Consider the following 230,686-nt stretch of genomic DNA (forward strand, 5'->3'; position numbering starts at 1 on the left):
GCGCCCGCTCAAGACCGGCGGGGTGATCCTGACTTATGCAGTGGGCGGGTAGCGAACGGGCCGCGGCATGCGCGCTTTCGCTGCCGCGGCTCCTCGGAGCTACTCTGACGCGGTCAGGCTGCCGCCCGTTTCATTGCGCGCCGTGCTCGTTTGGGCGACGGAATCAGAGGGTCGGCCTCGACTGACGCATCGGGTGCAAGCGGGATAAGTTCGTCCACGGCGCTCTCGACCCGATTGCGGCCAAGCGCCTTCGCCTGGTAGAGCGCCTTGTCAGCGCGTTCACATAGCGCCTCGATGTCGGCTGGCGGGTCGTTCGCATGTGCGAGCCCGATGCTGACCGTGGCGGCGATCGGGACACCGCCCACGACACGCGCCGCCGCCGCGAAGCTCTCGCGCACGCGCTCGGCAGCCGCAATCGTCGTCTGTTGGTCTGGCCCGCTGACGATCGCGGCGAACTCCTCTCCCCCAAGCCGGCCCGCGATGCTTTCCCGCGGCAAATTGGCGGAGAGCGTGTGTGCGAACAGCCGCAGCACGCGGTCGCCCATCGAATGCCCATGGCCGTCGTTGATCGCCTTGAACCGGTCGAGATCGAATATGAGGAACGCGACCGTCCCGCTCGCAGGCGCGTTCAGACGTTTCTCAGCGAATTCCATGAAGGCGCGACGATTGGCGAGGCCAGTCAGTGCGTCCGTCATTGAAGCGCGCTTGTGTGCGAGCTCGCTCCGCTCCTTGGTGAGCGCGAGAAAGAGATAATTGATGGCGATGAAGTAGAGCAGGGTGGCCGTGCTCACGATCGCGAACCAGAACGACCGCAGCGCATCGAAGCTGGCGATCGGTGCCTCTGCGAGCGGAGAGATCACGGCGAGCGGAATGCGCACGAGAAACAGGCCGCCACCGAGCGCGGTCAGCACGATCAGCGGCCAGCGCGACAGCAGCGGCTCGGCGCGGCCACTCCACAGCACGTAGGCGCAGCCGAACGAATAGAGGCCCACGGCGGCTGATACGATGATCATGCGCGCCGTGGCGGAATCGTACAGCGCAGGGATCTGGCAGGCTGCGATCCAAACCAGCGCACCGGCGAGCAGGGCGGCGGGGCTCGGGCGCTTGCCTTCGAAGCAGCGCGCGCCTTCCAGCATCAGCGCGCAGGCCGTGAACAGCACCACATAGGCGAGGTCGACCGAATAGACGTCCGGGATCGTTCCGCGCAGGCAGAGCAGGCCAAGCGCGACAGCCATCACGAGCACTGCGCCGCTCCACCAGGCAAGCGCACGGACCGCGCGGTTTTGCAGCCAGGCGAAGAAGGTCAGCGCGCCGAGCAGCACCATGGCTGACAGCATCAGCACGTAGATTGTCGGAACGTGGAGTAACGGCATGGTTCCTACCCTGTCGCAGGCCCCATACCAAGTCCGTGCTACGATTTGCTTGCGATAGTTGGTAAACGTCGTCGTAACGGCTTCCGAATTCCGGGATGGACGTGCAGCGCCGCCGACGCCGCGTCGGGCGGCTTCATCAAATCTCGTTCCGCGAACCTGCCGTCGGAAAGCAGAGCCGGAGCTTGAGCCCTGGCGCGTTGTCGAGCAGTTCGATCCGTGCGCCGTGGAGACGGGCAACGGCGGCGACCAGGCTCAATCCGAGACCGTTGCCCTGCGCGTAGCGGCTGTGTTCGAGCCGGTAGAAGCGCTTGAACACATGCTCATGCTGATCGGCGGGAATTCCCGGGCCGTCGTCGGCGACCGAGACGGCCGGCTGACCGTCAATGGTCTCGTGCACAACCACGACCTGCCCTCCGGCACGGCCGTGCTTGATCGCATTGTCCACGAGATTGGCGATGGCATCGAAGATCAGATCGCGATCGCCGGTCACCAGCACCTCGCGATCGCCGGCAATGGTGAGACGGGTGCCGTCCTGCTCGGCAGCGGCATCGTACAGCTCGACCACCTCGCCGGCGATCTCCGCCAGGTCCACGCGGTGGAACGCGTCTTTTCGCGCCTGGGTCTCGATCTGCGCGATCCGCGTGATGGACGCAAAGATCCGCAAGACAGCATCGAGGTCGGCGATAGCGTCGCCGATCAGCGTCTGATCGTCGTCGCCGATGCGCGGCCCGTGCCAGGCCTTCTCCAGCCGTCCGCGCATGCGCGTCAGCGGCGTCCGCAAATCGTGCGCGACATTGTCGCTCACCTGCTTGATCTCGCCCATCAAGGTTTCGATGCGGTCCAGCATCAGATTGAGGTTCTCCGCCACGCGATCCCATTCGTCATGGGTGCCGCGCAGCGGGATGCGCTTGTCGGGACCGCTGAGCATGATGGCGCGGCTGGTGGCGTTGATCGACTCGATCCGCCCTACCGTCCGCCGCGTCACCAGGATGCTCGCGACGCCGCCTATCATGAACATCAAGGCAATGCTCAAGGCCACCGCTGTCTTGATGTGATCGGTAAAGCCGTCGAGGTCGCTGATATCCTTTCCGACCAGCAGACGATCGCCGTTCGGAAAGATTTCGACCGCCGCCCGCAGCAATGGCCGGCCGTCTGCGCCGGGCGGTGGCTCCACACCGCGAAACTCGGCCGATCCCCCCGCCGCCGTGACCGCCGGTGGCCAGATCTTGAGATTGTCGGTCTTGAGATTGCCGGCCAGCGCGGTCGATGCGGGATCGACCAGGAGATAGATATTGTCGGCAAAAGTCTGGTCGGCAACGCGTTGCCGGATCAGGGCGATCAGCCCATCGCGCCCGGAGCGCTCGTAAGCGCCGCGCAGGCTGACCAGCTCGATCATGATGGCGCGGTCCGACTGGCTGCGCACATAGGAGGAGGTGGCGAGATAGACGTAGGCAAAAATCGCCGACGCTATCACGCCAAAAATCCCGATCCCGAGCAGCGCCTGCTTGAACGTCGACGAGGCGAAGGTCTTAGCCAGGAGCACGGAGACAATACCCGATGCCGCGCACCGTATGGATCAGCGGATAAGCCTGCTGACCGTCGACCTTGCGGCGAACGCGCCCGACATAGACGTCGATGATGTTGGTTGAGGGATCGAAATGAATATCCCAGACTTGCTGCAGCAGCATGGCGCGTGATACGACGCGGCCTTCGTTGCGCACCAGATACTCCAGCAACTGGAATTCCCGCGGCAACAGCAAGATGTCTTTGCCGCGCCGACTGGCGGTGCGAGACACCAGGTCGATGACGAGATCGCCCACCCGCAAAATGGTCTCCTTCACGATGGTGTCGCTGCGGCGCCCCAGCGCCTCGACCCGCGCCAGTAGTTCGACGAACGAAAATGGCTTCACCAGATAGTCGTCGCCGCCAGCGCGCAAGCCGCGCACCCGATCGTCGACCTCACCGAGCGCGCTGATGATCAGGACGGGCGCGGCGTTGCCATCGTCGCGCAGTTGCCGCATCACGGCGATGCCGTCGATATCCGGAAGCATGCGGTCGATGGTGATCACGGCATAGTCGCTGGCGGCGCTGCGACGCAACGCCTCATGGCCGGTGGCGGCCAGATCCACCTGGTAGCCGCTGGTCGTGAGCGAATCCACGAGCTGGCCGGCGGTTTCCGGGTCGTCCTCAACGACCAGAATACGGCGGTGACCTCCCGTCATGGCGTTTCGTCTCCGAACGACTGCTCAAAAGCCGAACCCAGTCTGGCAAGAAAATCGGAAAGTCGTTGCGCGACTCCATGGCCGAACCAACCCACGCGTCGTCCGAGGGTTGCCTGCGGAGGCGCAAATAGGAGGCGCAAATAAGCGTGATGGTCACCCCAGCCGACCCGGAGTCCGGATCCCCATACTCTGGTTGCGATCATCACGACGTCCGGGCCGGAGAGGTGACCGAAGTCCGCGCGTCCACTCCGAACCCATCACGCTCGATCCTTTTGTTTGGAGCATGATCTCCGCTCTAACGCGTTCCGCGTTTGTCGCGAGGGAAAACCGGTGCCCACTTTGCACGCGGTCCCGCGGATCATGCTCTAGTAGTAACCGTAGTCGCCGCAGACATTGACCACCCGGAATCCACGCGGCGTCCACACCCTGCGCCAGCAATTGTCGTAAGCGGCGTAAACTGCGGGCGCGCCAATGAACGCAAAGCGGTGGAAGCGATGATGATGGCGGTGATGGAAGCCGCGATGGAATCGGCCGCCGTGGAATGCGAACCGCGGCGAGGCTCCGGCATGCGCAAAGGACGACCCTGGGAAACGGCTGCCGCTGAAACGGGGTCCTGCGCCGGAAAAGCGCGCGCCGCCGCCGATGTTCGTGCCGCCGCCAAAGCGCGGACCGCCGCCCACGGCGCCAGCACGCATCCCGCCACCGCCGCCGCCGGCGTGCACGCCACCGCCGAAACCACCGCCACCGCCGGCGCGCATGCCGCCGCCGCCTCCGATACCACCACCACCGGCCATACCGCCGCCGCCCCCGACACTACCGGCGGCGTGACCGCCACCACCGCCGCCACCCATACCGCCGCCGCCACGCTGTGCGAGCGCCGGCGACGCAAGCGCCAGCGTCGTACCAAGCGCCGCCGCGATGAGGCCGTTAAGGAGCTTGCTGTTCATTTGCGATCCTCCTCCGTGATTGGACCATAGCGACGGATGCCGTCGCAGGAAGAAGACGATCAGGAGACGCAAATGATCCCGCGATGACCCATGACAAATGCGACAGTTTCTGACAGCGAAGTTAGTTTCACCGCGGAGCAGAGGCGTAGTTATAGCGCGGATCACCGGCCGGGCATGCGGGCTGGAATGCCGACATGCCGGCCGCGAAAGAAGCTCGTCTGTACCGAAATGGCGCGCCCGACACGATTCGAACGTGTGACCCTTGCCTTCGGAGGCAAGAGCCGTGTCTGCACCCACCCAGACTTGGCCATTGTTGGCTATGAGACGCCATATGCGTCGATCGACCGACAGCAATGCGAAGAGTGGCACGCGAAGTTCGTGCAATCATCGAGCGTCCCGCGGCCGGCCATGTGCGTTGGGAACTGCCACTTTCCATTTTCCCTGGCGACCGCGCACGAGGCTGACGCTGTCGATGCGGATGTGATCGCCCAGGAAGTCGATGAACGCGCGCACACGGGCGGGCAAGGGACCGCCCTGGCCTAGATAGACGGCATGAATATCTTCGCAGTCGCCTGGGTTGAAATCTTCCAGAACAGGTACGAGACGGCCCGCCTCGATATCGGGACCGATATGAAACAGGGCAAGGCGCGCAAGTCCCGCGCCGCCGAGAGCGAGGAGACGCGCGGCCTCGCCATCGCTTGCCCGTGCAACAGGCGGAGGTGACAGCGACTCTATGCCTTTGCCCTTGCGAAACGGCCAGCCCTCGACGATGCGCGAGAAGGTCCAGCCGATGCCTTTATGGCGCGCAAGATCGGCTGGACTGCGAGGAGCTGCGTGCCGCGCGAGGTAGTTCGGCGATGCCACAACGGCCATTCGGCTCGTACCGAGCTTGCGCGCCACGAGGCGCGATTCCCGAAGCGGGCCCACGCGTATGGCGATGTCGGCGCGCTCTTCCAACAGGTCGATGACCGTGTCCGAGAGCATGATGTCGAGCGTGACCTCGGGATTCTGCGCAAGGAACAGAGGCACTAGCGGCATCACGTGACGCATCCCGAACGGGACGTTGCTATTGACCCGAAGATGGCCGCGGGGACAGGCGCCGGCCGATGCCTCGCGCTCGGCCTCATCCATATCGGCCAGAATGCGCCTGGCCCGGTCGTAGAAAGCTTGCCCCTCGGGCGTGAGCTGTAGCTTGCGCGTTGAGCGGTTGAGGAGGCGTGTGCTGAGCCGCGCTTCAAGTCGCGACACAAGCTTGCTGACGCCCGAGGGCGTCAGCTTGAAGTCGCGCGCCGCCGCAGTGAAGCCGCAGAGGTCGGCGACCCGCACGAACACTTCCATCTCGGCGGCGCGGTTGGTGTCCAGGCGAGGCATGATGAATTCATCTCATAAATGAATGGAATTGTCGCCCTCTAGTTCCAGATGGCGCGGCGCACCATTGTTGGGCCCAGTCACTGCTGATCGGGAGCCAAAATCATGCCTGTTGCCGTCCTCGCCCTTACCGCTGGCGCCTTCGGCATCGGCACGACCGAGTTCATCATCATGGGTCTGCTGCTACAGGTCGCTGCCGACATGCAGGTCTCCGTCTCGACCGCCGGCCTGCTGATTTCCGGCTACGCTCTCGGGGTTTTCGCCGGCGCACCGATCCTGACGCTCGCCACGCGCCGAATGCCGAGAAAGGCGGTGCTGCTGGGGTTGATGGCGATCTTCACGCTCGGAAATGCCGCCTGCGCAATCGCGCCCAGCTATGCGGCGTTGATGGCGGCGCGCGTTCTGACGTCGCTCGCGCACGGTACCTTCTTCGGCGTCGGGTCGGTTGTGGGGACAGGGCTTGTCGCACCAGACAAGCGGGCCTCGGCGATCGCGATGATGTTTACGGGCCTGACGGCCGCCACGCTGCTTGGTGTGCCTTTCGGTGCCTGGTTCGGCCTGTCGTTCGGCTGGCGGTCCGCGTTCTGGGCCGTGGCGGCGATCGGCGTCGTCGCGTTCATCGTGCTTGCCCTGCTTGTGCCGAACCATGTGGGCCGCAACGGCGAGAACACTTCGCTGCGCGAAGAGCTGACGGTGCTCGCCCGGCCGCAGGTGCAGCTCGGGTTGGCGATGACCGTGCTTGGCTTCGCCGGTCTTTTCACGGTATTCACCTACATTCAGCCGATCCTCACCAAGATCACCGGGTTTTCGGAAGCCGCGGTCTCGCCGATCCTCCTCGTATTCGGCGTCGGGCTGTCGATCGGCAACATCGCCGGGGGACGGCTTGCAGATCGTGGCTTGCCGCGTGCTCTGATCGGAACCCTTGCCGGTCTCGTCATCGTCCTCGTTGTGCTTGCGCTCGCGCTCCCTGCCAAGACGCCGGCCGTGCTGCTGGTCGGCCTGCTCGGCGCGGCAGCTTTCGCCACCGTCGCGCCGCTCCAGATTCGCGTAATCGAGAAGGCGGGAGCGGCCGGGCAGAACCTTGCTTCCAGCCTGAACATCGCCGCCTTCAACCTTGGCAACGCGCTCGGCGCCTGGGCTGGCGGCGTGACCATCGATCGCGGTCTTGGCCTCGCCGCCTTGCCGGTGGTCGCAGCGGTTATCACGGCCTTCGGTCTCGCGCTGGCATTCTGGAGCCTACGGCTCGACCGGAGGTCCGCAACGTCGATCACGTGTCCCGCAGAATAGGAGTGTAGATGCCCGTATGATTCTGCGCGATCGGGCCGATCAGCAGAAGTCTTCCATCAAGGAGCGACCGCGCGCCGCGGGTCGCGACGAGCGCGTCGGCTTGGGCTCTTCCGGGATGATCGTGATGGTCCACGCCGCCGGAACGCTCGACTTGCTTTCCACGATCGATCGAACGTGGCCGGTGACCGCCGATCCGGCCGAATGCACGGTTGCAGGCCTGCCATTGAACTGGGCGATACGGAGACGCCGCACTTCTTTCTGATCGCTCGTTTCAAACGTGAACATGAGGGCACTCCCTTGGTCCACGCAACTATCCTCAGTCAACGTTATCCGGAGGTGAAAATCTCAAACCGTAGAAGTACGGCTAGCCGCGCGTCTGCGGTGCGCAGCGCGCTTTCCGGGATGATGTCAGCCGGCTGCGTCGGGAAACACCGCTTCCATCTTGGTCTTCAGCGTTGCGGCGTTGAACGGCTTGACGATGTAATTGTTGACGCCGGCCTTCTTCGCGGCGATCACGTTTTCGGTCTTGGATTCAGCGGTGATCATGATGAAGGGCGTCTTGGAGAATTCCGGGCTGGCGCGGACTTCCCTGAGCAGGTCGTAGCCGGTCATCGGCTCCATGTTCCAGTCGGAGATCACGAGGCCGTATCGCTTGGTCTGCATCTTGGCAAGCGCAGCCGATCCATCGCTGGCCTCGTCGACATTCTCGAATCCGAGCTGCTTGAGAAGATTGCGGATGATGCGGATCATGGTGCTGTAGTCATCGACCACCAGGATCGGCATCGACAGATCAAAAGCCATGTTCGTACTCCGCGCAAACAATAAGCCGCCGAACCCAGGTGAATGCGCGTTGCACGCGAAAGAGTCTCGAACCCGCACCCGTCAGCACCGTGACAACTATCAGGGCTCGTTGAACAGCGCGTTAATCGCCCGCGGGACCCGGAACGCCGCAGGAGCCGCGATTGGCCGTAGTAATACGGTGAGGTAGGTCTACCTGCGTCATAACTTCTCAACCCCTCATCCTGAGGAGCCCGCGAGAAGCGGGCGTCTCGAAGGATGTAGGCCACAGACGGGGCCTCATGGTTCGAGACGCGCTTCGCGCTCCTCACCATGAGGGTTTATGACGGGGACCGTCGCAATCTTCGCGCGCAACGGCGATGCAATGCGTATCGCAGATCGGGCTTGCGACCGTGGTCGACCGCAGGAAGCGACTACGCAGCCGCGCTGTGGATGCGCGGATGCAGCAGCCTCGTGTACTGCGCCTTGACCGTCGCGTAGCATTCGCAGGACGTCTTGATCAGGCCGTCCACGTTGGTGATTTCGATATGCCCGCGGCTGTAGTGGATGAAATCCGCCTGCTGCAGCGTATGGGCCACCAGCGAAACGCTGTTGCGTCGCGCGCCGATCATCTGGGCCATCGCTTCCTGGGTCAGGACCAGCTTGTCGCTGCCGGAGAGGTCGCGTGTATGCAACAGGCATCGCGCCAGCCGGGATTCCACCGTATGCGAGGCATTGCAGCCGGCGGTCTGCTGTATCTGCGCATAGACGGCGAGGCCATGCCGCGTCAGTGCGGTACGCAGCGTTGCGCTCTGGTCGGCGGCAGCACGAAGCTGGTCGAGATCGATCGTCGAGGCCGCGCCCGGCACCAGCACCACGGCGGTATTCAACGCCACGGGGTCGCCGAGGGCAGCGAATGCACCGAAGATGCTGTCGCGGCCGATCATCGCGATCTGGACGTGCTCGCCGCGCGCGAGCTTCACGACCAGCGAGATGACGCCCTTGTGCGGAAGATACGCACGCTTGAGCGTTTCGTCGACTTCGACCAGCACCATTTCCTGGCTGAGATCGGCGGCGCGCAGATGCGGGCGGATCAGTTCGAAATCGTCCGCGGTCAGCGAGGACAAGAATCCATTCGGAGAACGAGGGGCTGAATCCAAAGCAGTCTCCTGCCTTACGGCCAAGCCGGTCTCTGGCGTCTGCTGCGTACAGTCCGAACTGCAGGATGATCCTCGCACATTATATTGGCAAGAAAAACTGGCAAACGTGGATTGATGGCGCTTCGGCTCGGTTAAGTGGGCTTTAACCGCTCCGACGCTTTGCGATGTAAGCACAGCGATGCGAAGTCGCCGCCGGCAATAGCTGCGAACTTCTTTCGAAGTAGCGACCGCGGCGACTTGCCGTGGGGCAGGCTAGCTACAAATTCCCCATCCACCGAATCAGCCCAGGTTGTGGAACCGGCCTTATACACTGTAGAGGGCAGACAGAGCGGCCTGTTTACGGCGGAAAATGCTGTAGCGCACTGATTCGCAAGAAAAATTGCCCGCACGATCAGCCGAGCGGTTCCTTTTGTGGAACTTCCTGGCCGTGTGGACGGAGTGCGTCCTACGCGCGTCGCCCTGCGATTGCGACTGAGGAATGATTGGACTGAAAGTTCGCTATCCGCTTCCGGGGGGCTGACATGACACGCGTTCTCATCGTCGATGACGATTCCATGGTCTGCACGGCCATCGAGGTCTATCTCGAACGTCACGGCTTTGAGGTGACGGTAGCCAATGGCGGCGAAGCCGGGCTCCGTGCGCTGGAAGACTCCGGCTTCGACCTGATGCTCGTCGATATCTTCATGCCGCACATGCGCGGCTTCGAATCGATCAGGATTTTTCACGAGCGTGCCCCGACGATTCCCCTGATTGCGATGTCGGGATACGCCTTTGCCAATCTCGACTCGCCGGCGCCGGATTTCTTGCGCATGGCGCTCGAGCTCGGTGCCACGCGCTGCCTACGCAAGCCGTTCACGCCGGGCGCGCTCCTGGCGGTCGTCAACGAATGTCTTGCCGAAGCCCGCTCCCGTTTCAGCGGCGTCGCCCAGTCGAACTAGCGCGTGATGATTTTTGGTTCGATCAAGTTCGCCGCACACGCGCTTCACCTCTCCCGCTTGCGGGGGAGGTCGGCGCGAAGCGCCGGGTGGGGGCTCTCCCCACTCGGTCAGTGTCGCCCGCGGAGACACCCCCACCCCAACCCTCCCCCGCAAGCGGGAGAGGGAGCGCGCCTTCTTCGTGGTCGCGATCAAATCTAATTTCATCATGCTTTAGCGGCTGGCGAATTTCTCTCCGCAGCAATCGCCGGAATTTTTGCGAGCCGCGGTCACGGCCACTTAACCGTACTTTTACGGTTTGCTGCTTAGGTCAGCTTTAACCATCGGCACTCCAGTGTCCAATTGCTGCAAATCAGAGCCGTCAAGTTGAGGCATTGTTAAATCTCGCTCTGTATTGCTGGCATGGCCAAAGAAATGGCTTCGAAACCAGAAGGAAATAGACATGTCAGGCATTGTCCTCTCCGCGTCGGTTCGCCAGAACCTCCTCTCCCTCCAGTCGACCGCTGATCTGCTCGCCACCACGCAGAACCGCCTTGCCACCGGCAAGAAGGTCAACACGGCCCTCGACAACCCCACGAACTTCTTCACCGCGCAGTCGCTCGATTCGCGCGCTTCCGACATCAACAACCTCTTGGACGGCATCGGCAACGGCGTGCAGGTGCTGCAGGAGGCCAACAACGGCATCACCTCGCTGCAGAAGCTGGTCGACACCGCGAAGTCGATCGCCAACCAGGCGCTGCAGAGCGCGGTCGGCTACTCCACCAAGTCGAACGTCTCCACGACGATCGCCGGCGCCACCGCCACCGACCTGCGCGGCACCACGACCTACACCAGCGCAACCGCGTCCTCCAACGTGCTGTTCGACGGTGCGGCCGGCGGCACACAAGCGGCCACTTCGGCAGACAAGCTGGGCGGCACGCTCGCCACGTATACGGGGACTGCGATCAGCGGGACGACCACCGCAGCCCACCTTCTGAACGGCGCGACTGCGCAAGACGCCCAAGCTGGCGTTGTGGCAGGCGACACGCTTACCGTCGATGGCAAGACGATTACCTTTGCTTCGGGTGACGTTCCCGCCACAGCACCGACGGGATTTACCCAGGTTGGTGCCGCCGGCATCACCACCGGCAACGTCTATTCCGACGCGAACGGCAACTCGATCGTCTATCTGGGATCTGCCACGGAGGCGGCGATCGGCGACGTACTGACCGCGATTGACATCGCAAGTGGCGTGCAGAGGAACGTTGCTGGCACGTTGACGCTGAATGCCACCCAGACCGCTTCGAGCGTCAACGGTACCGGCCAATTGGTGCTCAGGAGCTCGACGGGCGCCGATCTCAGCGTGACGGGCAAGTCAGACATCCTGAATGCGCTGGGTCTGACCACCGCTACCGGCTCCGGCAATACCACCATCACGGCGGCCCGCACGACCAGCTCCAACAGCCTCGGTACTCTGGTTCAGGATGGCTCCACCCTGAACGTGAATGGCAAGATCATCACGTTCAAGAACGGCGGTACGCCTGGCACGGCAGAAGTTGCGAGCGGATCGGGCGTGACTGGCAACGTCGTGACCGATGGTAGCGGTAACTCGACCGTCTATCTCAACGAGGCTAGCCTCGCCGACGTGCTGACTGCGATCGATCTCGCCACCGGCGTGCAGACGGCATCCAACGCTGGCGGCACCGCGACCCTGAGCACGGCGTCTGGTCAGACCAACTCCTCGCTCGTCGCCGGTTCGTTGAACATCTCGACCGGCTCCAACGCCGATCTGTCGATCATCGGCACGGGCAATGCCCTGTCGGCGCTCGGCCTCACCGGCAACACCGGCACGGGGACCAACTTCACCGCCAGCCGCACTGCCGCGCCCGGCAGCATCTCCGGCAAGACCTTGACCTTCACCTCCTTTAATGGCGGTACGGCGGTCAACGTCACCTTCGGTGATGGCACGAACGGCACGGTTAAGACGCTTGACCAGCTCAATGCACAGTTGCTGGCCAATAACCTGAGCGCGACGGTCGACTCGACTGGCAAGCTGACGATCTCCACCACCAACGACTATGCTTCGTCGACCCTCGGCTCGGCGACGGCGGGCGGTGCGATCGGCGGCACGCTGACTTCTACGGTCAGCTTCACGACCGCGACGGCTCCGGTGGTCGACGCTTCGGCGCAGAGCGTCCGCAGCGGTCTGGTCAATCAGTTCAACGGCGTCCTGGCCCAGATCACCAGCACCGCACAGGACTCGTCGTTCAACGGCGTCAACCTGCTCGGCGGCGATCAGCTCAAGCTGACGTTCAACGAAACCGGCAAGTCGACCCTGAGCATCACCGGCGTCAACTTTGATGCCGCCGGTCTCGGTCTGGCGAACCTGACCAGCGGCACCGACTTTATCGACAACTCGGCGACCAACAGGGTGATCTCCAGCCTGAGCAGCGCTTCGACCCTGCTGCGCTCCCAGGCTTCTGCCTTGGGTTCGAACCTGTCGATCGTGCAGATCCGTCAGGACTTCTCGAAGAACCTGATCAACGTGCTGCAGACCGGCTCGTCGAACCTGACGCTGGCCGACACCAACGAGGAAGCGGCGAACAGCCAGGCGCTGTCGACCCGCCAGTCGATCGCGGTGTCCGCGCTGGCGCTGGCCAACCAGAGCCAGCAGAGCGTGCTGCAGCTCCTGCGCTAAGCGGGACGGCAACGTCAACGATCAAGGCGGCGGGGGAAACCCCGCCGCCATTTTCGTTTCAAAATCCCTGAAGAGGCTATGGCGGTATATCCGCCGCTGATTTGCACGAGCGATGTTTCGCAAACGTCGTGAGCCGCTGCATTCAAGCGCGTCGTCGACCGCGTTTCGATCGCCTTCGCATCACCGCAACGCGCGGCTCACGAAATTATTCACCATATCCGTATTAGCACGGACGGTGAAATTAATTAGCCGTGAAATCCGAAGCGTTATTTCTGGAGAAGACCAGTATCTGAATCTTTGGAAGGCGCGCTCATATGGATGATCTGTTGCGGGAGTTCCTGACGGAGACCAGCGAGAGCCTGGATACGGTCGACAATCAGTTGGTGCGGTTCGAGCAGGATCCGAGCGACGCGAAGATCCTGGATAACATCTTCCGCCTGGTCCACACCATCAAGGGCACCTGCGGCTTCCTGGGGCTGCCGCGGCTGGAAGCACTCGCCCATGCCGGCGAGACCTTGATGGGCAAGTTCCGCGACGGCATGCCGGTCAAGGCCGAAGCCGTGACGCTGATCCTGTCGAGCATCGACCGCATCAAGGAAATCCTCGCAGGCCTGGAAGCCACCGAGACCGAGCCCGAGGGCACCGACGAAGACCTGATCGAGAAGCTGCATGCGATGGCCGAAGGTGGTCACCATGCGGCGGAAGCGCAGCCTGAACCCGCGCCCGCGCCCCCGCCCGTCGTGGCGGCGCCGCCGGTTGCGCCCGCGATGACCAAGGGCACACTGGTCGAACAGGTGCTGGAGCGTCCGTTGCGTCCGGGCGAGGTCTCGCTCGACGACCTCGAGCGCGCCTTCCGCGAGACCGAGACCGAAGCCGCGCCGGCACCCGTTGCCAAGGCTGCGCCGGCGCCGGAAGCCAAGGAAGTAAAGGCAAAACCGGCCAAGCGCGCCGCCGCCGTCGAGGTCGACGGCGAGGTCGCCGACAAGATCGCCAACCAGTCGATCCGCGTCAACGTCGACACCCTCGAACATTTGATGACCATGGTCTCCGAGCTGGTGCTGACCCGCAACCAGCTCCTGGAAATCTCGCGCCGCAACGAGGACACCGAGTTCAAGGTGCCGCTGCAGCGGCTCTCCAACGTCACCGCCGAGCTGCAGGAAGGCGTCATGAAGACGCGGATGCAGCCGATCGGCAATGCCTGGCAGAAGCTGCCGCGCATCGTGCGCGACCTCTCGGGCGAACTCGGCAAGCAAATTGAATTGGAAATGCACGGCGCCGACACCGAGCTCGACCGCCAGGTGCTCGATCTGATCAAGGATCCGTTGACGCACATGGTGCGCAACTCCGCCGACCACGGCCTGGAGACCCCGGCCGAGCGGCTCGCGGCCGGCAAGGGCGAGCAGGGCACGATCCGGCTGTCGGCCTATCACGAGGGCGGCCATATCATCATCTGCATTGCGGATAACGGCCGCGGGCTGAACACCGAGCGGATCAAGGCGAAAGCGCTGCAGAACGGCCTCGTCACCGAGGCTGAACTGGAGAAGATGACCGAAGCCCAGATCCACAAGTTCATCTTCGCGCCGGGCTTCTCCACCGCCGCCACCGTCACCTCGGTGTCCGGCCGCGGCGTCGGCATGGACGTGGTGCGCACCAATATCGACCAGATCGGCGGCACCATCGACATCAAGAGCGTGGCCGGCGAAGGTTCTTCCGTCACCATCAAGATCCCGCTGACCTTGGCGATCGTCTCGGCCCTGATCGTGGAAGCCGCCGGCGACCGCTTTGCGATCCCGCAATTGTCTGTGGTCGAACTGGTGCGCGCCCGCGCCAACTCCGAGCACCGCATCGAGCGCATCAAGGACACCGCGGTCTTAAGGTTGCGCAACAAGCTGTTGCCGCTGATGCACCTGAAGAAGCTGCTGAAGATCGACGACGGCTCGTCCTCAGACCCCGAGAACGGCTTCATCGTGGTCACCCAGGTCGGCAGCCAGACCTTCGGCATCGTGGTCGACGGCGTGTTCCACACCGAAGAAATCGTGGTCAAGCCGATGTCGACCAAGCTGCGGCACATCGACATGTTCTCCGGCAACACCATTTTGGGCGATGGCGCCGTGATCATGATCATCGACCCCAATGGCATTGCCAAGGCGCTCGGCGCCTCCGGCGCCTCGGCCCATGAGATGGCCGACGATGCGTCGGCAGCGCATGCGATGTCCGGCGAACAGCTCACCTCGCTGCTCGTGTTCCGCGCCGGCTCAAGCCAGCCCAAGGCGGTGCCGCTCGGCCTCGTCACCCGGCTGGAAGAGATCGCCACCGACAAGATCGAGCTCTCTAACGGCCGCTACATGGTGCAGTACCGCGACCAGCTCATGCCGCTGGTGCAGATGGCCGGCGTCACTGTCCAGACCTCCGGCTCGCAGCCGATCCTGGTGTTCGCCGACGACGGCCGCTCGATGGGGCTCGTGGTCGACGAGATCATCGACATCGTCGAGGAGCGGCTGCACATCGAGGTCGCCGGCCAGCAGGACGGCATCCTGGGTTCCGCCGTGATCAAGGGCCAGGCCACCGAGGTGATCGACGTCGGCCACTTCCTGCCGATGGCGTTTGCCGACTGGTTCTCGCGCAAGGAGATGCGGGCCTCCTCGACCGCGCAATCGGTGCTCCTGGTCGATGACTCCGCCTTCTTCCGCAACATGCTGGCGCCGGTCTTGAAAGCCGCCGGCTACAAGGTGCGGGTCGCCGTCAACGCGCAGGAGGGGCTCTCGGCGCTGCGCTCGGGCCAGACCTTCGACGTGGTGCTGACCGACATCGAGATGCCCGACATGAACGGCTTCGAATTCGCCGAGACGATCCGCGCCGACAACAATCTGGGCCAGTTGCCGATCATCGCGCTGTCCTCGCTGGTGTCGCCGGCGGCGATCGAGCGCGGGCGGCAGGCCGGCTTCCACGATTACGTCGCCAAGTTCGATCGCCCCGGCCTGATCGCGGCGCTGAAGGAACAGACCGCCGACACCCGGCGCGCGGCTTAAGGAAGCAAGACCATGACAACCAAGACCGAGACCATCGAGGGCACCGTGGCCGAATACGTCACCGCCGTGATCGGCGGCCAATTGTTCGGCCTGCCGATCTCGCGGGTGCAGGACGTGTTCATGCCGGAACGGCTGACCCGGGTGCCGCTGTCCTCCGCCGAGATCGCCGGCGTGCTCAATCTGCGCGGCCGCATCGTCACCGTGGTCGACATGCGCGCCCGGCTCGGCCTGCCGAAGAACGACGACGGCAAGCCGCCGATGGCGGTCGGCGTCGACCTCAGGGGCGAGTCCTACGGCCTGCTGATCGACCAGATCGGCGAGGTGCTGCGGCTACCCGACAATGGCCGCGAGGAAAACCCCGTCAACCTCGACCCCCGCTTCGCCAAGCTCGCCGGCGGCGTGCACCGCCTCGACGGCCAGCTCATGGTCGTCCTCGACGTCGATCGCGTTCTCGAAATCATACCGAAAACAACCCTCGCGGCGTAGCACCGCTCGTCAAGCAAGGACGCCAATAATGAAAACCTGTCTTGTCGTCGATGACTCCAGCGTCGTGCGAAAGAGCGCGCGCCGCATCCTCGAGGAAATGGATTTCCGGATTATCGAAGCCGAGGACGGCGAGCAGGCGCTTGAGGCCTGCAAGAGTGCCATGCCCACGGCAGTTCTGCTCGACTGGAATATGCCTGTCATGGACGGCTACGAATTCCTCGGCCATCTGCGCCGCCTGCCTGGCGGCGACGCGCCCAAGGTGGTGTTCTGCACCACCGAGAACGGCATGGACCATATCGCGCGTGCGCTGCATGCCGGTGCCGACGAATACATCATGAAGCCGTTCGACAAGGACATCGTCGCGGCAAAATTCCAGGAAGTCGGCCTGGTCGCGCTTACGGAACAGAGCCCGATCTAAATCTTATCGCTTGCCCCTGAGAGGCTCCCGTGACCCCGCCAGACTATGAGTATCTGCGTAAGCTCCTGAAGGATCATTCCGGTCTCGACTTGTCCGCAGACAAGCAATACCTGATCGAAAGCCGCCTGCTTCCGCTGTCGCGCAAGTGCGGTGTGCCCGGCATCGGCGAACTCGTGCAGAAAATGAAGGGCGGATCGTCATCGATCATCGCCCAGGTGGTCGAGGCCATGACCACCAACGAGACCTTCTTCTTCCGCGACAAGGTGCCGTTCGAACACTTCCGCGATACGATCGTGCCGGAGCTGTTGAAGGCGCGTGCCGGCCGCAGGAGCATCAGGATATGGTGTGCCGCCGGCTCGACCGGCCAGGAGCCGTATTCGCTTGCGATGTCGCTGAAGGAAATGGGCGCGGTGCTTGCCGGCTGGCGGATCGAGATCGTCGCGACCGACCTGTCGCAGGAAGTGCTCGAAAAATCGAAGTCGGGCGTCTATAGCCAGTTCGAGGTCCAGCGCGGCCTTCCGATTCAGCTTCTCGTCAAATACTTCAAGCAGAACGGCGAACTGTGGCAGATCAGCCCGGAGCTGCGCGGCATGGTGCAGCATCGCCAGCTTAATCTGCTGCACGATTTCTCCCAGCTCGGCACCTTCGACGTCATCTTCTGTCGGAATGTCCTGATCTATTTCGATCAGGAGACCAAGATCAATATCTTTGGCCGCCTCGCCAAGGCAATGGAAGGCGATGGCTTCCTGGTGCTGGGGGCGGCGGAAACGGTCGTCGGTCTGACTGATGTCTTCAAGCCGTTCCCGGACAAGCGCGGCCTCTATCGGCCGAGCGGTGCGCGTGCCGCATCTCCGCAGGTCGCAGCGGCAATGCCAAAAATAGCGGCAATGGCGGGACGGTGAGCGATGACAGAGGACGGCAAGGGCACGGAGCGGGTTACGTTCAGCAGGGGCTATGACGTCTGCATCATGGCGATCGACGGGACCTGGCGCAGGGACTGCCAGCTCAACGCGATCTCGGACACCGACGCCGAACTGACGGTGGAAGGCTCCATTCAAGGCCTCAATCTCAAGGAGTTCTTCCTGCTGCTGTCCTCGACCGGCCTCGCCTATCGCCGGTGCGAGCTCGTTCGTGTCAACGGCACGGAAATGGACATCCGCTTCCTGAGAGGCAAGCACGGCAAGAAAAAGTCAGGCGCGTCGTCAAAGGCCGAAGAGGCAATGCACTGAGGCCGATCGCGGGCCAGGTGGAGTTCTTTCGGCGTAGCAAAGGACTTGGCCGGCTCAACGGGCGCGGATGGCGCTCTCGCGCGCGGTGGAAAGACCCGCTACCAGATGCCGGTAATGCGCGATCGGCTCCGGCCGGCCAATCAGATAGCCCTGAACCTGACAGCCTTCCCGCGCAAGGAAAGTCCGTTGCTCTTCGGTCTCGACGCCCTCCGCGATGACCGGCAGCGCGAGCGTGCGCCCCAGTCTCACGATGGACTGGATGATGGCGCCGGCCTGAAAACTGTCGCCGATCCTGGAAACGAAGGTCTGGTCGATCTTGATCTTGTCGAAGGGAAAGTCCTGCAGGTAGGACAGCGATGAATAGCCGGTGCCGAAATCGTCCATCGCGATGCGCACGCCAAAGCCCTTGATTCGACGCAGGATGGAGAGGGCGCGGTCGAAATCCCAAAACAGCACGCCCTCGGTGATTTCGACTTCAAGGCGTTGTGGATCGAGACCGGTTTCGAGCAAGGTCGCAAGAATCATCGCCGGCACGTCGCTGCGCCGGAAGTCGACCGTCGACAGGTTGACCGCGATCGTCAGCGGCCGTCGCCAGGATGCGGCTTCCCGGCAGGCTTCGCGCAGCACCCATTCATCGATCGGGCCGATCGCGCCGGTCTCTTCCGCCAGCGGAATGAACAGCCCCGGCGGCACCAGGCCGCGCAGGGGGTGCCGCCAGCGCAGCAACGCTTCGAAACCGAAGACCCTTCCATTGGGCAGCGCCTGTGGCTGGTAATACAATTCCAGTTCGTTCTTCGCCAGTGCTGCGCGGATGTCGTTCTGCAGCGCGCGCTTTTCGCGCATCTGGCGGCCCATCTCAGGTTCGAAAAAGCGTGTGCCGCCGCGCTGGTCGGCCTTGGCACGATAAAGCGCTGTCTCGGCATTGGCGACCAGGGTATCCGCATCGGCGCCGTCGCGGGGATAGATGCTGGCCCCGATCGTGAGGCTGCCCTCAATCGTTTGGCCTTCGATACAAACCGGCTGGTCGAGGGCGGTGCCGAGTTGGGCGCAGAGATCTCGCGCCGTCGCCGGTTGCGGGCCGTCGGGCGAGACGACAATGAATTCGTCAGCCCCGAGCCGCGCCAGGAACGATCCGTTGCAGGCCGACGTCAGCCTGTGGCCTATTTCCACCAGAAACTTGTCGCCGGTCGAATGGCCGTAGACGTCGTTGATCTCTCTGAACTGATCGATGTCGATGCACAGCACGGCAAACGAGGCATTGCCGCCCGCGCCGCGCCAAGCACTTGCGATGCGCTCGTTGAACGCCGCCCGGTTCGGCAGGCCGGTGAGCTGGTCGTGAAATGCCAGACGCGCGATCCTTGCCTCGTTCTGCGCGCGCTCGGTAATATCCTCGTGGGTCGAAACCCAACAGCCGTTCTGCGTCGGCCGGTACGAAACATTGACGATACGGCCGTCGTCGAGCTCGGCGACGAGGTTATCGGGGTTGCGCGTGGTCATCGCTGTCAGCAGTTTCGATCCGTATTGTCCGACGTCGCGATAGCAGGTGCCTGCCGCCTTGCGCGCCTCGAGCATTTCGTCGGTCGTGCATCCGACGCGCAGGCGGTCGGGCGCCAGTCTGTACATTTTGACGTAGCGATCGTTCCATAGCAGCAGGCGATTGTCCGGCCCGAACATGCAGAGGCCATGGCTCATATTGTTCAGCGCCGCGTCGAGCTTCTCCATCGTGGTGGCGGTGTCCAGGTCCGGCGGCGCGGGCGTGGCATGCCGGATGCCGGGCAGCGAACGCAGCAGGTGGCTAACAGCGCGAGAAAGTCCCGGAGAAAATTTGCGGCGAGGGAACATCGTACGCTCCAGCAGGACGGCGCCGTGTCGGCCTTACGCGACTACGAGCGAAAGCGCCGGCAGGTTGGCGGCGTAAGGATCATCATTGCCGGAATCCAGCAGGGAGCGCAGGGCAATGCCAAGATTGACATCGCAGGCATGCATCGCGGTCGCGGACTTTGTGTAGCGGGGAGATGCGTCGTCAAGCACGATGACGTTGATGGAACTCTCGGGAGCGCCGGGCGAAACTTCCCAGGCAATCATTTGTTCAATCAGTCGCAGGCTGTTCTGGACGTGTTCGATCAAGTTGATGAGGTCTGAAACCACGTGGGGCGCCTGTACGACGCTGTCGCCTGCTGCGTTTTGCATACGAGCACTCCTTAGTTACTTTATTAGGTGTGCGTTGCTACTTGTGCGTTAAGCCGTGGTCCCGTACAAATACGGTTCGGTATGAAGTGAATACCGTTATCCGAGTGTGCGTCACATTCAACCACGCATGGACGATGGAACATGGCTGAAAAAGCCCCCTCCCGCGGGGAGATTTTCGTAGTCGATGACGACCCTGCCGTTCGCGACACGCTTTCGATGGTGCTGTCGGCAGCCGGCTATCAGGTCATTTGTTTCGCCGACGGCGCCGCGCTGCTGGCGATTGCACGAACACGGACGCCAGCCTGCATCCTGCTCGACGTGCATATCCCCGGTAAGTCCGGCCTCGATATTCTGAAAGAGCTTCATGGTGAGGATTACCCTGCACCGATCTTCATGGTCTCGGGGCAGGGCGATATCGCCATGGCGGTCAGCGCCATCAAGAACGGCGCGCTGGACTTCATCGAAAAGCCGTTTCGCGGCAGCGAAATCGTGGCAAGACTCGATGAGGCAATCGAGGCCTATGCTCGCCGGCAGGCGCAAAGTACGTCGTCGCGCATCGCGGCCCTGCATTTTCCGGGACGGGAACCGCTCACGCGACGGGAACGCGAGGTGCTGGAGCAGTTCACCGCCGGCGCCTCCAACAAGGAAGCGGGGCGGCATCTCGGGATCAGCCCGCGCACGATTGAGGACCACCGCGCCAATATCATGAAGAAACTCGGCGCGCGGAATGCCGCCGACCTGGTTCGCATCGTGATGACCACCCAGCGACAGGGCCAGATCTGATCCAAGGCTGATCAAGGGTGATCAAGGCTGATCGCAGGCAGGCCGGATCCGGCGCAGCCTTGCGCTGGATGCAGGCGCCGCCGTTGCGATCAATCGGCGAGCGCTTTGCGGATCATGATCGCCATATCCGATTTCCGATAGGGCTTGGCGAGCAGCAATACGCCTTCGTCGAGTCGCCCGTGATGAATGATGGCATTCTCGGTATAGCCCGAGGTGAACAGAACCCTTAATCCGGGCCTGGCCTTTGCTATCTCGTCGGCGAGCTGGCGGCCATTCATGCCGGGCATGATCACGTCGGTGAACAGCAGATCAAACGGACGGCCGGTATGGACCAACGCGAGGGCTTCAGTGGCGTTCGCCGCATCCAGCGTGACGTAACCGAGTGAATGCAGTTGCGCCAGCACATAGTCGCGTACCAGCTTGTCGTCCTCCACCACCAGAATTGTTTCATGGCCGCCCTCGACAGCCGGCGCCAGTGTAGCCTCGGCCGCCGGCAATGCGCCCGTGGCCGGCGGCAGATACATCTTGATCGTCGTGCCATGGCCTTCTTCGCTGTAGATCATGATGTGGCCGGCCGATTGTTTGATGAAGCCGTACACCATGCTCAGCCCGAGGCCGGTACCTTTGCCGGGTCCCTTCGAGGTGAAGAACGGATTGAATACTTTGTCGAGTATTGCAGCCGGAATGCCGGTTCCGGTATCGCTTACCGCAATCATGGCGTAGCGACCGGACCGGACGTCGCTGTGCATCCTCGCATAATTGTCGTCGAGCATGACGAAGCCGGTTTCGATGATGAGCTTGCCGCCATCGGGCATCGCGTCGCGGGCGTTAAGCGCCAGATTGAGGATCGCGGTGGCGAGCTGATTGGGGTCGACGATCGCGGGGCACGTTTCGTCTTCGAATACGGATTCGATCTCGACATGCTCGCCGAGCGTCCGCTGCAGCAGTTTCGCCGTATCGATGATCAGCGTGTTGACATCGGTTATCTTCGGCTCCAGCGGCTGCTTACGCGCGAAGGCGAGCAGGTGCTGGGTGAGGTCGGCGCCGCGTGAGGCTGCCTCGTCGATCATTCGCGTGATGGCGGCAAGCTGCGGTTCGCCCTTGACGGCGTCGGCCAGAATTTCGATCGTTCCGGTGATCACCGTCAGGATATTGTTGAAGTCGTGCGCGATGCCGCCGGTGAGCTGCCCCATCGCCTCCATCTTCTCGGCCTGCCGGATCCTGTCCTCGGCCGCGATCTGGTCGGTGAGATCGCGCATGAAGCCGTTGAACACGAATCCATGGCGCCGCCGAAGCGCGGTAATGCTGAGCTCGACCTTGATTTCCTCTCCATCTCGCCGCATCGCCTCGATTTCGAAGCGGCGGCCGAGAATGGCGGCCTCGCCGGTGCGCAGAAACCGCTCCAGGCCGGCCTTGTGCGCGGCGCGATGGACGTCGGGAACGATCAGCTCGCTCAGCTTGGTGCCGATCGCTTCCGCGCGCGACCAGCCGAATATCTTCTCCGCCTGCGAGTTCCAGTCGGTGACGATGCCCTGATCGTCCATCTGCACGAAGGCATCGAGCGCGGTGTCGATGATGCCGCGCGCGAGCTGTTCGCTTTCGCGCAACGTCTCTTGCGCCAACCGGCCCTCGGTCATGTCACGGCCGACGAAGAAGAAGCGCTTGACCGGCTCGGACCATGTCCCGAGCCATGACAACCACACCTCCCGGCCGTCCTTGTGAATGCAGCGCGTATCAGACATCTTCGGGCGCAGCCCGCGTCGTGCCGCACGCATTTCCTGGCGCGAGGTCTCGAGATGATCGGGGTGGATGAAATCCTCGCCGCTGCGGCCGATCATTTCTTCCGGCCGATAACCCAATATGGCCTCGCAGCTCGGGCTGATCTGAACCAGGAATCCCCGGGAATCCATCACCATGATCAGATCCTGCGAGGTCTCGAAGATGCGGCGAAGCTCTTCGGTCTGTTGCCGCAGCACCTGCCTCGTCTTGTTGGCTTCGGTGATGTCGCGTGCCACCTTCGAGATGCCGATGGTCGCGCCTGAGGGGGCCTTGATCGGGGAGACGCTGAGCGAGATTTCAATCCGGCTGCCATCTTTTTTCAGGCGGACGGTTTCATGTTGCTCGATGCGTTCGCCGGAGTCGATCCGGCGCAACGTGTCATGCACCTCGGGCAGCCGGTCCATCGGAACGACAAGGGTAATGCTCTTGCCCACAGTTTCCGCAGCCGTGTACCCGTACAGCCGCTCCGCGGCCGAATTCCAGCCGGTGATCGTGCCATTGAGCGACGTCGTGACGATGGCGTCACTGGAGGATTCGACCGCTGCGCTGAACAGCCGTTCCCGTTCCGCGTGATGATCGCGCGCAGCTACGGTGCGGCGATGCTCCTCGACCTCCTGTTGGAGCGCTGCGGTTTTTGCATTGATCTCCTCGATCGCGTACGCAAAGGCGCGCGCGAGCACGCCGGTCTCGCCGCGCGCATCGACCGGGATGGCTGCCTTCCCTTTGGCCACGCCCTGAACGGCTTCGGTCAGACGGACGATCGGTCGGGCCAGCGACCTCGCAATCAGCAGCGCCAGCACTGCCGCGCACAACACCGCGATCGCCCCGACCAGAAACGAGGTATTTCGGATGCTCGCAGCCGGCGCCATGATCACGGCGTTCGGGGTGGTCTCGATGATCCCAACCCATTCGGAACCGGCCAGGACGGCGGGAGCAAACGCGATCCCGTTGGACCGCCCAGCTTGGTCCGCAACGATTTCGGCGCTGCCTTGCTTTGCCCCGGCCTGCGACGCCAGATGCGGGAAGTCAGCTTTCCAGTCGTTGGGTTTGCCGAGCAACGCGCCGAATTCGCGCGACGGGTCGGGGTGAATGAGATAGTCGCCCTGCCGGTTGACGACGTAGATCGTCTCGCCCGGCCACGCCGATGCTCTGATACGGTCGAACGCGCGCCGCATGTCGACATTGATCATGAAAATGCCGAACGGCTTGCCGTCGGTCGTGAAAATCGGCGTCGCGACGCGAAGTGTCGGCCGGTGCACCTCTTCGATCAGGCCGTTGAAGCGGCCGAGATCGAGCGGCGAGACGTAAAGCTGTTTAGGACCGAGCCGGGTCGTTTCCTGGAAATAGCCGCGATCGCCTCGCTTCTGCAGGCCCGCTTCAGGGACGATCCGAACCGTGCCGTTCGGTCCATTGCGGTCGACGCGGACCAGCTCGCGGCCGTCGTCGTCGAGGCCGATAATCCGAAACATCGCGTATGTCGGCTTGGCTTCGAGTTCCGCCGCGAAACGTGACGCTATCCGGTCGCGCCAGATCTTTTCGGAGACGCCATCGACAGGATCGATGCCGCCCGCCTGGCGGGCACGGACCAGCCCGTGCAGCGCCACCGCCGAGCGAAAGCCTGCAACATCTCCGGTCGCGCTCGCTGCGTAATATTCCAGATCGGTCGCGAGCTGCCGTGAATGCGTCTCGATGCGGTCGCGGGCGCGCTGCAGGAGCGCCTGTTCCAGGTTGTGATAGCTCAGCCATCCGACCGCGGTAACCGCGAGCGCGACCAACGCAATCATCGCGATGGCTAGCCTGGTTGTGAGCGTCATGTCGGTGTTCGCTCGCCCTCGCGCTCCGGTCCGGCAATCCACCGGACGAATCGGATGCTATGGTGCATTACGGGGAGCACGCAACACCGCGGGGCGTGGCGGCGAGCCACGTTCGGCGGCTTCCAGGCAGCCCGTGACGGCAGCCAGAAGGTCGGCCGGCCGGAACGGCTTCTGCAGACTGGAAATCGCTCCGAGCTTGGTCGCCATGGTCAGAAAGTCGGGCGCCGAGTCCGCTTCGGACGAGATCGGCCGGCCGGAGATGACGATAATCGGCATGTACGGCCGCTGCTGACGAACCATCCGCATGGTTTCAAATCCGTCCATTCCAGGCATAAAAATGTCGAGGAACAGCAAATCGAAATCTCCGCTCTGGCACAATGCCAAGCCCTTTCGCCCGTCACCGGCGGTGACCACGCTATGCCCGGCGCGTTCCAGCAGCAGACGGATGGTCACCTGGACCGCCACATCGTCATCCACGACGAGTATCTTTGCCAAATTAAGAGGTTCTCCGGCCGCGCTGGAATCAAGTCACGGCAAGTTACGAGTCTTGCCGAATCCTCGTATTGCCGCAACTGCTTCCCCGGGCAGGACGTTCCGGTTGGGCGGTCAAAAGCCGGTAAGATGCCGGCATCCGCATGTTTCCGGGCAGACGAATCCGGAACCCCGCCTGCGAGCGTGATTCTCCCCGCGGCATGCGGTTTAGTTAGCCGAGATCAGTTGCTGAGATATTCCGGATAGCGCGAGCGGATTTGGTCGAGTTCGCTCAGTGTTCCCGACAAATGGGTACGCAGGTGCTTCTGCGCCTCTGCAGGTTGGCCGGCCTCGATCGCTTTTGCAATCAGCTTGTGATGCCGCAGGATATCCTGCGCCTTGCCGGGGGAGGGCAGATGCAGCCGGCGCAGCCGGTCGATATGTCCGCTGCGGCTGCGCACCAGCGACCAGATGTCCTGCTTGTCGGTGGCGGCGTAGAGCTGGGCATGGAACTCGTTGTCGGCGGCCATGAACTTTTCGAAGTCGCCGGCTTTCGCGAATTGCTGTTGGCGGACGATGGTCGCATGGAGCTCGGCCGCGAAGGCTTCGTCATGGCGCATTGCCAGCATGCGGACAATTTCGAGCTCGACCGCCTGCCGCAGGAAATGCGCCTGCTGCGCCAGCCGCACGTCAACCCGGCTGACTACCGTGGCATATTGCGGAAAGACGTCGACCAGCCCTTCCTCCTCGAGCCGCATCAGCGCATCGCGGATCGGTGTCGAACTCACCCCGAACTGTCCGGCCAGTGCAGCGCGCGATAGCGGCGATCCCGGCGGCAGCTCCAGCGAAATGATCATGCCGCGCAGGCGCTCGAACACCTGCGGCGCGGCCTGACGATCGCGATCGAGCCGATCGGCGGAGCGCGGCACGGTCCGGCGGGAAACGATCTGGGATGCAGCCATCGAACGAATCGGCCTCAGAAGGCGCTTGCTTCAAATGCACTAATGCATTAGTGCATTTCCGTCGAAGCGTCAATGAAACGCCGGAGGAGATGCACAATGAGAAACAGAATGTGGAGCGCCTGCGCGGGCGCCGTCGCGGCCCTTGCCATGGTGCTGCCGGGCTCCCAGGCCGCGGCCCAGCAGAAGACGGAGATTTCGCTGTCGCGGCAGCCGGGCATTTTCTACATGCCCTCGCACATCATGGAAAAACACAAGCTGATCGAGAAGCACGCTGCCTCGCTCGGCGTGCCCGGCGTCACCACCAAGTGGATCAACCTAAGCGGCGGCGGCGCACAGACCGATGCGCTCTTGGCTGGCAGCGTCGACATACTCAACACCGGGACCGGCAATCTCTTATTGCTGTGGGATCGCACCCGTGGCGGCGTCAAGGGCATCGTCGCCACCTCGGCGCAGCCGATGACGCTGATCAGCCGCGATCCGAATATCAAGTCGATCAAGGATTTTGGCCCGAACGACAAGATCGCCGTGCCGACGGTGAAGGTCTCGACGCAGGCGATCGTGCTGCAGATCGCGGCAAGCGAAACCTTCGGCGCCGACCAGTGGTCGAAGCTCGATGCCAGCACGGTACAGCTCGGCCATCCCGACGCCTATGTGGCGATGACCAATGCCCAGCACGAGGTCCGCAATCATTTTGCGATCCCGCCGTTCACGTTCCTCGAAATGAAGAACGTGCCCGGCGCGCATGTGGTGTTGTCGTCGCCCGACGTGATGGGCGGGCCGCTCAGCCAGGCGCAGTTCTTCACGACGACCAAGTTCGCCGACGCCAATCCGAAGATCGTGCAAGCCGTGCGCGATGCCACCAAGGAAGCGCAGGATTTGATCCGCAGCGACACCAAGGCCGCGGTTGAGATCTACAAGGAAGTCACCGGCGACAAGACCAGCGTCGAGGACTTGCTGGCGTGGCTGAAGGAGCCCGGCATGATGGAATGGAACCTGCAGCCGCAGGGCACCATGAAGTTCGCCACCCATCTGCACAAGGTCGGCACGCTGAAGACCATGCCCAAGGCGTGGACCGATTATTACCTGCCGGTTGCGCACGACCTGAAGGGCAATTGATCGACATGGCCGCGCTTCTCGACGTCAGTGACGTAACACTGCGCTACAAGACCTCGAGCGCGGTCGTGACCGCGACCGAGCGGGTCAGCTTCACGGTCGATCGTTCCGATCGCTTCGTGCTGCTCGGCCCCTCCGGTTGCGGCAAGTCGACGCTGTTGAAAGCCGTCGGCGGCTACATGAAGCCGAGCGAGGGCAAGATGCGGATCTCGGGTCGGGAAATATCCGAGCCCGGCGCCGACCGCATGATGATCTTCCAGGAGTTCGACCAGCTTCTGCCGTGGAAGACCGTGCTCGAAAACGTGATGTTTCCGCTGCTGATGACGCGGAAACTGCCGCGCAAGGAAGCGGAGACGCGCGCGCGGGCCTATATCGAAAAAGTCAGCCTCACCCGCGTCGTCGATGCCTATCCGCACACGCTGTCCGGCGGCATGAAGCAGCGCGTCGCGATCGCGCGCGGCATGGCGATGGAGCCGGACATTTTGCTGATGGACGAGCCGTTCGCAGCGCTTGATGCGCTGACGCGGCGCACCTGCCAGGACGAACTGCTGCAGCTCTGGGCGGAGACCAAGTTCACCGTGCTGTTCGTGACGCATTCGATCGCGGAGGCGATCAAGATCGGCAATCGCATCCTGCTGCTGTCGCCGCATCCCGGCCGGGTCAAGGCCGAGGTGATCGACGTCGACAAGGTTTCCGGCGAGGACGGCAGCGCGGCGCGATTGGAAAAGCAGATCCATGATCTCTTGTTCGCCGATCATGCAACGGCACATTGAGGGGAGCGCGATGGGTGAGGCAAAAATCCTGCTGCGCGATGCCGCCGAACTGACGGCGGCGGTGCCGGCCGAGGTCGAGCGCAAGCTGACGGTGCTGGAGCTGTTGTGGAACGACGGTTTTGTGCGCAAGGCCGTGATCATCATCTTCCTCGCCGCGGCCTGGGAGACCTACGGCACTATCCTCAACAATCCGCTGCTGTTCCCGACCTTCCACGACACCATCGTCACCATGTTCGACAAGGTGCGCGACGGCACCATTCCCTTGCGCGCCTGGGCGTCGCTAAAGGTGCTGTTCATGGGCTATGCCGCCGGCATTGCGCTCGCCGCCATCTTTACCATCCTGGCGATCTCGACCCGGATCGGCACGGATTTCCTCGAAACCATCACGGCGATGTTCAATCCCTTGCCGGCAATCGCGCTGCTGCCGTTGGCGCTGATCTGGTTCGGGCTGGGCAACGGCAGTCTCGTCTTCGTGCTGATCCATTCGGTGCTGTGGCCGGTTGCGCTCAACACCCATTCCGGCTTCAAGAGCGTCTCGAACACGCTGCGCATGGTCGGCCGCAATTACGGCCTGCGCGGATTGCCCTACGTGTTCCGCATCCTGATCCCCGCGGCCTTCGCCTCGATCCTGACGGGCCTGAAGATCGGCTGGGCGTTTGCCTGGCGAACGCTGATCGCCGCCGAACTGGTGTTCGGCGTGTCGTCGGGGCAGGGCGGCCTCGGCTGGTTCATCTTCGAGAATCGTAACTTGCTGGATATCCCCGCCGTGTTCGCCGGCTTGTTGACCGTGATCGTCATTGGCCTGATCGTGGAGAACCTGATCTTCCGTACGATCGAGCGCAACACCGTCCAGAAATGGGGTACGCAGTCATGAGCAACAAGAAGAACCCCGCTGATCTCCGCAGCGCGCGCTGGTTCGCGCCTGATGATCTCCGCGCCTTCGGCCACCGCTCGCGCGCCATGCAGATGGGCTACGCGCCGGAGGAATGGAAGGGCCGGCCCGTCATCGCGATCCTCAACACCTGGTCGGATGCGCAGCCCTGTCACATGCATTTCAAGAGCCGCGTCGACGACGTCAAGCGCGGCATCCTGATGGCGGGCGGTTTCCCGATGGAGCTGCCGGCGCTGTCGCTGTCGGAATCGTTTCTGAAGCCGACCACCATGCTCTACCGCAACATGTTGGCGATGGATGCCGAGGAACTGCTGCGCGGCCATCCGGTCGATGGCGTGGTGCTGATGGGTGGCTGCGACAAAACCACGCCCGGCCTGCTGCTCGGTGCTACCAGCATGAACCTGCCGACGATCTATCTGCCGGCCGGGCCGATGCTGCGCGGCAACTGGAAGGGCAAGACGCTGGGTTCGGGCTCGGACGCCTGGAAATACTGGGACGAGCGCCGCGCGGGGAAAATCTCCGACAAGGACTGGGTTGACGTCGAGGCCGGCATCGCCCGCAGCTACGGCACCTGCATGACCATGGGCACCGCGTCGACCATGACGGCGATTGCGGAATCGATCGGCATGACGCTGCCGGGCGCGTCCTCGATACCGGCCGCCGATGCTGGCCACATCCGTATGGCCTCCGAATGCGGCCGCCGCATCGTCGAGATGGTGTGGGAGGACCTGACGCCGGAGAAGGTCCAGACCCGAAAAGCCTTCGAGAACGCGATCACGGTCGCGATGGCGATGGGCTGCTCGACCAATGCGATCATCCATCTGATCGCGCAGGCGCGCCGCGCCGGCCAGGACATCGGGCTCGACGATTTCGAGAAAGCCAGCCGCCAGGTGCCCGTGATCGCCAATGTGCGCCCGAGCGGCGACAAATATCTGATGGAAGATTTCTTCTATGCCGGCGGCCTGCCGGGCCTGATGAGCCGCATCAAGCAGCATCTGCATCTCGACGTCATGACGGTCACTGGACAGACGCTCGGCGAGAACATCGCGCGCGCCGAAGTCTATAATGACGACGTTATCCGAACCGTGAAGGATCCGATCTACAAGGAGGGCGCGCTTGCGGTGCTCAAGGGCAATCTCGCGCCTGATGGCTGCGTGATCAAGCCGAGCGCCTGCGAGCCGCGCTTCCTCAAGCACACCGGGCCGGCGCTGGTGTTCGACGATTATCCTTCGCTGAAGAAGGCGATCGACGATCCCAATCTCGACGTCACGGCGGATCACGTGCTGATCCTGCGCAATGCCGGCCCGCAAGGAGGGCCGGGCATGCCAGAATGGGGCATGCTGCCGATCCCGACCAAACTGGTGAAGCAGGGCGTGCGCGACATGGTGCGGTTGTCAGATGCGCGCATGAGCGGCACCAGCTACGGCGCCTGCATCCTGCATGTGTCGCCGGAATCCTACATCGGCGGCCCGCTGGCGCTGGTGCGAACCGGCGACAAGATCACGCTCGACGTTAACGCCCGGACCATCAACCTCGATGTGCCGGAGGCCGAGCTCGCAATGCGTCGCGCCGAATGGAAGGCGCCGGAGCCGCGTTACGAGCGCGGCTATGGCTGGATGTTCACCCGCCACATCAAGCAGGCCAATGAAGGCTGCGACTTCGATTTTCTGGAAACCGGATTTGGAGCGCCGGTGAGTGAGCCGCCGATTTACTGACTGTCGTTCCGGGGCGCGCAGAGCGCGAACCCGGAACCTCGAGATTCCGGGTTCGATGCTGACGCATCACCCCGGAAGACAAACGAGAGGCCCGGTAAGCAACGCCGGTGTCAAACAAAAGCATTCTAGGGAGGGCGACCGATGACTTTTACACGACGTAACCTACTCGCCGCGGCCGGGGCCGCGGCAGCTTCGTCACTTCTGTCCCGCACCGCGCTCGCGCAATCGTTCCCGTTCACGCCGAACCAGCGCTATCCCGATCCCGCCGTGCAGATCCTCGATCCCAGCTTTGCAAAGTACCGGATCTACTCCTCGACCATTGAACAGGTCGCGACCGGCATGCGCTGGGCCGAAGGCCCGGCGTATTTTCCGGAAGGTGGCTATCTCTTGTTCTCCGACATCCCCAACAACCGCATCATGAAGTTCGACGAGAAGACCAACCAGACCTCGGTCTTCCGCACCAATGCCAACTACGCCCAACGGCAACGCCCGCGATCGTCAGGGCCGCCTCCTCACCTGCGAGCATTCGGTCACCCGTCGCGTCACCCGCACCGAGAAGGACGGCAAGATCACCGTGCTGGCCGACAAGTTCGAGGGCAAGCGGCTGAACGCGCCGAACGACATCGTGGTGAAGTCCGACGACACCATCTGGTTCACCGATCCCTTGTTCGGCATCAACGGCGAGTGGGAAGGCAAGAAGGAAAAGCCCGAGCAGGCGACTACCAACGTCTATCGCCTGACCAAGGACGGCAAGCTCACCGCCGTTATCACCGACATCTTCAATCCCAATGGCCTGGCGTTCTCGCCGGACGAGAAAAAACTCTATGTCGTGGAATGGAAGGGTACGCCAAACCGCAGCATCTGGAGCTTTGATGTCAACGATGATGGCACAGTGGGCAACAAGACCAAGCTGATCGACGCCGCGGATCAGGGCGCGCTCGACGGTTTTCGCGTCGACCGCGACGGCAATCTGTGGTGCGGCTGGGGCTCCAACGGCGCGCTGCAGCCCGAGCCGACGGAGGTCGGCGGCCGCCGGGTGTATCAGCTCAAAGGCAAGCCGGAGGATCTCGACGGCGTGATGGTGTTCAGCCCGGCCGGCAAGCCGCTCGCGCATATCCGCCTGCCCGAGCGCTGCGCCAATCTCAGCTTCGGCGGCCCGAAGAACAACCGCCTCTACATGACAAGCTGCCACTCGGTCTATGCGCTGTATGTGGAGTCGCACGGGGCGGTGTGAGGCATCTGTCGTTCCGGGGCGCGAAGCGAACTATGGTGCGCAATTGCGCACCTGAGAACCTCGAGATTCCGGGTTCGATGCTGACGCATCGCCCCGGAATGACGATCAACCGGGATAAATGACAATGACAAAACTGAGCGACGCCACCCGCAACAAACTCAAAACCGTCTCCACGGCCACTGTCGCCACCGCGCTGTTCAAGCGCGGCTTCCGCATCCAGATGATCCAGGATGTGCACCCCTTAGGGCCCGATCAACCGGTGTTGGTCGGCGAAGCCTTTACCTTGCGCTACATGCCGGCGCGCGAGGACCTCAACAAGATCGACGTGTTCCGCGACCGCAGCCACCCGCAGCGCAAGGCGATCGAGGATTGCCCGCCGGGCGCGGTGCTGGTGATGGACAGCCGCAAGGACGCCCGCGCCGCGTCCGCCGGCGCCATCCTGGTGACGCGGCTGATGCAGCGCGGCTGCGCCGGCGTCATCACCGATGGCGGCTTTCGCGACTCCGCGGAGATCGCAAAGCTCGGTTTCCCCGCCTATCACCACCGCCCGAGCGCGCCGACCAATCTCACGCTGCATCAGGCGATCGAGATCAACGTCCCGATCGGCTGCGGCGACGCGCCGGTGTTTCCCGGCGACGTTATTCTTGGCGATGCCGACGGGGTGATCGTGATCCCTGCGCATCTGGTCGACGAAATCGCCGACGAGGCGGTCGAGATGACCGCGTTCGAGGATTTCGTCACCGAGCAGGTCCAGAACGGCCGCAGTATCCTCGGCCTATATCCAGCGACCGACCCGCAGACGCTGACCGATTTCGCGGAGTGGCGAAAGAAGAACGGGCGGTGATTGCGTGCCCCGGACGCAGCGCAGCGCGAAGCGTTGCGCTGCAGAGCCGGGGCCCATCTATCCGGTCGGCATCAGTTGACATGGGTTCCGGCGCAGCGTTGCACGCTGCACCGCGTCCGGGACACGAGTGTCTCAAACCTCACCCTTCTCCGCCAGCCCCACCGCCCACAGCGCGAACGCATAGGCGATCGCGACTTCATCGAGCCGGTTGAACCGGCCCGACGCGCCGCCGTGGCCGGCGCCCATGTTGGTGCGCAACAGCACCGGCCCGCCGCCGGTCATGGTTGCGCGCAACCGCGCGATCCATTTCGCCGGCTCCCAATAGGTGACGCGCGGATCGGTCAATCCGCCCATCGCGAGCACAGCGGGATATTCCTTCGCCGCGATATTGTCGTAGGGTGAGTACGACAATATGGTGCGAAAATCCTTTTCGCTCTCGATCGGGTTGCCCCATTCCGGCCATTCCGGTGGCGTCAGCGGCAGCGTGTCGTCGAGCATGGTATTCAACACATCGACGAACGGCACTTCGGCGACGATGCCGGCAAACAATTCGCCCGCCCGGTTAGCGCTAGCTCCCATCAGCATGCCGCCGGCGCTGCCGCCATGGCCGACGAGGCGTTTGGCGCTGGTGTATTTTGCTTCGATCAGGGCGCGGCCCGCGGCGGCGAAATCGTCGAATGAATTGGTCTTCTTCTCGCGCTTGCCGTCGAGATACCAGCCCCAGCCTTTGTCCGCGCCGCCGCGGATATGCGCGATCGCATAGACAAAGCCGCGATCGACCAGCGACAGCCGGTTGGTTGAGAACGAGGCCGGCATTGCCATGCCGTAGGAGCCGTAGCCGTAGAGCAAGAGCGGCGCGCGACCGTCGCGCACGAGGTCCTTGCGGTGCAGGATCGAGACCGGCACTAACGCACCGTCATGCGACGTCGCCATGATCCGCGTGGTGACATAGTCGGCCGGGTCATGGCCTGACGGAATCTCCTGCCGCTTGCGCAGGACGCGCGTTCGCTTGGCCATGTCGTAGTCATAGACTTCCGACGGCGTCGTCATTGACGAATAGGAAAACCGCAGATTGGTGGTTTCGAATTCGTAGCTGCCCATGGTGTCGAGCGAATACGCCGCCTCGTCGAAGGCGATGGCATGTTCCTCGTTGTTGCCGAGATCGCGGATAATGATCGCGGGCAGCGCATTGGCGCGCTCCAGCCGCACCATATGGCCGGCATAGAGTTCGACATCGAGCACATAGATGCCGGCGCGATGCGGAATCAAATCGCGCCAGTTGGCGCGCTCGGGCGAGGCGAGCGGCGCTGTGACGACCTTGAAGTCGATCGCGTCATCCGCATTGGTGAGAATGAACAATACATCGCCGCGGTCGGCGATCGAATACTGCACGCCTTCCTCGCGAGCCGCCACCAGCCGCGGCGGCGCTTCGGGATTGGCAAGATCGATCAGTCGCTGTTCCGAGGTCTCATGATCGCCGCCGGCGATCACGCAGAAGCGCCCCGAAGAGCTCTCGTGCAGATGGGTGAACCAGCCGGAATCCTTTTCTTCATAGACCAGCGTATCGTCGGCCTGCTTGGTGCCCATCCGGTGCCGCCACACCTGCATCGGACGATGGTTGTCGTCGAGTTTGACATAGAAGAAGCTTTGGCAATCCTTGCTCCAGACGATGCCGCCGTCGGTCTCCTCGACAAGATCGTCGCGGTCGAGCCCGGTCTCCCAGTCGCGCACGCGGATCGAGAAGTATTCCGAGCCCTTGGTATCGGCGCTCCACGCGTGCAGTCTATGGTCAGGCGAATGCCGCGCGCCGCCGAACTTGAAATACTCATGGTCCTTGGCGAGGGCGTCGCCGTCGAGCACGATTCTTACCGCGCCGCCATCACGCTGCGTGCGGCCGAACATTTCATGCTGCCCGCCCTCGCGGAATTTTCGCAAATAGGCGAACGGGCCGTCCGGCGACGGCACGCTGGAATCGTCCTCCTTGATCCGTCCGCGCATTTCCGCGACCAGCTTCTTCTGCAGGACGGCGGTGTGGCCGAGCAGGCTCTCGGTGTAATCGTTCTCGGCTTCCAGATATTTGCGGATGTCCGGGTCGAGGATCGAGGGGTCGCGCAGCACGTCCTGCCATTTCGGGTCCTTCAGCCAGGCATAGTCGTCCTGCACGGTGATGCCGTGCGTGGTGAAAGTATGCGGTCGGCGCGGGGCGATGGGGGCGGTCTGAACGGGCTTCTTGGCGGCGTCTTGTGTCACGCTGTCCTCGTATGGCTCAATGATCGTGCTTATATCGGGCTGAATGGCCGGATTACCAGATGCGATCCGTAGGGTGGGCAAAGCCACCGGGTCGCGCGAATGCGCGCCCGATGACAGGCTCCGCGTGCCCACCGTCTATCCCCGCGGTCGGCTTGAATGGTGGGCACGCTGCGCTTTGCCCACCCTACGATTCTCTAACTGTTCCGCAACTTCGCCCCGGCGCCGCCGCCGAACATCGGGATCCGGTTCACCGCGAGCACCACCGTAAAGGTGATCACCAGCATCGCGATGCCAAGCACCGAGATCGCGGCGAGGTCGCCGCTTTCGTTGAGGTCGTAGATCAAAACCGACAGCACCTTGGTCTGCGAGGTGAACAGCACGATCGCCGCAGATAACTCCCGCATCACGCCGATGAAGATGAAGCACCAGGTCGCGATCACGCCGGTGCGCAACAAGGGCGCGGTGATCTGGCGCAGCGATTGCAGCCGGCTCGCGCCGAGAATGCGGCTGGCGTCCTCCAGTTCGGGATGAATGGTCGCGAACGCCGCCTGCAATTGCTGATAGGCCGAAGGGAGGTTGATGGTGAGAAATGCCAGCAGCAGGATCCACAGCGTGCCATAGAGCACGAAGGGCGGCCGCGTGTAGCTCAAGAACAATCCGACGCCGAGCACGATGCCGGGCACGGCCACCGGGGCGGTGGCGAGAAAGCCGAGCATGCGATGGCTCGCGATCACGCGGCGGGTCGTGACATAGGCGACCACGAGCGCGAGAATCGTGCCGATCGTCGCCGTCGATGCACCCAGGATCACCGTGTTCTTCAGGGCAAGCCGGGTCGACGACAATTCGGTGAAAACGAAGACGACGTTATGCAGCGTCGCCGTCGACGGCGTCACCAGCGTGGTCGCGTTCGGCGAGAACGCCGCGTTGAGCAGCGCGAAATAGGGCAGGAACACCGGGTTGAGCAGCACGAGGAGGCAGAACGCCAGCGCGGCCCAACGCCATGGCCCCATTTCGATCGGCCGCGGCGGGCCATATTTGCCGCCGAGCACGGAGTAGCCGCGGCGGCCGAGCAAAAATTTCTGGCCCTGCAGCAGCAGGATCGTCAGCACCAGCAGCGGCACGGCGGCGGCAGCAGCTAGTTCGAGCTTTGGCGGATACTGGAACAGGCTCCAGATCTTCGTCGTCATGGTGTGGAAGCCGGCCGGCAGCGCCAGGATCGCAGGCGACCCGAACAGCGTCATCGCCTGCAGGAACGCGATCAGCGCGCCGGCGACCAGCGCCGGCAGCGCGAGCGGAATCGTGACGCGTCGCGCCGTGGTCCAGGCCTTGCCGCCGAGAATGGCGGAGGCGTCTTCCAGTTCGCCCGGCATGTTGTCGAGCGCATTGGCGACCAGCACGAACACAAATGGAAACGTGTAGCAGGAGATCACAAAGATCAGCCCGGTCAGCGAATAGATGTCGAACAAGGGATCTTCGGCGCCGGTGAGGTAACGATAGAGCTGATTCAGCATGCCGCTATTGGGCGCCGCCAGCAGTTCCCAGGCCACCGCGCCCAGAAACGGCGGTGTCACGAAGGAAGCCGTCACTAGCGCGCGGATGATCTGCCGCCCCGGCATGTCCGTGCGCGACACCAGCCAGCCGATCGGGGCGGCGACAAGGCAGCAGGCCACCGCCGAAGTGGTGGCGATGATCGCCGTCGTCAGCAATGGATCGAGGAAAGCGGGGTCGGTGAACAGCGTGACGAAATTCTGCAGCGTCGGATGCCGCGCCTTGTCGGTGAATGCAAAGACCGCCAGCCACGACAGCGGCAGCACGATCAGCACGATCATGAAGGCTGCGAACAGCCACAGGATCGGGCGGGTGAGGTCGATGCGCGATTTTGGAGCGTCGGTGGCGGTGATGGTGGTCATTTCAGATTTTCTCCGTCATTCCGGGGCGATGCGGAGCATCGAACTATCGTGCGCAGTTGCGCACCCGAGAATCTCGAGATTCCGGGTCTGGTCCTTCGGACCATCCCGGAATGACGGCGGTGGAGGTGGCCGCCCATCCTCAAACCCTGAACAGCCGCGCATAGCGCGTCTTGATTTCTTCCGTCATCTTCTCCACGCCCTCGGCATCCTCCTTCATCAGCTTGATGTCGGAGATCTTCCGCCGGCCTGGCTTCGACTGCACCTGTGCGTGCACCGAATATTGCGCGCTGAAATCGATGAAGAATTGTTGCGTCTCGCGCGTATGTAGCCATGCCTGAAACAACTTCGCGGCATTGGGATGCTGCGCGCTCTTGAAGATGCCGGTCGGCCCCGAAATCGTCGGCGTGCCCTCGGTCGGGTAGATCGGCTCGACCGGCTGGCCGGCTTCCTTCAACAGCACGATGCCGTATTCGTTGCCGTCGGCCATCACCGCGCGCTCGCCAAGCGACAGTTTCTTCGGCGGATCGGTCGACGACTGCACCTGCATCACGCGCTGCTTCGCCAGCTTTTCCATGTATTCCCAGCCGAGTTCGCGAACGAGCTGAAACGTCGCGGTCATGATGGTGCCGCTATAAGCCGGGTGGGCCTTGACCATCTTGCCCGCCCATTTGGCGTCGAGCAGGTCGGCAAAACTCTTCGGCGCGTCTTCCGCTTTGACGAGGTTGGTATTGTAGGCGATCGACGACAGCCACACCCGCGAGGTCGCAAACATGCCGTCGGGATCGCGATAGCTCTCCGGAAAATGTTTTGCGATGTCCTCCGGCACGAACGGCATCAGCCAGCCGTTCTTCTTCCAACTGATGAAGTGCGAGGCGTCGGAGGAGTTGACGATGTCGGCGGCGCGAATGTTGCTCGCAAATTCCTGGTCGATACGTTGAAACAGTCGCTCCGAACCGGAACGCTCGATCTGGATGGTTACGCCCGGAAAGGCGGCCTCAAATGCCTTGCCGAGCTTTTCGCCGACCGGCAGGTCCATCGACGAATAAAAGATCAGCTTGCCTTCCTTCTTCGCCGCCTCCACCAGCGCCGGCGTGATCGCGACCGGCTCCGGCGCCTGGGCGCGAACAAGGGAGGCGAATACCGTGCCAACCGCCAGCGCCGCCGAGCTTTGCAGGATGTCGCGTCTTGAAAGCTTTCGTCCCCTCATCGCGTCCTCCCGTCTCGTTTCGTGGCTATCGGCTCAGCGCCCGGCAGCGCTCGGACGGCAGCGTCAGCCAGACCTCGCTGCCCTTTTGCACGTTGGTTTCGGTCGGCGTGGTAGCGCGCAAACTGGTGCCGTCGGCCACCTCGACCATGTAGTCCCGCACCGCGCCGAGATAGACCTGCCGCGTGACGACTGCCTTGACCACATTCTCTAGTGAAGCCGGAGCCTGCGTCGAAAGCCCGATATCGTGCTGGCGGATCGCGACAACGGCGTCCTGGCCTGCCGTGAGCGGTGCGCCGACCACCTTCAGCGTCGCGCCCGCGAAGGCAACATGGTTGGCGTTGCGCGCGGTGCCCTTGATGACATTGCTGGCGCCGATGAAGCGGGCGACGAATTCGGACTCCGGCCGTGCGTAGATGTCTTCGGGCGTGCCGAGCTGGTCGATCTTGCCGCCGTTCATGACCGCGATCAGGTCGGCCGTGGTCATGGCCTCGGACTGGTCGTGGGTGACGTAGATGGTGGTGTAGCGATATTCGTCGTGCAGGCGGCGGATTTCGAACCGCATTTCTTCGCGCAAATTAGCGTCGAGATTCGAAAGCGGCTCGTCGAGCAGCAGCGTCTCGGGCTCGACGATCAACGCGCGCGCCAGCGCCACGCGCTGCTGCTGCCCGCCGGAGAGCTCGCCGGGATAGCGCTGCGCCAGCGCCTCGAGTTTTGTCGTGGCGAGGATCGCCGCCAGTTTTTTCGCGATGGTGTCGCGGTCGAGCTTGCGCAGCCGCAGGCCGTAGACGATGTTTTCGGTCACCGTCATGTGCGGCCACAGCGCATAGCTCTGAAAGATCATCGACATGTTGCGCTGTTCGGGCGGCAGCGTGCGCGCGCGTGACGACACCAGCCGCTCGCCGACATGGATCTCGCCGTCGGAAGGTTCCAGAAAGCCCGCGATCAGCCGCAGCGTGGTGGTCTTGCCGCAGCCCGACGGCCCCAGCAGGCAGACCAGTTGTCCGTGATCGATTTTCAGGGAGACGTTATCGACCACCGCAAGCGAGCCAAATCGCTTGGTCAGGCCGCGCAAATCAACGGACGCCAATCGTCTCACTCCCACTCTTGTTCTTGCACGGATCAGCGCCCGGCTTGGTATGCCAGTATACGGACAAAAGCGGGTTGGGAAAGAGTAGATGGGGTAACGGGCCCGAGGCCTCCCAAGCCAACCGCGCTAGCTACGGCGCTATTTGGAGGCGCGCGTCGCGCGGCTGGCTTGGGAGGCCTCGGGGCCCGTTACCCCATCTTCTGAAGATCGAGCCTTACGCCGCCACGTTCTCCCCGAGATACTCGATTGCGGCTTCGGTTCCGCCCTTGCCGTGGGGAATGTTCAGCGCGTTGAGGCCGACCTCGACGACGCCAAGCGTGCCCAGGATCATCGGCGCATTTGACATGGCCCATATGGGCGATGCGGAATGCCTGGCCGGACAAATCGCCGATGCCGGTGCCGAGCACCACGCCGCATTTCTCCTTGCAGTAGCGCTGCAGCGCGGCCGGATCGTGGCCGTTCATGGTCACCGTCGTCACCGTGTTCGAGCGCTCATTGGCCTCCGCGATGTTGAAGCCAATCACCTGGCCCTCGCCCCACACCGTCACGGCGCGACGCACGGCCTCGGCGAGCAAACGATGGCGCTGAAACGCGTTCTCCAGCCCTTCCGTCTGCAGCATGTCGATCGCCTTGCGCAGCGCGAACAATAGATGCACCGGGGCAGTGCCGGCATATTTGCGGTAATGCTCGCTGCCCTCGCGCTCGGTCCAGTCCCAATAGGGCGTGCGCAGGTTGGCCTTTTTATGCACCTCGCGGGCGCGGTCATTGGCGGCGACAAAGCCTAAGCCGGGCGGCGTCATCAGGCCCTTCTGCGAGCCGGACATCGCGACATCGATACCCCACGCGTCCATCTCGAATGGCATGCAGCCCAGCGAAGCCACCGTATCGACCATGAACAGCGCCGGATGACCCGTCGATTTGATCGCCTTGCCGATCGCCTCTATGTCGTTATAGGCGCCGGAAGCCGTATCGACCTGCACGGCGACGATGGCCTTGATGGTGTGATCCTTGTCTTGCCGCAGCCGCGCCTCGACCTCGCTCGCGCGGATCGCGCGGCGCCAGTCGCCCCTGAGCACCTCGACCTCGGCGCCCATCGCAGCCGCCGCCTGGCCCCAGCCGATCGCAAAGCGTCCGCTTTCCAGGACCAGCAGCTTGTCGCCACGCGACAACACGTTGGAAAGCGTCGCCTCCCACGCGCCATGCCCGTTGGCAATGTAGATGTAGGATTTGCCTTTGGTGGCGAACAGCTTTGAGAGATCGGCGAGCAGGCCGTCGGTCAATTCCAGCATCTGGTCGGAATAGATGTCGAGCGCCGGGCGATGCATCGCTTGCAGCACTTCGTCGGGCATGGTGGTAGGTCCCGGGATGGCCAGAAATTCCCGGCCCGCGCGAACGGTCATTTGTTGGTTTTCCTTATTCGGCAGATACGCGAAATCGAAGCGTGTGGGTTTGGTTGGGATAATATTCGATCGGAACCGTCATTGCGAGCGCAGCGAAGCAATCCAGAGCCGCAAAAAGAGTTGATTGCTCTCATTGCTCCGCTCCCCACAATCATCGCGGGTCATTTCCCCACCGCATTCGCGATCGCACGCCAGATCTGATCCTTGAGCTCAGTCGCCGGCGGACTCGGGATCGTCACTGCAGGCCCCTCGCGCTTCCTGCAGGCTTCGACCAGCCGCAGCACCCAGATTTCGCCGTCGGTGTAGTAGGCGTCGCCGCCGCCGTTCCGCCCTGCGATCGTGGGGCCGATGCCGGTGACTTGGTATTTCGCGTCCACCATGCCGGCGTTTTCCAGGTCAGTTGCAAGCAGCGCGCGCTCGGCGTCGAGATCGGGCGAGATGTGGTGCGTGACGGCGGCGGTGTATCGGCTGACGCCGACGCCACGATCCTCCGTTGCAGCTCCCAGCCAGACCGGTCGCTTCTCCTCGCCGCTCTCCAGCACCTTCCAATAGCGCACATGGTTGCGGCGGTCGGCGCTGCTCCCGATTGGTTTTTCATAGGCGAGATCCTCACGGCGGCCGAGGTAATAGAGGTTGCTCACCGGCGCCTCCTTGTAGGGGCGGTCGAGCAGCACGCTGCCGATGATCTCGATCGAGGATTTCAGCGTAATCCGGTCGGCCGGATACCAGCCCGCAGCATGCATCGCGCAGACCACGTCGCGCTGGTCTCCGATCAGCCCGACATTCACGGGATCGCCGGGAATGCCCTGCGCGGTCCGCGTCACCATCGGCATGCTGGTCAGCCCGCGCTGATGCTCGTAATGCGTCCAGAAGCCCGGCAGCACCAGATAGGCGAGCAGGCCGTAACCGCCGAGGATGACGAGCGTGAGCAACATTGCCCGCCGCAAGCCGCGTCGTCGCCGCATTCGTTTTTCGATGCGTTGATCGGACACCGTAGATGCCGCTCCCTCTGCCCGCAAGCGGGGCGCGGTTGAAGAGCACCGCTACCGCCGCGTCTCCCGACAACCCGCAGCTTCGGCCTCCTCGACCGAGCAGAACCAGCGCGTGCCTTTTGAGATCTTCATCTCGATCTTCGCATACCAGCGGCTTGTCGGCTGGTGATAGATGCACTCGCCGGAGCGATTGACGTTGCCCTTGATGGTGCAGTCGGGCGAGGGCGCCACCGGTCCGGATGCCGAGGCCAGGAGGACCGCCCGGGCATTCTCCGGCGGCGTGACTGCGCCGAGAACGGCGGTTTTCTTGTTGCGGATGCGCCAGTCCCACGGTGCGATGAACGCGCCCTGCCACATCCCGGCCTTGGCTTCGCGCGCGGCCTTCTCGTCTGCCTCGTAGTCGCGCGAGAGGCGCGTCAGCGCCAGTGCCCAGCCGTTCGACACCAGCCATTTCTGGATGTCTTCACCGTCGGCCTCGCAGCGCGCCACCGTGCGGCCGCGGCGATCCGCCACCGCCCGTGTATGACAGGTCCAGCTCTTGGCCCCGAAACGCTTGATCAGCTCGTCGCGCGCGGCGGCGCCGCAGGTCCAGCGCTCAGCCCTCGTGTTGAGGCAGAGCTGATCGACGGCAGGCGCGTCGATGCCGCCGAGGCGAATGCGCGTGTGGCCGATCTGGAGCTGATCGCCCTCGCGGATTTTTGGAACGCCGGTGATGTCGGCCGCGTGTGAGGTGGCGGGCAGTAGCAATAGCAGAAGGGCGGGCAGCAATGTCCGTGGTTTCATCAGCAATCCTGATAGCGGAACGATGCGAAATAATGCGGCGGATTGTGCGGACAATGCGGCCGCCTTGCCAGAGCGGCGGTGTCGCATGGCTTTCAACTTCCCGCGAGATGTTCACCCTCCCCCTCCAGGGGAGGGTAAGCACCGTGTCACGCATTGCCCTTCGTCATCACCCGCCGCGCCAGCGCCAGGCCCATCAGCACAAACGCCGACGTCACTTCCGGCCCGCCGACCAGAATCCGCGTCGGTGTCTTCATCTTGTTCCACTCGTACGCCCGATACGGCCCGTGCCTGCCGCCCTCGCCGAGACTTGCGACGATGACATGCAGCGCCGGCGCAAATGTCGAGACGTCGGCGCCGAGATGCGCCAGCGCCATCAGCGCCAGCGCGGCGTCGAACGGGTTCATCTCGCGCGCGATCAGTTCACCCTCGACATAGGCCAGCACCTTCTCGCGGATCAGCGCGAACGTGCCGTCCGGATCGATCGCCTGCCGCGCGGGCTCGGGCAATGCCATGAACGCGGCATGGCAGCGGCCGAAATAGGCGGAGTACAGTTCCGGCAGGTAATAGATGTGCGAACGCGGATTTTTGAACGCGCCGCTTTCGGCGAGCCGCCGCTGGAAGCCCAGGATGCGATGCACCGTCTCCAGCCGCTGCGGCGTCTCGAGGATCTTCCAGCGCGTCAGATTGCGGAAAGAGACCTCGAGAATATCGAGGTTGAGCGTCGGATCGAGATCGTTGCCATACGGGCGGTCGCCGGCGAGATTGTCGATCCAGGTGACGACGCCGCCCTCGTAATCGATATTGTCGTTCAAGGGCACGGTGACGCGCGGCTCGTTGGCGCCCTCGCGCACCTGGTAGCCGCGATAGAAATCCAGCAACGGCTGATCGAGGATCGGATCGGTGCAGCCGGCTTGTGTAGCGGCCGAGAACGAGCACGCCGTGGTGTCGCAGTCCGGCACGTAGATGCCAAAACCTAGATCCTGCTTGATCTGCGAGAAGAATTTTGAGAACCGCGGATGCGGCAGCGGCGCCAGGGCCGTGATCACGTTCACGGTGGTGCCATTATGCGCGGGCACTTCCTCGGCTGAGGTCTTGAGGCAAAAATCGACCATTTCCGAAATCGCGCGCCTTGAGGCCGTGGCCTCGTCCGAAGACGCCAGCCCGGTCTCGACGTAACTCAAGAGCGCCTCGGTGAAGAAGGCGTCGTAATAGGCCGAGCGGTGGCGGATCTGCATCGGCTCCCACATCGGCTCGGCGATCCCTCGCCAGGGCGGGTTGATCAGCGCCCGCGCCGGCGAATGCGCGATGAAGATCCGCGCCAGGCTGAACAGCAGCGTCGAGTTCTTGTAGCCGCGCGAGTTCAGCCCGGTCAGCGCCATCAGCATCTCGCGCCCGCCCATGTCGGCGTCGCCGATCAGGTTGAAGGCGGCATAGGTCGGGATGAAGCCGTTCTTGGCGAACGAGCCGAGCAGATGCGCGCCGCAGCGGCGGATAACCTTGTCGATCTCGCTTCGATCGGGCGGGCGGCCCAGTGCCGCCACCGGTCCGGGGGCGGGGTGGCGGACATTGATATCGGCCATCAGTTCGGCGATCGGCTGCCCCACCGCGGCCCAGTCCGGCTCGGCATCGTCGCGTGCCCGTCGCAGCGCCTCCTGCAACGTGCCCAGCCGCTTCTGGTCGCGCAACGCCGGGTGCCCGGTCCGCCGCAGCAGCGGCCGCAGCGCCGGGTTGCCCAGCGCGGTGCGATAGAATTTTCCCAGATGGGGGTCGCCGCCGCGGTATTTCAGCAGCACGGGGTCGCAGATGTCGTAGAGCGACGGGCCGTCTTTCCGCGCGGTCAGCGCCCGAAATGCGGCGCCGGCGATGGTAGAAAAGCCCATGCAGTTTCTTTCCGCCGGAACGGTGAAGGGAGGGCCACGTTGAGCACGATCCGTAAAACCCCGGTAGTCCCGGGGCTTCTGTACGGGCTCGATGGGAGTCTACGCAGCCACCGCCGGCCGGATGGGCCTGCAAGCCCTTGAGAACTAACCAAATCTAGCGAGGAACACAATGTGATATGGGTCACTTACCTGGCGTTAACCCTCCTCCATAATCGGCTGCAATCGGTTCCATGCGTCGAATGAGGTTGTCCGGAAGGGCCCGACAGGCTAAAAGACCGTTGTTGCGGTGCCGCAAATTGAGCGCAATTAGACGGCACACACCCGGCAACCCCATCAAACCTGAACGGTCCTCACGCGACTAACCGGCGCGGTCTTGTTTGGCGCTTTGGACAAACTTGGGAATGGAAACGCGAATGAACCTTGGTCAGCTCTGCATTTCCCGCCGCACCGTTACCATTGCGGTGGCGTTTGTCGGCCTGGTGTCGCTGGCGATCGGCGCCCATGCCGCGCTGAACAAGCGTTCGCTCGACGCCGCCAAGGCGATCGGCACCGAGCAGACCGGTGCGATCGGCACCTCCGCCCGCGTCGCCCTGGTGATCGGCAACGGCCATTATCCGGATGCCGCAGCGCCTTTGTCCCAGCCGATCAACGACGCCCGCGGCCTCACCGCCGCGCTTCGCGCCAAGGGGTTTGACGTCGACGTGGTCGAAGACGCCACCAAGGACGACATGGCCCGCGCCGTCGCCCGCCTGAAAGACAAGATCAAGCCGGACACGGTCGCGATGCTGTTCTTCGGCGGCTACGGCGTCCAGGTCGGCCGCGAGAGCTTTATGATCCCGGTCGACGCCGCAATCTGGAAGGAAGCCGATGTGCGCCGCGACGGCGTGAGCATCGAGCAGGTGCTTGATACGATGACCGAGAAGGGCGCCAGCGCCAAGCTCGTCGTCGTCGACGCCTCCCGCCGCAATCCTTACGAGCGCCGCTTCCGCTCCTATTCCCATGGCCTCGCCCCGATCTCCACGCCGGAGAACGCGCTGATCCTGACCTCGGCCACGCCGGGCAAGGTGGCCGACGACGGCAAGGGCCAGTACAGCGTGCTGGTCACCGAGTTGCTCAACAACCTGAATTCGCAGTCCGGCGTCGCCAGCGCCTTCAACAAGACGCGCATCTCCATCTCCCGCGCCTCCGATGGCGAGCAGGTGCCGCAGGTGTCGTCGTCCTTGCTGGAAGACGTCCGCCTCGGCGGGTAAGGCCAAGACCTCTCCACATCGTCGTCCCTGCGAACGCAGAAAAGCGCCGCCGCAACGGCGCTGCTCCCCCTCTCCCGCTTGCGGGGGAGGGCCGGGGTGGGGGTGCCTCCGCATCGGTGCTGGCAGTTGGCTTGCAGCCATCGACATAAGTAGCAGGCGTGTTGTCGCCGCTTAGCTCGCTGCAACCTCGCCCAGCTTGCGGGGAGAGGCATAGGCCGCCTTCGGCACGCCAAAGCGAAGCTTTGGCTAAGTTGCATCGCAGATGCGATCCGGGTGAGGGGGACTTTCCGCGCACTCACATCGATCCGAATTCGCGGAGGCACCCCCACCCCAACCCTCCCCCGCAAGCGGGAGAGGGAGCGCACTGCCGCCGCGGCCAGCCTCTCATCTGACGGCCCGTCCGCCTACTTCCCGTCCGCGCTCGCCGTCACCGCCCGCACCGGATCGCCCTCGCGCAGCAGCGCGCCGGCGCGCGCCACCACGATGTCGCCTTCCTGCAGGCCCGAGGTGATCTCGACCTGGCCGGCCGACATCAGCCCGGTTTCCACCCGCCGCGTTTCGACACGCGCGCGCCGCACCACCTGCACCACGGTGCCGGCGGTGCCATAGAGGATCGCGGTCAGCGGCACCGCGACGCCGCAGCTCTGCCCGGTCCTGATCTGCGCGCGGCCACTTGAATTGACGAGCAGCCGCCGGGGGGTGGTGACGCCGACGAACACCTGCGCGAGCTGGCTGTTCGGCTCCACCGTGGTCGAGAGACGCCGCACCCGCCCGTCGACCTCGCCGGCGCCGATCACCTTGATCCGCGCGGTCTGGTTCACCTGCAGTTTGGCGATATCGCGCGTCGGCACCATGCCGACCAGGTCGAATTCGCCGCGCGCGATGATCGAGAACAGCGCTTCGCCCTTGGCCCCCGCCATCGCGCCGACCGACGCCGTCGTGGCCGAGATCACGCCCGCCACCGGCGCCTGCACCGTGATCTGCCCGCCTTCTGGCAAGTTCAGCCGCGCCAGCACCTGGCCTGCGGTGACGCTGTCACCCGCATCCACCATCACTTCGGCCACCTTCAGCCCCATCCGCTCGGGCCGCACCTGCGTCTCCTCGCGCGCAATGATGGTGCCGGACACCTCGACGATATTGGCAAAACAGGACTTCGCCGCCTTGAGCACCGTGACCGCAGCGCCCTTGGGCGCGGCGGGGTCGGGGTCGTCGGCGGCGGCGAGGGAGGAGGAAAGGCAGAGCAAGCCTGCGGCAATCAGGGGGGCCAGCGTCAGTGAAAGGCCGCAAGTGCGGAAGATGGTCATCTGCGTTTCGTTCCCGGTTTCGGCCTTAACCGATACCAGAAGGCCGGCGGGAGAGCCAAGCGCCAAGAACGTCATCCCTCCGCCCGGCTGCCGGCCTCTGCCAGCGCCGTTTCGAGCGCCAGCGGAACGCCGGCCAGTTCGTCCGCGCGGGCGATATGCCTCGCGATTTCGGGATTGACGGACGAGGCATGGGTGAGCGGGAGCATATGGCCGGCGGCCGGCAAATGCCGGATCTCGGCGCAGTCCATGATCGCGCCGAGCCGCTGCACGATGCGTTGGGTGAGATAGGGCGACAGCCCTCCCGAAAACAATAGCGTCGGCACGCGAAGCGAGGCCGCCGCGGTGGCGACATTCTCTTCGGCGAACGCCGCCGTGAAATCGAACGCGAGCTTGTCGGCGCGCTCGATCATGCGCAGGCGCGCGCTGGCCGGTAGCGGATCATGCGGGCCGGACCCGTTCCAGAACTCAACGAACTTGTCGATAGCTTCCAACGTCGATCCATTCCAGAGGTCCTCGGAAACGTCACGGGCGACCTCTGCGAAACGCGCGTGTAGCCGCCGGTCCGCGTCACTCTCGCACAGCAGTGTCGGCAGCACCGGCTCGATCAGCGTCAGGCTGCGCAGGCGATGCGCGAAACGGGAGCAGGTCGCGATCTTGAACGCAATCGCGCCGCCGTAGGAATGGCCGACGAGGTGGACGGGGCCGTCCGCATCGTGGAGCTGGCCGCTCAGGCATCGAACTTCCTCCGCGAGCGTCAGCGGCAGATCCGCCGCACAGCCGCTATTGGTGCCATAGCCCGCGATGTCAGGGGCCAAGAATGGATGCTCGCGCCCGAGTTCATCGGCGAGCATCTTCCATTGGCGGCCTGAGCCCAGCGAGCAATGCAGCGCCACGACGCAAGCCTTCTCGCGATATGCGCGCGAGAATCCAATCACATTGCTCATCGAAATGCTCCTGATGGTCCGGAAAAGTGGACACCGGTTTTCCCTCGCGACAAACGCGGAACGCGTTTGCGCGGAGATCATGCTCAAATCACCGAGCAGAGCGGGATGACGATTCGAAGAAGCGTCATCCCGCTCGGTTTCACCGCTTGGTGATGACGACCTCGAGATATTCGCTGGGCACGACCATCGTGCCGTCGCCGGAGCGGTTCATGCGAACGACCAGGGCATGCAGGTCGTTATGCAGCTCTTCCTGTTTCGCCGGGTCGAGGCCTGCGAACGCTTTCAGCACCGGGCCGTAATACGTCTTGAACACGTCGAGGAAGTGCGCCGGCGAGCGATAGCGGAACCTGAAGATGCGCGATTCCGCTCTGATCGAGCGCGCGTCAGCGTCGAACATTTCGGTCAGCCGCGCGCTTGTGCCCCACAGCGCCGGCGATTTGGTGCCGGCCGGGGGCGGTAGGTATTTGCCGAGCGTCCTGAAGACCTGTCCGATAAAACCGTCCGGCGTCCAGTTCGCCAGGCCAATCTGGCCCTTGGGCTTGCAGACCCGCATCAGCTCGGCGGCCGCGCGGTCCTGGTTCGGCGTGAACATGACGCCGAAGGTGGAGAGCACCGTATCAAAACTGTTATCATCGAACGGCAGGTTTTCCGCGTCGGCTTCCTTGAATTCGATTTGCATGCCTTCCGCCGCGGCGCGTGCCCGACCGCGCTCCAGCAACGCCGGCACGTAGTCGGTCGAGGTGACGTCGCACCACCGCCGAGCCGCAGCGAGGCTCGCCATGCCGTTGCCGGCGGCGACATCGAGCACCTTTGAGCCGGCCTTGAGATCGAGCGCCTCGCAGAGTTCTTCGCCGACGATCTGCAGCGTCGAGCCGACAATGGCGTAATTGCCTGACGACCATACGGCCTGTTGACGCGTCTTGAGGGCTGCAAGGTCGGGGGTAGGTTGGGCGGAATCGGCTTGCGCAGAATCGGCTTGGGTGTGGGTCGCTGCGATCGCGCTCTGGGCGGCCATCGACGTCTCCTTTTGGGATGCTGCGGCCACGGAAGAGGGCCGCAATGAACCAAACATGGCCTTGGGCGGACCTAAAGACTGTGATGCGGGGCTGATTTTGCCTTGAGGGGACCCTGATTTTTCAGTGAGATGCCTGTTTCTGTGAGATTTTTCACAGGGTCCCGCCGGGAAATTCGCTCTACCTCTTCCGGGAGCATGATCCGGAAAAGTCGATACCGGCTTCCCCTCGGGACAAACGCGGAGCGTTTGCCCGGAAATCATGCTCAAACAAGAAGTGCGGGACAAAGTGACCGGAAATTACGTGCCGATCCGAAATGACTTATGACGATTTAACCGGGATGAAGCCGTGCAATTTCGCTTTTCCAACCATGTGCTGGATGTCGACCTTCGCGAGTTGACTCGCGGCGGCGAGAGCGTGGCGGTCGAACCGCAGGTGTTCGATCTATTGGTTCATCTGATCGAAAACCGCGACCGCGTCGTCACCAAGGACGATCTGATCGAGAAGGTGTGGGACGGCCGCATCGTCTCCGAATCCACGCTGACGAGCCGGATCAACGCCGCGCGCAAGGCGGTCGGCGACAGCGGCAAGGATCAAACCATGATCCGCACGCTCGCGCGAAAAGGTTTTCGTTTCGTCGGCGACGTGCAGCCGAAAGCCGCGAACGGCCGCGAAGCGCGTGCCGGTGCGCCCCAGCCGCTCGATCTCGCCGGCGAACCGCTGCACCCGCCCCTCCCGGCGCTCGATCGCACCGCGATTGCAGTGCTGCCGTTTGCCAATCTCTCTGGCGAGCCGGGACAGGAATATTTTTCCGAAGGCATCAGCGAGGACATCATCACCGCGCTGTCGAAGTTACGCTGGTTCTATGTGATCGCGCGGAATTCCTCGTTCATCTACCGGGGGAAATCCGTCCACCACCAGCAGATCGGCGAGGAGCTCGGCGTCGGCTATGTCGTCGAAGGCAGCGTGCGCAAGGACGGCGACCATGTGCGCATCACGGCCCAGCTCGTCGACGTGGCGAGCGGCAGTCACCTCTGGGCGGAGCGCTACGACCGCAATCTCGCCGACGTGTTCGCCGTGCAGGACGAAATCACGCAGGCAGTCGTCGCGGCGATCGAGCCGCAACTCTACGCTGCCGAAGATTTCCGGGCCCGGCGCAAGACGCCTGACAACATGGATGCCTGGGATCTGGTGATGCGGGCGCTATCGCATTATTGGCGCGTGACGCGGCAGGACAATCTGGTCGCGCAGGCGCTCTTGGAAAAGGCGATCAGTGTCGATCCTGCTTACGGCCAGGCGCTCAGCCTGCTGGCTGCCTGCCACACGTTCGGCGCCCATATGGGCTGGCAGGAGATGTCCAGGGCCGTACCAACGGCGGAGCGCGCGGCGCTGGCGGCGATCCGGGCCGACAGCGAGGACGCGTGGGCGCATTATGCCCTGGCCAGCGTCTATCTGTTCAACCGGCGCTTCGATGATTGCATCGCCGAATTCGAGCTGGCGCTGCGGCTCAATCCGAATTTTTCGCCGGCGCGCGGCATCTATGGTGTTGCGCTGTCCTATCGCGGGCGCTGGGAAGACGGTGATCGCGCGGCGCGCGAGGCGCTGAAACTCTCACCCCGCGATCCCTTTGCCGCGATCTATTGCGGCGTCGCCGCCTATTGCCAGTATGTCGGCAAAAATTACGCAGAGGCGATCCGCCTGTCGCGTGAAGCGCTGCGGCAGCGCACCGACTTCGTCGGCGCCCACCGCGTGCTGACGGCCTCCCTCGGCATGGCCGGCGACACTGACGCCGCCAAAGCAGCCATCGAGGGCCTCCGCTGCGTCCAGCCCAACATCTCGCTCGCCTGGCTGGCCAGCGGACTGCCGTTCGAGCACGAGGCTGACAAGGCACATTATCTGGAAGGGTTTCGGCGCGCGGGCCTGCGATAATTGAGATCTGCAATAGCTTCGCGGCGATATCTCAAGAGAGTCTGGACGGTAAATCAGAGCGGTCTGAAAGTCTTGGCCGGTCGTAACGGGCATGTTGACGCTGCCCTCGCTGCTGCGAGGCCGGTGCTCGTCGCGCCTTCGGGCGTACGTACCGAAGCCTGCTGACACCATGCTGGCAGCAGGCCTTCGATAGAAAGCGTGCCAGGCAAGCTCACCGGGTTCCGACTACTGTTTGAAAGAAAATAGCCATGACTATGCTGACCACCATTCCGACCTCCGCCACCAGGCCATTTGCCTGGCGAACTGCGGTTTGGCTCGCGCGCCTGCGCCGTCTCGTCAACCGCTTCCTCGCAGCGGTCATTGCGCGCCACGAACGGCACGCCATGCGCGAGGCCCTGCGCAAGCTCGACGATCGCCATCTCGAGGATCTCGGCATGTACCGCACGCAGATCGACAGCAGCCTCGAAGAATTGGCGCAGACCCGCGCGCGAATGCAGCAGCCCGGCTGGCACTGACAGGCGGGTGCGTCGAGCACCCAGTCTTCCCTGTGCCCTCTTGTTTTCATGGGGCGGTGAATGAAGCAAATCCTCGGGCGCAACGGCGCTGCGGGAGGATTTGGTGTGTGTGGCTATTTGAAAATTGAATCAGGCGCTAGCTCACCCTCCCCCTCCAGGGGAGGGTAAGCAACCCGCGCATTACGATTTCTTCTTCATCCGCGCCGCCGCTGCGGCGGCATCGACGACGTTGTCGACCGACTCGCGCCAGGCGGTGATCTCCGCGGCCAAAATCGGATGATTGAATCCCTTCAAATTCAAATCATCGATCGGCTGGCCTTCGACCCATGGCTCGACCATGCCATAGACGCGCCGGCTCACCACGATCTGGTTGGCCTTGGCCTCGTCGCAGAGTCTCGACGCAAGATTGGTCACGCTGCCGATCGCGGCGTATTCCAGGCGCTGCTCAAAACCGATCTGGCCGAGGGTGGCGTAGCCGAGCGCGATGCCGATGCCGAAGCCGAGATTGTGGCCGCGGTTGCGCCACTTCTCGGTCAAGCTGCCAATGGTGTCGCGCATCTCCACCGCCATCCGCACCGCGCGCGCGGTGTGGTCCTCGAACTGGATCGGCGCGTTGAACAGGATCATCACGCCGTCGCCGGCATAGCGGTCGAGCGTGCCCTCGTACTTGAAGATCAGTTCGCCGAGCGCGGCGTGATATTCGCGCAGCACGTTCATCGCCTCTTCCGGCTCGGTGGTCTCGGTGAACGCCGTAAAGCCGCGCAAATCGCAGAACACCACCGTCACCTCACGGCGGTGGCTGTCGAGCAGGCCCTCATGACCGTCGGAGGAGGCGATAAGCTGCGCCACCTGCGGCGCCAGGAAACGCTCCAACCGCCGGATGCGCTCGATCTCGCCGAGCTGCGTCTCCACCCGCTCCTCCAGCGAGCGATTCCAGTCGCGGAGCTGGTCGGTCTGCTCCTGCAGCTTGCTCGCCTGCTCGCGCACGATGTCGTTGGCGTCGAGCAGCTCGCGGCTCTTGTGGTCCACTTCGGTAAACAGCCGCGCATTGCGCATCGCCAGCACCGCCTGGTGCGCAAACGTCTTCATCAGGCCGATCAGGTTGGCGGAGAATTCGCCCTCGTTCCGCCGCAGCACCACCAGCGATCCCAAAATGCCGGTCTGGTCGACCAGCGGCACTACCAGCACCGAATGGAAGCCTGCTTCCATCGCGACATCGCGCAGCGGATGCTCGGCCGTCGCGCCAAGCTGTGGGATCGCGATCGGCTCGCCGCTGGTTGCGGCCTCGCCGAGCGGCGAATGGTCGGCGTCGATGGCGCGATGGCGGCCTTCGGCCGCCTTGTCGATGCCGATGGCCTCGGTCAGGCTGAATTGGTGATTGCCGGCGTCATAGCCGTAGATCAGCACGGCGTCGGCATGGGTGATCTCCAGCGCGCGCGCGGCGACCGTCGGCAGTACGGCGTTGAGATCGAGCGAGGAGGCGACCGCGCGGCCGACCTCCTCGAGCACCTTGAGCTCGTTGATCGATTGCGCGAGATCCCGCGTGCGCTCGTTCACCTTGGCTTCGAGGTTCGAATAGGTCTCGGCGAGCTGCCCGGCCATGCCGTTGAACTGGTTGGCGAGCTCCTCCAATTCGTCGGAGGTCTTCACCTCGATGCGGTGGCCGAAATCGCCGGCGCCGAGCCGCCGCGCGCCGGCCTGCAGCGCCGTGATCGGCACCAGCAGGCGTCGCGCCATGATGGTGCCGGCGATGATCGCGACCACCAGGCCGAGCGCGATCAAAAGCGCGATCCGCACCAACTGGTCGCGGATCGGCGTAAGCGCCTGCGCCGTCGGCTGTTCGAAGAACACGCGCCAGCCCAGTTTCGGCACCAGGCTCGAGGTCGTCAGCACGGCGTCGCCATTGGCATCGGTACCCGACGCCGGCGCCACGCCGCCGGGCTTGCTGACGGCAGCGACCTGCGGCAGCGCCGACAGATTCTTGCCGACCTCGGGCCCGTTCGAGGACCTGGCCAGCACCTCGCCCTTGGCGTCAGTGACATAGGCATACGCCACCTTGCCGACCTGGGCGTCGATCAAAAATTCGGAGAGGAAATCGAGGTCGATTTCGGCGACCGTGATGCTGCCGTCGGCATGCGACAGCGCGATCGACATGAACGGTTGCTGGTCGCGCAGATAGGCTGGCGCAAAGCTGGTGCCGCGCGAAACGGTTTCGGTGAAGCGGACATCGCGGGAAAAATCGGCGTTGCTGCCGAGCGTGACAGTCTGCCGCGTCAGGCGGAGCTGCTCGCGGCCGTTGCTGCCAAGCAGCGAGAGCTGGCTGACCTGCGGCACCTGCCGCAGCAATTGGGTGTAGTCGGCGCGCCGCAGGTCGAGCGTGTTGGAGGAGGCGCGCGTCACCCAGGAGATCTGCCGCTCCAGCTCGGAGATCGATTGCGCGATCCGCTTCGCGGTCGCCTCCGCCTTGTCGGACATGCCGTCGTGGAGCGAGCTCTTGATGCCGCGATAGGTGATCCAGATTTCCATCGCGCCGTTGATGGCCAGCACGAACACGACAAGCCCGACCAGCGCGACGACGTATTTGGCAAACAGCCCCTCGCGCAGAAATCTTGCTCTGTCGTTGCCCTCGCTCATCCGGACCCTCGTGCGCCACGCCTTAGAGCATGCGCATCCGTTCGTCGCTTGCTGCGGGGCCGGCCTCTATCGGGGGCCCCGGATGAGGGCCTGTTTAGCACGAATTGAGGGAGCCGGCGGGCCCTCCGCCAGCATGGTTAGCCCCGATTTAGGCAGGAAACGGGGCCGTGGGCCTCACCGATTGAACAACTGCCGCAACACCTCGTTCATCGGCTGGCTGTCCTGCTGCGCCGTCGTATCGCTCGGCGGTGCGGGAGTTGCCGGCTCGGCCGGCGCGGCTTGGGTTGGCGCCTCGGCGGGCGAGGTCGGCGTCAGGCTACGTTGACCGCCCGGGCGTGTGCCGCCTTGCGGCTGATTCTGGCCCAATCCACCCAATCCCTGAATGAGATTGCCGATGGTCTCACCAAGCTGGCCGCCGAGCGGATCATTCGGCTTGCCGCCAGGCTGGCCGGTGCCCGGCGTAGTGCCCTGGCCGCCGGCCGCACCCTGTTGTCCGCCGCCGAGCAGGTTGCCGATGGCAGCGCCAAGCCCGGCGCCGTTCTGGCCGAACAGGCCCTTGCCCATTTCCCGCAGCTTGGCATAGGCCCCCTCCGGATTGTCGAGAATGCCCTGCATCTCCGGATAGATCCGTGGGCTCCCCCACGGTCCCTCGATCATCACGGGAATGCCGAGCCCGACCGGATCGCTGGCGCGGCCCTGGCCTTCGGTGGTCATCACCAGTTTCGGCTCGACACGGAAGCCGATCTGCTTGGTGCCGAGATCGATGGTGCCGACGCCGGTCATCTTCACCAGCGGGCCGACCAGATTGAGATCGGTAGTCTGCGCCTGCCCCTTGTCGATTTTGAACGACGCCGACAACTGCGACAGATCCGTCGCCTTCTCATCGCTCGCCTGCCAGCCGGACAAGGTGCTCGCCGTGAGCGAGCGGATCATCTGCGCGACGTTGAGCCCCTTGATGGCGCCATCCTGGAACACGACGAAGGCGGTGCCCGCCATGTTCGACATGATCGCGCGCTGGCTGGTGCCGTTGGAGCGCACGCTGATCTTCGCCTGCATCCTGCCGTCGAGCCTGTCGAAGTCGGCAAGGCCATCCAGCAGCGGCAGCGCACGCACGCCGGTGAGGTCGGCCCGCATCGCATAAGTGGGATTGGCGGTGGAGACGTCGACAGTCAGGTCGCCATTGGCGTTGCCGTCATAGGCGCCGACATTGGAAACCTGCGCCTCCAAGACGCCGCTTGCGAGCGTGGCGTCGATCGCGGCAGGGGTGAAGCGCGCGTCGCCGATCTTGAGTTCGGCCGCGGAAATGCGCGCCTGCACGTCGACGTAGTTGAGCCCGTTGACGTCGATCGTCGCGTTGCTCCAGGGCTGGCCTGAGGAAGAATCGGTGCTGCGCGACATCGGGACCGTGAGCTTCTGGAAATCGAGGTCGAGCTTGACCAGCGGCTTGCTCGACAGATCGACCGAGGCCCAGCCGTTGAACGCGCCATCGCCGAGCGCGCCGGTGACGCCGTTGATCATCACGACCGAGCCGTTGAGCCGGGCTTCGGCCTTGGCCGTGAGCTGGGCATGCAACAGGCCCGGCGCGTCGATCTTGATCTCGGCCGGAATATTCTGCCGTTCGATCGGGGCCGCGGGCAGCGCCGCCTTGCCCTCGAATTTCAGCGGATGGCCGCCGCTGCGCGCACTGCCGGTCAGCGTAACCTTGCGGTCGGCATCAATCGTAATGTCGGCGTTGACGGTCTCGATCCTGTTCTCGACGCGGTCGCGCAAATTGGAGAACACGATGGTGCCGCCGGTGACGCTGACATGCTCGATCGAAAAGGCGTCCGCCGTCTTGCCGCCGGCGGGCTTCGAGGGAGGATTGGCCTCCCTCACGCGCTCGCGCTTCAGGGGCAAATTCACCACCGGGCGAATGATGACGAGTTCGGTGATCTGCGGCCGGCCGGCCCACAGGCTTGCCAGCGTCACGTCCGCCTCGATGCTCGAGGCCGTGAAACGATGGTTGATGTCGCGATCCCTGGGATCCTGCAGCGTGACATCGTTCAGCCGGATGTTGAGCTGTGGCCACAGGCCGATCTTGGCGCCGCCATTGATGGCGAGCTTGTAGCCGGTCTCGCGCTCGATCCGCTCCTGGATCTCGGCCTTCAGGTAGCCCGAGGGGATGCCGATCACCAGCAGCAGCGCGATGACGACGATCACGGCGGCAATGATGGCGCCGGCAATTTTCAGTGCTCTCATATCGACATTCCAGACCGCGCAAACGGCTCTTATTTCGGTGGCTCGACACGCCGTCGCAACCGGTCGGGCGAGCTTATCCCGGAAAGGGATAGCGCCCAAAGCAGCCAAAAATAATCCGGGCGTACTGCAAAGTTATGTGACTTATGACACACTTGCGGGCAGGGGAATCCTGCTAACGGCGTTCGGGGGCGGTGGAGCCGATCTGGAAGGCAATACAAATGACTAAACAGGCCGAATTTGCGGTCATTTTGAAAATGAACCCGATGTTTGCGGATTTGGGCGCCGACGAATTGCAGCGCATCTCCGGCCTTTGCCATACCCAGCAGCTCGGCGTCGGCGAAATGTTGTTCCAGAAGGGCGATCCCGGCGACGCCCTGTACGGCGTCCGCCGCGGCCAGATCCGGATCGAAACCGGCGCCTCCGACGGCAGCCGCCTGACGTTGAATTTCATGGGCTCCGGCGATCTCTTCGGCGAAGTCGCCGTGCTCGACGGCCAGAGCCGCACCGCGGACGCCACCGCCGGCGAGCCGTCGGAACTGTTCGTGCTGCGGCGCGAGGATTTCCTCGCCTTCCTGGAGCGCGAGCCCAAGGTCGCGATCAAGATCATCACGCTCTTGTGCCAACGCATCCGCTGGCAGAGCGAACGGATGGAAGAATCCGTGCTGCAGCCGCTGCCGGTCCGGCTGGCGCGCCGGCTCTGCGCGCTCTCGGACGACTTCGGCTCGGAGGTGCACATTTCGCAGGAGCAACTCGGCGTCTTCGTCGGTGCCGCCCGCGAAAGTGTCAACCGGCAACTGCAGCTCTGGCGCAAGGACGGCATCCTGGACCTGCAGCGCGGGCGGATTTTGCTGCAGAACATGACCAAGCTGACAGCGGTGGCGAGGAACGAGTAGGTTCCCATCCATCGTCACGCATTGCCTGCTGTGATATGATGACCGCATGAACAGAATACTCAAAGAAGTGCTCGAGCACGCCGAGAGCTGGCCCCTCGAGGACCAGGAGGAGCTTGCCGAATACGCCCGCGAGATCGAGGCGCGCCGGACCGGCGTCTATACGATGTCAGACGACGAGCGGGCGGCGGTGGGGAAGGGACTGGCAGAGGCCGACCGCGCGGAATTCGTGTCGGATGAGCAGATTGCCGAAGCCGACAAGCGTCATGACGGATGAGGATACGCTACACGCCCGCGGCGTTCTCTGATCGAGAGAAAATACTACAGTATCTGAGAGAGCGGTCTGCTGGCGGTGCGAAGAACGTAGCGGCCAGCATTCGCGAGACGGTAGCGCAGCTCAAAGACCATCCGCACAGCGGCTATCGGACGGATGATCCCGATGTGCGGGTGATATTTGTCGCTCGATATCCGTACAAGATATTCTATCGAATTCGAGACGCCGTAGAAATCTTACACATCCGGCACACATCTCGCAGACCCTGGAAGAACAATACGTAGCGGGAATCGCTCGGATCGGCCAAGACTGCTCCTCACTCCGCCGCAGGCGATATCGCGGGCGGGCCCTTGGCCGGCGGCTTGCCGTGATGATCCGATCCGTGGTCACCAGACTCCGTCTCCGCGCTGGAGACGATCAGCTTCTTGCCGAGGCGCCAGCACAGGGCGCCGAAATCGTCCATCACCATGAACATCGCGGGCACGAATACCAGCGACAGGATGGTGGAGAAGATCAGGCCGCCGATCACCGCGAGCGCCATCGGCGAACGGAATTCACCGCCGGCGCCGAACGCCAGCGCTGACGGCATCATGCCCGCCGCCATTGCGATCGTCGTCATCACGATCGGGCGGGCGCGTTTCATGCCGGCGTCGATCATCGCGTCTTCGCGCTTCCTGCCCTCGCGGATCGCCGCACTCGCGAATTCGACCAGCATGATGGCGTTCTTGGTGACGATGCCCATCAGCATCAGGATGCCGATCCACACCGGCGTGGTGAGCTGCTTGCCGGTCAGCAGCAATGCCGCGATCGCGCCGCCGATCGAGAGCGGCAGCGAGAACAGGATGGTGATCGGTTGCAGGAAGGTGCCGAACAACAGCACCAGCACCGCATAGACCATCATCAGGCCGGCGGTGATCGCAGTCGCAAACCCCTCCGACAGTTCGTTGAGGCTTTCGGCGTCGCCCGACGGGCTGACCCTCACGCCCTTCGGCAGGCTCTTCATGACCGGAAGTTCGTAGATCAACTTGGTGGCGTCGCCGAGGGCTGCGGTGCCGACGAGGTCGGCGGCAACTGTTGCCTGCCGTTCGCGGTCGTAACGGTTGATGCTGGTCGGGCCCTGATCGAGCTGGATGTCGGCGACGACAGACAGTGGCACGCCGCCGCGTTCGCCGCGCTGGCCGAGCGGCACCCGCAACTGCTGCAGCATCTGCAGGTCGCTGCGCGCACTGTCTTCGAGCTGGACACGGATCGGCACCTGACGGTCGCCGGCATCGAATTTTGCAAGTGCCGGGCCGACGTCACCGATGGTGGCCACCCGGATCGTTTGCGACAGGCTCTCGGTCGAGACGCCCAGCCGTGCCGCCAGTTCGGCGCGCGGTCGGATCCGAAGCTCGGGGCGGTCGAGCGCGGTTTCCGAGATCACGTTGGCGATGATCGGGATCCGCTTCATCTGCGTCGCCAGCTCGCTGGCGACGTTGTTGACGATGTTGCTGTCGGTACCGGTCACGACCAGCGAAATCGCTCGCAGGCCGTTTTCGTCTAGGAACCAGAAGCGGATATCGGGAACGTTTTCCAGCTCCTGGCCGATCTCGAGTTCGAGCTGCCGCTGCGTAATCTTGCGATCGGCCTTCGGCGTGTAGTTGATAATCAGCGCGGCGCGGCGGACTTCCTGCGTTCCCGGCGGCACCCGGCCGCCATCGACGAAGATGCTCTTCACCTCGGGACGCTTGCGCAGACGGGCGACGATTTCTTCAGTGACCTTTTCGGTGTAGGCGAGCTGCGAGCCCGGCGGCAATTCCATTGCCAGCAGCGAGCGCGCGGTGTCCTGCGCCGGCAGGAAGCCTTGCGGCAGCAGCGTAATGCTCCAGATCGAGGCGGCGAAGACGCCGAAGCCGATCAGCACCGTGATGAAGTAGTGCTTCACTGACCAGGTCACGAGTTTGGCGTAGGTCTGCAGGATGCGCCCGGGCGGCGGGTCTTCGTGCGGGTGATCCTTCAGGAAGTAAGCGGCGAGCACCGGCGTGACGAAGCGCGCCGCCAGGAGCGAGAAGAACACCTGCACCGACACGGTGATGCCGAACTGCTTGAAGAACTGTCCCGCGATACCGGACATGAAGCTGGCGGGAGCAAAAATCGCAATAATCGTCAGCGAAATCGCGATCACCGCGAGACCGATTTCGTCGGCGGCCTCCAACGCGGCGCGATAGGGCGATTTGCCCATGCGCATGTGGCGCACGATGTTCTCGATCTCGACGATGGCGTCGTCGACCAGAATGCCCGTCGACAGCGTGATGGCGAGGAAGGAGACGAGGTTCAGCGAGAAGCCGAGCAGGTCCATCGCCCAGAACGCCGGGAAGATCGACAGCGGCAGTGAGATCGCGGCGATGATGGTGGCTCTGATATCGCGCAGGAACAGCAGCACGACGATCACCGCGAGGATCGCGCCCTCGAACAAGGTCGAGATCGCCGCATCGTAATTGCCCTTGGTGAAGTTGACCGAGGTGTCGATCAGCTTCAGGTCGACGTCGGGATAGGCGACCTTTAGCGCATCGATGCGCTTCTGCACGGCCTCCGCCACCACCACGTCGCTGGCGCCCTTGGAGCGCTTGATGCCGAGCGCCACCACGGGTTCGCCGTTGAAGCGGGCAAAGGTCCGGCGATCGGCAATTGTATCGGTGACGGTGCCGAGGTCGTCGAGCCGGACCTCGCCGCCGCCGAACAGCGGGATCATCGTGCCGGCGAGTTCGTTCAGCGTCTTGGCGCCCGCCAGTGTGCGGATCGCCTGGTCATTCTTGCCGATTTCAGCACGGCCGCCAGCGAGGTCGACATTGGTGCCGCGAAGGATCTGGCTGACATTAACGGCGGTGAGCCCCGCTGCCTGCAGCCGGTCGGGATCGAGCGAAACGAGAATTTCGCGCTCGACACCGCCGATGCGCTCGACCTGCGCGACGCCGCGCACGCCCTGCAGCGCGCGCTTGACGACGTCGTCGACGAAATAGGAAAGCTGCTCCGGCGTCTTGCCCGGCGAGATCGCGGCATAGGTGACGATCGGCAGGCCGATCACGTCGACGCGCTGGATCAGCGGCTCGTTGACGTTCTGCGGCAGGTTGGCCCGAACGCGCGTGACCGCGTCCTTGACGTCGTTGAGCGCGCGATCGGTGTTGGTTTCGAGCGCGAACTGGATCGTCGTCACCGACAGGCCGTCGGTGATCGAGGATGAAATGTGCCGCACGCCTTCGACGCCGGATACGCCGTCCTCGATGGTCTTGGTGACCTGCGCTTCCAGTTCAGCGGGAGCGGCGCCGAATTGCGCGACCGCGACCGAAATCACGGGGATGTCGGCGCTCGGCAACCGCGTCACCGCGAGCTTGGTGAAGCTGACCCAGCCCAAGACCAGGAGAATGATCGAAAAGACGATCGAAGGAAGCGGGTTCCGGATCGACCAAGCCGAGATGTTCAAAGCCATTAGCGTGCCCGCGTGCGCTCGAGTTCGTCGGCGAACATGGTCTTGACCTGGTCGCCGTCATGTAGCGAGGTGCCAGCATCGGCCACGACGATTTCGCCGACGTCGAGGCCTTCAAGAATTTCGGTTGAGGTTTCGGAGGTCAGGCCGACCCGCACTTTTCGTGTTTCGATGGTGTTGCCTTTGACCACCTGCAGGGTCAGGCGGTCGATGGCAGTGCGCGGGACGGCGACGCCGCAGGAGCGCTTGGCATCGATATTGGCGCGGGCAAACATGCCGACCTTGAGTGAGGGATTGTTGTTCAGCGAAATCCGGACCTTGCCGAGTTGGGTGGTGCGGTCGATCTGCGGCGAGATCTGCCGGACCTTGCCGACGACATCGGGCGCATCGTCACGGCTGATGCGTACTGTCGCACCCGGATTGAGCTTGAGCAGATGAACGCTCGGCACTTCGGCTTCGAGCTCGATTTCATTGTTCACAGAGACACGGAACATCGGCCCGGCCTGCGGCGAAGCCGGCGCGCCGACGGCAGTCCTGACTTCGGTGACGAGACCGGCAGCGGGGGCGCGAAGCGATATCGGTCCAGACCGGCCTCCCGGGGCTCCCGGCTGTTGCGGCGGCGGGGTGAGGCGCGCCATCTCCTGATTTTCGGTAACCGTATCGCCTTCCTTGACGAACAGATCAGTGACCCTGGAGCCCTCCTGATCGACGCCGATCTGGGCCTCGCGGCGCGGCACGATAAAGCCGGTGACGCGCACCATGTCGGAGAAACAGGCATTGGTGGATTTGGTCACGATCACCAGCGCCTGGCCCGGCGTTTCCTTTTCTTCCGCGCGCGGACGGTGCTCGAACCAGTAATAGCCGACGGCCACAACGGCAACGAAGGCCACCCCGAGCGCGGGTTTGAAGTATTCGGAGAATTTCATTGCCGGATCAATCCAGACTGGAAGTCAAATCAAACAGGGCGCATTGGCTGGCCGAAGGCCTGCGATCTCGCCCAAAACGAATACGTCCCGCATTTGTGCTGCGGGACGTATTGTAGCCGGAAACTATTGCTCGGCGCCACGCCCTTACTTGGCGTTCGACGCCGTGGCCTTGTTTTCCATGTTCACGACCTGAACGCGGCGGTTCACTTCCGCCAGCGGCTGGCTCGGATCCTTGAGCTTGCTCTTGCCATATCCGACGGTGACGAGATCGGTGCCGTTGATGCCGTATTTGTCGACGAGATAGCGCTTGATGGAGTCGGCGCGGCGCTCGGAGAGATCCTGATTATAGGCTTCGCCGCCGGCCGCATCGGTGTGGCCTGCGACCACAAAGGTCGAGCCCTTGAGGTCGTTGTTGGTAAGCGCGCGGCCGAGCGCCTGAACCGATGGCAGCGACTTCGCGCTGATATCGGCTGAGTTGTAGTCGAAGTTGATTTCCAGATCGATCTTCGGCTTGTCCTTGACGATGGTGGCGATTTCCTCGCGCTCGGCGATGGAAAGCGAACGCGTGGAGCGACCGCGGAATTTCTGAACCAATTTGCCCTCGGCGGCGGCTGCAGTCGGGTCGACGGTCTGCTGCGGACCGACCGAAAGGCCACGGGTCAGCGGCTTCTTTTCGGGTACCAGCGCGCGAATGATCTGGTCCTCTGTGACGTTCCTGTCCTGGGCGAGCGCACTCCCCGCACCCAAGGAAACGGCGCCGAGCGCTGCAACCGAGACGATTGCGGTTAGGGTTTTCGTTGCTGAGAAAGTTGCCATTGCCAGTCCCCCTCCTGCGGGCTTCCCACGCGGTTCTAAGGTCATCCAAATGAGCTGCCGGACCCCTTTGGTTGGGCCGGCTGGTTTTCTTTAGTCTGGGCGCCCGCCGCAGGGTTCGAGGCGTCGCCAGCCTTCTACCTAAAAAATCGTCACTGCACCCCGTAATCGGCGAATTCCTTGACGATATTGGGGTCCATCGCCTTCGCATTGTTAATATCGAGATCACCTTCCGAAATCGAGCCGTTGCGCTTCTTGGCAAGGCCGCGGCCGTACAGCGATGACGTCAATCTCGGGTTGATCTTGAGGGCCGCGTCGAAATCAGCAATTGCATTTTTGTTCTGGCCGCTTTTCAGATTGACGAGGCCGCGGCTGTCGAGCGCGTCGACGAAATTCGGCCGCAGCCGCAACGCCTCGTTGCAATCCTTCAGCGCTGCCTGCAGGTCCCCGATCACCGTGCGGGCCCAGCAGCGGTTGTTGTAAGCTTCCACATCCTTCGGATTCAGCCGCAGCGAATTGTTGAAGTCCTTGATGGCGAGCTCGTAGGCGCCCTTGCTCGCATAGACCTGTCCGCGCCGGTACAGCGCGGCGGCATCGTCCGGATTGTCGTTGAGCCTGGTGGTCAGGTTCTTGATGGTCGGGTCGTCGGCCAGCGCAACCGCAGTCGGGCTGGGGCTCTCGGCCGGCTTGGCCGCCGGCGGAGGCGGAGGAATCGCGGCTTCAACCGGCTTCGACGGCGCCGGAGGAGGCGGTGGCGGAGCAGGCGCGGCCACCTGGGGCGCGGCAGGTGCGGGGGCAGGGGGAGGAGCGGGGGCAGGTGCGGGAGTCGTTGGCGCTGCGGCCACCGGAGCCGGCGGCGGGCTCGCCGGCCGCGGACCGCCGCTGGGAATAAAGGAGAAATCCTCGGCCAGCGACGACGAGATCCACGGCACCTGCTCCTGGCGCGAGGCGCGGGTGACGCCGACGCGGGTGCGGTTCAGCGTTTCCTCCGCCATCAAATCGGGGGTGCGGATTTCCTTGAGCAGCTCCTTCACAAACAGGCTGCGGTCGCTGCCATTGTCGGAAACCACCGACGAGAGCGCGGCCGAATACATCACCAGCGTGCCGTTCGGCGCGATAACCGGCGCAAGGCCGGCGGAAAAGCTGCGGAACCGGCGCTCGAACGGATTGCGCCTGCTGGCGTCGATCAGCGCGATCTTGACGCCCGCGCCGCGGCTGTTGATCTCCCCCAGCACGGTTTCGAGGCTGAAACCGTCGCGGCGAACGTCGGCCTCGGTCCAGATCTGCGCATCGACGGGGATCATGTAGCTCTGGCGGCTCGACTGCACGCCAAAGCCCGAAAAGAAGATCAGCGCGACCGAGCCGGGCTTGACCTTGCCGTACAGCCGCTCGAAGGCGCGGCGCATCTGCTCCCCGGTCAGGTTCTCGCCGATATCGACATTGAAGCCGTCGCGCTTGAGCTCTTCGGCGATGTCGCGCGCGTCGTTGATCGGCTCCTTCAGGGGCGCCTCGGCGTCCGGATATTTCGCGTTGCCGATCACCAGCGCATACCGTTCGCCGGCTGCGAGCGACGGGGCTACCGACGCGACCGCAAAAATCAGGGAAAGGAGCAATACAAGGCGGGTTTTCATATTGACGGCAATCCAGCCAAAATGGCGCCGATACCAGCTTGCGCCGCGGCGACCTTACTCTACGCACTCTGCATTATCAAACCGCGCGCACATCCCGTCAACTGCTTGCGATCTCGTCACTAATTGCGACAATTAACCGCGACCGCACCGCATGGATGAAGGGGAATAAACGATGTTGACGGGCGGCAACACTTCGGCGCGCGGACTTGGTCCGTGCAATCGGTTCCCGATCTGCTGGACGACCCTTTCGTCCGTACCCGGCTGCGTCGAACCGCGGGTGACGACCACCATGGAAATGTGACCCCTCTCACATAATGCTCTGCAATGCCACGCGGTCGTCATTCGCGCACCGCGTTTGACCTTTGTAGGTGACAATGGCTTGCTGCCAGCATCGGCCAAGTTCAGCACAAAAGAAAAGTGACACCGATGGGAAACGCCTACGAGATCTACGCCCTGCGCTATGCGACGATGTCGCCCCGCACCCCCCATTTGAATTTTCTGATCCCCGATCCGCACGAAACCACGGCGCAGGATCTGGATTACTTCGTCTGGCTGATTAGAGGGGGCCGGCCGCGACATCCTGGTCGACACCGGCTTCAACGCCGAGGAGGCGAAGGCGCGTTCGCGCAAACTCACGCTCAATCCGGTTGACGCGCTGGCCGATTTTGGTGTCGCCGCCGATACGATTCGTGACGTGATCGTCACCCATCTGCATTACGACCACGCCGGCAATCTCGACCGATTCCCCAATGCTCGGTTTCATCTGCAGGACCGCGAGATGAGCTACGCGACCGGGCGCTGCATGTGCAACGGCATGCTACGGCATCCGTTTTCGGTCGAGCACGTCACCACGATGGTGCGCCACGTCTATGGCGAGCGCGTCACCTTTCATTCCGGCGACGGCGAGATCGCTCCCGGCGTGACGGTGCATCGCGTCGGCGGCCATTCCGATGGGTTGCAGGTGGTGCGCGTGGAAACCGCGCGCGGACCGGTGGTGCTGGCGTCGGACGCCTCGCATTACTACGCCAATTTGCACAAGCGCAGCCCGTTTCCGATCGTCTACAATGTCGGCGACATGGCGCAGGGCTGGGAAATCGTCGAGCGGCTGGCCGGCCATCCCGACCGTTTCATTCCCGGCCACGATCCGATCGTGAGCGAGATCTATCCGCGCGCCAGCGACAAGGTCGATGCGTTCGCGCTGCACCTGGCGCCATCGCGTTCCTTTGCAAAATAGGCTCAAGAAAAACAATGTTGGAATGCAACACGATCGGCTTCATCGGCCTCGGCGTGATGGGCGAGCCGATCTGCCGCAATCTCGTGAAGAAGACCGGCAAGCGCGTGATCGCGTTCGATCTTGCGGCCGAGCCGCTGGCGCGGCTGCATGCCGAGGGCGCGGAGGCCGCAGGCTCCGTCGCCGACGTCGTCAGGCAAGGCGACTTGCTGTTCCTCTGCCTGCCCAGTGCCAAGCATGTGCGCGCGGTGTTCGAGGGCGACGGCATCTTGAAGAATATCCGCAGCCGCCAGGTCGTCATCGATCTCGGTACGTCGTCAGTCGGCCAAACCCGTGAGTTTGCCAAGCTGCTGCAGGCCAAGGGTGCATCCTGGGCCGACGCGCCGATCGCGCGCACGCGCCAGGCGGCGCAGGACGGCACGCTCAGCGTGATGGTTGGCGCGACGCCCGCGCTTTATGCGGATATCGAGCCACTGATCCGTTGCTTTGCCACTGATGTCACCCATTGCGGCGACGTTGGCGCGGGGCAGGTGACGAAGATTCTCAACAACATGGTGCTGTTCGAAACCGTCAACGCGCTCGCCGAAGCGGTCGCTGTCGCGAAGCATAATGGTGTCGAGCCAAAGCTGTTGCTCGATACGCTATCCAAGGGCTCGGCCGACAGTTTTGCGCTGCGCAATCACGGCATGAAGGCGATCGTGCCGGGCAATTTTCCGGAGCGCGCGTTCTCGACCGAATATGCACTGAAGGATCTTTCCTATGCGCTGGAGCTCGCGGCCGATGTGGGATTGAAAATCCGCGGTGCGGAGCTGGTCGGCACGGTGTTGCAGGAAGCGATTGATGCCGGCTCGGGGGACAATTACTTTCCGGTGATCGCGAAACATATTGGCGGCCGCTAATCGGAGACGATCATGATTCAACGCTTTGCCGGGCTTACACCAACCCGCAGCCGCGCCGTCGCGCACGATGATCTGGTGTTCACGGTGGCTGTCGCGCCCGATCCGGTCACCCCGTCGATGTACGAGCAGAGCGTAAAGGCGCTCGCCCGGATCGACGAAAGCCTCGCATTGTGCGGGACGGACAAGAGCAAGATTCTCTCGGCCATCGTCTACATCGCCGACATCAAGCGGAAGGGCGAGATGAACCGTGCCTGGGATGAATGGGTCGATACCAAAAATCCGCCAATGCGCGCCTGCATCGGCGTCGATCTCGAGCCGCCGCATATCGTGGAGATCGTGGTGACAGCCGTGAAGTGAGCCGCAGCTATCTCCCCGTCATTGCGAGGAGCGCAGCGACGAAGCAATCCATTTCTCCACTTGCGGCGCGATGGATTGCTTCGCTTCGCTCGCAATGACGTGGAGAGGGCGGTTTCAATACGCCTCCTTCGCGTCAGCCTCTTCGCTGGTCTGCACCAGGTCGAGGCTTGCCTCGACCTTCCCCAGCAGTCGCGCGAAATCCTTGCGCTCCTGCGCGGACAGGCAGGAGAGAATCTCCTGTTCCCTGCGCAGCAGCCGCGGGATCAATTCTTCGTAGAGTGCTTCGCCCTTGTGCGTCAGACGCAGGCGGAATTCGCGGCGGTCGTCCTCGTTCTCGACGCGCTCGACGATCTGCCGCTTCATCAGCGAGGTGACCGCGCGACTGATGGTGGATTTGTGGGTGCGGGTGCAGTGGGCGATGTATTGCGCGCTGCAGGCATCGTGGCGGAAGCCGAGCGTCGCCAGCACGCGCCATTCCGGAATATCGAGCCCATAGCGCTCCGCATATTCGGCCGAGAGTGCGGAGCTGACTTCCGCCGCCAGCCGGTTGAGCCGGAACGGCACGAACTTGAACAGGTCCAGCCGTGCGGCCCTTTTCGGCGCGCTCTCTTCCCGCGGACCGGCCGCCATTTCGCCTGACATCGCTTTTGGCAAGAATCGCCTCGATTTGAGTTGACGCCGGCCCCGGCCGGGGGTTTAAGATAGTTGCAGATGCGACTAATTTAGCAGGGTTGCAGGTCGCTAGCTATAGCGTTTTCGAGCGAAGCATGCCCTCGGACGTGATCCGGGGGTGGATACCGGTTCGCGTGAAGAAAACGCGTCGACACAAGATCTCTGGTCACGGGGTTGACCCGCATGGCGCTGACTAAGACCCAATTCGGCTATCGTCGCCACTCCGACCAGGATCGTGCGGGTGCGAACGTGGCCGAGCACGCGATCGTCGTGGTCGGCGCAGGTCCGGTAGGGTTGTCGCTGGCGATCGATCTGGCGCAGCGCGGGCAAGCGGTCGTGCTGCTCGACGACGCTGACCGGATCGGCGAGGGCTCGCGGGCGATCTGCTTCTCCAAGCGCTCGCTCGAATTCTGGGACCGGCTCGGCATCGGCCAGCGCATGGTCGACAAGGGCGTGGTGTGGAGCGTCGGCAAGATCTTTCACGGCGACTCCCAGCTCTATCAGTTCAACCTGCTGCCCGAGGAGGGCCACAAGCGGCCCGCCTTCATCAACCTGCAGCAATTCTACGCCGAGGCCTATCTGGTCGATCGTGTCGAGGAACTCCCCGAGATCGATCTGCGCTGGCGCAACAAGGTGACCGGGCTCGAGCCGCGCAACGACCATGTGGTGTTGACGATCCAGACGCCGGACGGCCCCTATCGGCTGGCGGCGCAATATGTCGTCGGCTGCGACGGCGCCCGATCCTCGCTACGGCAAATGGTGGGAGCGGAGTTTGCGGGTCAGGTGTTCGAAGACCAGTTCCTGATCGCCGACGTCAAGATGACCGCGGCATTTCCGACCGAACGCTGGTTCTGGTTCGATCCGCCGTTCCACGCCGGGCGCTCCGCGCTCCTGCACAAGCAGCCCGATGATATCTGGCGGATCGACCTGCAGCTCAATCGTTTTGCCGATCCAGCGGTAGAAAAGCTGCCGGAGAACGTGCGGCCACGCATCGCCCGCATGCTCGGTCACGACAAGTTCGATTTCGAATGGATCTCGCTCTACAAATTCCAGTGCCGGCGGATGAACAAGTTCGTCCATGGCCGGGTGATCTTTGCCGGCGACGCCGCGCATCAGGTCTCGCCGTTCGGCGCGCGCGGCGCCAATTCCGGGCTCGAGGATGCCGAGAACCTGGCGTGGAAGCTCGATCGCGTGCTGAAGGGCATCTCACCCGAGGCGCTGCTCGAGAGCTATCATATCGAGCGCAGCGCCGCGGCCGACGAGAATATCCGCGAATCCACCCGTTCGACCGATTTCATGGCGCCCAACTCCCACCAGGAGGCGCGGCTGCGCAAGGCGGTGCTATCGCTCGCCAGGGAAACCGAGTTCGGCAAGCGCATGGTGAATGCGGGGCGTCTCTCGACGCCCTCGATCTACGAAACGCCGCTTTCGACCGCCGATAGCGATTCCTGGCGCGGCGGCCCGCGTCCCGGCGCGTCGATGCCGGATGCGCCCGTTGCAGGCCGGAGCGGCGAACCGATGTATCTCACCGATGCTTTCATCGGGGCGGGAACGGGGTTCACGCTGCTGGAGTTTAGCAATGGTGCTGCGCCGGAGCTGCCGGAAGGATTGGGCACTATCCAGGTCGGCGGCCGGGGTGGCCTTGCCGATTCTGCTGGTCTTGCCGCCAGTCGCTACGACGCCGAGCCCGGCACGACCTATCTGTTGCGTCCCGATGGCTACGTCGCGGCGCGCTTTCGGCATCCGACCCGGGCGACACTCGACGCCGCGCTCGCGCGTGCCGCCGGCCACACCTGAGGTTTCGTCATGGCGCTATCGACCAGCTCGAACTTTGCCAAGCCTGATGACGCGTTCCGCGCCATCGTCGAGGCGCATCGTGGACTGAACGACGAGCAAAGCGCCGATCTCGATGCGGCACTGGTTCTCATCCTCGCCAATCACATCGGCGACCTCGATGTGCTGAAGGAGGCGATTGCGCTCGCCGCTCGGCGGATGCTCGATGCGAGCCAGCAGCAACAGCAGCAGCAACAGCAATAGTAATTCGCGTCTCAAACGAAGTCAGGAATCGAATTGATGGCTAAAGGTTTTGCGTCCACCACCGATCTGGCGGAGAAGAAGATCACCTTTTCCGAAATCGGCACCGATCTTTACGCGTTCACCGCCGAGGGAGACCCGAATTCCGCGATCATCGTTGGCGACGACGGCTGCCTGGTGTTCGATGCCCAGGCGACGCCGGCGATGGCCAACAAGGTGATCGAGCGGGTACGCACCGTCACCGACAAGCCGATCAAGTATGTCGTGCTGTCGCATTATCACGCCGTCCGCGTGCTCGGCGCCTCCGCCTACAAGGCGCAGGGCATCGTGGCGTCGGCCGAAACCTACCGGCTGATCGAGGAGCGCGGCCAGCAGGATTGGGATTCCGAATACGGCCGTTTTCCCCGCCTGTTTCAGGATGCGCAGAGCATTCCCGGGCTGACCTGGCCGACGCTGACCTTTGAAGGCGAGATGTCGATTTACTTGGGAAAACGCGAGGTGCGCTTGATGCAGCTCGGCGCCGGGCATACGTCGGGCGATATCGTGGCCTGGGTGCCGGATGCCGAGGTGATGTTCTCCGGCGACCTCATCGAATATCACTCGGCCTGCTATTGCGGCGATGCGCATTTGCGTGAATGGCCGATGACGCTGAATGAAATTCGCGCCTTCAATCCGAAGGCGATCGCGCCGGGCCGTGGCGACGCGCTGAAGGGACTTTCAACCGGGCGCGACGCGATCGCGATGACGCGCGACTTCGTCACGACGCTCTATGGCGCCGCGGAAAGCTCGGTGGCCAGGGGCCGAACGCTGAAAGAGACCTTTGCCGCGACGCGCGAGGTGATGGATCCAAAATTTTCCAGCTTCGCCATTTACGAGCACTGCCTGCCGTTCAACGTCTCGCGCGCGTTCGACGAGGCTTCGGGAATAGATGATCCCGTGATCTGGACCGACAAGCGCGACCAGGAAATGTGGGCCGCCCTGCAAGGAGGAGGATAGACCATGAATATCAATACCTCGCCTGATCAGATCGTTCGCAGCAGCGCACAACTGACGCCGGGCTATATGTCCGGTTTCGGCAACAGCTTTGAGACCGAGGCGCTGCCCGGTGCGCTGCCGATGGGGCGCAATTCGCCGCAGCGCTGCGCTTACGGGCTCTACGCCGAACAGCTCTCCGGCTCGCCCTTCACCGCGCCGCGCGGCAGCAATGAGCGCTCCTGGCTCTATCGCATCCGCCCGTCGGTGAAGCATTCGGGCCGCTTTGCGAAAGTTGATGCCGGACTGTGGCGCACCGCGCCGTGCCACGAATATGACTTGCCGATCGCGCAACTGCGCTGGGATCCGGCCCCGATCCCAAAGGAAGACAAGACTTTCCTGCAGGGCGTGCAGACCATGACGACGGCGGGCGACGCCAATACGCAGGCCGGCATGGCCGCGCACGTCTATCTCATCACCAAGTCAATGGTCGATCAGCATTTCTACAATGCCGATGGCGAGATGATGTTCGTGGCGCAGCAGGGCAATTTGCGCCTCGTCACCGAGTTCGGCCGTATCGATATCGAGCCGGGCGAGATTGCGGTGATCCCGCGCGGCGTGAAATTCCGGGTGGAGATTCCGAATGGACCTGCGCGCGGCTATCTCTGCGAGAATTACGGCGGCGCGTTCACGCTGCCGGAACGCGGGCCGATCGGCGCCAATTGCCTTGCCAATTCGCGCGACTTCCTGACGCCGGTCGCAAGCTATGAGGACAAGGACACGCCGACCGAACTGTATGTGAAATGGGGCGGCTCGCTGTTCAAGACGACGCTGCCGCATTCGCCGATCGACGTGGTGGCGTGGCACGGCAACTACGCGCCGTACAAGTACGACCTGCGCACCTTCTCGCCGGTCGGCGCCATCGGCTTCGACCATCCCGACCCCTCGATCTTCACGGTGCTGACCTCGCCGTCGGAAACGGCCGGCACCGCGAACATCGATTTCGTGATTTTCCCGGAGCGCTGGGCGGTCGCTGAAAACACCTTCCGCCCGCCCTGGTATCACATGAACATCATGAGTGAGTTCATGGGGCTGATCTATGGCGTCTACGACGCCAAGCCGCAGGGCTTTGTTCCGGGCGGCATCAGCTTGCACAACTGCATGCTGCCGCACGGCCCCGACCGCGAGGCCTTCGACCACGCCAGCAATGGCGAGTTGAAGCCGGTAAAGCTGACGGGCACCATGGCCTTCATGTTCGAAACGCGCTTCCCGCAGCGGGTGACGCAGCACGCGGCGACGTCGGCGACCTTGCAGGACGACTACGCCGATTGCTGGAAGGGCCTTGAGAAGCGGTTCGATCCGAACAAGCCGTGACCTTTACCCTCCCCTGGAGGGGGAGGGTCGGCTCGCATGAGCGCAGCGAAATGCGAGACGGGGTGGGGTGATCTCTCCACTCGGGCACCGTCGGACGTGGAGAGACCGTCACCCCACCCCGCCGCTCATTTCATGAGCGTCGACCCTCCCCCTCCAGGGGAGGGTGAAAGAACCAGCCTTAGCGATATTCGGGAAAGCCATGCCCCACCCCAACGATCCCAAACTCCGCTCCTTCATCGACGTCGCGCCCACTTCCCATTTCCCGATCCAGAATCTCCCTTACGGCGTGTTCTCCGCCAAGGACGGGCTCGCCCCGCGGGTCGGCGTCGCGATCGGCGACTACGTGCTCGATCTCTGGCAACTCGCGCAGGACTGCCGCTTCGATCTCGTCGAGCCGGCGGTGTTCGCCGCGCCGCAGCTCAATGGGTTCATGGCGCTGGGGCCAAAGGTCTGGTCGAGCACGCGGGCGCGCATCAGCGAACTCTTACGGCACGACTATCCCGAGCTGCGCGACAACGAAGCCTTGCGCAAGCGTGCGCTGGTGCCGATGGCGGACGTGAAGTTGCACATGCCGTTCGCCGTCTCCGGCTACACCGATTTCTATTCGTCCAAGGAGCACGCCACCAATGTCGGCGTGATGTTCCGCGGCAAGGACAATGCGCTGCAGCCGAACTGGCTGCACATGCCGATCGGCTACAACGGCCGCGCGTCCACGGTTGTCGTCAGCGGCACGCCGGTGCGCCGGCCGCGCGGCCAGTTGAAGCCGCCGACGGCCGACATGCCGAGCTTTGGGCCATGCAAGCGGCTCGATTTCGAGTTGGAGATGGGCGTCGTGGTCGGCCAGCCGTCGCTGATGGGCGAGATGATTAACGAGAAGCAGGCCGAAGAGATGATCTTCGGCTTTGTGATCCTGAACGACTGGAGCGCGCGCGATATTCAGCAGTGGGAATATGTCCCGCTCGGCCCGTTCCAGGCCAAGGTGTTCGCGACCTCGATCAGCCCGTGGGTGGTGACGCGCGAGGCGCTGGAGCCGTTCCGCCTCAACGGCCCCGTGCAGGATCCGAAGCCGCTGCCATACTTGCAGCAGACGCAGCCGAACAATTACGACATGGCGCTGGAGGTGGACTTGCGCGCCGCGCCGATGAACACGCCGAAAAATATCAGCCGCACCAATTTCAAGTACATGTACTGGTCGTCGGTGCAGCAGCTCGTGCACCATGCGTCTTGCGGCTGCGCCATGAATGTCGGCGATCTCTTAGGGTCCGGCACTATCTCCGGCCCGGAAAAGGATCAGCGCGGCAGTCTGCTAGAGATAAGCTGGAACGGCACCGAGCCGGTCGAACTGGCCGAGGGCGTGAAGCGTTCGTTCCTGGAGGATGGCGACTCGCTCGTGCTGCGCGGCTGGTGCCAGGGCAATGGCTACCGCGTTGGGTTCGGCGAGGTCGAGGGGACGATTTTGGCGGCGGGGTAGGGGTTCCGTCATTCCGGGATGGTCCGCAGGACCAGACCCGGAATCTCGAGATTCCGGGTTCGATGCTTCGCATCGCCCCGGAATGACGGTGGAGAACTTCACCGCTCCTGCGGCGGAATATCCCGAAGCTTCGCCGAATGCGCGGCAACGTCCTCGACGCTGTACTTCAAATGCACCCGCTTGTCCGACGGCGGCTGCTTCACGACGCATACGCCCGGCCGTCGCTCGGTCGCGGGCCGGATCGGCCGCCGCTCAAAACCGCCGCCGCAGTTCGGGCAGACATTATGCAGCTTGGTCTCGACGCAATCCGCGCAGAACGTGCATTCGTAGGAACAGATCCGCGCGTCGATCGCATTCGGCGGCAGGTCCTTGTCGCAGTATTCGCAGTTCGGTCGGAGTTGCAGCGCCATGCGTGGTCTCGTGGGGTGATTCTTAAGATCATCGCAAATGGGATCGGGAACGCGAATGACTAATTTCCCTCGATTTGGGCCATGCGGCCCCGGTGCCTCATCGAACCGCTTCACTTCAACGGCAACCTCGCGCTCTCCTTCAGCCGGTCCAGCACGACCGACGAGCGCACATGCGCGACGCTCTGATGCGGCATCAGCACGTTGTTGACGAGATCGGAGAGGTCCTTGAGGTCGCGCAGCACCACTTTCAGCACGTAGTCGGCGTCGCCCGTGAGCGAATAGGCCTCCTGGATGTCGTCGACGCGATTGACCAGGGCGCGGAATTTCTTGGCGTTGTCGGGCGAATGCGTCGCCAGCGTGATGTGGACGAAGGCGATCAGGTTGAAGCCGAGCGCCTCGCCGGCGAGGTCGGCGTGGTAGCCGGCGATCACCTTTTCCTCCTCGAGCCGCATCCGCCGCCGCGAGCATTGCGAGGCGGACAGGCCGACCAGGTCGGCGAGTTGCTGGTTGGTCAGCCGGCCGTCATCCTGTAGCGCGGCCAGCATTTTGAGGTCGAAGGCATCTGTCGATATCATGCGCAGATCACCGATTCTATGCACGGTTCATGCGTCACGGTAGCCCAACGCGGGACTATTTGCATGCACTTTGCGTCCGTTTCGCCCGATATTGATCCAGATCAATTTACGGGAGTTTAGCCATGGGTCCGTTTCCGCATGACGCGCCGGCCGCCACCATCAGCGCCGACAACCCGATGGGCACCGACGGCTTCGAGTTCGTCGAGTATGCGCATCCGAACCCGGAAGAGCTGCACGCGCTGTTCAAGCTGATGGGCTATGCGCCTGTCGCTCGCCACAAGACCAAGAAGATCACGGTCTATCGCCAGGGTGACATCAATTATCTCGTCAACGAGGAGCCAGGCACTCATGGCCATGGCTTCGTCGCCGCGCATGGGCCTTGCGCGCCGTCGATGGCGTTTCGCGTGGTCGACGCCAAGCAGGCCTACGAGCGCGCGCTCTCGCTCGGCGCGGAGCCGGCCGATGTTTCGTCCGCTCAGAAGACGCTCGACGTTCCCGCCATCAAGGGCATCGGTGGCAGCCTGCTCTATTTCGTCGATCGTTACGGCGCCAAGGGATCGGCCTTTGATCTGGAGTTCGAATGGCTTGATACCCGCGATCCTCGGCCCGCCGGCGCCGGGCTCTATTACATCGATCACCTCACCCACAACGTCCATCGCGGCCGCATGGATGTCTGGACCGGCTTCTACGAAAAACTGTTCAACTTCCGCCAGATCCGTTTCTTCGACATCGAGGGCCGGGCGTCAGGCCTGTTCTCGCGTGCGCTGACCAGCCCGGACGGCAAGATCCGGATCCCGATCAACGAGGATGCCGGTGACTCCGGACAGATCGAGGAATATCTCAACATCTATCGCGGCGAGGGCATCCAGCACATCGCCTGTGGCGCGCGGGATATCTACCGTACCGTCGAGACGCTGCGTGAGGCGGGACTACCATTCATGCCGTCGCCGCCGGATACCTATTTCGAGAAGATCGACGCGCGCCTGCCGCGGCACGGTGAGGACGTCGCGCGGCTGCAGCGCGACGGCATTCTCATTGACGGCGAGGGCGTGGTCGATGGTGGCCACACCAAGGTGCTGCTGCAGATATTTTCCGCTAACGCGATCGGGCCGATCTTCTTCGAGTTCATCCAGCGCAAGGGCGATGACGGCTTTGGCGAGGGTAACTTCAAGGCGCTGTTCGAATCGATCGAGGAAGATCAGATTCGGCGAGGTGTGTTGAAAGTGAATGACGCGGCGTAGTTCCTCACGCCGTCATTCCGGGGCGATGCGCAGCATCGAACCCGGAATCTCGACGTCGTAACCTCTGGATTCCGGGTTCGCTCGCTCCGCGAGCGCCCCGGAATGACAGGCTACCGCTTCCACGCGCGCGTCAGCTCCGACAGTTCCGCCTTCTCCGCATCCCGGATCGCCGACGGCGTGCGCGAGAAGCGTGGCGCGGGCGCCGGCTGCGTCACGCCATGACGCTCGACGAAAATGTTTCGCGCCGCCATGTGCGGATGCTTTGGCGCTTCCGCCATGGTCAGGATCGGCGCGAAGCAGATGTCGGTGCCTTCCATGATCCTGCACCAGTCTTCGCGCGTCTTGCTCTTGAACACTTTCGTCAGCTTCTCCTTCAGCGCCGGCCAGGCCTTGCGGTCCATCTGGGCGTCGAAATCGGCGTCGGTGAGGCCGGCATGCTGGCGCAACAGCGCGTAGAACTGCGGTTCGATCGAGCCGATCGAAACGAAATTGCCGCAGGAACATTCATAGACGCCGTAGAAATGCGCGCCGCCGTCGAGAAAATTCTGCTCGCGCCCTTCCACCCAGCGGCCGATCGCGGTCATGTCGAAGAACATCGACATCAGCGATGCTGCGCCGTCGCACATCGCGGCATCCACCACCTGGCCCTTGCCGGACTTCGACGCTTCCAATAGCGCCGCCAGCACGCCGACCACGAGATAGAGTGCGCCGCCGCCGAAATCGCCGACCAGGTTGAGCGGCGGCACCGGCTTTTCCTTCGTGCCGATCGCCGCAAGCGCGCCGGTGACCGAGATGTAATTGATGTCGTGGCCGGCCGCGTGCGCCAGCGGCCCTTCCTGGCCCCAGCCGGTCATCCGGCCGAACACCAGCCGCGGGTTGCGGGCCATCACCACATCGGGTCCGAGGCCCAGCCGCTCCATCACGCCGGGGCGAAAGCCTTCGATCAGCGCGTCGGCATGGCTAAGCAGATCGAGCACCTGCGCGACCGCGGCCTTGTCCTTGAGGTCAAGCTCGACCACCTTCCGGCCGCGCCCCGCCACCGACTTCAAATTCTTCTTCGCGCCGACGCGATCAAGCGTCACGACTTCCGCGCCCATGTCGGCCAGCATCATGCAGGCGAACGGGCCCGGGCCGATGCCGGCGAATTCGACGATGCGGAAGCCTGTGAGCGGGCCGGAGGTGCGGGTGGCGGATTGGGTGGCTGGTTGATCGAGCACGTTGTTTTCTCTCCCAAGGGAAACGTCTTAATTAGTTGATTAGCTAAATTGTCCCGCCGAAGCGAGGCCCTGGCAAGTCTCTTTTGTCGAGAATCGAGCCAAAATACGAAAGCGGCGCGCATCGCTGCGCGCCGCTCGTATCAAGGTCGCGTCCTGGCGCTGATCAGCCCGCCGCAGTCACCGCGCGCTGCGCCATCACCTTAACCAGGTTGGCGCGATAGTCCGAGGTGCCGTGAATGTCGTTCATCAGGCCGTCGGCGGAAACCTTGACGTTATCGAGCGCGGCGGCCGACCAGTTGGCCTTCAGCGCCGCCTCGATCGTCGGCACCCGCATCACGCCGTTTTGCGATGCGCCGGTGGCTGCGACGCGGACGTCGCCCGCCGGGGTTTTTGCGACGAACACGCCGGTCAGCGCGAAGCGCGACGCCGGATGGTTGAACTTCGCGTAGCCCGCTTTGTCCTGAACCGGGAACGATACCGCCGTGATGATTTCGCCATCTTCCAGCGCCGTCGAGAACAGGCCCTTGAAGAAATCATCTGCCGATATCGAACGCTTGTTGGTCTTCACGGTGGCGCCGCACGCCAGCACCGCCGCCGGATAGTCCGCCGCGGGATCGTTGTTGGCGAGCGAGCCGCCGATGGTGCCGCGATGTCGCACGGCGGGGTCGCCGATCAGCGAGGCGAGGTAGGCCAGCGCCGGGATCGCTTTTTGCACCGTTTCGCTCGAGGCCACGTCGTGATGGGTCGTCGCCGCCTTGATCATTATTCCGTCACCGGTTGGCTCGATGCCGATCAGCTCCTTGATCTTGCCGAGATCGATGACGTCGGATGGCGAGGCCAGCCGCTGCTTCATCACAGGAATCAGCGTGTGGCCGCCGGCCAGATATTTCGCGTCCGAGCCCTTGCTGAACAGGCTTGCTGCTTCGTCGACCGAAGAGGGGCGGTGATAGGTTGTCTGATACATGATGCTTCTCCCTCTCAGCCGTGGATCGCATGCCAGACGCGATCGGGCGTCGCCGGCATTTCGAGCTTGTTGTTGTCGATTGCATCCGTGATGGCGTTGATGACGGCAGCCGAAGCGCCGATTGCGCCCGCCTCGCCGCAGCCTTTGACGCCGAGCGGATTGCCCGGACATAGCGTCGTCGTGTGCGACAGCTTGAAGGAGGGCAGGTCATCCGCGCGCGGCATGGTGTAATCCATGAACGACGCGGTCACGAGCTGGCCGGATGAGTCGTACACCACGCCCTCCAGCAGCGCCTGGCCGATGCCCTGGGCAAGGCCGCCATGGACCTGGCCCTCGACGATCATCGGATTGATCAGCCGGCCGAAATCATCCGCAGCCACGAAGTTGACGAAGGTGCTTTTTCCGGTGCCTGCATCGACTTCCATTTCGCAGATATAGGCGCCGGCCGGGAAGGTGAAGTTGGTCGGGTCGTAGAACGCGCCCTCCTTCAGGCCCGGCTCCATGCCGTCGGGCAGGTTGTGCGCGGTGTAGGCGGCGAGCGCGACCATCGGCAGCGCCAGCGACTTGTCGGTGCCGGCGACCTTGAACTCGCCGTTCTCGATGACGATGTCGTTCTCGGAGGCCTCGAGCTGGTGCGCTGCGATCTTCTTCGCTTTAGCCTCGACCTTTTCCATCGCCTTCAGGATTGCGGTGAGGCCGACCGCCGCCGAGCGCGATCCGTAGGTGCCCATGCCGAACTGCACTTTATCAGTATCGCCATGCACGATCTGGACCTGGCTGATGGGCACGCCGAGCCGTTCGGCAATGAGCTGGCAGAACGTCGTCTCGTGGCCCTGGCCGTGGCTGTGCGATCCCGTCAGGATCTCGATGGTGCCGACCGGATTGACGCGCACTTCCGCCGATTCCCATAAGCCGACGCCGGCGCCGAGACTGCCGACCGCCTTTGAAGGCGCAATGCCGCACGCCTCGATGTAGCAGGAGATGCCGATGCCGCGCAGCTTGCCATCGGACTTCGCTTTTGCCTTGCGGGCCGGGAAGCCTGCATAGTCGATCGCCTTCATCGCGGCATCGAGCGAGGCGTGGAAGTCGCCGATGTCATAGGCCATGATCACAGGCGTCTGATGCGGAAATTGCGTGATGAAATTCTTCTTCCGCAACTCGGCCGGATCGACCTTCAACTGCCGCGCCGCCGTCTCCATCAGCCGTTCCACCACAAAACTTGCCTCTGGCCGGCCCGCGCCGCGATAGGCGTCAACCGGTACGGTGTTGGTGTAGACGCTGATCACCTCGGCGAAGATGTTGGGAATGTTGTACTGGCCCGACAGCAGCGTCGCATAGAGATAGGTCGGCACCGAGGAGGAGAACAGCGACATGTAGCCGCCGAGATTGGCGTAGGTCTTGACGCGCAAGCCAGTGACCTTGTTGTCCTTGTCGAACGCCATCTCCGCCTTGGTGAGGTGATCGCGGCCATGCGCGTCGGTCAGGAAGGCTTCTGTGCGGTCGCCGGTCCACTTCACCGGACGACCGACCTTCTTGGAGGCCCACAGCGCCACCATCTCCTCGGGGTAGATGAATATCTTTGAGCCGAAGCCGCCGCCGACGTCGGGCGCCACCACCCGCAGCTTGTGCTCCTGCGCGATATTGTAAAACGCCGACAGCACGAGCCGGGCGACATGCGGATTCTGCGAGGTCGTGTAGAGCGTGAAATGCTCTTCAGGCTCGTTATATTCCGCGATCGCCGCGCGCGGCTCCATCGCGTTCGGCACCAGGCGATTGTTGGTGATGTCGAGCGAGACCACATTGGCTGCCGATTTGAATGCGGCATCAGTCGCGGCTTCGTCGCCGATGGTCCAGTCGTAGATCACGTTGCCCGGCGCTTCCGGGTGCAGTTGCGGTGCGCCCGGCGCGATCGCGGCGCGAATGTCAGGAACGGCCGGCAATTCCTCATAGTTGACGACCACGGCTTCAGCCGCGTCGCGGGCCTGGTTCTTGGTCTCTGCGATCACCACCGCGACCGCCTGGCCGACGAAGCGCACGGTCTCTGGCGCCATTGCCGGCCATGCACCCATCTTCATGCCGGTGCCGTCCTTGGAGGTAATGGCCCAGCCGCAGATCAGATTGCCGATCTTGTCGTCGACGACCTGCTGGCCGGTCAGCACGCCGACCACGCCCGGCATCTCCATCGCCGCCGAGGTGTCGACGCTCTTGATCTTCGCATGTGCATGCGGGCTGCGGATGAAGTGTGCGTGGGTCATGCCCACCAGCTTGATATCGTCGACGTAACGGCCCTTGCCTGTGATGAAACGGCGGTCTTCCTTGCGCACGACGCTTGCGCCAATGCCTTCAACGCCCATGTCCTGTCCTCCCGACCGGAATTGTTGTTTCCGCGATTTCTTTCGAATCGCGGGGTTGAATTTGGAAAAATGCTGGCCCGCGGCGGCTATTCTGCCGCCTGCGCGACCTTCATGCGTCCGGCCGCATCGAGCACCGCCTTGACGATGTTGTGGTAGCCGGTGCAGCGGCAGATATTGCCTTCCAGCTCATGCCGGACGGTCGCCTCGTCGAGATTGCCGCTATGGCGGTGCACAATATCGATCGCCGACATGATCATGCCCGGGGTGCAGTAACCGCACTGCAGGCCGTGATTGTCACGGAACGCAGCCTGCATCGGGTGCAGTTCGCCGCCCTTGGCGATGCCCTCGATCGTGGTCACGTTGGAGCCGGCGGCCTGGCCGGCCAGTACGGTGCAGGATTTCACCGCCCGGCCGTCGATATGGACGACGCAGGCGCCGCACTGGCTGGTGTCGCAGCCGACATGCGTGCCGGTCAGGTTCAAATGGTCGCGAAGGAGATGGACGAGAAGGGTCCGGTCTTCGACCTCGGCCGAGACGGCCTTGCCGTTTACCGTCAGCTTGACTGTAGACACGCGTGGTACCTCCCGATGTTTTATAATTATTCCAATTAGAAACAGCGGCGAAGGAACTTGCAACTAGGATTTTGGTCGGCGCTGTCATTGTGATGACATTGGCGAGAAGCGTGCGCGTGCCGAAGACTCTCGACGCGAATTTTTCTTACCCTCCCCTGGAGGGGGAGGGTCGGTTCGCATGGAGCGAAGCGAAATGCGAAACGGGGTGGGGTGATCTCTCCACTCGGGCACTGTTGGATGTGGAGAGACCGTCACCCCACCCCGCCGCTCATTTCATGAGCGGCGACCCTCCCCCTCCAGGGGAGGGTAAGACAACCCCTGCAAGTTTTGCCCAGATTTACCCGCCCTTATCCATTCTGCCTTAACTTTGCGCACCGGATCGGGGGCTGGGCCGCCGATGCCTGTTTTTCAGAACGAAAACGGGGTGTGACGTGCGACTTTTGAAGCGTGGCGGCTCGTCTTTCAAGCTCCCGACCCTGCGGTTCCGCGCCAAGATCATGCTCGGCTTTGCCGTCGTGCTGGCGATTTCGGCCGCCAGCATGGGGTTTGCCTATCTCGGCTTCGAGCGGGTTTCCGCTGGCGTGGATTCCTACCGGCGCAGCGTGCTGGAGGCCGACCTGTCGCGCGACATCGACCGCGAGCTGATCTCCTACCGCTCGCTCGCCCGCTATTTCGTGGCGACCGGAAAGGAAGAGGACGGCAAGGCGGCGCTGGCAGCCGAAGCCGGCCTGAAGGACGCAATCATTGCCTCGATGAAGGGGACCACCAATCCGACGCGGCTCGAGCAGGTCGCGAAACTGGAGCGGGAGTTCCGCGCCTTCACCAAGATTTTCGCCGACATCGTCAAGGTCAAGGACGAGAGCGCGCGCATCACGCAGAACCAGCTCACCCGCACCGGCAACTCGCTGCGCTACAAGCTGGACGATCTCCCGAGCAATGCCGACGATGACGAAATGCCGGTCATCACGCTCGGCGCGAAGAAGGTGACCGAGCAGTTTCAGGCGGTCACTGCGCTTGCCAATACGTTCGTGGTCAATTCCGACAAGACGGTCGCTGCCAGCGCAATGGCGCGCCTGAAATTCGTCGAGAACGCGCTCAAGGCGATTTCGTCGAACAACGAAAAGGTCCGCGAGGGGATCAAGGAAATCTCCGCCATGCTGGAGGAGTACCAGAAGTCGCTCGCCAAGCTGGTCGACAATTCCAAGGAGATCGACGAGCTGACGCTGGAAATGACGGAATCGGCCGCCGCTATCAACAAGGGCTCGGGCGCCATGAAGTCGGACCTCTTGGCCGATCAGAAGCGGCTCGAAGCCGAGTCGGACGCGACCATCGGCGAGACCGAGCGGCTGATCCTGATCCTTGCCGCCGGCGGCTTTCTGCTCGGCTGTGTCTGGGCCTTCTTCCTCGGCAAGGGTATTTCCCGTCCGATGATTGCGATGTGCAACGCGATGCGCGAACTCGCCGCCGGCAATTTCGAAGTCGTGCTGCCCGGCCTCGGCCGCAAGGACGAACTGGGCGAAATGGCAAGTGCGGTCGAGGAGTTCAAGGTGCAGGCGATCGCCCGCGCCGAGCGCGACGCCGCCACCCAGGAAGCGCAGAACAAGGCGGCGAGTGCCGCGCGCCGCGCCGAACTCATTCGCTTCGCCGACGAGTTCGAAGCCGCGGTCGGCGCCATCGTTTCCAACGTGTCGTCCTCGGCCGTGCAGCTCGAATCCGCCGCCGGCAAACTGACGCGGACGGCGGAAACCACCCAGAGCCTCTCGAGCCAGGTCGCCGACGCTTCGGAAGAAGCCTCCGCCAACATGCAGTCGGTGGCGTCCGCGACCGAGGAATTGTCGACTTCCGTCGACGAGATCGGCCGGCACGTCAAGGAATCCAGCCAGATTGCAGAGGCCGCGGTCCGTCAGGCCGAGCAGACCGACGGGCGGATCGGCAAGCTGTCGCGAGCCGCGCAGGAGATCGGCGACGTGGTCAAGCTGATCACGGCGATTGCCGAGCAGACCAACCTTTTGGCGCTGAACGCCACCATCGAGGCCGCCCGCGCGGGCGATGCCGGCCGCGGCTTTGCCGTGGTTGCATCCGAGGTCAAATCGCTCGCCAGCCAGACGGCGAAGGCGACCGACGAGATTTCCAATCACATCTCGGGCATGCAGGGCGCGACGCAGGAATCGGTCGCCGCGATCAAGGAGATCGGCGGCACCATCGGCAGGATCTCCGACATCGCCGCGACGATCGCGAGCGCCGTCGAGCAGCAGAGCGCGGCAACGCAGGAAATTGCGCGCAGCGTCCAGAACGTCGCGGAAGGCACGCAGGAGGCTGCTACCAACGTCATGCACGTCAATCGCGGCGCCACCGAAACCGGATCGGCGTCCGAGGAAGTGCTGAATTCGGCCCGCACGCTATCCAGCGAAAGCACGCGCCTTCGCGAAGAGCTCGACCGCTTCATGGCGAATATCCGGGCGGCGTGAACGAGGATCGTGGTCTATCGTTTCGCCACGGTGCATCCCATCCAATGCTGTCGTCGCCCGGCCTTGTGCGCCATTGCGCACTGGGACCAGGCGATCCAGTATTCCAGAGAAGGCTGTACTTAGCCGAGAAGCCGCGGGGTACTGGGCGGGGTATGACGATCGGAGTGATTTGGCTCGCACGTGCCAGCACGAAGTCTCTCACTCCCTCCCGAACTGGTGCTTCAGCTCCACCTTCGCGCGCTCCAGCCGCGCGCGCTGCGTCTTCGGCAAGGTCTTGCCGGCGCGGTTGATGTAGAAGGTCAGCATCGAGAGCGCCGAGCGATAGGCGCCTGACTTGCGGCGCGTACTGTGCTCGGCGGAGCGCTTGAGCGATGCCGCGATCTTCTTCGCGCTGGTCTGCTTGAAGACGCCGCGCTTCAGATCGAGCGCGTCGCTTTCCTGTGTTACGCGTTGCGACCACCGTTTCGGCGATGATTTCTTCGCCGTTGTCGTGCGGCTGCTCTTCCGGGCTGCGGTCTTCCGTGGTGTGGTTTTTCGCCGTTCGGCCATGTTCGACCTCCATTGCTGTTTTGCCGAAAACGGTCGCCCGATTGTTCGGTTCCCTGCGCGCTCTGATTGGAGAGGGCGGGAAGTTTCAGGCAAAGCTCGAACATTTCAATGTCGCGAGATCGCGAACGCATATTCCGCTGTCGTCGCCCGCCGCCGGGTCGCGCGAATGCGCGCCCGATGACAGGCTCCGGCGGGTGACCCAGTATCCCAGAGACAGCAGTGATTGAACCGATAAGCCGCGGTGTACTGGATCCCCCGCTTTCGCGTGGGATGACAGCTTGTGGTGTCTCGGCACTCGCCGTCATTACGAGTGCAGCGAAGAAAAGAACGAATGGATTGCTTCGCTTCGCCCGCAATGACGTGGCGAGGCCCGCGTGAAACCTCGCGCATGCACAGTACACGGCAACAGCTATGCAATTTCGCCGTGCGAAAGTCTCCGGAACCGCACCCTCTGCGAGGCGTTATCTTCACGGCGGGCATCATGTTTGCCGCAATTGAGCGTGAAAACCCTGGGGCTGGGGCGTTCCGGGGTGTTTTTTCATTGGCCAAATCCGATGGATGTGAAAGCGATACGGCGAGGGGCGGCGGTGGCTGAAAGCGCGTCCATTACGCAGCAGGATAATGCTCGTGTCGTCGAGACCAGCATACCGGCGCGGCTCGATTGCCTGCGCTGGGGCGGCTTTCACACCCGCGTCGTGGCCGCGCTCGGCATCACCTGGATTCTGGACGGGCTGGAAGTCACGCTGGCGGGCGCCCTGTCGGGCGCGCTGAAGGAAAGCCCGACGCTGCAATTTTCGAATTTCGATGTCGGCCTTGCCAACAGCGCCTATCTCGCCGGCGCTGTGCTCGGCGCCCTCGGCTTCGGTTGGCTGACGGACCGGATCGGGCGCAAGAAACTGTTCTTCATCACGCTCGCGGTCTATCTCAGCGCGACCGCCGCCACCGCGCTGTCGTGGAATATCGCGAGTTACGCGCTGTTTCGTTTCCTGACCGGGGCGGGCATCGGCGGCGAATATACCGCGATCAACTCGACGATCCAGGAACTGGTGCCGGCGCGCTACCGCGGCTGGACCGATCTCGTGATCAACGGCAGTTTCTGGATTGGGGCTGCGGTCGGCGCGGTCGCGGCCATCGTGTTGCTCGATCCCAACGTGCTGGCGCCGGATCTCGGCTGGCGGATGGCCTACTTCATTGGCGCCGCACTCGGCCTTGTCATTTTCGTGATGCGGATGTGGATTCCGGAAAGCCCGCGCTGGCTGATGATCCATGGCCGTCCCGAGGAGGCGCACGCGATTGTCGACGGCATCGAGAGGTCGTCGAAGAGACATCCGGATCATGAGGCCGACGAAATATTCCCGAAGATCCGCTTACGGATGCGCAGCCACACGCCGCTTGGCGAGGTGGCGCGAACGCTGTTCACGACCTATCGGCAGCGTTCGCTGGTTGGACTGGTGCTGATGGCCTCGCAGGCGTTCTTCTACAACGCCATCTTCTTCACCTTCGCGCTGGTGCTGACCGATTTCTTCGGCATTCCGTCAAATGACGTCGGCTGGTACATCCTGCCCTTTGCGGCGGGCAATTTCCTCGGGCCGTTGTTGCTTGGCCGGCTGTTCGATACGCTCGGCCGCCGCGCGATGATCGCGGCGACCTACGGCATTTCCGGCCTGTTGCTCGCGCTGTCGGGCTACCTGTTCTCGATTGGCGCCTTGAGCGCGCAGACCCAGACCATCGCCTGGATGGTGATCTTCTTCTTTGCCTCGCCGGCGGCGAGTGCGGCCTATCTGACCGTCAGCGAGACGTTTCCGCTGGAGGTGCGCGCGCTCGCGATTGCGCTGTTCTACGCGATTGGAACGGGCATCGGCGGCGTGGCCGGACCGGCGCTGTTCGGTGCGCTGATCGATACCGGATCGCGCAACAGCGTTTTCGCCGGCTACCTGTTCGGGTCGGCATTGATGATCGTGGCCGCCGCTGTCGCGTGGCGGTATGCGGTTGCGGCCGAGCGCAAATCGCTCGAATCTGTCGCACGGCCGCTAGCATGTGTGGAGTAGGATGAGATGGACGACATGAATCAGGATCTGGCCGAAATGTCATTGGAAGACGATATCGCCCGCGAAGACGATGCCGCGCTGGAAACAGTTCCGGTGCCACGCTCGATGGTGCCGCACTTAAGCGAGTCCGCCATTCTGCTCGACATTGACGGCACGCTGCTCGATCTGATGCCGACGCCGCGCGAAGTCTGGGTGCCGCCGGGGCTGGCGAAGACATTGAACCGCCTGCTGGTCAGGACCAACGGCGCGCTGGCGCTGGTCAGCGGCCGCTCGCTCAACGATATCGACCTGATTTTCGCGCCCGATCAATTCCCGGCCGTCGGCGGCCACGGCGCTGAAATGCGGATCGAGCCGGACAGCGAGGCGGTAGCCGCGCACGCCCCGCCGATGGACAAGGAGTTGAAGCGCCGGCTGGCAGCGATCGCAAAATTGAGCCCGGGAATATTGCTGGAGGACAAGGGCTATTCGCTGGCGCTGCACTATCGCCTCGCGCCGCATGCCGAAAAGGCGATCTATGCCGCGGTGTCGCTGATCAGGGCCGATCTGCCCAATGCGCCGATCGAAGTGTTGCCTGGCAAATGTGTCTGCGAGATCAAGCACTCCGGCTTCACCAAGGCGAGCGGCGTGCGCGAATTGATGACGCGCGAGCCGTTCAAGGGGCGCCGTCCGTTCTTCATCGGCGACGACGTTACCGACGAGAGCGTCTTTGCGATCATGCCCGACCTCGATGGCCTGGCCTTCTCCGTCGGCCGCCGTGCCAAAGGCGTGGCCGGGCATTTCGATGCGCCCAGCGACGTCAGGGAATTCCTTACACACCTGCTTGATGACGAAAGGGACGCATCTCTGCCATAATGTCTTTCGTCCCGTCGAGTTTCGAACATAGATTCTCGCGCTTCACGCCGAGGTTCGCGGCAAATTTTATTTTTCGTGAGTTCCGGTGAGTTCCTGCACGCTGCAGCCCGAATTTGGTTTCAATTCGTTGAAAGGGTGATCAGGAACCATATTGATGAACGGTTGTTAACGCGAGCGTACCAACGGGAGGGGACCTGTGAACCTCGTCGTCGTTTCTAACCGCGTTTCGCGCGGAAAACCCAACGAACCCATGACGGGGGGACTCGCTGCGGCGTTATTGCCGATCGTCGAGAAATCGGGCGCTATCTGGGTTGGTTCCAGCGGCCGGGTTCGCGACGGGAACCTGAAGGAACCATTTGCCGAGATCGAAGCGCTTGGCGCCGGCGCACTGGCGATGCTGGACCTGCCGGCCGCGCATTACGGCGGCTATTACGAAGGTTTCGCGAATTCCGCATTATGGCCGGCACTGCATTCGCGCGCCGATCTGATCCGCGCGTCACATGAGGACTATCTCAGCTATCGCGAAGTGAACGCCTTCATGGCGCGCGCGCTGTTGCGATTCCGAAAAGCGGATTCGGCGTTCTGGATTCAGGACTACCATTTCCTCGCGCTCGGCGCCGAACTGCGCGATCTCCGCGTCACCGAGCCGATCGGCTTCTTCCTCCATACGCCGTGGCCGGCCCGTTCGGTGATCGGGGGCGTGCCGCACCATCGCGAGCTGGTCGAGGCGATGCTGGCCTATGATTTGATCGGCTTCCAGACTGAGGAGGACTGCGAGAACTTCCTGGCTTACGCGCAGTCCGACCTCGGCCTCGTCGTGCATGACGGCGTCATCATTTCGCGCTACGGCCGAACGCGCGCTGCGGTATTTCCGATCGGCATCGATCCCCAGCTATTCGCGCAGTTGGCAACGAAGGCGTCGACCCATCCGGATGTCTCGCGGCTGCGGCGCAGCCTGAATGGCGAGAAGCTCGCGATCGGCGTCGACCGGCTGGATTATTCCAAGGGCCTGATCAACCGCATCAAGGCGTTCGACCGGATGTGGACCTTGCATCCGTCACTGGCGCGCACGGTGTCGTTGCTGCAGATCGCAACGCCGTCGCGCGGCGCGATCGAGGCCTACGGCAATCTGCAGAGCGAGGTCGCAAGGTTGGTCAGCGACGTCAACGGCGTTCACGGTGAAGTCGACTGGACGCCGATCCGTTATCTCAACAAGGGCTACGGCCAGGCCGTGCTCGCCGGCCTCTATCGCACTGCGCAGGTCGGCGTGGTCACGCCGCTGCAGGACGGCATGAATCTCGTCGCCAAGGAATATGTCGCCGCGCAAAACCCGGTCGACCCCGGCGTGCTCGTGCTGTCGAAATTCGCCGGCGCCGCCAACGAACTCGACACTGCGCTATTGGTCAATCCGCACGACATCGACGGCATGGCGCGCACCATTGCGATCGCGCTGTCGATGCCGCTAACCGAGCGGCGGATGCGCTGGGAGGCGATGATGGCGAAGCTGCGCGGCCATACTATCCAGCAGTGGTTCGCCGACTTCACCGACGCGCTGCGCGAAAGCCAGCTCGACCGTAGCGAACTGGCGCCTGTCCTGGCGGAGCCCCCGCTATGGCCGCTTCGTTCCGCCAGCAACAACAACGCGCGGTATCATTAGAGTCTGCAAGCTATTTCCCCTCGTCCTGAGGAGCGGCGCCTTCGCCGCGTCTCGAAGGATGAGGCCCGTCTGTGGCCTCATGGTTCGAGACGCGCTTCGCGCTCCTCACCATGAGGGGCGGAGACGGGCACTGGCAATCCAGATGATCGCGTCTAATAGCAATACGACACGCCGTCGAGCACCGGACAGCGCGCCTTGTTCGGCGCGCTCGGATTTTCCATCGGCACCATGCCGCCCTTGCCTGAGCCGGCGAACACGCCGGGGCCGATGACGACGGACGATTTGTTGCCGATGATGACGCTCGGATGCGGCGAGGCCAGTCTCGATCGCGAGCCGTCGGCCCACACGATGGCGTCGCCCGCGAAGATGCCGCGCCGGCCGTCATCGCAGCTTACATCCACGCCCTGACGCGTGCAGGCCTGCGCCATCGCCGGACCCGCCGCGGCGCCTGCACACGCCGATAAAAGGATAGCGAACAGAAGCCCCCGCGCGATGATCATGCCGTCCTCCACCGATTGCGTTGCCACTGTGGTCGTCGATCGTGGCCGGATTCCGGTTCAAGGGCCAGGAAAGCACGCATCATCCGACGCTGAGCGCGCCAAATTGCCAAATGAATTCAAGGAATTGGGGAAATTTTGACGGCTGTGCCCGGCGTCCCTTGCAAAATCAGCGCTGCCCCTTCAAGAGAGGGCCTCCGGAGAGATGGCCGAGTGGCTTAAGGCGCACGCTTGGAAAGCGTGTGTGCGGGAAACCGTACCGTGGGTTCGAATCCCACTCTCTCCGCCATTGGCCGCCTCATCAGACATCACCGAAAAGCCAAGTAGTTCATACCGGTATGCTTCGAGGCGCGCCCCACCGTAAGGTGGGTCAAAAACAAGCCGGCCATCGTAGAGCGTGCTGGTACTATCCGTGTTTATGAATTTACAGGAGGTATAAGAGGTGGCGTTGGAAGAGCAGCTATTGACTGTCTCGTTGACCGATACCTTCCACGATGCCCAGAAGGTGCTCGATTTCCTATATAGGAACGTCCCTCAAACCGCCGAGGAAGCAATCGATACCCCGGATGACTACGCGGAGCAACAGGAGCTGTTGTGCCGCTATGTTGAGAAGGCGTTTCGCGACGTGGCAATCTTGGCCGAGCGACTAGAGCCTTCCAATCCTGGCGAAGAAAATTGCTAAAGCTCGTAAGAAGATCAAAAGCATCGGGGATACGTCCCTGGAACCAGAAGCTCCGACGTTCTATTCACCTCCGTTGCAAATAGCGCGAAGCTATTTTGACTCCTTGCGGGTCATGACCGAGGGGCGTGACATCACGGCTTAGGCGTGTTTGAAAATATTTTGCAAAGCGCCGCGAAGATCATGAAATCGCGTGGCCTCACTCCTGCAAACGAAACGGAAATAACCAAGCAAATTCGAGAAGTATTGCAATTTGCATTTCCAGGGGAGGTGCGCGTTCCTACGATCGAAAAGCAATTGAAGTCGTACAAGCCCGACATCGGGGTGGCAGCACTCATGGCTGCGGTCGAGGTCAAGTTCTGCACTACTGCCGAGGAGGCAAGGTCCGCATTGGATGGGATTTATGCCGACATGAAGGGATATACTGGTCGCGACGACTGGCGTTCGTTCTACGCTGTGATTTACATGACAGAGGCGTTCTATAGCCAGGCGGACGTAGATCGCGAGTTTCGTCTAGTAAAAGCGGAGTACAGCTGGAAGCCCTATGTTGTGAACGGGGCGGGTCAACGCAGGGAGAGGAAAAAGCAACCTACTTCTTGACGCACATCGCCGTTGTTATGTTGTATCCGCACATGTTGCCCGGAATGCCAGGCTGCGGGGTAGTCTTCACGTCTGAGTGCGTTTTGCAGATCTCGGCGAGTTTGATATCCGTTTGATAGCAGGGGATGTGTCCGTCAAACGCAATCCCCGGAAATCTCTTCAAACACTCGGCTGGTTTTTCTCCATAACAAAGGCGCACAAGTGTTGCAGTTGGTGCTGGGTTCTGTGCTGCTTGAGCAGGTCTCTTTTTCTCCTCGTCCGCCTTCTTAGCCGCGTCATCAGCGGCTTTCTTTGTAGCGAGTACAGCTGCTTCCGCCTCCCATTTTTTGTCGAGGTGGATGTAAAGGTTCCAGCCGCCTACGCACAAGCCAGTCACGACCGTAACAAGCAGTGCGGCGAATTGGATGCCTGTAGTCGTTTTATACCAAGGGCTCTTCTCATCTTCCGGTTTCGGGGGGACTGCACTCTCTGAAGCATAGTTGTCGGCGAGTGACAGCGTTCGAGTTAGTCGGTCCCGTAACTGCTGCACTGACTCTATGCTTGTATCTATCCCTAGTTGATCAGCGCGCTCCCACTGCTTTTTATCGACCCAGCCAAGGGCTTTGTACTGGCACATCTCTGCAAAGTCGTGATCGAGACGACTTAGCGCGCGACTTGCTGTCTGCCAGAGCCTCGCGAGTTGGTCTCTTGTGGTTTTCGGCCTCGCCTTGTCGCGCTGCGCCTTCATATGCGCGATTGTGGCAACGAGCGCTTCGTCTATCGCAAACAGAGCATCGTGGACCATCTCCTCCTTTGCATGCGGTGTTACGTCGGTGGTCCAACGGTCCAACCTTTGCATGAAGTACTTGTCGACAAAAACCAATTCCGTCATGACATTCTCCTGCCTACCACAATCTAGCGATAGCCGGGGCATGATACAATTCGGTGTCTCAGGGGTTTTGTGGCTGGAAACGCGTCACCGCACCGTGGGTTCGAATCCCACTCTCTCCGCCACATGCAATGTTTCCGGCCCGGACACATAGGTAACGGATCGTACCTAAGACTTAGGTGACAACCTCGAGCCGAACGGGTTGTCGAGGGGTTGCAGGGTTTTCTGCTCCAGGTCGAAGTATCCCAAATCATAGTGCATGAAGCTGACGAGCCAAATGCCTTCGTCGACTTCCTTGATGCCGAGCTTCTGGCCGGCCAACACGGTTGAGATGTTGATCCTCTTACGATGCAGGCAGAGGCGGCCACAGGCCGTGACCATGACGTCGCGATCGTGGAACGGATAGCTCAGGACCGGCAGACCGGCATAGGTGCATGCTGATGCGATGTAGAGCTCGGCAGGGCACTTCATGTCGAGCGCCTCGTGCGGACGTTCGCCGTTGAACTCGCGGAGGAAGGCATCGAAGCGCTCCTGCTGCTGCGGGCTGTTCGCCCTTGAAGTCGGCGCACCACAGGTCATTGGGAAGCGTGCCCTGCGACAGCGGCGTGCCGCGCGCACGGTGGCGCGGCCCGCCGCCGCGCTTGACCAGGCCGTGGCGGTCGAGCACCGCGTGAATGGTGCTTTTGGCGGGAACCTTGATGTCGCCGTCGAGGCGACGCACCAGCAGTTCGCGAATCTTGCGAGCGCCCCAGTGTGGCTTCTCGCTCTTCAGCCGGACAATCAGGATCTCGGCCTGTTGCGGGAGCTGGTTGGCAAAACGGACCGGCCGCCTGGAGCGGTCGCTCAACGCCTCGAGCCCGTGCTCCTTGTAGCGATCGAAAATCTTGTAGCCGGTCTTGCGGGATATGCCGAACTCCCGGCAGACCTCGGTCATGGCTTCCCCGTCCAGAAGCCGGGCGACAAAGCGAAGGCGCTCTTCCATTACCGAACTCGCTTTCCACGGCATCCACACCTCCCGCAGAACAAAAGCGGAAAGTGTAACCCATGTGTCCGGTACGTTTCGTCACCTATGTCTCGGGCCGCTCAATGCCCAGTGCGTCCCATGCCTTCCTTATCCTATTGTAAATATGAGACGTGGATGAGTTTAGGGCGCAAACATCAAGGCCACCGCCGCCACCATCGGACGAATTGCCAACATGGCGTGTGAAATGGTGGTGGTATCCAATTCCGTTCATTTCGATTGGCGTTGGTAGTCAAGTTGGCCGGAAGGTTATGATTTGGAATTCGATGCAGCGGAGAAAGGCGAAAGAAGCGCGACGCAACGGAAGCCGAGCGCGATCATGAGCAGCCCCCATGCCCGACTACCGCGCATTCAAGCTGACACGCGCAGGCCATGTCATCACCGCCACTGCACTTCACGGCGGCGAAGATGATGCCAAGGCACGCGCCCGCAAGCTGGCCACCGACGCGCCGGTAGAGCTATGGGAAGGTCCGCGCCGGATAGCGCGCTATGAGCGGCAGCGCGGGCCGTAGAGAGGCGCAGGCCGGAGTTTCTGCCGCCTGCGCGCTGACTGCATAGGCGGCCTTCCTATCGTCTTGAGTCTGGTGAAGGGGCCATTTGGTGCCGAAAGGCGTTGGCAATCCTATTCGGGTTTGCGTTAATTGCGCCGGTTCAGGACGCTGGCTGGCAGGGTCAAATGGATATTTCACGCAAAGCTATAATTTGGACGCTCTTGGCCGTCGTGGCGCTCTGGGCGGCTACACCTGCAATTATTGGTTTACTCCCGCTCAAAGACTGGGCCGAGCGTGGGCAGGTGGGCGACCTGTTTGGGAGCATCAACGCGCTGTTTTCTGGTCTAGCCTTTGCTGGCGTGATCTTCGCAATCCTTCTACAGCGGCAAGAACTAGCGCTTCAACGGCAAGAGTTGCGAGACACGCGCGCGGAAATGAAACGAACGGCGGACGCGCAGGACGCTGCACAACAAGCGCTCAACAAAACAATTTGGGCGCAATCGTTCAAAGTTGCGGTCGATATCGTGGATAATGTTGATATTGTTAGGGACAGGGAGTTCATCGCGCAACAGTCAGTCGCATTCCAAGCGCCGCGCTGGCAGTGGACACAACAACAGCTGGATACATCGGAACGCGTGACTCGATCGTTTGAAACGGTCGGAACGATGATTCGCAGAGGATTGCTTCCGCTCGAATACTTCGACGGCTGGTGTATTGCGATCACGCGAAGCTGGGACATCCTCGAAAGCGGTATCCGCAAACAGCGAGAGGAACGAAATGACAATTTCATCGGCCGCGACTTTGAATGGTTGGTTGGCCAGATGAGGCCGTTTTTGCCGGAGAAATGAAATCTCGCGCTGACTGCACGCCATACTAGCCGCCGCGCTGGGCTATACGATCTTCTATCCGTCTTAGCCGTTGGACAGGGGGTATAAGGGGGAGAGCGAACACCCCGTTGCAAAGCGTTGGAAGAGGTTGGAAGCGGGTCGGAAGACTTTTGGCCCAGCGCTCCGCCGGAAAGAGCGCTGAATACACGTTAAGCTATTGATCCTCAAAAGATAAAAATCCGTCCGTCATCCGTCCGCCATCCAGCGACTCAGGTCGGACAGCAATTGCATCGAGCAATCAATCACTTGCGAAACAGCGAGTCAGTCCAGCGGTCTCTTCTCGAGTCCGCGCAAGGCGTAAGAAATTTTCGATCTTGTTGATATCGTTGTGGATTTTTAATTCTTTGATCGTCGCTATTGCCGGTTGTCGATATCCGCGTCCAATTCGTTTCGCGCTCACTCAAACAAACGGACGTGTTGGCTATGAATAACCACCAGCGACTCTGTATAAGATTTCTAGGCACTGAAATACACGCACAAGGCATAGTTGGCATTGTGGCTGTCGTTACAATCATCGCCCTTGTTCTGGCGACCTCATGAGCAACGCGCTATGAGACTTAGTCGGCTGATCCAGCAATACAAAGACGATTCAGCTTCGCCTTATGCCGATCTGAGCTTCGCCGTTCGGACTCGCCGCGCTCGGTTGCTAACGCGGATCGTTCGTGAACATGGCAATGTCGCGCTTCCAACAATCAGAGTCCGCGCATTGGTTTCCTGGCATCGAGAATGGCAGGGTGACGATAAGGTCGCGATTGCGCACGCATTGATAAGCCGCCTTCGTGATGTATTCCGATTTGGTGCGATTTTCTTGGAGGACGCGGAATGCGCGCGGCTTTTGGCCGCGCTAAGAGAAATGCGCTTCGAGAAGCCCAAACCGCGCCTAACCACAATGTTAGCCGATCACGCGATTGCTATCAGGAAAAGCGCACATGAGAGGGGATGGCCCTATCTTGCCTTGGCTCAGTCTCTGCAATTTGATCTTCGGCTCAACGCCAAGCAAGTTATCGGCGAATGGGTGCCCATGTCTGAACCCGGAGATTCAGATGTAGTCATGCAGCATCCTAGAGAAAAACAGAAAAAGAAGTGGATTCGCGGCCTTCGATGGGAAGATATTGATCAGGACCTTGTTTTACATCGCACGGGTAGCAGCGGGCAAAGGCAGCGTGAAGTGAATCTAAAGTCAATGCCCATGGTGCTGCAAGAACTGGCGACTTTGGTTCGCGTGTCGCCCGCCGCGATCACGCGTGCTGATCTGCCGAAAACCGGGCCGGTCATTTTGTGCGAAATAAACGCGTGGCCTTACACAAGTGCAGAATATCGCCGGAAATGGCGAAAGGTAGCCAACCAAGCTGGCCTTCCAAAGCACATCCAAAATAGCGACAATAGCAGGACAGACGAGAAGAACGCTTTGCGACGGAACACGCCGCGACATGCTTTTGATTTCTAGTTTCACAGGGCCGGTACCGACCGGCCGGGCTCCTATCATGAACTAAGAACAATGGCGCGGTAATGGACACCGCCTAACTATCAGACCCACGAACACAGTAGCCCCCCGATAGACCTTCGCTCCGACACCACCGCATTCGCTGGAAACGTGTCATTCGGCCAGCGCGACGCTGACGTCGGACAAATCTTCAGCACTGGCTCGATGGGAAGCCGGCACGGGCCGCATCACACACAATCGGTTTGGAGAACGACGTACCAAACCATTTGCTCGTCAACGAGCCATAATGGTCGATCCAGGGGATCGGCGGCAATTGCGGCAGGTAGGATGCATACGGCATCACTTTCGCAAGCGTCACCCGGCCCGGAAATTTTGCGAGGAAAGCCTTGTTCATTCCGCCGTCAAGTCCGCTGTAGATCGGGGCAACCGGCACGTTATCTTCAAGCAATCGCGCGTATTCGAGCTCGTCGGCGCGCCTCTTCTCCAATGCCCGCCGCGCGATTTCCGGGTTTACGACGAAGGGCGGGCATTTTTCGATCGCGTTGAACACGAGAGGGTGCGGCGAATTCGGGAGAGGTTGCGCATCGAACACATAGCGGCGGTTGCACACATCCACCTTGGGTTCGCGTCCCGTCGTCTCGAAATGATCGTTGCCGACCTTGAGCATTTTCCAGAAGGCCAGGTTGGGACTGTTTCGATGCCGCGCCAGGTTCGCCGGCGTCAGGCGGAACGGATAGGCCTGGACCTGGAACGACGGCCGGCCGCTGAGTGAGTCGCGCGCCAGCGAATAGATTTCGCTGATCTGTTCGTCGGTCATGGCATAGCAACCGCTCGACCAGCAGTCGCCGTGGATCATGAGGAAGCTGCCGTTGCGCTTGTTCGCCCTGTCGAAGCTGTTGGGGTAGCCGAGGTTGATCGACAGATAGAAGTTGGAGTTGGGATTCATCAACTCAGGTGTAATCGTATAAAACCCTTCCGGAGCCTGTCGGTCGCCCTCGTACAACTTCGGCCCGAGATCGCCCGACCACCGGCAGATCGGATAGGTCTTGAGGATCTGGAAACGGCCGGTCGTGTCCTGTTTCCAGACTTCGAGCTCCGCCTCTTCCTTGAAGAGACGCACGACTATAGGTGAATATTTTGGCATCTTCTTCTGTTCGAGCAGCGCGAGCAGCTCGGCCGGTAATTCCTGTGTCGCCTTGGCCGGCAACGGCTTGCTGCTTTCGCCAAGGCACGTGACCGGCGTCAAGGCAGCGGCAAAAGCCGCCGCCAGCACGAGAGCCTTAGCCGTTCCGATTGAATCGGAACGGGGCTCTCGCCTCTTGTTTTGACGCGTTTTCTTGACGCGAACCGGTACCCACCCCGGATCAAGTCCGGGGCAGGCTTTCGCTGGGAAACGCTCTAGTGCACGTCGGACCATGGCGCGGATCACTGCTGTACCTCCAGCCCTTCCGCCCGCGCGCCGCTACTTCTCAAACCCGACGAACACCGTAGCTTCCTCGACAGACTTCCGCTCCGACACGACCGCATTCGCCGGAAAAGTTTCATCCGGCCAGCCCAGCGCGATACTTTTCATGATGACCTGATCGTCGGCAATCCCTGCGTGCTCGCGCACCACGGGGGACTGCATGATGCCCTGGCTGTTGATCACGGCGCCGAGCCCACGAGACCAGGCGGCATTGACCAGGGCAGTCGCCACGGCGCCGCAGTCGAAGGGCGTATCGTCGCTGCCGTCGAGCACGCGGTCATAGGTAATGATCACGCAGACGGGCGCGTCGAATTGGCGGAAGCCGCGCAGCACCCAGTCCTGGCGCTTGTCCTTGTTGTCGCGCTCGATTCCCATCGCGGAGAACAATTGCTTGGCGACACCGACCTGCCGGTCGCGGTGCTTGCCTGCAAAGGGCTGGCCCGTGCGAAACTCGCGCGACTGCGGGATGCCCGCCACCATCCGTTCGGTGTTGCCGGCGCGGATGCGATCCAGCGGTTCGCCTGATATGACGTAGAAATTCCAGGGCTGGGTGTTCATCGACGACGGGGCGCGCATCGCCAAACCAATGATTTCCGCAATCAGCGCCTTGGGTACCGGATCGGGTTTGTAACCCCGGATACTCCGGCGACCGAGAATAACGTCATCAAACTGCATCTGTGTGGGATTCCCTGACACTTCTAAACCAGCCCGGATTTTCGCGGTTTCTGCACCCTCGTGCAAGCGACGAGCCGCCTGCGTGGGCCTTTCTCACTTGGTGGTCACTTCCGACTCGCGTCGGTGACGCGTCCTCAACGAGGTACTCACGCGGATAGAAGCTGTCACGACGCAGCATCCGATCACAGGCAGGGGACGTCTGACGCCACAACAGACAGAGTCCGTTTGCGTGCCCGTGGTCGTTTAGCGGATTTCGTGATGGTGAAATTGTGCCGCTGATTTGCCCGACGTGTCAAATTTTCGGTCCAGACCGTCGGTTGCGGCGGCCGCCGGCTACTTTGCATGGGGTTGTTTTCAATATTTTTGGTGGAGCCGCGGCGACCCGGCGCGACGGCACCGCTCTTCAGGCTGTTGCTCAAATCGTGGGTTTTGGTCCAGGAAGGTCGAAAATGCTTTGTCTTTCAATGGGGATTGACCGACACTCTCTCCGCCAGCCCTCAAAATGTCCGGCCCATCTATTCGAACAGCTTCGCCGCTGCCCAGAGGGCCCTTTTTGCCGCCGCAAGCGGCTGTCTAGCCTAATCACGAACCGGGATGACCGGACGGCTGCTTTAACGGCCTGCGGGTTCATCTTACTGGCGGCTTACGAAGCCAAAGGGCCGCACTGGCTGACGGCACCTCACCGCTGTAGGCTATTCGTATGCTGGCCGCCCCTGGGTCGCCCGCACTCTGCCAAAAGGGAGCAAAAGCAAAAGGGAGGGAGACGTCCGATGAAAATGAGTTCTCTTAGGAAAGTCGCTCTGGTCGCAGCAATCTCCGCCACCTTGGCGTTCGCGGGCACAGCGCTCGCCCAACAGCCTCGGGTCCTCAAGATACAATCGGCGGTTCCGCCATCGTCCACCACGCACGATGCTCTCAAGTTTTTTGCTGAGCGCGTCGACAAGCTAACCGGCGGCAATCTCAAGATCGAGGCGCTGCCGGGCGGCGCGGTCGTTCCGCCGTTCGAGATCCTGGATGCCACGCACAAGAAGGTGATCGACGGCGCCTATGGCATCTCCTACTGGTGGTACGGCAAGAGCGTCACCGCGACGCTGTTCGCCAATACACCGGCCGGCATCTTCGGCATGGATGCTGTCGACTTCATTGGCTGGGTTTACGAGGGCGGCGGCCTCGATCTGTGGAACGAGTTCTATCAGAAGGAGCTCAAGCTTAATCTGGTGGCGTTTCCGAGCATTCCGCCGAGCCCGCAGGCGCTCGGCTGGTTCAAGCGTCCGATCAAGGACCTGCCCGACTTCAAGGGAATGAAGTGCCGCCAGACCGGTATCGTTTCCCAGCTTTACGCCAAAATGGGAATGGCGGTTGTCAACATGCCGGGTGGTGAGATCCTGCCCGCCGCAGAGCGCGGAACGATCGATTGTGCCGAGTGGGTCGGCGGCATCGAGGATCTGCGACTCGGCCTGCATACGGTCTGGAAATACCACTATACACCCGGCATGCATGAGAGCGCCTCGGTCGCCGAGATCGCGATCAACAAGGACGTGTGGGACAGCCTGCCGCCGCAGAACCAGGAGGCCATCAAGTCGGCCACAACAGAGACGTTCCTGCGCTGGTGGGCCAGCTTCCAGCGACAAAACGCGGACGCGATCGCGGAGTTTACGGAGAAGCACGGCGTGAAGCTGCTGACGACGCCGCCTGAGGTCAATCAGGCCTTCCTTAAAACCTGGGACGAATTTGCTGCGGCGGAGGCCGCGAAGAATCCGTTCTTCAAGAAAGTCTACGAATCCCAGAAGGCCTATGCCTCAAAGGTCGTGCCAGCCAAGCGCTTCATGTTCCCGTCCTACGCATTGCAGGCGGACCACTATTGGCCCGTTAAGCAGCCTTGAACGCGATGGGATTAGATTGAATCGCCATCGCGCTCTAAGTTGATTGAGCATGATCTTTCGGAGAACCGGTACCCATTCCTCTGGACCACGCTCCGCGAAGAAAGACATAACTGGAAAGGGCGGCCTCGGCCGCCCTTCTTGATATGGGGCAGCCAATCGCTGCTTACCTGACAAGGTTCGGCAACCACAGTGCGATTTGCGGGAACAACAGCAGCAGCGCCAGGACTATGACCTGAATCACCATATAGTCGGACATGCCCCTGTAAATTGTGCCCAAGCTCCATTGCGGAACGACGTTCCGCAGGTAGTACGCCGACATTGCAACGGGCGGGCTCAAATACGACGTCTGCATATTGACGGCGGTCAGTGCGCCAAACCAAATCAGCAGGTCCAGCTTGTTCAAACCGAACTGAAGCTTTTCGACCACCGGCAAAACAATCGGAAGAAAGACCAGGATGATCACGGGCCATTCGAATGGCCAGCCGAGGACGAAAAAGATCACCATGATCAATGCCAGCTTCCACCAGTCACTCAACGGAAGGGCGAGCAGGTAATTGGTAATCAGGTTCGCCGTACCCAGCTTGGTGAAGACAGCGCCGAACACCGTCGAGGCCACCGCCAGAAACAGCACCATGGCCGAAGTCACCATCGTGCCGATGGCCGCGTTGGTGATCGATTGCATGCTGAGCCGGCCGTAAAAGAATGCAAGGAGGACAGCGCCGAAAGCCCCGCACGAGGCTGCCTCGGTCGGTGTGGCGATTCCACCGACGATGGTTCCGAGGGTAAATCCGATCAGTGCGCTGAGAGGCGCAACGCCGAGCATGATGGCGCGGAAGTAGGCGTTCCGGAAGTAGGGGTAAGCCGTCAGAATCGCTAACACCGAAGCGATGGCCGATAGGCTAAACGGCCCGATCGCAAACGACAGACGCGGTACACGCGCTTGGCTTAACAACAAATCGAGCAGCAGATACGCCAATGCGACCAGGCACGCGAGGCCCAATCCGACTACAGGAGCGCCTACCTTTTCCGTCGTCATCGCGTCATAGGTGGCTGTGCGCTCCTCCATGGTCATGGCTGGACCGAGCTTCGGATTGATCAAGCTACGGACGAGCGTATAGGCAATATAGGAGCCAGCGAGCAGAAAGCCCGGGCCGAACGCCGCTGAATAAAGAAGATTGACGGGCACGCCCATGACCGGGCCCATCACTACCAGCATTACGCTCGGAGGGACCAGAATGCCGAGCGTACCGCCGGCGGCGATTGCACCCGCTGATAGCCGCGCGTCATAGCCGGTTTTGATCATCATCGATCCGGCCATGATGCCGAGCACGGTCACCGCGGCGCCCACGATGCCGGTCGCCATCGCAAAAATAGTCGCCGTTAGAATCACGGCTAAATAGAGCGATCCGCGCACCGGCGCGAGAACGCTGCGCAAAGCCACGAACAGCCGCTCCATGAGTCCGGCCTGTTCGGTCATGTAGCCCATGAAGATGAACAGCGGCACGGCGGGAAAGATTTCGTCTTTCATCGTGCCCCAGATTTGCAGGTAGGCGAGATTGAAAGTCTGCTCCCACCCGAGGCCAATTGCACCAAACACAAGGGCAAGAAACAGCAGCGTGAAGGAAATCGGAAAACCGATGAAAATGACGAGGACCATACCGACGAGCATGGCAATTCCGAGAGCTTCGGCGGCGGTCATGGTTCTTCAGACCTCGATCTTCTCGTGCCTGGCCAAGAATGCGCCGGTTCGCCAAGCCCAGAGGCTCTTCATCAGCTCCGAGATACCTTGCAAGAACAGCATGAACGCCGTCAGCGGAATCACCCCGCGCAGCGGCCACAGGACCGGCGTCCACGCGCCGGAGCTTCCGCGTTCGTCGATCGAGAGCGAGTACAGGAAATCGTCGATCGAGAGGAAGAACAGCACGACCATTGTCGGCAGGAAGAACAGCAGAAACGCCAGGCTGTCGATCATGCCTTTCGTGCGATCCGAGAATGCTTCCCACAGTACATCGGTGCGGATGTGAGCGCCCTTCAGGAGCGCCAATGCCGAGCCCAGCATGAACAAGGTCGCGTAGGACATCGTCGTCACATCCAGGGCCCAGACCGTGGGATCCCCCAGGACGTAGCGGGCAAAAACCTCGACCACATTGGCGCAAATCAGGGGAATGATCGAGAGGACGAAGAGGTACCCGGTCAATTCCGTGAACTTGTCGATGCCACGGATGACGGCCAAATAGCCGCGGGGTGGCATGGGCTTTGGCGAAGCAGAAATGTTGGCCATTGCAGTATGCCCAGACGGCGCCCGCCTTGGACTTCCCTATAAGAGTGCGCGCCACCGCTCCACTCAAATGATCCCGATGCTAGCTTAGCGGCCGTCCGGGTGCCAGCGGATGAATGGCCGCGGCGATCGGTCAGGATTGCGATGCACAATTAGGCGAAAAGCAATCCCACGGCGACAAACAGATAGGCACACGTTTCGCCAGCTCGGTCTCTGCCGGGGGCGGATAGACGAGCGCCCGCGGGTGCCGCGCCATAGCTGCGAAGCAGCGACGGGCGGGTCGGACCGCTCGCCGATCTACCCCGTCTGTTGAACAGCCATGTCATACGCCTCGATCGTCGTCCTGGCGCGTGCGGCTACTTCCGCTGCCGTCATGCCGGGCTTGTAGAGGCTGCTGCCGAGGCCGAACGCCAGAATGCCGGCCCGCGTGTAATCCGCGAAGTTCTTGTCGGAGACGCCGCCGACGGCGGCGATCATCAGGTCTGGTGGAAGCACGGCGCGGATCGCGGTGATGCCCGCCGCGCCAAGCACGCTCGCGGGGAAGAATTTGAGGCTCGAGGCGCCAGCCTTGGCGGCCAGCAGCGCCTCCGTTGGACTAAAGACGCCGGGCATCGTGACCATGCCGCGCGCCCGGGCGCCGGCAATGATTTCGGGGTCGACATTGGGAGTTACGAGGAGCCGGCCGCCCACGTCGTGGAGCCGGGCAACATCGTCTAGCGTCAAGACCGTGCCGGCCCCAACCAGGATTCCGGCGGGTGCCTTCCTGACGGCGATCTCGATTGAGCGGAATGGATCCGGCGAGTTGAGCGGGATCTCGATCGCCGTCATGCCGCTCTCGATCAGCACGCTGACGATACCCTCTGCCCTCCTCGGGCCTCACGCCGCGCAGGATTGCGACCAGCGGACGCTTCATCGGGGGAAATGGGACAACGCTCATCGTCTGATCCTTCATACGTTCCAAATCGAGTGAGCGGCCATTGCAAGGCCGCGCCGGACCGCATCCTCGGCACCGATTGATCGGACAGGAACGGAGACCGTGTCAAACGCCAATTGGTAGAGCATCTGGAGCCTTCCTGACGCCACCAGCGTGATGCCCGCCTTGGGAGCTTCCTTGGGAGCTTCGCCGGCGAGCCCCGCCGCCAGTTCAAGACCGATGAGCGTGCCCGATATTTTTTCGCGGGCCGAGGATGGCTTGCCGCCGTAGAGGAGTTGACCCGATCGCACCTGGAACAACAGATTGGCAGCGAACGCTGGCGCCTCAAAGGCGGCAACGACCGCTGACTTGAATGTCTCGACATCTTCCGCTTCATCGGCGCCGGCCACCGCGTGGGACAGGATCGTTTCGCGCGACACGACGTCGAACAGCTCGCCCGTCATGAACGTGGCGAAGCGCTCGACGGTCCCTCTACTCGCCGTGACCCATTTCGAATGGGTGCCCGGCATGCAGACGAGCGCGTCGTCAGCCGCGTCCGCGCCCAAGGCGCCGAGCAACTGTGTTTCCTCGCCCCGCATGACGTCCGGCGCCTTGGGGTCTCGTTGTGCTATTCCCGGGAGGATGCGGATGTCACGGTCCTGTCCCGGCACCACGACGGCCTGCTTCAGGATCGATGCAAGCCGCGCCGGCGTCTCGACATAGCCGGCTTCGACCCACCCCTGCCGCGCGCCGGCCATGCCGCAGATGACAACGGGCAACCCATCCGCGGCACCGACGGCTTTTAGATGCGATTGCAGTACGGTTGCGAAGCCAAGCTTGCCTGCCGCCATCATGCCTTCGTGGCTGCGCCGCTCCCCCAGCACGTTGCCGGCCCGGCCGACCAGCCAAAGCCGAAAACTGCTCGTGCCCCAATCGACCGCAACATATGCAGCCTCGCTCATTTCATATCCGTCCCGATGCTATTCTCGCGCCTTGGGGACATGGTATCACGCCGATCAGCCGGTGAGCTACGTTCGCTTTCCATTTGATTTGCGGAAGCGCAATCAGCATGATCCGAGGTCATGTGAAGCCAGGCCGTTGCTGCGGCGTGGCTTTGCCAACGAGCACACGTCCGCGACAACGCGGCATGACAACAAAAAGAATGACTTGGGAGGACGCCGTCGTGATCAATTTGCCCTTCAGACGTGCAATCGCGGGCCTTGGCCTGCTGATTGCGGCACTCTCGCCGCAGGCGCACGCGCAATCGTCCGCCAAGACGGTGACGCTGGTGGTGCCCTTTGCGGCCGGCGGCGGCACCGACACCGTCGCGCGCCTGATCGGCGAGCGGATGTCGCGCACGCTCGGCCAGACCGTCATTATCGAGAACGTTGTGGGAGGAGGCAGCGCGCTGGCCAATGATCGCGTGGCTCGATCGGCGCCCGACGGCACCACGATCCTCATCAATCACGTCGCGCTGCTTGCGGCGCCCAGCCTGTTCACCAACCTGCGCTACGATACCAAAGCGGCGTTTGAGCCGGTCGGCCTCGTCAACAACGCACCGATGGTTCTGATCGGCCGCAAGTCGATCCCCGGCGCGGGACCAAAGGACTTTGTGGACTGGATCAAGGCGCAACGCGACAAGGCGAACTTCGCGCATGGCGGCCTCGGGACCAACAGTCATTTGTGCGCCGTGATGATGGGCAATGTGCTCGGCTTCAAGCCCACAGTCGCAGCCTATCGCGGATCGGCACCGGCCATCTCCGATCTGCTGGCGGGGCAGATCGATCTTTTGTGGGATCAGGTGACCAACGCGCTGCCGCAGATTCAGGCCGGAACGCTGCACGGCATCGCCATCACCTCGCCGCAACGGCTTGAACAGTTGAAGGACGTGCCGACCACCGCCGAGCTTGGCATGCCCGAGGTCAGCTATTCGATGTGGCATGGGCTCTACGTCGCGAAGGGCACGCCCAAGGAAACCGTCGGCGCGCTGAATTCGGCGCTCCGTGCGGCACTGGCCGACCCGCCCCTGCTGGAGAAGCTGAAGCAGCTTGGAACTCTGCCGTTTCCCGAAAACGAGCTGTCGCCCGAGGCGCACGCGCGCCTGTTCGCCAGCGATCTGACGCGGGTGGCCAAGCTCGTTGAAAGCTCGGGAATCAAGGCGAGCGAAGCGAAGTAAGCGCACCTTGTGCGGCGTGGAGTGGTTGCGCTGAAATCAGCGCACCGTCTATCACACGATCAGATCATGCGGCGCGTGGGTGCCGGCGCCGCTCCACGCATGGTCCGCATTGTTATCGAAGCTATCAAACCAGTGAGACTTCAAATTGTCCGACGAATGATGCTTTGACGAAGTGATTTCAGTCGCTTGTGCTGACTCTGGGATCACCGACGGCTCGCTGGTTGGTGCGCCGTGTCCGTGGTGACCGAGCTTGAAGTGGAAGGAGTGTTCATGCGTGTGCACCGCTGAGCCAAATGCTACATAGGCAGGTAGCGGTTCACCGTCAGAGGCTCCGTGCTTGGACCCAGTATCATGCTTGCCTGAACTCGAATGGTGACCGTGTCCGTTGCCCTTCCAGGCGTCCTTCGTGTGATCGTCGTGCCGCCCGTGATCTTCGCTGCTCCACTGAGCGCTGAAGTGGCTCTTGGTATTGAAAGACCAATCGTTGTGAGATGATGCGAACCAGTCGTCGCCGTTCGACGTGCGATGGTGGTCGATCCGCTGCGAGGTGTCGCTATTGCCGTTCAGCACGACGCACGTACTGTGCACGCTGGTATCGATCGCCTCGGTCTGATCCAGCGTGAGGCCATGGTCCGCTGATGCCGTAACATGAACCCGCTGGGGTTCGATCGAAGGTCCGCTTGTCGGGGCGATCGCTTCATCGTCACCGGGGCTGCTTGCCGTTTGCGTCGGCGATTCGTCCAAGCGGGAAAAGTCGAAGCTGTCGCTTCCGGCTGTTCGCAGCGTCCAGCCTTCGATGTTGTTCTGCGCGCCGTCGTCATCGGCCCCGTCAAGTGAAGCATCGGCGGCGAGCGTCGTGGCAGCCGCGTCGGTTTCCGCCGTCGCCACCAGCTCGGGACTGATAGCCTCGGTGGCGATCACGACCGGCGCCTCCGTCGGCTCGGGGACGAAATCCGATGCCTGAATGGCTACAAATCCCTCCAGGCGAATTTCCAGCAGAGTGGAATCGCCGATATCGAGGGTCTGATCGGTCGGATTGACGTACAGAATGGTCTGATTCGTCGCGCTATCGTAGAACCAGGCGATCGTATGTGCCGGTACGGCTTGGCTTGTGGACGTCAGCGCCAGAAAAGCAAGCGCTCCGAGAGCCGTGAGATCGATCCTGTCAGACCCCGATCTGAAATCGGTGATAACGTCGAACCGGCCTGCACGGGAATCCGCTGCGGACAAATAAATGAAACAATCCCCACCATTGCCGCCTGTGAGTTTGTCCGCGCCATATCCGCCGATAATGGTGTCGCAGCCATTGTTGGCGTTGATCGTATCGCTTCCCGAGCCTCCGTAGATCCTGTCGTCCCCATCGTTGCCCTTGACCGTATCATCGCCGGAGCCGGCGTAGATAAGGTCGCATTTACCGGTGCCGTTGATGGTGTCGTTACCGGCGCCTCCATAAACGATCTGACCATGATGGCCGCCGCCCGCAATGCTGTCGCTTCCGGGAGTTCCGTAGACATACGGCGGATCGCATATCACGGCTTTCCCCGTAGCGAGGTAGTCGAAATCATTAGGGTCGGCATCGCTGGCGCCGTGGATGGTGACCGTTATCACTTGTTCCGTGCCATCGATGGTGGTCGCCGTGAAGGTGTCGGTCAGCGTGTCGCCTTCGTCGAGCGCCTGCACCGTGCAGTTGCTGTCATCTAGCTCATACGTCCACACGCCGTCGGCCGTCATCGTGAAGCTGCCGTAGCCGGCATCGCTGGCCGTCGGGCAGTCGACCGCCGTAAAACCAGGCGCGTTGTCGACATCGGTAGCGGTGAGTGTGCCGGTTACCGTAGGCTCGTCGCATTTGGCGCCGCTGTCCTCGATCACGGAGCCCGTTGTGGCCCCGGAAATGACTGCCGCGTCGTTGGCGCCGTTGATGGTGACCGTGACCACCTGCGCGGTGCCGTCGATGGTGGTAACTGTGAAGGTGTCGGTCAGCGTGTCGCCTACATTGAGCGCCTGCACCGTGCTGTTGGCCTGGTCGATGGAATAGGCCCAAACGCCAGCCGTCGTCATCGTGAATGTACCAAAGCCGCGCGTGCTCGCGGTCGGAGTACTGACCGCGGTGAAAGTATCGGGCGCATTGTCGACGTCGGCGCTGGTGAGCGTGCCGGTGGCGCTCGGCGTGCCGGGCGCAGTGTTGGCGAGGCCGCTGGCCTCGGTCACCGTGCCGTTGGTCGCGCCGGAGATGGTGGCCGCGTCGTTGGCGCCGTTGATGGCAATCGTGAAAGTTTGATTGGCCGAGAGCGTCCCGTCGGAAACAGTGATCGTGAAGTCCGTGGTCGTGGGCTCTGTAAGCGCGTTGATCGCGTCATTGTCGGGAACGAACGTATAGGCGCCGGTCGTGCTGTCGACGTAAAGCGTGCCGTAGGGACCAGCGTTCGATACATCGTACGTCACCCCGTCGATGACGGTGCTGCCGGGCGTTCCCCCGCTAATGCCGAATGTCAAAGTAGCGTCTGGGTTGGGACTGCTGGCAACGAAAGCGCCGCTTGTCGCGGTGAAGACGTCAAAGACCGTGGTGTCGATTTCGGTCGGTCCGGCCACTGCGTTCAGCGTCGGTGGAGTCGGCGGCGGGGGCGGAAGTTGTCCGATAATCATCTCCGGGGCTGATGCGAGGATCACCGCGGGCAAAGGAGGCAAATCCTGCTTCGGGGTAGAGCCATCGATCTGAATGAAATTGATCGGTTGCACAGGCAGGCGCTCGAGGGGAGGCGGCGTGCTCGATCCCGTCGACCCCAGACCCTTCTCGTAGGTGGCAAGCGCCTCCTGCTGGGCTGCCTGCAGTTCGGCCATTCGAGCAGCGGAGTTCGTGCTCTGATTGACGCTGATCGTGGACCCCTGCGAACGCAGGATGATGGTCTGTCCGGGATCGTCGACGAGGAAGCGTCGAGGGATCACCTCCTTGGTGACCAGCTCGAATGCGCCATGCTCGAGGTCCTTGTATGCGATATTGCCGTCGTCCAGGAACGTGACGTCAGGGTCGGCGGCCTTGACCTCCTTCACAAGCGAGAAAGTCAGTGCCGTGAGCCACAGCATGCCGAACCTGCCGGCATGCGCGCGAGTTTGCGGATCGCCGACTGTGGCTTGAGCGGAAGTGCAGGTCGCGCGCCTGAGGGTGCCGAAGCCGGCCGCGGTCTGAACGTTGCCAATAGCTTGGGGAAGCGGGGCCGCAGCGGCCTTACGTTCGTTCCCAGTTTCGGCGTGGGACCCGACGAGCATGGCTTCAACCCCCGCCCTCGTGCGAAATTTTCGTGGTCTGGCCTCGCGCAGCCCAAAAAGTCAAAATACTCCAGCGCGGCCAGCCGAAGGCTAGCCGCCAAGGCCTCTAGGCTATCCAATCCATGGGCGTTAGGCTCTAGGCTCAAAAGGAGTAATCCTTTTGAGCGGTGGGCAGATGATGCCTTCTCCCGACATCGGGTCTAATGTTGGGGTCTAATGTCGCCTTGGCCGCCGGTTCAATGGCCAGTGAGCGGTCTCTCGGACAAGATCTTCTCAGAAAGGGGGGATCATGTGCACGCGTGCGATTGCCATATTGGCGACAGGTCTCGTGCTGGCGACAGCCGGGCTTTTCGCCGGGCCGGCTCACGCGCAACGCGATTCCGCCAGGCCCGCCGTTCAGGATCTCGCGTCAAAACCAATTGGAAAAATTGTCGTCGCGACGGGTTCAGTCACCATTGAACGTGCGGGTGCAGCGGTCATTCAGGCGAGCACCGCAGGTCAGCTTGGTGAGGCGAAGGTCGGTGATCTCGTCTATCAGGGCGATGTCGTCGCGACCGGCGCTGACGGGCGGGTCGGTATCAACTTCACTGACGGCACTTCCTTCAATCTGTCGAACAACGCGCGCATGGCGTTGAGCGAGTTCGTGTACGATCCAAAGAGTGCGTCCAACTCGACCTTGTTCAGTCTGACCAAGGGCACCTTCACTTTTGTCGCGGGCCAAGTCGCGAAAACCGGGGATATGAAGGTCGATACCCCGGTTGCGACCATGGGTATTCGCGGCACCACGCCACGCGTCGAAATTTCGGATGACGGGACAGTCAGATTCTCGACCCTCATTGAAGAAGGCAAGAGCAAGGGCCCACGAAAGCCGGGAGCACCAGCGGCACAGCGACCCGAGCAACAGCCGTATCCAAAATCAAATCTGAACATCTGTCGGGGATGCTAGGCCACAGGTCCCGGAGTTCAGATCGACGGCCGCCCATTCGCCAGTGCCAAGATCGGAGAGCCTGATATGAAATGCAGTGCGAGCCGGCGCGTCATTCCGGGTCTCGCGCCTGGTTTTGCTTTGTTGCTGCTCGGGTCACTGGCTGCCGCGCAGAGTCCCAAGAAGAGCGACTATCTCGAGAACGTTACGTTGTGCAACGGTTCGGATCGCACGTCGCTTGCGGTCCGGATCAATGGTTGTACCGCATTCATCGATTCCGGCCAGGGCACGACGAAGGCCCTTGCGATTGCCTATAACAATCGTGGCAACGCCCATACGGCAAAAGGAGACCTTGACCGCGCTCTCCCGGATTTCGATCAATCGATCAAGCTCGATCCGACTAACGCAAAACCCTTCAACAACCGCGGCGCAGCTTACTTGAGGAAGGGAGAGTACGACCTCGCCCTCAAATCTCTTGACGAAGCGATCAAGCTCGACCCGAATTACGCCAGAGCTTTCGTCAACAGGGCCGGGGTCTTCCTGAAAAAACACGAGTACGATCGCGCAGCGCGAGATTACGACGAGGCAATTCGTCTTGAGCCCAATCTGGAAGCCGCGTGGAGCGGACGCTGCTGGACCCGGGCCATCCTCGGCTCGTTGCAGGCGGCGCTTGAGGACTGCAACAAGGTGCTTCAGTCATGGCCGAACGACGCCGCCACATATGACTCGCGCGGACTGATTCACTTGAAGATGGGGGAAGCTGCCGCGGCGATCAATGATTTCAGTGCCGCGCTACGCTTCGATTCCAAGTTGGCGAGTGCGTTCTATGGGCGCGGGCTTGCCAGGCTCAAGAGCGGCGACAAGGCTGGCGGCGACGCCGATATTTCCGCAGCGAAGACGCTGCGGGCCGGAATCGATGACGACTTCATGCGTTATGGCGTGCGTGGCGGCAACTAGCCGGCAAGCCCGGCGCGGCGAACTCGTCATGAAACGGTGCCGCGCCCAGGCTGCCGGGCTAATCCAGCTTCACGTTCGCTTCGGTCGCGACCTTGCGCCAGCGTTCGACTTCCGACGACACCATTTTCGCGAACGCAGGGCCGGCGACATCAGGAACGTCGGAGCCGTTGCGCTCCCAGGCTTCCTTGATGGCGGGCGTCTGCATGGCCTTCTGCATCTCCTTGGCCATCTGCTCGACAATCGCCGGCGGCGTGTTCTTCGGCGCGAACAGGCCGTACCAGGTCGATACTTCATAGCCGGGAAGGCCCGCTTCGGCGGCGGTCGGAAGATCCGGGAATGCGGGCACGCGTTTTGGCGCAGCGACGGCCAGCGCCCGCAACTGCCCGGCCCTCATCGGTCCTGCCGACGAGCCGAGCCCGTCGAAGACAACAGGCACGTGGCCGGCGATGAGATCCTGCATCGCGGGGCCGGCCCCGCGATACGGGACGTGCTGAAGGTTGGTCTTGGTCAGAATCTTGAACAGTTCGCCCGCGAGATGATGCGTGGTGCCGGCGCCTGCGGAGCCATAGTTCAATTTGCCCGGATTGGCTTTGGCGAAAGTGATGAACTCGGCCAGCGTTTTGGCGGCAACCTTTTCCGGATTGACGACCACCACCTGCGGCGGCCGCGCGACCAGCGCCACCGCAATAAAATCCTTCTCGAAGTTGTAGTCGAGGTTGGGATAGAGCGACGGGGCAATGGCGTGATGCGCCGCACCCATGAAGAAGGTGTAGCCGTCGGGCGCCGCCTTCGACGCCGCGGAAGCGCCGACGGTGCCGCCGGCACCCGCGCGGTTTTCGATCAGCACGCGCTTGCCCAACTGCGTGTCGAGCTGAGCCGCGAGCGGGCGGGCAAAGGCATCGGTACCGCCGCCGGCCGCGAACGGCACGATGAAGGTGATCGGCTTCTCCGGCCATGACTGGGCTTGGGCCTGGCCGGCCACGGCGGATACCGCCGCCAGAACCGTAAACAGGGCGTACCGGACAACTCTTGACTTCACGGTATTCTCCTCCGGGTATTGCAAATTGGCATCCGCCCTCGGCGGCGCGATTGTCTTTTACGTCCCTGATTCCGGCTTTATTCCGGAAGCGGCCAGGGCAACGAGCCCGCACCGTATGCAAGATGCCAAGCGCGATCCATCAAAATGAGCGGCCGGCCGGGGGAAAATGGTCGTAGTCCCTGGGGCGTATGGTCGTTCCCACGGGCGCCGGCACCGCTCGTTCCCGTACGGCCGCGCCAAAGGGTACCAAAAAAGCCCGGGCTGCCGCTATCGCGCCGGTGCCGGGGCGGTCGAACCCCCCGGACGAAGCATAAGCACCATCAGCATCACAGGAAAGAGCGGGCGATCCGCTCCCCTGAGAGGAAATTTGGTCCCCTGCGCCAGTCCAAATGGACACTGGTTGCAAAGCAAAATATGCTCGCCCTGGGAATGTGGGGAAATGCGCTTATGGCTTGCCGTGCTGCTGCGGTTGCAGCTTTGTTGTGGTCGATTTTTGCCAATTCGAACGCAGAGGCGCGTGGGCCCTACGGCTCGATCAGCGTCGGCAACTGGAAGGGCGGGGCCTACACCCACGATCAGACCGGATCGTTCTCGCATTGTGCAGCAGGCGCCCAATACGCCAGCGGCGTCTATTTTGTCGTGATGATCGACGGCAATGGCGGATGGAGCCTCGGCTTCATGCACGAACAATGGAGACTGAGGACCGGGGAAGCCTTTCCGCTGACCCTGACATTCGATGGTCAGCAACCGTTCAACGTCCATGGCGTCCCGATTGCCGACAAGCTGGTTCGCGTGCCGATGCCGAACAACTCCGCGCTGATCAGCCAGTTCCGGCGGGCCAAGGCCATGACCGTCTACACGCAGGGACAGCTCTTCCAGTTCAACCTCGACCAGACCGGCCAGCTATTGCCGGTATTGGCGAATTGCGTCGCCAAGATCAGGCAATCGGGATTGGCCAGTGCCGGCGATTTTTCGGTCCTGCCCACCGCCAAGCCAGTCGCCGCAGCGGCGGCGCCGGATGCTGGGCCCGCCAAGCCCGACAGACTGTTCGATCAGACCGGCACCGGCTTTCTGGTGAGCACGAACGGACATCTCGTGACCAATGCGCATGTCGTGCACGGATGCGTCGGCGACATTTTGGGCAATCTGTCCGGCGAGGCGCCCGCCAAATTGCGCCTGGTGTCGAGCGACGAGACCAATGATCTGGCGCTGCTGCAGGTGACGGGCTCGTTCAAGGACGTCGCCAAAATCCGTGACAAGGCGATCCAGTCCGGCGACAGCGTGGTGGCGATCGGCTATCCCTTTCATGGATTGCTGACATCCGATTTCACGGTAACGACCGGGATCGTGAGCTCGCTCAGCGGAATCCTGCGCTTCCTGCAGATCAGTGCGGCCGTTCAACCCGGCAATAGCGGCGGGCCGCTATTGGCCGCAAGCGGTGACGTGGTCGGTGTGGTCGCGGCGAAACTGAATGCCATCAAGTTCGCGAGGGCCACGGGCAACATTCCCGAGAACATCAATTTCGCCATCAAGACGGGAGCTTTAAGGGATTTTCTCGACAACAGCGTGGTGCCGTATCAGATCTCGGACGCCAAGGCCGAGTTGAAGACGGCCGAGATCGCCCGCAATGCGCGGGGATTTACGTTCTTAATTTCCTGCAAGGCGAAGGCAAAGGCAAAGGAGAAAGAGACGGCAAAGAACTAGAAACTGCGCCGCCGGTACCTTCAACGCCTACCGCGAATTGCGGCCGCAGTCTGGGCGTTCCAGGCGCTCCAGCTCACACTGGCGAGGCTGCGCTGGTCGGTCGCAAGCGGCCGCCGGGTCTGCCGCTCATAGGCGGCGATGATGTGCTGCGACTGCCGGATTTTCTGCTCGAGCTCGGCAATGGTTTTCTGGGTCTTGCCGGTCCTGCTCGATTGTGCGGACTCGCCAACCGTGAACCTGGCGGTCTCGATGCTCCTCAATGTCTCGCGAAGCTTCTTGAGCTGGGCGCGGTGCCACGCAATGGCGCTGTCACTATCTACCGGCATGCAAACCCTCCTGATTCGTGGCCGAATCTAGCACGCATGGGGCAAGTTGGGCCAAGGGGGGGCCCGGCGGGGGCATCGGGCCCCACTGGTTTCGCACGGCGGGAGACGGCCGTTTCCCGATTTCGACCCTTTTTTGCCATCGAAGCGACCGCGGGCGAGCCTTCTAACAACAAACTTGCATGGCGATCTGTGGTCAGCGCGGTCCCTCTTATCGTCCAGGCGGCAGAATGCCGGCCCGGTGCAATGGAGCGTGCGATGAGCGAAGTTGAGTTCGATCGAATTGTCGATGCCGTGCGGAAGGAAATCGCGTTGGCGCCGCCGGCGAATTCGTTGACGGGGTTGCGGGCCTCCGAGGTGCGAGCGAAGACCATGGGCGACAAGTCAGCGTCCCGGCGCCACGCCTCGTTCGCCAGGATTCGCCGCGTCGGCGAGGGGCGGAAGCGATACAGGTGACGCGCATAGGAGACCACATGGAGCGATCAGTGTTCGAAGTCGTGAAGGCGCCGCTGGGCTGGTCGGTGTTTGCCGACAACGTCAAGATCGGCGGCGTCTACGATTCGCGGGGCGCCGCCCTCGAGGCCGCCGTGCTGGCCGCCTCCTATACCGTTAGCGACGGCGGTGGCGTTCAGATCAACGTGCCCGGCGCGGAGGAAGAAAAGCCGAGATGGGCGATCGCGTTTGATATCGCAGCCGCCATTCTGCCGACGCGGAGCGGGGGCGAGCGAGGCAGGGCACGGTAAAGTCCGCGCAGTCGCGGGCCATGCGTGGACCGACACTGGCCGCGGTTTTCCGCTGGCGGCGGCCTTTCATTTTACATCGTCGAACGGCGACACCGCGGGACGGCCAATGCGCGTCCGCTTGATACGACGCACTGCCATCGGCGCGCCGTCGGACTGATACTGCAGCTCGTATTTCTTGCCGTTCTTGTCGCTCGCGGTGCAGGAAATGCTGGAGACTTCCAGCGTCACGAAGTTTCCGACCTGCTTGCAGAGGCCGGCCGTCAATTCGACCGATGGTATCGGCAGCCCGTCGGCCTTCGGCCTGTCCTTGGATTTCAGCAGCATCCGGTCAATCGGCAGTTCGTACAGGTTGGCCTCCGGCCTTCGCCCGTTGTCACCGGAGAACGTGATGGTGTGACTGCCGTCGCTGGGATCGTCGAGGGCTACGGTAAAATTGGCGCGGCCTTCCTCGGTCTGGAAGAACGCCACGGCCCGGCAGGCAAAGTCCCGCCCGGCAACCTTCAGCGTGCTGCACTTGCCGGACATCAGCGCGAAGATGATGGTATCGGGCTCGTCTGAGGCGAGCGCCGGCGTTGTCGTGAGAAGGATGGCAAGGGCGAAAGCCCGACGGCCAGGGCGCGTGGTCATGTTCGGTTGATACGACATCGAGCGCCGTGTTGGCCAGACCGGCGAAGGTTTCGGACATCGGAAGAGGATGTCGCCGGTTTTGTGATACCTCAGGCCATCAGAAGTCGAGCGGAGCGTTGTCGACTACCTCCTTCATGACGAAGAAGGTCCGGGTCTGGCGAACGCCCGGCAGCGCGATCAATTGTTCGCCGTGGATGCGGTTGAAATCCTCCATGTCGCCGACGCGTATCTTGAGGAAATAGTCGAAATCGCCCGCTACCAGATGGCAATCGAGCACGAATTTGAGTTGCGCGATCGCCCGCTCGAAGGCGGCAAAGCTTTCCGGCGTGGAGCGGTCGAGCACGACGCCGACCATGACGAGCGCGCCCTTGCCGACCTTTCGCGGCGCCACCATCGCCCTGACCCCTGCTATGAACCCCTCGTCGAACAGGCGCTGGGTTCGGCGGTGACAGGTTGCGGCACTGACACCGGCCGTTTCGGCCAGCTCGGCATTGGTCAAGCGGCCGCTATTTTGCAGCAATCGCAATATCTTAAGATCGATGCGGTCGAGCCTGCCGGGCATGAAAGAATATTCCGTATCTGTGCCAAGTAACGGTACATTATCCGTCACAACCCCTGAATGGTGCAATAACAGCGCTAGCCACGTGTCGATTTTGAAAACACCTATCGGGAGCGTGGTGGTAGGCATTCCCCCGACATCAGACCATCAACGGGGATGACCATGTTGGAGAAATTCGAACGCTATCCGCTCACTTTCGGGCCTACCCACATCGAAAAGCTGGAGCGGCTCTCGCAGCATCTCGGCGGCCAGGTCGAGCTCTATGCCAAGCGCGAGGATTGCAATTCGGGGCTCGCCTTCGGCGGCAACAAGCTGCGCAAGCTCGAATACATCGTGCCCGACGCGATCGCTTCCAATGCCGATACGCTGGTCTCGATCGGCGGCGTGCAGTCCAACCACACCCGCATGGTTGCAGCCGTTGCAGCCAAGATCGGCATGAAGTGCCGCCTGGTGCAGGAAAGCTGGGTACCGCACGAGGACGCGGTCTACGACCGCGTCGGCAACATCCTGCTCAGCCGCGTGATGGGCGCGGACGTGCGGCTGGTGGATGAAGGTTTCGACATCGGCATCCGCCAGAGCTGGGAAGAGGCGATCGCGGATGTGAAGGCCAAGGGCGGCAAGCCCTATGCAATTCCCGCCGGCGCCTCCGTGCACAAATATGGCGGGCTCGGCTATGTCGGTTTTGCGGAAGAAGTCCGCGCGCAGGAGAAAGAGCTGGGCTTTACCTTCGATTACATCGTGGTCTGCACGGTCACCGGCTCGACCCATGCCGGCATGCTGGTGGGATTTGCCAAGGACGACCGCGCGCGCAAGGTGATCGGCATCGACGCGTCCTTCACCCCGGCCCAGACCAAGGCCCAGGTGCTCGACATCGCCCGCAACACCGCAAATCTCGTCGAACTGGGTGAGGAGATCGTCGAGGACGACGTCGTCCTGATCGAGGACTACGCCTATCCGGCTTACGGCGTTCCGTCGGAAGAGACCAAGGAGGCCATCCGGCTCTGCGCGCGCCTCGAAGGCATGATCACCGATCCCGTCTACGAGGGAAAATCCATGCAGGGCATGATCGACCTCGTGAACAAGGGCTATTTCCCGAAGGGATCGAAGGTGCTCTACGCCCATCTTGGCGGCGCGCCCGCGATCAACGGATACGCTTACACCTTCCGCAATGGATGAGGTCGAGACTTACGCGTCGGCTGCCCGCACCACCGCGAGCAGTTCGTCGCCGTAATGTTCGAGCTTCTTGTCGCCGATGCCGGGGATGTTGCGAAGCGCGTTCAGCGTCGCCGGCCGCGCGGCGGCGATGCCGTCGAGCGTGGAATCATGCAGCACGACATAGGCCGGCACGTTTCGCTGGCGCGCGATCTCCGAGCGCCACGCGCGAAGCGCGGCCTGAAGAGGGGCGTCGGCGGGCCTCGCCTCGGCGCGTGGCGCGAGATCGCCGCGCCTTGATTTGGCGCGGCTGGCGCGAATGCGCGTGCCCGGCGCCGCCTCGCGCAGCATCACTTCGGTCTCACCCTTCAGGACGCCGCGCGCGCTTTCCGTCAGTTTTAGCGCACCAAAGGCTTCGCTGTCGGCCTGAAGGTGGCCCATCGCGACCAATTGCCGGATCACGGCGCGCCACTGCTTTTCGTTGAGCTCACGGCCGATGCCGAACACGGACAGCTTGTCGTGGCCGAACTGCGTGACCTTCTCGGTCATGCGGCCGACCAGCACGTCGATCAGATGCATGGCGCCGAAGCGTTGTCCGGTGCGGTAGGCGCAGGACAACAGTTTTTGCGCGGCGACCTTGCCGTCGCGAAGCTGCGGCGGCGACAGGCAGTTGTCGCAATTGCCGCAATTGCTGCCGGTGACTTCCTCGCCGAAATAGCCGAGCAGCCGGCTGCGCCGGCAGCCCGCGGTTTCCGCCAGCGCCACCAGCGCGTCGAGCTTGCCGATCGAGACGCGCTTGAACGTATCGGAGCCGGTGGATTCATCGATCATGCGGCGCTGCTGCACGATGTCGGTTAGGCCATAGGCCATCCAGGCGCTGGACGGCTTGCCGTCGCGCCCGGCGCGGCCGGTTTCCTGATAGTAGGCCTCGATGCTCTTCGGCAGATCGAGATGCGCCACGAAGCGCACGTCCGGTTTGTCGATCCCCATGCCGAACGCGATGGTGGCGACGATCACGACGCCATCCTCGTTGATGAAACGGTCCTGGTTGCGGGCACGAACGCCGGCGTCGAGACCGGCGTGATAGGGCAGGGCCGGAATGCCGGCGTTGCTCAGCGCTTCGGCGGTATCCTCGACCTTGGCGCGCGACAGACAGTACACGATGCCGGCGTCACCCGCGTGCCGCTCGCTGATGAAGGCCTTGAGCTGGGCCGGGGCGTTCTGCTTCTCGACGATCTCGTAGCGGATATTCGGGCGATCGAAACTCGAGATGAAGCTCGGTGCGCCTGATAGCCCCAGCCGGGTCACAATCTCCTTGCGCGTCATCTCGTCGGCGGTTGCCGTCAGTGCAATGCGAGGCACGTCGGGAAAGCGCTCGGCGATCGCGGACAGGCCGATATATTCGGGGCGGAAATCGTGCCCCCATTGCGACACGCAATGCGCCTCGTCGATCGCAAACAGCGCGATATTGGCTTGGCCGAGCAGGGAAAGGCAGCGCGGCGTCAAGAGCCGTTCCGGCGCGACATAGAGCAGGTCGAGGTCGCCGGCCAATAGCCGCCGCTCGACCTCCGACGCCTCGTCGAATGACAGCGTCGAGTTCAGCACGGCTGCGTTGACGCCGGCCTCCAGAAGTCCCGCGACCTGGTCGCGCATCAGCGCGATCAGCGGCGACACCACGATGCCGCAGCCCTCGCGCAGCAGCGACGGCAACTGATAGCATAGCGACTTGCCGCCGCCGGTCGGCATCAGCACCAGGCAGTTGCCGCCGTCGGTCACGTGCCGGACGATTTCTTCCTGCGCGCCGCGAAAGGCGGGCAGGCCGAACACGGAATTCAGGACGGACAGCGCATCGGGGGCATTGCCGGGTTCATCGTACCGGGCTGCAGGGGCAGGCATGGGAGTGAGGTCGTCCGGTTGAAGGCGTATGGGGTAGGCACCGCGGAATTGAGGGATCAATAGGCCAAAAACATCGTGGCAAGTCTATGCCTGATTTTGATGTTCCCACGGCGCGTTTCGGCAATCGCAGTAAGGGGTCAACTGCCGGTGATCGGCGCGTCCGGGGGCGAACGACGGAAGGAGATTTGTGTTAGAAGGCAACCCAAGCAACAAAAACCCGAGGCGAGAGCATGCGGGCATCGACGCGGATCATCGCGGGCATCGTTGCCGTCGTGCTGATCGCTGCCGCGGTCGCAGCCTTTGCCATTGCGTGGCGCCCGGCAATCGCGGCAATCGATCCTCCCGACCCGCAATCCTTCGATGCCGCCCTCGTCAAGCGAGGCCGCGACCTGGCGGCGATCGGCAATTGCAGCGATTGCCATACGCCGCGCGGGGCTAAGAACTTTGCAGGCGGTCTGCCGGTGCCGACCCCGTTCGGCACAATTTTTTCCACCAACATCACGCCGGATCCGGAGACGGGAATCGGCCGATGGTCGGAAGCAGCATTCCGCCGCGCGATGCGGTCCGGCGTCAACCGTGAAGGCCAGCACCTTTATCCGACGTTTCCATACGACCACTTCACCAACGTCAGCGATGAGGACGACCGGGCGCTCTATGCTTTCCTGATGACGCGGCAGCCGGTTCGCGCAGCGGCACGCGAGAACCAGCTTGCTTTCCCGTTCGACCAGCGGCTCGCCATCGCCGGATGGAAATTGCTTTTCCTCCGCCACGACACCTATCGGCCCGATCCCAAGCAGAGCGCCGAGTGGAACCGCGGCGCCTATCTGGTCGAAGGGCTCGCCCATTGCGGCGCCTGCCATACGCCGCGAAATGCGTTGGGCGCGGAGCGCGTCAACGCACGGTTTGCCGGCGGCGATGTCGACGATTGGCACGCCTATGCGATCAACGACCAGTCCCGCTCACCCGTGCCCTGGACCGCCGATGCATTGTTCACCTATTTGCGCGAAGGCTGGCATCCCGATCACGGCACCGCGCGCGGGCCGATGGCGAAGGTGGTCAGCAACCTGTCCTCGGTGCCGGCAAGCGACGTCCGCGCCATCGCGGCCTATATGGCCGGCGTATCCGGTACACCGACGCCTGGCCGCGCCGGACCGAGTGAGGATGCGTTGGCGCGCGCCAGGGCGGCTTCGCAGACAAACCCCGTTGGCGCGTCGATCTATACTGCCGCCTGCGCGTCATGCCACGAGGGTGGCAGGCCGCTTCCTTATGGCGGAGTCGATCTCGGCCTCAGCACCGCGATCGCAAGCCCCGATCCGCGCAATCTCGCCAACATCGTGCTGTCAGGCATAGACGCGGTGGAAGGCGAGCGCAGCCCGATCATGCCGGGCTTTGCCGCCAGCATGAACGATGATCAGGCTTCGGCCTTGCTGAACTATTTGCGGGCGCGGTTCAGCGACCGGCCGGCATGGATCGACCTCAAGAAAACCATCGCGGACGCGCGCCGCACGCAGACCGTATTTCTCCAGACGTCGCCCGCGCCGCGCAACGCGCCTGCCGACCCTCAGCAGCGAGAAAAGCCATGATGACATTGAAGGTCAACGGCCGCGAGCATCAGGTCGATGCGGAGGCGGATACGCCGCTGCTCTACGTGCTGCGTGACGACCTCAAGCTCAATGCCGCCAAGTACGGCTGCGGGTTGGGACAATGCGGCTCGTGCACGGTAATCGTGGACGGCAAGGCGGTGCTGTCCTGCGTCGTGCCGATGGTGCTGCTCGAAGGCAAGCAGGTAACGACGCTGGAGGGGCTCGGCACGATCGCCGAGCCCGCGCCGATCCAGCGCGCGTTCATGGAAGAGCAGGCGGCGCAATGCGGCTATTGCATCCCGGGAATGATGATGCGGGCGCAGGCCTTGCTGCAGAAGAATTCGAAGCCGACCGACGAGCAGATTCGCGCCGAGCTCGAACCGCATCTGTGCCGCTGCGGCACCCATATGCGGATTCTGCGTGCGATACATCGGGCGGCGCGACTGATGGACACGGCGGAAGCGTCGCCGACAGCCAACGGGAGCGCCCGATGAACGCCCCCCTGATTATCGATCGCCGTCGCGTGCTGGCAGGCGGCGGCGCGCTGATCGTCAGCTTCTCGCTCGGCAGTGCTTTGGCGCAGCAACAAGAGGCGCCCGCGGCTGCCGCGCCGACCCCGCCCGGCAGCCTGAAAACCGCGCCCTATCTCGACGCATGGATCCGCATCGATGCCAATGGCGTCGAGGTGTTCACCGGCAAGGCCGAGCTCGGCCAGGGCTTCAAGACGGCGTTCCAGCAGATCGCGGCCGAGGAGCTCGATGTTGCCTTTGATTCTCTGAAGGTGACGACGGCGGACACGCACCTGACCGCGAACGAAGGCTATACAGCCGGCAGCAACTCCATGAAAGACAGCGGCACCGCGATCCAGAACGCGGCGGCACAGGTCCGCGCGCTGCTGATCGAGGAAGCGGCGCGGCGGCTTGATCTGTCGGCCGAGAGCCTGCGGACGGCAGACGGCGCGGTGATCGCGCCGGATGGCAAGCGCCTGTCGTATGGTGAACTCGTCGTAGGCGAGATGTTGCATGTTCAGGCGCAGCCAACGTCCAGACTGAAGGACCCGGCGACATTCAAGGTGATCGGCCGGCCTGTGCCGCGCGTCGATATCCCTGCCAAAGTGACCGGTGCGGAGGCCTATGTTCAAGACATGCGGCTGCCCGGGATGCTGCATGCCCGCGTCGTGCGGCCGCCGAGCTATCGCGCGCAACTGACCGAATGCGATACCGCCGCCGTCGAGAAACTGCCCGGCGTCGTCAAGATCGTGCGTGACGGCAATTTCCTGGCCGTGGTTGCGGAAAAGGAATTCCAGTCGATCAAGGCGATGAACGCGCTTGCCGCTGCCGCGAAGTGGAAGGAAACCGCACGCCTGCCGAAGCAGGATGATCTGCTTAACGTGTTGACCAGCCTGCCCTCGCAGAACACGACGATCTTCGAGCGCAGCAATCCCGCCGTCACGGCCCACAGGACCATCGAGGCGACCTACACGCGGCCCTATCAGGCGCACGGATCGATCGGGCCGTCCTGCGCGGTGGCACAATTCGTCGATGGCGCGATGACGGTGTGGACGCATACGCAGGGCGTCTATCCCGACCGTCAGGGTATCGCCGAAATGCTGCGTATGCCGCCGGCCAGCGTTCACCTGATCCATGTCGAAGGCTCTGGTTGCTATGGCCATAACGGTGCTGATGATGCCGCCGCCGACGCCGCGCTGATCGCCCGTGCACTACCCGGCCGACCTGTTCGCGTGCACTGGATGCGCGAACAGGAACATGCCTGGGAGCCGTTCGGCCCGGCGATGGTGACGAAGCTCAAGGCCTCACTCGACGGCAATGGCAGGATTGCCGACTGGAATTTCGATGTCTGGAGCAATACGCATTCGATGCGGCCGGGCGGCGCCGGGTCGATGCTGGCGGCGCAGCACATGGCGCAACCGTTTGCCGTGCCGGCTCCCAGGCCGTTGCCGCTGCCGGAAGGCGGCGGTGACCGCAACGCGATCCCGTTCTACAATTTCCCCAATGCACGCGTGGTGCATCACTTCATTTCCGCGATGCCGCTGCGGATTTCAGCGATGCGGGCGCTCGGCGCCTACCACAATGTGTTCTCGATCGAGAGCTTTATCGATGAGCTCGCCATTCTCGCCGGCGCCGATCCGGTCGAGTTCAGATTGAAACATCTCGACGATCAGCGCGGCCGCGACGTGATCGAAAGGGCGGCGCAAGCCTTCGGATGGAAACCTGATCAGAAGCCGCCGCCGGATCGCGGTTACGGCTTTGCCTTTGCGCGTTACAAGAATCTGGCGGCCTATTGCGCCGTCGCTTCGGAAGTGGAGGTGAACCGCGAAACCGGTCGCCCGCGTCTGGTTCGCGCGGCGGCGGCGGTCGATAGCGGCCAGGTGGTCAATCCGGACGGGTTGATCAACCAGATCGAAGGCGCAATCGTGCAGTCCATGAGCTGGACGCTGTATGAGAGCGTAACGTTTGACGACACCAGGATCACCAGCATCGACTGGCAGACCTATCCGATCCTGCGTTTCAATTCGGTGCCCGAAAGCATCGATGTTCACATCATCGATCGGCCGGGGCAGCCGTTCCTCGGCAGCGGCGAAACCGGGCAGGGACCGGCAGCGGCCTCGATTGCCAACGCCATCGCCAATGCTACGGGAAAGCGACTGCGGAATTTGCCGCTCACGCGCAAGCGCATCAAGGAAGCGATCGATGCGTGAAGGGGGCTACTGATAGCTCGCCACGATGTCAGACACCGCGCGTTCGAGCTGCTTGGCGGTCGCGCATTGGCGGACGACGGTGCAGAAGGTCGAATAGCGCGGCATTTCGGAATCGCCCCAGCCCCAGGCCATGCGTCCCTCGGGATTGAGCCAGACCAGCCGTTTCGACCGTTCAGCAATTCGACGAAGGATATCCGCGCGCGGATCGAGGTTGTTGCTGCGGGCATCGCCGAGCACGATCACCGTGGTTTGCGGCGTGATCGCGCTCATCCACTCATCCTCAAAGTCAGCAAGCGAACTGCCGTAGTCGGAGGAGCCGAAACCTACCTTGGACATGATCTCGGCCATTGCCTCTTCCGGCGATTTGGATTCCAGGATGTCGCTGACCTCGATGAGGTGTCCTGAAAATGCAAACGAGCGGACGTCGTCCACGACCTCGTGCAGGCTATGGATCAACAGCAGGAAGAAATCCGAAACCCGCGCCACTGAGCCAGAGACGTCGCACAACGCCACGATCTTCGGCTTGTCGCGATGACGCCGCTTCCACGCGGTGAGGAACGGCACGCCGCCCCATGCGGCGTTGCGGCGGATGGTGCGACGGACGTCGAGATGGCCGCGGCGCTGGCGCTTGCGCGGCTTGGAATAGCGCTCGCGCAGGCGGCGCGCGATCTGGCGGATCAGATGTCGCATCTGTTCGACCTGCCGCGGCTCGATCCGCGACAATGGCGCGTTGCGCAGGATCTCGTTGCGCAGGTTCTCCGCCTCTTCGCGGCCGTACAGCATCAGGGCCTGCGAGACGGTGTCGCGCACCGTGCCGCGCAGCCCGTCCAGCGCGTTGGTCAACCGCTCTGCCAGCGCCGGGTTGATGGCGGCGAGGTTATCGAGATCGTCGCGCAGGCGCTGGATGCCCATCTGGTCGAGGATGCGGCCGGAGAAGATGCCGCGCTGCGTGAAGTAGCGGATGTCGGACAGCGAGGCCGCGCTTGCCGCATTGGCAATCGCAGCCGAAATCTGGTTGCGATCCTGCGCCAGCAGCATTTGCGCGAGTTCGCCAAGCCCTTCGGCTTGCTCGTCCCCGCCGCTTGTCTCGCTCGGTGAATCGGATGCCGCGTTGGATCCGTCCGCATTCTGCTCGTCCGGCTTGCTATCTTCGGGCGGCGATTGCGGCTCGGGCTGATCGAAGAACAGGTCAAAGCAATCTCCGAGCGCCTTCTTCTCATCCTGAGTCTTGGCGAGTGTCAGCAGAAAAGTATCGCGCAGGATGGCACGGTCGGTAAAGCCGACCTTGGAGACGGCCCGCATCGCGTCGATGCTTTCCGCCGGCGAGAGCCTGACGCCTGCGCCCCGCGCCGCACGAAAGAAGCGATGCAGGTTCTCGCGCATTCGCGCCTCACCCGAAGACGTTTTGACGCGAGGCCTTGGCGATGAAGGTGGAGACCTGCGGCATGGTGGCCTCGATATCCGCCTCGTATTTCAGGAGAACGTTGAGCGTATCCTTGACCATCTCGTGGCCGAGCTCGGGCGCCTGCAGCAGCACCAGCACCCGCGCCCAGTCGATGGTCTCGCTCACCGACGGCAGTTTCTTCAGGTCGAGCGTGCGGACCTCGTGGATGAAACCGACCATCTGCCTGCGCAGCGTCTGCGAAATGCCGGGCACCCGGCTCTCGACGATCCGCTCCTCCAGCTTTTGTTCGGGGAAGCCGATATGCAGATGCAGACAGCGCCGCTTCAGCGCGTCGCCGAGGTCGCGCTCGCTGTTCGAGGTCAGGATCACGGTCGGCGGCGCGACCGCGACCACCGTCCCGAGTTCCGGAATCGTGACCTGGAAGTCGCTGAGGATTTCCAGCAGCAGCGATTCGAATTCGGCGTCGGATTTATCGATTTCGTCGATCAGCAATACGCAGCCCGCTGGCTGCTCCAGCGCCTGTAACAACGGCCGCGGTTCGACGAATTCCTTGGAGAAGAACACGTCGCCGAAATCATGAAGCTGGTTCAGCGCCGCTTCCAGCGTCGGCGCGCCGCCGAGCACCTCGCCGAGCTTGTCCTTCAGGATCTGCGTGTACAGAAGCTGCTTGGCATATTTCCACTCGTACAGCGCTTTCGCCTCGTCGAGCCCCTCATAGCATTGCAGGCGGATCATCTTCATGCCGCGCCATGCGGCGATTGCTTTTGCCAGCTCAGTCTTGCCGACGCCCGCGGGGCCTTCGACCAGAATGGGCTTTTCGATCTGTTGCGACAGATAGACCGCGGTCGCGATCTGGCGGCTCGCAATATAGCCTTGCGCCGCAAGACCGCTTTCCACTGCCTCGATCGAGGCCGAAGGCCTGATATCAGCCACGGGGTTTCAACTCCGAATTCGGTAGATTTCGGAATGTTCTGCCTGCGTTCCCGCCAAAGAACAAGCGCCGTTTGGACATAACGAGGGCGCAAGTTCCGGTATTTTCCGCCTAGCGCAATGCCAGCCCGGTGGCCGCCTCAAGCTCGGTGATCGCCTGCGCCGCACTGACCACCTTGATTGTGGTCATGCCCATCTCGCGCGCCGGCTTCAGATTGACGCCGAGGTCGTCGAGGTAGACGCAGTTCTTGGGATCGACCTTTAGCGTCTCAACCATCATCCGGTAGATGCGCGGATCGGGTTTCCGAAGGCCGATTTTTGCTGACTCGATGACATGGTCGAACAGCGCCATCACTTCGGCGACATAGAGTGTGCGGCCGCTGTGGCTGCCGATCGCGTTGGCGGGCAGGTTGTTGGTGATGCAGCCGGTCTTGAACTTTGCCTTGACGCGCTTCAGCGCCTCGACCATTTCGGGCCGCAGATCGCCGGACAATAGCGGCAGCACGTCCTTGCCGCGAACCGCCGCGCCCAACGCCAGCGATTCGGCCGCAAACAATTCGTCGAAGGCTTCGATGTCGACCTCGGCGCGCTCGAATTTCGCCCAGGCATTTTCCAAATGATTGGCGGCGTTGGTGCGCCGGATGATGTCGGCCGGCAGCCCGCGCTCGGTCTCGAACCGCGTGAACGCCTCGAATGGCGAGGTGGTGAGCACCCCGCCGAAATCCCAGATCACTGCCTCGATCATAATATCCTGCCCGAAGTAACGCTCCGGGGAGCGGCTAACACGGATTGACTGCTCGAACCAGCCCGATCGCCGCGCTTGGCGATGCGCGCCGCACAAGCTATTGCTGCGCCGATGAAGATCCTGCCTCGAATGATTGCCGGCCTGGTGCTGCTGCTCTCCGTTCCCGCCCATGCCATCGTCGGCGGTGGTGCGCCATCCACCGAAGGTGTGGCCCGCTCTATCATCACCATCGTCGGATCGCGCGGTAATTTCTGCACCGGGGCCTTGATTGCGCCAAGGCTGGTGTTGACGGCGGCGCACTGCGTGCAGCCCGGCGCGGAATACAAGATCGTCGAATATGGTGCAGACAGGCAACCCTCGCTGCACGACGTGAAGAGCATCGCCATTCATCCTGGCTTCAACATGCAGGCGATATCAGGACATCGCGCGACGGCGGATGTCGCGTTGCTGCAATTGGCGGCGCCGCCCAGGGGAAAGACGCCGGCCGTGCTCGGATTGCCTGACATCCCGATCAACGTCGGCAGCCGTTTTACGATCGCGGGCATCGGCGTAACCGTCCGCGGCGACGGCAAGAGCGGCGGCACCATCCGCCTCGCCAGCCTGGTCGCGACCGGCAGGCCGGGAACGTTGCAGATCAGGCTGGTCGATCCGGTGGGGCAGGGCACGCGTGACGGGCTCGGCGCTTGCACGGGAGATTCCGGCGCGCCTGTATTTGAGGACAAGCCAAGCGGTCCCGTCATTATCGGCGTGGTGAGCTGGTCGACCGGGCCGAACGGCAGTGCAGGTTGCGGCGGCATGACCGGCGTCACGCCGCTGACGCTGTATCGGGACTGGATAGTGGAGACGGCGCAGAAATGGGGCGCGGGGTTGTAGCTTGCTCGGTGCAGTAGGGTGGGCAAAGGCGCGTTAGCGCCGTGCCCACCATCAACCACTCCGCTCCCGATGGTGGGCACGCTTCCGCCTTCGCTCGCCGAGCTACGGCGGACAAGTCGCTTTGCCCACCCTACGGATTTCCGTGACTCACTGCCCTGCCGCCTTGTTCGCGGCGGCATTGTTCAGCACGATCAGGCCATCCACGGCCACGCCGAGTTTGCTGTTGATCAAAAACGGATTGACGTCGATCGACGCGATGCGGTTGCCGGCATCCGCCATCAGGTTGGAGAGACCGACCAGCGCCTTGACGGCGGAAGGCTCGTGCAGCGCCGGCTTGCCGCGATAGCCCTTCATCTTCACGCCGGCCTTGGTCTTGGCGATCAATTGTTTTGCTTCGGCCTCGTCCAGCGGCGCGCCGGCAAGCGCAACATCCTTCATCAGTTCGATATCAACGCCGCCGGTGCCGAACAGCACGACGGGACCCATCTCGGCGTCGAGCGAGGCGCCGACCACGAGTTCGAGATCGGCCTTGACCTGCTGCGCGATCAGAATGCCCTCCAGCTTCGGCTTGCTCTTGATCTTCTTCACCCGCGTGGTGATGTCGTTGAACGCCTTCTTCACCTCCGCGGCGCTGTTGAGGTTCAGCACCACGCCGCCGATGTCCGACTTGTGCAGGATGTCGGCGCTGACCACCTTTGCGACGACGGGGAAGCCGATCTTCTTGGCGATCTTGACGGCTTCCGCCGCGGTCTGCGCAATCTCTTCCTTCGAAACCGGGATGCCGTAGGCTTTTAGCAGTTTCTTCGACGCGACCTCGTCCAGCGCGGCGCGCACCGTTGGCGGCCTTGAGCGTCCTCTCCAGCATTGCGCGCGCGGAAGCTTTCGAGCTCGATACGATGTCAGGCACTTCCTTGCGCAAGGACGCATATTCGATCAGCGACTTGATTGCCCCGACGGCGCGATCGAGGCCCTGCATCACAGCGATGTTCGGCAGCGACTTGCGCAGGGCCTTGGTGAATTCGGTAAATCCGATCGACATCGCGCTGATGTAGACCACGGGCTTATTGGCGGTTCCCGCCATCTCGTTGACGAGGCGCAGGTTGCGCTCGCGCAATTCGTGCGGCGCCTTCGGCAGCTCAGCGTCGATGATGACGATGTCGGTGTCGGGATCGTCGATCATGATCTTGATCGACTTGATGTAGACGGAGGGGTCGACCACGGCGGCAAAGCCGGCATCGAGCGGATTGCCGACGATGCTGCCGGGCCCGAGCATCTGCGCCAATTGTGCCGTCGCATTCGGGCTGAGCGGCGCGAAGTTCATGCCGGCCGAATAGAACGCGTCGATCAACAGCCCGCGCTTGCCGCCAGACAGCGATACCGCGGCGAGCCGGTTGCCCTTCGGCAGGTCGGCATGGACGAAACATTCGGTGGTCTCGATCAGCTCGTCCAATCCGCGCACGCGGATCACGCCTTCGCGCGTCGAGATCGCATCGAACGTTTCGATCGAGCCCGCGAGCGCGCCGGTATGCGCCATCGCGGCGGCGCGGCCGCCTTCGGAGGCGCCAAGCTTGAGCGCGATGACCGGCTTGCCGGCAGCCCGCGCGGCCTTGCAGGCCTCGCGGAACACTTTTGTGTTCCGGACGCCTTCGAGATAGACGACGATGACGCGGATCGAGGGATCGGCTGCGAAATAGGTCATCAGGTCCGGCGTCTCGAGCCCGGTCTCATTGCCGGTCGTCACCATGTAGCCGACGCCGACGCCGCGATCTTCCAGCGTCTGCCGGATCGCCATCACGATCGCGCCGGATTGGCCAACAATTGCCACCGGTCCAGCCTCCATCGTGACGATACGATCGTCGATATTGGTGAACAGCTTTTCGCCCGCGCTCAAATTGCCGAGGCAGTTCGGCCCGGTGACCGCAAGACCGGTCTCCTTCACGGCTTGCTTCAGTTCGACCGCCAGCCGCTGGCTCTCCTCGTCCTGCAATTCGCTGAAGCCGGAGGTGACGATGGTAGCAGAGCGCGCGCCGGCCGCCGCGGCATCGCGGATCACCTGCACCGCAAAACGTGCCGGCACCAGCACCAGCACGTGATCAGGATTTTCGGGGAGGCTCGCAAAATCCTTGTAGCAGGGCACACCCCAGATCGTTTCGCGCTTGGCATTGACTGGAAACAGTCCGCCTTCGTAGCCGTACTTGATCAGATTGTTCCAGATGCGCTCGGCATAGTTGCCGGGCTTGTCGGTAGCGCCGACCAGCACGATATTGCGCGGGTGCAGCATCGCATGAATGCTCTTGACGATGTCGCTGGCGTCAGGCGAGGGCGACCATTTTTTCGGCTTGATGCGATGCGGTGCTTGCCTGAGCGTCCATAGATATCCCTAACTCTGTTGTTTCCTGGCTGTGTCGATCGCGAACGATCGTCTCGCCATGATTTTCTTTTGATTAGGACCTTTTTATTGAGCCTTGGCGAGGGTGGCAACACGCGTTCCGCGATGAGCGCTATTCGCGCCGCGCAAGATTTCCCGGCTCGCAGAATTCAGTGCGTATTTGATACGGGGCCGATCATCGTGGCGTGCACAAGATAGCGCTCCGGCCCCTGTGTCAGCGCGTCGAACGGCCAGCAGGTGGACAGCACCAGTTCATGCCCGCCCGCGAGCGGATCGATGCCGGAGGCATCGAAGCGCACGACCGAGGCGGCGTCCACCCGATAGCGGAACGTCCGGCCGTCACGTCTTGTAACGTCGATCTCGTCGCCGAGGGCGACGTTTTTCAGGAAAGCGAAATGCGTATCGCGATGCGCCGAATAGACGGCGACGCCGCGTTCGCCGGCATCGGGTGTCTGTTCGACATGCCCCGGGCCGAAGGCGAGCGCCTGGCCGCTGCTGCCTGCTAGCACGATGGCGCGGGCACCGAGCCGCTTCACCTCGATGCGGGCAACCGGCCATGTGTCGGCCCACGACCACGGCTTTGTCTCGCGCCCGGTTGCGATGGTTTTCTCGAAGGCCCGCTCCAGCAGCACCTGTGCGAGAAGCGCCTTGGCGTGGATGTAGGCGCCTTGGCCGAACAGGATCAGGCCGATGAGGGCGAGAAGGAGAGGGAGGATGAAGCGGGGCATCGGGACACTCTCCCCGTCATTGCGAGCGAAGCGAAGCAATCCACCTCTCCACGCGGGAATAGATGGATTGCTTCGTCGCTTCGCTCCTCGCAATGACGGTGGTTGGAAAAAAGCGGCGCGCGCGGCTCTGGGGGGACGGGTGGAAGCCGCGCGCGCTCTGGAAAGAGGAGGTCGGGGGTCCCTCCACCTTTCAGCCGACGTCAACGAAGTGACATCTGACGTCGATTGAACACCAAGACGATCAGGCTGAACGTGAGCAGGATCACGCCCGCAATCATCTTCAGTTCGGCGTCGGTCGCCGTCCTCGGCAGCGCGACCGTGCTGGGCGCTTGGGTGGCGACAGGCTGGGCCCGCTTCAGCGCCGCGATCTGCACCCGCGCCTCCTCCGTGTCCGCGCGCCGTTCCATCGGTGTTGCGGGGACGCGTGGGCGCTCGCCGAACACCTTCTCAAAATCCCAACCCGCCGGCAGGTTGATCGGCAGTTCCGAGACCTTGAGCGGCTCCCCTTGCGGACGGCTCGGCGTCTTGTCGACTGCGACCAGGCTGGTCAGCCGCGTGACGAGTTGATGCTCGAGCGCCAGCGCCAGAATTGCCTTATCCGCATCTTCCGGGGTCGCCTGCCGCGTGGTGCGCGTGACTTCGGCGTCCGCGATCTTGCGGCGTGCCCAGAGTTTCGAGAGCCCCTTGCCTTCAGCCGCATCTGCCAGCGGGAGGGTGACGATCCAGGGGCGGTCGCCGATACGCCCCTTGATCTCGATGGAGCCGGCGAGCTTGTCAAGTTTTGCCGCGAGCACCAGCGGCTCGTCGCGGTAGACGTCCGGAATCGCGGCCGGCGTCATGTCGGCACTGGCTTCGGAGAAATTTGCGACCAGGTTGGTCACCGCGGGATTCTCCAGCTTGGCGAACAGCCCGCGCATACGCTCCTCGACCTGCTCGACCGAACCGATATGGGTGAAGGTGCCACGGCCGAGTTCGGCGGCGCGCGTCATCAGATAGGTGTTCGGCGCCGAGCCGATGCCGACCATGAAGACACGCGAGCGACCGCGCAGCGCGCTGATGGTTTCGAACAATTGCTGCTCGTTGCCGATGGCGCCGTCGGTGAGGAACACGACCTGCCGGACGTAGTTGGTATCGCCAGCCTTGTCGGACAGCGCCGCACGCATCGCGGGCACCATTTCGGTGCCGCCATTGGCTTGCAGTGCGCCGACGAATGAGGTGGCCCGGCCGATATGCTCGCTGTCGGCCGGCACGGCTGACGGAAACAACAGATCCATGGTGTGGTCGAAGCGGATCACATTGAAACGGTCGTTCGGCTGCAGGCGGCCGAGTGCGTAGATGAGGCTCGCCTTGGCCTGGATGATCGAGACCCCGCCCATAGAGCCGGAATTGTCGATCACGAAAATCACCTCGCGCGGCAGCGGCTTCTGCTGCGCCTGCTCGACCGACGGCGGCGTGACGAAGGCGAGCAGATAGTCGCTGTCGCCGACGCGCTCGCGGAACAATCCGACCGAGGGCGCCGTCTCGGCCACGGGCTTCCAGGTCAGTTCGAAATCGCGATCCGCCGGCACCGGGCCTTCGGCCAATCGAAGAATGCTCGTATTCGCGTCCGGCTTCTCGGTCTTGATCGCGTGATGGTGGCTCTTGATTTCGCCGAGCGGGAAGCCGGCCTGCAGCCGCACGGTGATGCGGGTCGGGTTGACCGGTGCATTGGTCGCGGGGTCGAGCACTTCGGGCGAGATGCGGTCGCGATCCGGAACGGGATCGGACTTGATCGCCCCCCAGCCGCCGCCGTCCGGCTTGAAATCGACGCTTTGCACGACGGGCGCGGGATTGTAGCGCGGGGCCACCACCATCGGCACCCGCAGCGAGAACGCGCCGCCGGATTGTTGGACCGGCTCCTGATACTCGATCTGCACCATCACGGTTTCGCCGGGGCCGATATTGGCGACGGAGTTGGTGAAGATGTTCGGCCGCTCCTGTTCGGTCAGCGCCGCTTTCTGCCCCGTCTGCTTCGCCTGCTCGTAGATAGCCTTCGCCTGCTGCCGCTCCTTGATGTCGCCGACCACGACGCGATCGCCGATCACCATCTTCAGCGAATCGACCGCGCCGCCGGCCGGCAGCGGGTAGACATAGATCGCCTCGACCCAGTCTTTCGAAGGGTTGCGGAAAATCTGGGTGATGCGGGCGCGGACGGTGGGGCCGGATACGGTGAGATCGACGTCGACGCCGAGCCGTGAGGCATCGGCATATCCCTCGTCGATCTTGAGGAGCAGCGAGCCGGCGCGCGCATCGCCCGGCTTGAGGAAATTGGATTGCAGGCGCTCTGCCGACCACACCGGCTCAAAGCTCAAAAATAATGCCGCAAACCCGACCAGGATTACGGCAACGCCTTGCATCACAAAGAACAGCACCAGCCTGACCAGGCTGGGCTGTTCGCTGCGTTTGTCAGCCTCAATTTCGTCGCATGTCGTCATGTCGCTCACTCCCAAACGGCGGTTTGCCGCGTGAGAGGGTGTGGAATTCAGCGATTTGGCGCGAGCGGAATGATCGGCCTTGTTCGGCCGCCGGCCAGCGCGGCCCGCCGCGGCCGAGGCGGCTTTGTGCGGGTTTGTGATGGATTGTGCGTCTGCTAAACTGACAGGAGAAGGACAGAGGTGACGATGCCAGCGCCGGACAAGCAGCTTTCCGCCGAACAAAGCCGGCAGATTGCCGATACGATTCGTGAGGAGATCGCCCGCCGCCGCATCTCGCGGCAGTCTCTGGCCGAACTTGCAAAACTCAGCCTATCGACGCTGGAGAAAGTGCTGGGTGGCCGCCGCCCGTTCACCCTCGCCACCACCGTCCGGCTCGAGCAGGCGCTCGGCGTTTCCCTGCGCAAGACGCTGGAGGCGCCAGCGCCCCTGCCTGCTGTCAACGGCGAGGTTGCGCCCGATGGCTTGGGTGCCTATTCGCGCCGCGCGGTGGCATGGATCGAGGGGACCTATGTCACGGTGCGTCCCTCGTTCGGCGACAAGGACGCGATCTTTGCCTACCGCACCGAAATCTCATGGGACGATGCGGCGTCATCCCTGGTGTTTCACGAGAGCGAGCGGCAGGACGCGGCGTTCACCCAGTTCGGTGAAGTGGCGGTGCCGAATCAATCAGGCCACATCTATCTCGTCACGAACCGGCACGGCCAGCATCGCCTGATCACAGTGGCGCGGTTGGCGATTTCGGGGCGAGATGTACGGCATCATCACCACGCTGCTTGCCGGCCGCGGCTCATCGTTGACGCCGATCGCCGCGCCCATCGCCTATCTGCCGATCAAGATGGTCGCGAACCCGACCTTTGGCAGGGTTTCGTCCGACGATGCCAACTACGTGTTGTACCGCCAGCATCTGCGGCGGACGACGGAAGAACCGTTCGCGCTGTTCTTGCCGGGGTAGCGCCCACCGGCCTTGCATTCCCGGCGAGACAGACTATATGAGCCCTATTCGAATTATCACTCTGCCTTGTTGACTACGCCGAACCGGCTCCAATCCCCAAGACATCGTTGAAATCGGATCAAACCTGCACGGAGGTCGTGCGGGCAAAGCGCTTTCGCGCATCTTGGAGATAGTTACATGGCTACCGGAACAGTTAAGTGGTTCAACGCGACCAAGGGTTTTGGCTTCATTCAGCCCGATGATGGCAGCACCGACGTTTTCGTCCACATCAGCGCCGTCGAACGTGCAGGTCTGAGCTCGCTCAATGAAGGTCAGAAGATCTCGTTCGAAGCGAAGAAGGACCCGATGCGCGGCAAGACCAGCGCCGAGAACCTTCGCGTCGATTAAAAGGTTGCCGATTCGGGATTTCCACGGATGTACTGGGATCCTCTAATTGGCCTCCGAGACAAGAGCCCGCCGGTGATGAACTGGCGGGCTTTTCGTTTGTCGCATGCCGGCGCGCGATCATGAAGCAATGGCCGCTTTGTCAGTCGGCTTCGGCGCGTTGAATTTCTGTCGCAGCGTCGGCTTGTGAATCTTGCCCGTCGCGTTGCGGGGCAAGGCATCGACGAACTCGATCAGCCTGGGACATTTGAACCGCGCCAGATTGGCCGCGCAATGGGCGTGAATTTCGGCAGGCGTCAGCGTATGGCCGGGCTTCACGGCCACGATCGCCATGCCGACCTCGCCCCATTGCTCGTTCGGAATGCCGATGACGGCAGCCTCCGCGATGGCAGTGAGCTGATGCAGCACGCTCTCCACTTCGGCTGGATAGACGTTTTCGCCGCCGGAAATGTACATGTCCTTCCAGCGGTCGACGATGTAGTAGAAGCCTTCTTCGTCGACGCGCGTGGCGTCGCCGGTATGCAGCCAGCCGTCGGTGAAGGATGATTGATTGGCGTCCGGCCGGTTCCAGTAGCCGGGCGTGACGTTCGGCCCCCTGACCCAGAGCTCACCAAGCTCGCCGACATCGGCATCCGTCCCGTCGGGACGGACGATCCGCACTTCCGTATGCAGCACCGGCTTGCCCGACGAGCCGGCCTTGCGCGCGGCGTCCTCGCGGTCGAGCGCCAGCACGGCCGGCGACGTCTCGGTCATGCCATAGCCCTGCTGAAGGGCGACGCCGCGCTCTTCCCATACTTTCAGGAGCGGCACCGGCATCGGCGCGCCACCGACGCCGCCGATCACGAGACGGCTGAAATCGGCCGTCGCGAACGAAGGATGCTGCGCCATGAATTGATAGATCGACGGTACGCCGAAGAATTGCGTAATGCCGTAGGATGGATCGCTGATCAGTTGCAGCGCCTGGCCTGGATCGAACGCGCGCATGATCAGCACGGTGCCGCCGGCATGCAGCACCGGGTTGGTGTAGCAATTGAGCCCGCCGGTATGGAACAGCGGCAGTACCGTGAGCAGAACCGTCGACGGCGAGACATAGGCAGGGCCGCCGAGATTGACGCAATTCCAGAACGTCATGCCATGGGTGATGATCGCGCCCTTGGGCAGGCCTGTCGTGCCCGAGGTGTACATGATGGTCGAGATGTCGTCGTGCGTGACGTATTCGAACCGGTCGAGCGGTTTTGATGCCGCGATCGCCGCTTCATAGGAGCCGCCGCGACCAAGCAGCAGCGCCGATGAAACGTTGCAGAGTTTGGCGACCGTCAGCGCGACTTCCGCGAGGTCGGTGTCGTGGATCATGACCGTCGGCGAGGCATCGCCGACAATGAACTGCAGTTCGGGAACCGTAAGCCGTGTATTCAGCGGCAGGAAGACGGCCCCTAACCGGCCGCAGGCGAACTGCACTTCAAGCGTATCTGTCGTGTTCAGTGCCAGCACGGCCACGCGGTCGCCGCGCTTGATGCCGAGCGTATCGCGCAGATGCGTGGCAAAGCGCGAAATGCGGCCGTCGAACTCTGCGTAGGAGAGGCGGCGGTCACTCGCGAGGTCGATGGCCGCGATCTTGTCCGGCGTGCGGCGGCCGAAATGGGCGATCCAGTCGTAATAGCGAACCGAGGGCATGCTTCCTCCAGGGTAGAACGGTCTTGCGCCGCTCGATACCGGCGATCTTATCTCGTTTTATCTGATGAAGCCGGCATATCGGTGTAATGTCTTGCGTTGTGTGGCTGGCCGCATCGCCGAATAGGCCGCAGCCGCTCAACGCAAGTTTGCGCAGGCCAAATCGGGGCATCGTAATCCTTGCGGAGAAAAAGCATGCTGGAGCGCACAGGGGTGCAAAGCCCGTTCTACACGGCGGATCACGAAGCGTTCCGCGACGTGATGCGCCGCTTCGTGGCGCGCGAGATCGAGCCCTATGCCCATGAATGGGACGAAGCCGGCGAGTTTCCGCGCGAGCTTTATCGCAAGGCGTCCGAGATCGGGCTGCTCGGGCTCGGCTTTCCGGAAGAGTATGGCGGTGTGGCCGCCGACCAGTTCATGAAAATCGTGGCGTCGCAGGAACTGGCGCGCGCCGGTGCGGGCGGGGTCAGCTCCAGCCTGATGAGCCACACCATCGGCTCGCCGCCGATTGCGCGCGCCGCGCGGCCCGAGGTCAAGGCCAGGGTGTTGCCGCAGGTGCTGTCGGGCGAGAAGATTTCGGCGCTCGCGATCACCGAGCCCAGCGGCGGCTCCGACGTCGCCAATCTGCGCACCAAGGCGCGGCGCGATGGCGACCATTATGTCGTCAGCGGCGAGAAGACCTTTATCACGTCGGGCATGCGGGCCGACTATCTGACGGTCGCGGTGCGTACCGGCGGCGAGGGACCGGGCGGCGTCAGCCTGCTGTTGATCGAAGGCGATACGCCGGGCCTGTCGCGGACGAAACTGAAGAAGATGGGTTGGTGGGCCTCCGATACCGCCACGCTGCATTTCGACGAGTGCCGCGTCCCCATCGAGAACCTGATCGGCGAGGAAGGTCAGGGCTTCAAGATCATCATGCACAATTTCAACAGCGAGCGTATGGGGATGGCGGCGAGCTGCACGGCCTATGCCCGAGTCTGCGTCGAGGAGTCGATCGCGTATGCCAAGGAGCGCAAGACCTTCGGTAAGCCGATTGCGCAGCACCAGGTGATCCGTCACAAGATCGTCGACATGGCGCAGAAGGTCGCGGCCTCGCAGGCGATGCTGGAAATGCTGGCGTGGCGGCTCGGACAGGGCGAGAGCCCGGTCGCCGAAATCTGCATGATGAAGAACCAGGCCACTCAAACCATGGCGTTCTGCGCCTCCGAGGCTGTCCAGATTTTCGGCGGCGCCGGCTTCATGCGCGGCGTCAAGGTCGAGCGCATCTATCGCGAGGTCAAGGTCAACGCCATCGGCGGCGGCACCGAGGAGATCATGAAGGATCTCGCCTCAAGGCAGATGGGGTTGTGATGGCCCCGCGCACCGTCATTCCGGGGCGCGCGTCAGCGCGAACCCGGAATCCAGAAATGAGTTAATAATATTGAGATTCCGGGTTCGCTCGCGCTGCGAGCGCCCCGGAATGACAGGAAGCGAAAAATGCTCTTCACCGCCGACCACGACGAACCCCGCCGTATCCTGCAAAAATTCATCGCCGCCGAGATCAACCCGTTTGTCGACGAATGGGAGAAGAACGACATCTTCCCGGCGCATGAATTGTTCAAGAAGCTTGGCGAACTCGGCTTTCTCGGCCTCAACAAGCCGGTCGAATACGGCGGTCAAGGACTCGATTATTCCTACGCGCTGATGATGGCGGAAGAGCTTGGTGCCATCAAATGTGGCGGCGTGCCGATGGCGATCGGGGTGCAGACCGATATGGCAACGCCGGCGCTGGCGCGATTCGGCTCTGATGAGGTGCGCCGTGAATTTCTCGCGCCCGCGATTGCCGGCGATGCGGTGGCCTGCGTCGGCGTCTCGGAGCCGGGCGCCGGTTCCGACGTTGCCTCGATCAAGACGAGTGCGCGTTCCGACGGCGACGATTACGTCATCAACGGCGGCAAGATGTGGATCACCAACGGCGTGCAGGCCGACTGGATCTGCCTGCTCGCCAATACCAGCGACGGCCAGGTCCATCGCAACAAGTCGCTGGTCTGCGTGCCCATGAAGACCAAGGGCGTGCAGGTCGCGCGCAAGCTCGACAAGATGGGCATGCGCTCGTCCGACACCGCGCAGATCTTCTTCGACAACGTCCGGGTGCCCAAGCGCAACCGGATCGGCGAGGAAGGTAACGGCTTTACCTACCAGATGGTGCAGTTCCAGGAGGAACGGCTGTGGGGTGCGGCGGCCTGCCTCAAGGCGCATGAATTCATCATATCAGAGACGATCGAATACACCCGCAACCGCAAGGCGTTCGGAAAGTCGATCCTCGACAACCAGACCGTTCATTTCAAGCTGGCGGAGATGCAGACCGAGGTCGAACTGTTACGCGCGCTGGTTTACCGCGCCGCCGAGGCGTTGATCGCGGGCGAGGACGTGACGCGGCTTGCCACCATGGCTAAGCTGAAGGCGGGACGGCTGGGGCGCGAACTCACGGATGCCTGCCTGCAATTCTGGGGCGGCATGGGTTTTATGAACGAGACGCCGGTCAGCCGGGCCTATCGCGACAGCCGCCTGACCTCGATCGGTGGCGGCGCCGACGAGGTGATGCTGACGGTGTTATGCAAGATGATGGGCACGCTGCCCGGCATGAAACAGAAATAGCGGCGAAACGCGATTGGCGGGTTTACCGCGGTCACTCAAGCATGAACGGAAATCGGTATGCTCTATCAGGAGAGCCAGAAAGTCGTCGAACTGAAACACCGTCTTCAGTCCTTCATGGACCGCTATGTCTATCCCAATGAGGACCGCTACTACCGCGAGGCGGAAGAGCTGGGTCCCTGGAAAGTTTTTCCCGTGGTCGAGGAACTGAAGCCCAAAGCCAGGGAGGAGGGACTTTGGAATCTCTTCCTGCCGGAGAGCGAGCACGGCGCCGGTTTGACCAACCTGGAATACGCGCCGATATGCGAAATCATGGGGCGGTCGCATCTCGCGCCGGAGCTGTTCAATTGCTCGGCGCCCGATACCGGCAATATGGAAGTGTTGGCGCGCTATGGCACCAGGGAGCATCAGGAGCGGTGGCTCAAGCCACTCCTCGAAGGCGAAATCCGCTCCTGCTTTGCGATGACCGAGCCGGCCGTTGCCTCGAGTGACGCAACCAATATCGAAAGCTCGATCGTCCGCGACGGCGATCATTATGTTATCAATGGCCGCAAATGGTACACGACCAACGCTACGGACCCGCGCTGCAAGATATGTATCTTCATGGGCAAAACCGATCCCGACAATCCGGACCGTCATCGCCAGCAGTCGATGATTCTGGTGCCGATGGATACGCCCGGCATTCGGGTTCTTCGTCCGCTTCCTGTGTTCGGGTTCTATGGGGTGCCTGACCGCGCCTCGGAAGTCGTGTTCGAGAACGTGCGCGTTCCCGCAGCGAACATGCTGCTCGGCGAGGGGCGGGGCTTTGAAATCGCGCAGGGGCGTCTCGGCCCCGGCCGCATCCATCATTGCATGCGGCTGATCGGGCTCGCCGAACGCACGCTGGAGAAGATGTGCGTTCGTACCCGCAGCCGCGTTGCCTTCGGCAAGCCGGTTTCAGAGCAAACCGTCACCCAGGAGCGGATCGCGGAATCGCGCATCATGATCGAGCAGGCGCGGCTCTTGACCCTGAATGCGGCCTACATGATGGATAGCGTCGGCAACCGCGCGGCGAAGGCCGAAATCGCGATGATCAAGGTGGCGGTTCCGAACATGGCCTGCCAGGTCATCGATTGGGCCATTCAGGCGCACGGCGGTGGTGGCACCAGCAATGACTTCGGCCTGGCCGCGGCCTACGCCACCGCGCGTCTGCTTCGGCTGGCTGACGGCCCGGACGAAGTCCACCGCAATCAGATTGCCCGCCTTGAACTGCGGAAACACAGCAACGCTTAAGATGGATGTCTGTTCGCCGCTGCGCCTGCGGTCAGGCGGGCGTGCCATAGCGCTTCAGTAATCCGCGCGCCCAAGCTGCGACAGGGCAACCAGCGCTTAGACGCAAGACCCCGAACCTGGTCCTCCTGCATTTTATCCAACGCCTGCGCAAAGCAGCCGAGATTCAACATAGTGTGGGAGGAAGGCATGACCTCGCTCGACCGTCGTACGCTACTGGCTGGTTCGGCGGCGGCAGGTGTCGTGGCGCTTGCGAGCCCTTCTCGTGCCGAAGACACTCCCGGCGTTACCGCGACCGAGATCAAGATCGGTTGCACCACTTCGCTGAGTGGTCCGGTGTCGGCGTTGGGCACCATCGCGAAATGCTCGGACGCTTATTTCCGCATGATTAACGACCAGGGCGGCATCGCCGGCCGCAAGATCAACTTCATCTACTATGACGATGCATTCAATCCGGCGAAAACCGTCGAGCAAACCAGAAAGCTGATCGAAAGCGACAATGTCGCCTTTCTGTTTTCGATGCTCGGCACGGCACCGAACTCCGCCGTGGTCAAGTACGTCAACTCGAAGAAGGTGCCGCATCTGTTCCTGTCAGTGAACGGCGACAAATGGGGCGATTACCAGAACTATCCCTGGACCATGGGCTTTGCGCCGAGTTCACGAACCGAGGCGCAGATCTTTGCTAAGTACGCGCTGAGCCAGAAACCCGATGCGAAGTTTGCCTTGCTCTACCAGAACGACGACCTCGGCAAGGATTTCGTCAACGGCCTGCGCGACGTGCTGGGGCCGCGCTACGATTCCATGGTGAAGGCGGTGTCCTACGAAGTCACCGATCCGACGATCGATTCCCAAGTCGTCGCACTGCGCGCCAGCAACGCCGATGTTCTGATCTCGGGCGTCACGGCGAAGTTTGCGGCGCAGTCGATCCGGAAGGTCTTCGAACTCGACTGGAAACCGATGCATTTCGTCACCAGCGGCGCCGCCTCGGTGGCCTCGACCATCATGCCGGTCGGGCCCGAGCGCGCGGTCGGCGTCATCACCTCGGTGTATATCAAGGATCCGTCCGATCCGGCGTGGGCGGAAGATCCCGCGATCAAGGACTATTTGAAGTTCATGGCGAAGTATTACAGCGAAGGGAATCCGAAGGAGTTCCTCAACGCGTACGGGTATACGGTCACATCGGTGCTGCGCGTATTGCTGGAGCAGTGCAAGGGGAATTTCAGTCGCGACAGCATCATGCGTGAGGCGAACAACCTCAGGAACGTCGAGGTCCCGACCCTGTTGCCGGGCGTGCGTGTCAATACCAGCCCTGCCAACCACCATCCGTTGCGTCAGATGCAGTTGCAGCGCTGGGACGGAAAAGGCTATGTCCGGTTTGGCAATATCATCGAGGGGGCCGATCTCTGATGCGGCACGCGCCGGACGTATGAGGATGTCGTTGCGGACGGCCTGCTGGCGTTCCAGACTGCCAACCAAGAAAACAGGGGACGCCTGATGATCACGCTCTACCACTGCGACGGCGCCCGCTCGTTCCGCCCGCTCTGGATGCTGGAAGAGATGGGCTTGCCCTATGAACTGAAGATGCTGCCGTTCCCGCCGCGGGTGCTGGCCAAGGAATATCTCGCGATCAATCCGCTCGGCACCATTCCGTTCATGATCGACGGCGAGACCAAGATGACGGAGTCCTCCGGCATCTGTTACTATCTCGGCACCAAATACGGACCGACGCCGCTGGTGGTAGGGCAGGATGATCCGGCCTATGGCGCCTTCCTGAACTGGATGTATTTCAGCGACGCCACGCTGACTTTTCCGCAAACGCTGGTGCTGAGATACAGCCAGCTCGAGCCGGAGGAACGGCGGAACCCGCAAGTTGCCGGCGACTACGCGAAATGGTTCCTGGGCCGGCTGCGCGCGGTCGAGGCAGCGACCGCCAATGCCGAAAACCTGTGCGCCGGCCGCTTCACCGCGGCCGATATCGTCAACGGCTACGCGCTGCGGCTGGCCGGCAATATCGGCCTAGACAAGGATTTCGGGCCAAATGTCAGGGCCTACTGGGCCCGGTTGCAGGAACGCGAGGGTTACCAGCGCGCGGTTGCGGCGGAGCGGAAGGCAGGCATCGAGCAAAACGTCGCGCCGCGCGTAAGGGCTTGAGGGTTGCGTCATTCCGGGATGGTGCGTGAGCACCAGACCCGGAATCTCGAGATTCCGGGTTCGCTTCGCGCCCCGGAATGACGGCCCTATGCGTCTAGTCAGTCCTCAAATTTCCGCTATGGTTGATCCCATCGCAGCGGCCAGAGAGCCGCGCGAGGAGGACGAGCCATGGACGATACCGGCCACAAGTCCGGCCATCTGATGCTTATCACCCCGGAACGCGTGTTCTACGCCGGCCTGCTCGGTCGGCCCCGGCAACGCTGCTCGGGCGCCTTCAACATCTATGTCGCGATCAAGGGCGGGCTCTGGCTCACCACTGCCGATGGCCGCGAAACCCATGGCGAGATGGTCGCTCTGTTACCGAACGTCAGGCATACCATCGCGAGCGATCATCGCTCGGTGCTCAGTGTCGTGATCGAACCGGAGAGCGTTCGGCCCGGTGTGCTCGACGATCTCGCGACACGCCTTGAGGGGCTCGAGGGCGCGGCTTTCGCCAGCCGGATTCGGGCCGCCTATCACGAACTGCGCGAGCATCACGCCGGCAATAATTTCTCCAGCACTGAGTTCGATCGCATGTGCCTCGGCGAAGTCCTGCCACAGCGCGAACTCGATCCCCGCGTGGCAAGCGCGATCGTGCAGATCGGAAAATTCTCCGGCGAGCCGGTGACGGCGGCAAGCTGCGCCGCGGAGGCGGGATTATCGCCATCGCGCTTTCTACATCTGTTCAAGGAAGAGACCGGAATCTCGTTCCGCTCGTTCCGCGCCTGGAAGCGCGCGCGGCATTTGCTGCATTTCGCCAACCAGGACATCAACCTTGCGCATCTCGCGCAGGATATCGGCTATCCCGATTCGACGCATTTTAGCCACTCGATCCGCCGCTTCTACGGGCTGAAGCCGCGCGCAATCTTTTCCGGCTCGCGCGATCTTGCGATCTATAGCCACCGCCACGCGAGTGCCGGATAGCGGGTGGACGCAAGAAGCCGGCTGATGCGGCACGCATGATCGCGCTGGATGTTCGCGATCTCTCGCGTCCCGTTTCGAAGGTTGATCCATGGGCGACAAGGCCGTCATTACCTGCGCGCTGAACGGCGTGTTGACCGATCCGAAGCAGCACAACGTGCCGGTGACGCCGGAGCAGATGGCGCGTGAGGCCAAGGCCGCCTTCAACGCCGGCGCCAGCATCATGCACATCCATCTGCGCCAGCAGGAGCCGAACAAGAGGCATCTGCCGTCCTGGGATGTCAGTGTGTCCAGGGAGATTCAGCAGGCGATCCGCGAGGCCTGCCCCGGCGTCATCATCAATCACACGACAGGCACGTCAGGTCCGAAATATCAGGGAGCGCTCGACTGCGTGCGTGAGACCCGGCCCGAGATCGCGGCCTGTAATGCCGGCTCGCTGAACTATCTCAAGGTGAAATCCGACAACACCTGGGCCTGGCCGCCGATGATGTTCGATAATGCGGTCGAGAAGGTGCAGGACTATCTCGACGCCATGAAGGAAGCGGGCACGATTCCGGAGTTCGAATGTTTCGACGTCGGTATCGTTCGCTGTGTCGGCATGTACGTGCAAACCGGCATGTATTCCGGACCGCTCGAATATAATTTCGTGATGGGCGTGGCGTCAGGCATGCCGGCGGATCCGGCGTTGCTGCCGATCTTGCTCAAGCTGAAACAGCCGGAATCGCACTGGCAGGTCACCGCGATCGGCCGCGCCGAAATCTGGCCGCTGCACCAGCGCTGCGCCGAACTCGGCGGTCACCTGCGCACCGGGCTGGAGGATACCTTTTATCTCGCCGACGGCACCAAGGTGACCTCGAACGGGCAGTTGATCGAAGCCATCGCCGCCTGCGCACGGCGTGCGGGCCGCGAGATAGCGAGCCCGGCTGAAGCGCGGCAGATTTTCGGGACCAGGCACTGACAGTCGTGTCGACGTCATTGCGCGCAAAGCGACTTGTCTGCCGAAGCTCAACGAGCGAAGGCGGAAGCAATCCATCTCGCCGCAAGGAGGCATGGATTGCTTGGTCGCTTGGCTCCTCGCAAATGAAGATATGTCGAGCACTTTCGGCCACATTCAAAGCGTCTAAGGGGCAGAACTCATGACCAATCTCGCAGCGACCGGCAGCGTACCCGGTCCCGGACGAATCGGGCGGGTAGCGATCGGCGATCTCCTGAAGCGCGCCGCGGCGCGCTTTCCCGACCGAATCGCGCTCACCGACGGCGTGCGTCGCGTGACCTTCACCGAGCTCGAACGGGACGCCAACCGGTTTGCGAACTATCTCGTCCAGCGTGGCCTGAAGCCGGGTGAGAAGATTTCGACCATCTGCAACAACTCCGTCGAATTCGTCAAAGCGCTGTTCGGCATCCACCGCGCAGGCCTCGTCTGGGTGCCCATCAACACCATGCTCGGCCCGGCCGATATGGATTACATCCTCGATCATGCCGAGGTGCGTTTTGCGCTGATCGACGACGTCATGCATGCGCAGGCCGACCGCCGCGCTGCGCTTGAGAAGCGCGGCATGCAGATGATCGCGATCGACCTGGCCGGCAAGGTCGCTGCGACGGGCCTGGAGAACTTCAACGACCTGCTGAAAGGCCAGTCCGAGATTGAGCCCGATATCGAGTTCGACGATCGCGATCTCGCGATGATTATCTACACGTCTGGCACCACGTCGCGGCCCAAGGGGCGCGATGCACTGCCACCTCGCCGTTGTCATGGCCGTGATGAGCAACGCCATCGAAATGAAGCTCGGCCGGGAGGACGGCATCACCGGGCAGTTTCCGCTGTTCCACTGCGCCGGCCATGTGCTGCTGCTGAGCTATCTGTCGGTCGGCGGCCGCATGGCGCTGATGCGCGGCTTCGATCCCGTGGTCTGCATGGAAGCCATCGTGCGCGACAAGCTCACTGTCTTCGTCGGTCTGTCGCTGATGTACCAGGCGATCCTCGATCACCCGCGCAGGAAGGAGTTCGATCTCTCGGGCTTGCGGACCTGCATCTATACCATGGCGCCGATGGGCCGGCCGCTGCTGGAGCGCGCTATGGCCGACATGTGTCCGAACTTCGTGCTGACGTCAGGCCAGACCGAAATGTATCCGGCCACCACGATGTCGCAGCCGGACCGCCAGCTCCAACGCTTCGGTAATTACTGGGGTGAATCGCTGGTCGTCAACGAGACTGCTATCATGGACGACAACGGAAATCTGTTGCCGCGTGGCGAGGTGGGCGAACTCGTGCATCGCGGGCCGAATGTGATGATGGGGTATTACAAGGATCCCAAGGCGACCGAAGAGGCGCGCAAGTTCGGCTGGCACCACACCGGCGATCTTGCACTGATCGACGAGCACGGCGAAGTGCTGTTCCTGGACCGCAAGAAGGACATGATCAAGTCCGGCGGGGAGAACGTCGCCTCCGTCAAGATCGAGGAGACGCTGCTTGCCCACCCTGCCGTGCAGAACGCCGCAGTGGTCGGTCTGCCGCATCCGCAATGGGGCGAGGCAGTGTCTGCCTTTGTCAAGTTGAAGCCGGGGGCGCAAGCCGATGAAGCCGGAATTGCCGAACATTGCCGCAAACATCTAGGCGGCTTCCAGGTCCCGAAGCTGGTGCGTATCCTCGACGAAATGCCGATGACCGCGACCGGGAAGCTGCGCAAGGTCGAATTGCGGCAGGCTTATAGTGAGCATTTTGCCGGGAAGAGCGCATAATGATTGGCCGTACCCACTGTCGTCATTCCGGGATGTGCCGAAAGGCGCAGGCCCGGAATCCATGCCTGCCGGATAGATGGATTCCGGGTTCGCGCGTCGCGCGCCCCGGAATGACGAGGTAATCCATGGCTATCCTCGAATCCACCATCTCCCCCTCCAGCGCCGCCTACAAAGCCAACCGCGACGGCATGCTGGCGCTGATTGCGCGCATGCGCGCGCTCGAAGAGCGCACACGCGCCGCATCGGCCGCGGCCAAGGACCGCTTCCACAAACGCGGGCAATTGCTGCCGCGCGAGCGCGTGGCGCTGGTGCTCGACCCCGGTTCGCCCTTCATCGAACTGTCGACGCTCGCCGGCTACATGTTCGACGTGCCGGACGCCGAGAAGAGCGTTCCCGGCGGCGGCGTGATCGCAGGGATAGGCTTCGTCTCCGGCATCCGCTGCATGGTCAGCGCCAATGATTCCGGCATTGACGCAGGCGCATTGCAGCCTTTCGGCCTCGACAAGACGCTGCGGGTGCAGGAACTGGCGCTGGAAAACAAGCTGCCTTACGTGCAACTGGTCGAAAGCGCCGGCGCCAATCTGCTGCGCTACCGCGTCGAGGATTTTATCCGCGGCGGCAACATTTTTCGAAATCTGGCGCGGTTGTCGGCCGCTGGCCTGCCCGTCGTCACCGTGACGCATGGATCGTCAACGGCGGGCGGCGCCTACCAGACCGGACTCTCCGATTACATCGTCATGGTCCGCGGCCGTACCCGCGCATTCCTGGCCGGCCCGCCGCTGCTGAAGGCGGCAACGGGAGAGATCGCGACCGAGGAGGAACTCGGCGGCGCCGAGATGCACACATCTATTTCCGGACTTGGCGACTATCTCGCCGAAGACGATCGCGACGCGCTCCGCATCGCGCGCGATATCATGGCCAACCTGGAATGGGATCGGCCGAAGCCTGCGGCATCGTCCTTCAAGCCGCCACGCTATGACGCCGAGGAACTGCTCGGCATCATGCCGATGGACCACAAGCGTCCCGTCGATATGCGCCAGGCCATCGCGCGCTTCGTCGACGATTCCGATTTCACCGAGTTCGGCGCGAATTACGGCCCGGCGACGGTCTGTGGCCACGCCCGCATCGAAGGACAGGCGATCGGGATCATCACCAACAACGGGCCGCTCGACGTGCCCGGCGCCAACAAGGCGACGCATTTCATCCAGGCCTGCTGCCAGTCGCGCACGCCGCTGCTCTACATGAACAACACTACCGGCTACATGGTCGGCAAGGCCTACGAAGAGGCCGGCATGATCAAGCACGGCTCCAAGATGATCCAGGCGGTGACATCGGCGACCGTGCCGCAGATCACGATCTATTGCGGCGCTTCCTTCGGGGCCGGCAATTACGGCATGTGCGGGCGCGGCTTCCACCCGCGCTTCTGCTTCTCCTGGCCCAATGCCAAGACCGCCGTGATGGGCGGCGAGCAGGCCGCCGAAACCATGGCGATCGTGACCGAGGCTGCGGCGGCGCGGCGGGGCAAGCCGATCGATAAGGAAAAGCTGGAGGCGATGAAGGCACAGATCACCGGTGTGTTCGACGGCCAGATGGACGTGTTCTCGACCAGCGCGCGGGTGCTCGACGACGGCGTGATCGATCCCCGCGATACCCGCAGCGTGCTTGCCGAAGTGCTGGCGATCTGCCGCGAGGCCGAGGCCCGCACGCCGCAGCGCATGCAATTCTCGGTCGCCCGGCCATGAGCGGAATCGAGATGAAGCGAACGCCATTCTTCAAGATTCTCGTCGCCAATCGCGGTGAGATCGCGCTGCGGGTCATGCGCACCGCGCGCCGGCTCGGCTATGGCGTGGTTGCCGTCTATTCCGATGCCGATCGTGATGCGCTGCACGTGCGTGAGGCGGACCAGGCGGTGCGGATCGGGGAGGCGCTGCCGGCGCAATCGTACCTGCGGATCGACGCGATCATCGCCGCAGCTAAAGCCACCGGGGCCGGCGCGGTGCATCCGGGCTACGGCTTCCTCGCCGAGAACGAGGATTTTGCGCAGGCCTGCCGCGACGCCGGGCTGGTCTTCATCGGGCCATCGCCGGAGGCGATTCGGGCGATGGGCAACAAGGCCGGCGCCAAGGACATCCTGCGGAGGGCCGGCGTGCCAGTCGTTCCCGGCTATCAGGGCGCGGACCAGAGCGACGCCGCGATGCTGGCGGAAGCCAGGAAGATCGGCTTCCCCATCATGATCAAGGCGGTCGCCGGCGGTGGCGGGCGCGGCATGCGGCTGGTTGAGGACGCTGCAGCGTTTCCGGATGCACTGCGCAGCGCGCGCTCGGAGGCGCAGGGTGCGTTCGGCGATCCGACCGTGATCCTGGAACGCGCCATCGTCGATCCCCGCCATATCGAAATCCAGGTATTCGGGGACCGCTACGGCAACGCCATTCATCTCGGCGAGCGCGATTGTTCGGTGCAGCGCCGGCACCAGAAGCTGATCGAGGAGGCACCGTCGCCCAAGGTGACGCCGGAATTGCGGGCGCGGATGGGCGCGGTTGCGGTCGCCGCGGTCAAGTCGATTGAATATGAAGGCGCCGGCACGCTGGAATTTCTGCTCGACGAGGGCGGCGAGTTCTATTTCATGGAAATGAACACGCGGCTGCAGGTGGAGCATCCCGTCACCGAAGCAATCACCGGGCTCGATCTGGTCGAACTGCAACTCCGCATCGCCGCGGGTGAGCCGCTCGGGCTCAGGCAGGAAGACGTCAAATTCTCCGGCCATGCCATCGAGGTGCGGCTGTGCTCGGAGGACGCGGACCATGATTTCATGCCGCAATCGGGACGAATGGCGTTGTGGCAGATGCCCGACGGCATCCGCGTCGAGCACGCGCTGCGATCGGGTTCGGAGATTCCGCCGTTCTACGATTCGATGATCGCCAAGATCATCAGCCTTGGTGCCGACCGCAACGAGGCCCGCGGGCGGCTGATTTGCGGCCTGGAGCAGACCGCGGCGTTCGGCGTCACCACCAATCAGGGATTTCTGATTTCCTGCCTGCGCCATCCTGCCTTTGCGAAAGGCGAAGCGACCACGGCCTTCATCGGCAATCACCGCGACGAATTGCTGGCGCCGCGCGTTAATGACAAGGCGGAAGCTGCGCTGGCGGCGTTACTGCTTTACGTCACCAACCCCCATGCGCCTCCCTGGCGCAGCGGACGCAGTCTGGCGGCGACGTTCCCGCTGACGATGCGGATCGATCTTGGGCATGGTGCGTTCGAGGTTGATATCGTTCGGAACCGCGACGGGAGTTATGTCGCCGGCCTCGAGGGCAACGAGCGGCGTTTCGAGATCGACGAGCTCGGCCCCGACACGATCCGCTTCCGTGCCGACGGCATGATGGAGTCAGCGAGATTCCTGCGCGATGGCGGTCGTTTGTACATCCTGCATCGTGGAGCCTCGATTGCCGCCCGCGATCTGACGCTGGCCGCACCGGCCTCCGCTGCGGCGGCGGACGGCGACGGCAAGGTGCGCGCGACGATGAACGGCCGCGTGGTGGCGGTGCTGGTCAAGCCCGGCGAGCAGGTTGCCGTCGGCCAGCCGGTGATGACGCTGGAAGCGATGAAGATGGAGCACGTGCACATGGCAGGTGTTGCTGGCACGGTTTCGTCGATCGATGTCGCCGAGGGCGAGCAGGTGACGACGGGGCGGATCGTCGTGGAGATTGCGGCGGCGTTCTCCTCTTCACCCGCCCCTTGAGGGGGCGGGTCGACGCGCAGCGGCGGGGTGGGGTGACGGTCTCTCCGCGTCCAACAGCGCCCGAGTTGAAAGACTGTCACCCCGCCCCGTCTCACATTACGCTGCGCTCCATGTGAGCCGACCCGCCCCCTCAAGGGGCGGGTGAAGAGGCCTACGAATTCTCCGGTCGCCCTGTCCCATCATTCAGCCAACACGCCACCTGATGTCCTTCACCCGCCTCCACCAGCGCCGGCCGCTCCGCCTTGCAGCGGTCCATGACATAGCGGCAGCGGGTGTGGAAGGCGCATCCCGAGGGTGGGTTGATCGGGCTCGGGACGTCGCCGTCGACCATGGGCGCAAGGCGCTTCGCCTTGGGATCGGCGATCGGGACTGACGCCAGCAGCGCTTGCGTATACGGATGCCGCGGGTTGGCGAACAATTCCGACTTGTCCGCGATTTCGACAATGCGTCCGAGATACATCACGGCAACGCGGTGGCTGATATGGGCGACGACGGCGAGATCATGGGCGATGAACAGGTAGGAAAAATCGTTCTTGCGCTGCAGGTCGATCAACAGGTTGATCACCTGCGCCTGGATCGAGACGTCGAGCGCCGAGACCGGCTCGTCGCACACGATCAGGCTCGGCCCGAGCGACAGCGCGCGTGCAATGCAGATGCGCTGCCGCTGGCCGCCGGAGAATTGGTGCGGGTAGTTCTTCATCTGATCGGGCCGCAAGCCCACCTGCGCGAACAGTTCCGCGACGCGTTCCTGCTGCGCGCGGCCGGTTGCCAGCCCGTGCACGGCGAGCGGCTCGCCGACGATATCGCCCGCGGTCATGCGCGGATTGAGCGAGGCGAACGGATCCTGGAATACGATCTGCATGGAGCGACGGTGCGGCCGCATCTCGGCCTTGCTGAGCCCGGTGATGTCGGTGCCGTTCAGCTTGATGGCGCCGCTGGACGGCTCCACCAGCCGTAGCACGCTGCGCGCGACCGTCGATTTACCGCAGCCGGATTCGCCGACCAGCCCGAGCGTCTCGCCTTTGGCGACCGAGAAGCTGACACCGTCGACTGCATGCACGGTGCCGACGCGCCGGCGCAGGACGCCGCCGCGCACCGCATAATGCTTGACGAGATCGGTGACTTCAAGGAGGGGGCGTTGGTCGCTCATGGCGCGCCTGCCAATTCGGTTGCGCGCCAGCACGCCGCGAGATGATTGGCATCGACTTCCTGCAGCGGTGGATACTCGGCGCGGCATCGGTCCACGGCAAGGCGGCAGCGCGGTGCAAAGGCGCAGCCTGGCGGCAGGTTGGTCAACGACGGCACCATGCCGGGAATCTCATTCAGTCGCGCATCGGTCCTGGCACCGAACGAGATCACCGCAGGCATCGAGGCCATCAGCCCGCGCGTGTAGGGATGCTTTGGATTTTCGAACAGGTCCTCTACCGTCGCTTCCTCGACCTTCTTGCCGGCATACATCACGATGACGCGCTGCGCGGTCTGCGCCACCACGCCGAGATCGTGCGTGATCAGAATCAAGCCGGTGCCGAGCCTCTTCTGCAGGTCGACGATCAGCGCCAGGATTTGCGCCTGGATCGTCACGTCGAGCGCTGTAGTCGGCTCGTCCGCAATCAACAGCGCCGGCCGGCACGCCAGGGCCATTGCGATCATCGCGCGCTGCCGCATGCCGCCGGAGAGCTGGTGCGGATATTCCTGCGCACGGCGTTCCGGCTCGGGGATGCGGACCAGGCGCAACATCTCGACCGCCTTGGCCCAAGCCTCCTTCGCGGTCATTTCCTGGTGCAGGCGTAGCACCTCGGTGATCTGGTCGCCAATCCGCATCACCGGATTGAGCGAGGTCATCGGCTCCTGAAAGATCATCGAGATCCGGTTGCCGCGGATGTCGCGCATCTTGGCCTCATCGAGGCTGAGGAGGTCGGTCCCTTCCAGCGTCACCGAGCCGCCGACCACGCGGCCCGGCGGGTCCGGCACCAGCCGCATCACCGACAGCGCGGTCACGCTCTTGCCGCAGCCGGATTCGCCGACGATCGCCAACGTCTCGCCGCGGCGCACGGTGAACGAGACGTCGTCGACCGCGCGGAACAGCCCGGAATTGGTGAAGAACACCGTCTGCAGGTTCTTCACGTCGAGAATAGTTTCGTCCTTGCGCGCCTCGCTCATCAGCCGCGCTGCCTCGGATCGAGGATGTCACGGAGCGCGTCGCCGAACAGATTGGTGCCGAATACGGCAAGGGAGATGGCGACGCCCGGGAAAATCACCAGCCACGGCGCGGTGCGGACATATTCGGCAGCAGACTCCGACAGCATGCGGCCCCACGACGGATAGGGCTCGGGAATGCCGAGGCCGAGGAACGACAGCGAGGCTTCGGTGAGGATGGTGGAACCGAGTTGCGCGGTCGCCAGCACGATCAAGGGCGCGAGCGTGTTCGGCAGCACGTGGCGGAGCGCGATGCGGGTCTCGCTCATGCCGATCGATTTTGCGGCCTCGACGAAGGGCTGCTCGCGCAGCGCCAGCGTATTGGCGCGGATCACGCGGGCGACCGTCGGGATCAACGGGATCGCAATCGCGATAATCACGTTCGGCAGCGATGGCCCCAGCGCCGCGGTCATCACCAGCGCCAGCACCAGCAAGGGCAGGGCCTGCAGAATGTCGGTGACCCGCTGGAACAGCAGATCGACCCAGCCGGACAGATAGCCGGATACGAGGCCGACGATGACGCCGATCGACGATCCGAGCGCGGTGGCGCCGATACCGACGGCGAGCGAGATGCGCGCGCCGTGAATGATCCGGCTCCAGACGTCACGGCCGAACGAATCGGTTCCCATCCAGTGCGCCGCGCTCGGCGCCGCCAGCCGCTGCGCCGAATCGACACTGAGCGGGTCGTAGCGGGCGATCAGGTCGGCCGAGATCGCCATCCAGACGAACATCACCATGATGACAAGGCCGATCGTGCCGAGCAGATAACGTTGCGCCAGGAACACCAGCCGGCGCCAGCCATGCGTCGAATGGGCGCCGGCCCGCCTCAACTCGCTTTCGAAGTTAATCGTGGTCACGCGGCTATTCTCCATACCGGATGCGCGGATCGATCGCGGCGTAAAGCATGTCGACGGTGAAGTTCGCGACCACCACGACCACGGCGATCAGCATCACGAGATTCTGCACGATCGGGTAATCGCGCCAGCGAAGCGCCTCGACCAGGAAGCGGGCCACGCCTGGAATATTGAACACGGTTTCGGTGACGATCAGCCCGCCGATCAGGAACGCCGCCTCGATGCCGATCACGGTGATAACAGGGAGAATGGCGTTCTTCAGCGCGTGGCGATAATTGACCGATGCCTCCGAGGCACCCTTGGCTCGCGCGGTGCGGATATAATCCTGCCGCAGAATTTCGAGCATCGAGGAGCGCGTGATCCGCATGGTCAGCGCGGCGCTGCGAAAACCGACCGCCATCGCCGGAACGGCATAGATCGCGAAAGCCTCAGTCCAGGTTGCCGGGTTCGGATTGTAGATCGGCATGTGACCGAACAGCGAAACCGACGCCATCAGGATCAGCAGCCCGAGCCAGAACGAAGGCAGCGACAGGCCGCTCAGGCTGACAACACGGAGCGCATAATCAAGCCGCGAGCCTTGGTGGACTGCGCTGAGAACGCCTAAGGGAATGCCGATCGAGGCGGAGAACAACAGTGCCAGCGCCGCCAGCCGGGCGGTGATCGGAATGCGCGGCAGGATCTCCTGCAACGCCGGCTTTTCCGAGACGTAGGAATAGCCGAGATCGCCGTGCAGCAGCCCGCCGATCCAGTTCAGATATTGCTGGTAGATCGGCAGGTTGAGGCCGAGTTCCTTTTCCAGGTTGGCCTTGTCGGTGGGATCGACGAAGCCGGCGGCGTCGAACAGGATGTCGACGATGTTGCCGGGGACGACCCGCAGCAACACGAAGATGATGATCGAGATCCCGATCAGGGTCACGAGCATCAACGCGAGGCGTCGCACGATATAAGCAAACACCCGGCTACTCTCCCTGACTATCCGTCATTCTCGAACCCCTCCGTCATTGCGAGGAGCGATAGCGACGACGCAAGCCATCTATCCTCGTACAGAGAGGTGGATTGCTTCGCTTCGCTCGCAATGACGGACACAAATCTGCGCGCTCGAAATTTACCGTCACACCGGCTTCTCTCGGCCGAACGTTACTTGTCCATCCAGACGTCTTCGTAACGGTAGCCGTTGTAGGAGCTGTTCACCATGATGGTGATGCCCTTGACATAAGGCTGCCAGCACGAGCCCTGGCGGGCGTGCAAGATGATCGGCCGCGCCACGTCTTCCTGCAGCTTCTTGTCGATCTCCCAGACCAACTTCTTGCGCTTGGCGGCATCCTTCTCCACCGACTGCTCGTCGAACAGCTTCTCGATTTCCCTGTTGCAGTAGTTGGTATAGTTGCGCTCCGAGCCGCAAGAATAGTTTTCGTAGAATGACTGGTCGGGATCGTCGACCGCATTGCCCGTGAGGTTGAGGCCGAGCGAGTAATCCTTGCGGGCGACTTTCGGGAACCATTGTGCGGTATCAACGACGTCGAGATCGCCGTCGACATAGATGCTCTTCATCTGGTCGATCAGGATGACCGCGGGATCGCGGTAGATCGGGATGTTGCGCGTGGCGACCTTGACGGCGAGGCGCTTGTCCGGTCCATAGCCCGCCTTCTGCATCAGCTTGCGCGCCTCTTCCCGATTGGCGTTGACGTCGGGACCGTAACCCGGAATCGATTCCAGCATTTCCTTGGGCATCGCCCACAAGCCGCCCGGTGCGGGGAGCATGGTGCCGCCGATGTCGGCCTGTCCCTCGTACAGTATCGAGACGAAGGCCTTTCGGTCGAGCACCAGTGCCAGCGCGCGGCGAATGTCGATATTGTCGAACGGCGGGGCGGACGAGTTGACGATGATGTTGGTCGAGACGTTGACCGGCTCGACCACGCACACTGCGTTCGGCGCCTGTGACTTGACCTCCTTCAAGAGCGGGATCGACACTTCGGTCGGGAAAGTCATGTCGAATTTCCCGGAGACAAATCCGAGAATGGCTGTCGAACGGTTGGTGATGATGGTGAACTCGATGCCGTCGAGGTGCGGCAGGCCCTTCTTGAAGTAGTCGGGATTCTTGGTGAGCTTGATCGATTCGTTGGCCTTGAACTCGACGAATTTGAACGGGCCGGTGCCGACCGGCTTGGTACGCATGTCGGCCGGGGAGACGTGGCAGGGGTAAACCGGAGTGTAGCCGGAGGCGAGTAACGACAACAACGCCGGCTGCGGCCGCTTCAGGCTGAACGATGCCTCGAAATCGCCGCTTGTCGTCACGTCCTCGACCTGGTTGTACCAGGACTTTCGCGGGTTCTGGCGAAACTTCTGTTGCGACTTGCCCATCAGCATGTCGAACGTGCATTTGACGTCGGCTGAGGTGAACGGTTTGCCGTCATGCCATTTGACGCCCTGCTTCAATTTGAAAGTGAGTTTCTTGCCGTCGTCGCTCCAGGCCCAGCTCTCCGCCAGATCCGGGACGATGGAGTCTGCGCTGTTCTGCGCGACGTCCTGCTTGAACATGACGAGGTTGTTGAAGACCGGCATGAAGGGAACGTTGATCGAGAAGGTCGCACCTTCGTGGATCGAGGCGCTGCCCGGGCTGTCGCGGTGATAGACCCTGAGGATGCCGCCCTGTTTCGGTTCGCCGGCCGATGCAACATCATAAGCCGGCAGCAGCAACAACGCCGCGGCGGCAAGCGCATGAACGCTCCGCATGATCCCCTCCCACATTTTGCTCGGTCTCGAAACCGCCGATTGCATCAGACGATAGCATGACCGCGCGTCCGGGCAACCGGCCAAGACGATGCACAGATCGGCAATTCGAACTAATCGAAATCCGCGGGGCGGAACATGCGCGCCAACACGGCCGTTCGCTGCGAAAGCGGTAGATTCGTTGCAGCGTAGCCGTCATGTTGCGGCTTGCGCTGGAATGTCTCGCCGGATGATGCACCGCACCACCAGATGTCGCGACGTTTGTGTTCGAGTTCGCCATCTCACATCGTCGCATGCTCACACGATCCGCGAGGTGTTGTTGCCCCAATAGCGATCGCGCAACAGGCGCTTGTAGAGCTTGCCGGTCGGCAGCCGCGGCAGTTCGGCCTCGAAATCGATCGAGCGCGGCACTTTCTGGCGCGACAGCGACTGGCTGCAGAAGGCGATCAGTTCGTCGGCCAGTTCCTGTCCCGGCGAGACGCCCGGCATCGGCTGCACCACCGCCTTCACTTCCTCGCCGAGATCGGGATTCGGCACCCCGAACACTGCGGCGTCCGCGATCTTCGGGTGAGTGATCAGGAGGTTCTCGCATTCCTGCGGGTAGATGTTGACACCGCCGGAGATGATCATGAATGTGGCGCGATCAGTCAGGTAGAGAAATCCGTCCTCGTCGACATAGCCGACGTCGCCGACCGTGCTCATGCTGCCATCGGGCGAGCGGGCCTCCTTGGTCTTGGCCGGGTCGTTGAAATATTCAAACGGAGTTGCGGTCTTGAACCACACCGTGCCGGGCGTGCCGACGGGGCAGGGTTGCATGTTCTCGTCGAGAATATGGAGGTCGCCGAGCAGCACCCGGCCGACGGTGCCGCGGTGTGCCAGCCATTCCTCGCTGTTGCAGGCGGTGAAGCCGAGCCCTTCGGTGGCGCCGTAATATTCATGGATGATCGGCCCCCACCATTTGATGATGTCGTCCTTCACCGCAGCAGGGCAGGGCGCGGCGGCGTGGATCGCGATCTCAAGCGATGAGAGGTCGCAACGCTTGCGGACATCCTCCGGCAGCTTCAGCATGCGCGAGAACATCGTCGGCACAAGCTGGGTGTGGGTGACGCCCCATCTTTGAACCAGTTCCAGATATCTTTCCGGATCAAAACTTTCCATGATGATGACAGTGCCGCCGGCGCGGATCGTCAAATTGACCGCCGCCTGCGGCGCCGAATGGTACAGCGGCGCGGGCGAAAGGTAGACCATGCCTTCGCGGTAGTGCCAGACGCCGTGCAGGAAATCGAAGATCGCCAGGTTCTGAAGCGGAGGTTGTTCGGGCAGCGGCCGCAGGATGCCCTTGGGTCGGCCGGTGGTGCCGGACGAATAGAGCATCGCGGTGCCGATGCATTCGTCCGATATCGGCGTCTTCGGCAGGCCTGACGTCGCCTGCTCAAGCCCGACGATACGGTCGCTCTCGCCGTCGCCGTCTGCGACAATGCATAATTCGACATTGGGGCATTCCTTCAGCGCCTCGCGGGCGACGTCGAGCTTTGCCTTCGAGGTGATGAGAATGCGCGACTGGCTGTTGGTGAGGATGTAGGCGAGTTCGCCCGCGGTCAGGTAGGAGTTCACGCAGGTATAATAAAGCCCGCTCCGTTCGCCGGCGCCGCAGGCCTCGAGGTAGCGGCTGTTGTTCTCCATGAAGATCGAATAGTGGTCGAGGCGCTTGAGTCCGCGGTTGCGAAACAAGTGCGCCAGCCGGTTCGTGCGCGCCTCCAGTTCACGATAGGTGACGGCCTCTCCGGTGGAAGCCATGATGAAGGCGGGTTGCAGCGGACGAAGATGAGCATGTGTGCCGGTGTACATGTTGGCTTCGGTCTCCTTACGCGGTCATGTCCAGAATCTCGCGCACCTGCGCCGGTCCCTCGATCTTGCGCGGATTGCGTGGCACCCAGGGCGTTGCCATCGCTTGTTGCGCGATGCGGTCGAAATGCTCAGGCGCAACCTTGACCTCGCGCAGGCTGCGCGGCATGCCGAGGTTGCGAATGAAGCCGTCGAGCACGTCGCCGGCGTCCTCGTTCGGGTGGCCCATGGCGGCTGCGACCAGCGCCTGACGTTCGGCATTGGCTGACTTGTTCCAGCGCATCACCGACGGCAGCATCACGCAGGAGGTGTAGCCGTGCGGCACACCGAATTCGGCGCCGAGCACGTAGCCGATGCCATGGCTGGCGCCCATCGGCACGCCGGAAGCGAGCGGCCCGGTCGAAAGCCAGGTCCCGATCTGGCAGTCCATTCGCGCTTCGACGTCGCCGGCCGCGGCCTTCACCCGCGGCAGTGCCCGCGCCAGCATCGATAGGCCCTTCAGCGCCTGCGCGTCGCCATATGGGTGAGCCTCGCGCGAGCAGATGCCTTCGACGCAATGGTCGACGGCGCGGATGCCGGTCGACAGCCACAGCCATTCCGGTGTGTGCTGGGCAAGCCAGGGGTCGAGAATCACGGCGCGTGGCATGAGCAGCGGATGGCGCAGCGCTTCCTTGACCTTCGTCTTCTCGTTGGTGACGCCGGCCGTGGAGGAGAATTCGCCGCCGGCGATCGTCGTCGGCACGCTGATCTGGCGCACCGTCGGCGCGGCAAGTTGCGGTGTGCCGCCGCGGCCGGCCTTGATCCGGTCGATGTCATCTGCGCTGCGGATATCGTTGGCGAGGCAGAGCTGCACGGCCTTGGCGCCGTCGGTGATCGAACCGCCGCCGATCGTGACGATGAGATCGGCATCCGCTGCGCGGGCCTGTTCGCTGGCGGCGATCACGGCTGAGCGCGGCGTGTGCGGCGGCATCGCGTCGAAGGTGCCGACGCAGCGCGGTCCCAGCGCACGGCGGATGGTGTCGATCACATCGGTTTCGCGGTTGAGCGTGCCGCTGACCATCAGGAAGGCGCGCCTCGTGCCGAGCCGATCCAACTGCGCGACAAGCGCCTCGGACGCCGGCCGCCCGAACACGACCTCGTCCATGGCGCCGAATACGACACGCCCTCTGTGCACGCTTGTCCTCCCCGGACATTTTTTCTGGCCCTTGTGGTGGGCCTTGCGGCGAGGTTAGCCGAGGAAATCGGCGACGTCATGCCCGGAGACGATATTGCGTGCGGACAGTCTCGCCCCGCAAGCGGTCGGCTCGCTCCCCCCTTGCTGCGTGTTCAGACCGGAGACATGGTGGACGGGTGTTCGGAGACATCGTGGACACTTTCGAGAGCGAGCTTCGCTAGCCTCGAGGGCGGGGCGTGCGAGACGTCTTTGCCCGATGTCACGTTTTCGTCATCAGGCGGCGATTAGCTGGACCATGCGTCGCAACGGTTCCGCTTTCATCGCAGTGCGAAAACGCGAAAATCAGCGTTGCGAAGAGCGTTGACTACACCTGCATAACGATTGTGCTTGATCCCAGCCGGTTCTTGACGAGACTGGGAACCGATCACATCTGTGGCCTCCGCCACTAAGTTCCACGGCAAGCTTTTTCCATCAATCAGAGATGTTGAGAATGCAGGGGAGATGGGATTGAGCACGACTGAGCCATTGAAACGTCCGCCTGCGACAAGCCGTGATGGTCATTCGCTTCGCGGTCTCAAATGGTTGCCCCCATTGCTCGCGCTTGCGCTATCTGCCTGTGGCGACAAGCCGCCGCAACAGCCGGCTGCGGCGGCGCCATCGGTCACGGTCTCTCAGCCGGTGAAACGTACCGTCACCGATTGGGACGAATTCACCGGCCGCTTCGAGGCAATCCAGGAGGTCCAGGTTCGCGCCCGCGTCGGCGGGTTCGTGACCAGCGTCGAATTCCGCGACGGCGCGATCGTGCGCTCAGGCGATCTGCTGTACGTGATCGACGCGCGTCCGTTCGAGGCGGTCGCCGAACAGGCCGACGGGCAGTTGTCCGATGCGCGCGCGAGAGCGGAGCTCGCCAAGCGCGAACTCGACCGCGCGCTGACATTAAATCAAACCCAGGCGGTGTCCGATTCCGTCGTGGACCAGCGCCGCCAGACCCTGCAGGCGGCGCGCGCCGCGGAGATGCAGGCCGAAGGCGCACTCAAGGCCGCCAAGCTCAACATCGAGTTCACCCATGTGATGGCGCCAATCACCGGCCGCGTCAGCCGCCATCTCGTGACGCCTGGCAATCTCGTGCAGGGCTCCGAGGGCGGCGCGACGCTGCTCACCTCGATCGTCTCGCTCGACCCGATCTACATCTATTTCGATGTCGACGAGGCGACTTACTTACGAAACAGCCGGCTCTGGTTCGAAGGCAGGCGGCCGAGTTCGCGCGACACGCCGAACCCGGTCCAGGTGACGCTGACTGGCGAAACCAAGCCCTCGCATGAGGGCAAGATGGATTTCCTCGACAACCGCCTGGACGTCTCGACGGGTACGTTGCGCAGCCGCGCCGTGATCCCGAACAAGGATCTCTCGATCCTGCCCGGGCAGTTCGGCCGCGTCCGGATCGTCGGCAGCGGCCCTTATGAGGCGCTGCTGCTGCCGGACACGGCTGTCGCGACCGACCAGTCGCGCAAGATCGTTTTTGTCGTCAAGGACGACAATACGGTCGAGGCGAAGCCGGTGACGCTCGGACCGCTCGACGAAGGCCTGCGCGTGATCCGTGAGGGCCTGAAGCCAGAAGACCGCGTCATTATCGACGGCCTGCAACGGGCGCGGGTGGGGGCAAAGGTCAGCCCACAGCCGGGCGACATCAAGCCGGCCGGTGCCAAGACATGAATCTCGGCCGCCTCTCCATCAACCAGCCCATCCTGGCGATGGTGTTGTCGATCGTGCTTCTGATCGTCGGCGCGATCGCCTACACCACGCTGCCGGTCTCCGAGTATCCGCAAGTGGTGCCGCCGACGGTGACGGTCACCACGCAATATCCCGGCGCCTCCGCACAAACCGTGTCTGACACCGTCGCCGCTCCGATCGAGCAGGAGATCAACGGCGTCGAGGACATGCTGTATCTCTACAGCCAGGCCACCTCGAACGGGCAGTTGACGATCACGGTCACCTTCAAGCTCGGCACCGATCTCGACAAGGCCCAGGTGCTGGTGCAGAACCGCGTCGCGATCGCGCAGCCGCGGTTGCCCGAAGAGGTGCAGCGCAACGGCGTCATTACCCGCAAGAACAGCCCCGACATCCTGATGGTCGTGTTCATGCTGTCGCCGGACGACACGTTCGACCAGCTCTACATCTCCAACTACGCGCTGTTGCAGGTCCGCGACGAGTTGCTCCGGCTCGACGGCGTCGGCGACATTCAGATCTTCGGCGCGCGCGACTATTCGATGCGGCTGTGGCTCGACCCCGACAAGATCTCTACGCTCGGCCTGACGGCGGGCGAGGTGGTGGCGGCGATCCGCTCGCAAAACGTGCAGATCGCGGGCGGCCAGATCGCGGAGCCGCCGATCGGCGACCGCGCTTTTTCGCCGAATCTCACCTTTACCGGCCGGCTGAAAGACCCGAAACAATTCGAGGAGATCGTGGTCAAGGCCGGTGCCGACGGGCGCACGGTCAAGCTGCGCGATGTCGCGCGGATCGAACTCGGTGCTTTGGCCTATTCGACCAACAGCTTTCTGCTGCGCAAATCCGCTGTCGCCATGCTGGTGACGCAGCGGCCGGGCTCGAATGCGCTGGCGACCGCCGAGAATATTTCCAAGACGATGGAGAAACTGAAGGCGAGCTTCCCGAAGGGGCTCGACTACAACATCGGCTACAACCCGACCGAATTCATCGCGCAGTCCGTCAGCGAGCTGATCAAGACGATCTACGAGGCGATGGCGCTGGTCGTGATCGTGGTGCTGGTATTTTTGCAGGGCTGGCGGCCGGCGATCATCCCGATTATCGCGATTCCGGTTTCGCTGGTCGGCACCTTTGCGGTGATGGCGGCACTGGGATTTTCGATCAACAATCTGACGCTGTTCGGCCTTGTGCTGGCGGTCGGCATCGTGGTCGACGACGCGATCGTGGTGGTCGAAAACGTCGAGCGTCATCTCGAACATGGCATGAGCCGGCGCGACGCCGCGCTCCGTACCATGCAGGAGGTCGGCAGCGCGCTGGTGTCGATCGCGCTGGTTCTGTGCGCCGTGTTCGTGCCGACCGCGTTCCTTGGCGGCATCTCCGGGCAGTTCTTCCAGCAGTTCGCCGTCACCATTGCGGTGGCGACCGCGATTTCCTGCTTCTGTTCGCTGACGCTGTCGCCGGCGCTGGCCTCGTTGATTCTGCAGCCGCACGAAGACAAGAGGCCGCCGGCACGCTGGAATTTCATCGCCCGCGGCTGGGGCGCCTTTACCGGCATGTTCAATCGCGGCTTCGACCGGCTGGCACATGGCTATGCCAGCACCGCCGATTTCGTGATCCGGCATTCGGTGGTGATGTTGCTGGTGTACGCGGCGCTGATCGGCGGCGCCGGATGGCTGTTGATGACGACGCCGCAAGGCTTTATCCCGGCGCAGGACCGTGGCTACGTCATCGTCTCCGTGCAATTGCCGGGCGCCGCCTCGCTGGCGCGAACGACCGAAGTGGTCAGGGAGATCGAAAAGATCGCACTCGATACGCCGGGCGTCGTTCGCGCGCCCGCCTTCGCTGGCTTCTCCGGCGCGACCCGGACGCAGGCGAGCAACGCCGCGGCACTGTTTCCAGTGTTTGACGACCCGGCGGCCAGGGCGAAGAAGGGACTTTCGTCCGCCTCGATTGCGAACGAATTGCGCAAGCGGCTGGCAAGCATCCAGGGTGCGTTCATCATCGTGATTCCGCCGCCCGCGGTGCCCGGCATAGGCACCGGCGGCGGCTTCACCATGCGGATCCAGGACCGCCAGGGCCGTGGCTCGGAAATGCTCGCGGCCACGACCGACGAATTGATTGGTGCCGCGCGCAAGGCACCCGGACTGACCCAGGTGTTCTCCACCTTTGCCGCCAACACGCCGCAACTGTTCGTCGACATCGACCGCGTCAAGGCGCAGAAGCTCGGCGTGCCGATCGCCAATATCAACGATACGATCCAGACCTATTTCGGCTCGTCCTATATCAACGACTTCAACCTGTTCGGCCGCACCTACCGCGTCACGGCGCAGGCCGACCTGCCGTTCCGCAAGGAGACGTCCGATCTCTCACGCCTGCGCACCCGCAATGCCGCCGGCGACATGGTGATGCTCGGCAGCGTTGTGAGCTTCAGCGACATCTCCGGTCCCGACCGCGTCGCGCGCTACAATCTCTATCCCGCATCCGAACTGCAGGGCGATACGTTGCCCGGGACCAGTTCGGCGACCGCAATCGAGACCATGAAGAAGCTGGCCGAGGAAACGTTGCCGAGCGGCTTCTCGTTCGAATGGACCGATCTGTCCTATCAGCAGGTCACCGGCGGCCAGGCCGGCCTCCTCGTGTTTCCGATCTGCGTGCTGTTCGTGTATCTGGTGCTGGCGGCGCAATATGGCTCGTGGAGCCTGCCGTTTGCAGTCATCCTGATCGTGCCGATGTGCCTGCTCGCCGCCACCGTCGGCGTGCGGCTCATGGGGCAGGACGTCAACATCCTGACCCAGATCGGCTTCGTCGTGCTGGTCGGGCTGGCGGCCAAGAACGCCATTCTCATCGTCGAGTTCGCGCGCGACATCGAGCTCGAGGGCAAGGCGCGGCTGGAGGCGGTGATCGAAGCCTGCCGGCTGCGGTTGCGGCCGATCTTGATGACGTCGTTCGCGTTCATCCTCGGCGTGCTGCCGCTGGTGATCTCGTCGGGCTCGGGCTCGGAGATGCGGCAGGCGGTGGGCGTCGCCGTGTTCTTCGGCATGATTGGCGTCACGCTGTTCGGCCTGGTGTTCACGCCGATCTTCTACGTTATCGTGCGCAACCTCGCCGAAGGCAAGGGTAAGAAGCCGGCGGCGGTGTGAGTGCGGCAAGTCCATTCACCACCGTCGTCATTCCGGGGCGCGCGAAGCGCGAACTATGATGTGCAATTGCACATCTGAGAATCCATCTCACCACAGGTTATGCGGGCCAATGGATTCCGGGTTCGCGCCTTGCGCGCCCCGGAATGACGGAGGATGTCTGGCGCGTCCAGCTTCGCAAGTTCCCCAATACTTTTGGCTGATCTGAAATGCATGGGCACTCGTGGGGTTATTGAATAGTGTTGCCAGGTTCCTCTGACAAAAGTTCCGGGAGAAAAAAATGAAGTCGGGATTGTTTGCCGCCGTTGCGGCAGTTGGTCTTTTGCTCGCCGCGCCGGCGTCGGCGCAGGGCGTCAAGATCGGCATTCTGAACGACCAATCCGGGGTCTACGCCGATTACGGCGGCAAGTGGTCGTTCGAGGCGGCCAAGATGGCGATCGAGGACTTTGGCGGCGAGGTGCTCGGCCACAAGATCGAAATCGTTTCCGCCGACCATCAAAACAAGCCGGATCTCGCCACCGCGATCGCGCGGCGCTGGTATGAGGTCGAGGGTGTCGACATGATCACGGAGCTGACGACCTCTTCGGTTGCGCTCGCGATTCACGATCTCTCCAGGCAGATGAAGAAGATCGACATCGTCGTGGGTGCTGCGACCTCGCGCCTCACCGGCGATGCCTGCCAGCCTTACGGCTTCCACTGGGCCTACGACACCCACGCACTCGCCTACGGCACCGGCGGCGCGCTGGTGGAATCCGGCGGCGATAGCTGGTTCTTCATGACCGCCGACTACACCTTCGGCCATGCGCTGGAAAAAGACACCGGCGATTTCGTCAGGGCGAAGGGCGGCAAGGTGCTCGGCGCGGTCCGCATCCCCCTGAACTCGTCGGACTTCTCTTCCTTCCTGCTGCAGGCGCAGAGTTCGAAAGCCAAGATCATCGGCCTCGCCAATGCCGGCCTCGACACCACCAACTCGATCAAGCAGGCGGCGGAATTCGGCATCGTCAAGAGCGGCCAGAAGCTCGCCGGCCTGTTGCTGACGCTGGCCGAAGTGCACGGCCTCGGCCTCGACGCCGCCCAGGGCCTGGTGCTGACCGAAGGCTACTACTGGGACCGCGACGCCAAGAGCCGCAATCTCGCGGAACGCTTCTTCAAGCGCACCGGCCGCATGCCGAACATGATCCAGGCCGGCACCTATTCGGCGACGCTGCAATACCTCAAGGCAGTCAAGGCCGCGGGCACCAAGGACACCGAGGCGGTGGCGAAGAAGCTGAAGGAGCTTCCGGTCGATGACGATTTTGCGCAAGGCGGCAAGGTGCTGGAGAACGGCCGCATGGTGCACGACCTCTATCTGTTCGAGGTCAAGAAACCATCTGAATCGAAGAAGCCGTGGGATTACTACAAGCAGCTCGCCGTGGTGCCGGGCGACAAGGCGTTCCCGGCGGCAAAGGATTCCGGCTGCCCGCTGGTGAAGTGATTCCAACTAGCGTGCCCCGGACGCGGTGCAGCGTCTCTTCGACGGTGCACCGCAGAGCCGGGGCCCACCCTGGCTGGCATGGACCCCGGACCAGCAGCGCACCGCTGGCGCGCTGCGCAGCATCCGGGGAGCGCCGGATGGTATCCTTCACGCCTCACCCCTGCACCAGCCGCCACACGATCGCGCCGAATGCGCCGAGCCACAGCGCAATCGTCGCCAGCGCCTGAGTCGCAAAGCCGGGGCTGCGTTGTGGGACCGACTTCGCGTAGCCAAATATGTAGAGAATGCGGCCTATCACCCAGACCAGCCCCAACGCAGCGGCGATGCCGTCGCTGATATAGATCGCGAACAGCCATAGCGCCGGCAAAAACATCGGCAGCCATTCCAGCGTGTTCATCTGCGCGCGAAACACGCGCTCGAAATCTTCATTGCCCGAGATCGCCGGCAGCTTGACGCCGAATTTGCCGCGCGCCTGTGCCACACGAACGGACGAATAGAAGTAGACCAGGATCGCCAGCAAGCTGACGAGCGCGGTGAGATGATACATCGCTGAGACTCCCCTGTTTCGTGCGCGGGCTTAATAGCCCGTCATTTCCAGATAGCCCACCCCCGTGTGTGGCTGCCTGCGAAGCGAATCGGGCCTTCCCAATAGGGGAAGCTCGTGCCCATCCAGCTCCGAGGATTGAGCGGCGTGCACTCGATCTTGAGCGCCTTGCTCGGAACCTCGATGCGCCATGCGGTCGGAATTTTTCGCGCCCCGATCTCGGTGAACGCGAGCGGCGTCATGGCGATATCCGCGGAGGCGAGTTGCTCGGCCGTGCCGTCGGGCGCGATCCATTTGCCCGAGCCATAATGCTGGCCGTCGGTCTGGCGCATCCGGTACAGCATCAATTTGTCGCCGGCGTTGAAATGCAGCGAGAGCCAGTCCCATCCGCTTTGATCCGCGGCCAGCGGCTGGCTGCTCCACTCGCGATCGAGCCAGGCCATGCCGCTGACGTCGATCGGCCTGTCGTCAATGGTAAGGATGCCCGTCGCCGCATAATGCGGCTGGCTGTAGTAATAGGAGGCCTGTTCGCGCAGCGATTTGCGGCTGTAGCCGCCTTCGCCCTGCAGCACCAGCGGCCGATCCGCGTCAAGCCGCAGCGTGTAGCTGAAGTCGGCGCCCGATGCTTTCAGTTCCAGCGGTGCGATATTGTCGTCATTCACGGAATCGAGGGCGCGCATCTCCCAGGCATCGATCCAGGCGTGAAACGGGTTGGCTTCGACGCCGGCTTGGCCGACACCGCCGCGCGCGAACGTCTGGCTGAAGCGATGGGCATCTTCGCGCGTGACGGCGGCATGGCCCATCCATATCTGCTGGTTGGCCCAGCCCTGCTGCGGCCCGCCTGGCGTGATCGCCTGGCGAAACAGCGTCCATTGGGCGCCGTAGGCCGCTCCGCGTACGTCAGTGAGATTGGCCGTCACATACCACCACTCGATGCGGAATTCCGGGTGCGGTCCGTGGTCGGCGGGAAAAGCAAATGTCCTGCCCGGCACCACCGGTGCAAATCCATCCGCGCTTTCGCCAAGCCCGGCAAAGCCCTGCGCGAGCGCCTCGCCGCCGAATCCGGCTAAGAGTGTGCCGCCAATGAAACCGCGGCGGGTAATGAGACCGCTACCGTTCATTGGCAAAGATCCTGATCAGGCTGGTCGGCTGCATGCGCGCCAGCCTGATGACGGGGAGCGCGGAAGCCGCAACCGCCGCCGCCATCGCGACGCCGGTGAGCCAGAGCAATTGCATCGGAAAGACATGAAACGGCAACCGCCAACCGAACGCCTTGACGTTGACGATCGCGAGCAGGCACCACGCGACCAGCAAACCCAGCGGAAGCGCAAAGATGGTGGTGATCAACGCCACCGAGGTCGTCTTCAACAGCTCGATCGCCGCGAGCCGCCGCCGCGTAACGCCGATCGCCCATAATGGGGCCAGTTGCGGCAGGCGGGAGTTGGCAAGCGTCAAGAGGCTCGTCAACAGCGCCACGCCGGCGACGCCGAGCGTGAAGGCGTTCAGCGCCGCCGTGACCGAGAAAGTGCGGTTGAAGATCCGCGTCGATTCCGCCTTCATCCTCGCCTGGTCGGCGACGTTGCGATCGTCGAGGCCGAACTTTTCCTGCAGGGCCGAGATCAACGCCGGGATCTTTGGCGGGGCGACCCGCAGTCCCATGCGCGTCAGCGGGATTTCCGGAAAGCGCCGCGTCAGCGCGGCGAAGTTCACCGCGATCTGGCTCTTGGGGTTGCCGTAGTCGGCGTAGATGCCGACCACGTTGAGCGTCCAGTTTCCGCCCGACGTGGGCACCTCGATGCGCTCGCCGAGGGAGAGGTGCAGCCGTCGCGCCAGTTGTTCGCTGACGAGCGCAGTATCGCCGGGGCGAAGCTTGACCCAGACATCCTCAATCGATTGCAATAGCGGCCAGTTGTCGCGATAGGTGGCGTGATCGGGCAGGCCCAGCACCTCGAGCGGCGCGCCCGCGAGTTGCGTATCGGCGCGGCCGCCGGGCAGGATCGCCTCGACCTCGGGGCGTTCGCGCAGCCACGCCTTGATCTCGTGTGCCTGCGCGTCGTTGGCGGCGTTGACATAAATTTCTGCCGCCAGCCGCCCGTCCAGCCAGACCAGAAACGTGCGGGAAAAACTCTCGACCATGGTGGAGACGCCGACATTCACCGCCAACGCGAGCAACAGCGCCATCAAAGCGAGCGACAATCCCGACAATTGCTGGCGGCTATCGGCCCAGAACCAGATTCCGAGCGGGGCGCGTGCATAGCGCTGGCCAAGCGACAGCACGATTTCCAGAAACATCGGCAGGATCAGCGCTGCGCCGAGCATCAACGCGGCGAGCACGGCAAAGCCCGAAATCAGGGAATCGCCAAACCACAAAAAGCCGCCGGCCGCTGCGAACGCCATGAGCGCCAGCGCGCTCTGGTAAGTCAGCCAGCGCCGCTGCGCCTGTTGCCAGGCGAAGGGCTGGGCGGTGGCGAGCAACGGCAGCCGCAGCGCCTTGGTGAGGCTGGCGGCGGCCGCTGCGAGCGCGCCCAAAATGCTGATGGCGATGCCCGCGATCCACCATTGCGGCTTGAGCGTCAGATATCCCGGAATCTGCGCGCCATAGAGCCCGCGCAGCGATGCGGCGACGTCAGGCAGCAGCGCACCGGCGATGAAGTAACCGCACACGAGTCCGATCAGCCCCGCGGCCAGCGCCAGCGACACCAGCTCAAGCACCAGCACGGCGTTCATCATCCGCGCCGAGACACCGCAGGCGCGCAAGGTGCGTAAGGTCGGCAGCCGCTGCTCGAAGGCGAGCCCGATCGCCGAATTGACGATGAACAGGCCGACAAAGAACGACAGCAACCCGAACGCGGTGAGGTTCAGGTGAAAACTGTCGGTGAGGCGTTCGAGGTCGGTTTCCGCATCGGCTTCGACCAGCCGAAGCTTGTCGCCCGCGACGCTTTCGAGCGGCGCGTGCCTCCCTGTCGTCTTGCCGATCAGGAGCCGCGAAAGCTGGTCCGGCATCTTCAGGAGGTTCTGCGCAACGCCGATGTCGACGACCAGCACGCCGGGCACCAGGTTCGGCTGCACGCGAAGCGGCGGCAGCGGGGCGCCGCCATCGCCTTGCGGGCGGGCGCCCTCCGCGAGCTTGAGGTCGGAAAGCGTTTCCGGCGCCACCAGCATCTCGCCCGGCGGGGTCATGAAGGATTGCAGGCTGGCTTTGCCGATCGTCGGCGCGTTGCCGACTTCGGCGGGCAGCGTAACGGGCTCGATGCCGAGCAGCCGGAACGACCGTCCCTCGATCTGGATGCGACCTTCCAGCACCGGCGAGACCGGCCAGCCGGCGCGGCGCAATTCGACAAAAAGTTGTTGCGGGAAGCTTACGCCGTTGCGGGCGACCAGCATGGCGGTCCGCGTGCCGCCAAACATAGCGGCAGCACGATCGTAGGAGGTGCGCGCCTGCTGATTGAGCGCCTGCACGCCGCTCCACAGCGCAGTCGCCGAGATCAACCCGATCAGCAGGGTCGTCAACTGCATCGGGTGCCGCCGCCAATGGCTCAGCAGCACGGCCAGCGTCCACAATGCGCGTTTCACGCGATCACCCCGGCATGGAGGTTGACCTGGCGGTCGAGCGTTGCGGCGAGCCGCGCGCTGTGCGTCACCAACAGAAAACCGCAGCCGCTGCGCGTCACCAGGTCGCGCGCCAGCGCCAGCACTTCGTCCGCCGTGTCCTCGTCGAGATTGCCGGTCGGCTCGTCCGCGAGCAGCAATAGCGGCTTGACCGCCAATGCCCGGCCGATCGCGACGCGTTGTTGCTGACCGCCGGACAATTGCTCGGGATAGCGCTTCAGGAAGCGGCCGAGCCCGAGCCGCTCCACCAGTTCGTGGTGCCAGGCCGCATCGTGACGGCCGGCGATGCGAGCCTGGAAAACGAGGTTGTCTTCCACCGTGAGGCTTGGGACCAGGTTGAATTGCTGAAACACCAGGCCGAGCCGGTCGCGGCGCATTTCCGCCCGGCCGGCATCCGTGAGTTCGGAGACCTGCGCATCTGCCAGCGTGATCTCGCCGCCGTCGGCCGCATCGAGCCCGGCGATCAGGTGCAAGAGCGTGCTCTTGCCGCTGCCGGACTCACCGGTGAGTGCGACGCTCTCACCGGCAGCGACCGTCAGGTTCACGCCGCGCAGCACCGCGACCTCCTCGCCGGCGGTGCGATAGCTCTTGGTCAGGCCGGCCACGTGCAGCACGGGGCCGGTCGCACTGGGATTGTATTTAGTCATGCGCGATGATGGACCGATCTGACCATGAAAATCCCCCGACACGATGGCATGCAACATATCAGGGCACGCGTCCCCGATCACGGCCTCAATCGCGTCGCGCCGTGATCTTGATCCGGTTGTGGCGTGCGCCTGTCGCACCAGCCGGCAGTTGCACGGCGGGCATTTGCGAAAATCGCGGTTGCCTTGCCCGCAAGCCGCCTTGTAGCATTGGAACTGGCCGATCCTACAGAGCCAGCAAAGATAAACGGGGAAAGCAGCCATGACCGCGCAAGCGACGCCCAAGGGTACGCCCAAGGGCGCCTGGAAAATCACCTTCCTGCTGTTTCTGTTCATGCTGGTGAACTTTGCCGACAAGATCGTCGTCGGGCTCGCCGGCGCCCCGATCATGGATGAGCTGAAGCTCTCGCCAGAACAGTTCGGTTTTCTCGGCTCCTCGTTCTTTTTCCTGTTTTCCATCTCGGCCATCGTCGTCGGCTTCATCGTCAACCGCATCGATACCCGCTGGGTGCTGCTCGCGATGGCGGTGATCTGGTCGGTGGCGCAGTTTCCGATGGTCGGCACGGTCGGTTTTACGACGCTCGTGATCTGCCGCATCATCCTTGGTGCCGGGGAGGGGCCTGCGTTCGCGGTAGCGGCGCACGCGGTCTACAAGTGGTTTCCTGACGAAAAGCGGACGCTACCCACCGCGATCCTTTCGCAGGGCTCGGCGTTCGGAGTGATCCTCGCGGTGCCCGCACTGAACTGGATCATCGTCAATCATAGCTGGCACTATGCGTTCGGCGCGCTCGGCATCGTCGGCCTGATGTGGGCTACGGCGTGGCTGGTCATGGGCAAGGAAGGGCCGCTGGTTCACACCGTTACAACGGCATCAACCGATCCGCACGTTCCATATTTCCAGCTTCTGACCTCGCGAACCTTCATCGGCTGCTGCGCCGCGACCTTCGGCGCCTATTGGGCGCTGTCGCTCGGCCTCACCTGGTTCACGCCATTCATCGTCAAGGGGCTTGGCTTCTCGCAACAAGATGCAGGCTGGATTTCGGTTTTGCCCTGGGTGTTCGGCGCGGCTATCGTGCTGCTGACGGGCTGGGTTTCGCAGGTGATGCTGACGCGCGGCTACACGACGCGCGGCGCTCGGGGTGTGCTCGGTTCTGTGCCGCTGATCGTCGGCGGGCTGATCCTCGCGGTGCTGCCCTATGTCCACGGCGCTGGATGGCAGATCGCGTTCCTCGTCGTCGGCTCCGGGCTCTGCGGCTCGATCTACGTGGTCTGTCCGCCGATGCTCGGTGAGTTCACACCGGTGAAACAGCGCGGCGCCGTGATCGCGATCTATGGCGCGATCTATACGCTGGCGGGAATGATCGCGCCGTTCGTGATGGGCGCCGTGATTCAGAATGCGGCGGTGCCGCTCGACGGCTACATGACCGGCTTCACCATCAACGCCGTGATCATGGCGGGGTCGGGTGCCCTAGGGCTGCTGCTGCTCTGGCCGAACAGCGAGCGCGCAAGGCTGATGGCGCAAGCCGCGGCACAACCGAAATTCGCGTGAAGCAGTAACAATCATCCATAGTCCCTGCGTTCGCAGGGACGACATCGAGTATAGGCGGCGCCGCTGACCTAACTCGCCGCCGCGTCGAACTGCGGCTTGCTTCCCTGCGTGCCACGCACCAGTTTGCCCGGGCGCGCGCCGGTGGCTTTGCCGGCGCGCTGCGTCACCACGCCGGAGACGATGGTGGCGTCGTAGCCGTCGACCTGCTGCATCAGGCGGCGGCCGCCGACCGGCAGGTCGTAGTGCACTTTTGGCGGATGCAGATGCAGTCGGTCGTAATCGATCACGTTGACGTCGGCCTTGAAGCCGGGCGCGATCAAGCCACGGTCGTAGAGGCCGACCGAGAGCGCGGTCTTGCGCGATTGCGCGGCGACGACGAACGGGATCGACAGTTTTTCGCCGCGGCTGCGGTCGCGCGTCCAGTGCGTCAGGAGATAGGTCGGAAAACTGGCGTCGCAGATGATCCCGCAATGCGCGCCGCCGTCGGAGAGCCCCGGCACGGCATTGGGATCGCGCAGCATCTCCCTGATAGCATCGAGGTTGCCGTCGGCATAATTGAGGAACGGCACGTAGAGCATGCCGCGGCCGTCATCCGTCAGCATCGCATCATAGGCGAGTTCTTCCGGCTGTTTGCCCTGGCGCTTCGCCTGTGCGCCCAACGCATTTTCCGGCGGCTGTTCGTAGTCCGGTGGGTTTCCAAGCAGGTACATCTTGTCGTAGTTCGGCCGGAAGAACAGCGGATCGTCGGTCGCGGTGGCGTGCTCGCTCAGGATTGCCTTGCGCACTTCGGGCTGGCGCAGGCGGGCGAGCCGCTCGGCGAGCGGCAGATGCGCGATCGCCTGATAACTCGGGTGAGTCTGGAACGGATTGCGCGACAGTTCGAGTCCGAGCATCAGTCCGACCGGGCGGGCGGCGATCTGCGCCGTAATCGACAGGCCGCGCACCGAGGCCTCCCTGATGGTGTCGAGCGTCTGGCGCCAGCGCTGCGGCGCCTTGTCGTTCTGGGTGATCGAGAACGACACCGGGATTTTGGTGTTCTCGGCGACCCGCAGCATCATCGGCAGGTCTTCGTCGATGGTGGAGAGATCGAGCACGAATTGCAGGACGCTGCGGCCCTGCGAATGCATCGCCGCCGCGATCGCGGTCAGTTCGTCCTCGCCTGCCTTCAGCGTCGGCGTAAAATCGCCGGTCGAGGTGCGGTGGTTGAGCGTGCGCGAGGTCGAGAAGCCGAGCGCGCCTGCCCGCACGGCATCGCCCGCCAGTGCCGCCATCGCCTTGTTATCCTCCGGCGTCGACGGATCGCGGCGCGCGCCGCGCTCGCCCATCACATAAACGCGCAAGGCCGCGTGCGGCAGTTGCGCGCCGACGTCCATGTCGAAGCTTCTTTTCGACAGCCACTCCATGTAATCCGGAAAGCTTTCCCACGCCCACGGAATGCCGGCGCTCAGCACCGGCTCGGGAATATCCTCGACGCCTTCCATCAATTGAATCAGTCGGACATGGTCGGCCGGACGGCACGGCGCAAAACCGACGCCGCAATTTCCCATGATCGCTGTGGTGACGCCGTTCTGCGAGGAGGGCGTGATGTCCTGGCTCCAGGTGACCTGGCCGTCATAATGGGTGTGGACGTCGACGAAGCCCGGCGTGACCAGCTTGTCGCGGGCGTCGATTTCCTCCTTGCCCTTCGCGGCGACCTTGCCGACTTCGGTGATGCGGCCGCCTGCAATCGCCACGTCGGCTTCGAACAAGTCGCCACCCTTGCCATCGGCAACGGTGCCGCCGCGGATCACGAGGTCGGGGGTCGAGGTCATGGCTTCCATCCCGCTTTTTGATTTTGTTGCCGCATCATCCGACCTCATCGGATGCTGTCAACCGGCGGGGATGACGCTCAGGAATGCATTACAGCGGCTTCGGGACCGCAGGCTTGCGGTCGGTCACCAGCGCCAGCAGCACCGTCAGCACCATGAAGGCGACAGAGGCGCCGAACACCCAATGCGGCAGGCTCTGGTCCATGATCCAGCCGAACAATAACGGGGAGAGTATGCCGCTGAAATTGAAACCGGTGGAGACGATGCCGAAGGCGCGGCCCGCGGCGCCCGCAGGAGCCGCGTTGCGCACCAGCATGTCGCGCGAGGGGGCGATGACGCCGCCGAGGAATCCGGCCAGCCCCATCGCAGCGGTCAGCACCACCGACGGCAAATTGATCGTCGCAATGATTGTAATGATGATGGCGTTGATGGCAAAGCACGCAGCGGCGACATTGCCATGCCGCTTGGTGCGGTCGGCGAGATAGCCGCCGGCGAGCACGCCGGCCGCGCTGGCGCCGAGATAGGCGGTCAGCGCGACGTTGGCGGCCGAGATCGTCACGCCATAGCCGCTCATCAGCGCAACGACTCCGAAATTGCTGATGCCAGCACTGGACAGGCCGAGCAGCATGAAGAAGATCGTCAGCACGATGATCGCAGGCGTCACGATGCTCTGCTGCGGCGCTGCAGGGTCATCGGTCTTGCGATCGGCCGAACTGGCATCGGGAATTCTGACCGCGATCAATAGCAGCGCCGCCACTGGTCCCACCGCGCCGGCCACGATCAGCGCGCCAAGCCCGCCGACGGCTGTCACCAGCATGAGCATGATCGTGGGCGCCACCGCACCGCCAAGGAAACCCGCAAAGGTATGGACCGAAAACGCCCGGCCCATCCGCGCTTCATCCATATGTGTCGACAGGATCGCATAGTCGCAGGGGTGATAAACGCTGTTGGCAAGGCCAAGCAGCGCGGCCGAGAGGATCAGCGAGACGTAGCTCAGGTGCAGGCCGAGCATGATCAGCGCGAGGCCGCCGACGGAGAGGCCGATAAGCAGCACTTTTCGCGCGCCAATGTGGTCGGCGAGATAGCCGATCGGGGCCTGCGTCAGGCCGGAGACGACGCCGAACACCGTGAGCGCGAAGCCGAGCTCAATGTAGCCGACGCCCAACTGCTCCTTCAGGAACGGAAACAGCATCGGCAACACAAACAGATGGAAATGGCTGACCCAATGGGCGACCGAAATCGCCGCGAGCGTGCGCAGCGACGTGTCCGCTTTGGCTTGTTGCGGTGCGGCCAGAATATCGACCATGTCAGCTCAAAAATCCTGTGTAACTTTGGGCCCGGCTGGGCGGGGCCGAAAATATAGGCAGGCCGCTATTTGTCCATAAATGCCGTTGCATGGCAGCCCCGGCGCAGGGCAGGGCGCACGAAATGCCGCCATTAAATTGCGAGACAAAGGCGGCCCACGGGGCAATGATCCGGCATGCCTGATCCCGCAAAACCGCTCCGGGTACTGGTCTCCGAAGGTTCCTCGACCTCGGCCCGCGAGGCCATTACGATTCTCGGTCTTTCGGGCCATCACGTCGAGGTCTGCGATCCCTCACCCTGGTGCCTGTCGCGGTTCTCGCGCTTCGTTCGCAAATTTCACCGCTGCCCTGGGCTGCGGGACGATCCCGCCGGTTACCTGACCTTTGTCGAGCAGCGACTGGCCGGCGAAAAATTCGACGTGCTGCTGCCGACGCATGAGCAGGGATTTTTGTTTGCGCGGGTTGCGCAGCGCATCGAAGGCCGCGCCGGTCTCGCGCTGCCGGACTTCGAGAGCTATCGGCAAGCGCATAGCAAGGCCGGCTTCAGCCGGCTGCTCGATCGGTTGGGATTGCCGCAGCCGCCGACGCGCATCGTGCAATCCGCGCAAGGGGTGCGCGATGCGGTTCGCTTGCCGGCCGTCGTCAAAGCCTCTGTCGGCACCGCCAGCCGCGGCATCTGGTTCGTGCGCAGCGCGGACGACCTGATGCGCGCGCTGCACGATCTCGGCGGCGGCGATGCATTCGCCGGTGAGGTGCTGGTGCAAGACCTCGTCGCAGGCACCACCGAGAAAGCGCAATCGGTATTCTGCCGCGGCCGGATGCTCGGCTTTCATGCCTATCGGCAGATCGCCGCCGGCATCGGCGGCGGCGAGGCGATCAAGCAGAGCGTGAGCCGGCCGGTCGTTCGCGCTTACGTCGAGCAGATCGGCCGGGCGCTCGATTGGCACGGCGCGCTGTCGGTCGATTACATCATGCCGGACGTCGATACCGCGCCATTGCTGATCGATTGCAATCCGCGGCTGGTCGAGCCGATGAATGCCTATCGTTCCGGCGTCGATCTCGTCGGACTTTTGCTTCTGATCTCACTGGGCGAGACGCCGGTTCCGTTGCTTGCAAGCCGCGAGGGCGTGCTCACGCACCTGGCGATGCAGGCGTTGCTCGGATGTGCGGCGCGCGGCGGAACGCGGCCCGCCATTCTCAGGGAATGCTTGCATCTCGCTGCGGCGCGCGGGCCGTATGCCGGCAGTAGCGAAGAACTCACTCCGGTGCAATCGGACTGGATCAGCGCCGTGCCGTTGGCGGTGACGGCAGCCGTGCTGCTGGTTTCGCCGAAGCTGGCGATCAAACTAGCGCTCGGCGGTTTTGGCGCGCATCTGCTCGATGCAACGAGTATTCGGGTGATTGAAAGCGAAGGCTTCCACCAACACCGCTCGTCATCGCCAGCGAAGTGAACCGTAGGTTGGGCAAAGGCGCCCTTCGCGCCGTGCCCACCCTTTGCACCGCGATCTCGTCTTGAATGGTGGGCACGCTGCGCTTTGCCCACACTACGGGCTTCGCGGGCGATGACAACTTTTATGAGGCTACAACGGCTCATCATCAGGACCATAACGGTCCCGCTTCGGCGTAGCGATGTCGCCGTCCTCGTGGTCCTCCTCCTCCTCAACCGGCGGGGGCGGCGGCTTCTTCGGTTTGGCATCGCCTTGTTTCGGAGGCTCGCTGTTCTTCCTGCCTGTTCCGCCCATATGATTTCACCAAAGTGATGCTTCTTCGCCGGATCAATCGGCGTTTGCGCTGCATGCCGACTCAGGGTAACGGCATGACCTCAATCTAGTCGCGCCCGGAAGGCATCCTAGCGCCAGTTAAACGATTCTTCCCGCCCTTTTTGCGGCTTCAGCTCGAAGGGCATTACATGGAGCCAGTATGAAGAAGCCCCGCATTGCGCTCGATGAACCGCAACAGCGCAAGATCCTCCGCGCCGACAAGGCGCCGAGCACCGGTTACTCGCTGGTCGTGGATGGCCATTTCAAGTCGCATCACGATACGGTCGAGGCGGCCGAGGAAGCGGGCATGGCGTTGAAGAACCGCTTCCAGATGCTTCAGGTGCAGGTTTACGATGCCGAGAACAAGACGCGCTCGATGATCGATTGGCCGGGGCCGGCGTAACGCCGGATCTTTGAGCTCGATCGGCCGATCTCAGGTTCGTCGTCCGCCGTTCTGCTGGCTCGCCAGCCACTCGGACAGGGCCACCGGCTTCTCGTCGGGCCGCTTTGTGCTGCTGCGCGCCTTCTTTGCGGCCTTTGTGGCGGGCGCACGTTTCGGCTCGGCTGCTTCGCGCGCGAGCCGCAATGCCTTCAGCTTCGCCATATTGTCGAGCACGGCTTTCGCCGCTGCGTCGCGTTCGGCCTTGCCGGACTTTGCGTCCTGAGCCGCCTTGGCAGCCTTGTCGAAGCGCGCCTGGGCGCGATCGCGATCCTCTTTCGTCATTTCAAGTCAGCCTCTTTTCGCAATCCTGGCTCTGGTCTTGCCCTTGACCTTCGATTCCGGCGGATTTGCACGGTCGGCCGCTTCCTTTGCCAGACGCAGCGCGCGCAGCTTCTCGGTTCGCTGGCGGATCGCGATATCGGCAGCCGCGATCTCGGCCATCGCCTTGATGCCGTCGACTTCCTGGGCGCGCTTGCGGTTGAGCCTCATTTCTTTCAGCTCGGCGGCGCTCTTCGGCTCATCATTCATGTCATACCTCTGAAATCACGACTGATATCGTCGAGCGGTCTGTGGCCCATTTACCACGGATCGGCGCGCAGAGGATGTTATTTTCGGTCGAAAATGGCGCAGTTTCTGACAGAATCTGCCTTGATATGAAGGGTTGGCGGGGAACACGGCAGGTCGAGCCGGTCCGGCAGCAAGCCGAACCGGCTAGAGCCTTCTCGGTTCTGATTGAATCAGAACCGGGCTCTAGATTCTTGTTTTGACGCGTTTTCTCGACGCGAACCGGCGTCCACTTCGCTTGAAAACGCTCTAATGTCGGTCAGAACGTCGCGCCGGCCTTCACCATGAAGGTGCGGCCGGGGAGTGGATAGGCCGCGAAGCGGCCCGGCGTGAACGAGCTTGCGATCGCGTAGTCGTAATAGAGCGCGTTGAACAGATTATTCACGCCGACAGACCAGAAGAAGCGGTCGTAGGCGCCGCTCAGTTTCAAATCGACGGTGGCGTCCGCCGGAATGCGGCGCTGGGTGTTGGCCTGGTCATTGTCCATGATGCGTTCGCTCCAGGCCCGCACGGTAGCGTCCAGCACCAGATAGTTCTGCCAGATGTTCCAGGTCACGCCGCCGCTCGCGGTGTAGCGCGAGACCAGCGGGACGTCGTTGCCGGCAAACGGTCCCTCGCGAAACATGGCGCGGGTGTAGGCCACGCCGCCCCGCAGCAGCACGCTGTCGCTGACACGCAGCGAAGCGCTGGTCTCCGAGCCGTAGCGGCGGGTCGGATCGAGGTTGACGTTGAAGAACAGCACAGGATTGAAATGGATCTCGTTCTCGAGGTCCATGTTGTAGATGCTCGATTGCATCTGGAAGCCGCCGGACTTGATACGGAAGCCGCCCTCGATGTCATGCGAGGTCTGGGTCTTCAGTTTGAATTCGCCCGGAATCGCGGCGAATGTGAAAGGATCGAACGAAGGGCCGGAGGACACACGCTCGTCGACGTCAGGAGTGCGGAATGCGCGTGCGGCACGGCCGAACACGGTGAAGACGTTGTTGAAGCGATGCTCGAGACCGACATGCAGCGCATATTGCGTTTCGTTGCTGTCGAGCGGAATCGCCCCGGTGCCGAACGCAAACGGGGCGGTCCCATCGAAGCGGTCGCGCGCGGTCAAGTCGGTGTTTTGGACTCGAACGCCATAGGAGAAGTCGGTCGTCGGCAACAGGCCGATTGATTGCTGCCAGTAGCCGGCCAGCGTCTGCTGCGCCAGATCGTACCTGTGAAACGGCGTGAGGCCTTTGAATGCGCCGCGATCTTGGTGGAAGGTGGCATCGTAATAATCGATTCCGGTCAGAATCGACGACGGAATTCCGAATATCGTATTCTTGACGCTCAGCCGCGGCGTTATCGACCAGGTCAGCAAATTCGCATCGACGTAAGTGGATGCGAAACTGGAGCCCGGGTTCGTGCCAAAGAATCCTAATTGCTGCTTTTTTTCCCGCACGCCGCCGTCGACGATGAGTTCCGCGCCGTTCCAAAGCGATTTGGTGAAGCCGGCCGTGGCGCTGGCGCCCTGCTTGTTGGCATAATCGAAGGGCGTGCCGGTGCCTCTGCGGTCAGTGGCCAGTTCGTCGAGTCCGATGGAAGGCTGAACGAAGCGGCCGCCGGGGAGGCCCAGCTTTTGATCGTCGCCCGATAAGGTCAGGAATGCGGTGAGGCCAGGGGTGGTGTAGTTGATGTTGCCGATGCCGTTGCGCTGATCGAGCGCGTTGTTCACCCGGTATCCATCGGACTTGACGCCGTTGCCATAGAACGAGGCTGACCATGGGCCCGAGTTCAACGCAGTCGAAACAGAGGCCATACGCTGGTTGAAGGACCCAACTCCGGCTTCGCCGCGGATCGAGACCGGCGGACCGCCGACGCCGGTCTTGGTGACGATATTGACGACGCCGCCGATTGCGTTGTCGCCGTAAAGCACTGCGCCGCTGTTGCCCCTGGTGATCTCGATGCGTTCAATTGACTGAAGCGGGATAGTTGAAAGATCGACGCCGGCCTTGTCGATGTCGTTGAGCCGGCGGCCGTTGATGAGAACAAGCGTGTTGTTGGTGGCGAACGCGCCGAACCCGCGGACGTCGACCGTGGTCCCGGCGCCGTTCACGCCGCCGTACAGGTTGGTCAGTTGCACGCCCGGGGTTTGCGCGATGATCTCCTGCACGGTTTGCGCCGGCGAGTGCGCGATGTCCTCAGCCGTGATCACGGTCGAAGATGTTCCGACGATGCCGGAGAATTGCCGGCCGCCAGCTCCGCCCACACCTTGCGAAACGCTTTGCGATGGGACGTTCGAGCCGGTCCCCGCTGCGGGTCTCGTGCCGCTCGATGGCGCAGCCGCCGGCACGACGCGGCGCGAGGTCGATGGTTCATCGTAGGTCGGTTTGGCGCGCGTCCTGTTCTGGTCTCCGGGCGAGGTGACCTCGATCGGCGGCAATTGTTCGGACGCCGGCGTCTGCGCCTCTGCGCCGGAAATGCCGAGCGATACGATCGGTATGAGAAAGCTGGAAGCAAGCCAGACGCGCCGCCGCGTGGCTGTGTTGGTGAAAGACATGACTTGGACCTCGGTATGACGTCAGTGGCACGTCACAGCGAACCAAGTCTCACCATGTGCTTTGAGCAGCTCAGGTGAAGCTAATGTCTGTACTCCCCGACCGACATCTTCGCGTGTGACCACGGCTGACGGCAGGTCTCCTGGCTCGCGGGTCGTTACCCATCGTCGCCTTCCCAGGACCGAGATGCCCAGTGGCTCATGACGAAGGATTCGCCGCTTACAGTTGCGGGGGCAGCCGCGGAATTGGGGGATTTCCCCGCACCGCATTCCCTTTTGATCCCCAAACGGGAACCGTCGGGAACTATGGTAGAAGTTTGTCAAAGTCCGAGTCAATGCGCCCCGGGGCGTCCGGCGATCCTCACTGGACGAGTGCGCTATTTTTGCCGCATGAGCACGTCTGCCCGCCACCTGTACCGGGGCGGGTAAACCTGCTTTAGGACGATCGATGAGTGTTGAGGCCGTAACCCTGACCAATGAGGAAGCCGCGCGCCGGCGGATCGGCGCGACGGCAGCCCTTGCTGCCCTCGTGGTGCTCTTGACGCTGATCTCGCTCGGCATCGGTCCGGTGCGGCTGTCGCCGCTTGCGGTGGCGGAAGCGCTGTTCGGCGGCGGCAGCGAGGTGGCGCAGGTGATCGTGCGGGAGATCCGCCTGCCGCGCATGCTGCTGGCGCTGGCGATCGGTGCCATTCTCGGGCTGTCAGGCGCATCGCTGCAAGGTTTGCTCCGCAATCCGCTGGCCTCGCCCTCGCTGTTCGGCGCGCCGCAATCGGCCGCGTTCGGCGCAGTGCTGGTGATCGCGCTCGGGCTGGCCGACGTCCGCTCCTATGCGCTCCCGGTCGCCGCGATCGTCGCGGCGTTTGCTTCGGTGTTCGTGCTGCTTTCGATCGCCGGCCGCAACGCGGGTTTGCTGATCCTGATTCTGTCGGGGCTGGCGATTTCGAGCTTTGCGGGGGCCGCCACCGCCCTGGTGATGAACCTCTCCAGCAATCCGTTCGTGGTGCTGGAGATCGCATTCTGGCTGCTCGGCTCGCTGGAGGACCGCAGCTTTCAGCATGTGATGCTGGCGTTTCCCTTCATCATTGCCGGCGCGCTGATGCTGTTCAGCCAGCGCCATGCTTTTCGGGCGCTGGGCCTGGGCGAGGAAACCGCGCAGAGCCTTGGCGTCGATGTCGGGCGTCTACGGCTGTTCGTGATTTCGGGCGTCGCGCTCGGTGTGGGCGGCGCGGTCGCCGTCACCGGCACCATCGGTTTCATCGGCCTGGTCGCGCCGCATCTGATGCGGCCGTTGATCGGCCACGATCCCGGGCGGCTGTTGGTGCCGAGCGCACTCGCAGGCTCGGCGCTATTGCTAGCTGCCGATATTGCGGTGCGCATCATTCCCTCGACGTCGGACATCAAGGTCGGCGTGCTGACCTCGATCATCGGCGTGCCGTTCTTCCTCTATCTGATCATGCGCGAACGCCGCGCGCTCGGCGGAGGCGTCGCATGAGCGAGGCCGCGCTGCTGATCGCAAGGAGACTCGGCGTGCGGCTCGCCGGCCGCGTCGTGCTGAAGGACGTTTCGCTGGCGCTATCGGCGGGACACCTGGTGGCGCTGGTCGGCCCGAACGGCGCCGGCAAGACGACGTTGTTGCGGGCGCTGGCCGGGCTAATCCCCTCCGAGGGCGAGATCGCGGTCGGCGGCGATGCGCTGGCCTCGCTGCCGCTGCGCGAGCGCGCCAAACGTTTCGGTTATCTGCCGCAGGGGCATCTCGTGCATTGGCCGCTGCCGGCGCGCGATATCGTGGCGCTCGGCCGCTACCCGCATGGCGCAACCGATCCGGCGCGGCTGTCGCCGAAAGACGCCGAGGCCGTGCTGCGCGCGATGCAGGCGGTCGACGTGATGGAGTTCAGCGATCGCCGCGTCACCGAGTTGTCCGGCGGCGAGCGCAGCCGCGTGGCGCTGGCGCGTGCGCTCGCGGTGGAGGCGCCGATCATCCTGGCCGACGAGCCGACCGCCTCGCTCGATCCGCGGCACCAGATCGACGTCATGAAGAACTTGCGCGCGACCGCGGACAAGGGCGTGCTGGTCATCGTGGTGACGCACGATCTCGGGCTTGCTGCGCGGTTTGCCGACCATGTGCTGGTGCTGAAGGAAGGCAATCTGGTGTCGTGGGGTACGCCGGGCGAGGGGCTATCGGAGCAGGTGATGGCGGACGTGTTTCGCATCAGCGCCTATCGCGCGGAATATCAGCGTGAGGCGGTGATCGTTCCCTGGGCGGATATCTGATGCGACGGTTCGGCTTTCTTGTCGCGATCGTCGCGTTGGCGATGTCAAGCGGCGCGGCATTCGCGGCCAGCCTTCCGCGTATGGTGTCGATGAATGTCTGCAGCGATCAGTTGCTGCTGACTCTGGCCGACCCCGAGCAGATTTTGGGACTCAGCCGCTTCGCGCGCGACGGCTGGCAATCGCGGGCGGGCGACATCAGCCGCTATCCGGTATTATCAGGCGCGGCCGAGGACGTGCTCTTGCTCAAGCCGGACCTGGTCATCGCCAGTGCGTTTGACAAGCGTTCGACGCGGGAGCTGTTGAAGACGAAGGGCCTTCATCTTGCCGAGCTCGCCGTGCCGCGAAACCTCGACGAAGCCCGCGCGCAGATCCGCGAGGTCGGCGACATGACCGGGCACCCCGATCGCGCGGCCGCCGAAATCGCGCGGCTCGACGCCGCGCTGGCGCGCGCCCGCCGTGCCGCTGCCGAGCGGCATTATCGCGTGCTGCCGCTGTCGCGGCGCGGCTGGGTGGCGGGCAGCGACGGCTTTCTCGGTTCGCTGCTGAGCGAGGTCGGGCTGCGCAGCGCCGCCGGCGATCTCGGCTTTGCCTTCGGCGGATTTGCCTCACTGGAAGCGATCGTGTCCGTGAGGCCCGACTTCATCGTGGTTTCGCAAGCCGGCGATTATGCGCAAGACGACGGCCAGGCGTTTCTGGTCCATCCGGCGCTGGAGCGCTTCTACCCGCCGGAGCGGCGCATCGTGATTCCGGAGCGCCTGACCGAATGCGGCGGCGTGATGCTGGCCGACGCGCTGGATGCGCTGACGGCGGAATTGGCGCGGGTGGGGCGGTGAGGCTTGCTCGATTTTGTAGGGTGGGCAAAGCGAAGCGTGCCCACCATCCAGAGTCGATGTGCTGATAGATGGTGGGCACGGCGCTTGCGCCTTTGCCCGCCCTACGATCTTCACCCTTGAACCACCGGCCCACCGACCTTCTTCCACGCGTCCAGCCCGCCTTCGATATGCGCGGTGTTGGCCAGCCCCGCGTTCTTTGCCGCGGCCACCGCCATCGCTGAGCGCTCGCCGAAGGCGCAGAAGAACACCACCCGGCGGCCGGTCGCGGCGGCGACTTCGCGCAGCATGCCACCGGGCTGCAGGCTTTCGCAGATACCGGGATAGGGCGCATGCAGCGCGCCCGAGATCGTGCCATGCTTGGCGCGCTCGCTGGTCTCGCGCAAATCCACCAGCAGAATGTCGGGCTGGCCAAGGCTCGCAATCGCGTCGCGGGCACAGAGCGCGAGTCCCTGCTTGGCAAGCTCCTCCTGGTGCAGGCCGACATGCATGTTGGCGGGCACCGCGACGTCCATCATCTTCGGGTTCGGCAGCTTCAGGTTCGCCATCAACTCAATGTACTCGTCGACGTTGCGTACCTGCAGCCGCGGATTATAGCGGCGCTCCTCGCCGATGGTGGAAACCGTGTCGCCCTTGTAGTCATGGGCGGGGAATACCAGCGTCTCGTCCGGCAGTTTCAGAAGCCGGTTGAAGATCGATTCATATTGTGCGCGCGAAGAGCCGTTCTGGAAATCGGTGCGGCCGGTGCCGCGGATCAACAGCGTGTCGCCGGTGAAGACGCGGTCACCCATCAGATAGCTATAGGAATCGTCGGTGTGGCCGGGCGTGTACATGACATCCAGGCTCAACCCCTCGATCGTCACCTTGTCGCCGTCGGACACCCGCATCGAGACCACGTCGGCCTTGCTCTGCTCACCCATGATGGTGATGCACTGGGTGCGGTCGCGCAGTTCGCCGAGGCCGGTGACGTGGTCGGCGTGCAGATGGGTGTCGACCGCCTTCACCAGCCGCAGATCGAGCTCGCGCAGAAGCTGGCAGTAGCGATCGGCCTTTTCCAGCACGGGATCGAGGATCAACGCCTCGCCGCCGGCGCGGCTCGCCAGCAGATAACTGTAGGTGCCGGACACGCTGTCGAAGAGTTGACGAAAGATCATGGCTACACGTCCGCGTTAACTCAGGTTGGATCAAGGCCGGACGTAGTTCCAGCCCTGCTCCTGCAATTCCATCATTCTACCACGCTTCCGTCATTGCGAGGAGCGTAGCGACGAAGCAATCCATGCATCCGCATGGGGATAGATGGATTGCTTCGCTTCGCTCGCAATGACGGCGGAGGCGGTCACGGCCGCACTAGCGTATACCCGTTCTCCGTCAGAAACAGGATCTGCGCGACGCCGACCTGCACCGGCGTTGCCGCGGCGATGAACTCCGGCCGCTTGCCGGCCTCGCGTTCGAGCGTATCGACGGTGTTGAGGCAGACGTCGAAACGCGCGCCTTGCGCGACCAGGCTCTCGACCATCTTGCGGTTGGGATTTTCCGGGCGCAGCAGGTCGATGCCGGGGCCGAACGCGACGACCTCGATCGCCACCTTGTCGGGGTCGTAATGCTTCATCAGGTTGCTGGCGACGCTGAGCACGAGGCCCTGCTTGCGCGGATCGCTGTCGGAGAGCTGCAGCACGATCTTGTGCTCGGCGAACGGCTTGTCCTGCAGCGGTGCCTGCTGGGCGCGGGTCTCTGGCGCGGCGGTTGTAATCAGAAGCGCCGCGGCCATCACGCGAAGCATAGTCGAAAAGCCCGTCATGCCTGTCCCGCAATGCCCGGATTGCCTTCAACGCCTTTCAGTGTCACGCCCGGCGGCGAGCGGTTCGGCGGTTTGCCCGACCTCAGATGCCTTGCGACGACATCCCAGACCGGCGCGCCGTTCTGCTCGTTGACGGAAGCCCAGCCCGCCACTCTGTAGTGCTTGTCGGCTTCCAGCGCGCGGCCATTGTCGAGCTTGAGCTCGGAAATCCGTTTTCCCACGGTTTCAGTCGGCGTGCAGGTGTAGGCGAGCCCGCCGACGCGGACCATGTCGCCGCCCTGCTGGTAATAGGGGTCGGTGTTGAAGAGATTGTCGCAGATGTCTTCCAGCACGTCCTTGATCTGACCGCCGGTCATGGTCTGGACATAGGTTTCCGGATAGGTGACGGCGGTCTGCGCCATCACGTCCTCCATCGTAAGCGGCTGGCCGGCCAGCGCCGTCGTACCCCAGCGAAAACCCGGCGACAGCGCGATCTCCGCGTTCAATTCGCCGAGCAGCGCGTCACAAATGAGTTGGTCCATGCTGCCGCTGAAATTGCCGCGGCGATAGAGCAGACGGTCGGCTACACCGAGCTTCTCGCTAAGCGCAACTGCCTGCGGCTCGCGGATCTCATCGATCAGCGCCTGCATCGCCGGATCGGGCTTCAGCAGTTCGGAAAACACCGGCAGTAGCCGGTAGCGCACTTCCTTGATTTTGCCCTTGCCGATGTCGAGGTCGAGCACCGCCAGAAATTTTCCGTTCGAGCCGGCATTGGTGACGAGCGTGGTGCCGCCTGCGTTGGTGACGGCAATCGGCTGCGGCACGGCGTCATGGGTGTGGCCGCCGAGAATGACGTCGATGCCGGTGACGCGGCTGGCGAGCTTGAGATCAACATCCATGCCGTTGTGCGAGAGCAGAATGACGGCGTCGACCTTGTCGGTGTTACGATGCGTATCGACGAGTTTCTGCAGCTCCTCGTCGCGGATGCCGAACTTCCAGTCCGGTGTGAAGCGCTTCGGATGGGCGATCGGCACGTAGGGGAACGCCTGTCCGATCACGGCAACGCGATAGCCACCGATTTCCTTGATGACGGACGGCTTGAACACGCGCCCCGATGCCGGGTCGAACGCCTTGGCGTCGTTGAAGGCGGCTTCTTCAGTGAGATAGACGTTCTGCGCCAGGAACTCGCCCTTGAAGCGTTCGAGGTTGGCGCGCAGCGCCTTCTCGCCATAGGTGAATTCCCAATGGCCGGTCATCGCCTCGATGCCGAGCAGGTTGGCGGCCTCCACCATGTCGACGCCACGCATGGTATTGGCAAGACCGGTGCCCTGCCAGAGATCGCCTCCGTCCAGCAGCAGCGAGCGGCCGGAGCCGGCTTCGCTGCGCATGCGATCAATCAACGTCTTCAGATGCGCGAAGCCACCGAGCTTGCCGAACCGGCCGGCGGCCTTCTCGAACTCGACGTAGGTGAAAGCATAGGCATCGGCACTGTCCGGGCGGATGCCAAAGCGATCGAGAAAGGCGTGTCCGACCAGATGCGGCGGGTTGCCCTGCATCGGTCCAACGCCGAGATTGACGCTCGGCTCGCGGAAGAACACCGGCCGAAGCTGCGCATGCGTATCCGTGATGTGCAGGATACGTGCATTGCCGAACCGCTCGAGGTCGTAAACGCCCCCATTATCGGCGCCGCGCGCCAACCGTGGCAGGCTGCCTGACAGGGTGGCAGCGCCCGCTAGCGTCAGAAAATCGCGGCGGCGGATGGTCATGCGGGTCTCCGCGCGTCGTGGTGGCGCTTATCTCTTGAGCATGATCTTGTCGGAAAACCGGTTTCCACTTTTCCGGATCATGCTCTAGCGTATTTCCAGATCCTTCCAGCGGGTCTTCTCGCTGGTGGCCTGGAAGATCGAAGCCTTGGCCAGCGCCTCCGCTTCCTTGGCCGATGCGGCGGCCTTATCGAAATCACCCGCGTCCGCTGCCTTCTTCGCCGCCGCCAGCGTGTTCGCCGTGGTGGTCCATTGGTTGCGTAGCTTGCCGGCCTCCTTGTTGGCGGCTTCAGCCGCGGCGTAGGCCGCCTTGAATTCCTCCTCGGAGCCCGCGGCGAGCGCGAGTACAGCATCCGCGGCAAATAGCGCCAGAACTAATGCGGATTTCTGCATCAAGTTCCTCATGGCCGCGCTCCTGGACCTGAAATCGGCAGTCCGTTGCTGACATAGGACAGGTAATATTCGACGTTGCGATATTCGTCATCCTGCGGGCTGAGCGGCACTGCGCGGATCTGGCTGTTGCAGGTGGTGAAGCGCCGGCTGGTGGTGCCCATGCCGCTCCATTCCGAGCGGTAGATCGGCATTGCGTTGACGATGCCAAGCGCGGGCGCGAGGATTTCGGCGCGGATGCGTTCGCCCGGGCTCTGCACGTGGCAGGTGGCGCAGGAGAAATTGAGCTGGCCGCGGCGCGTGTAGAAATATTCCTTGCCGTTTTCGTAAGCCGCGAGCGCGCGCGGATCGTTCGGGATCTTGATGTCCATCGGCTTGCCGCGCGAGGTGAAGGCCATGTAGGCGGTCAGCGCCGCCATTTCGTCCTTCACATAGGAGAACGGCGGCTCGCCATTGGCCTCGCGGCAGCGGTTCAAGGCCAACTCAAGGGTGATGACCTTGCCTTCCTTCTCGTCGAAGTAAGGGTAGTTCTGACGGATGCCGATGCCGCCGTTCGGGAAGCAGTCGGCATAGGTCTTGCCGTTCTTGAACGGCTTGGAGAACATCTCCTTGCCCATTTCGAGCGAGAACTCGTAGGGCGGGAATTGCTCCTTGTCCTGCCACTGCCGATAAAGGTCCTCGTTCATCGAATAGGGGCCGTTGACGAAGTCCTCGAACTTTACCTTGGGAAATTTGTCTCTGAAGAACTTCTGGAACGCCTTGGCGTCGGCGACAGGATCGATCTTGTCGTCGGCTGCCAACAGCGGCGCGCCCGCCAGCGTCAGCGCGGCGAGCGCAATCGCGGCGGATGCCAGGAGGATCGCGGATCGCAGCTTCATTGGATCTTCGCCGTGGTGGTGTCGGTCGCGCCCTTGTTGTCGACCCAGCTTATTTTCAGCTCGTCACCCTTCTTGGCGCCCTTGAACGCGAACTTGACGTAGGGGTCCTTGGAGATACCACCGCCCCAATCGGCGGCGAACACGTTCTTGCCGTCATGCTCGAAGGTGAGCTGCTGGATGAAGTGCGGCGGAATGGTCTCGCCCTTGGCGTTCTTGACGAAGCCGGAATCCATCGGATGCTGGATCAGCGCCTGCACCTCGGTGATGTCGCCGTTCGAAGAAGCGCGCACGCGAATGGTGGATGCCATGTGAGTTCTCCCTGCCTTAACCGCCGCAACCGCCGACGGTGACTTTGACTTCCTTGGACGCGCTGTAGAGCTTGCCGCCGGCTTCCACCAGCACGGTCACGTTGCTGGTCTTGGCCATCTTGATGCGGTTGGCGACGCTCGGCAGCGTGCCGGCCGGGATGTTGTACTTTGCGATCAGCACGTTCGGATTCTCACTGACGAGGAACGCAACCGAGGTTACGTCGGCAAGGGTTGTAGAGACCGAGATCGGCACCACGGCGCCGTTCTCGGCGATCTCAGGCGCGTCCATCTTGACCTTGTCCGATGGCTCGGCGGTCTTGCCGTAGAGCGTCTTGATGACGTCGGCGTCACTCTTCTGCTTGAACGCCTCTTCCGGATATTTGTCGTTGGCCGCGGCGAGCGCCGGCGTCAGGCCGAAGGGAAGGTTGCCGAGGCCGATGAGCGCGACTGCGCCGGCACCCTGCAGGATCAGTCGCCGCGTGGTCGAAAATCCAACATCAATCTTATTCATCGAAAATCTCCTAAAACCTGCGTTGGCACGTCACAGGCTTGATCTCTCGTCTTGCGTTAAAGCGTCTGCAGGAAATCCACCACCGCGTCGATTTCCTTTTCGGTCAGGATCCGATTGCGTCCGAACGGCGGCATCACGGTGAGCGGATTGCGCAGGGTCTCGTCATGGAGAATGGCGACGAGATCCTCGCGCTTCGGATATTTGCTCTTGATGTCGACCAGTTCGGGCCCGATCGTGCCGGGAAGGTTGCCGCCCTTGATGACATGACAGGTCAGGCAATTGCCCTTGCTGCGGTCGAAGGCCAGCTTGCGGCCTTCATCCACCGCGGATTGCGCCTGCGCGGCGCCCGCGGACGCCAGAGCGACGAGCAGCGCCAACGCCGGAAGCTTTGCGGATTTCGTCGGGAAATGATCGGTCACAGGCGTTTCCGTAATTTCTACTTCTGTTGCATGGTGTCGAGCGGACCGGTCGTGCGCGGCGTCAGATTCCTGCCTTCAGCCGTCGACGATATCCTGACATCGGCGGCGTTGACGCAATCGTTCATGCAGGGTTTTGACATCGTATCGGGGCGCGGGTCGGTCCAGATGAAATTGTCGCGATTGCGCATTTTGACTTTCGGCAAACTGTTGCGATCGGCAACGAATTCATGGGGAACGAGATCGTTCAGGTTCAGAATATAGGCGGTCAAAGCATAAACGTCATCCGCTGACAATGTGTGCGGCGCCTGCATCGGCATGGCGCGGTTAATATAGTCCCACAGGGTCGGGGCGAATGGCCAGTAGCTGCCGACGGTCGGCTCCGGGCGCTCGTCCCGGAGCGATCCGACGCCGCCCACAAGCTTCGGAAACCGGCCTTCGCCCTCGCCGAAGGTTCCATGGCACGCAGCGCATTGCTCGGCATAAACCTCGGCGCCCCTGTCGACCGTGCCCTTGCCGGGCGGCAGGCCCGTTCCGTCCTCGCCGCGCACGTCGATGTCCCATCCGGCGATCTGCGCCGGCGTGGCTACGCTGCCGTAACCGAACGAGCCGGGTTCGGCCGCGCCGGCGAGGCTTGCGGCGCAGGCAAGCAGGATGGCCATGATCGGCAGGCAAATCTTACGCGAGCTGTACATTGAAGACGCTTCCGTCGGGCTTGACCTGCCAGGTCTGGATCGAATTGTTGTGGTAGACCGAGTTTGAGCCGCGCTGTGCGCGCAGTTGTGCAATTGTCGGCTGCATATAACCGGTCTCGTCGATAACGCGGGATGCGACCAGCGCGGGCCGGCCGTCCCAGCGCCAGGGCAGGGTGAACTTCGTCAGCGCCTTCGACAGCACCGGCTCGTGCAGCCGCGCGGTCTGCCAGTTGATGCCGCCGTCCATGGAGACATCGACGCGCTTGACCCTGCCGTTGCCGGTCCAGGCCAGTCCCCGGATTTCATAGAGGCCGGGTCCATCGAGTGGCTTTTCCGGGCAGGGAAAGGTGACGACCGATTTGGCGTCAATCAGCCAGGTGAAGCCGCGCGAGGTGCCGTCCGGCATCAGGTCGGTGTATTTCGAGGTTTCCTCGCGGGTGTGCCACGGCTTTTCGCCGAGCTTGATCCGGCGCAGCCACTTGATGTTGACGTTGCCTTCCCAGCCCGGCACCACCAGCCGCAGCGGGTAGCCCTGTTCGGGCCGCAGCGCCTCGCCGTTCTGCGCATAGATCACGAGGCAATCGTCGAGGCATTTGTCGAGCGGCAGGCTGCGGTTCATATGCGCGCCGTCGGCGCCTTCGACCATCGCCCACTTCGCCTGCTTTTTGATGCCGGTTTCCTCCAGCAGCGTCGACAGTTTGACCCCGGTCCATTCCGCGCAACTGACCATGCCGTGGCTGAACTGCAGCGAATTCATCTGCGCGGCGCGCCAGTTCATGCCGCCATTGGCCGGGCATTCGATGAAATGGATGCGCGACACGGACGGGAAGCGCATGATGTCCTTCATGGTGAGAAGCAGCGGACGCTCGACGAGGCCGTGGATCATGAGTTTGTGCTGCGCCGGGTCGATATCGGGGCGGCCGGCGTGATGGCGCTCGAAGAACAATCCGTTCGGCGTGATGATGCCGTGCAGATCCTGCAGCGGCGAAAAGCTCACCGACGATTCCGCGCTCGCCGTCAACCACGGCACGTTGCGGCGGATGACGGAGGCTTCGGTATCGGCGGGGCGGCCATAGGGCCGGTCGACCACGCCGGCGCCGATCGATTGCGACCAGGGCGCGTCCGCGGGAGGAGACTCCTGCGCGGGGTCCGCTATGGCCTGTTTGCCGCCAACAGCGAGGCTGCCGGTCAGGACTGCGCCGAGGCCAAGGAAGCGGCGGCGGCCCATCGGGGTATCCGGGGCGGCGGGATCAGAAAGAACAGCTTTGCTGCGTAACGGGTCTGGCCGCACGTTTTCTTCCCCTTGCGGCCGCATCGCCGCATAATTTCTTGCTTTTTTGAACCGATATCCACATTTACTAATTTAGTCAATGCTAAAGAAGGGCCGGCGCGCTAGTATGGTATGTCTGCTTCGCAGGCGCGGAAAACGATATCGGATCTGCAGTGATGAGAGCAGCCGCCCCGGCAGCCCAGGAAACTGAACAACAGACTACGCAAGAGACCGCCTTTGCCTCCGGCGCCGACGACGCAGCGGCGCTGAAGAAGCTGGCGAAGCAGGCCGGTGACGCCGCGCAGCTCCTGAAAATGCTCGCCAATGAGAAGCGTCTGCTGATCCTCTGCTTTCTTGCCGTGCGCGGCGAGATGACGGTGGGCGAGCTGGTCGCCATCGTGAATCTCAGTCAGTCCGCGCTATCGCAGCATCTGGCGAAATTGCGCGCCGACGGCCTGGTCGAATTCCGGCGAACCTCGCAGACGCTGCACTATCGCGTCGCCGACCAGCGCACATTGCGTCTGCTTGGGGTGTTGAAGGAGATCTTCTGCGGCGATCTGAAGTGATGGCTGAGCCACTGATTTTTTCGGGACCGAACTGCGATGGCTGAGCATGTGGCGGAATTCGGCAAGGATGGCCGGCCGGTCGAGTCCGACGGACGGCTCGACGCGGCGGCATTCCACCGCAACCACGAACCGATCTGGGCGGTGCTGCAAAAATTCCTCACCGGCAAATCCGGCGACGTGCTGGAAGCCGGCAGCGGCACCGGCCAGCATGTGGTGCATTTTGCAAAGCGCACGCCCGACATCACCTGGTGGCCGAGCGATCTCAATGAACGACATCTCAAGAGCATCGAAGCGTGGCGCACGCATGCCGGTCTGCCGAACATTCGCTCAGTGCTGCGGGTCGATCTCGCCGACCCGGCCTGGTGTCCGGCGATGCATGACGGCAGCGGGCCGGGCAAACTGCTCGCGGTGTTCTGCGCCAACGTGATCCACATCGCGCCCTGGCGCGTCGCCGAGGGCCTGTTCGCCGGCGCGGCGCGTTATCTCCATAACGACGGACGACTGTTTCTCTATGGCCCGTTCAAGCGCGACGGCAAGCACACCGCGATGAGCAACGCCGTGTTCGACACCAGCCTGCGCGAGCAGGACGCCGAATGGGGCGTGCGCGACATCGGAGAGCTCAGTACATTGGCTGAGAGCGTCGGCCTTTCGCTGATCGAAACCGTAGCAATGCCGGCCAACAACATGATTGTGGTCTTCGCGCCATCCACCAAGGGTGACGTCGGCGCATAGCGTGCGCCCGTTTGCGTCGGTTGATCGCGCCGCCCCGTGTCTTCATAGTGCCGCGGAATCAATCAACGAGGCTCCCGGCCCGGGGCCTGCCGGGCGGGAATGCCGATGCTGGATACGACAGCCACCGAAGAGGTATCGAACGACGCCCGCGCGCGCGCCAACGTGCTGCGGCTCGCCGCGGCGCAGGCGCTGACCGGCGCCAATTCGGCGGTGATTTTCGCCACCGGCTCGATCGTCGGCGCGACGCTGGCGCCGACCATCTCGCTCGCCACCGTGCCGCTATCGATGTACGTGCTGGGGCTCGCCGCGGGCACGCTGCCGACAGGTGCGATCTCGCGCGCCTATGGCCGCCGTGTCGCGTTCATCATTGGCACCTTCTGCGGAATCCTCACCGGTGCGCTCGCCGCCGCCGCCGTTCTCTACGCCTCGTTCTGGCTGTTCTGCTTCGCGACCTTCCTCGGCGGCCTCTACGGCGCAGTCGCGCAGTCCTATCGTTTTGCCGCCGCCGACGGCGCCAGCAGAGCGTTCCGGCCGAAAGCCGTGTCCTGGGTAATGGCCGGCGGCGTGTTCGCCGGCGTGCTCGGTCCGCAGCTCGTGCAGTGGACCATGGATATCTGGCCGCCTTATCTGTTTGCGTTCAGCTTCGTGGTGCAGGCGTTCGTCGCGCTGGTGGCGACGGCGGTGCTGTGGGGCGTCGACGCGCCGAAGCCGGCACCGTCGGACATGCATGGCGGGCGGCCGCTGTTCGAGATTGCACGGCAACCGCGCTTCATTGCCGCGGCGCTGTGCGGCGTGATCGCCTACCCCATGATGAATCTCGTCATGACTTCTGCGCCGCTCGCCATGAAGATGTGCGGGCTTACGGTGAGCGATTCCAATTTCGGCATCCAGTGGCACATCGTGGCGATGTACGGGCCGAGCTTCTTCACGGGCTCGCTGATCGCGCGTTTCGGCGCACCGACAATCGTGGCACTTGGCCTGACCCTGGAAGCCGCCGCTGCCGCGATCGGCCTTTCCGGCATCACCGCGCTGCATTTCTGGGCGACGCTGATCGTGCTCGGTGTCGGCTGGAATTTTGCCTTTATCGGCGCCTCGGCGCTGGTGCTGGAGACGCATCGGCCGCAGGAGCGCAACAAGGTGCAGGCGTTCAACGACTTCCTGATCTTCGGGATGATGGCGCTGGGGTCGTTCTCGTCCGGCCAGTTGCTGGCGCATTACGGCTGGTCGATGGTAAACATGGTAGTGTTCCCGCCGGTGCTGCTCGGCCTTGCGGTGCTCTCGTTTGCGTCATTTGCCAAGCGTCGCGCGAAGCTGCAGGCGGTCGACGAGATTCCAGGTCCGAGTGTCTAATTGCCGGAGGTCCCATGCCGTCGCGCGCCCGTCTCGATGAATTCATCGCCGCCGTCGTCTCCGGCGATCATGCCGGCGCGATCGAGCGCTTCTACACCGAGGACGCCAGCATGCAGGAGAACGCCGCTCCGCCACGGGTCGGCCGCGACGTACTCGTGGCGCATGAGCGCGCGGTGTTGGAGCGGGTCAAAAGCGTGACCTCGACCTGCGTGACCTCGATCGTTGAGGGCGACCATGTCGCGATCCACTGGATTTTCGACTTTGTCTTTCATTCAGGCAAGACCGGCCGGTTCGACGAAGTCGCGCTGCAGGAATGGCGCGGCGACAAGGTATTTCGCGAGCGGTTCTTCTACGATCCGTCGAAGCCGGCCTAGTTGCCACCTGCTGACATTTCGGCCAGCACCGAAGCAATTGCCCAGCGGGTCTGCTAACCTTCTCCGTCATGGCCGGGCTTGTCCCGGCCATCCACGTCTTTGACCGCCGCAGGAAGGACGTGGATGCCCGGGGCAAGCCCGGGCATGACGACGTGAGAAATAGCAAAGAGAAGCAAACGACGTTGGACGCTCGCAACTACGCCACCATCGACGAGACCTCGATCCGCTACGACGGCTGGCGCATCGTCGTCGTGTGCTTCCTGCTGGCAACCTTCGGCTGGGGGCTCGGCTTCTACGGCCAGAGCGTCTATGTCGCCGAGTTGCAGCGGCTGCACGGCTGGCCGGCGTCGCTGATTTCGTCCGGCACCACGTTCTTCTATCTGTTCGGCGCGCTGCTGGTCGCGTTCGTCAGCGAGGCGATCAAAGCGTTCGGTCCGCGCAGTTGCCTGATCGCGGGGACATTCGCGATGGCCGCGGCCGCGATCTCGATCGGTCAGGTGCGCGAACCCTGGCAGCTTTACCTTGCGAACGCCGTACTCGCGTTCGGCTGGGCCGGCACCAGCCTCGGCATCATCACCAATACGCTGGGGCTGTGGTTCGACAACAAGCGCGGCATGGCGATCAGCCTGGCGCTGAACGGCGCGAGCTTTGGCGGCATCGTCGGCGTGCCGCTGCTGGTGACCGCGATCGGCTATTTCGGCTTCTCTGGCGCGATGATGGCGTCGGCCATCGTAATGGTTGCGTTGATGGTGCCGGTGATCCTGCTCTTGGTCGGACGGCCGCCGCTTCATCTGAGTGCGAGCGGGTTAGAGGCTGCCGACGCGCCGTCGCCGACGCAAATTCGCGCACGCGCCTTTCGCGACATCGGCTTTCTCTCGGTGTCGTCGGCGTTCGCGCTGGTGCTGTTCGCGCAGGTCGGCTTCATCGTCCACCTGATCGCATTTCTGGACTCGGTGATCGGGCGGCAGCGCGCGGCGATCGCGGTGGCGCTGTTGACGGCGATGGCGGTGGTCGGCCGTGTGCTGTTTTCCTTCGTGATCGACCGGATGAACCAGCGGCTGGCGTCCTCGCTTTCCTTCGTCAGCCAGGCGGTGGCGCTGCTCATCGTCATCAATGTGCATAACGATTACGTGCTGATCGCAGCCTGTGCGCTGTTCGGCTTTTCCGTCGGCAACCTGATCACACTGCCGGCCCTGATCGTGCAGCGCGAGTTCGATCCGCGTTCATTCGGCGTGCTGGTCAGTTTGATCACGGCGATCAACCAGATCACGTATGCGTTCGGTCCCGGCGTAGTGGGATTGTTGCGGGATCTGTCCGGGAGTTACACGCTGCCGTTCTACGGGTGCATTGGGGTGGAGCTGACGGCGGCGGCCCTGATCATGATCCGTGGCCACAGAAAGACGTAGCCCGGATGAGCGAAGCGACATCCGGGACCGGTGTCGCTGCAATCCCGGATGTCGCTACGCTCATCCGGGCTACGGGGTCTGCGCCTCCCGTCTACGCCTCCCGCTGCCGCAGCAAATCCTCCAGATCCAGCCGCTTGGTGAACATCGCGAGCGAGCCATCGGGCGCGCGGGGCCATTCTTCTTTCGGCCGGTCGCGATAGAGTTCGACGCCGTTCTGGTCGGGATCGCGCAAATAGAGCGCTTCGCTGACGCCATGGTCGCTGGCGCCGTCGAGCTCGATGCCGGCCTGGATCACACGATACAGCGCATCCGCCAGCGCTGCGCGGGTGGGATAGAGAATGGCGGTGTGAAACAGGCCGGTGGTGCCTGGCGGCGGCGGATGGCCGCCTTTGCTTTCCCAGGTGTTGAGGCCGATGTGATGGTGATAACCGCCGGCCGAAATGAATGCCGCGCCAGAACCCATCCGTTGCATCACCTCAAAGCCGAGCACGCCGCAATAAAAGCCGAGCGCGCGTTCGAGATCGGCGACCTTGAGATGGACATGCCCGATCCGCGTGCCGGCGACGATGGGTGGGGATTGGGGCATGTGTTGTCTCCATTCGGAAGGTGACGTGCCCCGGATGCTGCCCGGCGCGAAGCGGTGCGCTGCTAAGCCGGGGCCTATGGCGCGCGCCCGCATGGGTCCCGGCTCTGCAGTGCACCGCTGAAGAAGCGCTGCACTGCGTCCGGGACACGTAGGCGCGGATTCTCGTTACACAAGATCCGATACCTCGCCGTCCGGCAGCCCGAACTCAAACGTGTTCAGCGTCATCGAGACCATCGTGTAATAGCCGCACAGCCCGATCACCTCGACAATCCCGCGTTCGGTGAGCACTTTTACCGCTTCGTCATACAGCGCTTGCGACACGCCGTGGCCCTCATGCAGCGACTTGGCGAGATCGTAGATCATCCGGCCCTTGGGGTCATCGAAGACGGGCGTGCGGCGGTCGCGGATGTCCTCGATGATTTTCGGATCCATGCCGCCCTTCAGCGCCAGGCGCTTGTGCGCATACCATTCGTAATGCGACGTCCAGTGCCGCGCAGTGACGAGGATCGCGATCTCGGAAAGTTTTGCGGGAAACATCGTGTTGAAACGAAGCTGCTCTCCGAGCCGCGTGGCGTGCTGCGCCATCTCTGGGCTGTTGAGCCAGGCCATCATCGGTGCCGGAGGGGCGCCGCGCTTGCCGGCGATGGCCTCGTCATAGGTTTCTTTTTGCGCGGCGCTCATTTCGCCTGGCGAAAGCAACTTCAGCCGCATGCCTGTTTCCCCTTGTTTTTCAATTGTTATCGTCTAGCGCATACACCCGATCGGGCATCGTGACCACCGCCAGAGCGGCATGGCCTGATGTCAGACATATATTGAATTCCGCAACGCGAGGGCTAAGGTCACTTCCAAACATTCCCATATGGAAGCGCCTGATATGTCCGACCTGGAAACATTCCGCCGTGAAACCCGCGCCTGGCTGGAGGCCAATTGTCCGCCGGAAATGCGACGGCCGATGACCTCCGAAAGCGATACCTACTGGGGCGGTCGCAACGCCAAATTCTCCTCCGAGCCGCAGCGCGTCTGGTTTGAGCGGATGCGCGACAAGGGCTGGACCGTGCCGGATTGGCCGAAGGAATATGGTGGCGGAGGGCTGGAGCCTGCCGAGCACAAGGTGCTGCGTGAAGAAATGGCGGCGATGGGCGTGCGCTCGCCGCTTTCGAGCTTCGGCATCTGGATGCTTGGGCCGGCGCTGTTGAAGTACGGCACCGAGGCGCAGAAGAAAGAGCACCTGCCTGACATCGCCGCGGGACTGATCCGCTGGTGCCAGGGCTATTCCGAGCCGAACGCCGGATCGGACCTCGCCTCGCTGCAAACCCGCGCCGATAGCGACGGCGACGACTACATCATCAACGGCCAGAAGATCTGGACGTCGTATGCGAACTACGCCGACTGGATTTTCTGTCTGGTGCGTACCGATCCCGCCGCGAAGAAGCATGACGGCATCAGTTTCATCCTGTTCGACATGGCCTCGAAGGGCGTGTCGACCAAGCCGATTCTTCTGATCTCCGGTTATTCGCCGTTCTGCGAAACCTTCTTCGACAACGTGCGGGTGCCGAAATCGCATGTGGTCGGCCAGGTCAACCGCGGCTGGGATGTTGCAAAATATCTGCTGCAGCATGAGCGCGCGATGATCTCGGGCACTGGAGAGCGCGGTATCGGCCGTCCGCTCGGCCAGGTCGCAGCCGACTCCGTCGGCAGCGATGATTCCGGCCGGCTCGACGATGCCGTGCTGCGCGGCCAGATTGCGGCGTTCGACATCGACGAGGCGGCGTTTGCGGCGGTGGCTGAGCGCGCCGTTGATCTCGCGAAAGCCGGACAATCGCATCCGGCGTTCTCCTCGGCGATGAAGTATTACGGCACCGAGCTCAACAAGCGCCGCCACGAAATCCTGATGTCGGCCGGCGGCATCGATGCGCTGGAATGGGAAAGCGAGCGCTCCAGAGGCGGCGCCCGTCCGCGCGCCTGGCTGCGCACCAAGGCCAACTCGATCGAAGGCGGCACCAGCGAGGTGATGCTCGGCATCGTCGCCAAGCGCATCCTCGATCTGCCGGGGGCGTGAGGCCTGAGTCCCTCATCCTGAGGAGCGCGAAGCGCGTCTCGAAGGATGAGGCCCCCATATCGGCCTCATGGTTCGAGACGGCGCCAAGGCGCCTCCTCACCATGAGGATCAATAGCGAAATCAGTCGAAAATTACTCTAGCGGAAATCATCGATGCCCCTCGTCCTCACCGAAGAACAATCCATGCTGCGCGACAGCGCGCGCGGCCTCATCAGCGACAAGGCGCCGGTGTCGCATCTGCGCAGCTTGCGCGACAGCAAGGACGAAACGGGCTTTTCCCGCGAGCTCTGGAAGGCGTTTGCCGAGATGGGCTTTTCCGGCCTGCTGGTGCCCGAAAATTTTGGCGGCAGCGGGCTCGGCTGCGTCGAGGCCGGCATCGTGATGGAGGAAATCGGCCGCACCCTGATGCCGTCGCCGTTCCTGTCGACCGCGGTGCTGGCGGCGTCGGCGCTGTCGCGCAGTGGAAATGACGCGCAAAAGTCCGCACATCTGCCGAGGATTGCGGACGGATCGCTGCTGGCGGCGCTCGCGATCGATGAAGGTGCAAAACATCGCCCGCTGCAGATCAATTTGCAGGCGGTGCGCTCCGGCAACGGCTTCAAGCTGAACGGCGCCAAGGCGTTGGTGGTCGACGGCCACACCGCCGATCTCCTGATCGTCGCGGCGCGCACTGGCGGCGCGGCCGGCGAACGCGATGGGTTGACGCTGTTTCTGGTCGATCCCAAGGCCAGGGGCATTGCGATCGAACGCACGGTGATGGTCGACGCACATAACGCTGCGCGGATCGAATTCAGCAATGTCGAGGTCAATGCCGATCAGGTGCTCGGCGAGGTCGACCAGGGCGGCGCGTTATTGGAGGGCGTGCTCAATATCGGCCGCGGCGCGGTAGCTTCCGAAATGGTCGGCCTGAGCGAAGAGGTATTCGGCCGCACCGTGACGTATCTGAAGGAGCGCAAGCAGTTCGGTAAATTGATCGGCGAATTCCAGGCGCTGCAGCACCGCGCCTCCCAGCTCTATATTGATATCGAGATCACCCGCGCGGCCGTGCTGAAGGCGCTGCAGACCCTCGACGGCGATTTCGAGCACGCTGGCGCGGCAGTGTCAGTCGCAAAAGCCAAGGCCGGCACCACGGCGACGCTGGCGGTGCAAGAGGGCGTGCAGATGCACGGCGGCATGGGCATGACCGACCAGTTCGACATCGGCTTCTTCATGAAGCGCGCCCGCGTCTGCCAGGAATTGTTCGGCGACAGCAATTACCACGCCGATCAGTTGGCGCGGATGAAGGGGTATTGATCGTCCCGAAGCGGCTCGTCATTCACCGCTGTCATCGCCCGGCCTTGTGCGCAATTGCGCACTGGGACCGGGCGACCCAGTATTCCAGAGACGGTAATGCTTGAGCCGATGGGCTGCGGCGTACTGGGTCACCCGCCTTCGCGGGTGACGACATTTTATGGTGGTTGAGAGACCTACCGTATCGGCGGGGCGTACTGAATCCCGCCGTTGCTCCACAGCGAATTCAGGCCGCGCGGGATCTTCAGCTTCGATCCTTCGCCGACATTGCGTTCGTAGACCTCGCCGTAATTGCCGACATGGCGGATGATGCGGGCGGCCCAGTCCTTGGGCAGGCCGAGATCTTCGCCATAGGCGCCTTCGGTGCCGACCAGCCGCATCACGTCGGGCTTCTTCGACTTCAGCGCCTCGTCGATGTTCTTCGAGGTGATGCCGAGTTCCTCGGCGTTGATCATTGCATACAGCGTCCACTTCACGAGCATCATCCAGTCGTCGTCGCGCTGGCGCACCACAGGCGCGAGCGGCTCCTTGGAGATGACGTCGGGCAGGATGACGTGGTCGCTCGGCTGAATCAGGTTCAAGCGAAGCGCGTAGAGCTGGGAAACGTCGGCGGTGAAAGTGTCGCACTTGCCGCCCTCGTAAGCCTTGAGCACGTCTTCCAGCTTGGGAAACTTGACCTCGGTATACTTCATGTTGTTGGCGCGGAAATGGTCGGCGACATTGAGCACCGTCGTCGTCCCCTCCTGCACGCAAACCTTGCTGTTGTTGAGGTCCAGCGCGGAATCGATGTTGCGTGAGCGCGGCAGCATGAAGCCCTGGCCGTCATAATAGGCGACCGCCGGGAAATAGAGGGCGTAGTTGCTCTCGCGGGACATGCTCCAGGTCGTGTTGCGCGAGAGGATGTCGACCTTGCGGCTCTGCAGCTCCTTGAAGCGCTCGTTGGCATCCAGCGCCACGAATTTTGCCTTCTTGGGATCATCGAAGATCGCCGAGGCTACCGCGCGACAGAAATCGACGTCGAAGCCGGTCCAGTCGCCCTTGTCGTCGGGGATCGAGAATCCGGGCAGGCCCTTGTTGACGCCGCACAGTACTTCGCCGCGGCGGATGGTCCGCTTCAGCGTCTTGGTGTCGTAACGTTCATAGGTGATTGCAGCGGCCGCGACCGCGATTGCGACCGCCAGCCCGATGAGCAGGCCGCCTCGAAATGTCCGTAGCATTTTCTAACTCACGATTTCAGGAGAATGGACCGTCTGAACAGACAGCGGCGGGATTAGAGCTCCGGCTTCTGCCGGATAATCACTTTGGTGCCGACGGGCACGCGCTCATAGAGATCGGTGACGTCGGCGTTGACCAGCCGGAAGCAGCCGGAGGAGACGGCGGTGCCGATGGTGTCGGGCCGGTTGGTGCCGTGGATACGGTAGACGGTGGTGCCGAGATACATCGCGCGCGCACCGAGCGGGTTGCCGGGGCCGCCAGCCATGAAACGCGGCAGATAGGGCTGGCGCGCGATCATCTCCGGCGGCGGCGTCCAGTCCGGCCACTCCGCCTTGCGGGTGATGTTCACCAGTCCCTGCCATTGAAATCCTTCGCGGCCGACACCGATGCCGTAGCGCAGCGCGCGGCCGTTGCCCTGGATCAGATAGAGATGGCGCTCGGCGGTGACGACGATGATGGTGCCCGGTGCTTCGTTGGTGCGATAGAATACCGCGGTCTTCCTGAACTGCGGATCGAGCTCGACGGATTCGTCGGGAAGCACGCCGGGCTGGTCGCCGACGTCGGGTTGCCGCAACTGCGCCTGGCTCTGAGAGGCTGAAAGGATCAGACCGCCGGCGGCGATCACCATCCAGATCAGGTGCCGAAATTTTGTCATCGCAGAAATTCTCCTTGTTGGCGCGGCGGCCAAATTTGGCGCTTTGGCAAATCAGCGGAACCATCAAATCTCAGGGCTGGCTTGATGGCAAGTTTAGGGCGAATGCGGCGGATACGTGACTGAAATGTCGTCCATTTTCGTCGTCTACCAAATTCATGGGATATCCCGCCTGCCTTATTTCGGCGCGATCCACAGCCGCAGGCAAAACGAAATCAGCGCGACGGTGCCGACGCCGCCGAGCCAGAGCGCGGCAAACCACAGCAGGCGCTGCATGAGAGGGCGAGGGGTCGGCTCGTTGGGCTTCAATGGTATCCACTCTCGGGTTTGACCTTGCCGCGAAACACCCAATAGGCCCAGGCGGTATAGCCGAGGATCAGCGGGATCAGCCCGGCGACGCCGACCAGCATGAAGAGCTGGCTGTTTTCCGGCGCCGCCGCCTGCCAGATCGTGATGCTCTGCGGCACGATATAGGGGTACATGCTGATGCCGAGGCCGGCATAGGACAGCGTAAACAGCGCCAGCGTCAGGAAGAACGGCTGGTAGTCGTATTTGTTAGCGAGACTGCGCAGCAACAGGGCGGTGACTACAGCAACCGAAATCGGTACCTGTGCCGTCATGAGGACGTTCGGCCAGGCGAACCAGCGCTCGGTGTACTGTATATGGAGGAACGGCGTCGCGATGCTGACCGCGGCGATGGCCCCGAGCATCGCGAGCAACAGGACCCAGCTCAGGTGATAGGCGCGGTCGCGCAACTCGCCTTCCGTCTTCATGACCAGCCACGTTGCGCCGAGCAGCGAATAGCCGATCACCAGCGATACGCCGGTCAGCATGCTGAACGGCGTCAGCCAGTCCCACCAGCCGCCGGCATAGTGCCGCCCCTCGACCTGCACGCCCTGCAGGATGGCGCCGAGTGCGATGCCCTGCGCCAGCGTCGCCAGCAACGACCCGCCGAAAAAGGCGATGTCCCATCGGTTGCGCGCGCGCGTCGTGCGCCAGCGGAATTCGAAGGCGACGCCGCGGAATACGAGGCCGAGCAGCATCGCAATCATCGGCGTGTACAACGCCGGCATCAGCACGGCATAGGCGAGCGGGAAGGCCGCCATCAGGCCGCCACCGCCGAGCACCAGCCAGGTTTCGTTGCCGTCCCACACCGGGGCGACGCTGTTCATGATGACGTCGCGGTCGCGCTTGTCCGGAAACAGCGGAAACAGAATGCCGAGCCCGAGATCGAAGCCGTCCATCACGACATAGACGAACACGGCAAAGGCTATGATGAAGGCCCAGACTGTGGCCAGGTCCACCGCGATGTTCATGAGCCGACCCCCTGGGCAGCCGGGGTGATGCCGGCGGTGCGGATCGGCGCCTCGTGCGATGACGGCCCCTCTTCGCCCGGATGCGGCGGCGCTGCCATCAGGCGCAGCAGGTAGATCACGCCGGCCGCGAACACCGCGAAATAGACGATGATGAAGGCGATCAGCGAGGAGGCGACGGCCGGCGCTGCCAGCGGCGAGGCGGATTCCACGGTGCGCAGCAGTCCATAGACCGTGAACGGCTGGCGGCCGACTTCGGTGGTGATCCAGCCTGCGAGCACGGCGATGAAGCCCGCAGGCGCCATTGCGACCGCGAACATGTGCAACAGCCGGGAATCGTAGAGCTTGCCCTGAACGCGCATCAACAGGCTGAACAGGCCGAGCGCCAGCATGAGCAGTCCCATGCCGACCATGATCCGGAACGACCAGAACGTGATCGCCACCGGCGGCCAGTTTTCGCGCGGGACCGTGTCGAGGCCGGCCATCGGCGCATCCGTCGAGTGTTTGAGAATCAGCGAACCGAGCTTCGGCACTTCGACCGCGTAGTCGACCCTGCCGGTGCTCTGATTGGGCAGGCCGAACAGGATCAGGGGCGCGCCGTGCTTGTGGCTCTCGAAGTGGCCTTCCATCGCCATGATCTTCACCGGCTGGTGCTCCAGCGTGTTGAGCCCGTGCTGATCCCCGGCGATGATCTGAATCGGCGCCACCAGCGTCGCCATCCACATCGCCATCGAGAACATCACGCGCGGACCGGCGAGGTGGCGGTCTCGCAGGAGATGCCATGCGCCGACCGCACCGACCACCAGCGCCGTGGTCAGATATGCCGCCAGCACCATGTGCACGAGACGGTATGGGAACGACGGATTGAAGATCACTTTCAGCCAGTCGGCGGCGATGAACTGACCGGCCTCATTGACGGTGTGGCCGGCCGGTGTCTGCATCCAGGAATTGGCCGACAGAATCCAGAACGCCGAAATCAGCGTGCCGACCGCGACCATCAGCGTCGCCAGAAAATGCAGCTTTGGGCCGACACGGTTCAGGCCGAACAGCATCACACCGAGGAAACCCGCCTCGAGGAAGAATGCAGTGAGCACCTCATAGGCCATCAACGGTCCGATCACCGGGCCGGTCTTGTCGGAAAAGGCCGACCAGTTGGTGCCGAACTGGTAGGACATCACGATGCCCGACACCACGCCCATCGCGAAGGCGACGGCGAAAATCTTCAGCCAGTAATTGAACAGGTTGATGTAGACCTCGCGCCCGGTCGCGAGCCATAGCGCTTCGAGCACGGCGAGATAGCTGGCGAGCCCGATCGAGAAGGCGGGAAATATGATGTGGAACGACATCGTGAATGCGAACTGCGCCCGGGCCAATACAACTGCATCCCAGCCTTCGAACATCGACACCACCCGTCGCTAGTTTCGCCGGCCGCGATATCTTTCAAAAACGGAACTAGAGTTTTCGAAAATTGCGTCCGAACCAAGCGTGTACCCTACCACGCCCGATGCGACGATTGTACCTGCGTGCCGCGCGGGACTGGCGTGCAAGCCTATCCGCTACGCGATGAATTCAATCCGAGCCGCCTGCTGATCTCGGCCCGCACCGCACGGGTCTGGTCCTTGCCGACCAGCACCGGACTGCGGATCTTCTTGCCCGTGCGGAGCCGGACCGCGATGACGTACTGGCTGCCCCTCCGGCCGCCGCTTTCGACGTCGATGCGCTCGACATCGTCACCGGCGACGGTATCCGTCTCTATCGTACCCTTCAACGACAGGCGTTCAAACCTGATGGCGCCATCGCGGACAATCCAGAACGCAGTGGCCCGATAGATATGTCTGATCAGCAAGAAGGCGATGATCGCGCCGAGCAACCAAACTGCGATCCCAAGGGCGGACAATTTGCCGCTCCAGAGCGCATAGATGAATGGAAGGCTCAACGAGCAGGCCAGCAGCACGAGAAGAGCCCTGTACGCCCGGACACGTTTGGAACTAACCGGCTTGCCCAGTCGTATCGCGGCATTGGCGGCGTCGAATGGGTTCTCGGCCGATTCGGGAGCAGGCAACCGAAGCAGCCGCGCGATCTGCGCGGTGGTTTTTTGCACCTGGGTCACATCAGGAAGCGGGGGTGCGGTGAGCGTGTCGCCCGATTCGGTCTCGATGATGAGGGTGAACTCCACCGATTTGCCGATGCTCTTTCGGAGACGCATCCCGGATATTTCGTCATCCCGGATCAATCTTGGGCGCACCTTCCCGAATGGACGCTGTTCGCCGATCAGGATTTCGCCTGGCGTAATGATCCAGACGACGTTGCGATCAAAGAGGGCGGCGCCCAGCAGAAGACACCCGAACAGCAACGCAAAGAGGGCGGCGATGCCAAGCCATTGGCCGTTTGCGAGGTAATCGAGGCCGGGCAGGGCCATCAAACACAAGACTACGGCGATGCCTGCAAGAACCAGCCGCTCGTTGAGCGACGTGCCCTTGCGTAGCCTGACTTCATTCTCGTTTGCCGCAGCGTCCATCGCCGGCGGCAAGCATCACGACCGGTGCGGTCTCGTCAAGCGGCAAATCTCGTGGCTGTAACGTGACAAGCCTGAGTTGCTTGATCTCAGCTCGCACCGTTCAGGAGCCCGGCGACCGTGCGGTCGATCTGCTCGTACTGGCCCTCGCCGTCGTGCTGGAACACGATCCTTCCGTTCTGGTCGACGATATATTGCGCCGGCCAATAGCGGTTGCGGTAAGCGTTCCAGGTTCGCGAGTCATTATCTTGCGCCACCGGATAAGTGATACCGTGCCGCTTCAGCGCGGCCTGAACGTTGGACGCAGACCGCTCGAACGGAAATTCCGGCGTGTGGATGCCGACAACGACGAACCCGCGGTCCCTGTATTTGGCGTACAGGGCAGTGACATGCGGGAGCGTGTTGACGCAGTTGACGCAGCCATAGGTCCAGAAATTCACCAGCACGACCTTGCCGCGGAGATCGACGAGTTTCAGCGGCGCTGAGTTGAACCAATTGCCAAGACCGACGAACTCCGGCGCGGTGGTCTGCGTCGCGGCGACCGTGAACGGCTTTTCTAGCGCGCGTGGCGCGTCGCCGCTGAAGGCAGGTAACGCTGAACCAGCGAGAGAAGCTGCAGCGATGGCAGCGGATGCGGCAAGCAGACGTACGTTCATGGCAGTCTCCATTGGAATCAGAGGCCGATCTGGCCATTGGGGTAAAATCCGGTCAGCCACGCCACGATCAGCGTGTCGTATTGGAAGTAAGACAGCAGCGCGAAGGCTATGACGACGACGCCGAATCCCCGCTGCAGCCGCGGCGCGATCCGCGCGACGCTGCGAACGCGGGTGGTGACGGCCTGGCCGCCATAAGCGATCGCGAGCATCGGCAAGCCTGCGCCGATCGCGTAGACGACCAGCAGCAGGCTGGCCCAGGCGGTGTCTTTCGATGTGGCGATGACGGTCAGGATCGAGCCCAGCACCGGTCCGGCGCAAGGTGTCCAGACCAGGCCGAGTGTCGTGCCGAGCACGAAGCCGCTGAGCATTCCCTGCCGGGAGGCCGTAGTACCGGTGAAGCCGCCGATGCGGACCGACAGCCATTCGAACGGCGCCGGCCAGATCATCAATAATCCAAAGCCGACAAGAAGAATCGCGGCCGCGTTGCGCAGATGATTGGGATCGAAATCGAAGGCGCGCGTGATCGCGCCCAGCAGCAATGCCACCATCGAGAATGACATCACAAAGCCGAGCGCGATCATTGCCGGCCGCGCCTTGCCGGTCTGGCCGACCGATGCCCCTAGGAGGATGGGCAGCATCGGCAGCGTGCAAGGCGCGGCCACAGTGACGACACCTGCGAGCAGCGCGAGTACGAGATTGAGCATCGAAAGCATCCATCACCGGTCCCGGCGAGACATTGCCGGGTGCTTGATGGACTTCGCGGTGATGGGGCAGGGCGTTACGCCGGCGGCGCTTCAGGGGGCGTCACGTCCGTGTGAGACTCTTTCGGCCCGCGTACACGGAATCCGGAGCCAAAACAGAGCGACCCGGCTGGGGGGCATCCCGGCCGGGTCGTTGGAGGTTGCTTGGGGTCTACAACTTGGGAGGTGAGAGGAAATTCAGCGGGGGGTCTCGCTGTCGTAGGAGATCACACAGACCTCCTTGGGACTCTTGGTGCCGCAATCGACCACCTGTTCGCGCACGAACGTCGAACCGGTGTCGCGCTGGGCGCGGGGCTGGACGTTCTGGGCCGACAGGGTGGCGAGCGTTGCGACGGCGCCGAGCGGGACGATGAAAAAGCGGAAGGACGGCTTCAGCATGTTCGCTTTCCTGTTCGGCGTTGGCGTTTAAGTCGGTGATGATCGGTATAGGGGGTGAGTTTTTCGGGGTGATGTCGTGAAATGTTTCATTTGTTTCGTCGGAAGTAATCTTTGTCCGTCGAAACCGCCCCGTTTTCCTGCCCCTATCTCCAATCTAACCGTCTGAAATCGCTTGTCTTTAGGCGGCGATGCTGTCCACGCCGGCGCCCTTAAGCAACTCGGCCAATTGTTTGCGGGCATAGAACATGCGGGTCTTCACCGTGCTCTGGGGAATACCGATGATCGCGCCGGCCTCTTCCACCGACTTCTCGTGGTAGTAGACCAGGTTGATGATCTCGCGATGCGCCGGCGACAGCTTGGCGACGCAGGCGCGCAGGATGGCGCTGGTGTTGCTGCGGTCGAGCGAAGCTTCCGGCGTGTCGGCCTCGTCGGCGATCTCCAGCACGTCTTCCTGCTCGATATCCTCATGCTTGCGCTGGCGCAGCGCGGTCAGCGCCTTGAAGCGGGCGATCGACAGCAGCCAGGTCGATACCTGCGAGCGGCCCTCGAACTGGGCGGCGGTCCGCCACACGTCGAGAAACACCTGGCTGACGAGGTCTTCGGCCACGGTGGTGTCACGCACCATGCGCAGCACGAAGCGGTAAACCCGGACGTTATGGCGGGAGTAAAGCACATGCATCGCCGTGCGGTCGCCCTTGGCAATACTCTGCAGCAGCGTTTCGTCCGATGTCGCGCGGGCGGCGGCAATCGACTTCTTGGCTGCGGCGTTGATGGCGATGACGTTCGACATGACAGGCTCCCCTTGCGCCACGAGGTGCGGCGTTCCGTTGGGAGAATTGTTAATGAACCTCCGTTTCGGGATGTCTGCTCGAAAAGGGGAAAATGGTTTCGTGCGGCAGAGAATTGTTTCGTCGCGGGACCCGCGACGAAACATTCGGGGATAAAAGGCCAGTAATTTCAATATACGGAAAATTGGAAGACTTCAGACGCGGATTTGTTCCGCGCAGTAGACCCTCATCCTGAGGAGCGCGGAACGCGCGTCTCGAAGGATGCAGGCCCCATACGGGCCACATGGTTCGAGACGCCGCTTCGCGGCTCCTCACCATGAGGATCAACAGCAGAAGCGCAGAGCAAGCTAACCTTTCTCGCCGGTCGGCGAGAACAAATAGCCGCCGCCTCTGATCGTACGGATCACGGCGGGCTTGGTGGGATCGATCTCGATCTTGCGGCGGATACGCATGATGCGCAGATCGACGGCGCGGTCGAAGGCTTCGGCGTCGCGCGCATTGGCCAATTCCAACAGCCGCTCGCGCGACAACACCCGCTTCGGGTTCGCCGCGAACACTTTCAGAAGCCCGAATTCGGACGCCGTCAGCGGATGCTCGTTGCCTTCGTCGTCGCGCAGCGCCTGGGCTTCGAGGTCGAGCCATTTGGTGCCGAACCGCACCAGTTGTTCCTTCTCTGCCTTGGCCGTCGCGGGCTCGGGCGTCGCCGCCTTGGGCGGCGTGCTGCGGCGAAGCACGGAGCGGATGCGCGCCATCAGCTCGCGCAGCTCGCAGGGCTTTGCGATGTAGTCGTCGGCGCCGAGCTCGAGGCCGACGACACGGTCGATCGGGCTCGCGGTCGCCGTCAGCATGATGACGGGGACGTTGATGCGGCTCTTGAGGTCGCGAATGATCGAAAGCCCGTCTTCCTCGGGCATGTTGAGATCGAGCACGACGAGGTCAGGCACGGCGTTCTCGATCGCCTTGCGCAGGCTCTTTCCGCCGTCGCACAAGGTGACGCCGAAGCCGTGCATCTTGAGGTAATCGCCGACCATCTCGCGGGCCGGCGCCTCGTCGTCGACGATGAAGATATGCGGGCTCTGGGTCATGTCGTCTCTGTCGCAGGCAGTGTAACCGTAAATGTCGATCCCTGCCCGGGTCCGGCGCTTTCCGCAGTCACATGGCCGCCATGCATGTCGATAATACGTTTGACGATCGACAGACCAAGGCCGGTCGAGCTTTCGCCGGCGGTCGGCTTGGCCGAGAGCCGCTGGAAGCGGCCGAACAGCCGGCCGAGATCCTCCGGTGAAAGGCCGGCGCCCTGGTCGGCGATGCGGATCACCGTGTCGCTGCCTTCATGGCTCACAGTGACCGTGATCTTGCCGCCGATCGGCGAATATTTGATGGCGTTGCTGACGAGGTTGTCGATCGCCTCGCGGATCCGGTCGGCGTCGCACATGGTAACGATGTTCGGCGGAGCGGATACTGTGACGGCCTGCTGCTTGTTCACGGCCGAGGGCAGGTTGGAATCAGCGACCTCAGTCACGAGCGCAGCGACATCGACCGGTTCGCGGCGGATCGTGATGTCGAAGGCATCCGCCATCGCATCCGAAATCAGGTGGTCGACCATCGAGGTCAGGCGCTTGGTGGCATCGCGGATGTGCTCGACCTGCGCGGTGACGTTCTCCTTCGGCGAGCCCGCGCCGATCAATTCGGTCAGCATCTCGGTGCGGCCGAGGATCACGCCGAGCGGGTTCTTCAAATCGTGCGCCACGGTGCCGAGAATTTCGTTCTTGAAGCCGTTGGCGCGCTGCAGCCGCAGCCATTGCGCCGAAAGGCGGCGGTTGGCCTGCATCAGCGCGCGGGTGCGCTGGGCGACGCGGTCCTCGAGCTGGGTGTTGGCCTCGTGCAGTTGGCGATAGAGGATGACGTTGTCGAACGCGATCGACAACCGGCTGGAGAAAATCTCGACCAGCGCGCGGTCGGTGTCGGAAAGCTGGCGCTCGGCCTGCAACAGCACCACCACTTCGCGGCCAGAGCCGGTGCGCAAATACAGCACGCTGCGGTGATCGGCGAATTCGTTCTTGCGGCGCTGGAAGGCGGCTTCCACCATTTGCCGCAAGTCCGGATCGAGCGCCTTCGAGCTCGTCGTGCCGATGAACCGGCTGTAACAGCCCGAGCCCGCCAGCACCGAGAATTCGCTCCCCGGGGCACCGTCGTCGCGCAGCACCAGAATGCCGGCGCAGTCGACATTGAGCAACGAGGCGAGCTGCGTCAGCACGCCCTCCGCCAGCCGCTGCATCGATTTGAAATCGTAGAGCGTCGAGGCGGCGTCGATGATGATTTCGAGCCCGCGCCTTGTCTGCACCATGCGCTCGAGTTGCTGGTAGCTGCGCAGCGCCGCGGTCAGCGAGGTGAACAGCTTGTCGGCTGTCAGCTCGGTTTTGGCCTTGTAGTCGTTGATGTCGTACTGGACGATGACGCGTCGCTCGGGCGCCTGTCCGGGCTGGCCGGTGCGCAGGATGATGCGGACGGTTTCGTTCTTGATCTCGTTGCGGATGTATTCGACCAGCTCCAGGCCCGCGACGTCGGTCTCCATGATGACGTCGAGCAGCACGGCCGCCACGTCCGGATTGTCGCGCATCAAGATGCGGCCTTCGGCCGCGGAGTAGGCCGACAGGATCTCCAGCGTCGCGCCGTTGAGACTGTAGTCGCTGAGCGCGAAGCGGGTGCCCTCGTGCACGGCGGCATCGTCGTCGATGACGGCGATCTTCCACTTGCGCGCGGACGAGTCCTCCGGGGCTATGCCGGTATCGTCGATCAGGTGGAGGACATCGTCCTGTTCGGCCATTGCGAAGTTCCGTCGGCTGCTGTCTGGTCTGTACTCGTGGATCCGCCTGTCGATCCGCCCTTGGCGACTTTTGGCATGATAATGCGGAAGGTGGTGCCTTGTCCCAGCCTTGACTCCAGCATCATCCGGCCGCCGAGCTGTTGAGTGACAAGATTATAGACGATATGCAAGCCCAGTCCGGTGCCGCCGTCGTTGCGGCGGGTCGTAAAGAACGGGTCGAATGCCTGCCGTTGCACGTCCGGCGTCATTCCGGCCCCGTTATCGGCAAAGATGATCTCGACATCATCGCTGCCGCGCGCCCGGGCCGAGATCGTGATCGCCCCGGACCGGCCATCGGCAAAGGCATGATTGGCGGCATTGAGGAAAAGATTGGTTAATATCTGGCCGTAGGAGCCGGGATAGCCGTCGATCACAAGCCCTTCCGGCACCTCGACCGACAGCGTGATCGCCGCTTTCTTCAATACCGGCTTCAAGCTCGCGACGATCTGGTCGGTGGCTTCGCTCAGGTTGAATTGCCGGCGCTCGGCGTGCGAGCGGTCGACCGCCACCTGCTTGAACGACTGGATCAGCTCGGCGGCGCGATGCAGGTTCGCCACCAGTTGCCCTGCTGCGTCACGCGAGCTCTTGACGAACTCGTCGAGCTTGGAGCGGCGGAGCGGCTCGGTCCGCAACTCGGACTCGAAGGTTTCAGCCCGGCGCGCAAAGCTCGACGCCACCGTCAGGCTGATGCCGATCGGGTTGTTCACCTCATGGGCGACGCCGGCGACCAGCCCGCCGAGCGCCGCCAGCCGCTCGGCGTCGATCAGGTTCTGCTGCGCGGTGTTGAGCTCGAGCAGTGCGCTCTCGGCTCTTTCCTTCGAGGCGCGCAGCTCGTCCTCGGTCTCGCGCTTGGCGATGGCGTTCTCGCGGAAGACGTCCACCGCACGCGCCATGGCGCCGACCTCGTCTCTCGCGGTGGTGCCCTGTACCCTGCGATCGTAATTGCCGGACGTAATCGCGTGCATCGCCGCCAGGATCTGCTGCAGCGGCAGGCGGATCGAGAGTGCGATCAGGACGCCGGCGGACAGGATGATGCCGAGGAACATCACGGCGATCGACAGCACCCGGCGCGAGATGCCCGACAGCGTCTTGTCGAAAGTCTCCTGCGCCTTTTGCTCGCGCCGGCGCATCTTGTCCGATAGCTCGTCGATAACAGCAATGGCCTCGGCCTGGCTGGCATCGATGGTATTGCGCAACAGTTCGGTCCGGACCGCGAGTTGCTCGGTCAGTTTGGCCATGCCCTCGCGCAGCGCCACCGTCCGCGCCTGCAGCCGCGTCAGCGCCATGCGCTGCAAATCATTATCCGCCAGATCGGTCATCACCGGGATGGTCTTCTCGATCGTCTCGGTATTCCTGCGGGCGTCCTCGGCGGAGCCTGAGGCGGGCGACAGGTAATAGGCGTTGGCGGCAACCAGCATGGCCGTAAACGCCTCGCGCGACTTTCCGAGCGCGGGCCAGATCTGCGCGTCGCGATGTCCGGTGGCGCCCTCGATGATCGAATACAGCCCGGCCATCTCCCGGGCCGGCCCCAGCACCTGCTGCTCATAGGTCTTGGTGATGGTGGCCTGCACGGCGCGCAGCTCGCCGAAGCCGTTGAGGAAGCGGTCGGTGACCTGTTCGAGTCGCTCCACCGACCCTGATAGCATCGGGTCGTTCGAGGCACGCGTCGTGAGCGTGCCCAGTACGGCCTCTCGCAGCAGCAGGATCTCGGCGAACAGCTCGGGGCTCGGCTGGTTGATGTAGCGGTGGATCAGGTTCTGCAGCCGGCTGGTTTCGCTTTCGAGGTGCGCCAGGATCTTGTCTGATTCCCGTACCTGGCGGACGTCGTCCCATGCAGAGCCCAGCACGTTGGCGCCGTTCCAGATCAGGACGGCGAGCACCATGACGACGGCGGAGTTCAATCCCGCGATCGACAGAATGCGCCATCGGATCGGCACCGCGCGGAGCCATTGGACGACGCGAAAGCGCCCGCGCGCGGCGAAGCTCGCCGGCCGTTGCGCTGCTGGTCGCTGCTGTTGCGGCGCGCCGGTCAAATCCACTCCAATCTGCGAAGGCGCCCGACCAATAACGGCGCCACCGTCCCGATCAATGCAACGTTGGTACGGTGGAGATCGATCGCACCGGTCCAGGTCTGTCCAGGACGGTCCCGTTCCGCGCCGAACGGGTGGGAATGGAACATTTCGATCCGAGGCCTGTCGTTTCGGGGATCGGCGGCAGGGAATCCGCGCGCAAAAACGCCCGTTGAGACCGCCGTAAGCAACAGCGCGACAACAAGCACCAAGGTCCGCGAAAGGTTGGCGCGGCGATACACAGGCGACAAATCCCCTTAGAGATGGAGTCTGCGGCGGCGAGAAAAGGTTCAACGCAATTTTTAGCAGAATTTGCCGATGCTTGGCTATTGGTAGCGTGACGGGACGGGGGCTAGCCTGGGGTTATCCTGATGCGCCGGTCGCAATCTTTAATTGTGCATTGCAGTGATGTCGGCGGATTGAAACCGCGGTCGCAGGGATTTATGAGGGCGCGGCGAACGGGTACATCGCTCGCGCGGCAGAGCAGGGTGATCACCGGTGAAATCGGCCTTGAGGTTCTTGCAATTCGCAGCGCTCGCCACCATGGCGCTTGCGTCCCCCGCCCACGCGGCCACCGAGATCATGTGGTGGCACGCGATGTCGGGGGAACTGGGCAAGCAGCTCGAAAAGCTGGCGGCCGATTTCAATGCGTCGCAGTCCGACTACCGGATCGTGCCGACCTACAAGGGCAACTACACCGCGACGGTGACGGCGGCGATCTTCGCATTCCGATCGCGAAGCCAGCCGGCCGTCGTTCAGGTCAACGAGATCGCCACCGCGACCATGATGGCGGCAAAGGGCGCGATCTATCCGGTGTTCGAATTGATGCGCGACCAGTCGGAGCCATTCTCGCCGGAGGCGTATCTGCCGGCCGTCACCGGCTACTATTCCGATGTTGCCGGCAACATGCTCTCGTTCCCGTTCAATGTCTCGACCCCGATCCTCTACTACAACAAGGATCTGTTCCGCGCCGCGGGCCTCGACCCCGAGGTGGCGCCGAAAACCTGGGGCGAGGTCGGCGCCGCGGCGAAGCGCCTGCGTGCGGCCGGCTCGCCCTGCGGGCTCACCACATCCTGGCCGTCCTGGGTCCATGTCGAGAATTTTTCCGCCTTCCACAATCTGCCGCTGGCAACCCGAGGCAACGGCTTTGGCGGTCTCGATGCAGAGCTGACCCTCAACAATCCGGACGTGGTTCGGCACATCGCGCAACTCGCGGAATGGCAGACGACGAAAGTTTTCGACTATAGCGGCCGCGGGGAATTGGCCGAGCCGCGCTTTCAAAAGGGCGAATGCGCCATCTTCATCGGCTCGTCCGGGACACGCGCCGACATCAAGGCCAATTCCAAATTCGAGGTCGGCTACGGCATGATCCCGTACCGGCCCGACATCGCCGGCGACCCGCAAAACTCGATCATCGGCGGTGCCACGCTATGGGTGCTGCGCGACCGGCCGCGCGCCGAATACGCCGGCGTTGCGCGGTTCTTCGCCTATCTCTCCAAGCCCGAGATCCAGGCTGCCTGGCACCAGAACACCGGCTATCTGCCGATCACCCGCGCCGCCTTCGACCTCACCCGCACGCAGGGGTTCTACGATCGCAATCCGGGTGCTGCGATCGGAATCGAGCAGATGACTTTGAAGCCGCCGACCGAGAATTCGAAGGGAATCCGGCTTGGGTCCTTTGTGCTGATCCGCGACGCCATCGAGGACGAGCTGGAGCAGGTCTTCAGCGGCAAGCGCACTGCGCAGGCGGCGCTCGACGCAGCCGTCGAGCGCGGCAACCGCCTTCTTCGCCAGTTCGAGCGGGCCAACCCGGATCGGTAATTTCACCACCGTCATTGCGAGCGAAGCGAAGCAATCCATCTATCCCCGCGCTGAGATATGGATTGCTTCGCTTCGCTCGCAATGACGGCAAACAATGCTCAGTGCCCGTATGATCGCATCACTACCGACACTCACAGACTACGAATCGTTCCGCGCCTGGCGCGCCGATCCGGCGCAATGGCTGCCGATCGCGCGCGATATCGCCCGCGGCCATGGCTTGGCGTGCGCGGCGCCGCATGTCTTTTCCACCGGCACCAATCTCGTCATTGCCCTCGATGAAAAACTTATCCTCAAAATCTTCCCGCCATTTCTTCGCGCCCAATTCGTCTCGGAGCGTGGCACGCTCGCGCAGCTTCGTGACCGGCTTCGTCTCGCGATCCCCGAAATCGTCGTCGAAGGTGAGCGTGACGGATGGCCGTATCTCGTCATCACGCGGCTGTCGGGTGTGTTGGGCGCGGACGCCTGGCCGTCCTTGCCAGAACAGGACAAGGAGCGCGTGCTTGCCGAGATTGGCGAGACCATCGCCGAGGTGCAGCGCGTCCCCATTGGACCGCTCGGGCAGATCGAGCCGGGCTGGGACGTCTTCATGCGCGGACAGATCGAAGGGTGCCGCGCCCGGCACGCTCGCCTCGGATTGCCGCAGAAATTTCTCGACGGCCTGGACGATTTGCTGCGCGATGCGGCCCCGCTGGTCACGCTGGAGGGGCCCGCGGTGATCCTGACCGGCGAATACATCCCGGAGAACTTCCTGCTGAGCCGCAGCGGTCCGGGTTGGCGGCTCGCGGGACTGATCGATTTCGGCGACGTGATGACGGGCAGGCGCGAGTATGACCTGCTTGGCCCCAGCGCCTTCATGACCGCAGGCATGCCGCGGCGGGTGCGAAGCCTGTTCGAGGGTTTTGGATATTCAGCCGCGGATATCACCCCCGAGTTGAAGCGGCGGCTGCTGGCGCTGATGCTGCTGCATCGGGCCAGCGATCCGGTCAGGCACATTTGTATTGAGGGTTGGCAGGAGAAGGTCGCTAACCTCGGTGAATTGCAGGATTTGCTCTGGCCAATCTGAGTGCCGCCCAGCAACGGAGCGCTCAGAAATATCTGCATATTTTATGAGCAAATATGCATCTTTGTATGCAATCCGTCAGCGCGCCGCGTTCCCCGATGCCGTTCGCTTCGGGTTCATTCTCCAGCAACATCAATGGATTGGCGTGAAAGCAAGCTTTCCTTAAGGGTTGGCACGAACCTTGCGATTCCAGTTCCAAAGCCGTTTTCCCTCGGGCGTTGGAGCATCACCCATGAAGCGTCGCGATTTCCTCAAATCCGTGTCGGGGCTGGCGGCCGCCGGCGCGCTCACCCCGGCGCCGGCGATCTGGTCCTCCGCCAAGGCGCAAGCGCGGTCGGAAACCTTGCTGATCGTCTCGGAAAGCGGCCCCAACAATCTCGACATTCACGGCGTCGGCACCAACGTGCCCGGCTATGAGGTGTCGTGGAATTGCTACGACCGCCTGATCAGCCACGAGATGAAGAGCGGTCCGGGCGGCGTGCCGTATTACGACCGCGACAAGTTCAAGCCCGAGCTCGCCGAGGACATGAAGGTCGGCGACATGTCGGTGACCTTCAAATTGAAGAAGAACGCGAAATTCCACGACGGCGCGCCGGTCACGGCGAAGGACGTCAAATGGTCGCTGGATCGCGCCGTCAGCGTCGGCGGCTTTCCGACCTTTCAGATGGGCGCGGGCTCGCTGACCAAGACCGAGCAGTTCGTCGTCGTCGACGACAACACGGTGCGGATCGATTTCGCCAAGAAGGACCGCCTCACCATCCCCGATCTCGCTGTTATCGTGCCGTGCGTCGTCAATTCGGAGCTGGTGAAGAAGAACGCCACCGAGAAGGATCCGTGGGGCCTCGAATACACCAAGCAGCAGACCGCGGGCTCCGGCGCCTACAAGGTGGTGAAGTGGACGGCCGGCACCGAAGTCATCATGGAGCGCAACGACGCGTGGGCCGGCGGTCCCCTGCCGAAGGTCAAGCGCGTGATCTGGCGCATGGTGCCGCAGGCCGGCAACCGCCGCGCGCTGCTGGAACGCGGCGACGCCGACATCTCCTATGATCTGCCGAACAAGGATTTCGTCGAGCTGAAGGACAGCGGCAAGCTCAACATCGTCTCGGTGCCGTATTCCAACGGCGTCCAGTATATCGGCATGAACGTGAAGATCGCGCCGTTCGACAACGTCAAGGTCCGCGAGGCCGTCGCCTGCGCGATTCCCTATCAGAAGATCATGGATGCGGTGCTGTTCGGCCTGGCCAAGCCGATGTTCGGCGCCGCAGCCGACAAGGCGACCGAGGTAGCCTGGCCGCAGCCGACCAAATACGTCACCGATATCGCAAAAGCCAAGGCCTTGCTGGCGGAAGCCGGCTATCCCAACGGCTTCGAGACCACGCTGTCCTTCGACTTGGGCTTTGCCGGCGTCAACGAGCCGCTCTGCATTCTGGTGCAGGAGAGCCTGGCGCAAATCGGCATCAAGACCACGATCAACAAGATCCCCGGCGCCAACTGGCGCACCGAACTGAACAAGAAGGTGCTGCCGCTCTACACCAACGTGTTCTCCGGCTGGCTCGACTATCCCGAATATTTCTTCATCTGGTGCTACGACGGCAAGAACTCGATCTTCAACACCATGAGCTACCAGTCGAAGCCGATGGACGAATTCATCCACGGCGCCGTCGACGCCGCCGCGATCGGCAACACCGCGAAGTACGATGCCGACGTCAAAGGCTTCGTCGATCTCGCCTTCAAGGACATCCCGCGCATCCCGCTGTATCAGCCCTACGTCAACGTCGCGATGCAGAAGAACGTGTCCGGCTATCAATACTGGTTCCACCGCAGGCTGGATTACCGCGCGCTGGTGAAGGCGTGATGCGCCATGATGCGTGCGGGCGAAATATTGGCTTGCTCCGCTCTCTCCCCGTTCAGTGAGGGACGCATTGCTCTCTCATTCCCTCCCCCCTTGCGGGGTCCGAGGCGAGCGAAGCTCGCTCTCGAGGGCAGGGAGAGGGGTAAGCCACACGCACCGCCGTTGCCGCCACCCCTCTCCCCAGCCCTCCCCCGCAAGGGGGGAGGGGGCGCAGCGGAGTCCGCTCTCAAATGGGTGCATCAAACTGCCTTCGCTTTTCTTCGGCTTGGTGAGGACGTCGCCGTTCTCTCCCCATCGAGTGAGGGACGCGCAACTCTCTCACTCCCTCCCCCCTTGCGGGGGAGGGGCGGGGAGAGGGGTAAGCCACACGCACCGCCGTTGCCGCCACCCCTCTCCCCAGCCCTCCCCCGCAAGGGGGGAGGGAGCCGAGTTGTGGATGCGGCGGCACTTTCTCTCATTATTGGGAGAGCAGCATGCTGACCATGATCGGCAAGCGGCTGATGTTTGCGATTCCCTCTCTCATCGGGGTCGTGATCGTCACGTTCCTGCTGACGCGCGCGCTGCCGGGCGACCCGGCCGCCTATTTCGCCGGGCCCGCGGCGAGCAAGGAAGCCATCGAGCAGATCCGCAAGAAACTCGGCTTCGACAAGCCGCTGATCGAGCAGTTCTTCCGCTACACCAACGATCTCGCGCATGGCGATTTCGGCAACTCGCTGACGACGGGCCAGCCGGTCGCGACCGAAATCCGCAACCGCCTGCCGGCGTCCGCCGAATTGACGCTGCTTGGTCTTATTGTTTCGATCGGAATCGCGATTCCACTGGGCGTGCTCGCCGCAACCCGCCCGGGCTCGTGGATCGACCATCTGTGCCGCGTCACTACGACGGCCGGCGTATCGCTGCCGGTGTTCTTCACCGGTCTCGTGCTGGTCTACGTGTTCTATTTCAGGCTCGGCTGGTCGCCCGCACCGCTCGGCCGGTTAGATGTGTTCTACAGTGCGCCGCCGACTGTGACCGGTCTCTATCTGATCGACGCCCTGATCGCGCGCGAGTTCGAGACGTTTCGTTCGGCGTTGAGCCAGCTCATCCTGCCGGCGGCGACGCTGGCGATCTTCTCGCTGGCGCCGATCGCGCGCATGACGCGGGCCTCGATGCTGGCGGTGCTGGCGTCCGACTTCGTCCGCACCGCGCGCGCCAGCGGGCTTTCGCCGTCGACCGTGATCGTGACCTACGCGTTCCGCAACGCGATGCTGCCGGTCATCACCACGCTCAGCATGGTGTTCTCATTCCTGCTCGGCGCCAACGTGCTGGTCGAGAAGGTGTTCGCCTGGCCCGGCATCGGCTCCTATGCGGTGGAAGCGCTGATCTCGTCGGACTTCGCGCCGGTGCAGGGTTTCGTGCTGACCATGGCGGTCATGTACGTGCTGCTCAATCTGGTCATCGACATTCTCTACGGCGTGATCGATCCGCGCGTGCGGCTTGAAGGGTGAGGTTGGAAGATGAGTAGCGTTGCGCCTGCCGTTGAACCTGCCGCTCCCACGCGTACCTCCGGCGTGGCTGCGATGTTCGAGCATGTCAGCTACGTGCTCGGCGAGAACCGCGTCACCGCCTTTGCTTTCGGTTTGCTCGTCATCATCCTGTTTGCCGCGATCTTCGGCCCCTACATCGTTCCCTACGATCCGCTCGCCAGCGATACCGCCGCGGCGCTGAAGCCGCCATCGGCGGCGCACTGGTTCGGCACCGACCAATTGGGCCGCGATATCTTCAGCCGCGTCATCGTCGCCACAAGGCTCGATACCTTCATCGCGGTCGCCTCGGTGGCGCTGGTGTTCCTGATGGGCGGACTGGCCGGCATCGCCGCCGGCTATTTCGGCGGCTGGACCGACCGCATCGTCGGGCGCATCGCCGACACCATCATGGCGTTTCCGCTGTTCGTGCTGGCAATGGGCATTGTGGCGGCGCTCGGCAATACCGTGCAGAACATCATCATCGCCACCGCGATCGTGAACTTTCCGCTCTATGCCCGCGTGGCGCGGGCCGAGGCCAATGTCCGCCGCAACGCCGGCTTCGTGCAGGCGGCGCGGCTGTCCGGCAATGGCGAGATGCGGATTCTCCTGGTCCACATCCTCCCCAACATCATGCCGATCATGATCGTGCAGATGTCGCTGACCATGGGCTACGCGATCCTCAACGCGGCCGGACTTTCCTTCATCGGGCTTGGCGTGCGGCCGCCGACGGCGGAATGGGGCATCATGGTCGCGGAAGGCGCCACCTTCATGGTGTCGGGCGAATGGTGGATTGCGCTGTTTCCGGGTCTTGCGCTGATGATCGCGGTGTTCTGCTTCAACCTGCTCGGCGACGGCCTGCGCGACATCGTCGATCCGCAGCGGAGGACGTGATGGCTGTCTCCACGCTCGCTGCTGCGCTCCCTCCCCCCTTGCGGGGGAGGGTTGGGGAGAGGGGTGGCCGCGGGAGAGATGGGAGTTTGTGGCTACCCCTCTCCCTGCCCCTCCCCCGCAAGGGGGGAGGGAATGAGAGAATTGTGCCCAACTTACCGAATCTCTCCCGAAAATTATCCAATGAATTCAACCTCGTTCTACTTTGCATGGGGTTGTTTTCGAGATTTTTGCGGAGGTCGTCATGACGGCCCAGCCTCTTCTCGACGTCAACGATCTCACCGTCGAATTCACCACGCGACGCGGCATCGTCAAGGCTGTGCAGCACGTCAACATCACCGTAGCCAAGGGCGAGACGCTCGGCATTGTCGGCGAATCCGGCTCCGGCAAGTCGGTGACATCCTATGCCGTGATGCGGATCCTCGACCGCGCCGGCAGGATCGCCGACGGCTCGGTGATGTTTTCCGGCATCGACGTCAAGGCCGCGAGCGAGAACGAGATGCGCGATTTGCGCGGTCGCGAAATCTCGATGATTTTCCAGAACCCGCGTGCGGCGCTGAATCCGATCCGGAAAGTCGGCGACCAGATCGAGGACGTGCTGCGCCAACACGTGCAGAGCGCGGCGAACGACCGCGGCGAGAAGGCGATCGAGGCGCTGGAACAGGTCAAGATCGCCCGTCCGCGCGAGCGCTATCATGCCTATCCGTTCGAGCTTTCGGGCGGCATGTGCCAGCGCGTCGTGATCGCGCTGGCGCTGGCCTGCAATCCGCAGCTCCTGATCGCGGACGAGCCGACGACGGGACTCGACGTCACCACGCAGAAGGCGGTGATGGATCTGATCGTCGAACTCACCAAGCGCCGGCATATGTCGACGATCCTGATCACGCACGATCTCGGGCTTGCCGCCGCCTACTGCGACCGCGTTGTCGTCATGGAGAAGGGTCGCGTGGTCGAGACCGCGAAGTCGGCGGATATTTTTGTAAAACCCGAGCATGCCTATACGAAGAAATTGATGCGCGCGACGCCGAGGCTCGGGGTGTCGCTGCGGGATCTGCTTCCGGAGGAGGAGACCTTAGCCTCTCCCCGACCATCCGCTGTCGTGGCCGGGCTTGCCCAGAGTGCGAAGCCTCTTCTCTTCGTCGAAAAACTCGTCAAGGAATACCCGCGCCAGGGCGCAAGCGCGGTGCTGTCAAAACTGTTCTCCCGCAAGCCGCCGGTGGAAGCAGAGGTCTTTCGCGCCGTTGACGGCATCAGCTTCACCGTCGGTCATGGCGAGAGCGTCGGCCTCGTCGGCGAATCCGGCTGTGGCAAATCGACCACGTCGATGATGGTGATGCGGCTATTGGACCAGACCTCGGGCCGCATCGTCTTCGACGGCGAGGAGATCGGCGCCATCCTGCCCCAGGCCTTTGCGCGGTTGCCGCTGCGCAAGAGCATCCAGATGGTGTTCCAGGATCCGACCGACAGCCTCAACCCGCGCTTCACGGCGGCACGCGCCATTGCCGATCCGCTTCTGCAGCTCGGCGATATCAGGGGACGCGATGCGTTGCGCGCCCGCTGCGAGGAACTCGCCGGCCTGGTCGGCCTTCCCGTCAATCTGCTCGATCGCTTTCCACATCAATTGTCCGGCGGCCAAAAGGCCCGCGTCGGCATCGCGCGCGCGATCGCGCTGCATCCCAAACTCGTGATCCTTGACGAGCCGACGGCGGCGCTCGACGTCTCCGTTCAAGCCGTCGTGCTCAATCTGCTGCAGGATCTGAAAGCGTCGATGGGCATGAGCTATTTGTTCGTGTCGCATGATCTGAATGTGGTGCGTCTGCTTTGCGATCGTGTCATCGTGATGCGGGCGGGACGAATCGTCGAGCAGGGTCCATCCGAACGCGTGCTCGGCGATCCGCAGGACGCCTATACAAAGGAATTGCTGACGGCGATCCCGCATCCGCCGTTGCCGGTTCACTAGAAACTAGAATGGAAGCGAAATGGCCGCCGATCCCCTGGACGATTACATCGATGCCGTCGCCAAGGCGCTGGCGCTGCCGGTCGAGGAAGCCTGGCGTCCTGCCGTGCGAGCGAACCTCGAAGTGTCGCTGAGGCTGGCGCGGTTGGTCGATGAATTCCCGCTGCCGGACGAGACCGAGCCGGCCAGCGTCTACACAGCGTGATAAGGCCATGACAGCAAACACTGACGGGCTATCGGCCCAACAAATCGCGCAGGCCGTCGCAGGCGGCAAGCTATCCGCCATCGACGCGACCGAAGCCGCACTGGCGCGAATCGCTAAGTATGATTCCGTGCTGAACTCGTTTACCGACATCACCGCCGATCGCGCACGCGCGAAAGCCCGCGCGGTCGATGCCGCCATCGCCGCCGGCCAGAACGCCGGACCGCTTGCCGGCGTGCCGTTCGCGGTGAAGAACCTGTTCGACGTGAAGGGCCTCGCCACCCGCGCCGGATCGAAGATCAACCGCGATCTCGCCCCGTCACCGCGCGACGCCACGCTGATCGAGCGCATGGAAGCGGCCGGCGCCGTGCTGGTCGGCGCGCTCAACATGGGCGAATATGCCTATGACTTTACCGGCGAGAACGTGCATGACGGCCCGTCGCGCAATCCGCACGATCCGACGCGGATGACCGGCGGCTCGTCGGGCGGCTCTGGCAGTGCGGTCGGCGGTGCGCTCGTTCCGATCGCGTTGGGGTCGGACACCAACGGATCGATCCGCGTGCCGTCGTCGTTCTGCGGCGTCTTCGGCGTGAAGCCGACCTATGGCCGGCTGTCGCGCGCGCGCTCGTTTCCCTTTGTCGCAAGCCTCGATCATCTGGGTCCCTTGGCGCGTAATGTCGGCGATCTCGCGCTGGCCTATGATGCGATGCAGGGCCCCGACGCTGACGACGCAGCCTGCACGATGCGGCCGGTTGAACCGGTTACGCCGCTATTGGCCCAGGGTATCGACGGCCTGCGGGTCGCGGTAGCCGGCGGGTATTTTCAGAAGAACGTCTTTCCGGAAGCGGTCGAGGCGGTGGCGCGCATCGCCAAGGCGCTGAACGCGACCAGGACGATCGAGATCCCCGAGGCCGCGCGCGCCCGCGCCGCGGCTTACGTCATCACCACGACCGAGGGTGCGTCGCTGCATCTTGATCGCCTGCGCCAGCGCCCAAACGATTTCGATCCCGCCGTGCGTGACCGCCTGATTGCGGGTGCGATGGTCCCGGCGCCGCTGGTCGACCGCGCGCAAAAATTCCGCCGCTGGTATCGGGCAAGGGTGCTGGAGCTGTTCAAGTCGGTGGACGTGATCATCGCACCGGCGACGCCCTGCATCGCGCCCAGGCTCGGCCAGGTAACCTTTGCGCTCGACGGCGTCGAACTGCCGGTGCGCGCCAATATCGGCATCCACACCCAGCCGATTTCGTTCATCGGCCTGCCCGTTGTCGCGGTGCCCGTTCCGCTGGAGCCGATGCCGATCGGCGTGCAGATCATCGCGGCGCCCTGGCGGGAAGACATCGCGCTGCGGGTTGCGCATGCGCTGGAGCGGATGGGTGCCGCCGCAGCGCCTGCGCCGAGAGGATTGTAAGCATGGAGATCGATCTTCCCGACGTGCTCACCGAAGTCACCGCGCAGTTCGAACGTTACGAAAAGGCGCTGGTGTCGAACGACGTGGCGGTGCTGGACGAATTGTTCCGTAACGATCCCCGCACGCTGCGCTATGGCATCGGCGAAAATCTCTACGGCTACGACGCCATCATGGCGTTCCGCGCCGCGCGCTCGCCGGTCGGGCTGATGCGGCGAACCGACAAGACCGTGATCACGACCTATGGCCGCGATACCGCCGTGGCCTCCACGCTGTTCTATCGCGACGGCGCACCCGGAAAGGTCGGGCGGCAGATGCAAACCTGGATACGGTTTCCCGAAGGTTGGAAGATCGTTGCGGCCCATGTCAGCATCATCGACGAGCCCAAATCTTCTGAGCAAATGGATCAAAAGGCATGAGTCTGGAAGATCTTCCGGAAGCCACGGTTCGCCGCGTCGATCGCCCTTCGTCGCAGCGGGACAAGGTCACGCGCGCCGAAGAACTGCGGCTGCAGCTCGCCGATGAGATCGTGCGCGGCGTGCTGCCGCCGGGATCGGCGCTCGACGAGAGCGATATCGCCCGGCGCTTTGCCGTGTCGCGCACGCCGGTGCGCGAGGCGCTGCGACAGCTCGTGGCAAGCGGCCTCGTGGAAGCCCGCGCACATCGCGGCGCCGTGGTGGCGCAGCCCTCACTGGACCGCCTGACCGAGATGTTCGAGGCGATGGCGGAGCTGGAAGCGCTGTGCGCGGGGCTCGCGGCCGAACGGATGCCGCCGGGGGATCGCCAGAAGCTGGAAGCGATCCACGAGGAATTGCGGGTGCTGAGCCATGCCGGCAATCCGGAACGCTTTCACGCGGTCAACGAGCGCTTTCACAACGCGATCTATGCCGGTTCGCAGAACAGCTACATCGCCGAGATGACGCTGGCGACACGGGTGCGCGTGCAGCCATTCCGCCGCGCCCAATTCCGCAATCTCGGGCGGCTGGCAAAATCGCACGCCGAGCACGACCGCGTGGTGGTCGCGATCATGCGCGGCGACAAGGCCGGCGCGGCGGCGGCGATGCGCGCGCATATCGAGCTGGTGCGCGGGGAGTATGAAATTTACGCGGTGTCGGTGTAGGCGCTCGTCATTGCGAGGAGCGAAGCGACGAAGCAATCCATCGTTCCGCATACGCGGAGGGGTGGATTGCTTCGCTTCGCTCGCAATGACGGCTCAAGCCGCCGCCTTCTCCGCCATGAACGCGCGCCAGCCGCCATAGGCTGAAATATCGCGCGCGCCGTTGATGGCTGCGGGCTCGACCAGAAATCCCTTCACGCCCCTTCCGTTGGCGAGCCGTATCGTGCCGATGCCGAGCGGCGGCGGGATCGCGGCGACGAATTTGCCGAAGGCTGTCGCCGACAGCGCCCATAGCTCCAGCTTGATCGAATGTCCCGCGCCTTGCTCCACGCGCAGCATGCCGGGTTTCGGCGGCACTGTGTCGAGCGCGTAGAGCTTGTAGTCCGGCGCGGTCGTGGTCGCCTCGATCAGGCGTCCACCGAGGGCCTGCAGCTCGCCGTTGAGCGCCATGCCGGAGAGATGCGCGCCGACCACTGCGAGGGTGATCTCGTCGCCATCCGCGGCTGCCGGCAACGGAGCGAGCGGTGGCGGCGTCAACCCCCTGGCTCCCACCTTCAATTTGGTATCGGCATGAAACACGCGGCCGATGCTGGCGAGCTGTGTGTCGCGTCCTGCGGGCGCCAATAGCGTGATGCCGAACGGGATGCCATCCGCGCGCATCGCTGCCGGCAGCGCGAGGCCGCAGAGGTCGAGCAGGTTGACGAAATTGGTGTAAGTGCCGAGCCGGCTGTTGAGCTCGATCGGATTGGCCAGCACCTGCGCGGTCGAATAGGCGGTCGGCGCCGTCGGCAGCACCATCGCGTCGAAATGGGTAAAGCTGCGCTCGGCTGTGCGCCGCAGCGCCTGCAGCCGATAGAGTGAGGCAAAGGTGTCGGCGGCGGTCAGCCGCGCGCCTGCGGCGGTGATTTCGCGGGTCACCGGATGAATCGAATCCGGCGAGGATGCCAGGAGGTCGCGGATGACAAGGTATCGCTCGGCGACCCACGGGCCTTCGTAAAGCAGCCGCGCGGCCTCATAAAAGGGTTCGAGGTCGAATTCGACCAGCGTGGCGCCAAGCTGCGTCCAGCGCTTGAGCGCCTCGCCATAGGCTTTCTCGGAAGCCGCGTCGCCGAAGAAGATCAATTGGCCATTGCGCGGCACGCCAAGCCGGAGTTTTTCGGGAAACGCGGACATCCGTCCTAACGGCCGATCGCGCGAATACGGATCGGCGCCATCGGCGCCCACCATCGCAGCCAGCGCGGTCATTGCGTCGTCGACCGTGAGCGAGAATACCGAAATGCAGTCCAGCGTGCGGCAGGCCGGGACGAGCCCGGCGTTGGAGATCATGCCGAGGCTCGGCTTCAGCCCTACGATGTTGTTAAGCATCGCCGGCACGCGGCCAGAACCCGCGGTGTCGGTGCCGAGCGCCAGCGGCACGAGGCCTGCGGAAACCGCGACTGCCGAGCCCGAACTCGACCCGCCTGGAACGAGATCGGCGCGGATCGGATTGACGGGAATCCCGTAGGGCGAGCGGACGCCGACCAGGCCGGTCGCGAACTGGTCGAGATTGGTCTTGCCGATAATGATGGCGCCGGCCGCCCGCAGTTTTGCGACCGCCGTCGAGTCCTGCACGGGCGAATAGGAAAAGGCCGGGCAGGCGGCCGTGGTCGCTAAGCCCAGCGCGTCGATATTGTCCTTCACTGCAACCGGGACGCCGAGCAGCGGAAGCAATGCCGCATCTTTCGAGGCCAGTGCTTCGGCCTCCGCCACCGCATCCTTCTCGTCGCGCAGGCTGATGAACACGGCGGGATCATTATGGGCGCGGATGCGCTGATAGCTGCGCGCGACGGTTTGCGCCGGGGTGATCGCGCCGGCGCGGTGCGCGGCGACGATGGCGGCAACGGTTTCGGGCGCGTCGGACCCCATGGCGGCAAAACTCCAGCGAGCAAAGGTTACCCGGACTAAAGGTTACCCGGACTGAAGCAAGCGATGTGCCATTGTGTACAATCGCTTAGTCGAGCCAACGCTCAAATATAGATTTGTAATTTCATGTGCTTACGAGGCGACTGCGCATGCCATGAGCGCAGGCCGTAGCCGGGCGACTGCCTAAAACTTAGGCGATTCAGCCCAAGGCGCGGCGCCGGCCGCGCTCAGGTGAAGTCCGAGAGTATCTGCAGCAGTTTCTCCCGGTTCTCCTTGCCGATCTTCTCGGCCACATGGCGCTCATGTTCGGCGGCAAGCCGCTTGAACTGCGCCAGCGCCGTCCGGCCGCGCGCGGTCAGGTGCAGCGCGTGGGAGCGCCGGTCGGCGGCGGATTTGACGCGGCTGACGAGATCGCGCTCTTCAAGACTGTCCAGGAGGTGCACCAGCCGGGCGCGCTCGATGCCGAGCCGTTTTGCAACAGCCATCTGGCTCAGGCCAGGATTGGCCCCGATCACCGTCATCACAGAATACTGCGTCGGCCGGATATCGACGGCGCCGAGCGTGCGAATGAAATCCTGAAAAATCCAGATCTGAAAGCGCCGCACCGCATAGCCGGCGTGGCCCGCCAGCGCGTCGAGACCGATTTCGCCGTTCATCAGATCGCTGTGCGCGTTGCCGTTTTCGCTTCGCGTGCGGCCGGGGCGCGGCCGAATACCAGCGCGTGACTTGGCAATTCTGGGTGCCTGACTGTTCCTCGCCATCGTTCCCTTCTAGCGCTTCGCGCGACCAAGGGGAAGATTGTTGTTGACGACAACAATTGTTGTGCTCAACATTGGCGTCAAGCCAGCCCTTTTCGAGGCTGCAGGAGGAAGCCCATGACCATCGCCGCCATCAGCGGTGCCGATTCCCAAAATCTATTCGCGACGCCCGAGATCGTTGCCGATCGCCGGACCGATGGCAGCATCATCCTGAAATCGACCGCGCCGTTGCGGCCGAGTGCGCGCTGCACCGGCGACTGGCTGGAGCATTGGGCGCGGCAGGCGCCGGACCGGATCTTTCTCGCCGATCGCGCCAGCGTTGATACGCCTTGGACCGCCGTCACCTACAAGGATGCGTTGAAGCAGGTGCGCTCGGCCGCCGCCTGGATCCTGGCGCAGGGGCTTAGCGCCGAGCGTCCGCTGGTGATCCTGTCCGACAACAGCGTCGAGCACGCACTGTTCGCGCTCGCCGCCCAGCATGTCGGCGTGCCGTCGGCCGCGATCTCGCCGGCCTATTCGCTGATGTCCAAGGATTTCGACAAACTCAAGAGCATGATCACGCTGCTCGGGCCCGGCGTGATCTATGTTTCCGGCACAAAGCCATTTGCCGCGGCGCTGGCAGCGATCAAGCCGCTGCATTCGGCCACCATCGTCGGCGGCGGTGTGGGTGATGACAGCGCGATCTCCTTCCGCGCCGTCGCTGCAACGTTGGAAACGCCTGATGTCGAAAGGGCCTTTGCCGCGATCACGCCGGATACCATCGCAAAATTCCTGTTCACCTCGGGCTCGACAGGCACGCCGAAGGCCGTGATCAACACCCAGCGCATGCTGACCTCGAGCCAGCAGGCCAAGGCGCAGACCTGGACATTCCTCGAGGACAGCAGCGAAGAACTCGTGATCCTCGACTGGTTACCCTGGAGCCATACCTTCGGCGCCAACCACAATTTCAATCTGGTGCTGCGCAACGGCGGCACGCTCTATGTCGACGGTGGCAAGCCGGCGCCGGGGCTGTTCGCGACCTCGCTCGCCAATCTGCGCAGCGTGATGCCATCAGTCTATTTCAACGTGCCGCGCGGTTTTGACATGCTGATCGCGGCGCTGCGCGGCGACGACGAACTGCGCAAAAAGTTCTTCAGCGAGGTGAAGTTCGCTTTCTACGCCGGCGCAGCCTTGCCGCAGAATCTCTGGGACGCGCTAGAAGAACTCTCGATCAAGACGGTTGGCCGTGCGCTGCCGATGGTGTCGGCCTGGGGCTCGACTGAAACCTCGCCGCTCGCTACCGACTGCCACTTTCAGGCCAAGCGCTCCGGCAATATCGGCGTGCCGATCCCGGGCACCGAACTGAAGCTGGTGCCATCCGGCGACAAGCTCGAGGTGCGGGTGCGCGGTCCAAATGTCACGCCCGGCTACTGGAAGGCGTCGGAATTGACCGCGCAGGCGTTCGACGAAGAGGGTTTTTATCTGATCGGCGACGCCGTGACCTTTGCCGATCCGGCGCGTCCCGAACTCGGACTGTTCTTCGACGGCCGCGTCGCCGAGGACTTCAAGCTCAATTCGGGCACCTGGGTCAGCGTCGGCACCTTGCGCGTCGCCGGCATCGCCGCCCTGGCGCCGCTGGCGCAGGACATTGTCGTGACCGGCCATGGCGGCGACGAGGTTCGCTTCCTGGTATTTCCGAATATTGCGGCCTGCCGTGCACATGCCGGCTTGCCCGACAGCGCCGACGTAAAAGATGTAATCGGCCACGACAGGGTTCGAAGTGCGATTGCCCAAGGGCTCGCGAGGCTGAAGGCGCAAAGCGGCAACTCGTCCGGTCACGCAACGCGCGCGCTGCTGCTGGCCGAACCCGCGTCCGTCGACGGCGGCGAGATCACCGACAAGGGCTATATCAACCAGCGTGCGGTGCTGACGCGGCGCGCGAGCGCAGTGGCAACGCTGGACGACGACGGCTCGGCCGAATGGATCGGCTGCGCCGGCTGACGCTAGAGCATGATGAAATTGGATTAGATTGCGACCACGAAGAAGGTGCGCTCCCTCTCCCGCTTGCGGGGGAGGGCTGGGGTGGGGGTGTCTCCGCAGACGACACTGCCCGAGTGGAGAGAGCCCCCACCCGGCGCTTCGCGCCGACCTCCCCCGCAAGCGGGAGAGGTGAAGCGCGTCTGCGGCCAAATCGATCTAACCAAAATAATCATGCTCTAGGCGCGTCGGGACGCCGCGTGCTTGTGCGCCTCGACCAGCCGCACCAGCATCTGGAGAAATGACGTCTGCTCGCTCTTGCTGAGCGCGGAAAGCGTCTGCGCATTGAAGCTCTCGCCAAGCCGGCTGGCCTCGTCAGCGCGCCTCTCGCCCGCCGCACTGAGGCTGAGCTCGACCGCGCGCTTGTCCCGCGCGGAGCGCTTCCGCTTCAAGACGCCGGTCTCCTCCATGCGTGACAGGATTTTCACGAGGTTGGGGAGCTGCATCTTCAACACGGCGGCGAGTTCGCTCTGCGTCACCGTCTTGTTGTCCCGCACCGTAACCAGGATGGCGTATTCGAGCGGTGAAAGGTTTAAGGACTCGAAATACGGATAGAACGCCTCGAAGTTCTCCAACTGCAGGATCCGGATCATGAATCCCGGGGTCTGCTGCAGCGCGGTGAGATCGAGTTTTCGCGCCGAGTCCGGCTCAGCCGGTCTGGCCGCTCCGTTGTCCTTGCGCGTCGAAATTTTTCCGATTCTTTCCATGGGCAAAAGCTCGCACGGCATCACCTGAATTGACAATCCTCAAAATACTTATAAATTATAACTAATTTCGAAGCGGTCGCGAAGGCCGCCTTTTCCATTCAGGAGGGAACGCATGCGACAGCTTTTTCGCACAGGAATGCTCGTGGTCGCGCTCGGCGGAATTTTCGCAGGCGCTTCCCAAGTCCAAGCCCAGGACCGCGTCCGGATCGGCGTGCTCAACGACCAGTCGGGCGTGTTCTCGACCTACCAGGGCATCGGCTCGGTCATATCAGCGCAAATGGCAGTCGAAGACTATGGCGGCAAGGCTGCCGGCAAGCCGGTCGACGTCATCACCGCCGACCATCAGAACAAGACCGACGTCGGCGTCGGCATCGCGCGGCGCTGGTACGACACCGAAAGCATCGACGCCATCTTCGACCTGCCGAACTCGGCGATTGCGCTCGCGGTTGCCAATATGAGCGAGCAGAAGAACAAGGTTTTTATCGGCTCCGGCGCCGGCACCGCGCTGCTCACCGGCGAAAAGTGCACGCCGAATACCGTGCACTGGACCTACGATACCTATGCCTATGGCCGTGGCCTTGGCAAAGCCGTGGTCGCCCAAGGCGGCAAGAAATGGTTCTTCCTGACCGCCGATTACGCCTTCGGCCACGACCTGGAGAAGCAGGCGATGGAAGGCGTCAAGGCCTCCGGCGGCGAAGTGCTCGGCGCCGTGCGCCATCCGCTCGGCACCGCCGACTATGCTTCTTTCTTGCTGCAGGCGCAGGCCTCGGGCGCCGACATCGTCGGCGTCGCCAATGCCGGCGATGACACCATCACCTCGATCAAACAGGCGGCGGAGTTCGGGCTAACGCAAAAGCAGAAGTTGGTCGGATTGATCCTCGGCATGAACGGAATTCCTGCGCTCGGCCTGAAGGCAGCCCAGGGTGCGCAGATCATGAATCCGTTCTACTGGGATTTGAACGACGACACGCGCGCTTTTGCAAAACGGTTTGCCGAACGCCATCCGCAAAAGAATTATCCGAACGACATGCAGGCCGGCGTCTATGCTTCGGTGCTGCATTATCTGAAGGCCGTCGACAAGATCGGCGGCGCCACCGACGGCAAGGCCGTGGTGTCGGCGATGAAGGCGATGCCGACCGACGATCCGCTGTTCGGCAAGGGAACCATCCGCGCAGACGGGCGTAAGATTCACCCGCTGTTTCTGCTCGAGGTGAAGAAGCCTGACGAATCCACGTCGAAATGGGATCTGTTGAAGGTCGTCGCTACGATTCCGGGCGATCAGGCATTTCGTCCCGAAAGCGAGGGCAACTGCCCACTGGTCAAGAGATGACCTGACCCGGCGGCGGCCGGCACGAACCGGCCGCCGCCGAAAATCGATCGTCGAGGCTTGTCGTATATGTTGCCAAGGCAACTAACTTGTGCGAGCGTATTTGCACAAAGCGGCCGATCGCAGAGCACGGGAGTGCCGGGCCGCACAGGGAGAAACGGATGTTCGGGCGTGTCGGATCGTCACGACGCAATGCGATGTCGCGTGCGCAGTGTGGGGGCCGCGGTGTAGCTAATAGACGCCGCTCAGCTCTTCGTATCGACTTCGCCCGCGCCTTTCACGGCGTCGAGATTGCCGTGCACCCGCAGCAGCAGCGCGATCAGGGTCTCCCGCTCCGGCTTGCTCAGGCAGGAGAGCAGGCGGCGCTCGCGTTCGAGCGCGACCGCGATGACCTGGTCGTGGGTGGCATAGCCCTTCGGGGTCAGCGAGATCGAATGGGTGCGCCCGTCCTCCCGGTCGGCCCTGATGCTGACCAGCCCGCGTTCCTCCATGCCGGCCAGCGTGCGACTCACGGGCCCCTTGTCGAAGCCGATCACGTGGCAGATCCGCGCCGCGGAAATTTCCGGCTCGATCGCGAGCAGCGACAAGATCCGCCATTCCGTGACGTTGACCCCAAAGCGCTTCTGATAGACCACGGTCGCGCTGCGCGACAATTTGTTGGCGATGAAGGTGATGAGGGCCGGAACGTAACGGTCGAGGTCGAGCACCTGTTCGGCCCGTCCGCTCCTGCCTGCCGCGCCCGCACGGGGGGCGCGCGCCTGTCTGTTCCTGCTCATGCTTTTCCGACGCTGCTCCAGCGTTCCAGACATAGAGACAGCGGATACCGCTCTGCAAGAACATTATGCAGGAGACTCACATGAGCGCGACATCCCGGATAGATTCTGCAACCCCGGAGCGGAGTGCGCCGGCCGGCGTGCCCCATCTGGACGTGGACCCGTTTTCGACCGAGTTTTTCGAGGATCCGCACCGGATCCACGACGTCCTCCGCGAGGCCGGGCCGGTGGTCTGGCTCGAGAAGTGGGGCGTCTATGGCGTCGCCCGCTATGCCGAGGTGCACGCAGTCCTCAACGACCCCCTGACCTTCTGTTCGAGCCGCGGCGTGGGCTTGAGCGATTTCGCCAAGGAAAAGCCGTGGCGACCGCAAAGCATCATCCTTGAAGCGGACCCGCCGGCGCATACCAGGACACGCGCGGTGCTCTCTCAGGTGTTGTCACCGACCGCCATGAAGCAGGTCCGCGAACATTTCACGGCGATGGCCGCGGCCAAGATCGACGAATTGCTTGATCGCGGCAGCTTCGATGCGGTTGCCGATCTCGCGGAGGCCTATCCGCTCTCGGTATTTCCTGATGCGATGGGCCTGAAGCAGGAGGGGCGGGAGAATCTGCTGCCGTATGCGAGCCTGGTGTTCAACGCGTTCGGGCCGCCGAACCAGTTGCGCCAGGAGGCGATCGAGCGCTCCGCGCCACATCAGGCCTATGTCGCCGCTCAGTGCCAGCGCGAAAATCTTGCGCCCGGCGGCTTCGGCGCCTGCATCCATGCCCGCGCCGACGCCGGCGACATTACGGCGGAAGAGGCGCCGCTATTGGTGCGCTCGCTGCTTTCGGCCGGGCTCGACACCACCGTCAACGGAATCGGCGCCGCGATGTACTGCCTGGCGCGTTTCCCCGATCAACTTGCGCGGCTGCGCAGCGATCCGACGCTGGCGCGCAACGCCTTCGAGGAGGCGATCCGCTTCGAAAGCCCGGTGCAGACCTTTTTCCGCACCACGACGCGGGAGGTCGAACTCGCCGGCCATCGTATCGGCGAAGGCGAAAAGGTGCTGATGTTCCTCGGCGCCGCCAACCGCGATCCGCGGCGTTGGGAAAATCCTGATCGCTACGACGTCACCCGGCGTACCTCCGGGCATGTCGGCTTCGGTTCGGGCATCCATATGTGCGTCGGCCAGCTTCTCGCGCGCCTCGAAGGCGAGGTGATGCTGGCGGCGATCGCGCGCAAGGTTGCAAGTATCGAGATATCAGGCCCGGTGAAGCGCCGCTACAACAACACGCTGCGCGGCCTCGAAAGTCTCCCCATCACCATTTCTCCGGCCTGACGGACCGCCCATGCCGAGCATCACGTTTGTTCACCCTGACGGCCGGGCGCAGCGCATCGACGCCAGCGATGGCGAAAGCGCAATGCAGGGGGCGACGCGCCACGATGTCGGTGGAATTCTGGCCGAATGCGGCGGCAACGCGATGTGCGCCACCTGCCACGTCTATGTCGACGAGGAGTGGCTCGCCCGCCTGCCGGCCATGGGCGACGACGAGGACGCGTTGCTGGATGGCGCCGCGGCCGAACGGCGGGCCAACAGCCGGCTGTCCTGCCAGATCAAGTTGGCTGCCGATCTCGATGGTTTGGTTCTCAATCTGCCGGACCGGCAATTGTGACGGCCTAGTCACCTGAACTGAAGTCAAACCCGGCGAAGTC

General features: G+C 63.0%; 189 protein-coding genes, 1 tRNA gene, 10 pseudogenes and 1 riboswitch (1 of these 201 only partly in view). Of the genes and pseudogenes, 95 read left to right on the top strand and 105 right to left on the bottom strand.

Features of this window, described 5'->3' with window-relative positions; translation table 11 throughout:
• Positions 1-52: the 3' portion of a dihydrofolate reductase family protein gene (locus tag V1292_RS09435; protein WP_334372031.1), read on the top strand. The gene continues 500 nt to the left of window position 1, outside the view; 52 of the gene's 552 nt are visible here — the last part of the coding sequence; the start codon falls outside the window, past its left edge; its stop codon occupies positions 50-52.
• 61 nt (positions 53-113) lie between these two features.
• Here the strand turns inward: V1292_RS09435 and V1292_RS09440 are convergent, their stop codons facing one another.
• From V1292_RS09440 to V1292_RS09460, 5 genes and pseudogenes are all read right to left on the bottom strand, one after another.
• Positions 114-1,373: a GGDEF domain-containing protein gene (locus V1292_RS09440; protein WP_334372033.1), complete on the bottom strand. Its 1,260-nt coding sequence runs from the start codon at positions 1,371-1,373 to the stop codon at positions 114-116.
• Between the two features lie 136 nt (positions 1,374-1,509).
• Positions 1,510-2,457: pseudogene (locus tag V1292_RS09445) on the bottom strand (ATP-binding protein); the annotation flags it as partial.
• 445 nt (positions 2,458-2,902) lie between these two features.
• On the bottom strand, positions 2,903-3,595 hold the full coding sequence (locus V1292_RS09450; RefSeq protein WP_334372035.1) for a response regulator transcription factor: 693 nt from the start codon (positions 3,593-3,595) through the stop codon (positions 2,903-2,905).
• Positions 3,596-3,960: 365 nt separating this feature from the next.
• A complete protein-coding gene (locus V1292_RS09455; RefSeq protein WP_334372037.1) occupies positions 3,961-4,542 on the bottom strand; it encodes a hypothetical protein in 582 nt (193 codons plus the stop codon).
• Positions 4,543-4,926: 384 nt separating this feature from the next.
• Positions 4,927-5,913 carry a LysR family transcriptional regulator gene (locus tag V1292_RS09460; RefSeq protein ID WP_334372039.1) on the bottom strand — a complete coding sequence of 329 codons (987 nt, stop codon included), beginning with the start codon at positions 5,911-5,913 and terminating at the stop codon, positions 4,927-4,929.
• A 102-nt stretch (positions 5,914-6,015) separates the two neighbouring features.
• Here V1292_RS09460 and V1292_RS09465 point away from each other — a divergent pair, with 102 nt between their 5' ends.
• Positions 6,016-7,197 (top strand): MFS transporter, encoded by a 1,182-nt coding sequence (locus V1292_RS09465; protein ID WP_334372041.1) that lies wholly within the window; start codon positions 6,016-6,018, stop codon positions 7,195-7,197.
• Between the two features lie 39 nt (positions 7,198-7,236).
• Here the strand turns inward: V1292_RS09465 and V1292_RS09470 are convergent, their stop codons facing one another.
• From V1292_RS09470 to V1292_RS09480, 3 genes are all read right to left on the bottom strand, one after another.
• Positions 7,237-7,482, bottom strand: a complete 246-nt coding sequence (locus V1292_RS09470) for a hypothetical protein (protein WP_334372043.1) — start codon at positions 7,480-7,482, stop codon at positions 7,237-7,239.
• Positions 7,483-7,605: 123 nt separating this feature from the next.
• The gene (locus V1292_RS09475) at positions 7,606-7,998 is read right to left on the bottom strand and encodes a response regulator (RefSeq protein ID WP_028348548.1); all 393 of its coding nucleotides are present in this window, start codon (positions 7,996-7,998) and stop codon (positions 7,606-7,608) included.
• Positions 7,999-8,408: 410 nt separating this feature from the next.
• Positions 8,409-9,134 carry a Crp/Fnr family transcriptional regulator gene (locus V1292_RS09480; protein ID WP_057842648.1) on the bottom strand — a complete coding sequence of 242 codons (726 nt, stop codon included), beginning with the start codon at positions 9,132-9,134 and terminating at the stop codon, positions 8,409-8,411.
• Positions 9,135-9,655: 521 nt separating this feature from the next.
• Between V1292_RS09480 and V1292_RS09485 the strand changes: the two genes are divergently transcribed.
• The 7 genes from V1292_RS09485 to V1292_RS09515 all read left to right on the top strand — a co-directional run bounded on the left by V1292_RS09485 (position 9,656) and on the right by V1292_RS09515 (position 17,908).
• Positions 9,656-10,072 carry a response regulator gene (locus tag V1292_RS09485; RefSeq protein ID WP_334372045.1) on the top strand — a complete coding sequence of 139 codons (417 nt, stop codon included), beginning with the start codon at positions 9,656-9,658 and terminating at the stop codon, positions 10,070-10,072.
• A 439-nt stretch (positions 10,073-10,511) separates the two neighbouring features.
• The gene (locus V1292_RS09490) at positions 10,512-12,746 is read left to right on the top strand and encodes a DUF1522 domain-containing protein (RefSeq protein WP_334372047.1); all 2,235 of its coding nucleotides are present in this window, start codon (positions 10,512-10,514) and stop codon (positions 12,744-12,746) included.
• 314 nt (positions 12,747-13,060) lie between these two features.
• Complete coding sequence (locus V1292_RS09495; RefSeq protein WP_334372049.1) at positions 13,061-15,775, top strand: hybrid sensor histidine kinase/response regulator; 2,715 nt, start codon at positions 13,061-13,063, stop codon at positions 15,773-15,775.
• A gap of 12 nt (positions 15,776-15,787) precedes the next feature.
• The gene (locus tag V1292_RS09500; RefSeq protein ID WP_334372052.1) at positions 15,788-16,261 is read left to right on the top strand and encodes a chemotaxis protein CheW; all 474 of its coding nucleotides are present in this window, start codon (positions 15,788-15,790) and stop codon (positions 16,259-16,261) included.
• Between the two features lie 28 nt (positions 16,262-16,289).
• Positions 16,290-16,679 (top strand): response regulator, encoded by a 390-nt coding sequence (locus tag V1292_RS09505; protein ID WP_334372054.1) that lies wholly within the window; start codon positions 16,290-16,292, stop codon positions 16,677-16,679.
• A gap of 29 nt (positions 16,680-16,708) precedes the next feature.
• The gene (locus V1292_RS09510; protein WP_334372056.1) at positions 16,709-17,581 is read left to right on the top strand and encodes a CheR family methyltransferase; all 873 of its coding nucleotides are present in this window, start codon (positions 16,709-16,711) and stop codon (positions 17,579-17,581) included.
• Between the two features lie 3 nt (positions 17,582-17,584).
• Positions 17,585-17,908 carry a PilZ domain-containing protein gene (locus tag V1292_RS09515; RefSeq protein ID WP_334372058.1) on the top strand — a complete coding sequence of 108 codons (324 nt, stop codon included), beginning with the start codon at positions 17,585-17,587 and terminating at the stop codon, positions 17,906-17,908.
• Between the two features lie 54 nt (positions 17,909-17,962).
• Here the strand turns inward: V1292_RS09515 and V1292_RS09520 are convergent, their stop codons facing one another.
• Both V1292_RS09520 and V1292_RS09525 read right to left on the bottom strand, forming a co-directional pair.
• Positions 17,963-19,750, bottom strand: coding sequence for an EAL domain-containing protein (locus V1292_RS09520; RefSeq protein ID WP_334372059.1), 1,788 nt, complete (start codon positions 19,748-19,750; stop codon positions 17,963-17,965).
• A 33-nt stretch (positions 19,751-19,783) separates the two neighbouring features.
• A complete protein-coding gene (locus V1292_RS09525) occupies positions 19,784-20,098 on the bottom strand; it encodes a hypothetical protein (protein WP_334372060.1) in 315 nt (104 codons plus the stop codon).
• Between the two features lie 141 nt (positions 20,099-20,239).
• Here V1292_RS09525 and V1292_RS09530 point away from each other — a divergent pair, with 141 nt between their 5' ends.
• Complete coding sequence (locus V1292_RS09530) at positions 20,240-20,881, top strand: response regulator transcription factor (RefSeq protein WP_057841383.1); 642 nt, start codon at positions 20,240-20,242, stop codon at positions 20,879-20,881.
• Positions 20,882-20,970: 89 nt separating this feature from the next.
• Here V1292_RS09530 and V1292_RS09535 read toward each other — a convergent pair whose 3' ends face one another.
• From V1292_RS09535 to V1292_RS09545, 3 genes are all read right to left on the bottom strand, one after another.
• Complete coding sequence (locus V1292_RS09535; RefSeq protein ID WP_334372062.1) at positions 20,971-24,474, bottom strand: PAS domain S-box protein; 3,504 nt, start codon at positions 24,472-24,474, stop codon at positions 20,971-20,973.
• A gap of 57 nt (positions 24,475-24,531) precedes the next feature.
• Positions 24,532-24,969, bottom strand: a complete 438-nt coding sequence (locus V1292_RS09540; protein WP_334372064.1) for a response regulator — start codon at positions 24,967-24,969, stop codon at positions 24,532-24,534.
• 218 nt (positions 24,970-25,187) lie between these two features.
• A complete protein-coding gene (locus V1292_RS09545; protein ID WP_334372065.1) occupies positions 25,188-25,907 on the bottom strand; it encodes a GntR family transcriptional regulator in 720 nt (239 codons plus the stop codon).
• A 108-nt stretch (positions 25,908-26,015) separates the two neighbouring features.
• Here V1292_RS09545 and V1292_RS09550 point away from each other — a divergent pair, with 108 nt between their 5' ends.
• From V1292_RS09550 to V1292_RS09575, 6 genes and pseudogenes are all read left to right on the top strand, one after another.
• Positions 26,016-27,023 carry an ABC transporter substrate-binding protein gene (locus tag V1292_RS09550; RefSeq protein WP_442895605.1) on the top strand — a complete coding sequence of 336 codons (1,008 nt, stop codon included), beginning with the start codon at positions 26,016-26,018 and terminating at the stop codon, positions 27,021-27,023.
• Positions 27,024-27,028: 5 nt separating this feature from the next.
• Positions 27,029-27,793 (top strand): ABC transporter ATP-binding protein, encoded by a 765-nt coding sequence (locus V1292_RS09555; protein ID WP_334372066.1) that lies wholly within the window; start codon positions 27,029-27,031, stop codon positions 27,791-27,793.
• Positions 27,794-27,803: 10 nt separating this feature from the next.
• Entirely contained in the window at positions 27,804-28,667 is an 864-nt protein-coding gene (locus tag V1292_RS09560) for an ABC transporter permease (protein WP_334372068.1), read from the top strand.
• The gene (gene araD / locus V1292_RS09565) at positions 28,664-30,400 is read left to right on the top strand and encodes an L-arabinonate dehydratase (RefSeq protein WP_334372069.1); all 1,737 of its coding nucleotides are present in this window, start codon (positions 28,664-28,666) and stop codon (positions 30,398-30,400) included. The genes V1292_RS09560 and araD overlap by 4 nt, the downstream gene beginning before the upstream one ends.
• Before the next feature lie 141 nt (positions 30,401-30,541).
• Positions 30,542-31,634, top strand: a pseudogene (locus V1292_RS09570) (SMP-30/gluconolactonase/LRE family protein).
• Positions 31,635-31,758: 124 nt separating this feature from the next.
• Positions 31,759-32,478 carry a ribonuclease activity regulator RraA gene (locus V1292_RS09575; RefSeq protein WP_334372071.1) on the top strand — a complete coding sequence of 240 codons (720 nt, stop codon included), beginning with the start codon at positions 31,759-31,761 and terminating at the stop codon, positions 32,476-32,478.
• 132 nt (positions 32,479-32,610) lie between these two features.
• Here V1292_RS09575 and V1292_RS09580 read toward each other — a convergent pair whose 3' ends face one another.
• The 8 genes and pseudogenes from V1292_RS09580 to V1292_RS09615 all read right to left on the bottom strand — a co-directional run bounded on the left by V1292_RS09580 (position 32,611) and on the right by V1292_RS09615 (position 43,987).
• Positions 32,611-34,728: a S9 family peptidase gene (locus tag V1292_RS09580; protein WP_334372073.1), complete on the bottom strand. Its 2,118-nt coding sequence runs from the start codon at positions 34,726-34,728 to the stop codon at positions 32,611-32,613.
• Between the two features lie 194 nt (positions 34,729-34,922).
• Positions 34,923-36,638, bottom strand: a complete 1,716-nt coding sequence (locus V1292_RS09585; protein WP_334372074.1) for an ABC transporter permease — start codon at positions 36,636-36,638, stop codon at positions 34,923-34,925.
• 139 nt (positions 36,639-36,777) lie between these two features.
• On the bottom strand, positions 36,778-37,845 hold the full coding sequence (locus tag V1292_RS09590; protein ID WP_334372076.1) for an ABC transporter substrate-binding protein: 1,068 nt from the start codon (positions 37,843-37,845) through the stop codon (positions 36,778-36,780).
• Between the two features lie 25 nt (positions 37,846-37,870).
• Positions 37,871-38,932, bottom strand: a complete 1,062-nt coding sequence (locus V1292_RS09595; protein ID WP_334372078.1) for an ABC transporter ATP-binding protein — start codon at positions 38,930-38,932, stop codon at positions 37,871-37,873.
• A gap of 214 nt (positions 38,933-39,146) precedes the next feature.
• Positions 39,147-40,332, bottom strand: a pseudogene (locus tag V1292_RS09600) (pyridoxal-phosphate-dependent aminotransferase family protein).
• A gap of 161 nt (positions 40,333-40,493) precedes the next feature.
• The gene (locus V1292_RS09605; RefSeq protein WP_334372080.1) at positions 40,494-41,297 is read right to left on the bottom strand and encodes an LssY C-terminal domain-containing protein; all 804 of its coding nucleotides are present in this window, start codon (positions 41,295-41,297) and stop codon (positions 40,494-40,496) included.
• Positions 41,298-41,375: 78 nt separating this feature from the next.
• Positions 41,376-42,107 (bottom strand): thermonuclease family protein, encoded by a 732-nt coding sequence (locus V1292_RS09610; protein WP_334372081.1) that lies wholly within the window; start codon positions 42,105-42,107, stop codon positions 41,376-41,378.
• A gap of 146 nt (positions 42,108-42,253) precedes the next feature.
• A complete protein-coding gene (locus V1292_RS09615; protein ID WP_334372082.1) occupies positions 42,254-43,987 on the bottom strand; it encodes a hypothetical protein in 1,734 nt (577 codons plus the stop codon).
• A gap of 413 nt (positions 43,988-44,400) precedes the next feature.
• Here V1292_RS09615 and V1292_RS09620 point away from each other — a divergent pair, with 413 nt between their 5' ends.
• On the top strand, positions 44,401-45,237 hold the full coding sequence (locus V1292_RS09620; protein ID WP_065747804.1) for a caspase family protein: 837 nt from the start codon (positions 44,401-44,403) through the stop codon (positions 45,235-45,237).
• Positions 45,238-45,641: 404 nt separating this feature from the next.
• Here the strand turns inward: V1292_RS09620 and V1292_RS09625 are convergent, their stop codons facing one another.
• From V1292_RS09625 to V1292_RS09635, 3 genes are all read right to left on the bottom strand, one after another.
• Positions 45,642-46,541: an efflux RND transporter periplasmic adaptor subunit gene (locus V1292_RS09625; protein WP_334372085.1), complete on the bottom strand. Its 900-nt coding sequence runs from the start codon at positions 46,539-46,541 to the stop codon at positions 45,642-45,644.
• A 71-nt stretch (positions 46,542-46,612) separates the two neighbouring features.
• Positions 46,613-47,485 (bottom strand): alpha/beta fold hydrolase, encoded by an 873-nt coding sequence (locus tag V1292_RS09630; protein ID WP_334372086.1) that lies wholly within the window; start codon positions 47,483-47,485, stop codon positions 46,613-46,615.
• 139 nt (positions 47,486-47,624) lie between these two features.
• The gene (locus V1292_RS09635; protein ID WP_334372088.1) at positions 47,625-48,500 is read right to left on the bottom strand and encodes a class I SAM-dependent methyltransferase; all 876 of its coding nucleotides are present in this window, start codon (positions 48,498-48,500) and stop codon (positions 47,625-47,627) included.
• Positions 48,501-48,846: 346 nt separating this feature from the next.
• Between V1292_RS09635 and V1292_RS09640 the strand changes: the two genes are divergently transcribed.
• Both V1292_RS09640 and V1292_RS09645 read left to right on the top strand, forming a co-directional pair.
• Positions 48,847-50,427: a winged helix-turn-helix domain-containing tetratricopeptide repeat protein gene (locus V1292_RS09640; protein WP_334372089.1), complete on the top strand. Its 1,581-nt coding sequence runs from the start codon at positions 48,847-48,849 to the stop codon at positions 50,425-50,427.
• Between the two features lie 248 nt (positions 50,428-50,675).
• The gene (locus V1292_RS09645) at positions 50,676-50,942 is read left to right on the top strand and encodes a DUF1127 domain-containing protein (protein WP_334372090.1); all 267 of its coding nucleotides are present in this window, start codon (positions 50,676-50,678) and stop codon (positions 50,940-50,942) included.
• Between the two features lie 180 nt (positions 50,943-51,122).
• Here V1292_RS09645 and V1292_RS09650 read toward each other — a convergent pair whose 3' ends face one another.
• Both V1292_RS09650 and V1292_RS09655 read right to left on the bottom strand, forming a co-directional pair.
• Positions 51,123-53,576 carry an adenylate/guanylate cyclase domain-containing protein gene (locus V1292_RS09650; protein WP_334372092.1) on the bottom strand — a complete coding sequence of 818 codons (2,454 nt, stop codon included), beginning with the start codon at positions 53,574-53,576 and terminating at the stop codon, positions 51,123-51,125.
• 174 nt (positions 53,577-53,750) lie between these two features.
• Positions 53,751-55,814: an AsmA family protein gene (locus V1292_RS09655; RefSeq protein WP_334372094.1), complete on the bottom strand. Its 2,064-nt coding sequence runs from the start codon at positions 55,812-55,814 to the stop codon at positions 53,751-53,753.
• 218 nt (positions 55,815-56,032) lie between these two features.
• Here V1292_RS09655 and V1292_RS09660 point away from each other — a divergent pair, with 218 nt between their 5' ends.
• From V1292_RS09660 to V1292_RS33835, 3 genes are read left to right on the top strand one after another with little or no spacing between them, the layout of a single operon-like run.
• Entirely contained in the window at positions 56,033-56,707 is a 675-nt protein-coding gene (locus V1292_RS09660; protein WP_334372095.1) for a Crp/Fnr family transcriptional regulator, read from the top strand.
• A 46-nt stretch (positions 56,708-56,753) separates the two neighbouring features.
• Positions 56,754-56,981 (top strand): hypothetical protein, encoded by a 228-nt coding sequence (locus tag V1292_RS09665; protein WP_334372096.1) that lies wholly within the window; start codon positions 56,754-56,756, stop codon positions 56,979-56,981.
• On the top strand, positions 56,978-57,262 hold the full coding sequence (locus tag V1292_RS33835) for a type II toxin-antitoxin system RelE/ParE family toxin (protein WP_442895508.1): 285 nt from the start codon (positions 56,978-56,980) through the stop codon (positions 57,260-57,262). The genes V1292_RS09665 and V1292_RS33835 overlap by 4 nt, the downstream gene beginning before the upstream one ends.
• Before the next feature lie 32 nt (positions 57,263-57,294).
• On the opposite strand, the gene V1292_RS09670 is transcribed toward V1292_RS33835, so the two are convergent.
• The 4 genes from V1292_RS09670 to V1292_RS09685 form a co-directional block, all read right to left on the bottom strand.
• Entirely contained in the window at positions 57,295-60,444 is a 3,150-nt protein-coding gene (locus tag V1292_RS09670; RefSeq protein WP_334372097.1) for an efflux RND transporter permease subunit, read from the bottom strand.
• On the bottom strand, positions 60,444-61,367 hold the full coding sequence (locus V1292_RS09675) for an efflux RND transporter periplasmic adaptor subunit (protein WP_028352008.1): 924 nt from the start codon (positions 61,365-61,367) through the stop codon (positions 60,444-60,446). Before V1292_RS09675 ends, V1292_RS09670 begins: the two co-directional genes overlap by 1 nt.
• Before the next feature lie 144 nt (positions 61,368-61,511).
• Positions 61,512-62,183, bottom strand: a complete 672-nt coding sequence (locus V1292_RS09680) for an OmpA family protein (RefSeq protein WP_334372099.1) — start codon at positions 62,181-62,183, stop codon at positions 61,512-61,514.
• A 149-nt stretch (positions 62,184-62,332) separates the two neighbouring features.
• Positions 62,333-63,811, bottom strand: coding sequence for a caspase family protein (locus V1292_RS09685; protein ID WP_334372100.1), 1,479 nt, complete (start codon positions 63,809-63,811; stop codon positions 62,333-62,335).
• 426 nt (positions 63,812-64,237) lie between these two features.
• Between V1292_RS09685 and V1292_RS09690 the strand changes: the two are divergent.
• The 3 genes and pseudogenes from V1292_RS09690 (at position 64,238) to V1292_RS09700 (ending at position 66,298) form a co-directional block, all read left to right on the top strand.
• A pseudogene (locus V1292_RS09690) lies at positions 64,238-65,045 on the top strand (N-acyl homoserine lactonase family protein).
• A 14-nt stretch (positions 65,046-65,059) separates the two neighbouring features.
• Positions 65,060-65,941 carry an NAD(P)-dependent oxidoreductase gene (locus V1292_RS09695; protein WP_334372102.1) on the top strand — a complete coding sequence of 294 codons (882 nt, stop codon included), beginning with the start codon at positions 65,060-65,062 and terminating at the stop codon, positions 65,939-65,941.
• A 12-nt stretch (positions 65,942-65,953) separates the two neighbouring features.
• Complete coding sequence (locus tag V1292_RS09700) at positions 65,954-66,298, top strand: RidA family protein (RefSeq protein ID WP_334372104.1); 345 nt, start codon at positions 65,954-65,956, stop codon at positions 66,296-66,298.
• 114 nt (positions 66,299-66,412) lie between these two features.
• On the opposite strand, the gene V1292_RS09705 is transcribed toward V1292_RS09700, so the two are convergent.
• Positions 66,413-66,940: a MarR family winged helix-turn-helix transcriptional regulator gene (locus V1292_RS09705; protein WP_442895606.1), complete on the bottom strand. Its 528-nt coding sequence runs from the start codon at positions 66,938-66,940 to the stop codon at positions 66,413-66,415.
• A gap of 213 nt (positions 66,941-67,153) precedes the next feature.
• Between V1292_RS09705 and V1292_RS09710 the strand changes: the two genes are divergently transcribed.
• The 5 genes from V1292_RS09710 (at position 67,154) to fahA (ending at position 72,821) form a co-directional block, all read left to right on the top strand.
• Positions 67,154-68,767 carry an FAD-dependent oxidoreductase gene (locus V1292_RS09710; RefSeq protein WP_334372106.1) on the top strand — a complete coding sequence of 538 codons (1,614 nt, stop codon included), beginning with the start codon at positions 67,154-67,156 and terminating at the stop codon, positions 68,765-68,767.
• 9 nt (positions 68,768-68,776) lie between these two features.
• Positions 68,777-69,007, top strand: a complete 231-nt coding sequence (locus V1292_RS09715; RefSeq protein ID WP_065747788.1) for a DUF2783 domain-containing protein — start codon at positions 68,777-68,779, stop codon at positions 69,005-69,007.
• A 36-nt stretch (positions 69,008-69,043) separates the two neighbouring features.
• Positions 69,044-70,000 (top strand): MBL fold metallo-hydrolase, encoded by a 957-nt coding sequence (locus V1292_RS09720; RefSeq protein ID WP_065747787.1) that lies wholly within the window; start codon positions 69,044-69,046, stop codon positions 69,998-70,000.
• Positions 70,001-70,003: 3 nt separating this feature from the next.
• A complete protein-coding gene (gene hmgA / locus V1292_RS09725; RefSeq protein ID WP_334372107.1) occupies positions 70,004-71,350 on the top strand; it encodes a homogentisate 1,2-dioxygenase in 1,347 nt (448 codons plus the stop codon).
• Between the two features lie 199 nt (positions 71,351-71,549).
• The gene (gene fahA / locus V1292_RS09730) at positions 71,550-72,821 is read left to right on the top strand and encodes a fumarylacetoacetase (RefSeq protein WP_334372109.1); all 1,272 of its coding nucleotides are present in this window, start codon (positions 71,550-71,552) and stop codon (positions 72,819-72,821) included.
• A gap of 98 nt (positions 72,822-72,919) precedes the next feature.
• On the opposite strand, the gene V1292_RS09735 is transcribed toward fahA, so the two are convergent.
• Positions 72,920-73,231, bottom strand: coding sequence for a DUF1272 domain-containing protein (locus tag V1292_RS09735; RefSeq protein WP_334372110.1), 312 nt, complete (start codon positions 73,229-73,231; stop codon positions 72,920-72,922).
• A gap of 110 nt (positions 73,232-73,341) precedes the next feature.
• A complete protein-coding gene (locus V1292_RS09740; protein WP_334372111.1) occupies positions 73,342-73,806 on the bottom strand; it encodes an Lrp/AsnC family transcriptional regulator in 465 nt (154 codons plus the stop codon).
• Between the two features lie 122 nt (positions 73,807-73,928).
• On the opposite strand from V1292_RS09740, the gene hppD reads away from it, so the two are divergent.
• A complete protein-coding gene (gene hppD / locus V1292_RS09745; protein WP_334372113.1) occupies positions 73,929-75,047 on the top strand; it encodes a 4-hydroxyphenylpyruvate dioxygenase in 1,119 nt (372 codons plus the stop codon).
• 110 nt (positions 75,048-75,157) lie between these two features.
• On the opposite strand, the gene V1292_RS09750 is transcribed toward hppD, so the two are convergent.
• The 4 genes from V1292_RS09750 to V1292_RS09765 form a co-directional block, all read right to left on the bottom strand.
• Positions 75,158-76,264 (bottom strand): CaiB/BaiF CoA transferase family protein, encoded by a 1,107-nt coding sequence (locus tag V1292_RS09750; RefSeq protein ID WP_334372115.1) that lies wholly within the window; start codon positions 76,262-76,264, stop codon positions 75,158-75,160.
• A 163-nt stretch (positions 76,265-76,427) separates the two neighbouring features.
• Positions 76,428-77,228, bottom strand: coding sequence for an FAD binding domain-containing protein (locus V1292_RS09755; RefSeq protein WP_334372116.1), 801 nt, complete (start codon positions 77,226-77,228; stop codon positions 76,428-76,430).
• 14 nt (positions 77,229-77,242) lie between these two features.
• Complete coding sequence (locus V1292_RS09760; protein ID WP_334372117.1) at positions 77,243-79,582, bottom strand: xanthine dehydrogenase family protein molybdopterin-binding subunit; 2,340 nt, start codon at positions 79,580-79,582, stop codon at positions 77,243-77,245.
• Between the two features lie 86 nt (positions 79,583-79,668).
• Positions 79,669-80,154 (bottom strand): (2Fe-2S)-binding protein, encoded by a 486-nt coding sequence (locus V1292_RS09765; protein ID WP_334372119.1) that lies wholly within the window; start codon positions 80,152-80,154, stop codon positions 79,669-79,671.
• Positions 80,155-80,651: 497 nt separating this feature from the next.
• Here V1292_RS09765 and V1292_RS09770 point away from each other — a divergent pair, with 497 nt between their 5' ends.
• On the top strand, positions 80,652-82,622 hold the full coding sequence (locus tag V1292_RS09770; protein WP_334376984.1) for a methyl-accepting chemotaxis protein: 1,971 nt from the start codon (positions 80,652-80,654) through the stop codon (positions 82,620-82,622).
• A 198-nt stretch (positions 82,623-82,820) separates the two neighbouring features.
• Here the strand turns inward: V1292_RS09770 and V1292_RS09775 are convergent, their stop codons facing one another.
• The gene (locus tag V1292_RS09775) at positions 82,821-83,171 is read right to left on the bottom strand and encodes a DUF3175 domain-containing protein (protein ID WP_051379888.1); all 351 of its coding nucleotides are present in this window, start codon (positions 83,169-83,171) and stop codon (positions 82,821-82,823) included.
• A 554-nt stretch (positions 83,172-83,725) separates the two neighbouring features.
• On the opposite strand from V1292_RS09775, the gene V1292_RS09780 reads away from it, so the two are divergent.
• From V1292_RS09780 to V1292_RS09790, 3 genes are all read left to right on the top strand, one after another.
• Positions 83,726-85,219, top strand: coding sequence for an MFS transporter (locus V1292_RS09780; RefSeq protein WP_334372121.1), 1,494 nt, complete (start codon positions 83,726-83,728; stop codon positions 85,217-85,219).
• Between the two features lie 15 nt (positions 85,220-85,234).
• Positions 85,235-86,071: a trehalose-phosphatase gene (gene otsB / locus V1292_RS09785; protein ID WP_334369061.1), complete on the top strand. Its 837-nt coding sequence runs from the start codon at positions 85,235-85,237 to the stop codon at positions 86,069-86,071.
• 196 nt (positions 86,072-86,267) lie between these two features.
• On the top strand, positions 86,268-87,728 hold the full coding sequence (locus V1292_RS09790) for a trehalose-6-phosphate synthase (RefSeq protein WP_334372123.1): 1,461 nt from the start codon (positions 86,268-86,270) through the stop codon (positions 87,726-87,728).
• Positions 87,729-87,880: 152 nt separating this feature from the next.
• Here V1292_RS09790 and V1292_RS09795 read toward each other — a convergent pair whose 3' ends face one another.
• Positions 87,881-88,228, bottom strand: a complete 348-nt coding sequence (locus tag V1292_RS09795; RefSeq protein ID WP_442895509.1) for a hypothetical protein — start codon at positions 88,226-88,228, stop codon at positions 87,881-87,883.
• 196 nt (positions 88,229-88,424) lie between these two features.
• Between V1292_RS09795 and V1292_RS09800 the strand changes: the two genes are divergently transcribed.
• From V1292_RS09800 to V1292_RS09810, 3 genes are all read left to right on the top strand, one after another.
• Positions 88,425-88,514, top strand: a tRNA-Ser gene (locus tag V1292_RS09800).
• Positions 88,515-88,667: 153 nt separating this feature from the next.
• On the top strand, positions 88,668-88,907 hold the full coding sequence (locus V1292_RS09805) for a hypothetical protein (RefSeq protein WP_334372125.1): 240 nt from the start codon (positions 88,668-88,670) through the stop codon (positions 88,905-88,907).
• 144 nt (positions 88,908-89,051) lie between these two features.
• Entirely contained in the window at positions 89,052-89,504 is a 453-nt protein-coding gene (locus tag V1292_RS09810; protein ID WP_334372126.1) for a hypothetical protein, read from the top strand.
• Here V1292_RS09810 and V1292_RS09815 read toward each other — a convergent pair.
• On the bottom strand, positions 89,494-90,375 hold the full coding sequence (locus V1292_RS09815) for a hypothetical protein (protein WP_334372128.1): 882 nt from the start codon (positions 90,373-90,375) through the stop codon (positions 89,494-89,496). The genes V1292_RS09810 and V1292_RS09815 overlap by 11 nt on opposite strands.
• A gap of 165 nt (positions 90,376-90,540) precedes the next feature.
• Positions 90,541-91,378, bottom strand: a pseudogene (locus tag V1292_RS09820) (helix-turn-helix domain-containing protein).
• A gap of 347 nt (positions 91,379-91,725) precedes the next feature.
• Between V1292_RS09820 and V1292_RS09825 the strand changes: the two are divergent.
• The 3 genes from V1292_RS09825 (at position 91,726) to V1292_RS09835 (ending at position 94,218) form a co-directional block, all read left to right on the top strand.
• On the top strand, positions 91,726-91,905 hold the full coding sequence (locus tag V1292_RS09825; protein WP_334372130.1) for a hypothetical protein: 180 nt from the start codon (positions 91,726-91,728) through the stop codon (positions 91,903-91,905).
• 164 nt (positions 91,906-92,069) lie between these two features.
• Positions 92,070-92,732 carry a DUF4760 domain-containing protein gene (locus V1292_RS09830; protein ID WP_334372131.1) on the top strand — a complete coding sequence of 221 codons (663 nt, stop codon included), beginning with the start codon at positions 92,070-92,072 and terminating at the stop codon, positions 92,730-92,732.
• 589 nt (positions 92,733-93,321) lie between these two features.
• On the top strand, positions 93,322-94,218 hold the full coding sequence (locus V1292_RS09835; protein WP_334372133.1) for a hypothetical protein: 897 nt from the start codon (positions 93,322-93,324) through the stop codon (positions 94,216-94,218).
• Positions 94,219-94,405: 187 nt separating this feature from the next.
• On the opposite strand, the gene V1292_RS09840 is transcribed toward V1292_RS09835, so the two are convergent.
• Both V1292_RS09840 and V1292_RS09845 read right to left on the bottom strand, forming a co-directional pair.
• On the bottom strand, positions 94,406-95,488 hold the full coding sequence (locus tag V1292_RS09840) for a murein L,D-transpeptidase family protein (RefSeq protein WP_334372135.1): 1,083 nt from the start codon (positions 95,486-95,488) through the stop codon (positions 94,406-94,408).
• 189 nt (positions 95,489-95,677) lie between these two features.
• Positions 95,678-96,355: a nitroreductase gene (locus tag V1292_RS09845; protein WP_065732051.1), complete on the bottom strand. Its 678-nt coding sequence runs from the start codon at positions 96,353-96,355 to the stop codon at positions 95,678-95,680.
• Positions 96,356-97,125: 770 nt separating this feature from the next.
• On the opposite strand from V1292_RS09845, the gene V1292_RS09850 reads away from it, so the two are divergent.
• Entirely contained in the window at positions 97,126-98,238 is a 1,113-nt protein-coding gene (locus V1292_RS09850; protein ID WP_334372139.1) for a TRAP transporter substrate-binding protein, read from the top strand.
• Positions 98,239-98,401: 163 nt separating this feature from the next.
• On the opposite strand, the gene V1292_RS09855 is transcribed toward V1292_RS09850, so the two are convergent.
• From V1292_RS09855 to V1292_RS09870, 4 genes and pseudogenes are all read right to left on the bottom strand, one after another.
• Positions 98,402-99,937, bottom strand: coding sequence for a TRAP transporter large permease (locus V1292_RS09855; RefSeq protein ID WP_334372141.1), 1,536 nt, complete (start codon positions 99,935-99,937; stop codon positions 98,402-98,404).
• A gap of 6 nt (positions 99,938-99,943) precedes the next feature.
• Positions 99,944-100,519, bottom strand: coding sequence for a TRAP transporter small permease subunit (locus V1292_RS09860; protein ID WP_334372143.1), 576 nt, complete (start codon positions 100,517-100,519; stop codon positions 99,944-99,946).
• Positions 100,520-100,813: 294 nt separating this feature from the next.
• Positions 100,814-101,453, bottom strand: a pseudogene (locus V1292_RS09865) (2-dehydro-3-deoxy-6-phosphogalactonate aldolase).
• An 11-nt stretch (positions 101,454-101,464) separates the two neighbouring features.
• Positions 101,465-102,391, bottom strand: a complete 927-nt coding sequence (locus V1292_RS09870) for a 2-dehydro-3-deoxygalactonokinase (protein ID WP_334372145.1) — start codon at positions 102,389-102,391, stop codon at positions 101,465-101,467.
• Positions 102,392-102,612: 221 nt separating this feature from the next.
• On the opposite strand from V1292_RS09870, the gene V1292_RS09875 reads away from it, so the two are divergent.
• Positions 102,613-103,605 (top strand): Bug family tripartite tricarboxylate transporter substrate binding protein, encoded by a 993-nt coding sequence (locus V1292_RS09875; protein WP_334372147.1) that lies wholly within the window; start codon positions 102,613-102,615, stop codon positions 103,603-103,605.
• A gap of 51 nt (positions 103,606-103,656) precedes the next feature.
• Here V1292_RS09875 and V1292_RS09880 read toward each other — a convergent pair whose 3' ends face one another.
• Positions 103,657-106,869, bottom strand: a complete 3,213-nt coding sequence (locus V1292_RS09880; RefSeq protein ID WP_334372149.1) for a VCBS domain-containing protein — start codon at positions 106,867-106,869, stop codon at positions 103,657-103,659.
• 289 nt (positions 106,870-107,158) lie between these two features.
• On the opposite strand from V1292_RS09880, the gene V1292_RS09885 reads away from it, so the two are divergent.
• Both V1292_RS09885 and V1292_RS09890 read left to right on the top strand, forming a co-directional pair.
• A complete protein-coding gene (locus V1292_RS09885) occupies positions 107,159-107,815 on the top strand; it encodes a FecR family protein (RefSeq protein ID WP_334372150.1) in 657 nt (218 codons plus the stop codon).
• A gap of 120 nt (positions 107,816-107,935) precedes the next feature.
• Entirely contained in the window at positions 107,936-108,751 is an 816-nt protein-coding gene (locus V1292_RS09890) for a tetratricopeptide repeat protein (protein WP_334372152.1), read from the top strand.
• Between the two features lie 58 nt (positions 108,752-108,809).
• Here the strand turns inward: V1292_RS09890 and V1292_RS09895 are convergent, their stop codons facing one another.
• Positions 108,810-109,790, bottom strand: coding sequence for a Bug family tripartite tricarboxylate transporter substrate binding protein (locus tag V1292_RS09895; RefSeq protein ID WP_334372154.1), 981 nt, complete (start codon positions 109,788-109,790; stop codon positions 108,810-108,812).
• 447 nt (positions 109,791-110,237) lie between these two features.
• Here V1292_RS09895 and V1292_RS09900 point away from each other — a divergent pair, with 447 nt between their 5' ends.
• Complete coding sequence (locus V1292_RS09900) at positions 110,238-111,494, top strand: S1C family serine protease (RefSeq protein WP_334372156.1); 1,257 nt, start codon at positions 110,238-110,240, stop codon at positions 111,492-111,494.
• Between the two features lie 20 nt (positions 111,495-111,514).
• On the opposite strand, the gene V1292_RS09905 is transcribed toward V1292_RS09900, so the two are convergent.
• The gene (locus V1292_RS09905) at positions 111,515-111,820 is read right to left on the bottom strand and encodes a hypothetical protein (RefSeq protein ID WP_334372158.1); all 306 of its coding nucleotides are present in this window, start codon (positions 111,818-111,820) and stop codon (positions 111,515-111,517) included.
• A gap of 255 nt (positions 111,821-112,075) precedes the next feature.
• Here V1292_RS09905 and V1292_RS09910 point away from each other — a divergent pair, with 255 nt between their 5' ends.
• Positions 112,076-112,273: a hypothetical protein gene (locus V1292_RS09910; protein WP_334372159.1), complete on the top strand. Its 198-nt coding sequence runs from the start codon at positions 112,076-112,078 to the stop codon at positions 112,271-112,273.
• Positions 112,274-112,290: 17 nt separating this feature from the next.
• Positions 112,291-112,560: a hypothetical protein gene (locus V1292_RS09915; RefSeq protein WP_334372161.1), complete on the top strand. Its 270-nt coding sequence runs from the start codon at positions 112,291-112,293 to the stop codon at positions 112,558-112,560.
• 66 nt (positions 112,561-112,626) lie between these two features.
• Here V1292_RS09915 and V1292_RS09920 read toward each other — a convergent pair whose 3' ends face one another.
• On the bottom strand, positions 112,627-113,187 hold the full coding sequence (locus V1292_RS09920; protein ID WP_334365481.1) for a hypothetical protein: 561 nt from the start codon (positions 113,185-113,187) through the stop codon (positions 112,627-112,629).
• A 97-nt stretch (positions 113,188-113,284) separates the two neighbouring features.
• Positions 113,285-113,749, bottom strand: a complete 465-nt coding sequence (locus tag V1292_RS09925; protein ID WP_028351969.1) for an Lrp/AsnC family transcriptional regulator — start codon at positions 113,747-113,749, stop codon at positions 113,285-113,287.
• Positions 113,750-113,908: 159 nt separating this feature from the next.
• Between V1292_RS09925 and V1292_RS09930 the strand changes: the two genes are divergently transcribed.
• A complete protein-coding gene (locus tag V1292_RS09930) occupies positions 113,909-114,922 on the top strand; it encodes a 1-aminocyclopropane-1-carboxylate deaminase (RefSeq protein WP_334372163.1) in 1,014 nt (337 codons plus the stop codon).
• A 9-nt stretch (positions 114,923-114,931) separates the two neighbouring features.
• On the opposite strand, the gene recQ is transcribed toward V1292_RS09930, so the two are convergent.
• The gene (gene recQ, locus V1292_RS09935) at positions 114,932-116,794 is read right to left on the bottom strand and encodes a DNA helicase RecQ (RefSeq protein ID WP_334372165.1); all 1,863 of its coding nucleotides are present in this window, start codon (positions 116,792-116,794) and stop codon (positions 114,932-114,934) included.
• Positions 116,795-117,024: 230 nt separating this feature from the next.
• On the opposite strand from recQ, the gene V1292_RS09940 reads away from it, so the two are divergent.
• From V1292_RS09940 to V1292_RS09950, 3 genes are read left to right on the top strand one after another with little or no spacing between them, the layout of a single operon-like run.
• Positions 117,025-118,377, top strand: a complete 1,353-nt coding sequence (locus tag V1292_RS09940; RefSeq protein ID WP_334372167.1) for a cytochrome c — start codon at positions 117,025-117,027, stop codon at positions 118,375-118,377.
• Positions 118,374-118,871 (top strand): (2Fe-2S)-binding protein, encoded by a 498-nt coding sequence (locus V1292_RS09945; protein WP_334372169.1) that lies wholly within the window; start codon positions 118,374-118,376, stop codon positions 118,869-118,871. Before V1292_RS09940 ends, V1292_RS09945 begins: the two co-directional genes overlap by 4 nt.
• Positions 118,868-121,096 (top strand): xanthine dehydrogenase family protein molybdopterin-binding subunit, encoded by a 2,229-nt coding sequence (locus tag V1292_RS09950; protein ID WP_334372171.1) that lies wholly within the window; start codon positions 118,868-118,870, stop codon positions 121,094-121,096. Before V1292_RS09945 ends, V1292_RS09950 begins: the two co-directional genes overlap by 4 nt.
• Positions 121,097-121,102: 6 nt before the next feature.
• Here the strand turns inward: V1292_RS09950 and V1292_RS09955 are convergent, their stop codons facing one another.
• The 3 genes from V1292_RS09955 to V1292_RS09965 all read right to left on the bottom strand — a co-directional run bounded on the left by V1292_RS09955 (position 121,103) and on the right by V1292_RS09965 (position 124,176).
• Complete coding sequence (locus V1292_RS09955; RefSeq protein ID WP_334372173.1) at positions 121,103-122,479, bottom strand: vWA domain-containing protein; 1,377 nt, start codon at positions 122,477-122,479, stop codon at positions 121,103-121,105.
• A 7-nt stretch (positions 122,480-122,486) separates the two neighbouring features.
• The gene (locus V1292_RS09960; protein WP_334372175.1) at positions 122,487-123,434 is read right to left on the bottom strand and encodes an AAA family ATPase; all 948 of its coding nucleotides are present in this window, start codon (positions 123,432-123,434) and stop codon (positions 122,487-122,489) included.
• 109 nt (positions 123,435-123,543) lie between these two features.
• Positions 123,544-124,176: an HAD-IA family hydrolase gene (locus V1292_RS09965; RefSeq protein WP_334372177.1), complete on the bottom strand. Its 633-nt coding sequence runs from the start codon at positions 124,174-124,176 to the stop codon at positions 123,544-123,546.
• 111 nt (positions 124,177-124,287) lie between these two features.
• On the opposite strand from V1292_RS09965, the gene V1292_RS09970 reads away from it, so the two are divergent.
• A complete protein-coding gene (locus tag V1292_RS09970; protein ID WP_334372178.1) occupies positions 124,288-125,049 on the top strand; it encodes a S1 family peptidase in 762 nt (253 codons plus the stop codon).
• Between the two features lie 147 nt (positions 125,050-125,196).
• On the opposite strand, the pseudogene V1292_RS09975 reads toward V1292_RS09970, so the two are convergent.
• From V1292_RS09975 to V1292_RS09985, 3 genes and pseudogenes are all read right to left on the bottom strand, one after another.
• A pseudogene (locus tag V1292_RS09975) lies at positions 125,197-127,421 on the bottom strand (acetate--CoA ligase family protein).
• A 166-nt stretch (positions 127,422-127,587) separates the two neighbouring features.
• A complete protein-coding gene (locus V1292_RS09980) occupies positions 127,588-128,166 on the bottom strand; it encodes a class GN sortase (RefSeq protein WP_334372179.1) in 579 nt (192 codons plus the stop codon).
• A gap of 200 nt (positions 128,167-128,366) precedes the next feature.
• Complete coding sequence (locus V1292_RS09985) at positions 128,367-130,640, bottom strand: marine proteobacterial sortase target protein (protein ID WP_334372181.1); 2,274 nt, start codon at positions 130,638-130,640, stop codon at positions 128,367-128,369.
• Between the two features lie 186 nt (positions 130,641-130,826).
• Between V1292_RS09985 and V1292_RS09990 the strand changes: the two are divergent.
• Together V1292_RS09990 and V1292_RS09995 are read left to right on the top strand one after the other, a co-directional pair.
• Positions 130,827-131,592: pseudogene (locus V1292_RS09990) on the top strand (helix-turn-helix domain-containing protein).
• 177 nt (positions 131,593-131,769) lie between these two features.
• The gene (locus V1292_RS09995; protein ID WP_057841312.1) at positions 131,770-131,979 is read left to right on the top strand and encodes a cold-shock protein; all 210 of its coding nucleotides are present in this window, start codon (positions 131,770-131,772) and stop codon (positions 131,977-131,979) included.
• Between the two features lie 117 nt (positions 131,980-132,096).
• Here the strand turns inward: V1292_RS09995 and V1292_RS10000 are convergent, their stop codons facing one another.
• A complete protein-coding gene (locus V1292_RS10000; RefSeq protein ID WP_334372182.1) occupies positions 132,097-133,650 on the bottom strand; it encodes an acyl-CoA synthetase in 1,554 nt (517 codons plus the stop codon).
• Between the two features lie 192 nt (positions 133,651-133,842).
• Between V1292_RS10000 and V1292_RS10005 the strand changes: the two genes are divergently transcribed.
• From V1292_RS10005 to V1292_RS10050, 10 genes and pseudogenes are all read left to right on the top strand, one after another.
• Positions 133,843-134,997: an acyl-CoA dehydrogenase family protein gene (locus V1292_RS10005; RefSeq protein WP_334372183.1), complete on the top strand. Its 1,155-nt coding sequence runs from the start codon at positions 133,843-133,845 to the stop codon at positions 134,995-134,997.
• A 126-nt stretch (positions 134,998-135,123) separates the two neighbouring features.
• Positions 135,124-136,284: an acyl-CoA dehydrogenase family protein gene (locus tag V1292_RS10010; protein ID WP_334372184.1), complete on the top strand. Its 1,161-nt coding sequence runs from the start codon at positions 135,124-135,126 to the stop codon at positions 136,282-136,284.
• 57 nt (positions 136,285-136,341) lie between these two features.
• Positions 136,342-137,553, top strand: a complete 1,212-nt coding sequence (locus V1292_RS10015; protein WP_334372186.1) for an acyl-CoA dehydrogenase family protein — start codon at positions 136,342-136,344, stop codon at positions 137,551-137,553.
• A 186-nt stretch (positions 137,554-137,739) separates the two neighbouring features.
• The gene (locus tag V1292_RS10020; protein WP_334372188.1) at positions 137,740-138,957 is read left to right on the top strand and encodes an ABC transporter substrate-binding protein; all 1,218 of its coding nucleotides are present in this window, start codon (positions 137,740-137,742) and stop codon (positions 138,955-138,957) included.
• Positions 138,958-139,044: 87 nt separating this feature from the next.
• The gene (locus V1292_RS10025; protein ID WP_334372190.1) at positions 139,045-139,701 is read left to right on the top strand and encodes a glutathione S-transferase family protein; all 657 of its coding nucleotides are present in this window, start codon (positions 139,045-139,047) and stop codon (positions 139,699-139,701) included.
• Positions 139,702-139,869: 168 nt separating this feature from the next.
• Complete coding sequence (locus V1292_RS10030) at positions 139,870-140,664, top strand: helix-turn-helix domain-containing protein (RefSeq protein ID WP_334372192.1); 795 nt, start codon at positions 139,870-139,872, stop codon at positions 140,662-140,664.
• Between the two features lie 88 nt (positions 140,665-140,752).
• A complete protein-coding gene (locus V1292_RS10035; protein WP_334372193.1) occupies positions 140,753-141,619 on the top strand; it encodes a 3-keto-5-aminohexanoate cleavage protein in 867 nt (288 codons plus the stop codon).
• A gap of 178 nt (positions 141,620-141,797) precedes the next feature.
• Positions 141,798-143,400, top strand: a pseudogene (locus tag V1292_RS10040) (AMP-binding protein).
• A 125-nt stretch (positions 143,401-143,525) separates the two neighbouring features.
• Positions 143,526-145,142, top strand: a complete 1,617-nt coding sequence (locus tag V1292_RS10045) for an acyl-CoA carboxylase subunit beta (RefSeq protein ID WP_334372194.1) — start codon at positions 143,526-143,528, stop codon at positions 145,140-145,142.
• 11 nt (positions 145,143-145,153) lie between these two features.
• Positions 145,154-147,136: an acetyl/propionyl/methylcrotonyl-CoA carboxylase subunit alpha gene (locus V1292_RS10050; RefSeq protein ID WP_334372196.1), complete on the top strand. Its 1,983-nt coding sequence runs from the start codon at positions 145,154-145,156 to the stop codon at positions 147,134-147,136.
• Positions 147,137-147,287: 151 nt separating this feature from the next.
• On the opposite strand, the gene V1292_RS10055 is transcribed toward V1292_RS10050, so the two are convergent.
• The 7 genes from V1292_RS10055 to V1292_RS10085 form a co-directional block, all read right to left on the bottom strand.
• Positions 147,288-148,286: an ABC transporter ATP-binding protein gene (locus V1292_RS10055; RefSeq protein WP_334372197.1), complete on the bottom strand. Its 999-nt coding sequence runs from the start codon at positions 148,284-148,286 to the stop codon at positions 147,288-147,290.
• Positions 148,283-149,296, bottom strand: a complete 1,014-nt coding sequence (locus tag V1292_RS10060) for an ABC transporter ATP-binding protein (RefSeq protein ID WP_334372199.1) — start codon at positions 149,294-149,296, stop codon at positions 148,283-148,285. Before V1292_RS10060 ends, V1292_RS10055 begins: the two co-directional genes overlap by 4 nt.
• On the bottom strand, positions 149,296-150,189 hold the full coding sequence (locus V1292_RS10065; protein WP_334365458.1) for an ABC transporter permease: 894 nt from the start codon (positions 150,187-150,189) through the stop codon (positions 149,296-149,298). The genes V1292_RS10060 and V1292_RS10065 overlap by 1 nt, the downstream gene beginning before the upstream one ends.
• Positions 150,190-150,193: 4 nt before the next feature.
• A complete protein-coding gene (locus V1292_RS10070) occupies positions 150,194-151,141 on the bottom strand; it encodes an ABC transporter permease (RefSeq protein WP_334372201.1) in 948 nt (315 codons plus the stop codon).
• Positions 151,142-151,323: 182 nt separating this feature from the next.
• Entirely contained in the window at positions 151,324-152,919 is a 1,596-nt protein-coding gene (locus V1292_RS10075) for an ABC transporter substrate-binding protein (RefSeq protein ID WP_334372202.1), read from the bottom strand.
• A gap of 294 nt (positions 152,920-153,213) precedes the next feature.
• A complete protein-coding gene (locus V1292_RS10080; protein WP_334372204.1) occupies positions 153,214-154,764 on the bottom strand; it encodes an AMP-binding protein in 1,551 nt (516 codons plus the stop codon).
• 16 nt (positions 154,765-154,780) lie between these two features.
• Positions 154,781-155,935, bottom strand: coding sequence for an iron-containing alcohol dehydrogenase (locus V1292_RS10085; RefSeq protein ID WP_334372205.1), 1,155 nt, complete (start codon positions 155,933-155,935; stop codon positions 154,781-154,783).
• 501 nt (positions 155,936-156,436) lie between these two features.
• Between V1292_RS10085 and V1292_RS10090 the strand changes: the two genes are divergently transcribed.
• The 3 genes from V1292_RS10090 (at position 156,437) to V1292_RS10100 (ending at position 162,268) form a co-directional block, all read left to right on the top strand.
• On the top strand, positions 156,437-157,648 hold the full coding sequence (locus V1292_RS10090) for an efflux RND transporter periplasmic adaptor subunit (RefSeq protein WP_442895510.1): 1,212 nt from the start codon (positions 156,437-156,439) through the stop codon (positions 157,646-157,648).
• Positions 157,645-160,797 carry an efflux RND transporter permease subunit gene (locus tag V1292_RS10095; RefSeq protein WP_334372208.1) on the top strand — a complete coding sequence of 1,051 codons (3,153 nt, stop codon included), beginning with the start codon at positions 157,645-157,647 and terminating at the stop codon, positions 160,795-160,797. Before V1292_RS10090 ends, V1292_RS10095 begins: the two co-directional genes overlap by 4 nt.
• Before the next feature lie 277 nt (positions 160,798-161,074).
• Positions 161,075-162,268 carry an ABC transporter substrate-binding protein gene (locus tag V1292_RS10100; RefSeq protein ID WP_334372209.1) on the top strand — a complete coding sequence of 398 codons (1,194 nt, stop codon included), beginning with the start codon at positions 161,075-161,077 and terminating at the stop codon, positions 162,266-162,268.
• A gap of 154 nt (positions 162,269-162,422) precedes the next feature.
• Here V1292_RS10100 and V1292_RS10105 read toward each other — a convergent pair whose 3' ends face one another.
• The 4 genes and pseudogenes from V1292_RS10105 to V1292_RS10120 all read right to left on the bottom strand — a co-directional run bounded on the left by V1292_RS10105 (position 162,423) and on the right by V1292_RS10120 (position 167,068).
• Positions 162,423-162,815 (bottom strand): MAPEG family protein, encoded by a 393-nt coding sequence (locus tag V1292_RS10105; RefSeq protein WP_334372212.1) that lies wholly within the window; start codon positions 162,813-162,815, stop codon positions 162,423-162,425.
• Positions 162,816-162,845: 30 nt separating this feature from the next.
• Positions 162,846-163,933, bottom strand: a pseudogene (locus V1292_RS10110) (lipocalin-like domain-containing protein).
• Entirely contained in the window at positions 163,923-166,385 is a 2,463-nt protein-coding gene (locus tag V1292_RS10115; protein ID WP_334372213.1) for an ABC transporter permease, read from the bottom strand. The pseudogene V1292_RS10110 and the gene V1292_RS10115 overlap by 11 nt, the downstream one beginning before the upstream one ends.
• Entirely contained in the window at positions 166,382-167,068 is a 687-nt protein-coding gene (locus V1292_RS10120; protein ID WP_334372214.1) for an ABC transporter ATP-binding protein, read from the bottom strand. Before V1292_RS10120 ends, V1292_RS10115 begins: the two co-directional genes overlap by 4 nt.
• Before the next feature lie 259 nt (positions 167,069-167,327).
• On the opposite strand from V1292_RS10120, the gene V1292_RS10125 reads away from it, so the two are divergent.
• Positions 167,328-168,614: an MFS transporter gene (locus V1292_RS10125; RefSeq protein ID WP_334372215.1), complete on the top strand. Its 1,287-nt coding sequence runs from the start codon at positions 167,328-167,330 to the stop codon at positions 168,612-168,614.
• 68 nt (positions 168,615-168,682) lie between these two features.
• Here V1292_RS10125 and V1292_RS10130 read toward each other — a convergent pair whose 3' ends face one another.
• Together V1292_RS10130 and V1292_RS10135 are read right to left on the bottom strand one after the other, a co-directional pair.
• Positions 168,683-170,425, bottom strand: a complete 1,743-nt coding sequence (locus V1292_RS10130) for an N-acyl-D-amino-acid deacylase family protein (RefSeq protein WP_334372216.1) — start codon at positions 170,423-170,425, stop codon at positions 168,683-168,685.
• Positions 170,426-170,513: 88 nt separating this feature from the next.
• Positions 170,514-171,728 carry an MFS transporter gene (locus V1292_RS10135; protein ID WP_334372217.1) on the bottom strand — a complete coding sequence of 405 codons (1,215 nt, stop codon included), beginning with the start codon at positions 171,726-171,728 and terminating at the stop codon, positions 170,514-170,516.
• Between the two features lie 174 nt (positions 171,729-171,902).
• Here V1292_RS10135 and V1292_RS10140 point away from each other — a divergent pair, with 174 nt between their 5' ends.
• Together V1292_RS10140 and V1292_RS10145 are read left to right on the top strand one after the other, a co-directional pair.
• Positions 171,903-173,177: a hypothetical protein gene (locus V1292_RS10140; protein WP_334372218.1), complete on the top strand. Its 1,275-nt coding sequence runs from the start codon at positions 171,903-171,905 to the stop codon at positions 173,175-173,177.
• Positions 173,178-173,646: 469 nt separating this feature from the next.
• Positions 173,647-173,889 carry a hypothetical protein gene (locus tag V1292_RS10145; protein ID WP_065731995.1) on the top strand — a complete coding sequence of 81 codons (243 nt, stop codon included), beginning with the start codon at positions 173,647-173,649 and terminating at the stop codon, positions 173,887-173,889.
• A gap of 30 nt (positions 173,890-173,919) precedes the next feature.
• On the opposite strand, the gene V1292_RS10150 is transcribed toward V1292_RS10145, so the two are convergent.
• The 3 genes from V1292_RS10150 to V1292_RS10160 all read right to left on the bottom strand — a co-directional run bounded on the left by V1292_RS10150 (position 173,920) and on the right by V1292_RS10160 (position 177,022).
• Positions 173,920-174,210, bottom strand: coding sequence for a hypothetical protein (locus V1292_RS10150; RefSeq protein WP_334372220.1), 291 nt, complete (start codon positions 174,208-174,210; stop codon positions 173,920-173,922).
• A gap of 6 nt (positions 174,211-174,216) precedes the next feature.
• Positions 174,217-174,456, bottom strand: a complete 240-nt coding sequence (locus V1292_RS10155; protein ID WP_334372222.1) for a hypothetical protein — start codon at positions 174,454-174,456, stop codon at positions 174,217-174,219.
• A gap of 295 nt (positions 174,457-174,751) precedes the next feature.
• Positions 174,752-177,022, bottom strand: a complete 2,271-nt coding sequence (locus V1292_RS10160; RefSeq protein ID WP_334372223.1) for a TonB-dependent receptor — start codon at positions 177,020-177,022, stop codon at positions 174,752-174,754.
• Positions 177,023-177,135: 113 nt separating this feature from the next.
• Positions 177,136-177,333, bottom strand: a riboswitch (cobalamin riboswitch).
• 134 nt (positions 177,334-177,467) lie between these two features.
• Between V1292_RS10160 and V1292_RS10165 the strand changes: the two genes are divergently transcribed.
• Genes V1292_RS10165 through V1292_RS10175 form a run of 3 tightly spaced genes read left to right on the top strand, consistent with a single transcriptional unit; the run spans position 177,468 to position 180,123 of the window.
• A complete protein-coding gene (locus tag V1292_RS10165) occupies positions 177,468-178,511 on the top strand; it encodes a FecCD family ABC transporter permease (protein ID WP_334372225.1) in 1,044 nt (347 codons plus the stop codon).
• On the top strand, positions 178,508-179,290 hold the full coding sequence (locus V1292_RS10170) for an ABC transporter ATP-binding protein (RefSeq protein WP_334372227.1): 783 nt from the start codon (positions 178,508-178,510) through the stop codon (positions 179,288-179,290). Before V1292_RS10165 ends, V1292_RS10170 begins: the two co-directional genes overlap by 4 nt.
• Positions 179,290-180,123, top strand: a complete 834-nt coding sequence (locus V1292_RS10175) for an ABC transporter substrate-binding protein (RefSeq protein ID WP_334372229.1) — start codon at positions 179,290-179,292, stop codon at positions 180,121-180,123. The genes V1292_RS10170 and V1292_RS10175 overlap by 1 nt, the downstream gene beginning before the upstream one ends.
• A gap of 110 nt (positions 180,124-180,233) precedes the next feature.
• Here V1292_RS10175 and V1292_RS10180 read toward each other — a convergent pair whose 3' ends face one another.
• The 10 genes from V1292_RS10180 to soxC all read right to left on the bottom strand — a co-directional run bounded on the left by V1292_RS10180 (position 180,234) and on the right by soxC (position 188,086).
• Entirely contained in the window at positions 180,234-181,274 is a 1,041-nt protein-coding gene (locus tag V1292_RS10180; protein ID WP_334372230.1) for an MBL fold metallo-hydrolase, read from the bottom strand.
• 182 nt (positions 181,275-181,456) lie between these two features.
• Positions 181,457-181,900, bottom strand: coding sequence for a DsrE family protein (locus V1292_RS10185; RefSeq protein WP_442895607.1), 444 nt, complete (start codon positions 181,898-181,900; stop codon positions 181,457-181,459).
• 14 nt (positions 181,901-181,914) lie between these two features.
• The gene (gene soxB, locus V1292_RS10190) at positions 181,915-183,663 is read right to left on the bottom strand and encodes a thiosulfohydrolase SoxB (RefSeq protein WP_334372232.1); all 1,749 of its coding nucleotides are present in this window, start codon (positions 183,661-183,663) and stop codon (positions 181,915-181,917) included.
• A gap of 84 nt (positions 183,664-183,747) precedes the next feature.
• Positions 183,748-184,065, bottom strand: coding sequence for a hypothetical protein (locus V1292_RS10195; RefSeq protein ID WP_442895511.1), 318 nt, complete (start codon positions 184,063-184,065; stop codon positions 183,748-183,750).
• Positions 184,062-184,928, bottom strand: a complete 867-nt coding sequence (gene soxA / locus V1292_RS10200; RefSeq protein ID WP_334372233.1) for a sulfur oxidation c-type cytochrome SoxA — start codon at positions 184,926-184,928, stop codon at positions 184,062-184,064. The genes V1292_RS10195 and soxA overlap by 4 nt, the downstream gene beginning before the upstream one ends.
• Positions 184,925-185,236, bottom strand: coding sequence for a thiosulfate oxidation carrier complex protein SoxZ (gene soxZ, locus V1292_RS10205; RefSeq protein ID WP_057841279.1), 312 nt, complete (start codon positions 185,234-185,236; stop codon positions 184,925-184,927). Before soxZ ends, soxA begins: the two co-directional genes overlap by 4 nt.
• A 16-nt stretch (positions 185,237-185,252) precedes the next feature.
• Positions 185,253-185,747, bottom strand: coding sequence for a thiosulfate oxidation carrier protein SoxY (gene soxY, locus V1292_RS10210; RefSeq protein WP_334372235.1), 495 nt, complete (start codon positions 185,745-185,747; stop codon positions 185,253-185,255).
• 56 nt (positions 185,748-185,803) lie between these two features.
• Complete coding sequence (gene soxX, locus V1292_RS10215) at positions 185,804-186,124, bottom strand: sulfur oxidation c-type cytochrome SoxX (RefSeq protein ID WP_334376988.1); 321 nt, start codon at positions 186,122-186,124, stop codon at positions 185,804-185,806.
• A gap of 59 nt (positions 186,125-186,183) precedes the next feature.
• Entirely contained in the window at positions 186,184-186,858 is a 675-nt protein-coding gene (locus V1292_RS10220) for a c-type cytochrome (RefSeq protein ID WP_334372237.1), read from the bottom strand.
• Positions 186,842-188,086, bottom strand: a complete 1,245-nt coding sequence (gene soxC, locus V1292_RS10225; RefSeq protein ID WP_334372239.1) for a sulfite dehydrogenase — start codon at positions 188,084-188,086, stop codon at positions 186,842-186,844. The genes V1292_RS10220 and soxC overlap by 17 nt, the downstream gene beginning before the upstream one ends.
• A 218-nt stretch (positions 188,087-188,304) precedes the next feature.
• Between soxC and V1292_RS10230 the strand changes: the two genes are divergently transcribed.
• From V1292_RS10230 to V1292_RS10250, 5 genes are all read left to right on the top strand, one after another.
• A complete protein-coding gene (locus tag V1292_RS10230) occupies positions 188,305-188,694 on the top strand; it encodes an ArsR/SmtB family transcription factor (protein ID WP_334372241.1) in 390 nt (129 codons plus the stop codon).
• A gap of 36 nt (positions 188,695-188,730) precedes the next feature.
• Positions 188,731-189,426, top strand: coding sequence for a DUF938 domain-containing protein (locus V1292_RS10235; protein WP_334372243.1), 696 nt, complete (start codon positions 188,731-188,733; stop codon positions 189,424-189,426).
• 105 nt (positions 189,427-189,531) lie between these two features.
• Positions 189,532-190,776, top strand: a complete 1,245-nt coding sequence (locus tag V1292_RS10240) for an MFS transporter (RefSeq protein WP_334372244.1) — start codon at positions 189,532-189,534, stop codon at positions 190,774-190,776.
• Between the two features lie 14 nt (positions 190,777-190,790).
• The gene (locus tag V1292_RS10245; protein WP_334372245.1) at positions 190,791-191,150 is read left to right on the top strand and encodes a nuclear transport factor 2 family protein; all 360 of its coding nucleotides are present in this window, start codon (positions 190,791-190,793) and stop codon (positions 191,148-191,150) included.
• A gap of 152 nt (positions 191,151-191,302) precedes the next feature.
• Entirely contained in the window at positions 191,303-192,556 is a 1,254-nt protein-coding gene (locus V1292_RS10250) for an MFS transporter (RefSeq protein ID WP_334372246.1), read from the top strand.
• A 91-nt stretch (positions 192,557-192,647) separates the two neighbouring features.
• Here the strand turns inward: V1292_RS10250 and V1292_RS10255 are convergent, their stop codons facing one another.
• Both V1292_RS10255 and V1292_RS10260 read right to left on the bottom strand, forming a co-directional pair.
• Positions 192,648-193,142, bottom strand: a complete 495-nt coding sequence (locus V1292_RS10255) for a VOC family protein (RefSeq protein ID WP_334372248.1) — start codon at positions 193,140-193,142, stop codon at positions 192,648-192,650.
• A 165-nt stretch (positions 193,143-193,307) separates the two neighbouring features.
• Positions 193,308-193,853 (bottom strand): carboxymuconolactone decarboxylase family protein, encoded by a 546-nt coding sequence (locus V1292_RS10260; protein WP_334372250.1) that lies wholly within the window; start codon positions 193,851-193,853, stop codon positions 193,308-193,310.
• Between the two features lie 163 nt (positions 193,854-194,016).
• Here V1292_RS10260 and V1292_RS10265 point away from each other — a divergent pair, with 163 nt between their 5' ends.
• Both V1292_RS10265 and V1292_RS10270 read left to right on the top strand, forming a co-directional pair.
• Positions 194,017-195,201, top strand: a complete 1,185-nt coding sequence (locus tag V1292_RS10265) for an acyl-CoA dehydrogenase family protein (protein ID WP_334372251.1) — start codon at positions 194,017-194,019, stop codon at positions 195,199-195,201.
• A 152-nt stretch (positions 195,202-195,353) separates the two neighbouring features.
• Positions 195,354-196,493 carry an acyl-CoA dehydrogenase family protein gene (locus V1292_RS10270; RefSeq protein WP_334372252.1) on the top strand — a complete coding sequence of 380 codons (1,140 nt, stop codon included), beginning with the start codon at positions 195,354-195,356 and terminating at the stop codon, positions 196,491-196,493.
• A gap of 173 nt (positions 196,494-196,666) precedes the next feature.
• Here the strand turns inward: V1292_RS10270 and V1292_RS10275 are convergent, their stop codons facing one another.
• The 13 genes from V1292_RS10275 to V1292_RS10335 form a co-directional block, all read right to left on the bottom strand.
• Positions 196,667-197,707 (bottom strand): amino acid ABC transporter substrate-binding protein, encoded by a 1,041-nt coding sequence (locus tag V1292_RS10275; RefSeq protein ID WP_334372253.1) that lies wholly within the window; start codon positions 197,705-197,707, stop codon positions 196,667-196,669.
• A gap of 53 nt (positions 197,708-197,760) precedes the next feature.
• Positions 197,761-198,360, bottom strand: a complete 600-nt coding sequence (locus V1292_RS10280) for a L,D-transpeptidase (protein ID WP_334372254.1) — start codon at positions 198,358-198,360, stop codon at positions 197,761-197,763.
• Positions 198,361-198,534: 174 nt separating this feature from the next.
• Positions 198,535-198,633: a DUF2474 domain-containing protein gene (locus V1292_RS10285; protein ID WP_197427214.1), complete on the bottom strand. Its 99-nt coding sequence runs from the start codon at positions 198,631-198,633 to the stop codon at positions 198,535-198,537.
• 29 nt (positions 198,634-198,662) lie between these two features.
• A complete protein-coding gene (gene cydB / locus V1292_RS10290; protein ID WP_334372256.1) occupies positions 198,663-199,673 on the bottom strand; it encodes a cytochrome d ubiquinol oxidase subunit II in 1,011 nt (336 codons plus the stop codon).
• Positions 199,670-201,070, bottom strand: a complete 1,401-nt coding sequence (locus V1292_RS10295) for a cytochrome ubiquinol oxidase subunit I (protein ID WP_334372258.1) — start codon at positions 201,068-201,070, stop codon at positions 199,670-199,672. The genes cydB and V1292_RS10295 overlap by 4 nt, the downstream gene beginning before the upstream one ends.
• 149 nt (positions 201,071-201,219) lie before the next feature.
• Positions 201,220-202,188 carry a hypothetical protein gene (locus tag V1292_RS10300; RefSeq protein WP_334372260.1) on the bottom strand — a complete coding sequence of 323 codons (969 nt, stop codon included), beginning with the start codon at positions 202,186-202,188 and terminating at the stop codon, positions 201,220-201,222.
• Between the two features lie 86 nt (positions 202,189-202,274).
• A complete protein-coding gene (locus V1292_RS10305; protein WP_334372262.1) occupies positions 202,275-202,841 on the bottom strand; it encodes a thioredoxin family protein in 567 nt (188 codons plus the stop codon).
• A gap of 17 nt (positions 202,842-202,858) precedes the next feature.
• Positions 202,859-203,545, bottom strand: coding sequence for a cytochrome c biogenesis CcdA family protein (locus tag V1292_RS10310; RefSeq protein ID WP_334372264.1), 687 nt, complete (start codon positions 203,543-203,545; stop codon positions 202,859-202,861).
• A gap of 234 nt (positions 203,546-203,779) precedes the next feature.
• Positions 203,780-203,980, bottom strand: a complete 201-nt coding sequence (locus V1292_RS10315) for a hypothetical protein (RefSeq protein WP_334372265.1) — start codon at positions 203,978-203,980, stop codon at positions 203,780-203,782.
• A 178-nt stretch (positions 203,981-204,158) separates the two neighbouring features.
• Positions 204,159-204,770 (bottom strand): sigma-70 family RNA polymerase sigma factor, encoded by a 612-nt coding sequence (locus V1292_RS10320; protein WP_334372266.1) that lies wholly within the window; start codon positions 204,768-204,770, stop codon positions 204,159-204,161.
• A gap of 345 nt (positions 204,771-205,115) precedes the next feature.
• Complete coding sequence (locus tag V1292_RS10325) at positions 205,116-205,853, bottom strand: response regulator (protein ID WP_334372268.1); 738 nt, start codon at positions 205,851-205,853, stop codon at positions 205,116-205,118.
• Positions 205,850-207,595 (bottom strand): ATP-binding response regulator, encoded by a 1,746-nt coding sequence (locus tag V1292_RS10330; protein WP_334372270.1) that lies wholly within the window; start codon positions 207,593-207,595, stop codon positions 205,850-205,852. The genes V1292_RS10325 and V1292_RS10330 overlap by 4 nt, the downstream gene beginning before the upstream one ends.
• A complete protein-coding gene (locus tag V1292_RS10335; protein WP_334376990.1) occupies positions 207,565-209,571 on the bottom strand; it encodes a sensor histidine kinase in 2,007 nt (668 codons plus the stop codon). Before V1292_RS10335 ends, V1292_RS10330 begins: the two co-directional genes overlap by 31 nt.
• Positions 209,572-210,213: 642 nt before the next feature.
• On the opposite strand from V1292_RS10335, the gene ugpB reads away from it, so the two are divergent.
• From ugpB to V1292_RS10385, 10 genes are all read left to right on the top strand, one after another.
• Positions 210,214-211,524, top strand: coding sequence for a sn-glycerol-3-phosphate ABC transporter substrate-binding protein UgpB (ugpB, locus tag V1292_RS10340; protein WP_334372272.1), 1,311 nt, complete (start codon positions 210,214-210,216; stop codon positions 211,522-211,524).
• 94 nt (positions 211,525-211,618) lie between these two features.
• On the top strand, positions 211,619-212,587 hold the full coding sequence (locus V1292_RS10345) for an aminoglycoside phosphotransferase family protein (protein ID WP_334372274.1): 969 nt from the start codon (positions 211,619-211,621) through the stop codon (positions 212,585-212,587).
• Between the two features lie 229 nt (positions 212,588-212,816).
• Positions 212,817-214,439 carry an ABC transporter substrate-binding protein gene (locus tag V1292_RS10350; RefSeq protein WP_334372276.1) on the top strand — a complete coding sequence of 541 codons (1,623 nt, stop codon included), beginning with the start codon at positions 212,817-212,819 and terminating at the stop codon, positions 214,437-214,439.
• Positions 214,440-214,909: 470 nt separating this feature from the next.
• Positions 214,910-215,923, top strand: a complete 1,014-nt coding sequence (locus V1292_RS10355; protein WP_334372278.1) for an ABC transporter permease — start codon at positions 214,910-214,912, stop codon at positions 215,921-215,923.
• A 9-nt stretch (positions 215,924-215,932) separates the two neighbouring features.
• Positions 215,933-216,832, top strand: a complete 900-nt coding sequence (locus V1292_RS10360) for an ABC transporter permease (protein WP_334372280.1) — start codon at positions 215,933-215,935, stop codon at positions 216,830-216,832.
• 241 nt (positions 216,833-217,073) lie between these two features.
• Positions 217,074-218,789, top strand: a complete 1,716-nt coding sequence (locus V1292_RS10365; protein WP_334372281.1) for an ABC transporter ATP-binding protein — start codon at positions 217,074-217,076, stop codon at positions 218,787-218,789.
• Between the two features lie 19 nt (positions 218,790-218,808).
• On the top strand, positions 218,809-218,991 hold the full coding sequence (locus V1292_RS10370; RefSeq protein WP_028351884.1) for a DUF4089 domain-containing protein: 183 nt from the start codon (positions 218,809-218,811) through the stop codon (positions 218,989-218,991).
• 7 nt (positions 218,992-218,998) lie between these two features.
• On the top strand, positions 218,999-220,396 hold the full coding sequence (locus V1292_RS10375; RefSeq protein ID WP_334372283.1) for an AtzE family amidohydrolase: 1,398 nt from the start codon (positions 218,999-219,001) through the stop codon (positions 220,394-220,396).
• Between the two features lie 2 nt (positions 220,397-220,398).
• A complete protein-coding gene (hpxZ, locus tag V1292_RS10380) occupies positions 220,399-220,812 on the top strand; it encodes an oxalurate catabolism protein HpxZ (RefSeq protein WP_334372285.1) in 414 nt (137 codons plus the stop codon).
• On the top strand, positions 220,809-221,513 hold the full coding sequence (locus tag V1292_RS10385; protein WP_334372287.1) for a GntR family transcriptional regulator: 705 nt from the start codon (positions 220,809-220,811) through the stop codon (positions 221,511-221,513). The genes hpxZ and V1292_RS10385 overlap by 4 nt, the downstream gene beginning before the upstream one ends.
• A 93-nt stretch (positions 221,514-221,606) precedes the next feature.
• On the opposite strand, the gene atzF is transcribed toward V1292_RS10385, so the two are convergent.
• Entirely contained in the window at positions 221,607-223,415 is a 1,809-nt protein-coding gene (gene atzF, locus V1292_RS10390; RefSeq protein ID WP_334372289.1) for an allophanate hydrolase, read from the bottom strand.
• Positions 223,416-223,639: 224 nt separating this feature from the next.
• Complete coding sequence (locus V1292_RS10395; protein WP_442895512.1) at positions 223,640-224,173, bottom strand: MarR family winged helix-turn-helix transcriptional regulator; 534 nt, start codon at positions 224,171-224,173, stop codon at positions 223,640-223,642.
• 114 nt (positions 224,174-224,287) lie between these two features.
• Here V1292_RS10395 and V1292_RS10400 point away from each other — a divergent pair, with 114 nt between their 5' ends.
• Entirely contained in the window at positions 224,288-226,150 is a 1,863-nt protein-coding gene (locus V1292_RS10400; RefSeq protein ID WP_334372292.1) for a feruloyl-CoA synthase, read from the top strand.
• Between the two features lie 215 nt (positions 226,151-226,365).
• On the opposite strand, the gene V1292_RS10405 is transcribed toward V1292_RS10400, so the two are convergent.
• Positions 226,366-226,893, bottom strand: a complete 528-nt coding sequence (locus tag V1292_RS10405; RefSeq protein ID WP_334372294.1) for a MarR family winged helix-turn-helix transcriptional regulator — start codon at positions 226,891-226,893, stop codon at positions 226,366-226,368.
• A 136-nt stretch (positions 226,894-227,029) separates the two neighbouring features.
• Between V1292_RS10405 and V1292_RS10410 the strand changes: the two genes are divergently transcribed.
• Positions 227,030-228,223, top strand: coding sequence for an ABC transporter substrate-binding protein (locus tag V1292_RS10410; protein WP_334376991.1), 1,194 nt, complete (start codon positions 227,030-227,032; stop codon positions 228,221-228,223).
• 242 nt (positions 228,224-228,465) lie between these two features.
• Here V1292_RS10410 and V1292_RS10415 read toward each other — a convergent pair whose 3' ends face one another.
• On the bottom strand, positions 228,466-228,996 hold the full coding sequence (locus V1292_RS10415; RefSeq protein ID WP_028351876.1) for a MarR family winged helix-turn-helix transcriptional regulator: 531 nt from the start codon (positions 228,994-228,996) through the stop codon (positions 228,466-228,468).
• Between the two features lie 80 nt (positions 228,997-229,076).
• Between V1292_RS10415 and V1292_RS10420 the strand changes: the two genes are divergently transcribed.
• Positions 229,077-230,312, top strand: a complete 1,236-nt coding sequence (locus V1292_RS10420) for a cytochrome P450 (RefSeq protein WP_334372296.1) — start codon at positions 229,077-229,079, stop codon at positions 230,310-230,312.
• A 10-nt stretch (positions 230,313-230,322) separates the two neighbouring features.
• Positions 230,323-230,646, top strand: coding sequence for a 2Fe-2S iron-sulfur cluster-binding protein (locus tag V1292_RS10425; protein ID WP_334372298.1), 324 nt, complete (start codon positions 230,323-230,325; stop codon positions 230,644-230,646).
• Positions 230,647-230,686: the final 40 nt, after the last annotated feature.

This window comes from Bradyrhizobium sp. AZCC 1719 (genome assembly GCF_036924525.1).
GTDB lineage: Bacteria > Pseudomonadota > Alphaproteobacteria > Rhizobiales > Xanthobacteraceae > Bradyrhizobium.

Bases quoted from the DNA above. Each gene is read 5' to 3' on its own strand.
- V1292_RS09710 (WP_334372106.1), top strand. From the start codon at position 67,154: ATGGCGCTGACTAAGACCCAATTCGGCTATCGTCGCCACTCCGACCAG.
- V1292_RS09490 (WP_334372047.1), top strand. From the start codon at position 10,512: ATGTCAGGCATTGTCCTCTCCGCGTCGGTTCGCCAGAACCTCCTCTCC.
- V1292_RS10150 (WP_334372220.1), bottom strand. From the start codon at position 174,210: ATGACGAAAGAGGATCGCGATCGCGCCCAGGCGCGCTTCGACAAGGCT.
- V1292_RS09835 (WP_334372133.1), top strand. From the start codon at position 93,322: ATGAGACTTAGTCGGCTGATCCAGCAATACAAAGACGATTCAGCTTCG.
- soxY (WP_334372235.1), bottom strand. From the start codon at position 185,747: ATGAATAAGATTGATGTTGGATTTTCGACCACGCGGCGACTGATCCTG.
- V1292_RS09795 (WP_442895509.1), bottom strand. From the start codon at position 88,228: ATGATCATCGCGCGGGGGCTTCTGTTCGCTATCCTTTTATCGGCGTGT.
- soxC (WP_334372239.1), bottom strand. From the start codon at position 188,086: ATGGGCCGCCGCCGCTTCCTTGGCCTCGGCGCAGTCCTGACCGGCAGC.
- V1292_RS10060 (WP_334372199.1), bottom strand. From the start codon at position 149,296: ATGAGCGAGGCGCGCAAGGACGAAACTATTCTCGACGTGAAGAACCTG.
- V1292_RS10330 (WP_334372270.1), bottom strand. From the start codon at position 207,595: ATGGCCGAACAGGACGATGTCCTCCACCTGATCGACGATACCGGCATA.
- V1292_RS09870 (WP_334372145.1), bottom strand. From the start codon at position 102,391: ATGAGCGAGGCTGCATATGTTGCGGTCGATTGGGGCACGAGCAGTTTT.
- V1292_RS10045 (WP_334372194.1), top strand. From the start codon at position 143,526: ATGGCTATCCTCGAATCCACCATCTCCCCCTCCAGCGCCGCCTACAAA.
- recQ (WP_334372165.1), bottom strand. From the start codon at position 116,794: ATGCCTGCCCCTGCAGCCCGGTACGATGAACCCGGCAATGCCCCCGAT.
- V1292_RS10260 (WP_334372250.1), bottom strand. From the start codon at position 193,853: ATGCGGCTGAAGTTGCTTTCGCCAGGCGAAATGAGCGCCGCGCAAAAA.
- V1292_RS09720 (WP_065747787.1), top strand. From the start codon at position 69,044: ATGGCTAAAGGTTTTGCGTCCACCACCGATCTGGCGGAGAAGAAGATC.
- V1292_RS10305 (WP_334372262.1), bottom strand. From the start codon at position 202,841: ATGAACGTACGTCTGCTTGCCGCATCCGCTGCCATCGCTGCAGCTTCT.
- V1292_RS10395 (WP_442895512.1), bottom strand. From the start codon at position 224,173: ATGGCGAGGAACAGTCAGGCACCCAGAATTGCCAAGTCACGCGCTGGT.
- V1292_RS10410 (WP_334376991.1), top strand. From the start codon at position 227,030: ATGCTCGTGGTCGCGCTCGGCGGAATTTTCGCAGGCGCTTCCCAAGTC.
- hmgA (WP_334372107.1), top strand. From the start codon at position 70,004: ATGAATATCAATACCTCGCCTGATCAGATCGTTCGCAGCAGCGCACAA.
- V1292_RS10030 (WP_334372192.1), top strand. From the start codon at position 139,870: ATGGACGATACCGGCCACAAGTCCGGCCATCTGATGCTTATCACCCCG.
- araD (WP_334372069.1), top strand. From the start codon at position 28,664: ATGAGCAACAAGAAGAACCCCGCTGATCTCCGCAGCGCGCGCTGGTTC.
- V1292_RS10180 (WP_334372230.1), bottom strand. From the start codon at position 181,274: ATGATCTTTCGTCAACTCTTCGACAGCGTGTCCGGCACCTACAGTTAT.
- V1292_RS10325 (WP_334372268.1), bottom strand. From the start codon at position 205,853: ATGACCCAGAGCCCGCATATCTTCATCGTCGACGACGAGGCGCCGGCC.
- fahA (WP_334372109.1), top strand. From the start codon at position 71,550: ATGCCCCACCCCAACGATCCCAAACTCCGCTCCTTCATCGACGTCGCG.
- V1292_RS10360 (WP_334372280.1), top strand. From the start codon at position 215,933: ATGAGTAGCGTTGCGCCTGCCGTTGAACCTGCCGCTCCCACGCGTACC.
- V1292_RS09855 (WP_334372141.1), bottom strand. From the start codon at position 99,937: ATGACCGCCGCCGAAGCTCTCGGAATTGCCATGCTCGTCGGTATGGTC.
- V1292_RS09460 (WP_334372039.1), bottom strand. From the start codon at position 5,913: ATGCCTCGCCTGGACACCAACCGCGCCGCCGAGATGGAAGTGTTCGTG.
- V1292_RS09470 (WP_334372043.1), bottom strand. From the start codon at position 7,482: ATGTTCACGTTTGAAACGAGCGATCAGAAAGAAGTGCGGCGTCTCCGT.
- V1292_RS09705 (WP_442895606.1), bottom strand. From the start codon at position 66,940: ATGTCAGGCGAAATGGCGGCCGGTCCGCGGGAAGAGAGCGCGCCGAAA.
- V1292_RS10130 (WP_334372216.1), bottom strand. From the start codon at position 170,425: ATGACCTCGACCCCCGACCTCGTGATCCGCGGCGGCACCGTTGCCGAT.
- V1292_RS09560 (WP_334372068.1), top strand. From the start codon at position 27,804: ATGGGTGAGGCAAAAATCCTGCTGCGCGATGCCGCCGAACTGACGGCG.
- V1292_RS09930 (WP_334372163.1), top strand. From the start codon at position 113,909: ATGTTGGAGAAATTCGAACGCTATCCGCTCACTTTCGGGCCTACCCAC.
- V1292_RS09485 (WP_334372045.1), top strand. From the start codon at position 9,656: ATGACACGCGTTCTCATCGTCGATGACGATTCCATGGTCTGCACGGCC.
- V1292_RS09850 (WP_334372139.1), top strand. From the start codon at position 97,126: ATGAAAATGAGTTCTCTTAGGAAAGTCGCTCTGGTCGCAGCAATCTCC.
- V1292_RS09760 (WP_334372117.1), bottom strand. From the start codon at position 79,582: ATGGGCGTTGAAGGCATTGGCGCAAGCGTCGTGCGCAAGGAAGACCGC.
- V1292_RS10195 (WP_442895511.1), bottom strand. From the start codon at position 184,065: ATGAGGAACTTGATGCAGAAATCCGCATTAGTTCTGGCGCTATTTGCC.
- V1292_RS10080 (WP_334372204.1), bottom strand. From the start codon at position 154,764: ATGTACACCGGCACACATGCTCATCTTCGTCCGCTGCAACCCGCCTTC.
- V1292_RS09815 (WP_334372128.1), bottom strand. From the start codon at position 90,375: ATGACGGAATTGGTTTTTGTCGACAAGTACTTCATGCAAAGGTTGGAC.
- V1292_RS09545 (WP_334372065.1), bottom strand. From the start codon at position 25,907: ATGGCTGCATCCCAGATCGTTTCCCGCCGGACCGTGCCGCGCTCCGCC.
- V1292_RS09620 (WP_065747804.1), top strand. From the start codon at position 44,401: ATGAACCTTGGTCAGCTCTGCATTTCCCGCCGCACCGTTACCATTGCG.
- V1292_RS10100 (WP_334372209.1), top strand. From the start codon at position 161,075: ATGAAGTCGGGATTGTTTGCCGCCGTTGCGGCAGTTGGTCTTTTGCTC.
- V1292_RS10405 (WP_334372294.1), bottom strand. From the start codon at position 226,893: ATGGAAAGAATCGGAAAAATTTCGACGCGCAAGGACAACGGAGCGGCC.
- V1292_RS10170 (WP_334372227.1), top strand. From the start codon at position 178,508: ATGAGCGAGGCCGCGCTGCTGATCGCAAGGAGACTCGGCGTGCGGCTC.
- V1292_RS33835 (WP_442895508.1), top strand. From the start codon at position 56,978: ATGAGGATACGCTACACGCCCGCGGCGTTCTCTGATCGAGAGAAAATA.
- V1292_RS09945 (WP_334372169.1), top strand. From the start codon at position 118,374: ATGATGACATTGAAGGTCAACGGCCGCGAGCATCAGGTCGATGCGGAG.
- V1292_RS09740 (WP_334372111.1), bottom strand. From the start codon at position 73,806: ATGATATCGACAGATGCCTTCGACCTCAAAATGCTGGCCGCGCTACAG.
- V1292_RS10245 (WP_334372245.1), top strand. From the start codon at position 190,791: ATGCCGTCGCGCGCCCGTCTCGATGAATTCATCGCCGCCGTCGTCTCC.
- V1292_RS10420 (WP_334372296.1), top strand. From the start codon at position 229,077: ATGAGCGCGACATCCCGGATAGATTCTGCAACCCCGGAGCGGAGTGCG.
- V1292_RS10000 (WP_334372182.1), bottom strand. From the start codon at position 133,650: ATGCCCTCGGTTCGCTATTACGACTGGATCGCCCATTTCGGCCGCCGC.
- V1292_RS09635 (WP_334372088.1), bottom strand. From the start codon at position 48,500: ATGGCCGCCCAGAGCGCGATCGCAGCGACCCACACCCAAGCCGATTCT.
- V1292_RS09770 (WP_334376984.1), top strand. From the start codon at position 80,652: ATGCTCGGCTTTGCCGTCGTGCTGGCGATTTCGGCCGCCAGCATGGGG.
- V1292_RS09530 (WP_057841383.1), top strand. From the start codon at position 20,240: ATGGCTGAAAAAGCCCCCTCCCGCGGGGAGATTTTCGTAGTCGATGAC.
- V1292_RS10320 (WP_334372266.1), bottom strand. From the start codon at position 204,770: ATGTCGAACGTCATCGCCATCAACGCCGCAGCCAAGAAGTCGATTGCC.
- V1292_RS09845 (WP_065732051.1), bottom strand. From the start codon at position 96,355: ATGCAGTTTGATGACGTTATTCTCGGTCGCCGGAGTATCCGGGGTTAC.
- V1292_RS09500 (WP_334372052.1), top strand. From the start codon at position 15,788: ATGACAACCAAGACCGAGACCATCGAGGGCACCGTGGCCGAATACGTC.
- V1292_RS10270 (WP_334372252.1), top strand. From the start codon at position 195,354: ATGCCCCTCGTCCTCACCGAAGAACAATCCATGCTGCGCGACAGCGCG.
- V1292_RS10370 (WP_028351884.1), top strand. From the start codon at position 218,809: ATGGCCGCCGATCCCCTGGACGATTACATCGATGCCGTCGCCAAGGCG.
- V1292_RS10025 (WP_334372190.1), top strand. From the start codon at position 139,045: ATGATCACGCTCTACCACTGCGACGGCGCCCGCTCGTTCCGCCCGCTC.
- V1292_RS10235 (WP_334372243.1), top strand. From the start codon at position 188,731: ATGGCTGAGCATGTGGCGGAATTCGGCAAGGATGGCCGGCCGGTCGAG.
- V1292_RS09980 (WP_334372179.1), bottom strand. From the start codon at position 128,166: ATGCCCCGCTTCATCCTCCCTCTCCTTCTCGCCCTCATCGGCCTGATC.
- V1292_RS09625 (WP_334372085.1), bottom strand. From the start codon at position 46,541: ATGACCATCTTCCGCACTTGCGGCCTTTCACTGACGCTGGCCCCCCTG.
- V1292_RS09575 (WP_334372071.1), top strand. From the start codon at position 31,759: ATGACAAAACTGAGCGACGCCACCCGCAACAAACTCAAAACCGTCTCC.
- V1292_RS10035 (WP_334372193.1), top strand. From the start codon at position 140,753: ATGGGCGACAAGGCCGTCATTACCTGCGCGCTGAACGGCGTGTTGACC.
- V1292_RS09670 (WP_334372097.1), bottom strand. From the start codon at position 60,444: ATGGCTTTGAACATCTCGGCTTGGTCGATCCGGAACCCGCTTCCTTCG.
- V1292_RS10345 (WP_334372274.1), top strand. From the start codon at position 211,619: ATGCTCAGTGCCCGTATGATCGCATCACTACCGACACTCACAGACTAC.
- cydB (WP_334372256.1), bottom strand. From the start codon at position 199,673: ATGAACATCGCGGTGGACCTGGCCACAGTCTGGGCCTTCATCATAGCC.
- V1292_RS09885 (WP_334372150.1), top strand. From the start codon at position 107,159: ATGTGCACGCGTGCGATTGCCATATTGGCGACAGGTCTCGTGCTGGCG.
- V1292_RS09455 (WP_334372037.1), bottom strand. From the start codon at position 4,542: ATGAACAGCAAGCTCCTTAACGGCCTCATCGCGGCGGCGCTTGGTACG.
- V1292_RS10135 (WP_334372217.1), bottom strand. From the start codon at position 171,728: ATGGTCGATATTCTGGCCGCACCGCAACAAGCCAAAGCGGACACGTCG.
- hppD (WP_334372113.1), top strand. From the start codon at position 73,929: ATGGGTCCGTTTCCGCATGACGCGCCGGCCGCCACCATCAGCGCCGAC.
- V1292_RS09905 (WP_334372158.1), bottom strand. From the start codon at position 111,820: ATGCCGGTAGATAGTGACAGCGCCATTGCGTGGCACCGCGCCCAGCTC.
- V1292_RS09780 (WP_334372121.1), top strand. From the start codon at position 83,726: ATGGATGTGAAAGCGATACGGCGAGGGGCGGCGGTGGCTGAAAGCGCG.
- V1292_RS10010 (WP_334372184.1), top strand. From the start codon at position 135,124: ATGCTCTTCACCGCCGACCACGACGAACCCCGCCGTATCCTGCAAAAA.
- V1292_RS10425 (WP_334372298.1), top strand. From the start codon at position 230,323: ATGCCGAGCATCACGTTTGTTCACCCTGACGGCCGGGCGCAGCGCATC.
- V1292_RS10125 (WP_334372215.1), top strand. From the start codon at position 167,328: ATGACCGCGCAAGCGACGCCCAAGGGTACGCCCAAGGGCGCCTGGAAA.
- V1292_RS10185 (WP_442895607.1), bottom strand. From the start codon at position 181,900: ATGCTTCGCGTGATGGCCGCGGCGCTTCTGATTACAACCGCCGCGCCA.
- V1292_RS10285 (WP_197427214.1), bottom strand. From the start codon at position 198,633: ATGCAGCGCCTGCTGTGGTTTGCCGCGCTCTGGCTCGGCGGCGTCGGC.
- V1292_RS10230 (WP_334372241.1), top strand. From the start codon at position 188,305: ATGAGAGCAGCCGCCCCGGCAGCCCAGGAAACTGAACAACAGACTACG.
- V1292_RS09920 (WP_334365481.1), bottom strand. From the start codon at position 113,187: ATGACCACGCGCCCTGGCCGTCGGGCTTTCGCCCTTGCCATCCTTCTC.
- V1292_RS09655 (WP_334372094.1), bottom strand. From the start codon at position 55,814: ATGAGAGCACTGAAAATTGCCGGCGCCATCATTGCCGCCGTGATCGTC.
- V1292_RS09965 (WP_334372177.1), bottom strand. From the start codon at position 124,176: ATGATCGAGGCAGTGATCTGGGATTTCGGCGGGGTGCTCACCACCTCG.
- V1292_RS09985 (WP_334372181.1), bottom strand. From the start codon at position 130,640: ATGACGACATGCGACGAAATTGAGGCTGACAAACGCAGCGAACAGCCC.
- V1292_RS10055 (WP_334372197.1), bottom strand. From the start codon at position 148,286: ATGAGCGACCAACGCCCCCTCCTTGAAGTCACCGATCTCGTCAAGCAT.
- V1292_RS10310 (WP_334372264.1), bottom strand. From the start codon at position 203,545: ATGCTCAATCTCGTACTCGCGCTGCTCGCAGGTGTCGTCACTGTGGCC.
- V1292_RS10020 (WP_334372188.1), top strand. From the start codon at position 137,740: ATGACCTCGCTCGACCGTCGTACGCTACTGGCTGGTTCGGCGGCGGCA.
- V1292_RS10165 (WP_334372225.1), top strand. From the start codon at position 177,468: ATGAGTGTTGAGGCCGTAACCCTGACCAATGAGGAAGCCGCGCGCCGG.
- V1292_RS09520 (WP_334372059.1), bottom strand. From the start codon at position 19,750: ATGTTCCCTCGCCGCAAATTTTCTCCGGGACTTTCTCGCGCTGTTAGC.
- V1292_RS10140 (WP_334372218.1), top strand. From the start codon at position 171,903: ATGCCTGATCCCGCAAAACCGCTCCGGGTACTGGTCTCCGAAGGTTCC.
- V1292_RS10355 (WP_334372278.1), top strand. From the start codon at position 214,910: ATGCTGACCATGATCGGCAAGCGGCTGATGTTTGCGATTCCCTCTCTC.
- V1292_RS09645 (WP_334372090.1), top strand. From the start codon at position 50,676: ATGACTATGCTGACCACCATTCCGACCTCCGCCACCAGGCCATTTGCC.
- V1292_RS10265 (WP_334372251.1), top strand. From the start codon at position 194,017: ATGTCCGACCTGGAAACATTCCGCCGTGAAACCCGCGCCTGGCTGGAG.
- V1292_RS10050 (WP_334372196.1), top strand. From the start codon at position 145,154: ATGAAGCGAACGCCATTCTTCAAGATTCTCGTCGCCAATCGCGGTGAG.
- V1292_RS10105 (WP_334372212.1), bottom strand. From the start codon at position 162,815: ATGTATCATCTCACCGCGCTCGTCAGCTTGCTGGCGATCCTGGTCTAC.
- V1292_RS10315 (WP_334372265.1), bottom strand. From the start codon at position 203,980: ATGCTGAAGCCGTCCTTCCGCTTTTTCATCGTCCCGCTCGGCGCCGTC.
- V1292_RS09615 (WP_334372082.1), bottom strand. From the start codon at position 43,987: ATGGGCTTTTCTACCATCGCCGGCGCCGCATTTCGGGCGCTGACCGCG.
- V1292_RS09950 (WP_334372171.1), top strand. From the start codon at position 118,868: ATGAACGCCCCCCTGATTATCGATCGCCGTCGCGTGCTGGCAGGCGGC.
- V1292_RS09715 (WP_065747788.1), top strand. From the start codon at position 68,777: ATGGCGCTATCGACCAGCTCGAACTTTGCCAAGCCTGATGACGCGTTC.
- V1292_RS09515 (WP_334372058.1), top strand. From the start codon at position 17,585: ATGACAGAGGACGGCAAGGGCACGGAGCGGGTTACGTTCAGCAGGGGC.
- V1292_RS09970 (WP_334372178.1), top strand. From the start codon at position 124,288: ATGAAGATCCTGCCTCGAATGATTGCCGGCCTGGTGCTGCTGCTCTCC.
- otsB (WP_334369061.1), top strand. From the start codon at position 85,235: ATGAATCAGGATCTGGCCGAAATGTCATTGGAAGACGATATCGCCCGC.
- V1292_RS09700 (WP_334372104.1), top strand. From the start codon at position 65,954: ATGATTCAACGCTTTGCCGGGCTTACACCAACCCGCAGCCGCGCCGTC.
- V1292_RS10220 (WP_334372237.1), bottom strand. From the start codon at position 186,858: ATGTACAGCTCGCGTAAGATTTGCCTGCCGATCATGGCCATCCTGCTT.
- V1292_RS09660 (WP_334372095.1), top strand. From the start codon at position 56,033: ATGACTAAACAGGCCGAATTTGCGGTCATTTTGAAAATGAACCCGATG.
- V1292_RS09550 (WP_442895605.1), top strand. From the start codon at position 26,016: ATGTGGAGCGCCTGCGCGGGCGCCGTCGCGGCCCTTGCCATGGTGCTG.
- V1292_RS09925 (WP_028351969.1), bottom strand. From the start codon at position 113,749: ATGCCCGGCAGGCTCGACCGCATCGATCTTAAGATATTGCGATTGCTG.
- V1292_RS09555 (WP_334372066.1), top strand. From the start codon at position 27,029: ATGGCCGCGCTTCTCGACGTCAGTGACGTAACACTGCGCTACAAGACC.
- V1292_RS10075 (WP_334372202.1), bottom strand. From the start codon at position 152,919: ATGCGGAGCGTTCATGCGCTTGCCGCCGCGGCGTTGTTGCTGCTGCCG.
- V1292_RS10375 (WP_334372283.1), top strand. From the start codon at position 218,999: ATGACAGCAAACACTGACGGGCTATCGGCCCAACAAATCGCGCAGGCC.
- V1292_RS09880 (WP_334372149.1), bottom strand. From the start codon at position 106,869: ATGCTCGTCGGGTCCCACGCCGAAACTGGGAACGAACGTAAGGCCGCT.
- V1292_RS09465 (WP_334372041.1), top strand. From the start codon at position 6,016: ATGCCTGTTGCCGTCCTCGCCCTTACCGCTGGCGCCTTCGGCATCGGC.
- V1292_RS09475 (WP_028348548.1), bottom strand. From the start codon at position 7,998: ATGGCTTTTGATCTGTCGATGCCGATCCTGGTGGTCGATGACTACAGC.
- V1292_RS10295 (WP_334372258.1), bottom strand. From the start codon at position 201,070: ATGTTCGAAGGCTGGGATGCAGTTGTATTGGCCCGGGCGCAGTTCGCA.
- V1292_RS10300 (WP_334372260.1), bottom strand. From the start codon at position 202,188: ATGGACGCTGCGGCAAACGAGAATGAAGTCAGGCTACGCAAGGGCACG.
- V1292_RS09825 (WP_334372130.1), top strand. From the start codon at position 91,726: ATGCCCGACTACCGCGCATTCAAGCTGACACGCGCAGGCCATGTCATC.
- V1292_RS09585 (WP_334372074.1), bottom strand. From the start codon at position 36,638: ATGACCACCATCACCGCCACCGACGCTCCAAAATCGCGCATCGACCTC.
- V1292_RS09505 (WP_334372054.1), top strand. From the start codon at position 16,290: ATGAAAACCTGTCTTGTCGTCGATGACTCCAGCGTCGTGCGAAAGAGC.
- V1292_RS10175 (WP_334372229.1), top strand. From the start codon at position 179,290: ATGCGACGGTTCGGCTTTCTTGTCGCGATCGTCGCGTTGGCGATGTCA.
- V1292_RS09450 (WP_334372035.1), bottom strand. From the start codon at position 3,595: ATGACGGGAGGTCACCGCCGTATTCTGGTCGTTGAGGACGACCCGGAA.
- V1292_RS09665 (WP_334372096.1), top strand. From the start codon at position 56,754: ATGAACAGAATACTCAAAGAAGTGCTCGAGCACGCCGAGAGCTGGCCC.
- V1292_RS10400 (WP_334372292.1), top strand. From the start codon at position 224,288: ATGACCATCGCCGCCATCAGCGGTGCCGATTCCCAAAATCTATTCGCG.
- V1292_RS09680 (WP_334372099.1), bottom strand. From the start codon at position 62,183: ATGGCAACTTTCTCAGCAACGAAAACCCTAACCGCAATCGTCTCGGTT.
- V1292_RS09915 (WP_334372161.1), top strand. From the start codon at position 112,291: ATGGAGCGATCAGTGTTCGAAGTCGTGAAGGCGCCGCTGGGCTGGTCG.
- V1292_RS10275 (WP_334372253.1), bottom strand. From the start codon at position 197,707: ATGCTACGGACATTTCGAGGCGGCCTGCTCATCGGGCTGGCGGTCGCA.
- V1292_RS09860 (WP_334372143.1), bottom strand. From the start codon at position 100,519: ATGGCCAACATTTCTGCTTCGCCAAAGCCCATGCCACCCCGCGGCTAT.
- V1292_RS10095 (WP_334372208.1), top strand. From the start codon at position 157,645: ATGAATCTCGGCCGCCTCTCCATCAACCAGCCCATCCTGGCGATGGTG.
- V1292_RS09940 (WP_334372167.1), top strand. From the start codon at position 117,025: ATGCGGGCATCGACGCGGATCATCGCGGGCATCGTTGCCGTCGTGCTG.
- V1292_RS10255 (WP_334372248.1), bottom strand. From the start codon at position 193,142: ATGCCCCAATCCCCACCCATCGTCGCCGGCACGCGGATCGGGCATGTC.
- V1292_RS09955 (WP_334372173.1), bottom strand. From the start codon at position 122,479: ATGCGCGAGAACCTGCATCGCTTCTTTCGTGCGGCGCGGGGCGCAGGC.
- V1292_RS09495 (WP_334372049.1), top strand. From the start codon at position 13,061: ATGGATGATCTGTTGCGGGAGTTCCTGACGGAGACCAGCGAGAGCCTG.
- V1292_RS10160 (WP_334372223.1), bottom strand. From the start codon at position 177,022: ATGTCTTTCACCAACACAGCCACGCGGCGGCGCGTCTGGCTTGCTTCC.
- V1292_RS09755 (WP_334372116.1), bottom strand. From the start codon at position 77,228: ATGTATCAGACAACCTATCACCGCCCCTCTTCGGTCGACGAAGCAGCA.
- V1292_RS09995 (WP_057841312.1), top strand. From the start codon at position 131,770: ATGGCTACCGGAACAGTTAAGTGGTTCAACGCGACCAAGGGTTTTGGC.
- V1292_RS10120 (WP_334372214.1), bottom strand. From the start codon at position 167,068: ATGACTAAATACAATCCCAGTGCGACCGGCCCCGTGCTGCACGTGGCC.
- V1292_RS09685 (WP_334372100.1), bottom strand. From the start codon at position 63,811: ATGAAAACCCGCCTTGTATTGCTCCTTTCCCTGATTTTTGCGGTCGCG.
- V1292_RS10005 (WP_334372183.1), top strand. From the start codon at position 133,843: ATGCTGGAGCGCACAGGGGTGCAAAGCCCGTTCTACACGGCGGATCAC.
- V1292_RS10350 (WP_334372276.1), top strand. From the start codon at position 212,817: ATGAAGCGTCGCGATTTCCTCAAATCCGTGTCGGGGCTGGCGGCCGCC.
- V1292_RS09525 (WP_334372060.1), bottom strand. From the start codon at position 20,098: ATGCAAAACGCAGCAGGCGACAGCGTCGTACAGGCGCCCCACGTGGTT.
- V1292_RS09605 (WP_334372080.1), bottom strand. From the start codon at position 41,297: ATGCGGCGACGACGCGGCTTGCGGCGGGCAATGTTGCTCACGCTCGTC.
- V1292_RS09535 (WP_334372062.1), bottom strand. From the start codon at position 24,474: ATGACGCTCACAACCAGGCTAGCCATCGCGATGATTGCGTTGGTCGCG.
- V1292_RS09610 (WP_334372081.1), bottom strand. From the start codon at position 42,107: ATGAAACCACGGACATTGCTGCCCGCCCTTCTGCTATTGCTACTGCCC.
- V1292_RS10155 (WP_334372222.1), bottom strand. From the start codon at position 174,456: ATGAATGATGAGCCGAAGAGCGCCGCCGAGCTGAAAGAAATGAGGCTC.
- V1292_RS10240 (WP_334372244.1), top strand. From the start codon at position 189,532: ATGCTGGATACGACAGCCACCGAAGAGGTATCGAACGACGCCCGCGCG.
- V1292_RS10090 (WP_442895510.1), top strand. From the start codon at position 156,437: ATGGGATTGAGCACGACTGAGCCATTGAAACGTCCGCCTGCGACAAGC.
- V1292_RS09440 (WP_334372033.1), bottom strand. From the start codon at position 1,373: ATGCCGTTACTCCACGTTCCGACAATCTACGTGCTGATGCTGTCAGCC.
- hpxZ (WP_334372285.1), top strand. From the start codon at position 220,399: ATGGAGATCGATCTTCCCGACGTGCTCACCGAAGTCACCGCGCAGTTC.
- soxZ (WP_057841279.1), bottom strand. From the start codon at position 185,236: ATGGCATCCACCATTCGCGTGCGCGCTTCTTCGAACGGCGACATCACC.
- V1292_RS10145 (WP_065731995.1), top strand. From the start codon at position 173,647: ATGAAGAAGCCCCGCATTGCGCTCGATGAACCGCAACAGCGCAAGATC.
- V1292_RS09590 (WP_334372076.1), bottom strand. From the start codon at position 37,845: ATGAGGGGACGAAAGCTTTCAAGACGCGACATCCTGCAAAGCTCGGCG.
- soxB (WP_334372232.1), bottom strand. From the start codon at position 183,663: ATGACCATCCGCCGCCGCGATTTTCTGACGCTAGCGGGCGCTGCCACC.
- V1292_RS09910 (WP_334372159.1), top strand. From the start codon at position 112,076: ATGAGCGAAGTTGAGTTCGATCGAATTGTCGATGCCGTGCGGAAGGAA.
- V1292_RS10015 (WP_334372186.1), top strand. From the start codon at position 136,342: ATGCTCTATCAGGAGAGCCAGAAAGTCGTCGAACTGAAACACCGTCTT.
- V1292_RS09830 (WP_334372131.1), top strand. From the start codon at position 92,070: ATGGATATTTCACGCAAAGCTATAATTTGGACGCTCTTGGCCGTCGTG.
- V1292_RS09675 (WP_028352008.1), bottom strand. From the start codon at position 61,367: ATGAAATTCTCCGAATACTTCAAACCCGCGCTCGGGGTGGCCTTCGTT.
- V1292_RS09735 (WP_334372110.1), bottom strand. From the start codon at position 73,231: ATGGCGCTGCAACTCCGACCGAACTGCGAATACTGCGACAAGGACCTG.
- V1292_RS09775 (WP_051379888.1), bottom strand. From the start codon at position 83,171: ATGGCCGAACGGCGAAAAACCACACCACGGAAGACCGCAGCCCGGAAG.
- V1292_RS10415 (WP_028351876.1), bottom strand. From the start codon at position 228,996: ATGAGCAGGAACAGACAGGCGCGCGCCCCCCGTGCGGGCGCGGCAGGC.
- V1292_RS09900 (WP_334372156.1), top strand. From the start codon at position 110,238: ATGGCTTGCCGTGCTGCTGCGGTTGCAGCTTTGTTGTGGTCGATTTTT.
- V1292_RS10280 (WP_334372254.1), bottom strand. From the start codon at position 198,360: ATGACAAAATTTCGGCACCTGATCTGGATGGTGATCGCCGCCGGCGGT.
- V1292_RS09695 (WP_334372102.1), top strand. From the start codon at position 65,060: ATGTTGGAATGCAACACGATCGGCTTCATCGGCCTCGGCGTGATGGGC.
- atzF (WP_334372289.1), bottom strand. From the start codon at position 223,415: ATGGGGTCCGACGCGCCCGAAACCGTTGCCGCCATCGTCGCCGCGCAC.
- V1292_RS10385 (WP_334372287.1), top strand. From the start codon at position 220,809: ATGAGTCTGGAAGATCTTCCGGAAGCCACGGTTCGCCGCGTCGATCGC.
- soxA (WP_334372233.1), bottom strand. From the start codon at position 184,928: ATGAAGCTGCGATCCGCGATCCTCCTGGCATCCGCCGCGATTGCGCTC.
- V1292_RS09650 (WP_334372092.1), bottom strand. From the start codon at position 53,576: ATGAGCGAGGGCAACGACAGAGCAAGATTTCTGCGCGAGGGGCTGTTT.
- V1292_RS10365 (WP_334372281.1), top strand. From the start codon at position 217,074: ATGACGGCCCAGCCTCTTCTCGACGTCAACGATCTCACCGTCGAATTC.
- V1292_RS09630 (WP_334372086.1), bottom strand. From the start codon at position 47,485: ATGAGCAATGTGATTGGATTCTCGCGCGCATATCGCGAGAAGGCTTGC.